Origin of the sequence: Dactylosporangium sp. NPDC000521 (genome assembly GCF_042898305.1) — a bacterium.
Classification (GTDB): domain Bacteria; phylum Actinomycetota; class Actinomycetes; order Mycobacteriales; family Micromonosporaceae; genus Dactylosporangium.
In genome coordinates this window covers 1-228333 of the sequence record NZ_JBIAYW010000007.1, presented here as the reverse complement: position 1 = coordinate 228333, position 228333 = coordinate 1, and the positions used below count along the sequence as shown (strand labels likewise).

Sequence of the window (228333 nt, the reverse complement as noted above, 5' to 3'; positions counted from 1 at the left end):
GGCACCTCGGGGTGCGCGTTCGGGGTGAGCGAGGTTCCGACCGCCGACTCGAGCGGGCTGGTGGCCGGCTACGCCGACGCGACGGGCCGGTTCCTGCCGCTGGTGTGCACGCTCAACGCGGCCCGGGTGCTGGGTACGGTCGCCGACCTGCTGGGCCGATCGCTGGCCGAGTTCGACGAGTTGGCGCTCTCGGCGCCGCCGGGCGCGGGAGGGCTGACGCTCCTGCCGTACCTGGACGGGGAACGTACCCCCAACCTGCCCGACGCGCGCGGTCTGCTCGCCGGGCTGACGCGGGCGAACGCGTCGGCGGCGAACCTGGCGCGGGCCGCGGTGGAGGGCATGCTCGGCGGGCTCGCCGACGCCCTCGACGCGCTCCGCGCTCAGGGCACCCCGGTCAACCGGGTGCTGCTGATCGGCGGCGCGGCCAACTCCCGCGCGGTACGGGCGATCGCACCAGCGCTGTTCGACGCGCCGGTGAGCGTGCCGAGCCCCGGCGAGTACGTCGCGCGCGGCGCGGCGCGTCAGGCGGCCTGGGCGCTGTCCGGCGGTGCCGAGCCGCCGCAGTGGCCTGTCGCGGCCGAGGATGTAACCGCCGCCGGCACCCCGCAGGTGCACGAGCGCTACGTCGACGTCCGCCAACGGTCGCTCCGGCTGCTGACGTAACGGAACGCAGCGCCGCGGGCCGGGCACGGCGGCGCCGGGTCCCACCCAGGACCCGGCGCCGCACCCTCATCACCACCCGCGTACAGCTTCTTCGGCCCAGCCGCTACGCCGGCCAGTCTCCGGTCAGCCGGCGCACACCTTCCGCGCCGCCGCGGCCGACGGCCGTCCGCACGACGGCAAGAGACGGCGCACAGTTCGCTGGCAAGGCCTGCGGGTGCAAACCTGGGAGCTCGATGATGGGTGGGTGACTGAGGTGGTGTGTCGCTGGTGGATGGTGCCCGCCGATAGCGGCCGGTTGACCACCGTGCTGGAGCGAGTCTTCGCCATCGGTACGGCGGCGCGGGTGGCCATCCGGGAGCCGGAGGTCTGGGGACCGGCTGAGCGCTGGCCGGTCTCCGAGTACCACGACGGTCGTCTCCTGACGCCGGACGAGGCGGTCTCGCTGGTCGGCGTGATGCTGGCGGGCGCTGAGTTCTGGTGCCGGCTGGTCACCGACCACGTTGAGGTCTACGTGACGGAGGACGCGGTCTACCTGGGTTCCTACGGATCCCTGGACGACCTCGGCCTCGTGGATGCGGAACCTGTCGGCTCCTCGCCGTACGCGATCGATCGGGCCGGATTCCCCTACTACCCGCCGGCGGACGACGAGTTCTGGGCGGGGCTGCACCGGCACCTCGCCGCCGGAGCGGGGGAGTTGCTGGTGTTGCAGCAGTGGGCGGCCGGGTTCGGCGGCGAGCGCTGGTATCTGGTCGCCTCGGCGGCCGACCTGGAGGCGGTGCGGCAGGACGTGCTCCCACGAGCCGTCTTCGCGGTCTTCCGGCGGCCTCGGCTGGTCCGGCGTGCGCCGGGGTCACGGCAGTCCGCCGAGGCGGTCCTCGGCGACGAGATGCTGCTGGGCGGGGTCCGGATCTTCCACCGGTCGAGCGCTTCCGTCCTGCTCACGGCGGCGCGCGTCGCAGACGACGACGAGCTGCGCAGGGCCTGGGAGCTGCTGGGTGAGCGGGACGCGCTGTTCTCCTGGGACGATGACGCCGACCCCGTGTACGCGGCTCGGCCCGACCCCGACGGGCAGGTCCGCGTGGCCGGGGCGTTCCAGTAGCCGCACCACGTTCGCGGTCTTCGCGGCACCGAAGCCGGCCGCCGTGCCCGTGAAGGCCGCCGGGCTGTACGTCGCCGGTATCGCCACGGTCGACGGGAGCGGACAGCTCGCGTTCGCGGGTCCGGCACCGTTCGTGTCCAACGCCACGGCGGTGCCCCTCGACGACGTGAAGGCCGCCGTCGGCTGACGCGCGGGCCCTGACGTCCCGCTATGTCGACGCGCCGGCCACCGGTGCGGCGGTGAGCAGCCGGTCGACGGCGTCCGCGGGCATCGGGCGGGCGAAGTGGTAGCCCTGCGCGGTCCGGTAGCCGAGGGTGGCGAGTTGTTGTGCCTGCTCCGGCACCTCGACCCCTTCCGCGACGACGTCCAGCCCGACCACCCGGGCCAGCGCCAGCACCGCGGCCGGCATGGCCTCGGCGCGTCCCGAGGCCAGGCGTTGCACGAACGACCGGTCGAGCTTGATCTCGTCGACCGGCAGGTTCTGCAGCAGCGTGAGCGACGACTGGTCGGTGCCGAAGTCGTCGAGGGCGACGCGGACGCCCAACCGGCGCAGCGCCTCCAGGTGCGCGACGGCGTCGCCCAGCGCCACGGCGGTGCTCTCCGTGATCTCGAGGGTGAGCCGGTGCGGCGCGAGGCCCGTTTCGGTGAGCGCCGCGGCGACCCGGTCGGCGAAGGAAGGCTCGGCGAGCTGACGCGCGGACACGTTGACGTTGACGGCGGCCGGTGCCAGCTGGCCGTGCTCGGCCGACCAGCGGGCCAGCTGCCGGCACGCCTCGCGCAGCACCAACTCGCCGACCGCCACGATGAGACCGGTCCGCTCGGCGACCGGGATGAACTCCGCCGGCGGCAAGGTTCCGCGGGTGGGGTGCGCCCACCGCACCAGCGCCTCGACGGCGGTCATCCGGCCGTTGTCCAGCGACACGATCGGCTGGTACTCCACGAACAGCTCGCCGTTGTCGACGGCCTGGCGCAGCTGGGCGCCGAGCGCGGCCGAGCCGGCCACCGCACCGGCCATGCCGTCGGTGTACGACAGGCAGCTGCTGCCACCGCCGTGCTTGGCGGCGTACATCGCGATGTCGGCCCGGCGCAGCAGGTCACCGGCGTCGTCGCCGGACCGGCCGCCGGCGATGCCGATGCTGGCGCGCACGAGCAGCTCGTGCCCGTCGGCGACGACCGGTTCCCCCAGAGCGGCGATCATTCGCCGCGCGACCTGCTCGGCGCCGGCGGGGGTGACGTCGTCGAGGATCACCACGAACTCGTCGCCGCCGAGGCGCGCCACCACGTCGCCGGGGCGGACGGCCGAGACGAGGCGCTGGGCCACGGCGAGCAGCAGCGCGTCGCCGGCCGCATGGCCGAGCGTGTCGTTGACGGTCTTGAAGTCGTCGAGGTCGACGAGCGCGACGCTGACGCCGTGCCTGTGCCCAGCCGCCGTCGACGACAGCGCCGCGGCGAGCGTCTCGTTGAACAGCGCCCGGTTGGGCAGCTGGGTGAGCGCGTCGTGGGTCGCGTTGTGGTCCAACCGGGCGACCAGGCGGGCGTTCTCGCGGAACACGGTGATCTGCCGCCACACCACCAGGGCGGTCAACGCCACGGCGGCCACCGCCGCGAGGCGCTCATCGCCGTCGTCCGTGAAGATGGTGACCAGCAGCAGCGTGTCGACGGCGGCCACCGCGAGGTAGGGGAGGTTGCTCGACGGTCGGGTGCCCGCCGGGCATCGCCGGCCGGGCGCGGTGGACGCCTGCCACTGCCGTCTCGCCGCCGCCGTCGCGCAGATCATCACCAGGGGGACGGTGATCTGGGACAGGCCCAGGTGCGGCTTGTCCACGATGAGCCGCTGCAGGAAGCCGCTGAGCGCACCGGCGACCATGCCCGCGGCGAACAGGTGCAACGCGCCGCGCGCCACGAACCTGTGCCCGGACAGCGCGACCTTCGCGATGGCGAACACCGCGAGCAGCTCCAGGACGAGGGTGAAGCTGGCCGCGATCAACGACGGTGCCCGGTAGTTGCCGGCCTCGAGCAGTGGGCGGGTCTGGTAGTGCCACATGAACACCGTCGCCGCCACCAGCACCGTGCCGGCGTCCATGCCGATCCGCATCCTGTCCCCGCGGCTGGTGGTGCCCAGCGGCAACCGCCACAGCCCCCACAGCAGCGTCAGCACGGCGCTGCTGTAGGTGGCCACGGTGACAGGCGAGAGGTCCTGACTGGCGGTGTCGCTGCCGAGCGCGTCGCGGGCGTTGGAGGCCACACCGATCCCGGCCAGGGCGGCACAGGTGGCCAGATGTCTCCAGAAGCGCCGGGTCGGCGCGGGGAACCGGGCCGCGCGCGTGATCCTCGCCGCGGCGAGCACCGGGATCACCACCGACACGGGTGCCGCCAGCCACAACAGCACCAGCGGGGTCCGGGGACCGGACAGGTTGACGGCGAACACGGACACGGCGAACGCCGCCAGCACGGCCGAGGCGAGCGTCGCCCCGCCCGCCGCCCGGGCACGATGCTGGAGCGGCCGTGACATCACCCGCAGCTTCCCGTCACGCATCGCGGCCTCCGATCGAACCCAGCAGTGCTGTCACCGTCGACGGGCGCGGGCCGACGCTGAGCGGATTGCCCACCCGCACCGCGGTCGCAGCCCGACGGCAACGGTCGCCGGACCGTTCTGCCGCGCGTGCATCGCCGCCGGCCGCAGCGGCTCACGGCAGGCGGTCCGCCACCTGGCCGGCTCACCGGCAAACGGCGACACTCGACGGTTGGACCGCCCGAATCGGGGTAGGGCGAACACAAGGCCCGGAACCGAGGCGCGGCCAGGCACGATGGTGACCTGTGCCGACACCGCCTGCGCACGGTCCACGACGGCGAGCACCCGGTTGCCCCGGTCCGGACCGAGCTCGGCCTGGACGACCGGGCACACCTCGACCACCGCTCGTCATCGCGCTCATTCGGGTGGTGGCCGAGGGTCGGCAGCGACACGAAGGAGGCGCGCCGTGACCACGACAATGCCCATGCTGGAGACGTACCCGCAGACGATCAACCTCGACCGCGCCAAGCTGGCCGGGGCGATCGATGCGTTGATCGCGTGCAGCGAGGCGTGCACGGCGTGCGCCGACGCCTGCCTGAGCGAGGGGATGGTCGCCGAACTGACCAAGTGCATCCGCACCAACATGGACTGCGCCGACATCTGCGCCACCACCGCACGGGTGCTGTCGCGGCACACCGGCTATGACGCCAACATCAGCCACACCTTGCTGGAGGCGTGCGTGATGGCGTGCAGGTCGTGCGGCGACGAGTGCAGCAGCCATGCCCAGACGCACGAGCACTGCCGCATCTGCGCCACGGCGTGCCGGGAGGCCGAGTCCGCCGCGCGGGGACTGCTCGACACCATGCGCTGAACGCACGCCTCGGCCGTCCGGGGCATTTTTCAGCCTGTGTACTGCTCGTGCTGGTCGACGAACCGCCGGCCGTCGTGGCTGCGGACGGCCGGTGTGGGATCCGCTCGAAGCGCGTCGAGGGTGCGCACGGCGAAGACCTCGGTCATGCCCGCGGTGACCTGGTCGACGGTCCACCAGTCGACGGCGGCCGACTCCTCGGTCTCCGCCGGCGTGCCCGCGACGAGGCGGGCGCGGAAGACCAGCGCGACGATGCCGACGGTCACGGTCTTGTAGATGCCTGTCAGCCGAAGCGGTTCGATCTCCACCCCGGTCTCCTCCAGGACCTCACGACGGACGCCGTCCTGCGGGGTCTCGTCCAGTTCCAGAATGCCACCGGGTATCTGCCATTCGCCGTTGTCGCGTCGCTGGATGACGAGCACCCGCCCGCTGCCGTCGGTGACCACCGCGGCGACGCTGACCGAGTGGCGCGGGAACCGGGTCATGGTTGTTCCTCCCTGTGGCCGGCGACGGGCTGGATCAGGTGTCTGTCGGGTTGCGCGCCTTTGCTTGGTTCGACAATGACCAATTCGTAGCATCGGGTCATGTCCTGGTTACCAAGGTTGTGGCGCGCCCTTCCCGCCGGCCTCGTGCTGGTAGGGGCGATTCTCCCAGCCGGCCCGGCCGTGGCCGCCCCCTGCACCGGCGTGACGTGCGTCCGGTACCTCGCGGACATCACCGTCGCGGTGACGGTCGACCCGGCGACGCCCGTCACCGGCGGCGTGATCCACAGCTACACGGTCCAGGTGACCAACACGGGCTGGCGCGTCGGCGGGAACACCGCGCCACGGCCGGGGATCGGTCCCGACTCGGGACCGGTGTACGTGCACCTCCGCCGGGCGGCGGGTGAGCTGGACGTGCTCTTCACCAACGACAGCGGGGTGCCCTTCGACTGTTTCCGGTGGGGCAGCGGCGCCGGCCACGTGGTCTGCCACGCCGAAAGCCTTCCGACGGGCACGACCAGCCAGTTCACGTACTACTTCGAGACACCGGGCGTGCCGGGGACCTACCAGTTCGGCGTCGACGTCGACAGCTACCGGTGGACCGAGTACGACGAGACCAACAACGCGGTCACCCTGTCCTACAGCGTGGGCTGATCCGCCGGCGAAAATTCTCGCTGGAGGACGGCAAGGTTCCGCCGGTGCGTGGCGTATGTAGCGGCGGAGGTGCACTACGTGGATGCAGTGACCAAGTACGAGTTCACGGAGTTCGTGGAGCAACGCAGTCATGCGCTGTTCCGGTTCGCGTACGCGCTGACCGGTGCGCAACACACCGCTGAGGATCTTCTGCAGGGTGCGCTGGCCAAGGCGCTCATGAAGTGGTCGAGCATCAACGACCACCCCGAGCCTTACGTCAAGCGCATCGTGTACCGCGACTGGGTCTCCGTGTGGCGGCACCGCAGCCGCCGGCCGGAGACGCTGATGGCCGTGCCGCCGGAGGAGACCATCGCCGATCCGAGCGAGCGCTCCGACCTGCGGTTGGTGCTCCGCGAGGCGCTGCGGGTGCTGACCCCGCGGCAACGGGCGGTCGTCGTGCTGCGCTACCTCGACGACATGACGGAGCAGCAGGTCGCCGAGTTGCTCGGCTGCTCGACCGGCACCGTCGCCAGCTTGGCGTCGCGGGCGCTGTCCAAGCTGCGCCGCGCCGCCGCCAGTCACCCGACCCTGGATGGAGCATCGCTGTGAACAGTCCGTTCGACACCGCGCTGCGGGGTGCGCTCGAGGACCTGGTGGACGAGGCCAAGCCGGTCGACTTCGCCGGACCGGCGGTGCGCCGGTACCGGCGGCTGCTGTGGCGGCGCCGCGCGCTGGTCGGGATGGCCGGGGTGGCGGCGGTCGGCGCGCTCGCGATCCCCTACGCCGTGCTACCCGACGACACGGCGGCACCCGTCACGCCCGGCGCGGTCGCCAGCACGGCGCCGGCGCAGCCGACGACCAGCCCGGCGGTGGCCTCCAGCGGCCCGCCCGCCCCACCCGCTCCGGTCGCGACGCCGAGGTTCGCCGACGGTCCGGTGGACGTCGGCGGTGGCCTCGTCATCGTGGCCGCTCCGGTGCGCAACGGCACCATGGTCCTGAACCGCAGCAAGGGCACCTACCGCACCGTCCAGTACGGCACCGTCCGTCCGGCGCCCTCCGGCGACCTCGCCGCCGTGGTCGACGAGCAGTCCGTGGGCATCCTGAACGTCGGCACCGGCAAGGTCCGCTGGGTCACCGGACCGAAGATCGTCAGCGGTGCGCCGGACTGGTCCCCGGACGGCACACGGCTGGTCTACGCGACGACCGGCACCGAACCGGACAGCATCCAGATGGCGGTCGCCGACGCCGCCGCGGCCACCGCGAGCAAGGTCGGCCCCAGCATCGTGTGCCTGGAGCAGTGCGCGCCCGGCTGGCGACCCGGCGGCACCGAGCTGACGCAGAAGCTGATGAACGACGGCACCGCCGTGTACTCGGCGGCGACCGGCGCCCGCGTCGGCGACACCGTGCCGGGCGCGGTCCCGGGCCGCCACTCGTGGTCGCAGGACGGCCGGTTCGTCGTCGTCGCCGAGCGCGGACAGGCCGTCGTGATCGACCTGTCGACCCGGCAGCCCGCGTACACGCTGCAAGACGACGCACGCATCGTGTACTGGACAGGCGCGGCCGAACTGGCCGTGGCACGCCCCGACGGCGTGGTCCTGCTCGGGCTCGACGGTGCGGTCCACCGCATCACGCCGCTGCCCGCCGACGTGGTGCCGGACGAGGCGACCTCCCTGGTGCTCGGCCGCCCCTGACGCCGGGAACGCGCGGCTGTGGCGCCCGGGACGGCGGACCGTCCCGGGCACCACAGGGTCAGGCGGCGCGGTCAAGTAATCCGGCTTGACGCATTCCGTTATCGGAATATGATGACTGCCGTGGCACGAGCAGTGACGACGTCGGACACGTTCAACGCGATCGCCGAGCCGCAGCGCCGGGACATCCTGGCGCTGCTGCGGGCGGGTGAGCGGCCGGTGACCGACCTGGCCCGGGAGCTGGGGATGAGCCAGCCGGGGGCGTCCAAGCACCTGCGGGTGCTCCGGGAGGTGGGGCTGGTGCGGGTCCGCGAGGTGGGCAAGCAGCGCCTCTACGGCCTGGACGCCCGCGGGCTGCGGCCGATCCACGAGTGGGTCGGCGGGTTCGAGCGGTTCTGGAACGAGAGTTTCGACCGGCTCGACACCTACGTGCAGGAGCTCAAGCAGACACGGCAAGGGGAGTGACCGATGGCAGGGACAGGGCAGGAAACGGGGGCGGAGCCGGCGACGGCCGACCGGGAGGTCGTGATCTCCCGGGTCATCGCCGCCCCGCAGGAGCTGGTGTTCGAGGCGTTCACCGAGGTCCGGCACCTGTCACGGTGGTGGGGCCCGGACGGGTTCACCACCACCACGCGGTCCTTCGAGTTCCGCGAGGGCGGGGTCTGGGACTTCGTGATGCACGGGCCGGACGGGACCGACTACCCCGAGTGGATCACCTGGACCGGGATCGTCCCGCCGGAGCGGATCGCGCTGCTGCACGGTGAGTCCCGCGACGACCCGAACGCCTTCGAGTCGGTCCTGACGTTCGAGCCGGACGGCGCGGCGACCCGGATCGAGATGCGCACGGTGTTCCCCACGAAGGAACTGCGCGACGAGGCGGTGGAGAAGTACCACGCGATCGAGGGCGGCCGGCAGACGCTGAGCAGCCTGGCCGCCTACGTCACCGAGATCGTCCGGACGGGAGCGGAGGGCTGATGGCCGGGAAGGTGTTCTTCAGCGTGTCGATGTCGCTGGACGGGTTCATCGCGCCCGCGTCCCTCGGGGAACTGATGGGGCGGCAGTGGATGGAGCTGCAGCAGTGGATCTTCCCGCAGCGGTTCTTCCGGGAGAACCTCCACCTGGGCGAGGGCGGCGAGGAAGGGCGCGACAACGACATCGTGCGGGAGACGTTCGAGCGCACCGGCGCGAGCGTGATGGGCAAGCGCATGTTCGACGCCGGCGAGCGGATGTGGCCGGAGGAGGCGCCGTTCCACACGCCGGTCTTCGTCGTGACGCACGAGCGGCGTGACCCCTGGGAGCGGCCGGGCGGGACCACGTTCCACTTCGTCGACGACGGCATCGGGCCCGCGCTCGACCGGGCCCGCGAGGCCGCCGGCGACCGCGACGTCCGCATCGCCGGCGGCGCCGAGACGATCCTGCAGTACGTGAACGCCGGCCTGGTCGACGAGTTCTCGATCGCGCTGTCGCCCGTGCTGTTCGGCTCCGGAATCCGCCTGTTCGAGGGCGTGGACGCGGCCCGCGTGGCCCTGGAGCCGGTCCGCGCGGAGCCGTCCCCGCGGGTGACACACCTGACCTACACCGTGCGCCCCCGATAGCCGCGCCACGACGGCCAACCGGGAACAGCCAGGAACCTGTCAGGCACGCAGCGGCGGGCGCGTCCGAGTCGGACGCGCCCGCCGTGGTGTTCCGGTGGGTCAGGCGCCGCGCACCCAGTCCAGGGAGAACCGGGTGAAGATGATGCCGCCGGTGTTGCCGATCTCGTACAGGTCCGCGACCTGCCCGTCCGCCAGCACCGCCATCGTGGAGTAACCGGCGGCGCCGGGCTTGAGCAGCGCCCGGGTCGGCCAGGTCGCCCCGTTGTCGGTGGACAGCCGCACGGTGAGGTTGTTGCGGGCGCTCGAGCTCGCGTTGTTGCTGAACAGCACGGTGCTCGTGCGGGTCGGCGCGCCGTTCGCGCCGACGTCGGACGGGCGCAGGTAGCTCGTCTCGTCGGCGTTGCAGCCGGGGTCGGGCAGCAGGCTGCTCGCCGTCGCCGCGCCGAAGGTGACACCGCCGTCGGTGGACGTCGAGTAGTAGCGGCTGCGGACGCTGTCGTGGCGCATGTTCTGCACCACGGCGCCGGTGCTGCGCTCGACGGCCTTGCTCTCGTTGATGACGGCGCCGGCCGAGCCGCCCCGCCGCCACGTCACGCCGTGGTCGTCGCTGTACACGTTGCCGGCGTTGCTGACGCCGTTCGCGTCACGGTAGGAGATGGGCTGGATCAGCCGTCCCGAGCTGGTCTGGATGCCGTGGCCGGAGGAGAAGAACACCTGCTTCCACGCCGGGTCCTTCACCTGTGGGTTGAGCTCGACGGCCGCGCCCCACGTCGCGCCGTGATCGGTGCTCTTGACGTAGCGCAGGTGCAGGCTGTTGGGGTCGGTGGCGGTGTTGACGCCCGAGCCGGCCGACCAGTAGCTGATCCCGGGCCGCGGGGAGTACGTGAAGAAGACGTAGACGGCGCCGGTGGTGCGGTCGACCAGCACGCTGGGGTCGCCGACCCCCTCGCTGACGGTCGCCGCGTGGTGGATGATGCGCGGCTGCTCGAAGCTCGTGCCGCCGTTGGTGCTGCGCATCATGGCGATCTGGATGTTGTTGTCGCCGCCGCCGAGGTCGTAGCTGCCGCTGACGCGGGCGTCGGCGACGGCGATCACGGTGCCGTTGTTCGTCACCGCCATGCCGGGGATCCGGACGGAGGCGACGGTGCCGTCGTAGGTGCCGTTCGGTCCGTTGAGGCCGCGGATCACGCTCTGGGTCGTCAGCACCGTGACGGCGTTCATCTTGGGGGTGCCGTCGGCCAGGCCGCAGGTGGCGGTGCCCTGGTTCGTCAGGTCGAAGCCGGCCGCGGTCGTGCGCAGCGTGTACGCGGTGCCCGCCGGGACGGTCCAGTACAGCTGCGCGTTGCCGCCCGCCGCCACCGTTGTGGTCCACGGGGAGCCGGACCGCCCCGGCCACGTGGTGGTGAACGTCGTCGCGGCGCTCGTCCGGTTCTCCAGCGTGAGCTGCAGCCGGCCGGCGGTGCAGTCCATGCTGGCCAGCGCGGACATGCCGGTGCCGCAGTGGAAGATCCCGGCGGCCGTGGTGTCCAGCCCGGTCGGGGTGGTGGTGCGCAGGTCGTACGCGGTGCCGGGGGCGAGGGTCCAGTAGTGCAGGAAGGAGCCGCCGGCGGGGACCGTGCGCGTCCACGGCGAGCCGGAGCGCCCCGGCCAGGTGACCGTGTACGTCTGTGCGGCGGTGCTGGTGTTGACGAGGTTCAGCGTCAGCCGGCTGGCGGCGCAGTCGGCGCCGGCGACGGCGATGACGCCGGCGGGGGCGGCCTGGGCGGAGGCGGCCGGCAGCACGGCGGTGAAGGTCAGCGCGGCGATCACCGCCGTCGCAGCTCGGATCAAAGCTCTCGGATGTGTCACATCGGCTCCTTCGGATGCATGACCGCGGGGGATAGGTCATCGGACATACGATGTCCGATGACCATAGGGTGACGTGGATACCCCGTCAAGGGAGGTCATGCGGCGATGCGGCGCCCCGCGAGGTGGCCCCGCGATGTGGCCCCGGGATGCCAAGAGGCCGCCGGATACATCCGGCGGCCTCGCGGTCGGGGTCGGTGGTGGGTCAGTGCTCGGTGTGCTCCGCCGCGGACCGGGTGGCGGCAGCGATCCGCTGGCGGACCGGGGCGTAGTGCGCCACCACGGCGGCGGCGAAGGCTGCCGCGTCACGCTCGCGGGCCGCCTCGACCATGGCGCGGTGCGCCGTGACGGTGTCGGCCTTCGCCTCGCTGTTGGCGATGCCCAGGTACGGCGCGACGATCGTGTAGACGTCCCAGAACGCGCCGTTGAGCTGGGTGATCAGCTGGTTGCCCAACGGCTGCATGAGCAGGTCGTGAAACGCGCGGTCGGTCTCCACGAGCGCCTCGTCGGTGGTGCACCCGCCGAGCTGGTCGACGACCTCATCCAGCTTGGACAGCTGCTCGTCGTCGAGCCCCTCGATGATCCGGGCCGCCAGGCCCTCCTCGAACAGCTGACGGATCTCCACCAGGTCGAGCAGGACCCGGAAGTCGTCCTCGGGGCTGAGCAGGCCCCGGAAGGTGAGGCTCTCCACCAGGGAGGACAGCGACAGCCGGCCGACGAACATGCCGAATCCGTGGCGGACCTCGACGATGTCCAGCGCGGCCAGGGTCTTGATCGCCTCGCGCAGGCTGGACCGGCTGGCGTTGAGCGCGTCGCACAGCTCCGCCTCGGTCGGCAGGGAGTCGCCTGGCTTGAGGCGGTTCTCGATGATGTACGACTTGATCTGCTCCGTGACCGCGTGCCGCAACAGCGCGCGGCTGGCGCGGGCCGGCTTGATGTCCGTGCGCATTGCGTTTCCGATCGTTCGCTGCCAGGGGTGCTGGCTATGCTACCAAGCGTCGGACATCAGACATCCATCACTGTGCGTACGAGGTGAGGCGGGCGAAACCCCTCGTCCGATCCCAGGGGACATCAGGCGTATGATGTCTGATGTCATGACGGGAGTGCCCTCGGGTGGGGCTAGGGAGGGCAGTGTTCATGCGCGCGGACATCAAGCCGGTCCGGCCGGACCGCACCTTGCTGCGGCAAGCGGTGACGGACCGCATCAAGACGTATATCATCGACAACCGGCTCCGGCCAGGTGACTCCCTGCCGACCGAGGCGGAGCTGTGCGATGCCCTCAACGCCAGCAGGTCGAGCCTGCGTGAGGCGATCAAGACACTCGCCGCGCTCGACATCGTCGAGGTCCGCCACGGGTCGGGCACCTTCGTCGGGCGGTTGTCGCTGTCCTCGCTGGTGGAGAGCCTGACGTTCCGCAGCCTGCTCAGTCCCGGGGACGACGTGCGCGCCCTGCGGGATCTCGTGGACGTCCGGCAGTTGTTCGAGGAGGGCATGGCGGCCCGGATCGTCGAGCGGCTCGACGAGGCGCACGTGGCCAGCCTCGAGCACGCGGCGTCGGAGCTGGAGCGGTGTGCGCCCGGCAGCGCGCCGCAGGTCGAGGCCGACCGCCAGTTCCATCGGCTCCTCATGGAGCCGTTGGGCAACCACCTCGTCAGCCAGCTCACCACCGCGTTCTGGGACGTGCACGCCATCGTGGCGCCGTACCTGGGCATGTCCAGCCCGCAGGAGGACGCCGAGGCCCTGGCCGCGCACCGGGCCATGGTGGAGGCCGCCCGCCGGCGTGATGTGGACGCGTTCGCCGCCGCCGTGGTGCAGCACTACGCGCCGGTCCGCCGGAGGATCACCGCCGCCGACCCGGGCTGACCGCAGCGCCCCGGCGCCGGTACTGCGGCGGTCCCGGTGCGCGCTATGGTCCGAGGGAATGAATACGCAGCGTGACGCATGCCCGGTTCGGCGGGCGCGTCGCGCCGTGCTGTCGTGCCCGCCGGCGGGCCGGTGCGCGGGTCGACGGCGCATGCCGCCATCAGGCATGTTGCACCTTCGGCGGGGGTCGGCCCGATGGGCGGGCAGCGCGGGTCGACACCGGCGGGTCGCCGGAATCGATGTTGCGCATCCGTTACAGATGGTTCTCGCCCCGGCCTTGACTCAGCCCTGGCAGGCTTCTAGCGTACCGCCTACATTGATCAGACATACGATGTCTTACAACCTCGGGAGTAGGCATGAAGAACAGCTTCGAAGGCGTGTCCCGGCGCGACCTTCTGCGGTACACGGGCATCCTCGGCGCGGCGACCGCCATCACCGCCGGCCTCGGCGCCTGCGGCGACGGTGACAGCGACACCACGAGCGGCGCCGACAGCGGCCCGGCCGGCAAGACGATCGAGGCCACGCTCGCCTTCACCCTGTCCAGCGCGTTCGACCCGATGAACGCCTCCAGCGCGGTGGCCACGGCGGTGAACCAGCACGTCTTCGAGGCGCTGATCGACCTCGACCCGATCACGCGTGAGCCCTACCTGGCCCTGGCGGGCTCGCAGCCGACGCCGAGCGCCGACGGGCTGACCTGGACCGTGACGCTGCGCGAGGGCGCGAAGTTCTCCGACGGCACGCCGGTGACCGCCGAGGACGTCGCGTGGTCGTTCCAGCGGGCGATGGACCCGGCCAACAAGGCGCTCATGGCGGGCTTCATCACCTTCCTCGACAAGGTCACCGCGAAGGACCCGCGCACCGCGGAGTTCACCCTCAAGCACCCGTTCAGCCTGTTCCCGCAGCGGATCGCGGTCATCAAGATCGTGCCGAAGGCGAAGACCGGTGACGCGGCGGCGTCAAAGGCGTTCGACACCGCGCCGATCGGCTCCGGTCCGTTCACCGTCGTCAGCGCCAACGCCACCGCCGGCGTCGTGATGGGCATCAACGCCGCCTACAACGGCCCGCGCCCGGCGAAGGTCGAGAAGATCACGCTGCGGACCAGCTCGGACGGCACCGCCCGGCTCAACGACCTGCGGGGCGGATCGTCCCAGGCGATCGAGGCCGTGCCCTACCTCGACGTCAAGGCGCTCAGCGGCGGCGACCGCAAGGTCGAGGAGAAGCAGGCGTTCAACCACATGTTCCTGATGTTCAACTGCACGGCCGCACCCTTCAGCGACAAGCGGGTGCGCCAGGCGCTGCACTACGCCATCGACAAGGACAAGGTCATCAAGACGGCGCTGCAGGGCTACGGCACGGCGGCGACGAGCTACCTCGACGCGGGCAACGCCGGCTACCAGCAGGCCAGCACCGTCTACAACTACGACCCGGAAAAGGCCAAGAGCCTGCTGGCCGCCGCAGGCGCGAGCAACCTGTCGTTCGAGCTGCACACCACCGACGCCGCGTTCATCAAGGACAGCGCCCCCATCGTCATCGACGCCTGGAAGGCGATCGGGGTCAACGCGACGCTGAACACCATGCCGTCCTCGGCGATCTACGGCACCGTCGTGCCGGGCCCGAACTTCCGGGTCCTCGCCGCCTCCGGCGACCCGACGACATTCGGCCCGGACGTGGACCTCCTGCTGCGCTGGTTCTACCTCAACCAGACGTGGACCAAGGACCGGCACCGCTGGACCAACGACCAGGCCAAGCAGTGCGCGCAGCTCATCGAGTCGGCCGCGAAGGCCTCCGGCGCGGAGCAGAAGGCGATCTGGAAGCAGGCGCTGGACATCATCGCCGACGAGGCCCCGCTGTACCCGGTGTTCCACGTCAAGATGGTGACCGCGCACGACCCCAAGAAGCTCAAGAACTTCCAGGGCGCCTCGACCACCGGCCTGTACTTCCTCAACACGTCGCGGGCGTGAACCGTCGCCCCCTGAGGTTCGAGCGAATGCCGCCGGACGCCGGCCGGACCGGTGATCCCGGCCCGGCTGTGGCCCCGGCGGCGCACCCCGACAATGGAAGGAGCGGCGGGTGAACGCAATCCTCGGCATCGTCCTGCGCCGGCTCTCGGCGCTCGTCCCGCTGATGCTCGGCATCATCCTGTTCATCTTTCTCGTCATGGCGCTGTCACCGAACAGCGCGGCGATCTCCGTGCTGGGCAACCAGGCGACGGCGGAGCAGATCGACGCCTTCAACAAGGCCAACGGCCTGGACCGCCCGCTGCTGGTGCGCTACCTGGACTACCTGTGGTCGCTGCTGCAGGGCGACCTCGGCAACACCTTCTCCCTCAACGTGCCGATCAGCTCGGTGATCTCCGAGGCGCTGCCGGTCACGTTGCAGCTGACCTTCCTCGGCGTCCTCGGCGCGATCGTGGTCGCGCTCGTGCTGGGACTGACCGGGGCGCTCTACCGGGACCGCTGGCCCGACCAGCTCACCCGGCTGCTGTCGATGGCGGGCATCTCCATCCCGTCGTTCTGGCTGGCGATCCTGCTCATCCAGCAGCTGTCGACGATCGGCGGCGGCTCGCTGCCGAGCGGGCACTACGTGGCACCGTCGGAGTCGTTCAGCGGCTGGCTGCAGCACCTGGTCCTGCCCGCCGTCGCCCTGGCCGTGCCGGTCGGGTGCGCGCTGGCCCGGGTCGTGCGGACCTCGATGGTGGAGGAGCTCGACAAGGACTACGTGCGCACGGCGATCGGTGCCGGGCTGCCACCGATCGTGGTGGTCGGCCGCAACGTGCTGCGCAACGCCCTGCTGACCCCGATGACCGTCCTCGGTCTGCAGGTCGGCTACCTGATCGGTGGCGCGATCATCATCGAGGCCATCTTCACGCTGCCGGGCATGGGCACGCAGATCATGAGTGCGGTGCAGCAGAACGACATCGGGCTGGCCCGAGGACTGGTGATCGTCATCGCGCTCGGCTTCGTCATCGTGAACCTCGTCGTCGACCTGCTGTACCTGGCGGCGAACCCCCGACTCCGAGGAGCGCAGGCATGATCGCGCGGGCCGTCCATGCCGTCCAGGCCGTCGGCTCCGGCGTCCGCCGGCTGCCGCTGCCGGCCAAGATCTGCCTCGGGCTGCTGCTGATGGTCGTGGCGGTCGGGATCGCCGCGCCCTGGCTCGTCCGGCACGACCCCACCCAGGTCGCCCTCGCCGCGCCGACGACCGGCCCGAACGGCGACTTCTGGTTCGGCGTCGACCGGCTCGGCCGGGACATCTTCTCCCGCCTGGTCGCCGGCACCCGGCGTTCGCTGGTCGTCGGCTTCTGCTCCGCCGGGCTGGCGTTGCTCGCCGGCGCGATCCTGGGTGCGGTCGCGGCGACCAGCCGGCGCGCCGTCGACGAGATCATCATGCGGGCGCTGGACGTCGTGATGGCGTTCCCCACCATCGTGCTCGCGGCGATCCTGGTCGTCGCGTACGGCAACGACAGCCTCCCGGTCCTGGTGGGCGCCATCGGGTTCGTCTTCACCCCGCAGATCGCGCGGCTGGTCCGGGCCAACGTCGCCGCCCAGTACCACGAGGACTACGTCGCCGCCGAGCGGGTGATCGGCGCCGGCCGCTGGCACATCGTCGTGCGGCACGTCGCCCGCAACTGCGCGGCGCCGATCCTGGTGTACGCCACGATCATGGTGGCCAACGCGATCGTCTTCGAGGCGTCGCTGTCGTTCATCGGCGGCGGGCTGCAGCCGGAGGCGGGCCCGTCGTCCTGGGGCAGCGTCATCGCCTACGGGCAGCAACTGCTGGCCAGCAAGGGCTGGTGGGCGACCTTCTTCCCCGGCCTGCTGATCCTGCTCACCGTGCTGAGCCTGAACATCCTGGCGGAGGGCATCTCCGACGCCTGGGCGGCACCGGCCGGCCGGCGCCGCAGCGGGTCCGGCGAACCGCTGGACAAGGCGGTCGCGGACCGCACGCCGGTCGCCCTGCCGGGCCTGGCCGAGGCGGCGGCCCGGATCGCCGCCGCTGCCCGTCCACCGGTCACCGCGGCGCCGGTGCTGTCCGTGCGTGACCTTCGCGTCGGCTTCCCCGGCAGCCACAACGGCGTCGACATCGTCGACGGGGTGAGCTTCGACGTGCGCCCCGGCGAGGTGCTCGGACTCATCGGCGAGTCCGGTTGCGGCAAGTCGCTGACCGCGCTGACGCTGATGGGCCTGCAGCCGCGCGGCGCCCGGGTCGGCGGCACCGTCGACTTCGCCGGCACCGACCTGCTCACCCTGCGCGGTGCCGCCCGGCGGGCCGTGACGGGCCGGCAGGTCGCGATGATCTACCAGGACGCGCTGTCGGCGCTCAACCCGTCGATGACCGTCCGGGCGCAGCTCAAGCAGATCATCCGCCGCGGCGGCACGCGCACGGCGCCCGAGCTGATGACGCTCGTCGGGCTGGACCCCGACCGGACCCTGTCGTCCTACCCGCACGAGCTGTCCGGCGGGCAGCGGCAACGCGTCGTCATCGCGATGGCGCTGGCGCGCGACCCGAAGCTGGTCGTCGCGGACGAGCCGACCACCGCGCTGGACGTCACGGTCCAGGCGCAGGTCATCGAGCTGCTGCTGCGGCTGCGCGCCGAGCTCGGCTTCGCGCTCGTCCTCGTCTCCCACGACCTGGCACTGGTCAGCGACGTCTGCGACCGGATCGCGGTGATGTACGGCGGACACATCGTCGAGCACGGCGCCACCGCGGCCGTTCTGGCCGCGCCGGCCCACCACTACACCCGTGGGCTGCTGGGCTCGGTGCTGTCGCTGGAGTCGCAGGCGCCGAAGCTGGTGCAGATCAGCGGCACGGTGCCCGCACCCGCGGACTTCCCCGCCGGCTGCCGCTTCGCCGACCGCTGCCCGAGCGCGACCGAGCGCTGCGACCGGCAGCGCCCGGTGCTCGCCGAGCTCAACGGCCACCTGGCGGCCTGCCATCACCCGGCACCACGCGACAACGACGTGAAGGTGGCTGTCCAATGACCGCATCGTCCTGCGTGGACCTGGGGAGCCTGGCGGAGCTGCGCGAGGTCAGCGTCGAGCACCGGGCGCCCGGCGGCTCGCTGCTCAACCGCGACCGTGTGCACGCCCTCACCGGCGCGGACGTCACCGTGGCGCCCGGCGAGACGGTCGGCGTCGTCGGCGAGTCCGGTTGCGGCAAGTCGACCCTGGTGAAGGTGCTCGTCGGCCTGCAGCGGCCGACCGCGGGCACGGTCCTGCTCGGCGGCCGCGACATCTGGCGGCTGAGCACCACCGAGCGTCGCCGGCACATCGGCCGGACCGTCGGCATGGTCTTCCAGGACCCGTCGACGTCGCTCAACCGCCGCCTGCCCGTCGAGCGGATCATCGCCGATCCGCTGGACGTGCAGCGGTGGCGCACCCCGCGGGAGCGCCTGCAGCGCGTCGGGGAGCTGCTGCACCTCGTCGGCCTGCCGTCCTCGGCGCGTGACGCGCTGCCCGCGCACCTGTCCGGCGGGCAGCGGCAGCGGGTGGCCATCGCCCGGGCGCTCGCCCTGGAGCCGGCGCTGCTCGTCGCCGACGAGCCGACCTCGGCGCTGGACGTGTCGGTGCGGGCGCAGATCCTCAACCTGCTCATGGACCTGCGCGAGCGGCTCGGGCTCGCGATGGTGTTCGTGTCGCACGACCTGCAGACGGTCCGGCGCGTGTCGGACCGGATCGTCACCATGTACCTCGGCCGCGTGGTCGAGGAGCTGCCGGTCGCGCGCATCGAGCGGGGGCGCCACCCGTACACGCAGGCGCTGTTCTCAGCCACACCCGGGCTGCTGCGGCCGATGCGTCCCATCCCGCTGACCGGTCCGGTCCCGTCCGCGGTGCGCCCGCCGTCGGGCTGCCCCTTCCGCACCCGGTGCTGGCGCGCCACCGACACGTGCGCCACCGCGATGCCGCCCTACGCCGAGGACAGCGTCGACCCGGCCCAGCGGTTCCGCTGCTACCACCCTGTCACCGACTACTCGGATCTGCACCGCGCCGCCGGCCCGGCGGACGGTGCCGGCCGATCCACGGAAGGAATCCGATGACCAGCACCATCACCTCCACGACCGGCGCGGCGGCCACCGCGGGATCCACGGTGCCCCGGGGGCTGACCGGCGTGGTGCCGCCGGTGTGCACCCCGCTCACCCCGGACCTGGAGGTGGACGTCGCGTCGCTGCTGCGCCTGGTCGACTTCCAGCTGGCCGGCGGCGTGGACGGGCTGTTCGTGCTCGGCTCCTCCAGCGAGGTGGCGTTCCTGCCGGACCGGCACCGCGCCACGGTCGTCGACGCGGTCGTGCGGCACGTCGCCGGGCAGGTGCCGGTGCTGGTGGGGGTCATCGACATGACGACCCTGCGGGTGCTCGACCACGCGCACCGGGCCGTGCGGGCCGGCTGCGCCGGCATCGTCGTCACCGCGCCCTTCTACACGCGGACCCATCCGGCGGAGGTCGAGCTGCACCTGCGGCGCATCGCCGAGCAGTGCCAGACCCCGGTGTACGCCTACGACCTGCCGGTGTCGGTGCACACCCGGCTCGACCCGCAGATGCTCCTGCGGCTGGCCGCCGACGGGGTCCTCGCCGGGCTCAAGGACTCCACCGGCGACGACGCCGGGCTGCGGGACCTGCTGACCGCGCGCGACGACGCCGGGCTGTCGACGTTCACCGTGCTCACCGGCTCGGAGCTCACCGTCGACAACGCGCTGCGGATGGGCGCCGACGGGGTGGTGCCGGGCCTCGGCAACGTCGATCCGCACGGGTACGCGACGCTCTACCGGCACGCGGTGGCCGGGGAGTGGGACCTCGCCGCCCGCGAGCAGGAGCGGCTGCTGCGGCTGATGCGCATCGTGCACGTGGGCTCGTCGGCGCGGATGGGCCGCGGATCCTCGGCGCTGGGTGCGTTCAAGGCGGCCCTGCGGCTGCGCGGCGTCATCGACCACGCGGTCACCGCGCCGCCGCAGATCCAGCTCGACGACGCCGAGATCGACGTCGTGCGGCGCACCCTGGTGGCGACGGGCCTGCTGTGACCAGGGACACCACCGGCCGGCGCCGGGCGTGGATCGCGGTCGACATCGGCGGCACGAAGATCGCGGCTGGGCTGGTCGAGGACACCGACCGCGTCCTGGAACGCGGCAGCGTCGGCACCCCCGCCGGCGGCCCGGCGATCCTCGACGCCGCCGCGCGGCTCGTCCGGGGCATGCGCGAGCACGCCGAGCGGTGGGGGGTCGAGGTCGGCGCCGCCGGCGTCGGCGCCCCGGGCGTCATCGACCCGGCGACCGGGACGGTGCGCTCGGCCACGGACATCGTGCCCGGCTGGGCCGGAACCGCGGTGGGCGCCGAGCTGTCCGCCCGCACGGGCCTGCGGACCGCCGTCGCGAACGACGTGCGCGTCGCCGCCATGGGCGTGGCCCGGGACCCGGCCGTGGCGCGCTACCGGGACGTCCTGCACGTCTCGATCGGCACCGGTGTCGGCGGCGCGCTGCTGCGGCACGGCGCCGCCGTGGCGGGCCCGCACGCGAGCGCAGGCGAGCTGGCGCATCTGCTCGTGCCGGTGCGCGGGGCGATCCCGTGCGGCTGCGGGCGCCTCGACCATCTCGAGGCGGCGGTGGCAGGCCCCGCCATCGCCGCGGCGTACGCGCGGCAGCAGGGTGTCGACACGGTGCCGCTCACCGACGTCGTGACGCGGCTGCGCGCGGGCGACCGCGCCGCGGACATCGTGGTCCGCGGCGCGGGGCACCTGCTCGGTCGTGCCCTGGCCGGTCTGGTCGCCGCCGTGGACGTCGACGCGGTGACCCTCGGCGGCGGTGTCGCGCTCAACGTCGCCGAGTTCACCGGTGCCGTCGGCGAGGCCTTCCGCGAGGAGGCGCTCCCGCCGCTGCGGTCCGTGCCCGTTCTCGTGCCGGCCACAGGCGCCGACACCGCGCTGCTCGGGGCGGCGCACCTGGCCCGCACGACCGCGGCTGGGCACCGTTGAACCTCTCGCCATCCGTACAGGAGCAAGCTTGAACCTCACCGAACTCATGACGGCGATCCGCGGCGGACTCGTCGTCTCGTGCCAGGCCGGACCGACGCATCCGCTGCGGGACACGGCCACGATCCGCCGGCTCGCCGAGGCCGCCGTGCTCGGCGGCGCCACCGCCGTGCGGTGCGGCGGGGTCGGCGGGCTGGCCGATGTCCGCGCCGTCGCCGACGCCGTCACGGTGCCGGTCATCGGGCTGACGAAGCGCGGCGGCAGCGGCGTGTTCATCACCCCGACCGTCGCTGACGCCCTGGAGGTGCTGGCCGCCGGGGCGGACGTCGTTGCCACCGACGCCACGGCCCGTCCCCGGCCGGACGGCGCGTCCCTGCGCGACACCGTCCAGGCGGTGCACGATGCCGGCGGCCTCGTCATGGCCGATGTGTCCACAGTGGCCGAAGGGGTCGCGGCGGCCGCCTGCGGCGTGGACCTCATCGCCACCACACTGTCCGGGTACACGCCGTACAGCCCGCAGCTCACCGGGCCCGACCTCGCCCTCGTGCGCGAGCTGGCCGCCGAGGTGCCGGCCGTGCCGGTCGTCGCCGAAGGGCGCTACCACCGGCCGGAGCACGTCCGGCAGGCCCTGGACGCGGGCGCGGCCGCCGTGGTCGTCGGCACCGCGATCACCGATCCGGCCTGGATCACCAGCAGGTTCGCCGAGGTGACCGACCGATGACGCCGGCTCCGCGCAGGCGGCCCCCGTTCGAACCTGCCGTCGCCGCGGAGCTCGAGCGGATGCGCGCCGACGGCACCCTGGTCTCGGTGACCGCGGACCAGATCGCCGGGCGCCGCGCGAGTGCGGTCCCGGAGGACCTCTCGGCGTTCCCGGTCGACCGGCGGGACCTGACCATCGCCGGCTATCAGGGCGCGGCCCTGCGGGTGTCGGTCTTCACCGGGTCCACTGTGGACGGACCGGCGCCGGTGGTGCTGCACTTCCACGGCGGCGGCATGATGCTCGGCGACCGCCTCGCCGGCATGTCGGCCGTGCTGCCCTGGGTGGTCGAGCACGGTGCGGTGGCCGTGACCGTCGACTACCGGCTGGCCCCCGAACACCCGGACCCGGTCCCGGTGGAGGACTGCTACGCGGCGCTGCTCTGGGTAGCCGGGCACGCCGCCGAGCTCGGCGCCGATCCGGACCGCATCGTGCTCGTCGGGGCCAGCGCCGGGGGTGGCCTGGCGGCCGGCACGGCGCTGCTGGCCCGCGACCGCGGGGGACCGGCGCTGCTCGGGCAGATGCTGATCTGCCCGATGCTCGACGACCGGGACCAGACGATGTCGATGCGGCAGTTCGACGGCGTCGGCGCCTGGGACCGGGGCAGCATCCGCACCGGCTGGACCGCCCTGCTCGGCGACCGGCGGGCCACCGGCGACGTGTCGATCTACGCGGCACCCGGCCGTGCGACCGGACTCGCGGGCCTGCCGGCGACGTTCATCGACGTCGGCTCGGCCGAGGTCTTCCGGGACGAGGACGTCGCCTTCGCCACCCGGATCTGGGCCGACGGCGGCGATGCGGAGCTGCACGTGTGGCCCGGCGGCACGCACGGCTGGGACCAGCTCGTCCCGCAGTCGCCCATGGCCCGCCAGGCCGTGCGGACCCGGGACGAGTGGATCGCCCGGCTGCTGCGGCGGTGACCGCCGCGGCTCGCACCGCACGACCGCCAGCCCGCCCTGACGAGGGAGCGGGCCGGCGGCCGCGCCGGGTCAGGCGAGCAGGCAGCTGCCGCCGTTGGCGGTGACCCGCCACCGACCTTTCACGAACGCCTCCAGCACCGCCGTCGCCACCGCGCTGCTGGTCCGCGCGGTGGCCGCCGGCGCGGCGGTGTTGCGGCCCCGGCGGACCGCGGCACCGGCGTGGCGGGCGTCCACATCGGACGGCCGTTCGTCAGGCCCCGAATCATCGCCGCGCCGTGCGGAAGGCATGCTGGACGCGCCCGCCGCCCGCACGACCCTGCCTGGAGCGTCCATGACCGCGCTGCCCCGTGCCGCCGAGCTGACCCTCACGCAACGGATCCGCCTGCTCTCCGGCGGTGACGTGTGGCGCACCCGGGCGCTGCCCGAGGCCGGCGTGCCGGCCGCCGTCCTGAGCGACGGGCCGCACGGCCTGCGGTTCCAGGCCGACGCCGGCGACCATCTCGGCGTCACCGGCAGCGAACGGTCCACGTGCTTCCCGACGGCGGTGACCATCGCCAGCGCCTGGGACGAGGACCTGGCGGAGCGGATCGGGCAGGCGCTGGCCGTCGAGGCGCGGGCCCTGGGCGTCGACGTGGTGCTCGGGCCGGGCCTGAACATCAAGCGGCACCCGCTGTGCGGCCGGAACTTCGAGTACTTCTCGGAGGACCCGCTGCTCAGCGGCCGGCTCGCCGCGGCGATGGTGACCGGCCTGCAGCACCACGGGGTCGGTGCCTGCCTCAAGCACTTCGCGGTCAACAACCAGGAGTCCCACCGGTTCGTCGTCGACGCGGTCGTCGACGAGCGGACCCTGCGCGAGCTGTACCTGTCCGGCTTCGAGCACGCGGTGAAGGCCGGCCGGCCGTGGCTGGTCATGGCGGCGTACAACAACGTCAACGGCCACCCGGCGACCCAGCACCACCGGCTGCTCACCGGCATCCTGCGCGACGAGTGGGGCTTCGACGGCCTCGTGGTGAGCGACTGGGCCGCCACCAACGACCGGGTCGCGGCCGTCGCCGCCGGCATGGACCTGGAGATGCCCGGCAGCCAGGGCCTGTTCGACCGTGAGGTCGAGGAGGCGGTCACGTCCGGGCGGCTCCCAGCCGACCTGGTCACCGGGTCCGCCCAGCGGGTGCTCGACCTGGTGGCGAGGTCGGCGCGGACCCGGGGTCCCGCCATCCCCGTCGACGACCACGACGCCCTGGCCCGCCGCGCCGCCGCCGAAGGCACCGTGCTGCTCACCAACGACGGCGTCCTGCCGCTGGACCCCGGCCGCCCGGTCGCGCTGATCGGCGCGTTCGCGCAGCGACCCCGGTTCCAGGGCAGCGGCAGCTCCCAGGTCGCCCCGACCCGGATCACCACGGTCCTGGACGAGCTGACCCGCCGCGGCGTGACCGTCACCTACGCGCCCGGGTACGACCCCGTCCACGCGCGCCCCGACCCGGCCCTGATCGCCGAGGCGGTCGCCGCCGCCCGTGCCGCCGACGTCGCCGTCGTCATGGTCGGGCTGCCGCCGTCCAAGGAGAGCGAAGGGTTCGACCGCACCGACCTCGCGCTGCCCGCGCAGCACGACGACCTCGTCGCGGCCGTCTGCGCGGCCAACCCGCGCACCGTTGTCGCGCTGTCCAACGGCGCACCGGTCCTCATGCCGTGGAAGGACGCCCCGGCGGCGATCGTCGAGTCCTACCTCGGCGGTCAGACCGGTGGGGCGGGCCTCGCCGACGTGCTGTACGGCGACGCCGAGCCGTCCGGGCGGCTGGCCGAGTCGTTCCCGGCGTCGCTGGAGGACGTCGCCGCGGACCCGTACTTCCCCGGCGACCCGCATCAGGTCGAGTACCGCGAAGGCCTGTATGTCGGCTACCGGTACCACACGACCGCGCAGCGGGAGCCGCTGTTCCCGTTCGGGCACGGGCTCAGCTACACCACGTTCGCCTGGGACGGCATCGGCGTGGACCGCCCCACCGTCCAGGCCGGAGACGACGTCACCGTCACGGTGACCGTCACCAACACCGGCTCGCGCCCGGGCGCCGACGTCGTGCAGGTCTACCGGCACGACCGCACCGGCGTCGTCTCCCGCCCGCGCCGCGAGCTCGCCGGGTTCGCGAAGGTCCGCCTCCAGCCGGGGGAGCGGCAGACCGTGACCGTCGCCGTCGCGGCCCGGGCGTTCGCGTTCTACGACGTACGCGTCGCCGACTGGCGGATCCCGTCCGGCGCCCACGACCTGGAGGTGGCGCGGTCCAGCACCGACGTGGTCGGCGTCGTCACCGTCACGGTAGAGGGCGGCCTCGACGGCGCCGCTGCCACCGCCGCCGAGCCGCTTGTCGCCGCCGACGACGAGCAGTTCCGGCAGCGGCTGGGGCACCCGGTCCCGCGGCCCCGGCCGGTGCGGCCCTTCACCCGCCAGTCCACCCTGGACGAGGTCGGCACGACCCGCCCCGGCCGGCTGCTCAAGGCGATCCTGTGGCGGATGGCCCCGATCGACGACGACGTCCGGGCAGACCCGGCCGCACTCGCCATGTACGAGCACGGCATCAACGAGCTGCCGCTGCGCGGCGCCGCCATCTTCTCCGGCGGCCGCCTGCGCCTGGGCGCCGTCGACGCGCTCGTGCACGTGTTCAATGGGGAACCGGGGCGGGCCGCCGTCCGCGCGGTGACATCGCTCGCCAGTGCGGTGCGCCGGTGGGTGGGTCGCCGCGGCCGGCACTGACAGGCGCGATGGCGAGAAACTTGCGGTACGTGGCTTTCCCGCCACTGTCAGGGCGGCCTGCGCGGATGTGAGGCTGCACGGGTGAGAGGAGGAGCTGCCGTGGCCGACGGGGTGCATCGGGTCGTGGTGCTCGTGCTGGACGGAGCCAAGCCGCTCGACGTGGGCATCCCGGCGCAGGTGTTCACCAACCGGCCGAGCATGCCGTACGCGGTGCACGTGTGCGGGGCCGCGCCCGGGCTCGTGGCCGGTGGCGACGGGCTCGCGTACCACGTGGCCGAAGGGCTCGACGCGTTCGACGCGGCCGACACCGTGTTCATTCCCGGGTACCGGCATCCGGACCGTGAGGAGCCGCCGGCCGAGGTCGTCGCCGCCCTCCGCGCCGCCCACGCGCGCGGGGTCCGGCTCGCCGCGATCTCGACCGGGGCGTTCGCGCTCGCGGCGACCGGGCTGCTGGACGGCAAGCGGGCCACCACGCACTGGCACTACACGCGTGAGCTGGCCCGGCGCCATCCGGCGATCCTCGTCGACGAGGACGTGCTGTTCGTGGACGAGGGGGAGGTGCTCACCTCGGCAGGCGCGGCCAGCGGGATCGACCTCTGCCTGCATCTCGTGCGCCGCGACCACGGTGTCGCGCTGGCCAATCACGTGGCGCGGCGGCTCGTGGCGGCGCCGTACCGCAGCGGGGGACAGGTGCAGTACATCCCGCGCAGCGTGCCGGAGGCCGTCGGCGAGCACTTCGCGGCGACCCGGCAGTGGGCCCTCGAACGGCTCGGCGAGCCGCTCGCGCTCGAGGACCTGGCCCGCAACGCGAACGTGTCGGCGCGGACCTTCTCGCGGCGGTTCGTGGAGGAGACCGGGTACACGCCGACGCAGTGGATCCTGCGGGCGCGGGTGGACCGGGCGCGGGAGCTGCTGGAGCGCAGCGGGCTCGGGGTGGAGCAGATCGCGGCGCGGGTCGGGCTCGGGACAGGGTCGAACCTGCGGCTGCACTTCCAGCGGATTCTGGGCACGTCGCCGAGCGAGTACCGCAAGACCTTCGCCCGTCCCAATGGCGCGATCCTTGCGGAGGCTGGCGAACCTACCGCTGTCGGCTGACCTAGCGAACCAGCACGATTGTCGCATGTCAGGACGAATTGCCATCAACGGGTTCGGGCGCATCGGGCGCGGCGTGCTGCGCGCGATCGTGGAGCGCGACAGCGACCTCGACGTCGTCGCCGTCAACGACCTCGCGGCGCCGGCGGCGCTGGCGCAGCTGCTGAAGTACGACACCACGCTCGGGCGGTTCGGGCGCATCGTCGCGGTCGACGGCGACGACCTGCTCGTCGACGGGCGGCGCATCCACGCGCTCGCCGAGCGCGAACCGCTCAAACTGCCGTGGGCCGAGCTCGGCGTCGACATCGTGCTCGAGACCACCGGCCGGTTCACCGCCGCCGACGCGGCCCGCGCACACCTCGACGCCGGCGCCGAGCGGGTGCTCGTCGGCGCACCCTCCGCCGGGGCCGACGTGACGCTCGCGTACGGCGTGAACACCGAGGCGTACGACCCGTTCCGGCACACGGTCGTGTCGAACGCCTCCTGCACCACCAACGCCCTCGCGCCGCTGGCCGCCGTGCTCGACGGGCTGGCCGGGATCGAGCACGGGTTCATGACCACCGTGCACGCGTACACCCAGGAGCAGAACCTCCAGGACGGCCCGCACCGGGATCCGCGCCGGGCCAGGGCCGCCGGGGTGAACATCGTGCCGACCACCACCGGCGCCGCGAAGGCGATCGGGCTCGTCCTGCCGGGCCTGGCCGGGCGGCTGTCCGGCGACTCGATCCGGGTGCCGGTCCCGGTCGGCTCGCTGGTCGAGCTCAACGCGACCGTCGAGACGGAGGTGACGCGCGACGCCGTGCTGGACGCCTACCGGAACGCGGCCGAAGGTCCGCTCAAGGGCATCCTGTCGTACTGCACGGACCCCATCGTCAGCGCCGACATCGTCGGCGACCCGGCGTCATGCGTCTTCGACTCGGCGCTGACCAGGGTCGAAGGGCGGCACGTGAAGGTCGTCGGCTGGTACGACAACGAGTGGGGCTTCGCCAACCGGGTCGTGGACACCCTGACGCTCATGAGCACGAAGGCGATCGCCTGACGGCTGGCCGGCGTGACGCCGGCCCGACCCGGGCACTAGGTTCGGCAGACATGGGTGCACTCGGGCGGGCCGGCGGAGCCTTCGTGGCCGGACCAGTACTGTCGCTGCTCGACGGACGGCTGAGCGTCGCGCCGCCGGACGGGGCCCGGGTCGAGGCGCGGCCACAGTCGCTGATGGGGGTGGCGACGTCCGCGCGGACCGAGACCCGGGTGGTGTACGACCTGGACGGCGAACGACTGGTGCTGCTGGCGACCGAGCTGTTCCGGACGGTGGCCGGAGATCTCGGGACGGCCGTCGGCACGGTCGTCGCCGCCGAGCCACTGCCGGCCGGTCAGCGGCTCGTGCCGATCCCGGTCCCGGGTGATGTCGTGGCCCACGGTTACCGGCCGCTGGACACGACGCGCCAGGCCGTGCCGATCGCGGACGCGTTCGTCCGGACCGGGGACACGAGCGTCGTACGGGTGCAGCTGTTCGTGTCGCCGAACGCCGCCGACGACCCGGACGGGCTGGCCGAGCTCGCCACGCGGATCCTGTCCACCGTCACCCCGGGCGGTCGTGGGACGGACTGGGCGGCCGGCACGAGGACACTGGTCGGACTGGACGGCCAGGCGGTCCTGACCGTGGACGCGCCGGCCGGTTGGGTCGCCTACCAGGAGCTCGGCCTGTCGTTCGTCGTGCTGCGCCTGCGCCGGCTGACGCCGCTGGACGGGCCGTACGTGGCGGCGAGCGTGTACCGGGGCAGCGCGCCCTCGCTCGCGCACACCGCCTTCCCGCAGGACTCGGTGACCCGGGGCGGCGGGCGGCTGCTCGGCTTGCCGACCGACTGGGTCCACGTGTTCCCGAAGGAGGCCGGCGCCCCGCCCAGGCACCTGCGGGAGGCGCTCGTGGAGGACGGCGGCGGGCAGTACGTCCACGCCCTGGCCGAGACCGGTGACGCCGCCTACGAACATGAGATCGACACGCTGCTGGGCTCCCTGCGGCGGTGCTGACCGGCGGAGCTCGGCCGTGTTCTTCACCCCGATGCGCCACGCCGCCGGCGGGTCCGGCGGATATCGTTGACGTCGTGTGGAGGCAGACGCGTGCACGCTGAACCGATCACGGACCCGGTCACGTACCACGGTGAAGGGCCCGTCTGGTCCGCGAGCTGGGGTGGCCTGCGCTGGGTGGACATGCTCGCCGGTGACGTCCTGTCGCTGGCCGCCGACGCGACGGTCACCCGCCGCCACGTCGGCACCGTCGCGGCGGTCGTGCGTCCCCGCAGGAGCGGCGGCGCCGTCATCGGCGTCGAGCGGGGGTTCGCCCTCGAGGACGCCGACGGCACGCTCACCCACCTGCCGGAGCTGTGGACCGACACCGGTGTGCGGATGAACGATGGCGGCTGCGACCCCGACGGGCGCTTCTACTGCGGCTCCATGGCGTACGACCAGCGGAAGGGCGCCGCGTCCCTGTACCGCCTGGACCCCGACGGGTCGGTGCAGGTCGTGCTCGACGCCGTCACGATCTCCAACGGCCTGGAATGGAGCCCGGACGGGTCCCGCGCCTACTACAACGACACCGCGACCGGCGAGGTGGCCACGTTCGACTACGACCCCGGCCTGGGGCTGACCGGCCGGCGCCGCTTCGTGCCGATCCCCGAAGGGCAAGGGCTCCCCGACGGGCTCACCGTCGACGTGGACGGCGGCGTCTGGGTCGCGCTGTACAAGGGCGGTGCCGTGCACCGCTACACCGCGGCCGGCGTCCTCGACGAGGTGGTCCAGGTGCCCACCGCCCGCGTCACCGCCTGCACGTTCGGCGGCGACCGCCTCGACGAACTGTTCATCACGACCTCGCGGGAAGGCCTCCAGCCGGGCGAGGACCCCGTCGCCGGGACACTCTTCCGCGCCGCCGTGGGCATCCAGGGCCTGCCCGTGCGGGAGTTCGCCGGCTGACCACCCGCGCGCCACGCCGGCCCGGCTCGCCGGGCGGTCAGCCCCACCATGCGGCGGTGCCGAGCACGGCCGCGGCGGGGCTGGTCCCGGCGAGCGTCTGGACGGCTCCGGCGAGGCCGGCGATGGCGGCGAGCCCGACGCGCCGGTTCTGGGCGTCGAGGCCGGTCCGCAGGACGAGCACAGCGGCCCGGGCGGTCGCGGCCCCGGGTTGCGCGTCGAGACACTCGCGGGCCCGGCGGGCGACCGCCAGCATCGCGCGCGCGGCGTCGTCACCGTGCCGGTTGCCGCCGGCACCGGCCGCCGCGGCGGCGGCCCGGGGCAGCAGCGCCGCCGGCAGATGCGGGGCGATCTCGGCGACGGCATCCGCCCGGGCCTGTCCGGACTGGCCTGTCCACGTGTCGTCGATGTCTCCTCCAGCGGCGATCGCCTCGGCGGCGTCCAAGGCCCGGGCACCGATCTCGCTGCGCTGGTGCTCGGCGACGACGGGCAGCAGCCGGCCGAGGGCTCTCACTCGGCGGGTGGGGTCGTTGATCGCCATCGCGGCACCGAGTGCCGCGCTGACGGCTTCGGCCGGTTCCTCGGTGCTCATGTCGGGGGCGGGCGCGGCATGCGCGTCCGCCTGCTCGGCGCGGGTGCCGGTGACGGCCGGGCGTGTGTCCGGCCGCGCGTCCCGTACATGCGGCGCGAGTGCGGCCAGGGCGTCCGCCCGCTGGTAGTGGTTGAGGACCGCGGCGGCGAGCCGCAGCGCCCGGTCGGCCACGTCCGGCGGCAGGGTGCCCGCGGCCGCCGCGCGCCCGAGGGTGACGAGGATCTGGGCCCGGTGCTTCGGGTCGGCCTCGGCGTCGTCGAGCGCGAGGCCGAGGGCGGCGGCGCGGTGGGGTTCGGACAGGTGCGGCACGAGGCCCGCCAGTGCCTGCCCCCGCGCGGCCCGGTCCGCGGTGAGGGCCGCCGCGGCGACGGCGTCCCGGCGCTGCTGCGCGGGCAGGTGCGGGGTGAGTCCGGCGAGGGCATCGGCCAGGGCGCCCGGTTCGGTGATCGCCGCCGCGATCCCGAGCGCGTCACCGAGCAGGTCGGGCGGCAGGTGCGGCGCGACCCCGACGAGCGCCCACGCCCGAGCGGAGGCCGACACGATGCCGCGTACGGCGTCCAGCATCTGATCGGCCGTCACGTCACCGCGCCGGGCGGCGTGGCCGGGGACGCCGTGGTCCCGATCGCCGGCGCCGGTTGTCCGGAGCGCGGTCGGGGCGAGGGCGGTCAGGGCGCGGGCCCGCCAGTCGTCGTCACCGACGGCCGTGGCGGCGGCGGCCGCGCGGCGGAGGATCACCTCGCGCACGCCGGCCGGGAGGCGTGGCGCGAGCGCCGTCCAGACCCGGGCCCGTAGCCCAGGCTGGTGCAGCGTCGGCACGGTGGCGAGGCCCTGGAATGCCCGGTCGGCCGGCAGGTGGGCGGCCAGAGCCTCCAGTGCCTCGGCGCGGTGCTCCTCGTCGTGGATCGCGGTCGCCGCGGCGAGCGCGGCGTCGACGTGCCGGTCCGGCAGGTGCGGGGCCAGTCCGGCGAGGGCGGCGGCGCGCTTCTGCTCGTCGGCGATGGCGGCGGCCATGTCGAGGGCGCGGTCGGTCAGCCGGTCCGGCAGGTGGGCGGCGAGGCCGGTCAGGGCGGGGGCGCGCTGCCACTCCGGGCTGGCGGCGGCGGCGTCCAGAGCGTGCCGAGCGGCGGCGGCGCGGGGCTTCACCGGCAGGTGCGGCACGAGCGCGGTCAAGGCCTCGGCGCGCGGCCCCGGGTGCGTCATGGCCTTGGCGGCCGCGAGCGCGTGCGGCAGCAGCCGGTCCGGCAGCCGCGGGGCAAGGGCGGCGAGCAGCGCGGCCCGGGGGGTCTCGAAAGGGTGGCCGACGGCGAACGCGAGCACCCCGGCGAGATGCTCGGCGGGCAGATGCGGCACGAGCGGCGTCAGCGCGTCGGCCTGATAGAGCCAGTCGTATGCGGCGGCCGCCTCGACGGCCCGCTGCAGCTGCGCGGCGTCCAGGTGCGGGGCGACGGCCGCGAGCGCTTCGCCGCGGTCCCGGGGGGTGACGATCGCGGTGGCCACCGCCAGCGCTCGGGTGACGGCCGTGGCGCGCCGGTCGGGCGGCAGCAGCGGCACGAGCGCGGCCCACGCCATGACCTCGTAGAAGCCTGGGTGCTCGACGGTGGCGAGAGCGTCCAGCGCGGCCGAGGCCTGGTCCGGGTCCAGGAACGGGGCCAGGTCAGCGATCGCGGCGCCGCGCCAGTCGTACTCGTGGTCCGAGATCCGCTCCGGGTCAGGCACGGGCAGCCGGAACGCGAGCGTGTACTCGAGAGTGTCCGCGACGACGGCCGGGCGGTCGCCGGACGGCAGGAACGGCAGGAAGTACGCGGTGGTCTGGACCCGGTAGTGGCCGTCGTCGGCGAGCGCCTTCCTGAGCCACTGGCTTGCCCAGCGGGCATCGCGGCGGCGGGCCAGCCGTTCGGCGGCGCCGATCCCGGCCTCGCTCAGCCGGGCCGCGACCTCGGTGGAGACGCGGCTCCGGCGGCTGTGGACGCTCGCCGCGACCAGGCCCAGCCACACCTCGTCGACGAGCGACGGCGCGGGCCTGCCGGCGGCGAGGGCCGCGTCGGTCTCCGCAGCGGCGTGCCGGCGGGCGAGGTCGACGTCGGCGAGGAAGCCGTCGACGTGGTCGTGGGCGTCGTGCGCCTCGAACCAGACGTTGTCGAGCGTGCCGGTGAGCAGCAGGCGGCGCAGGTCGCGGTGGCGGCCGGCGGCGGCGAGGCCGGCGGCGAGGGTCCGCAGCGGGGCGAGGTCGTCGACGCCCGCCAGCAGCGGGTCGGCGGCGAGCGCCGGCAGGCCGGCGTCCAGGCCGCCGAACAGCGTCAGGTAGTGGTCAGGGGAGAGGTCCGGTCCCGTCACGCCGATCATGATGGCGTGCCGGGTCAAGCCGCACGCCGCGGCGCGGCTCAGGCCGTGCGCTGGTCCGTGCGCTGGTCCGCGCGCTGGTCCGTGCGCTGGTCCGTGCGCTGGTCCGTGCGCCAGGTCCAGGCGTACCAGACGATGAACGCGGTGCAGCCGAGCTCCACGACGCTGTACAGGACGTAGTACGCGGCCGGCGTGCCGACGGTGAGGGAGGCCGCCTGGACGAGCGTCATCACTGCGCCGGCGGCGATGTTGGCCCAGCGGGCCGCACGGTGCGGCAGCACCCGCGACAGCAGCACCATCCAGATCGGCACCTGCATCAGGAAGCCGGCGCCGAGAAGGAATCCCGGGCTGATCCGCATGCCGTTGACCTCGCCGTCGAGCAGGTCGGCCAGCACGGCCGAGTCCATGTGGCCCAGGACGTCGCAGTACAGGTAGCTGAGCACCGCGAAGATCCAGAGCGTCGAAAGCACGACGGCCCGGTCGCGGCGGGTCGTCCGGTCGGTGAGCAGGGTCCCGGTCACGGTGGCGTGCCTTTCGCGTCAGTGCCACGCTGGCACGTGGCGGTCCTGACGCTATTGGTGGCGGCGCCGCGTTCGTACCCTCCACGGAGGGAACCCGGCTGGTCCTTTGGAGGGAACCTACTGCCCCGGGGTGACGAAGCCGGACTCGTACGCGGCGACCACGGCCTGGGTGCGGTCGCGGACGCCGAGCTTCGCCAGCAGCGTCGCCACGTGCGACTTGACGGTCTGCACGGACAGGAACAGTTCGGTGGCGATCTCGGCGTTGGACAGGCCGCGGGCCAGCAGGCGCAGGACGTCCCGTTCGCGTTCGGACAGGTCGGGCAGGCCGGCGCCGGAAGGTGCGGCGAACCGTTCGATGATGCCGCGGGTCGATGCGGGGAACAGCAGCGACTCGCCGGTGCCGACCACCCGGGCGGCCTCGATGAGCTGCGCGGGCGGGGTCCGCTTCAGCACGAACCCGCTGGCGCCGGCGCGCAGCGCCCGGTACACGTACTCGTCGACCTCGAACGTCGTCAGCACCAGCACCCGCACCGACGCGCCGCCGGCGGTGATGCGGCGGGTCGCCTCGATACCGTCCGTGCCGGGCATCCGCACATCCATGAGGATCAGGTCCGGCGGCGGATCGGCAGCGGCGACCGCGACCGCGGTGTCCCCGTCGCCGGCCTCGGCGACGACCTCCCAGCCGGGCTCGGAGGCCAGGATGACCCGCAGCCCGATCCGGACGAGCGGATCGTCGTCGACGATGGCGATCCTCATCCCGACACCGTACGGCGCAGCGCGCAGCCGAGGCAGTCGCACCCGGCGGTGAGGCGGCAGGCGGCGGCCCCGTCAGGCAGGGCGGCGCCGAGCGGCACGACGGCGCGGACCGCGAACCCGCCGCCGGCGGTGCGCCCGAGGGTGGCGCGGCCGCCGAGCAGGGCGACCCGGTCGCGGATCGACGCGAGCCCGAGCCCGCCGCCGCCGGCCGGCGGTGCCTCCCCGACCGGGTTGACGACCGACAGGGCCACGATCCGCTCGTCCGCGGCGACGTCGACGTCCACGTCACGGCCGGGCGCGTGCTTGGCGGCGTTGGTGAGCGCCTCCTGGACGACCCGGTACACGCCCCGGCCGACGACCGGCGGCAGCGGCCCGAGCCGGATCCGGGACCGCACCCGCATCCCGGCGCCGGCCGCACCGTCCAGCAGCGCCGTGAGGTCCCCGGCGCCCGGCAGCGGCGCCAGGGCGTCCGGCCCGTGCCCGCGGATGCCGGCGATGATGCGGTCCAGTTCGCCGAGGGCGGCCCGGCCGCGCTCCTCGATCGTGGCGAGCGCGGCCCGCGCGAAGCCGGGGTCACGGTCGAACACGTGCACGCCCGCCCCGGCCTGCACCACGATCATCGACAGGAGATGGCCGATGCTGTCGTGCAGCTCCTGGTCGATACGTACCTGCTCCTCCGCCCGTACGGCGCGGGCCAGCACGGCGGCCTCGACCTCTCTGCGGCCCGGTCCGAGCGCCCAGACGGCGAGGCGGCGGTGCCATCCCGCCAGGGCACGCAGCGCACCGCGCAGCACCGGCACCGCCGCGACGAACGCGACCGGGCCGAGCAGCGACCAGGCCGTCCCGCCGGCGCCGATCGCGATCCGGTCGCTCATCCGGTCCGCCAGCGCGGCCAGCGGCCAGAGCAGGAGCAGCGGCGAGGCGGCGTACAGCAGCACGACGGCGGCGCCGAGGGGACCGCTGACGGCGCGGACCAGGGTCCACGCCAGCACCCGCCAGCTGTGCGGGTCGCGGACCACCGCGGCCGTCCACCGCCACGGGTCGACCAGCCGGCGCCACCGCGGGTGGGTGGCGCGCCGGAACCCGACCGGCGCCGGCGCGGCCACGTCCTGCCCCAGCAGGACCCGGGCCAGCAGCCGCTCGAACCGCCCGATCGGCCGTAGCAACAGGTGCGCGGCGAGCAGCAGCACCACGGTCACCGGCGCGAACCGGGTGACGATGCCCGACAGGTACAGCGAACCGACCAGCGCTACCCAGAACACCCCGAAGACGGCGCCGAGCAGGAGGTACCCCGCTTCCCGCACATCCCGGCCCGTCACGAGCACATCGTGCCAGCCGTCCCACCGGCGCCGATCCCTGGTACACCCATGGGCGAATCGTCCGAATGGGACATTCGCCGGCTCTGACCGGCCGCGGTCCCGCCTCGGCCGTTCCCGGTCCGCGGATCCGGGCACGGCCGAGCGCCGCGACGGTCAGGAGATGCGGGCGCCGGCGTGGATGGCCACGGCGTCGTGGGCGGCGACGTCCGTGCGGAACCAGCCGGTCCCGTCGACCGTGATGACCGGGCCGGTGCAGGCCGTGCCGCTCTTCTCACCGTGGATCACGTCGCAGTAGCGGCCGGCGGGCATGTTCGTGCGGTACGAGCGGCCGGTGACGGCGAAGTCCTCATCGTTGATGGTGATGTAGCCGGCGCTGCCGCGGCCGAACGCGATGTGCTGGAAGCCGTTGTCGTACCAGTTGACGACGCCGGTGCCGGTGACCGCGTTGCGGAACCCGACCATGTTGGCGATGACCTGCCAGCGGTGCTCGCAACGCCAGCCGGTGAAGCAGGTGGTGGCGTTGGTGCGGCCGGACGCGTCCGACGGCGGGCCCTGGTTGCGGTCGGTGAACTCGTAGCTCGACATCACCGTCGGGGATCCGTACGGCCACGCCAGCATGAACGCGTTGGCCAGGGCGTAGATGCCGTTGTCGCGGTAGGTCAGGGTGCCGGGGACGTCCCGCTGCGTGTCGTGGTTGTCGACGAACACGTTGGCGACGTTGCCCGGGATGTAGCCCCAGCCCTCACCGAAGTTCGAGAGGTACGCGAGCCGCTCGTCGCGGAACACGCGGGCGAGGTCCTTGCCGTACCGGAACTCGTGCACGTCGCCGTTGCCGGTGTACTCCTGCGGGGTGATCGGCTCGCCGGCGCCGTAGATGACCTCCTGCACCATGTACACCGGCCGGGACAGCCGGGCCTTCAGTGCGGCGATGTCGGCGGCGGGCATGTGTTTGCTGGCGTCCATCCTGAAGCCGTCGACGCCCAGCGACAGCAGGTCGTTGAGGTAGCCGGCGAGCCGGTCGCGCACGTAGGTGGCGCCGGTGTCGAGGTCCGCCAGGTTCGCCAGCTCGCAGTTCTGCACCTCGTAGCGGTCGTTGTAGTTGACGATGTCGTCGTTGCCGTTGCGCCCGCAGTGATGGAAGTCCTGCGTCTGGTACGTGCCGGGGTAGTCGTAGTGCGTCCAGGCGGACCCGGCCCAGCCCGGGCCGCTCTTGTCGGTGTTGGCCATGTGGTTCACGACCGCGTCGACGATGACCTTGACCCCCGCCGCGTGGCAGGCGCTGACCATCGACTGGAACTGCGACCGGGTGCCCTTGCGCGACTCGATGCGGTAGCTGACCGGCTGGTACGCGACCCACCACTCCTGACCCCGCACGTGCTCCTGCGGCGGGGAGACCTGGACGTAGCCGTAGCCGCGCGGCCCGAGGAAGGTGGAGCATTCGGATGCGACCGATGTCCAGTTCCACTCGAACAGGTTGGCGATGACGGTCTTCGGCCCGGCGGTGGCGGCCTCTGACGGCGTGACGGCCTGCGGCGCGACGGTCGCCACGGTGGTGGTCAGCGCCGCGAGCACGACGGTGGACAGGACGGCGGCAAGCGGCCGGCAGCTCGGCATGGGTGCTCCAATGACAAGGCGGCGGAAGCTCAAGTATCGATGAACGTGCCTGCCATGGGCAACCTCGCCGCGGCCGGCCGGCGGAGGTCATAGGCATTGTCTATGACCGTGGTTCCGGATCGGCCGCTACCGGGGCGCTCCGCCGGGGCGGAGCCTGAGTCGGTGATCGTTCTTGCTGAGGCTCGTGGGCGTCGCCTGCCGGTCCAGGCCGCAGGGCTCGGTGCGGCCGTCGTGCTCGGCGCGGCCGCGTCCGTGCTCGGCGCGCGGGTCCCCGTGCTGGGCGCGCCGGTCTTCGCCGTCGCCGCCGGGGTGCTGCTGAGTCCGCTGGCCCGGCGCCGGTGCGAGGCGTTGCGGCCGGGGCTGGCCGTGGCCAAGGGTGCGGTCCTGCAGCTGTCCGTCGTGCTGCTGGGCGCTCAGCTGTCGCTCGGCGAGGTGCTGCGGGTCGGCGCGGGGTCGCTGCCGGTCATGCTCGGCACGCTGGCGGTGTGCCTGCTGCTGGCCTGGCTGGTCGGCCGGCGGCTCGGCGTCTCCGGCGACCTGCGCACGCTGATCGGCGTCGGCACGGGCATCTGCGGTGCCTCCGCCGTCGCGGCCGCCACGCCGGCGCTGCGGGCGAAGAGCGGCGACGTGGCGTACGCCATCTCGACGATCTTCGTGTTCAACGTCGCCGCCGTGCTGGTCTTCCCGCCGCTCGGCCACGCACTCGGCCTGAGCCCGCACGAGTTCGGGCTGTTCGCGGGCACGGCGGTCAACGACACCAGTTCGGTGGTGGCCGCCGCGGGCGCCTACGGGGACGGCGCCGACCGGTTCGCGGTCGTCGTCAAGCTGGCCCGGACGCTGATGATCATTCCGGTGGTGCTCGTCGTCACCGCCTGGACCCGCCGCCGCGAGGAGCCCGCGCCGACGTCGAAGGTACGGCTGGCGGCCTCCCTCGTCCCGTGGTTCCTGGTCGCGTTTCTCGGCGTGGCCGCGCTGAACACCGGTGGCCTGATCCCCGCCGGGGCCGGGACGGCGCTGCACCGGCTGGCGCTGCTGTGCATCGCGATCGCCCTCGCCGGGGTGGGCCTGTCCACCGACGTGGCGGCCATGCGCCGGGCCGGCGTCCGGCCGCTGCTGCTCGGCCTGATCCTCTGGGTCGCGGTCAGCGCGACCAGCCTCGGGCTGCAGCACCTGCTCACCGGATGACGGACCGGCCGGAAGGCGGCTGTGACAGACTGCGCACGATGCCACTGCCGCCCTGGATGAACGACCTGCCGGCGCTCGATCTCCTGGTCTCCGTCGCCGAGACCGGCAGCGTCGGGCGCGCGGCGCTGGCGCACGGGATCACCCAGCCCAGCGCGAGCGCGCGGCTGGCGAAGCTGGAGCGCCGGCTCGGCGTGCCCCTGCTGGTGCGCTCCAGACGGGGAAGCCTGCTCACCCCCGCCGGGGAGGCGGTCGTCGCCTGGTCGCACGGCGTCATCGACGCCGCGCAAGCCCTCGCCGACGGCGTGCTGACCCTGCGCGCCGACCGGCAGGCGCGGCTGCGCCTGTCGGCGAGCCTCACCGTGGCCGAGCACCTGCTGCCGGGCTGGCTGCTGAGCCTGCGCCGCACCCATCCCGGCCTCGACATCGCCGCCGACGTGGCGAACAGCCAGGGCGTCGTCGAGGCCGTCCGCCGGGGCGTGGCCGACCTCGGCTTCGTCGAGTCGCCCGACATCCCGGCAGACCTCGGCTCCCGCGCCGTCGGTGAGGACCGGCTCGCCCTGGTCGTCGCCGCCAGCTACCCGCTCGCCGCGCAGGCCTGGCGCGAGCTGCGCCCCACCGACCTCGCCGACCAGCCGCTCCTGCTGCGGGAGCCGGGCTCCGGCACCCGCGACACCTTCCTGAACGCGCTCGAACAGGCGCTCGGCTTCCCGCCGGTGCTGCCGCACGCCATCAGCCTCGGCTCGACCACGACGATCCTCGCCACGGTCCGCGCGGGCGGCGGCATCGGCGTGATCAGCGCCCGCGCCGCCGCGTCCGCCGTCGCCGCCGGCGACCTGGTCGAGCTGCGGGTGGAGGGCCTTCGCCTGTCCCGCCCGCTGCACGCCTTGTGGCTCGGCCGCACCCCGACCACCGTGGCGGCGGAACTGCTGGCCATCGCGGCGCGGTGACGGGCGCCGGCACCACGGTCGCCGGTGCCGGCCGGTCAGCTCGGCCCGCCGGGCTCAGCACGGCGTCGTCCCGGACGCCGAGCAGACCCGGCACGCCCTGGCGATCGCCGGCGCTCCAGCGGTGCCGGTCGCCGCAGCCGATCCGGCCAGAGGTGCGGCAGTGTCCGGCCTGTCCCGATCCGGTACTGGGCCGGCGGACCAGCCACAGCCAGGGCCAGCGGCCCGCGCACCGGCCATACGCCAGCCACCTGACGCCAGCGCTCACACGTGCGCCAGACCATGCGCGGTCACGAGCTGCCGTATCCGCCGCCGCCGGGTGTCTCGACGACCAGCACGTCGCCCGGCCGGACGTCGACGGAGCCGCAGCCGGCGAGGCGGACGACGCTGCCGTCGGCGCGTTCCACCCGGTTGGCGCCGAGCGCGCCGGGCGCACCGCCGGCGAGGCCATACGGCGGCACGCGCCGGTGGCCCGACAGGGTGCTGACGGTCATCGACTCGAGGAACCGGATGCGGCGCACCGCGCCGTCGCCGCCCCGCCACCGGCCGGCGCCCCCGCTGCCGTGCCGGACGGCGAACTCGTCCAGGAGCACCGGGAAGCGCCATTCGAGGACTTCGGGGTCGGTCAGCCGGGAGTTCGTCATGTGGGTCTGCACCACCGAGGCCCCGTCGAACCCGTCGCCGGCGCCCGACCCGGAGGCGACGGTCTCGTAGTACTGGTGCCGCTCGTTGCCGAAGCTGACGTTGTTCATCGTCCCGGACCCTTCGGCCTGGACGCCGAGCGCGGCGTAGAGCGCGCCGACGATCGCCTGTGACGTCTCCACGTTTCCGGCGACCACGGCCGCGGGGTAGGCGGGCGCGAGCATCGAACCGGCAGGCACCACGATGCGCAGCGGGCGCAGGCAGCCGTCGTTGAGCGGGATCTCATCGGTGACCAGCGTCCGGAAGACGTACAGCACCGCCGCGGTGACGACCGACGAGGGCGCGTTGAAGTTCGTCGCCAGCTGCGGTGACGTGCCGCTGAAGTCGATCGTCGCGCCGCGGCCGGCGTGGTCGACCGTGATCCGGACCGCGATCGCCGCCCCTGAGTCCATCTCGTAGCGGTACTCGCCGTCGCCGAGGGCGTCGATGACGCGCCGTACCGCCTCCTCGGCGTTGTCCTGGACGTGCCGCATGTACGCCTGCACCACGTCGAGGCCGAAGTGGTCGATCATCCGTCCGACCTCTTCGACACCCTTGGCGTTCGCGGCGATCTGGGCGCGCAGGTCGGCGAGGTTGGTCGCCGGGTTCCGGGACGGGTACGGCGCCTCCGTGAGCAGCCGGAGCGTCTCCTCCTCGCGGAACCGGCCGTCCTCGACGAGCGGCCAGGTGTCGAACAGCACACCCTCCTCGTGGACGTCGCGGCTGGTCGCGGGCATGGAGCCGGGCGTGAGCCCGCCGATCTCCGCGTGGTGACCCCGGGAGGCCACGTAGAACAGCACGGCGGACCGGTCGGCGCCGAAGACCGGGGTGACGACGGTGATGTCGGGCAGATGGGTGCCGCCGTGGTACGGGTCGTTGATCGCGTACACGTCGCCGGGCCGCATGCCAGCGTGGCGACGACGGATGACCTCCTTGATGCTGGCGCTCATCGAGCCGAGGTGGACGGGGATGTGCGGCGCGTTGGCGATGAGATCGCCGTCCGGGTCGAACAGCGCGCACGAGAAGTCCAGCCGCTCGCGGATGTTCACCGACTGCGCGGTCGACTCCAGCCGGGCGCCCATCTGCTCGGCGATCGACATGAAGAGGTTGTTGAAGATCTCCAGCAGCACCGGGTCGACCTGGGTGGTCGCCTCGGAGGCCTGGTCGCTCGGCCGGATCCGTTCCAGGAGCAGGTGGCCGAACTTCGTCACCGCCGCCCGCCAGCCGTCGTCGACCACCGTGGTCGCGTCCGCCTCGGCCACGATGGCGGGGCCGCCGACGGTGTCGCCGGGGCGTAGGCGGTCCCGCTCGTACAGCGGCACCTCCCGCCAGGACCCGCCGGTGTACAAGCGGGTCGTGCCGAGCGGCCGTGCGGCGGCGCGTTCCGGCACGCTGGCGGGCTCGTCCGGGCGGGAGAGGTCCGGGGGTTCGGTCAGCCCGACGGCCTCGACCGAGACCGCCTCGACGATCAGCGGGCGGTCCATGAGGTACGCGTACATGCGCCGGTATGCCGTCCGGAACGACGCCACCATCGCGTCCAGGTCGGTGAGCTCGACCGGCAGCGCGGTGTCGGTGCCCTCGAAGCGCAGGTGCACGCGCCGGTGCACCCGGATGCGCCGGACCGGCACGTCCTCGTCCAGCAGCTGCGAGCGGGCCGCCGCCTCCAGCGCGTCCGCGACGCCGGTCAGCCGTCGCATCGCCGCGGGCTCCAGGCGGCGCTCCACCGACTGTTCGCGCATCGCGGTGGTGTCGGCGAGGCCGATGCCGAGCGCGGACAGCACGCCCGCCATCGGCGGCACGAGCACGGCGCGGATACCCAGCGAGTCGGCCACTGAGCACGCGTGTTGCCCGCCGGCACCCCCGAACGTCGTGAGCACGTACCCGGTGACGTCACGGCCTTGCTGCACCGAGATCCGTTTCACCGCGTTGGCCATGTTCGCGACCGCGATCTGCCGGTACCCCTCCGCGACCTGCTCCGGCGTGCGCTCGTCGCCGGTCCGCCCGGCGATGTCCGCGCTCAGCTCGGCGAACCTGCGTCGCACCACGCCGGCATCCAGTGGCTGGTCGCCGTCCGGTCCGAAGACCTGGGGGAACGTCGAGGGCTGGATCCGGCCGAGCATCACGTTGGCGTCGGTGATGGTGAGCGGCCCGCCGTTGCGGTAGCAGGCCGGCCCGGGGGCGGCACCCGCGGAGTCCGGCCCGACGCGGTAGCGGGCGCCGTCGAAGTGCAGGACCGACCCGCCGCCCGCCGCGACGGTGCGAATGTCGATCATGGGGGCGCGCAGCCGCACCCCCGCGATCTGGGTGTGGAAGACCCGCTCGTACTGGCCGGCGTAGTGCGACACGTCCGTGGAGGTGCCGCCCATGTCGAAGCCGATCACCTTGTCGAAGCCGGCCAGCCGCGACATGCGCGCCATGCCGACGATGCCACCGGCCGGACCGGACAGGATCGCGTCCTTGCCGCGGAAGTGCCCTGCCTCGGCCAGGCCGCCGTTGGACTGCATGAACATCAGCCGTACGCCGTGCAGCTGCTCCGCCACCGCTTCGACGTACCGGCGCAGGACCGGCGACAGGTACGCGTCGACGACGGTGGTGTCGCCGCGCGGCACCAGCTTCATCAACGGGCTCACCTCGCTCGAGCACGAGACCTGCCCGAAGCCAGCCCGCTCCGCCAGCCTTCCGATGTCCCGTTCGTGGGCCGGGTACAGGTGGCTGTGCAGGCAGACCACCGCGGCCGCGCGGATGCCGCTGTCGTGCGCCCGCCGCAGGTCGCCGGCGAGCCGGTCGAGATCCGGCGAGCGCAGCTCGGTGCCGTCGGCCGACATCCGTTCGGCCACCTCGATCACGCGCTCGTACAGCACCTCCGGCGGCACGATCCGCCGGTCGAAGATGCGTGGCCGGTTCTGGTAGCCGATCCGCAGCGCGTCGCCGAAGCCCTCCGTGATGACCAGCACGGTGCGCTCGCCCTTGCGCTCCAGCAGCGCGTTCGTGGCGACCGTGGTCCCCATCCGCACCGCCTCGATCCGGTCCACCGGTATCGGCGCCGCATCGGGAACACCGAGCAGTGCCCGGATTCCGGCGACCGCCGCGTCGGCGTAGCGTGCCGGGTTGTTCGACAACAGCTTGCGTGTCACCAGCCGGCCGTCGTCCGGCCTCCTGGCGACGACGTCGGTGAACGTGCCGCCACGGTCGATCCAGAACTGCCACCGTCCGCCTACCATTGCGAGCCTCCTCTTCCGGTGCCGGCGACGCGTCGCCGCGGGTCCACGGACGGGCTACCGTTGGCTGAGCCTGCGGGGAGACAGCGCGGAGATTGCGGCGGGCGTCGGGGACAGCGACATCGTCATCGCCACAGCCGAGATTCCGGGTCAGCAGCCGCCTGTACTCGTGTCCGTGCGAGTCGTCGGCGACGACAACCAGGTCTCGGAGGCACCCACCGACGCGTCGGAGATCTATGCGACGAGCATCGCCGTCCTGCTCAGGCATCTTGTCCACGACGGCCGGCTGTCGATCGACCGCACCGATCCCGTCCAGGCCGAACTGGTGGTGGCACACCATCGGGACATCCTCAACGACACGGTGTGGCGGCGGATCCTGGACGAGACCTCACTGGCGGGCGTGCCCTGATGCGTGCGCGCCCAGGATCGCGTGCCGCGCCATGGAAGCCGCGAGCCCAGTGCAGTGCGCGTAGTACCGGCAGGCCAATGCGGCGTCCAGCGCGGCGTCCACATCGACCGGAGCAGGATCGTGCAGCAGCAGGTGGTCGAGCCGCTGTCGCAGCCGGCGCACCTCGGCATCGGCGGCTGCGATCCGCGCCTCCGTGGCGGCCCGCGGCGACGTCCCGGCGCTGCCCGCCGTGACCATCATGTCGACGCAGATCCGGCCCAAGCGGCTCACGACGGCCTGCACCTCGGCCGGCATCGCCGGCCGCGCCGGCCCCGAGCCGGCGATCTCGGCCAGCCGCTTCGCCAGCCCCTCGACGCCCTCCGCGTCGGCATTGACCTGCGCGGCGGCGACGACCGCCCGTACAGCGGCGGCAGGCGACGCGTCCCGGGTCTCCCCGATCGCCAACGCCTGGTCGTCGACGGCCTGGCGCAGCGCGTACAACGCCTTCCCGGCGGCCTGGAGCGCGTCCGCGGCGGAAGAACCGGAGTCCGACAGGGCTTCGGAGACGTGCTCCATCGCGATTCGCGAGCGCTCGATCACCAAGGCCAGGTGACCGCTGAGCCCGCTCGTCTCCTGAGGATTCCACACTCCAGACTCCTGCTGGACGGTTGCGACACCAGTGTTGCGCCGGCCCGGGCGCGCGGCGTCACGCACGGCGCACTACCCCGGGCACCGCGCACCAATCACCCCCGGACCGGCCGCCGCCTCACCCGACCACGCAAACGGTGGACGATCACCCGGTCGGGTGGTCATGAACGTGGTCGTGTGGGCAAGACGAGTCGTTGACACACCGGATCTGGTGAGCGAGGAGCCATGCCGGGAGACATCGCACCGATCGTGGTCGGCGTCGACGGGTCGGCGGCCAGCCGCGGCGCGGTGCGCTGGGCCGCGGACGAAGCGGCCCGGCACAGGTGCCCGCTGATGGTGGTGCACGCGCTGGGCATCCCGGTCCCCTTCGGTCTCTCCGCGCAGGAGCCCGCGCTCGCCGGCAACGCGGCCGCGCTCGCGCGCGGATGGGAGCCGGCGATCGAGGTCGAGACCGTCGTCGCCGCAGGTGAGCCGTCCGACGTGCTGTGCGAACAGTCCCACCGCGCGCGGCTGGTCGTGATCGGCAGCCGCGGCCTCGGCGGTTTCGCCGGGCTGCTGCTCGGTTCGGTCGGCATGCACCTGAGCTCGCAAGCCGCGTGCCCGGTGCTGGTCGTCCACCACGCCGAGCGGTGGGCCGGCCCGGAGGCCTCGCTGCCGCGGAACGGCCCGGTCGTCGTGGGCGTCGACGGATCCTCCGGCTCCGTCCTGGCGCTCGAGCTGGCCTTCGAAGAGGCGGCCTCCCGCCATCTCCCGCTGGCCGTCGTCCGGGCCTGGCAGGTGCCGGACGCCGGCTCGGCATCGGCCGAGGCCGCCGCGGGTCACGCGTTGGCCGTCGAGGTCGAGCCCTGGCAGGCGAAGTACCCCGACGTCGAGATCGATCTCCGGCTGCTGCCCGGCACCGCGGCAGAGGTGCTGACCCGCGCGTCGGAGCACGCCGTGATGGTCGTGGTCGGCGTCCGGGGACGTGGCGGGTTCACGGGATCGCGGCTGGGCTCGGTCAGCGGGCAGGTCCTGCACCACGCCGCGGGCCCGGTGCTCATCGCCCGCGGCACGGGGGCCACGACCGAGACGGCGCCGTCGACGGACCGGCCGTGCCGGCGTATCGGCGTGGGTGTCGACGGCACCGAGTCCGGATGGACCGCCCTGTCCTGGGCCTGCGACGAGGCCGAGGCCGGCGCCGCCGACATCGCCGTCCGTCACACCGACCCACCCCACCGGATCCGCGGCCCCGGGCCGGACCTGCCGGTGCTGGAGCGCGTCGATCCCGTCCTGGCCCGGCACCTGCACGCCGCGCGCGACCGTCTCGGCGGGCAGCACGTCGACTTCGACGTGGCCGACGGCGGTGCCGTCGACGCCCTGCTGGACCTGGCCGACCGCGCCGATCTCCTCGTGCTCGGCGCGGCCGTGCCGGCTCATCTGGGACACCTGTCGACCGCCGCCCGCGTCGCCGCCCACGCGCCCGTGCCAGTGGTGATCGTGCCCGCTCCGGCGCCGCCGCACCGTCGAGGGCCGTTCGCCGGGCACGTCGTCGTCGCTGTCGACGGCTCGGCCGCGTCGCACTCCGCCATCAGGTTCGGCTTCCGGTACGCCCATCGACACCGCGTGCCGCTCGCCGCGGTCCATGTCAGTGCTCGGGCGGTGGGAGACTTCTGGTTCGACGAGACGACGCTGGAAACACACTTCGCCACCGAGCCGGAGTCGATCGGGCTCCTGGCCGCCTCGGTCGAGCCGGTCTCCGCCGGGTTCCCCCAGGTGCCGCTCAAGCGCGCGGTCTTCCTCGGCCCACCCGTCGAAGGCCTGCGCCGCGCCGCCGGTGGCGCTGTGCTGCTCGTCCTCGGCCGTCACGGACACCGCCTGCCTGCGCCGCTGCGGCTCGGCTCGGTCAGCCGGGCGTTCGCCGACCGGCCCCCGGGTGCGGTGGCAATCGTCGGATGACCCGGCCTGACCCTCACCGACCGCCGCGCGGGCCGGTCCGTGCGGGCACGCGGACCTCGTTCACTCCCTTGGTGGTGCGCACCAGCGCCAGGGCGACCGCGAGCTCGGTGTCGTCGTCGAAGCTGCCGTCGACGGCCGCCGTGGCGTCGTGGACCGAGACCGACCAGCGGTGCCTCCCGCCGGCGTAGCTGTCGAGGCGCCGCTGCGCCTCGCGCTGCGCGGACTCGTCGGTGGGCAGGATCGTCCGCAGCACGTCGCACCGGCTGACGATGCCGATGACGTGCTCCTCGACGACGACCGGGACGCTGTGCGCGCCCTGCTCCACCATGGCGGCCGCGATGTCGGCGACGTCGGCCTCGGGCCAGGCCACCAGCGGCCGGCCCGACATCACCTGGCCGACGCGCGGCGCGGGGGAGCCCCGGCCGCCCGGCGCCGCTTCGCCTGTCACGCCGCCCGTCACGCCGGCAGCCGCGGCGGCCGTCTGCTGCCGGAGCACGTCGAGCTCGCTGATCAGCCCGACCAGGACGTCTCGCTCGTCGACGACGGGCACCGTGGTGATGGACTCCCGCTCCAGCAGCGCCACCGCGTCGCCCAGCGGCGCATCGGCACGCACGGTGTGCACCGGCGCTGTCATGATGTCTTTGGCGTGCATCGTCGGCTCCTCAGTGGTGTGGCGGTCCGAGGGTCCTTCCGATCCTTGGGCGGCTCCTGATCAGGCCGGGATCACGCTGCCCGCGATCGGTTCGAACGCCATCCCCGTTCGCTTCCCGCCTGGGAATCGACGAAACCTCGTCGCGTCGGCGAGGTCGCCGGCTGCAGCCCCAGGATCGCCGGTGCTCTGACGGTGTCAGCTCGAGTGCCGGCCGTCCGCCGTGGCGAGGTGCCGAAGGTACGGGTCGGGCTCGGCGCCGACCGGCGCCAGGCGCAGCTTCACGTCGACCGCGGTGCAGCCGCGCGGGCCCACGAGGACCGGGTTCAGGTCGAGCTCCGCGATCTCGGGGAAGTCCTCGGCGAGGCGGCCGAGGCGCAGCAGCAGATCCTCCAGCGCCGAGGTGTCCGCGGGTGCCGCCCCGCGGTAGCCGGTCAGCAGTGGCGCGGCGCGCAGCCCGCGCCACATCGCCGCGGCGTCGCGGTCGGTGAGCGGCAGCAGCCGGAGCGTCCGGTCGCCGAGCAGGTCCGTGTACACACCGCCGAGGCCGAGCATGAGCAGGGAGCCGAACACCGGATCGTGTACCACGCCGGCCACCATCTCCACGCCCGGATCGGCCATCGGCTGGACGGTCACGGCGGGCTGCCCGGTGCCGACGGCAGCGCCGATCGCCCGGTACGCCACACGGACCGCGGCCTCGTCGGCGAGCCCGAGCCGCACAGCGCCGATGTCGCTCTTGTGCACGAGATCCGGTGCGGCGGCCTTCAGCGCCACCGGGTAGGAGATCACTTCGGCGTAGCGCAGCGCCTCGCCGGCGTCCGTGGCGATGCGCGTCTCCACCACCGGCACGCGGTAGCAGGTGAGCAGCGATCTGGCCACGTCGGCGGGCTGCCAGCCGCCGCCGGTCGCCAATGCCCGCTGCACGATGCCACGGGCCGCGCCGTGGTCGACGTCGGGCAGCGAGGGGCGGGTCCCGACCGGTTCGCGCCGCCTGGCCGCGTACCGTGCCGCCCGGCCCATCGCCAGCACCGCCGGCTCCGGCAGGTCGAACACCGGCACCTTGCGGGTCCCGAGGGTTCTCGGCACGTCCGGCGCGCCGACCACGACGACGGCGACCGGCAGCTGTGGGCAGTCGTCGACCGTGGCGGCGATCGCCGCGACGGTGCCGGGGGTGTCGTTGCTCCTCGTGGCGACGAACGTGACGACCAGCAGGTCCGCCTCGCCGGACCGGGCGACCACCCGGATCGCCTCGCTCACGGAATCGGCGGTGGCCTGGGCGCCGAGGTCGATGGGGTTCACGGCGGCCGGCGTGCGGCCGGGCAGGGTCAGCGTGGGCACGACGAGGCCCGCGGCCGGGGCGGCGTCGGCCGCCAGCACGTTCAGCCCGCCGGCGTTGCCCACCACGGCGAGGCGGTTGCCGGTGGGCAGCGGCTGGTCGGCCAGCACCCGTGCGGTGTCCAGCAGTTCGCCGAGCGTGTCGGTGCGGATGACGCCGGCCTGTTCGAACAGCGCCGCCACCGCCGTCTCCGGCGCCGCGACGGCGGCGGTGTGCGAGGCACCCGCCCGCCGGCCACCTTCCGAGCGGCCGCTCTTGACGGCCAGCACCGGCTTGCGGCTGGCCAGGGCCCGGGCGATCCAGGCGAACCGGCGCGGGTTGCCGAAGGACTCGACGTAGAGCGCGACGGCGCGGGTCGCCGGATCGTCGGCCCAGTAGCTGAGCAGGTCGTTGCTGCTGATGTCGGTCTTGTTGCCGAGCGACACGAAGCTGGAGATGCCGACGCCGCAGCCGGTGGCGGCGTCGAGGATGGCCACGCCGACCGCGCCGGACTGTGACGCCACCGCCAGGCCGCCCGCGACGGGCGGTGCCGGGGCGAAGGTGGCGGTCAGCCGCACGGCGGGGTCGGTGTTCACCACGCCGAGGCAGTTGGGGCCGAGGATCCGCATGCCGTGCCGGCGTGCGTGGCGGACGAGGGCCGCCTGGGTCGCCGGTTCGATGCCGGCGGTCAGGATGACCGCGGCGCGCACGCCCGCGGTGCTGCACTGGCGCACCACCTCGGGGACCGCCGCCGCGGGCACGGCGATGACGGCGAGGTCCACGGCACCGCCGATCGCCGCCACGCTGGGATGGGCGGCCATCCCGCACACCTCCGCGGCGTTCGGGTTGACCGCGTGGAGGGCCCCGGTGTAGCCGCCCGCCCGCAGCGCCGCGAGCACCTCGCGGCCGATCCCGCCGGGTCGCCTCCCGGCACCGATGACGGCCACCGAGGCCGGGGCCAGCAGCGGTCGCAACGAGTGGTGCGCCGCGGTGCGGTCCCGCAGCCCGACGGCGGCCAGCGCCGCCTCGTCCGGCAGTGTCGGCACCCGGATCTGGAACGTCCCGGCGTCGGCCTCGAGCCGTCGGGCGACACCTGGCGCGAGGTCACCGCCCACCCGCAGCATGGCGGCGTTGCCCGGCAGCACGTCGCCGACCAGCTCGGCGATGCCCGCCCGGCGCGCGGCGGCGGCCAGATGCTCCAGCAGCAGCGTGCCGAGACCCTCGCCGTGGTGATCGTCGTCGACCACGAGCGCGAAGTCGGCCCGTGCCGCGTCGATGCGTTCGTAGGAGCCGGCGGCGAGGACGCTGCCGCGCTCCTCCACGAGCAGGTGTACGTGGTCCGGCCCCGACGGCCGGACGAGCCTGCGGACCTCGCCGTCCAATGCCGTGCCAGCGCTGAAGAACCGCAGGTACCGGCTCGCCGGGGAGAGCCGCTGGTGCAGTGCGAGCAGGGCCGGCGCGTCCTGCGGCCGGATCGTGCGGAGCCGGACGATCCGGCCGTCCGTGGTCAGACAGTCGACGGCGCTCATCCGGTTGGTCATGATCGCCTCCAGCCCGTGATGCCGCTGTCAGCGGCGTTCGGTGGAATGCGCCCTGCCCGTTCACGTCATTCTCGCCCACGACCGAGGTGAACGGCAGGGGCGGGCGGCAGGGGCGGGCGGCGGTGGGTCTCGCCGCTGGTCATCCTCGGCGGGCGAATCGGTCGTGTCCGGGTGTGGTCGTCGGTGGAGTGGAGAGCGTAGGCACGCGAGCCGTCGAGCGGAGGTTGACGTGAACGACGACAGAGCGGTCGTGGTCGGCGCCGACGGCGGGGAGCCGTCGTTGCAGGCCGTGCGATGGGCGGCGGAGGAGGCGGCCCGGCGGGGCGCGCCGCTGCGTGTGCTGCTCGCGTACTACTGGAGGACGCCGCTGGCCGCGTTCGCCCCGGCGAGTGAGCTCGCCGAGACCGCGCGGCGGTCCGCCGACACGCTCGTCGCGGACATCGCGCGGGAGGCGTCCGCCGCGCATCCCGAGGCCGACGTGCGGGCGGAGGCGGTGCAGGGGCACCCTGCCGAGGCGCTGCTGACGGCGGGAGAGGACGCGGCGCTGCTGGTCCTGGGGACCAGGGGCCGGCACGCCACCGTGGGGGCCGTGCTCGGCTCGGTCAGCCAGCAGGTCGCCGTCCACGCGAGGTGTCCCGTGGTGGTCGTGCGGGGAAGGACCGACCCGACCGGTGACGTCCTCGTCGGCGTCGACGGCTCCGAACCGTCGGACCGCGCGCTGGCACTCGCGTTCGACGAGGCCCGGCAGCGTGGCTGCGGATTGGTGGCGGTCCGGGCCGTGGAGACGCCGCTGGTGCCGGTGCCGATCGGCGCGCCGCCGGTGGTGTACGACACGGCCGAGGTCCAGCGCGCGTTGTCCGAGCAGGCGGTCGAGCAGGTGGCCAGGGCGAGCGAGCGCTTCCCGGACGTGCGGTGGGAGTGCCACGGTGTCGCCGGTGACGCCGCCGATGTGCTCGTCGAGCGTTCCCAACGAGCGCAGCTGACGGTCGTCGGCAGTCGCGGGCACGGCGGGTTCGCCGGCCTGCTGCTCGGCTCGGTGGGTCTGCGCCTGCTCCACCGTGCGCACTGCCCGGTGCTGATCGCGCACGTCCCGCGCGGTGCCCCGGGACAGGAGGAGCCGTCGTGACCATCGCATCCATGCCCGCCGCGATCGTCATGGTGTGTCACGGCCGGGCCCCAGCGCGCCGGGCGCCGGTGTCGCCGGACGAGGACCACCGCGTCGCCGGGTGAGGTCGGCCGCCTCCAGCTCCGCCAGCTGCAGGGTCCGCGCGGCGAGCGCGGCCTCCAGGGCCGGGATCCAGTGGCGGTCCAGTGCCCGTACCCGCCGCCGGGTGGCGGCCATCTCGCTCTCGACGGCGGCGAGCGCCGCGTCGGCGGCCGCGTGCCTCACCGCGGCGAGCGCCGCCGCGCGGTACGCCGCCTCGGCCTGCGAGAGCGCGGCCCCTCCCGGCGCCAGGAGCTGCGCAGGGCGCTGCGGGATCAGCACCGACGGCTCTCCCGGGCAGCGGACGCCCATCACCGCGGTCCACGGCACCGAGACCTCAGCTGCCGGCAGCTCGGCCGCCGCTTCGATCGCCTCCAGGCCGTCAAGCAGCATCGCACGTTCGAGCCGGCCGCGGGCCGCCGTGTCGGCCGCCGTCCAGTCCCTGGCCGCCTCGGCACGGCGCCGCCGGAGGCGGTCCTGTTCGGCGGCGAGCAGGGTGAGCTTACGCCGCAGGACGCTGCTGCCGTGCCGGGTGACCTCGAGGCGGTGGCGCAGCCACAGCAGACCCGAGCGGCCCACCGGCACATGGCGCAGGGCGATCATCCCTGGGCCTCGGTGGCGTGGGCCGTGCGGATCGCCTCGGGCAGCATGACGAGCTCCCGATCCGGCAGGGTCCGCACCGCCTGCCAGGCCCGGTCGAGCGTGTCGTCCAGGGCCCGCGCCTCGTCGGGCCGCTGGTCGATCAGCCGCTGTTCGACGACGTCGGCGAAGCCGAGGTACTGGCGGTCCACGTCGCCGAGCGCCGCCGCCCCGATCAGGTCGGCCAGCTCGCGGGTCTGCCGGGCCCGCGACAAGGCGGCGAGCACCTGCGCCGCGAGCGGAAGGTGGTCGTCCCGGGTGCGGCCCGGGCCGGCCCCGTGGCGCATGAGCCGGGAGAGCGACGACAGCGGGTCGACCGGCGGATACACGCCCCGGCCGTGCAGTTCGGCCGACAGCACGATCTGCCCCTCGGTGATGTACCCGGTGAGGTCCGGCACCGGATGCGTGATGTCCCCGGCCGGCATGGTCAGCACCGGCAGGATCGTCACCGAGCCGGGCCGGTGCCGGATCCGGCCGCACCGTTCGTAGAGGGAGGCGAGGTCGGTGTAGAGGTACCCGGGATAGGCCCGCCGGGCGGGCAGCTCGCCACGGGCCGACGACACCTCCCGCAGCGCCTCGGCATAGCTGGTCATGTCGGTCATCACGACCAGGACGTCCCGGCCGCCGGTGAACGCGAGGTCCTCGGCGACTGTCAGTGCCAGCCGCGGCGTGAGGATCCGTTCGATCACCGGATCGTCCGCCGTGTTCAGCAGCAGCACCAGCTCACCGGCGGTGGCCCGTTCGTCCAGGGCGTCCCGGACGTACGCGGCGTCGGCGTGGGTGAGGCCCATGCCCGCGAAGACCACGCTGAACGGTGCGCCGCCGACATGGGACTGCGCGGCGATCTGGACGGCCAGTTCGAGGTGCGGCAGGCCCGCGGCGCTGAACACCGGGAGCTTCTGGCCGCGCACCAGGGTGGTCAGCGCGTCGACCACGGAGACGCCCGTGATGACCGGCTCGGCCGGTGGTTCGCGCCACGTCGGGTTGAGCGGTGCTCCGGCGACCGCCGCGCTGCGCTCACCGGTGACGGGCGGGCCGCCGTCGATCGGCGTGCCGCGGCCGTTGCAGGTGCGCCCCAGCCAGCGGTCGCCGACCGTGATGCGCATCGGTGCGCCGGCGAACGCGACGGTGCTGCCGTGGCGCCCCATGCCCGCCGTTCCCTCGAGCACCTGGACGACGGCCGTGTCGCGGTCGACCTCGAGCACGACGCCGTGCCGGCGGGCGCCGGCGGGCAGGCGGAGGGTGACGACATCGTCGTAGCCGGCTCCCGCGACGCCGCCGACGACGACCAGGGGGCCGCGCAGCTCCCGGATGTCGCCGTACTCGACCAAGGGCCATGCGGTCATGCCATCCTCCCCGGGGCCGCCGCATTGAGCTGGGCCAGGATCGAGTCGCGCAGCCGGGCGACGCCGCCGGCGTCGGCGGGGCCGAGCGTTTCGCGGGCGCGGGCCAGCGGGCCGAAGTCGATCGCCTCGATGGAGGCCGGCCCGGTGCCGGCGTCGACGAGCGCGTGGCAGCGGTCGCAGACGGTGAGGACGGCGTCGAGCAGCGCCGCCGACTTCACCGCCGTGCAGTAGGCGTCGTTCGCGACGAGGGCGTTCTGCTGCAGCACGCCGTCGCGCAGCAGCCGCCCGGCGAGCAGCGTCATCCGTTCGTGCGTCGGCAGCCCGCCCGTGCCGACGAGGTCGGCGAGCGCGGCGATGCGGTCGGCGTCGGCGAGCACGTCCAGCGCCCGCGCCCGCCGGGCGTCCCAGCCCGGATCCCCGCGACGGGCGTAGTCGGCACCGACCAGCCCGGTGTCGCGGGAGAACGACGCCGACCAGGACACCGCGGGGTAGTGGCGGGCGTAGGCGAGATCCCGGTCGAGCGTCCACCGGCAGCGCACGAACCGCTCGGTGTTCGCGACGACCGGCTCGGTCATGTCGCCGCCGGGCGGGGACACTGCGCCGACGATCGTGACCGAGCCGGAGCCGCCACCGAGCGTCCGCACGACGCCGGCTCTTTCGTAGAAGGCGGCCAGCGCCGAGGCGAGGTCGGCGGGGTAGCCCTCCTCGGCCGGTGGTGTTCCGCTGCGGGACGCGAACTCGCGCAGCGCCTCCGCCCACCGTGACGTGGAGTCGGCGATGACCACCGCGTCGTAGCCCATGTCGCGGTAGAACTCGGCGACGGTGACGCCGGTGTAGATGCTGGCCTCCCGGGCCATCATCGGCATGTTCGACGTGTTGGCGATCACGACGGTCCGGTCGAGCAGGCGGCCCCCGGTCCGAGGGTCCTCCAGTGTGGACAGCTCGCCGACGACGTCGGCCATCTCGTTGCCGCGCTCGCCGCATCCGACGTAGACGATGACGTGGGCGTCGCACCACTTGGCGATCTGCTGCAGCAGGAGGGTCTTGCCGGTGCCGAAGCCGCCCGGCACCGCCGCCGTGCCGCCTTTGGCGATCGGGAAGAACGCGTCGACCACGCGCTGCCCGGTGAGCAGCGGCGCGTCCGCGGCGCGGCGGTCCGTGTACGGGCGCGGGGTGCGTACGGGCCACGACGTGGTCATCGTCACCGGTGCCGTCCCGACGGTGACGAGGACGTCGTCGGGTCCGTACTCGCCGGGTGCGGCGACCTGTCGGACGGTGCCGGACACGTGCGGCGGGACGAGCACCCGGAACTCGATCGGGCCGCCGGTGGCGACGGTGCCGAGGATCCCGCCCGGTACGGCCGTGTCGCCCTTCGCCACCCGCGGTGTGAAACGCCGGGTCGCGCCCTGCGCCGGCGCGCCGAGCGACCCCGCGGTGAGCCAGACCGGGCCGCCGGCGAGGGGGCGCAGCAGGCCGTCGAACAGCCCGCCGAGCAGCCACGGCCCGAGCGGCGCCGCCAATGGCCGGCCGAGCGGGACGGCGGCGTCTCCGGGGCGGAGCCCGCCGGTGTACTCGTACGCCTGCACGGTGACGGCCGGGCCCCGGACGGCGACCACCTCGCCGGGTGAGCGGTGCGGGCCGAGCTCGAGCACGTCGTGCATGGCGGCGTCCGCGCCGTCCACCTGCACCAGCGGCCCGCTGACGCGCGTGATCCGGGCGGCCGGCGTGGAGTCGATGCCCCGTGCGGTCATCGCCACAGCTCCGCCACCGCTTCGGCCGACTCGACGGCATGCCGGGTGAGCGACGCGACGGAGCAGTCCACGCGCCGGTCACCGAGACGGGCCGTGAAGCCGCCACCGGCCGCCGGTTCGACCGTCGCGCCCGGACCGAGCGCGGCGGCGGCCCGGGCGGCGAGCGCGGGTCCGAGCCGCCTGTCGTCGAGTGCCGCTCGCAGCGCCTCGGCCACGCGACGGCACAGTTCGTCGTAGACGTCCCACTGCGCCGCCAGCACGAGCGCGTGGGCGGCACGGCGGGTGTGCGCCTCCTCGGCCTTGGCGAGGCGTGCGGCGTCGGCGCGGCCGGTGCCGCGCGCCACCTCCAGGACCCGTTCGGCCTCGGCGCCGGCGTCGGCCAGCAGCCGGGTGCAGGACCGTGCGGTCTCGGCGCGGACGGCGGCGGCGTCCGCCTGCGCACGGTGCAGCAGTGCCGAACGGACCGGCTCGAGGCTCTCACGGACCGGCATGCTCATGCGACACCGTCCGGGTCCGGCAGCACGGCGAGCAGGCGGCCACCCGGCCCGCCGGCCGCCACCACGGCCCGAGCCGCGGACGGGGTGACGATGACGAAGCCGACCCGGGGGTCGAGCTCCCGCCATGCGGCCTGGGCCGCCCGTTCGTCCTCCGCGGTGACGACCGTGACCCCGGCCAGGCCGTAGCCGCGGACCAGACGGGTCTCGCCGATCGCCGCGACGCGAACCGTCGCGTCCATGCTCACGCCTTGCCGATCAGGATGATCGCGACGATGAGCCCGTAGATCGCGATGCCCTCTGCCAGGCCGACGACCACCATGGCGCGGCCGAACAGCTCGGGACGCTCGCTCAACGCCGCCAGTGCCGCGGCGCCGGTGTACGCCACGGCGATCGCCGCGCCGATCGATGAGCCGGCCACCGCGATGGCCGCGCCGAGCAGCGCGGCCCAGCTCGCGCCGCCCGTCCCGGCCTGCGCGACCGCCGTGGTGCCCGCACCGGCCCGAGCCGGGGTGAGCAGCAGCGCCGCGGCGGAGACGGCGGCGGCGAACAGCACGGCGTTCGCCAGGACCAGCGCGCGGGTCACCAGCCGGGGCCGCCGGGCGGCGAATCGCCGTACGGCCCAGGCGACCATCAGGACACCCGGCACCGCGCCGAGCCAGAGTGCGTTCACCGCTGAACCTCCTTCGAAGCCGGAACACAGCGCCACGGCCGGAAGGGCCGGCCGGTTCCCTCGAACACCCGGGAGAACAGCTCGTAGTACTCCAGGCGCAGCGCCTGTACCCCGGCGACGACGGCCTCGAGGCCGAACGCGACCGCGTTGCCGAGCACGAAGACGGTCACCGCCGCGACCGTCCACGTCCCGCCCCGGTGCCACAGCCCGGTCGTGCCGGCCCACACGAGCGCGCCGAGTGCCGCGTGCGTCAGCCCGAACGCGGCCAGCCGGGCGAACGACACCAGGTTCGCGCAGATGCGGACGACGAGGTCGAAGAGCTGGACGGCGGTCTGCGCCACGGCGGCACCCTCGCCCGCGGCGGCATACAGGCCGGCAGCGGCGATCGCCAGTCCCGCGGCCGCGACGGCCGCCGCGACGGCGACGAGCGGGATGCTCGCGGCGAAGACTCCGCCGGCGAGCAGGCCCAGGCCGGCGAAGACGGCGGCGCCCGCGATGCCGGACGGCGCGTACAACGCCAACCCGGCCGAGCCCTCCCGCCAGCGGTTCACGATGCCCACCACGTAGGCGACGGCGAGGAACGCCCCGCCGAGCCCGACCGCGGCGACCAGCAGCCGCACCGGCTCGGCCAACGGCCGCAGCCACAGCGCGGACAGCAGCCCGGTGGGCCCGAAGAACTCGCCGTAGAGCACGCCGAAGACGGTGGCGGCCAGGCCCGCGCCGGCAACGAATGGCCACGCGTCGCGAAGCCTGGGGTACCGCCGGGGTGGGCGCCGGGCCAGCAATGCGGCGACCAGCACCAGGACGAGCCCGTGACCGGCGTCGCCGAACATCATTCCGAACATCACCACGTAGGCCACGCCGGCCAGGAGCGTCGGGTCGACATCGGCGTAGGGCACCGCGCCGTACGTCTCGACGATCGGCGCGAACGACCTGCTCACCCGCCCGGCCCGGGTGAGCAGCGTCGGCGGCTCGGTCCCGGGCGGCGGTCGCAGCGCGGCGAGCGCACCACCGAGTGGTGCCAGCCGGTCGGCCAACGCACCCCGGGCCGGCTCGGGACACCAGCCCAGGTACGCGGCCGCGCCGTGGCGGCGCGACGCCGCGGCCCGCATCCGGTCGAAGTCCACCGCGTCCGGATCGCCGGCGCCGTGGTCGACCGGCTCCAGCTCGACCACGCCGGCGAGCCCGACCTCGGTCAGGACCGCGTCGAGCGTGTTCTCGGGCGCCACCAGGGCGACCCGCGTCATGCGCACCGGCCGCAGCCGTTGCCGCCACGATGCCGGTCCGGGCGGGGTCACGGCGTGTCCCGGCCCCGGCCGGTGCCGTACATCTCGTCCAGCGCGGCCGAGACGATCGACGGCGCGGCGACGTCGAGGCGGTCCCAGGCGCGGGCACGCAACGCTTCGGCCGTGCACCGCGCGTCGGCCATGACGGTCTCCATGGCTTGGGCGGTGTCGGCGCGTGCCGCGGCGAACGCCTCGGCGCGAGCCTGTTGTGCACGGGTGTGCGCGGCCGTCATGATCCGTTGCGCCGCGACACCTGCCCGGCGCTGTCGCTGCGTGGCCGCCGCCTCCGCCTCGGCCCGGATCGCGGCGGCCTCCGCGTCGGCGGCGGCGAGCACGGAGAAGACCGGGCGCAGTTCCTCCTCGGCCCGAGCCGCCCGGTCGGCGGGCACCGCCGCCTGCCCGGCCGCGCCCGGGGGGCCGGCCGGCCGAAAGCGTTGCAGGAGTTGCCGCAGCGTCGTCACGGTCGGTTCCTACCCCCGCCGGACGGCCGGCAACGGCTCGCCGCGGCGCATCCTGGGGGTATGCGATCCGGTGCCGCGCAGGTCGCCGGCGCCGTGCGGGCACGCGCCCTCGCCCGGCGTTGTGTGGGTCCCGCGTCGGCACGGGTGCTGGCCGGGAGTTCGGGGCTCGACGCGGCGATCGGCATGCTGGCGGCGGGACCGTACGGCCGCGAGGTGCGCCCGGGCCAGGACACGCGGTCGGTGCAGGAGGCGGTGTCCCGCACGGCGCTGTGGCACCTGCGGATCCTCGCGGGATGGCTGCCGCGGGACGGCGTCGAGCAGTTGCGGGCGATCGCCGGCTGGTTCGAGATCCGCAACGTGGAGCGGATGTTGCGCCACGGACGGGGCCATGACGGCCCTGCACCGTTCGAACTGGGGTCGTTGGCGGTCGTGCGGCCGCCGCTGTCCGCCACGTTCACAGTGGACCAGGTGCGGGCGGCGCTGGCGTCATCCGCGTGGGGTGACCCCGGGGGCGCGACCGCCCGCGCGATCGGACAGGGCATGCGGGCCGGCTGGGCGGTGCGTGCCGCGGCGGTACCTCCGGCCGAGCCGTGGGCCGCGGGCGGCCTCGCCCTGATGGTGGCCCGGGAGCGCTGGTTCACCGGCCGGCCGCTCACCGAAGCGGCCCACACCCGCGCCGCCGGTCTGCTCGGCCGACGCGCGCTCGACGCCGCTTCGTTCGCCGGCTTCGTCGCAGCGCTTCCGGCCCCGGCCGCGTGGGCGCTCGCCGACGTGCCGTCGCCGGATGCGCTCTGGCGGGCGGAGGCGGGCTGGTGGGCACGGGTCGGCCGGGACGCACACGGGCTGCTGCGCACAGCCGGTTTCGACGGCCGTCCCGCCGTCGGCGCGGCCGCCGCGCTCGCGGTCGACGCCTGGCGGGTCAGAGCGGCCGTGGCCGCCGCGGCGGACGGCGCCGGCACCGGGCCGTACGACGCCGTGATCGACGCCGGCCGCCGGGAGTGACGGGTGAGAAGCCCCGGAATTTCGTGTGCGGATGGGTGCGCGAGGACGAGACTTGAACTCGTGCAGACGGTCGCGACGCGGGTGGCGCGCCGTATCGAGGTCCGTGGGACGGTGCAGGGCGTCGGCTTCCGGCCGTTCCTCTACCGGCTGGCCCGTGGGCTGGGCCTGGACGGTTGTGTCCGCAACGACGGCGGCGTCGTGGTGGTCGAGGCCGCCGGCTCTGCCGAGGCATTGCACGCGCTCGTCGCCCGGCTGCGGACCGAGGCGCCCGTCCAGGCCCGCGTCGACGACGTGCGGGTGAGCGAACTGCACGGTCGCGCGCCGGCGCCCGGCGCCGGCTTCCGGGTCGGCCTGTCGATCCGCCCGCGCACGGCCGGTGCCGCGACCGGCCGGATACCGCCGGACCTCGGCACCTGCGACCGGTGTCTGGCGGAGCTGTTCGACCCCGGCGACCGGCGGCACCGCTATCCGTTCGTCAACTGCACCGACTGCGGTCCCCGGGCGACGATTGCAGACGCCCTGCCATACGACCGGGCACGCACGAGCATGCGGGACTTCCCGATGTGCGCGGACTGTGCGGGGGAGTACGCAGATCCGGCGGACCGGCGCTTCCACGCCGAACCGATCGCCTGCCCGGCATGCGGCCCGCGACTGGCATGGCACGGCGCGGGCGACGCCGTCCCGGCCACCCACGGCGACGACGCGCTCGCCGCGGCGGAGCACCTCATCGGCCGCGGCGGTATTGTCGCCCTCAAGGGACTCGGCGGCTACCAGCTCGTCTGCGACGCGACCGACGGGACCGCCGTCGCCCGGCTGCGCGAACGCAAGCATCGCCCGGCCAAACCCTTCGCCGTCATGGTGGACAGCCTGGCGACGGCGCGGCGGCTGGCCCGCGTCAGCGGGGCGGAGGCGGCGCTGCTGACCTCGCCGGCGCGCCCGGTCGTGCTGCTGGCCCCACTGGCGGACGGCCCCGTGGTGGACGCCGTGGCGTCCGGTGTCCCGCGGCTCGGGCTGTTCCTGCCCACCACGCCGCTGCACCATCTGCTGCTCGCCGATCTGGCCCGCCCGCTGGTGGTCACCAGCGGCAACGTCTCGGACGAGCCGATCGTGGTCGACGACGACGAGGCCCGGCGGCGGCTGGCCGGGATCGCCGACGGCTTCCTCGGCCACGACCGGGCGATCCGGTCCCGGTACGACGACTCGGTGACCCGCGTCGTCGCCGGACGGGCGTCGCTCGTGCGGCGTGCCCGCGGCTACGCACCCGAGCCGATCGCCCTGCCGGTGCCCGCGCGGCCGCCGCTGCTGGCCGTCGGCGCTCAGCTCAAGCACACCTTCACGCTCGCCGACGGCGGCACCGCGTTCGTCGGTCCGCACACCGGCGACCTGGAACAGCAGGCCACGATGGAGGCGTTCACGGCGAACCTCGCGCAGTTGTCCCGCGTCGTGGGCGTCACGCCGGAGGTTGTCGCGCACGACCTGCATCCGGGCTACCTGTCGACGCAGTACGCCGCGGCGCTGCCGGTCGGGCGGCGGATCGCGGTGCAGCATCATCACGCGCATGTCGCGTCGTGCGCGGCGGAGCACGGTGTGACCGGCCGGTTCGTCGGCGTGGCCTACGACGGGCTGGGGCTCGGCGACGACGGCACCCTGTGGGGCGGCGAGGTGTTCGTCGCCGACCTCGTCTCGTGCCGGCGGGTGGCACGGTTCGCCCGGGCGCCGTTGCCCGGCGGTGAAGCCGCGGTGCGGCGCCCGGCCCGCATGGCGCTCGGCTATCTGTTCGGCTCCGAGCTGCCCGATGAACGTGTGCCGCGCGCGGCCGAGCCGTTCCTGCGCCGGTTGCCTGATCGCGAGGTCGCCACCGTGCGCCGGATGGTCGCGCGCGGCGTCAACTGCCCGGTCGCGTCGAGCGCGGGGAGGCTCTTCGACGCGGTCGCCACACTGCTCGGCGTCCGCGACGACGCGACCTACGAAGGGGAGGCGGCGGTCGCACTGGAGGCGCTCGCGGCCGGCTTTCCGGGCGCGCCCGAACTGCCGTGGCGGCTGACGGCACGGGACGGCCTGGTGGTGTACGACCCGTCGCCGACCCTGCTGGCACTGTCGGACGCGCTGCGGGACGGCGTCGGTGCGGGGCCGCTCGCCGCCGGGTTCCACGCCACGATCGCCGTCGTGACCGTCGCCCTGTGCACCGACGTCGCCGCGCGGCACGGGCTGCGGACCGTCTGCCTGTCCGGCGGGGTCATGCAGAACCAGCTCCTGGTGGAGGCCATCGTCGGGGGACTGTCGGCGGCGGGGCTGGAGCCACTGGTCAACGAGCTGGTGCCGGGCAACGACGGCGGGATCAGCTACGGCCAGGCGGCGGTCGCCGCCGCCCGGATGCGGAGGGGGTGAGGCGGATGTGCCTGGGCATCCCGGGCCGGATCGGGTCGGTCGACGACGCGAGCGGCCTGCGCATGGGCACGGTCGACTTCGGTGGCGTGGAACGCGAGGTGTGCCTCGCCTACGTCCCCGAGGCGCGGGCGGGTGACTACGTGATCGTGCACGTCGGATTCGCCATCAGCGTCGTGGACGAGGCCGAGGCGCGGCGGACGCTGGAGATCCTGGAGGCGATGGGCGACGTCCTGGAGCAGGAACTCGCCGGCGGACCGGGGGCGGCGCCATGAGGTACGTCGACGAGTACCGGGACCCGGCCCTCGCCCGGCGCTTGTTCGCCGAGATCCGCGCCGCGGCCACGCGGTCGTGGACCCTGATGGAGGTGTGTGGCGGACAGACCCACACCATCGTGCGGCAGGGCATCGACGAGCTCCTGCCGGCAGGGCTGCGGATGATCCACGGGCCGGGGTGCCCGGTCTGCGTGACGCCGCTGGAACTCATCGACAAGGCCCTGGAGATCGCCGGGCGCGACGAGGTCGTCTTCACGTCGTACGGCGACATGCTGCGCGTGCCGGGCAGCCGGACCGACCTGCTGTCACTGCGCGCCCGCGGCGCCGACGTCCGCGTGGTCTACTCGCCGCTCGACGCGGTCCGCGTCGCCGCCGACCGTCCCGACCGCGAGGTCGTGTTCTTCGCCGTGGGCTTCGAGACGACCGCCCCGGCCAACGCCATGGCCGTGCTGCGGGCCCACCAGCTCGGGCTGCCCAACTTCAGCATGCTGGTGAGCCATGTGCTGGTGCCGCCCGCGATGACCGCGATCCTCGACGCGCCGGACTGTGCGGTGCAGGCGTTCCTTGCCGCGGGGCACGTCTGTGCGGTGATGGGCTGGACGCAGTACGAGCCGATCGCCGCCCGCTACCGGGTGCCGATCGTGGTGACCGGGTTCGAGCCGCTGGATCTCCTCGAAGGCATCCTGATGGCCGTCCGGCAGCTCGAGGACGGCCGTGCGGCGGTGGAGAACCAGTACGCCCGCGCGGTGCGCCGCTCGGGGAACACCCAGGCGCAGGACGCGATCCGGCGCGTGTTCCGCATCGGCGACCGCGCCTGGCGTGGGATCGGCACCATCCCGGGCAGCGGCCTGATGCTCACCGACGAGTTCGCCGGATACGACGCCGAGCTGCGCTTCGCGGTGGCCGGCCTGACCGCCCGGGAGCACCCCGCCTGCATCGCCGGCGACATCCTCAGGGGCACGCGCGTGCCGACCGACTGCGCCGCCTACGGGACCCTCTGCACCCCACGCACGCCGCTCGGCGCGCCGATGGTGTCGACCGAAGGGACGTGCGCCGCCTTCTACAACGCGGGGCGCACGCGCCCGGCGGCCACGGCGGGACCGCGATGACCACCGCCGACCCGTCCCGCGGCGGGACCGCGACGACCGCCGCCGACCCCTCCCGCGGCGGGTGCCCGGTGCCGCTCGCCGAGACCGAGAAGGTGCTGCTCGGCCACGGCAGCGGCGGCCAGCTGTCCGCGGAGCTGCTGCGCGACGTCGTGGTGCCGGCCCTCGGCACCGCCGCCGCCGAGACCGTGCCGGAGGACGCCGCCGTGGTCGGTGTCGACGGCCTGGACCTCGTCGTGAGCACCGATGCGTTCGTGGTCAGCCCGCTGTTCTTCCCCGGCGGTGACATCGGCGTGCTGTCGGTGCACGGCACCGTCAACGACGTGGCGATGATGGGTGCGACGCCGCTGGCGCTCGCGGTCGCGTACGTCATCGAGGAGGGCTTCCCGGTCGCCGATCTCCGGCGGATCACCGCCTCGGTCGGGGCCGCCGCGACGGCCGCCGGGGTACCGGTCGTCACCGGCGACACGAAGGTGGTCGGGCGCGGTGCGGCCGACGGCCTGTTCGTGACCACGACCGGGCTCGGCCGCCGGCTGCCCGGCGCCCGGGTCTCGGCGGCGTTCGCGCGTCCCGGGGACGCGGTGCTGCTGTCCGGGCCGATCGGCGCGCATGGCACCACCATCCTGAGCACGCGCGAGGCGCTCGGGTTCGAGGCCGAGATCGCCTCCGACACCCGCCCGCTGCACCGGCTCGTCGCGGCGATGGTGGCCGGGGCCGGGCAGGCGATCCACGTGATGCGTGACCCGACCCGGGGTGGGGTGGCCTCGGCGCTGAACGAGATCGCCGCCGCGGCGGGGGTGGGGATCGAGATCGACGAGGCGGCGGTCGCGGTGCCGGCGCCGGTGGCGTCGGCGTGCGAGCTGCTCGGCCTGGATCCGTTGCACGTGGCCAACGAGGGTTGCCTGGTGGCGGTGGTGGCGCCCGAGTCCGCCGAGGCCGTGCTGGCCACGATGCGGGCGACGCCGGAGGGGCGGGATGCGGTCCGGCTCGGGTCGGTGGTGGGGGAGCACCCCGGACGGGTGGTCATGCGCACCCTCATGGGCGGCCGCCGCATCGTCGACATGCTCGTCGGTGAGCAACTGCCCCGGATCTGCTGACAGCTGGGGTCAAACGGCCTTGAAGGGGTAGTGATGCTGACTTGCTCAGTTGTGGAGGCGCGCTCGATGGCCCCGGTGGTGTTGTCCCGGCTCGATGACCTCTTCACCGCCCTGCGGCAGGACGGACGCACCGTCATCGGCCCGACGGTGCGCGGGCACGCGATCGTGCTCACCGAGATCGGCGGTGCGGCGGATCTGCCGTACGGCCGGCGGACCGAGGTCGAGGCCGGCGTCTACCGGCTGCTGCCCGGCGACGAGCGGCTCGCGTTCACGCACACCTCCGGGCCGCAGTCGTGGAAGCAGGTCCTCCATCCGCCCCGGCAGCGGCTGTGGTCGGCCGACAGAACCGAGGACGGCTTCACGGTCGCCGACGAACCGGCACCGCCGCGGCGGCTGGCGCTGTTCGGCGTCCGCCCGTGCGACCTGCGCGCGATCGGCGTGCTCGACCACGTCCTGGGCGACGGCGGACGCTACGCCGCCCGCCGCGCCGAGGTGCTCATCGTCGCGGTCAACTGCACCGAGCCGGGCGGCGCGTGCTTCTGCGTGTCGGCGGGCGGCGGACCCGGCGCCGACACCGGCTACGACATCGCGCTGACCGAACGCTCCGACGGGACGTACCTGGCAAGCAGCGGGACGGCCGACGGCGAAGCGCTGCTCGCCCGTGTTCCGGCGACGCCGGCATCCGCCGGCGACATCAGGTCCGCGGAGCGGGCGGTGGAGTCCGCCGCGACGCGGATGGGCCGGACCCTGCCCGAGACCGACCTGCGCACGCTGCTGGCCGGTCACCGGGCGGACCCGCAGTGGGACGACGTGGCGCAGCGGTGCCTGACCTGCGGCAACTGCACGATGGTCTGCCCGACCTGCTTCTGCACCTCGGTCACCGACACGACGGATCTGACCGGTGACCACGCCGAGCGCTGGGAGTCCTGGGAGTCCTGCTTCGACCTGGAGTTCACCTCGCTGCACGGCGGGCCGGTGCGCGAGTCGAACGCCGGGCGCTACCGCCACTGGCTCACGCACAAGTTCGGCACCTGGCACGACCAGTTCGGCGAGTCGGGATGCGTGGGCTGCGGCCGCTGCATCGCCTGGTGTCCGGTCGGCATCGACGTCACCGCCGAACTGCACGCCCTCGACGCGCACCCGCCCACACCGGCCGAGGACACGCCATGACGACCACGCACGACATGCTCGTCACGCATCCGTTCCTCGCCGGGCTGCCGGCGGATCACGTCGGGCGCCTCTCGCGCTGGGCGTCCCCCGCGCCGTTCAGCGCCGGCACGCGGATCTTCGAGGAGAACGACCGGGCCGACCGGTTCTGGCTCATCCGCGACGGCTGCGTCCACCTCGACATCCGGGTGCCCGGCCGCGGCGACGCCGTCATCGAGACGATCGGCGCCGGCACGGTCCTCGGCTGGTCCTGGATGTTTCCGCCGTACCGCTGGCACTTCGGCGCGGTCGCAGTCGACCAGGTGCGCAGCATCGCGATCGACGGCGCCGCGGTCCGCTCGCTGTGCGACGCCGACCCCGGCTTCGGCTACGAGCTGACCAGGCGGTTCATGGCCGTCGTCGTGGAGCGCATGCAGGCGACCAGAATCCGGCTGCTCGACCTGTACAAGGCACACGCATGACCACGATGACCGCCGCCCGCTACCGGGTGACCGAGCGTCGACGGGAGACCGGCGACACGGTCACCCTCGCGCTCGAACCGGTCGACGAGCCGCTGCCGGTGTTCCGGCCCGGCCAGTTCGCCATGCTGTACGCCTTCGGGGTGGGCGAGGTGCCGATCTCCGTCTCCGGCTACGGCACAGCCGGCACCCTGCACACGATCCGGGCGGTCGGGGCCACCAGCGGCGCCCTGTGCCGGGCCGATCCGGGCGCGATGCTCGGCGTGCGCGGGCCGTTCGGCCGCGGCTGGGAGCTGCCCGCACCCGCCGGTGCCGACCTGGTCGTCGTCGCCGGCGGGCTCGGGCTGGCCCCGTTGCGACCGGTCGTCCTTCACGCGATGGCCGACCGGGACCGCTACCGGCGGGTGGCTGTGCTGATCGGTGCCCGGACTCCGGACGACCTGCTGTACCCCGGCGAGTACGAAGACTGGCGGTCCGCCGGGCTCGACGTGTACACGACGGTGGATCGCGCCACCGCCGAGTGGGGCGGTCACGTCGGAGTGGTGACCGCGCTGTACGACCGGCTCGACCACCGGCCGACCGCCACAGTCGCCTGTGTGTGCGGGCCCGAGATCATGATGCGGTTCGCCGCGCGGGGCCTGGTCGGCCGGGGCGTGCCCGCCGGCCAGGTGTGGCTGTCGCTGGAGCGCAACATGCAGTGCGGACTCGGCCACTGCGGCCACTGCCAGCTCGGACCGCTGCTCGTCTGCCGCGACGGCCCGGTGGTCGCCTACGACCGGGCCGGCCCGCTGATGACGGTCAAGGAGCTGTGATGACTGTGACGGCTCGGCCGAAGCTCGCGGTGTGGAAGTTCGCGTCCTGCGACGGCTGCCAGCTCACCCTGCTCGACTGCGAGGACGAGCTGCTGCCGCTCAGTGAGCACGTCGACATCGCACACTTCCTGGAGGCGTCCAGCGCGGTGGTGGAAGGCCCGTACGACGTCTCCCTCGTCGAGGGTTCCGTCACCACCCAGGACGACATCGAGCGGATCCACCGCATCCGGGAGCAGTCGGGGATGTTGATCACCATCGGTGCGTGCGCCAATGCCGGCGGCGTCCAGGCGTTGCGCAACTTCGCCGACGTCCAGGAGTTCCGCTCGGTCGTGTACGCCAGACCGCAGTACGTGGCGACCCTGGCCGAGTCGACGCCGATCTCGGCCCACGTTCCGGTGGACCTGGAGCTGCCGGGGTGTCCGATCGACCGGCGCCAGCTCATCGGAGTGCTGACCGCCCTGCTGGCCGGGCGCCGTCCGGGCCTGCCCGTGCACAGCGTCTGCCAGGAGTGCAAGCTGCGCGGGACGACCTGCGTCACGGTGGCGCAGGGCATTCCGTGTCTGGGGCCGGTCACCCGGGCCGGGTGCGGCGCGCTCTGCCCCGCGTACGGCCGCGGCTGCTACGGCTGCTTCGGTCCGATGGCGAAGCCCAACACCGCCGCCATGGTCGCCTCGCTGCGCAGCCTCGGCATGTCCCCGGCCGACGTGGCCCGCGTCTTCCGGACCTTCCACACCGCCAAGCCGGAGTTCCGGGCCGCCGCCGAGCAGGGGGAGCAGCTGTGAGCCACCGCAACGACCGCTCCCTGCACGTCGGTGCGCTCGCCCGGGTCGAGGGCGAGGGCGCCCTGCACGTGCGGGTCGACGGTGCGACGGTGACCGACGTGCGGCTGCAGATCTACGAGCCGCCCCGGTTCTTCGAGGCGTTCCTACGCGGCCGCGGCCACCTCGAACCACCCGACATCACCGCCCGCATCTGCGGCATCTGCCCGGTGGCGTACCAGATGAGCGCCTGCCTGGCGATCGAGGACGCATGCGGCGTGCGGGTCAGCGAGCCGATCGCCGAGCTGCGTCGGCTGCTGTACTGCGGCGAGTGGGTCGCAAGCCACGCACTGCACGTGTACCTGCTGCACGCACCCGACTTCCTCGGCTACCCCGGCGTCGTGGAGATGGCGCGGGACCACCGTGACGCCGTCGAACGCGGGCTGGCCCTCAAGAAGGCCGGCAACGCCATCCTCGAACTCATCGGCGGCCGCGCGATCCACCCGATCAACGTCCGCGTCGGCGGCTTCTACCACGCCCCGTCACCGGACGAGCTGCGCGCGCTCGCCCGTAACACCCTGCGACCGGCCCTCGACCACGCCCTCGCCACTGTCGACTGGGTCGCCGGCTTCCCGTTCCCGGACTTCACCATGGACCACGAGCTGCTCGCGCTGACCGACCCGGACCGGTACCCGATCGACCGGGGAGCACCGCGAACCTCGGCCGGCCGGTCGTTCCCGGTCCGTGACTTCGAGCACCACATCGTCGAGGCGCAAGCGGCACACTCGACCGCCCTCCATGCGACGCTGACCGGCGCGGGGAAGTACCTCACCGGCCCGCTCGCCCGGTACACGCTCAATCACAGCGGGCTGTCGCCGACGGCCCGCCAGGCCGCCGCCGTGGCGGGCCTCGGCGAGCGCTGCGACAACCCGTTCCGCAGCATCGTCGTCCGCGCGGTGGAGATGGTCTACGCCCTCGACGAGGCGCTGCGCATCATCGAGGCGTACGAGCCTCCGGCGCCGCCTCACCTGGCGGTGTCGCCGCGCGCCGGTATCGGGTACGGCGCCACCGAAGCACCCCGCGGAACCCTCTTCCACCGCTACGAGCTCGACGGCGACGGGACGATCGTCAGCGCCCGGATCGTGCCGCCCACGGCGCAGAACCAGCCGAGCATCGAGAACGACCTGCGCCAGTATGTGCAGGACCGGCTGGACCTCGACGACGAACGACTCACCGCCCAATGCGAGCAGGCGATCCGCAACTACGACCCGTGCATCTCCTGCGCCACCCACTTCCTCGACCTCACCGTAGAACGCGGATGAACCCGCCGGTCGTCGTGATCGGGGTCGGCAACCCGTTCCGCCGTGACGACGGCGCCGGCCCGGCGGTCCTCGAGCGGCTCCGGCTCGCCGGCCTGCCCGGTGTCGACCTGGCCGAGAGCGACGGCGAGCCGGGCACTCTCATCACCCTGTGGGAACAGCGCCGGCTTGCTGTCGTCGTCGACACGGTCCACACGCACCACGCCCCAGCCGGACATGTCCACCGCCGCCTCATGGCCCGCCGGCCGTCCGGACCAGGGGGCAGTACCAGCTCCCACGCCATGGACCTCGGCGACGCCTTCGCCCTGGCCCGGGAACTCGACCGGCTTCCCGACCGCCTGCTGCTGCTCGGCATCGAGGCGGCGGACACCGGCTACGGCACCGGCCTGACCCCGGCCGTGGCCACCGCCATCGATCGCGTGCTCGAGCACATCGTCGCCGCGGTCCGCGAATTGCGGCCGGAGGTCGCGCCGTCCCGGGACCATCGGCCTGAACCGGCGCACGGAACCCGGGAAGGCTTGTAGTGAGCTCGAGAAGCGAAGGATCGGGCAGAGCGAGGGCGGAGGCGAGTACGATGACCGCGACGACGATCGAGGCGACGACAGAGCGGAAGGCGCGTCCGGCACCGGCGCACACGTGGCTGCCGACCACCGGCACCGGCGACGTGATGCTGCGACTGTGCCGCGCGGAACGGCGTGTCGAGCAGCTGGCGCTCGCGGTCCAGCTGCTGTGCGACGAAGGTATGACACCCGCCCGGCGGCAGGCCGCCGAGCTGCTCGACGAGCTTGGGCTGTAGGCGCCGGCCCGCGGCGGAACCAACGGGCGCACGGCATTCTGCCCGGCGCCTACGGCTGCGCGGCGTGCGTCAGTGGCGGGCGACGAGGACCGGGGCCGAGGCGTGGTCGAGCACCTGCTGGGTCACCGAACCGAGCCGGAGGTCGTCGAAGCCGCCCGTTCCGCGAGGGCCGAGGACGATCATGAGCGCGTCGCGGCCCGCGTCGAGCAGCGCCGGAGCGGGCGCCCCCTGGACGGTGCGGAGGTCGACCGGCACGGTCGGGTACTTCGCCTGCCACGGTGCCAACTCGGCGGCCAGCGCGTCGTGGGCCGAGGTGGCGCACCGGGTGAGGTCCGGGGCACGGCCCCAATGGTGGGTGGGCTCCTGCCAGGCGCGGACCGCGATCAGTGTCACCCCGCGCGACATCGCCTCCGCGAAGGCCAGTTCCACCCCGATCTCGGCGTGCGCCGAGCCGTCGGCGCCGACGACGATCGGCTGATGCTGTGGCAGTGGCACTTCCGGGCCGGCCCATCGCTCCGCGTGGTGCACGACCAGGACTGGACAGCGCGCGTGCGCGGCCAGCTGCAGCCCGACGGAGCCGATCCGCAGCGAGTGGAAGCCACCCGTCCCTCTGCTGCCCACCACGATGAGCGCGGCGGACCGTGACTGGTCGACGAGCACGCGGGCCGGGCTGCCGCACCATGTGAACGTGGTGACGAGCAGGCCGGGCTGCCAGTTGCGGGCCTCGACCGCGGCGTGCACTGCGACCTCGTGCTGATCGGCGACCGGTTCGAACGCGCCCGGCACGTCGATCGCGTGGGTGACCCGTAGCAGCTGCCCGTGGCGCACCGCCTCGTCGACGGCCCAGCGGACCGCACCGAAGCTGGCCGGCGAGCCGTCGACACCCACGATCACCGGTCGATTGGCGGTCATGACCCCTCCCGTTGTCGGCGGATCCGCCCCTACCCTCACCGTGCCGCGGCATGCGCCGCGGCGGCAGGTGGAATTCGGCCCGTTCCTGGCCCGTCAGCGCCAGTCGAAGTGCTCGCGGCGGGCCATTCATCCGGTAGGGCCGGGCCGGGGCGCGATCCGCCAGACCGATCGGCATGTCCATGGCGCCGACCTCCCGGCTGCACCGTCGCGTCCGCTTCCTGGGACCTCACCCACAGCATGGTCTGCGAATGGCGGACGTGCCCACGGCTGTCAGAGAAAGTCACCTACCTGGCAGAGCTACGGTTCGCCACGTGGCGGCCAGCGCCCACACACCTGCCGGGCCGAGACGTCGCGCCGGGGGCACCACCGATCTCACCGATGAGGTGACCGGCCAGGCGAGCAGACTCACCCATCACCCATCCCACCGCCGGCGACGAGCAGCGCGGAATCCCGCAAAGGCGGCGAGCACGTCCTGCCGGCGAAGTCCGCGACGCGCCGCACAGGGCACAGTCGACACCATGCTGACCCGGCTTCCTCATCGGCTGGCGATCCACGGCGCGATGTGCTGCCGGTTCAGGAGCCGAAGTGCGCGGCGTCAAGGGCGGCCTGCAGGGAGCGGCGGTAGCCGTCGCTGGTGACGGTGGCGCCGGACACCGAGTCGATGTCGGCGCTCTGCGCCCGCAGGACCGCATCACGCAGCGCCGGCACCGCGAACGAGTTGATCTGCCGGTCGCGCCGGTTGCCACTTGGCACCTGCAGCGTCACCACATCGGTGATCCGGCCGCCGGAGATGGTCACCCGCACCTGCACCGGCCCCCAGCGGGTCTGCGCGACGGTGCCGTTGACGACCGTGGCGCCTGACGGTGCGGAGGAGCCGGCCGACGGCCCAGGGGCGGAGCCGCCAGGCACCACGCCAGGCGCCGCACCGACGACGCCGGGCGTGTTCGGTGCCGTCGCGCCCATCGTGCTGGTGCGGTAGCTGAACAGCAACACGACCGCCGCCACCGTGGACACCAGCCACAGCGTGATCCGCCTCATCCGTGCTCTCCTACCAGCTGAACCGCTCGGTGTGCAGGCGCTGCGGGGGTACACCGGCCCGCAGGACCGCCGCCGACGCGGCGGACATCCAGGCGTCCGGCCCGCAGACGTAGACGTGATGGTTGTGGACGTCGGGCACCCAACGGGGAAGCTGGTCGTCCCGGAACCCCGCCGGGACCCAGGAACCATCCCGGGAGCGCGGCCCGACCAGGAATCCGACCCGGAGCCGTCCGGTGGCGACCGCCGCGTCGAGCTCGTCCTTGAACAGCAGATCGTCCGCGGTGCGCGCGCGGTACAGCAGCGTCACCGGCACCCGGACCTCGTCCAGCAGCGCGCGGAGCGGTGTGATCCCGACCCCGCTGGCGAGCATGGTGATCGGGCGGCCATCGGCGGGCGGCGCAGTCAACCGGCCGTACGGACCCTCGATGATCACCTTTGTGCCGGGCCGGATCGTCGCCACGCGCCGGCTGCCGTCGCCGAGGTCTTTCACCGTTACGCGCAGCAGGTCCGGCCGGGGGCCGGCCGACAGTGAGTACGGGTTGGCCCGCGACCAGCCCGGCCCGTCGAGGAAGCGCCACAGGAAGAACTGCCCGGGCCGCGCGGGCAGCCGGTCCAGGTGGCGGCCGTGCAGGTACACCGAGAACACCCCGGCCGCTTCGGGCACCACGGCGGTGACAACCGGCCGGTGCCGTAGCGTGCGCCAGGCCGGCAGGCCGAGCCGGAACACCGCGAGGCAGCCGGCCGCGGTGAGGTAGATCGTCCACCAGTACGCGCGCGCCGCCGGTGAGGAGACGAAGTCGGTGCCGGTCCACAGCTCGTGCGGGATGGCCAGGGCGACGCCGAGATACGCGTACAGGTGCAGCAGGTGCCACGATTCGTAGCGCAGCCGGTGGCGGGCCGCGCGCACCGACGTCACCACGACGAGAGTGAGCGCCACGGTTGCGGCGGCCGCCAGCAGCATCCCCGGGTACGCCGTGACCAACTGCCAGAGCTCGCCCAGCGGGCCCGCGTCCTCGCTCGCCGCGTAGCCGACGGTGATCAGGACGATGTGCGCCAGCATGAGGTGGAAGGAGGTGAACCCGGTCCAGCGGTGCCAGGCGGCGAGGCGGTCCTGGCCGAAGCTGCGTTCGACCCACGGCACGCGGGCCATGAGCAGCACCTGGATCAGCAGCAAATCGGCGGAGATCAGGCCGGTGAGCCGGCCCAGCGACCTCAGCCCCGACGCCGGGCCGGTGAGGTCTTGCACGCCACGGTTGTGCACCCAGAGCGCCAGGACCATGAGCATGCTGAGCATCGCGGCAGCACCCACGAGATCGGCCCACCAGGCGCGTGGCCCCGGACCACGCTCTCGTCGTCCCGGTCGCATTCCGCCGTCCGGTGTGGGCGGTAGCCACCACCGGACGGGATCACGCCGCGCGCCGGCGACGGCATGGGTCGGAGAGCGGCGACGCATCGTGCCCTAATCCCTGCCCGTGGCCGCGCTGTGACCCCATACGACCTGCGCGCCGGAATCGCCGACGCGGACGACCTGCACAAGGTTGGCCAGCGCCAGGAGGACGGCGAGGACCGCGAGCACGGTGGTCATGACCGTGCGCGGCGGTGCGCTCGCCTGACGCCGGTGCGTCCATACCAGGGCCACGGCGGCGGCGAGCAGCGGCACCGCGAAGTAGATGAGCGATTCGCCGAGTTCGGCGTGGTCGTGGGGGAGGCCGACGCGCTCGGCGAGCTGGTCGCCGGTGCTCGTGGCGATCGGGATCGCCACGGTGGCCAGCGCGGCCACAGCGATGACGACCGGTCCGAAGCGTCCCCGCCAGGCGGGCCGAACCGCGATGGCGATCACACCGATGGCGGCCAGTGGCAACAGGACGACCACCGCGTGCACCACGAGCGGGTGCAGCGGCAGGCCGTTGACGGTGTCCGGCACGAACGAGCCTCCTCGAACCGACGATCTCATGGACACTGTGCCGCGCCGTTCTTCGAGGATTCTTAGCCCGTCGCGTGCCAAGCTTGGGCCCGTGCTCAACGCTCCCGCGCCGCCCAGGCTGCTGCTGGTCGAAGACGACCGGCGCCTGGCCGGCGTGCTGCACGAGTTGCTGGCCGACGAGGGCTACCTGGTGGAGTGGGCCCGCGACGGGCAGGCGGGGCTGCATCTCGGGCTGTCCCGCGCGTACGACGTCATCGTGCTCGACCGGCGCCTGCCGGCGATCGAAGGACTGGACCTGCTGCGCCGGTTGCGTGGGCGCGGCGTCACCACGGCGGCGCTCGTGCTCACCGCCAGGGGCACGGTCGCCGACCGGGTCGAGGGCCTCGACGCCGGGGCCGAGGACTACCTGACCAAGCCCTTCGACGCCGAGGAGCTGCTGGCCCGGCTGCGGGCACTGCGCCGCCGCCACCGCGAGCTGGCCGACCGGCTGTCGATCGGGCGCCGGTGGCTCGATGCGACGACCCGCCAGGTGCACGACCAGTCGGGTGACGTGGTGGCGCTGTCGGACCGTGAGTGCGCGCTCCTGCAGACGCTCGCCGCGCGGCCGCATCAGGTGTTCAGCCGCGACGACCTGCGCGCGCTCGTCTTCGACGCCGCCGAGAACCCGGGCGTCGTCGACACCTACGTGCACTACCTGCGCCGCAAGCTGGGCCGCCCGGTGATCAGGACGGTGCGTGGGCTCGGCTACCAGATCGGCTCCGCATGACGGGCAACCCCGAGGCGCGCCTGCTGCGCCGCGCCACCGCCGTGATCGCCGTGCAGGTCGCCGCCGCCGTCGCCGCGACCGTCGTCCTGGTCAGCGTGCTGGCGTTCTCGCTGACCATCCGCGCCGAGCACCGGGCCGAGGAGCGCACCGTCCGCGCGCAGACGCTTGCCGCCGGTGCGGATCTGATCGGCACCGAAGGCGTGGTGCTGGTGCGCCGCGCACCTGACGGCGTCGTCACGGCGAGCGGCGGCACACCACCCGCCGTCGTCCGGATGGACGTCACCCGGCTGCGGCCCGGACGCGGCAACGCGACGATCGGCGACCGGCACTTCGAGGCGTACGCGGTGGACGGCGCCGATGGCAGCCGGACCGTCGGCCTGCTCGACGTCACCGCCCGCGAGGAGTCCGGCGAGCGTCTCATCGGATCCCTGCTGGTCGCCGGTCTGATCGGGATCGTCGCGGCCGCATCGGTCGGTGCCGTCCTCGGGCGGCGGGCGGTGCGCCCGCTGGCGCGCGCCCTCTCGCTGCAGCGACGCTTCGTGGCCGACGCCAGCCACGAGCTGCGCACGCCCCTGGCCGTGCTGCACACCCGCGCCCAACTGCTGCAGCGGCGCCTCAACCGCGACGTCGACACCGCACGGGTACGCGCGGACGTGGCCGAGCTGGTGGCCGACACCCACGCGCTCGGCGAGGTGGTTGAGGATCTGCTGCTGTCCGCGGAACTGTCGCACCGGCCCACCGGCGGCGTCGCGGTCGACGCCGCCGGCCTGGCGCGGGAGGTCGCCGCGTCGGTGGAGCCGTACGCCGGTGCGCAACACGTCACGTTGCGCACCGACATCGGTGCGGGGCCCATGGACGTGACCGGGGTGCGGTCCTCGCTACGCCGGGCCCTCGCGGCGCTGGTCGACAACGCCCTCGCCCACGTCAGCGCGGGAGGCACCGTCACGGTCAGCGTCGGCCGGGCGGACGACCGCGTGCGTCTGGCGGTCGTGGACGACGGCGTGGGGCTCGACCCGGCCCGGGCCACGCACCTGCTGGCCCGCTTCGCCCGCGGCGAAGATCCCGTCGACCGGCCGGGCCGCCGCTTCGGGCTCGGGCTGGCGCTGGTGCAGGAGGTCGTCGACGCGCACGGCGGGCAGCTGCGCATCGACGGCAGCCCCGGGCACGGCGCCCGCTTCACGATGATCCTCCCCGCAGCCCCCGTCTCCGCCGGTCCTGCGGCGGCGGCCAGGGAGGCGGCCAAGGAGGCGGCGGCCAGGGAGGCGGCGGCCAGGGAGTAGGAACGGTTCGGGACCTTCGGCCTTGGAACGGTGGCCGCGGCGCGTGGACCATGAAACGTGGCCGGTCCGCCGTGCCGACCGGTTCCCTGTGGGACGGAGGACTGCGATGTCCGTTGGGCGGTTGCATCCGGCCCCTGCCGCCCGGCTGTGGGCCGTCCGGGAGACAGTCCTGTTCTGCCTGGTGACGTTGCTGCTCATCGCCGGTGTGGTGGCCGCCGCCGTGGGCGCCGGCAGTTGGGCGTCCGCCCTGTGGGCCGGTGCGGCGCTGGTCGGGCTGGCCTGGTCGACGGTCACCATCGCTGTCGCGCTGGCGCGCCGCCGGCCCTCGGTGGATGTCATCGCGTGGTTGGCGCTGGCGGGCGCGCTGCTGGTCGGCGAGCCGCTGGCGGGCGCGGTGATCGCTGTCATGCTGTTCACGGGAGGCGTACTGGAGGCGCGCGCGTCGGCCCGGGCCCGCCGGGAGCTGGGCCGGCTGGCTGCCGGCGCGCCGCGGATCGCCCGCCGGGAGTGCCCCGACGGCGTGGAGGAGATCCCGGTGGACCGGGTCGCGGCCGGTGACCGGCTGCTGGTCGGCGCGGGTGAGCTCGTCCCGGTCGACGGCCGGCTGCTCGGCGACGGCGTGTTCGACGAGTCAGCGCTGTCCGGTGAGCCGCTGCCGGTCGAGCGCCGGGCCGGCGAGGACATCCGCAGTGGTGTGGTCAACGCCGGGGCGGCGGTGCGGATGCTGGCCACCGAGACCGCGGCCGCGTCGACCTACGCGGGCGTGGTGCGCCTGGTCGAGCAGGCCCAGGCGAGCAGTGCCCCCTTCGTCCGCCTCGCCGACCGGTTCGCGCTGGCCTTCGTACCCCTGACGCTGCTGGTGGCCGGGCTTGCCTGGGCGATCTCGGGTGAGGCGGTGCGGGCCGTGGCCGTGCTGGTCGTGGCGACGCCCTGCCCGCTGCTGCTGGCCGCGCCGATCGCGATCATGTCGGGGGTGTCCCGGGCGGCCCGGTACGGGGTGATCCTCAAGGGCGGCGCGGCGCTCGAGCGGCTGGCCGCCGGGCGGGTCCTGCTGTTCGACAAGACCGGCACCCTGACCCGCGGCCGGCCGGTCCTGTCCGCGGTGATCACGGGCAATGACCTGCCGGCCGACGAGGTCCTACGGCTGGCCGCCGGGCTCGACCAGGCGTCGGCCCACGTGCTGGCCGCGCCCATCGTGACCGCGGCCCGCGAGCGCGGGCGCAGCCTGCCGGCCGCGACGAACGTGCGCGAACGGCACGGTTTCGGCATCGAAGGGACGGTCGAGGGGCACCCGGTGCGCCTCGGGAAGGCGGCCTGGGTCGTCGACGGCGCCGCACCGGAGTGGGTGCGGCGGGCCCGCCGCCGGGCCGCGCTGGACGGGTCGCTGACCGTGTTCGCGGCGGTGGACGGCCGGCCCGCCGGAGTCCTGCTGCTCACCGACCCGCTGCGGCCCGACGCGCCGCGCATGATGCGGACGCTGCGCGACGCCGGCATCGAGCGCACCGTCCTGATCACCGGAGACAGGGCGGACGTCGCCGAGACCGTCGGGCGGATCGCCGGCATCGACGCCGTGTACGCCGACCGCGACCCTGCGGACAAGCTCGCCATCGTCAGCGCCGAACAGGACGCCGCACCGACCGTCATGGTCGGCGACGGGGTCAACGACGCCCCGGCGCTGGCCGCCGCCGGTGTCGGCGTCGCGCTGGCGGCCCGCGGTGTCACGGCCGCCGCCGAGGCCGCCGACGTCATGCTCACCGCGGACCGCGTCGACGGTCTCGCCGACGCGATCCTCGTCGCCCGGCGCGCCAGCCGCATCGCCCGCCGCTCGGCGGCGCTCGGCATGGCCCTGTCACTGGCCGCGATGGTCCCCGCCGCGGCCGGGCTGCTCACACCGGTGGCCGGTGCGATCCTCCAGGAGGCGATCGACGTCGCGGCCATCGGCCTGGCCCTGACGGTCCTGCTGCCGCAGCGCACGCACACCGTCACCATGCCGACCGCCGACCTCGCCGTGACCCGGCAGCTGTACGCGCAGCACACCGCCATCCGCCCGCTCGTCGAGCGGATCCGGGCCGTCGCCGACGACCTCTCCTCCACCGGAGCCGACCTCGGGCCCGTCCGTGAGCTGCTCGACCGCCTCGAGACCGACCTGCTGCCGCACGAGCGGGCCGAGGAGGCGCAGCTGCTGCCGATCGTCGCGCGGGCCCTCGGCGGTCCCGACCCGATCGCGGCGCTCAGCCGTACCCACGCCGAGATCGAGCACCAGATCCGCCGGCTGCGCCGCATCCTGCCGGACACCGCCGGCCAGGTCGATACGGAGGACGTGATCGATCTGCGGGCCGGCCTTTACGGCTTGTACGCCATCATGCAGCTGCACAACGCCCAGGAGGAGGAGAACGCGTTCAGCCTCATGCCGGCAGCGTCCGCCCCGACCTGAGCCGGCCGCATACCTCCGCCTGGTCCGGGAAGCGACGGTCGTGCAGTACTCCATCCGAGAGCGCGCCGTGCTGGCCGGCGCGGCCGTCGCCGTCACCGTCACACTCGCCGCCTGCGGTGACACCGCCAGCAGTGGCGACACCCCCACGGCGCCGGGCAACGGCAGCGTGAGCGTCAATCCGACGTTCAACAACGCCGATGCGTTGTTCGCCCAGATGATGATTCCGCATCACGTGCAGGCTGTGGAGATGGCCGCCCTGGCCCATGCGAAGGCGACCGATCCGGACGTCAGGCAGCTCGCCGCGAAGATCGGTACCGAGCAGCAGGCGGAGATCGCGACGATGCGGGGCTCATGGGCCCGGCGCGCCGCCTTTCGCCCTGCCGGTGGCGGCCGGGCTGCCGCACCACGTGAACGTGGTGACGTGCAGGCCGGGTTGCCAGTTGCGGGCCTCGACGGCGGCGTGCAGTGCGACCTCGTGCTCGTCGGTCGCCGGCTCGAACGCGTCCGGGACGGCGATCGCGTGGGTGACCCGTAGCTGCTGCCCGTGGCGTACCGCCTCGTCCACGGCCCAGCGGACCGCACCGAAGCTCGCCGGTGAGCCGTCGACACCCACGATCACCGGTCGACGATTGGCGGTCATGGCCCCTCCCGTTGTCGGCGGATCCGCCCCTACCCCCACCGCGCCGCGGAATGCGCCCTGATGGCGGCCGCTCGTGCAGACAGACCGGCCGTCCTGGACGCGGTGCCGACGGTTCGACAGGAGTGGGTGATTAGGTTAGCCTCACCTACTGTGTCTCTGTTGGATCCCCGGCAGGTGCGCGCCGCCTTCCCGGTGTCCGACACGGCCGATGCGCACCACCCTGCCCTGATCGACTCGACCGGCCGTCTCGGTTACGGGGAACTGGCCGATCGGGTGGCCGCGCTCGCGGCCGGCCTGCCGTCCGCACAGGCCGGCCGGCGGCTCGTACATGTGCCGCTCGCTCCGCATCGTGATCTGGTGCTCGGGTATCTGGCGGTGCTGTCGGCCGGGCACGTGGCGCTGGTCACCCCGCCCGAGCACCGGTCGATCACCGCGGCCTACCAGCCCGACCTGTGGCTCCATCCGGACGGCACCTTCGAGGCCGCGACGCCGCACGGTGGCACCGATGCACCGCGGCACGTCCTGCATCCGGATCTGGCGCTGCTGCTCAGTACGTCGGGCAGCACCGGCTCGCCCAAGCTGGTCCGGCTCAGCCACGGCAACGTGCTCAGCAACGCCGAGGCGATCGCGGCCGCGCTGTCGATCACGCCGGCCGACCGCGCGGTCACCTCGCTACCGCTGCACTACTGCTTCGGGCTGTCGGTGCTGCACGCCCAGCTCCGGGCCGGTGCCACCACAGTGCTGCGGCCGGGGTCGGTGACGGACCCCGGCTTCGCCGATGACCTGCGCCGCGACGGGGTCACCGTGGTCGCCGCCACTCCGTACGTGGTGGACCTGCTCGACGTCCAGGGTGTGCTGGATCGTCAGCCCTCGCTCCGGCTGCTCGCCCAGGCCGGCGGGGCGTTGCCGCCTGAGCGGGTGCGAGCGCTCGCCGCCCGGGGGCGCGCGGCCGGCTGGGGCCTGGCGGTGATGTATGGCCAGACCGAGGCCACCGCACGGATGGCCGTGCTGCCACCCGAACTGTCGGAGCGGTACCCCGATGCGGTGGGATGGCCGATCGCCGGCTCGGCGTTCCGGCTCGAACCGGCCGGGATCGACGAGCCGGTGGCTTCACCCGATGGTCCGGTCGGCGAGCTCGTGTTCACGGGTCCGGGCGTCATGCTCGGGTACGCCGAGCACCCCGACGACCTGGCCCTGGGGCGGACACACACCGAGCTGCGGACCGGCGACCTGGCCAGGATCGACGCCGACGGACTGGTCCGGATCGTCGGCCGGCGGTCCGACTTCGTGAAGATCATGGGAATCCGCATCGACCTCGGCCAGGTCGAGCGCTCCCTGCGCGGCCAGGGCCTGCAGTCCTGCGTCACCGGCCGCGACGATCAGCTTCAGGTCACCTACCGGCGCGGCGAGCAGTCTCCCGACCAGGTTCGCGACCGGGCCGCCCAGGCCTCCGGCCTCGGCCGGTCGGTGATCTCGGTCCGCGCCGTCGACGAACTCCCGCTGCTGCCCAACGGCAAGCTCGACCGCCGGGGCAGCGCCGACCTGCACGTCACGGAGATCTCCGGCCAGCAGGCAGAGACCGCCGCCGCGGTGACCGCCGTACTGGAGCCGCTGGTAGGGCGCGACGGCGTCGACCTCGACCGGTCGTTCGCCGAGCTCGGCGGCGACTCCTTCAGCCACGTCGTGGCGTCCGTCGGCCTGACGCGGCTGCTCGGTGACCTCCCGCCCGACTGGCACCACCGCCCGGTGCGCGACCTGGTCGCGCTCGCCGACCGGCGGCCACGTTCCCGCTGGTGGGACCCGCTGGTGCAGCGGGTCGACACGACCGTCGTGCTGCGCGGCGTGGCCGTGGTGACGATCTGTGGCAGTCATGTCGGCTTGTTCCGGCTGGCCGGCGGTGCGCACATCCTGCTCGCGGTCGCCGGCTTCCTCTTCGCCCGGTATGTACTCACCTCGCCGATGACCGCGGAGCGCGTGCGGCGAAGTGTCCGGATCGCGGTCGGGGTCGCCGTCCCGGCGGTGACCGTTGCGGCGGTGATGCTGTTCGGGTTCGGGACGGTCCACTGGTCGAACGTCGGACTGCTGCACTGGCTCGTCCGGCCGCAGGCCTCCAACAACTTCTGGTTCGTCGAGGCCTACCTGGTGATCATGGTCGCCACCGTCGCGGCGCTGGCTGTCCCGCGGCTGCGGGCCGCATACGCCGCCGACGCCTGGCGCACCGCCATGGTCGCCTTCGGGGTGCTGCTGGTGCCTCGCTACCTGGTGATCGCGTTGTACGACGGCCCGCTGCGTGGCCTGCCGGTCACGGTCGCGTGGCTGTTCGTCGCGGGAGTCGCGATGGCGGTGGCCGGCAGCCGGCGGCGCCGACTGGTCACGGCGGCGGCCGCGGCAGGCGCCGCCGTCGGCTTCTTCCCCGGACAACCCGCACGCAACCTGGCGATCATGATCGGGCTCGGCCTGCTGGCGCTCGTTCCCGCGCTCCCGGTGCCGCGGCCGCTCGTCCGTCCACTCGGCGCACTCGCGGCCGCCTCGCTGCACATCTACCTCGTGCAGTTCCAGGTGTTCACGTTCTTCGGCGCGCCGATCCTCAAGTTCGCGGTCGCGATCGCCGCCGGCCTGGGGTTCTGCGCGGCCGGCAACCACGTCCCGCACCGGCGGCTGTCGCCGCTGCCGCAGGTCGCGGTCATCCGTCGTCGCATGGCGGCGAGGCAACTCGTGAGAGAGGACATGACATGCGTCGACGCACGTTCCTGACCGGCCTGGGGGCAGTCGGGGCGGTGAGCCTCGTGGGGTGCGGGTCGAAGTCCGAGGACGGGTACGCCGCCGACCCCGGCTCGCTGCAGGTCTACTCCGCGCAGCACGAGAACCTCACCAAGGCGTGGGCCGAGGCGTTCACCGCGGCGACCGGCGTCAAGGTGCAGATCCGCAAGGGCTCCGACGCATCGATGGGCCATCAGATCGTCGCCGAGGGCGCCAAGTCACCCGCCGACGTGTTCCTCACCGAGAACAGCCCGGCCATGACGCTGGTCGAGCGGAACAAGTTGCTCGCCCCGCTGAACGAGGAGACCCGCCGGCAGGTGCCGGCCAACCTGACCCCGTCGTCGCAGGTGTGGACCTCGATCGCCGCTCGGTCCACGGTACTGGTGTACAACACCGCCAAGCTCGACAAGGCCGACCTGCCGAAGTCGCTGATGGATCTCGCCGGGTCGCAGTGGAAGGACCGCTGGGCGTGCGCCCCCGGAGGCGCGGACTTCCAGGCCATCGTCGCGGGCATGCTCGCCGGCCAGGGCGAGCAGAAGACCGCTGCATGGCTGGCCGGTCTGAAGTCCAACGCCCGGGCGCTGCAGAACAACATCGCCACGATGAAGTCGGTCAACGCCGGCGAGATCGAGTGCGGCGTGATCTACCACTACTACTGGTACCGGGACCAGGCCGGCACCAAGGAAGGCAGCGCCAACACGGCCCTGCACTACTTCCGCAACCAGGACCCCGGAGCGTTCGTGTCGCTGTCCGGGGGTGCTGTGCTGGCGGGATCGAAGAAGCCGGCCGAGGCCCACAAGTTCCTGACCTTCATCACCAGCGAGGCCGGGCAGCGAGTGCTGGTGGACTCCAAGTCGATGGAGTACGCCGTGGGCAACGGTGTCGCCTCCGCGCCCGAGCTGCCGCCGTTGGACAGCCTGCAGGCGCCGCCGGTCGACCCCTTCACGCTCAACTCCGAGAAGGTCAACAGGCTGATGACCGATGCCGGCATCCTCTGACCTTCGCGAGCCGGCCGCCGCGGCGTACGACGAACCGGCACCGACCCGGCCAGTCGTACGCGCCCGTCGGTACACCCGGATGCCATGGCTCGTCGTGACGGCCGCGGTCCTGGTCGCGGCCGTGATGATCCTGCCGGTCCTGGTCGTGATCGGTCAGGCCGCCACGAGCGGCGACGAGGTGTCGAGGCTGCTGCTGCGGCCGAGGACGGCCGAACTGCTCGGCAACACGATGCTCCTGGTCCTGCTGACCGTGCCGATCACCGTGCTGCTGGGGTGTGGTGCGGCCTGGCTGGTGGAGCGGACGACCCTGCCGGCCGCCGGCGCGTGGCGCACGCTGCTCCTGGCACCGCTCGCCATCCCGGCGTTCGTCAGCAGCTACGCCTGGACGTCGGTGCTGCCGTCGGTGCAGGGGCTGGGTGGCGCGGTGTTCATCACCGTCCTGGCCTACTATCCGTTCGTCTTCCTGCCGGCCGCGGCCCTGCTGCGGGCCCTCGACCAGGGACACCTGGACGCCGCGCGATCGCTCGGCGCATCCGGTCCGGCAGCGGTGCTGCGGGTGGCGATGCCACAGCTGCGTCCGGCCATCACCGGTGGCGCGCTGCTGGTCGCCCTGCACCTGCTGGCCGAGTTCGGCGTCCTGCAGATGATGCGGTTCCCCACCTTCACCACGGCGATCCTGCAGCAGTTCGCGGTCGGGTTCAGCAACGCCGCCGGCAGCATCCTGGCCGCCGTGCTGGTCGTGCTCTGCATCGGTCTGCTGGCTCTCGAGGTGCCGCTGCGCGGCCGCGCACGGATCGCCCGGGTGGGCGCCGGCGCCCGGCAGCGTCCGGTCGCGTACCGCCTTGGCGCGTGGACCATCCCCGCGTCCGCCGCACTCGTCGGGCTGGTCGGCCTGGCGCTGGTGGTGCCGCTGGTGCTGGTGCTGCGATGGCTGATCCGGGCGATGACGTCCGGCGCGGTGGCCGTCGGTCCGCTGCTCGCGGCGACGGGTTCGACGGTCGGCCTCGCGGTGCTGGCCGGCCTGGCGGCGTCGGTCGCCGCGCTGCCCGCCGCATGGCTGCTCCACCGGTATCCGTCCCGGCTGGCGACATCGCTGGAGCGGGTGACGTACATCGCGAGCGCGCTCCCCGGGGTGGTGATCGGGCTGGCGCTGGTGACGCTGGCGGTGCAGTGGGCCCGTCCCGTCTACCAGACCGCCGCGCTCGCGGTGCTGGCCTACACGGTGCTCTTCATGCCCCGCGCCGTGGTCGCCTGGCGGTCCGGCCTGGCCGCGGCTCCGCCCGAGCTCCTCGAGGCATCGCGGTCGCTCGGGGTGTCCGGCCTCGGTACCCTCCTCCGGGTGGTCCTGCCGCTGGTGCTGCCATCGGCGCTGACCGGATTCGTGCTGGTCTTCCTCGCGACGTCGACCGAACTCACCGCGACCCTGCTCCTCGCCCCGACCGGCACCGAGACACTGGCCACCGCGTTCTGGTCGGCGAGCGACGAGTTGGATTACGTGGCGAGCGCCCCGTACGCTGCGGCGATGATCGCCCTGTCCGCCCCGCTCACCATCCTGCTGCGCCGCCAGATCCTGGACCAGCGTTGAGCGGCGCGGGCATCTCCGTCACCGGGCTCACCGTCGGGTACGGCGGTCCGCCGGTGCTGGACCAGGTCGATCTGCAGGTGCGCGCGGGCGGCGTCACCGCGGTGCTCGGCGCCTCCGGCAGCGGCAAGACCACGCTGCTGCGGGCGATCGCCGGGTTCATCCGGCCCGACCGCGGGCGGATCGAGGTGCGCGGTGAGGTGCTGACCGACGGACCGACGCTGGTGGCTCCGGAGCGGCGCGGCATCGGTTACGTCCGGCAGGACGGCGCGCTCTTCCCGCACCTCGACGTCACCGGCAACATCACCTTCGGGCTGCCGCGGGCCGAGCGGCGCCGAGCGGCCCAGGTCGGTCCGTTGCTCGAGCTCGTCGGCCTGTCGCCGAGCCTGGCCCGCCGCCGGCCGGACGAGCTGTCCGGCGGCCAGCAGCAGCGCGTCGCGCTCGCCCGGGCGCTGGCCCGCGAACCATCGGTGGTGCTGCTCGACGAGCCGTTCTCATCGCTGGACACCGCGCTGCGCGCCGCGACCCGCGAGGCCACCCGCGCCGCGCTCGCCGAGCGGGGCGCGACCACCGTGCTCGTGACACACGACCAGGCCGAGGCCCTGTCCTTCGCCGACCAGGTGGCCGTCATGTTCGACGGCCGGTTCGCCCAGGTCGACAGCCCGGCCGGCGTGTACGGCGCACCGGCCACCCCCGAGGTCGGCCGCTTCCTGGGCGACGCGATGCTGCTCAGCGGACAGGCCGCGGGCCGGACCGTCCACTGCTGCCTGGGCCGGCTCGAGCTGGCCGAACCGGCCACCGGCGACGTGCTTGTGATGGTGCGACCCGAGCAACTCGTCCTGCGTGAGCCGTCCGGCACCACGGCATCGGTCTCGTCGGTGACCTACCACGGCGCCGATGCGATGGTCCGCCTGGATCTGCCCGGCCAGACCACCCATCTGGTGGCGCGGGTCCCCGGCGATCGGACACCTCGCCCGGGCGACGAGGTGGGCATCGCGGTGCCAGCACCCGTCCGCTCATTCCCCCGACGCTGACTCGTCCGCAAGGATGGGTCAGCGCGCCTGGACCATCCCGACGAACACGAGCTGCGGGCGGTCTTCGAGGAATTCCTGGCCTCGGTCTCCGCCGGCGGCGGGATCCACTCCTGCAACGGGCTCGACATGGAAACCGAGGACGTGCTCTGGGTCGTCGCCCACGCGTACCCCGCCGTCACCGTTGACTTTTCGGGGCAGCCGGTTGGCCGGCTGGGGCATATGCTGCCGCGGCAACCCGGATCGCATCGAGGAGAACTGTGATCAGCGCTCATCCCCTCAGGCGGCTTCTGCTGTCCACTGCCGCGCTGGCCGCTGCCGGCATCGCCTCGGCCGGCATCGTCGCGCCGAGCCCTGCCATGGCGGCATCCCTTCCCGATCTGCAGGTCAAGATCGCTGTCGCCCCGGTCAAGGCGACCTACGCAGTCGGCGACACCATCACCACCACGTTCATCGTCGTCAACGTCGGTGCGGCCACCGCCAAGAACGCCCGTATCGAAGGCGGTAACGAGGAAGGCATCGACCGCAAGACCGATGAACCAAGCGATCAGTTCGACCTCGCGCCAGGCGCGAGCCGCTCCTTCGCCTGGGCCGGCACGGTCGGCGAGGCCGCGGCCGTGCAAGGCTTCGCGACCGGCGCCTGGGCGTTCACCAACGACGCGGGCGAGGCCAACCCCGACGACAACACGGGCAGGTTCCGCATCGAAGTGCCCGGCTCCACGGGCGTACTCAGCGGCAAGGTCTACGTGGACGTGAAGGGCGACTTCGACAGCGACCAGCCCGGTCTCGCCGGCGTCGCCCTCACCGTCGCCGACGCCAAGGGCAAGACCGCCGGGACGACCAAGACGGGCGCAGACGGCGCGTTCACCATGACGCTCCCGGCCGGCGTGTACGTGTTGAGCGTCGCCGGCTGGAAGGTCGAAGGCGAGAATTCCGCGAACGCGCAGGTCCTCGGAGGCCAGACGGCCAGCATCGCCCTTCCCCTGGTGCCCGGCGGCAGCCAGCCCGGGCCCACCCGCACCGCCACTCCTGCGCCGTCCAGCCCAGCTCCGGGGCTCCCGGTGACCGGCAGCCAGACCGGGCGGACGCTGCTCGTCGGCGCCGCTGTGATCGTCATCGGCGCTGCCGCATTCGTCGTGGGCCGTCGTCGGCGCCGCCGGTTCGTCCTTCCGGACTGAAGTTCCTGAGGTGCGGAGTTCCGGGTCGGGCGACCCGGAACTCCGCACTCCCGCATCTGCTTGTCGCGGTGCTCGGGTCAGGTGCGGAACGGGCCGGTGACGCAGTACGTGATGCCGCCCGAAGAGGCGCCGGTCGTGCCGCGCTGCGAGGAGAAGTAGAGGCGGTTGCCGGCCGGGGTGAACGCCGGTCCGGTGATCTCCGACGAGCTCTGGCCGGTGATGCGCAGGAAGACGGAGATCTTGTCGTCCGGGGTGATGAGGCAGATCTCCATGTTGCCGCCGTCCTCGGCGACGTACAGGTCCCCGGCGGTGGACCCGGTGATGTTGTCGACGCCGGTGAGCGGGGCGGTGCCGGGGCTGACCAGGTTGTCGTCGTAGGCCAGCTCGTACGTGTTGCCGGCGAGGTTGACCTGCCAGACGCGGTTGTCGCCCTTGGTGGTGAACCAGACGGTGTCGTCGGCGTAGTGGCAGCCCTCGCCGCCGTTGAACGACTTCGCGCCGGAGACCTGGCTGCGGGTGGTGGTGGGGGAGCCGTCGGGGTCGGGGACGTTCGCCCAGGTGAACGAGCCGGACGTGGCGGTGCCGGCCACCATCACCTGCAGGGTGCCCGACGACAGGTCGCCCCAGGTGGTCGGCACGAAGCGGTAGAACTTGCCGTTGGTCTCGTCCTCGGTCAGGTAGATGACGCGCCGTACCGGGTCGGCCGCGGCGGCCTCGTGCTTGAACCGGCCCATCGCCGGGCGGGCCACGGCGGTGCCGCCGAGCGGGTAGGTTTCCCAGACCCTGCCGAGGCTGATCTCCTCGCACGACAGCCACGTGTTCCACGGCGTCTTGCCGCCGGCGCAGTTGTTGTTGGTACCGGAGAGGATCCGTGACGCTCCGACGACGGTGCCACTGGCGTCGAAGACCAGCCGCGACGCGCCGCCGCCGGAGCCCGAGCTGGTCTCGGCGTTGGACACGTAGATCCAACCGGTGCCGTTGGGGATGACGGCGCCGCCGTCGGGGGCGTCGTGCCACACGTACGAGGTGCCGGGCACCGTCTGCCGGGACCGGGCGACGACCGTGCTCGTGAAGCCGGCGGGCAGCTGGATGCCGTTGGCGTCGGCGGCCTGCAGCGCCCCGTACGGCCCGGCGGCGTTCTGCGCGGGCGCGGCGTACGCCGCCGACCACGCGGTGAAGGGCAACGCCAGCCCGCCGGCACCGGCGACGGTGGCACGCAGCAACGTACGACGATCCATGAGGCAGCCTCCCAGGTTGCGGAACCGAGGAGCCCGACCTTTCCGGACCAGACCAAGTCATCGATGAACGTAAGTCTAGGGCCGGCTGAACATCACGCGGCCGCGAGCCTGTCGTGCCTACGGGATCCAGGTCGGGTCAGGGCCTGCCGGATGCGGCGGGCCGGGGTGAAGGCGTAGAGGTCGAGGATGTCGGGAGAGGCCTCGCGGGCGTGCGTGACGGAGAAGCCTCGCGTCTTCAGCGTTGCTTCAGGTCGCCACCGCTAGGTTCGGGAGTATGGCCAGGTGGTGGCGGCGGTTGACGGGACGGTTCGGGGTGCGGATGCGGTCCGCGCTCGCCGCGGCGGCCGTCGTCGCCGTGGCCGCCCTCGCCAGCGGGGCGACGCTCGTGGCCGGCGCCCGCTTCATCCTCACCCAGAACATCGACCAGGCGATCGGCCAGCGCGCCACCCAGGTCGCCGGGGCGCTCGGCGCCGCCGACGGGGCCGGTCTCACCGCCACGCTGCGCCCGTCCGCGCGGGACCGCACCGTCGTCCAGGTCGTCGACGGCGGCGGGAGGGTCGTCGCGGCGTCCGCCGCCGTCGCCGGGATCGCCGCGATCTCCCCGCTGCGGCCCCAGCCCGGGCAGACGCTGCGCGAGCAGCGCGGACTCGAGTTCGCCCACGATGATCACTTCCGGATCGTCGCGCTGGGTGTCAGTACCTCCGACGGGCCGCGGACGGTCCTGGTCGCGCAGTCCCTCGATGAGGTCGACGACGGCACCGAGGCGGTCCTCGGCGCGCTCGCCGTGGGGATGCCGTTGCTCACCCTCGTCGTCGGCGCGGCCACGTTCCTGTTCGTCGGCAGGACGCTGCGCCCGGTCGACGCGATGCGCCGCCAGGCCGACACGATCACCGCACGTAACCTGCACGCCCGGCTGCCGGTGCCGGCGACCGCCGACGAGATCTCCGCGCTCGCCGCGACGATGAACACGATGCTGGACCGGATCGAGTCGGCCTCGGACGCCCAGCGCCGGTTCGTCGCCGACGCCAGCCATGAGCTGCGCAGCCCGCTGTCGACGATCCACGCCGGCCTCGACCTGCTGGCCGCCGCCGACCTGCCGCCGGCCGCCGGCGTCCACGTCACCCGGATGCGGCACGAGAGCGCCCGGATGGCCCGGCTCATCGCCGACCTGCTGCTGCTCGCCCGCATCGACGAGTCCGGTCCGCAGCTGCGCCGGGAGGACGTCGACCTCGACGACATCGTCTACACCGAACGCGACCGTCTCAGCGTGGGCCACCCCGGCCTGCGGGTGGAGGCGCGGGTCAGCCCCGTCCGCGTCGACGGCGACCCGCACCACCTGCAGCGGGTCCTGCGCAACCTGCTCGACAACGCCGCCCGGCACGCCCGCGGCCGCGTCGGGATCGGCCTGAGCGCGGCGGGCGGCGTGGCCGAGCTGACTGTCGCCGACGACGGACCCGGTATCCCGGCCGCCGAGCGGGAGCGGGTCTTCGGCCGGTTCGTGCGACTGGACGACGACCGCTCCCGCCAGGCCGGCGGCACTGGCCTGGGGCTGCCGATCGCCCGTGACGTCGTCGCCGCGCACGGCGGCACGCTCACCATCCACGAAGGGCCGGACGGTGGCGCGCTGCTGCGGATCCGGCTACCCATGCCGCCCGGCTGACCGGACGGCAGCCGTCACGCCGAGGGGATCGTGGCCGGATTGTCCTGGTCGTCGTCACGCTGCGGGGATCGCTGCGGGGATCCTTGCCGTGTGCTGCTGAAGGAACGCTGAACCCGCAGACCGCGAGCGAAGGCGACGGTGACGGCGGTGGCGAGGAGCCAGCCGCCGAGGACGTCGCTGGGCCAGTGCGCGAGCAGCGCGACCCGGCTGACGCCGACCAGCACGGCCCACGTACCGGCGACGGCGACGAGGACGCGGCGCGACCGGCGGCCGGACAGGACGGCGCACCCGAGCACGACGACGACGCCGGCGGTCACCGCCGAGGACGTGGTGTGCCCGGACGGGAACGCCCATCCGGCGGTCGGGGTGAGCCGGTCGACCGGGCGTGGCCGGTGCACCAGGGTGAGGACGGTGAGCCGGACGACGGTGGCGGCCGTGGTGGCGCCGAGCAGGAACCACAGGCCGGTCCGCCACCGCCGCCACAGCAGGACCGCGGCCAGCAGCAGCCCGGCCGCCAGCAGCACCGGGCTGTCGGCGCTGTGGGTGATCGCCGACATCACCGTGCGCCAGCCGTCGTGCCGCAGCGCGGCGCGGCGGGCCGCCTCGCTGACCGCATCGTCGAGACGGACCAGCGGGCCGAACCGGACGACGACGAGCGCGGTGAGCAGGCCCAGCGCGGCCGCGCAGAACACCGGGACGCGACGCATCAGCCGCCGTCCGGGTCCATGCGGTAACCGGCCCCGCGGACGGTGCGGATCGCGGACCGCCCGTACGGATGGTCGATCTTCTTGCGGATGTAGCCGACGTAAACCTCGATGATGTTCGGGTCGCCGTCGAACGCGGCGTCCCACACGTTCTCGATGATGGCGGTCTTGGTGACCACGTCACCGGCGTGCCGCATCAGGAACTCCAGCAGCGCGAACTCTCGTGGCGTGACCGGGATCTCGTCGTCGCCGCGGGTCACCCGCCGCCGTGCCGGGTCCAGGCACAGGTCGCCGGCGCTGAGCACGACCGGCCGTTGCGGCGCGCCGCGGCGGATCAGCGCCCGCAGCCGGGCGACGAGCACCACGAACGAGAACGGCTTGGTGAGGTAGTCGTCGGCGCCGAGGTCGAGCCCGTCGGCCTCGTCGTAGTCGCCGTCCTTCGCGGTCAGCATCAGCACCGGCGTCCACACGTCACGCTGCCGCAACTGCCGGCACACCTCGTAGCCGCTCAGCCCCGGCAGCATGATGTCCAGCACGATCGCGTCGTAGGCACCGTTGGGTGACTCGGTCGCCGCCCACAGCCCGTCCACGCCGTTGAACATCAGGTCGGTGGTGAAGCCTTCGATGCGCAGCCCGTCCCGGATCGTCTCGGCCAGCCCGACCTCGTCCTCGACCAGCAGCAGCCGCATTCCTGCCTCCTACGGATAGGTCCGGGCGTTGACCGGCGCCGGCTCGCCGGGCCGCTCGCTGGTGACGTCGGCCCGGCTGCGGGTCAGGTGGACGACGAGCAGGACCGACGCGAGTATGAACACCACGCTCGGTCCGACCGTACCGAGACCCAGGCCGCCGTCGTCGCGGGACTGCGACAGCCAGTCGCCGAGGGACGCGCCCAGCGGGCGGGTCAGCACGTACGCGGGCGATCGTCATGACGGGAGACTCACAGGTGGGACCTGAACGGTCGCTGAAAGCGCCCACACCCGAACGGGTGAGGAGCAGGGCCGTGCACGCCACGACGCGGGCGAGTGTCGGCTAGCCGAGGGGACGCCAGCCCGGCGCCCTGAACGGTCGTGGCGGACGCCACCCGCAGGGTGCCGGCGTGCTGCCGGGCGGCGACCAGACCGTGTGCGACCTGACCACGACGGTTGAGCCGACCTCCTGGAGTACGCCACCCTCCTCGCCGGCACCGCCCCACCTCACGCCACACGCCGGGGCGGCGGGGCCGGACTAGACTGTTGTCAGTGCAGTTCGGTTCGCTGGCCCGGCTGGTGCGACCGACACCCCCGCCCCGTCGGCTGGGGATCGCGGTCGGCGTCTTGGTGATCGTGGTCGAGACCCTGCTGGCCTATCCGCTCCGGCAGGTCATGGAGCCGTACTTCCCGGGCGTGATCTACATCGTCGGCGTGCTGGTCACCTCGATCGTCTGGGGCATGTGGCTCGGGCTGGCCACCGCGGTGGCCAGTACCTTGGCATTCGTCTACTTCCACGTGCGGCCCGTCGAGACTTTCGCTGCCTCGGACATGCGGCAGGTCGTCGGGTTGGCGGTCCTGCTCCTCGTCGCGGTGGCCACGAGCGCGGTGGCGGACCTGTCCCGGGAGCGCGCCGTCCAGGCCGAGGAGTCTGACCTCACCGCCGAGATGACCCAGCAGCTGCTGTCCGCCGACGACTTTCCCGCGGTGGTGCCCGCTGTCGCACAGCACATCGCGCGGTGCCTCCAACTGCCGGACGCCACCATCCACCTCGCGGCCGTCGCCGGTGATGACCGGCACTCGGCGTTTCCCCTGCGCACCGGGGCCGCCCAGGTCGGGACCCTGGTGGTGCCCGCCGAGTTGCCCAAGCGGACGACGCAGCGGCTGCGGGAATGCGTGGCGCCGACATTGGCCTCACTGCTGCAGGCCTGCCGGGAGCGTGCGGCCGTGCTGGGCTCGCTCGAAACAAGCCGGGAGCAGCTGCGCCGGCTCGCCGCCGAACAGGCCGCGTTGGGGCGGGTGGCGAAGCTCGTGGCCCACGGTGGTTCTCCACCCGACGTCTTCCACGCGATCACCGTCGAGCTGCACGGACTGCTGAGTGAATACAGCACGTGGCTGTGTCGCTACGAGCCCGACGGCACGGCCTGCATTGTCTCGACCAACCTCACCGGCAAGCTCACCGAAGGAGTGCGCTTGCCGCTCGAGGGCGAGAACGTCCTGGCCATGGTGCGGGACACGGGGCGCGCCGCCAGAGTGGACAGCTTCGAGAACGCGGCCGGCCCCATCGCCGCGCTCGCCCGTGAGCTGGGTATCCGCGCTGTGGTCGGGGTGCCGATCGTGGTTGACGGGCGGCTGTGGGGCGTGTCAGGCGTGGCGTGGGCCCGGTCCGAGCCGCTGCCGCCTGACACCGAGGCACGCGTCGCGGAGTTCACCGACCTCGCCGCCACCGCGATCGCCAACGCCGACAGCAAGGCTGAGCTCGCCGCCTCCCGCACCCGGCTGGTCGCCGCCGCGGACCAGGCCCGCCAGCGCATCGAGCGCAACCTGCACGACGGCGCGATGCAGCACTTCCTCGCCGTCGCCATGCAGCTCGGTGCCATGCAGGCCATCCTGCCGCCGGAGATGGAGGAGGCCAAGGCGGAACTGTCGCGCGCACTGGGCGGTCTGAACAGTGCCATGGACAGCCTGCGCGAGATCTCACGGGGCATCCATCCCGCGTTGCTCGCCTCAGACGGTCTGCCGACCGCGCTCAAGGCGCTCGCCCGCAGATCCCCGGTGCCGGTCGACCTCGAGCTCGACACCAGCCAGCGCATGCCTCCAGTGGTCGAGACGGCCGCGTACTACATCGTCTCCGAGGCGCTGACCAACGCGGCCAAACACGCCCACGCCACAGTCGTGCACGTGCAGGCGACCCGGAACGACAGCTTGCACCTCTCGATCCACGACGACGGCATCGGCGGCGCCGACCCACACCGCGGAACCGGCCTCACCGGCCTCCAGGACCGGGTCGAGGCACTCGGCGGACACCTCACCATCACCAGCCCCACCGACGGCGGCACCTGGCTGTCGGCCACCATCCCGACCACATCCGACCCCCTGCCTCTCTCCTGAGAGCGCGGTCGTCGCCGGCCGGTGACAGCCTGTCTTCATCGGATTCTCAGGTTCGGATCCCTACCTTGGCCGGGTGAACTACCGACTGTTCCAGTTGATCAACGACCATGCCGGCCGGATCGACCAGGTCGACGACGTCATGGAGTTCCTCGCCGGCCCGTTCATCTACGTCGTGTTCGCGGCGTTCGCCGCCACCGTCGTGTGGGCGCTGCGGCGCGGGCGGCGCGGTCAGGTCGCGTACGTGTTCGCCGCGCTGCTGGTGGCGTTCCTCGGCGCGCAGCTGCTGAACCACCTGAACGGGCAGCTGCGCCCGTTCCAGACGCACCGGGTGCACCAGCTCGTCGCGCATGCCGGCGGGGTGTCGCTGCCCAGCGACCACGCCACCGCCGCGTTCGCGGTCGCCCTGGCAGTCGGGGTGTTCCTGCACCGCGGCGCCGGCGTCGCGCTGCTGGTCGCCGCCGTGGCGGTCGGGCTGGCCCGGATCTGGGTAGGCGTGCACTACCCGGGCGACATCCTCGCGGCGTTCGGCATCGCCGCCGCGGCGGTCGCCCTGGTCGCATCGGCTCCGGCCGTAACCGTCGTAAGGAAGACCGCGTGACGTTCCTGAACCCCGAATGGCTCATCTCCAACTTCGGGATGCTCGGCATCCTGGCTGTCGTCTTCGCCGAGTCCGGCCTGCTGATCGGGTTCTTCCTGCCCGGCGACTCGCTGCTGTTCACCACCGGGCTGCTCGTCGCCGACGGCCGCTACCTGCACCAGCCGCTGTGGCTGGTGTGCCTGCTCGTGTCGGTCGCCGCGTTCGCCGGCGACCAGTTCGGCTACCTGTTCGGGCGGCGGGTCGGCGCCGCGCTGTTCCGGCGGCCGAACTCGAGGCTGTTCAAACAGGAGAACCTCGCCAAGGCGCAGGAGTTCTTCGACCGGTACGGTGCCCGGTCGATCGTGCTGGCCCGCTTCGTGCCGGTGGTGCGGACGTTCACCCCGATCGTCGCCGGCACCAGCGGCATGCACTACCGCACGTTCGTGCTGTACAACGCCGTCGGCGGCGCGCTGTGGGGCACCGGCGTCACGGTGCTGGGCTACTTTCTGGGCCAGATCGCGTTCGTGAAGTCCAACATCGAGCTGATCCTCGTCGGCGTCGTCGTGCTGTCGGTGGTGCCGATCGCCGTCGAGCTCCTGCGAGCCCGCTCGCGTCAGCGGTGAGCGGTCCGGCACCACCGTCGGCGAGCACACGGTCCGCGCCGGCGGTTCAGCCGACGATCTTGCCGGCGCCGCCGGCACCCTTCTGCGCACGACGCGGCGGGCCCGTCCATGGTCGGACGGGCCCGCCGGTCTGGTGACGCCTGGTTACACGTTGACGCCGTAGTCCTTGGCGATGCCGGCCAGGCCGGACGCGTAGCCCTGCCCGACGGCGCGGAACTTCCACTCGCCGCCGTTGCGGTACAGCTCGCCGAAGACCAGCGCGGTCTCCGTCGAGTAGTCCTCGCTCAGGTCGTACCGGGCCAGCTCGTTGTTGTCGGCGGAGTTGACCACGCGGATGAACGCGTTGGTGACCTGCCCGAAGGACTGCCCGCGGGCGTCGGCGTCGTGGATGGACACCGGGAAGACGATCTTGTCGACCTCGGGGGCCACGCCGGCGAGGTTCACCTTGATCATCTCATCGTCGCCCTCGCCCTCACCGGTCAGGTTGTCACCGGTGTGCTCGACCGTGCCGTCGGGCGACTTGAGGTTGTTGAAGAACACGAAGTGCTGGTCGGACAGGACCCTGCCGTCCGCGCCCACGAGCAGCGCGCTGGCGTCCAGGTCGAAGTCCGCGCCAGTGGTCGTGCGCACGTCCCAGCCCAGGCCCACGTTGACCGCGGCCAGGCCGGGCGCGGCCTTGGTCAGGCTGACGTTGCCGCCCTTGGTGAGGCTGACTCCCATGAATCCTCCAGATCGATGCCGGCAGGAATTCGGTCCGAGCCGGCTGACGTGTTGTCGACGGTGCTACAGGATGATGCCGGCGACGCCGGCCAGGCCGGGCGCAGAACAGGCCACCCCCAGCACGGATGCAGTCACCTCTCGCGAGTCCCATCATGCTCCGCGACCCTGGACGTTCGCTGTGAGTCACGACGAGACACGGACATTTTCGCATCGTCACCCCGGTGTCGTGGCGTCGACCTTCCGAATCAGCAGCCACATACCGGTGGATCGCAGGTGCTGGACGAGGTCGAGGCCGGGGCGCTGGTTGGTGCCGGGCAGCACGAAGACGAACTCGGCGCCCTCGCCGCGGCCGCCCGGCCAGCCGACGGTGACCGCGGTGCGGGTGAAGGTCATCCCGGCGGACAGCAGTGCCTGCTCGACCGCGTCGACGCCCTCGTTGACCGCCGTCAGGTGGAACGCCGTCACACCCCGGTAAACCTGCATGGCGGCATTGTCCAGCGAAGGCGCGTCAGGCGGAACCGCTCAACGTCTGGGTGCCGAGGACGACGGCGAGGGCGAGCCGGTCGGCGTCGTCGGTGCCCGGCTCGGCCGTGTAGACCGTGATGCGCAGGTCGTCGGCGGTGACGACGAGCGTGTCGCAGTCCAGGGTGATCCGGCCGACCGCCGGGTGCTCGACGGTCTTGTGCCGCGACGGCTCCGACGGCGGCGCGGGCGCCCCGCCCTCCCACAGCTCGGTGAAGCGCGGGCTCGAGGCCGCGAGGTCATCGATCAGCCGGCGCAGCGAACGGTCCGCCGGATACCGCGACGCGGTCTGCCGCAGGTCCGCCACCAGCAGCGCCGTGTGGCGGGCCTGCTCCTGCGCGGTGTGCACGACACGGGTGGGGAAGCCGGCGAGGTTGCGCCAGACGGCGTTGCGCTCCAGGCCGCGCCAGCCCGACGTCTCGCCCATGAGCGCGTCGTACGGTGCGTTCGCGACCACCAGGGTCCAGGTGGCGTCGTACACGACGACCGGGGTGTGCGCGAGCCGGTCGAGCAGCCGCTGCACGCTCGGCGGGACGTGCGCCGGCACGACGTCGGCGCCGGGCGGGGCGTGGCCGGCGAGCCGGTAGAGCAGGTCCCGGTCGGGGACGGACAGGCGCAGGGCTCGCGCGAGGGCCTGCACCACCTGCACCGACGGCGCCGTCGCCCGGCCCTGCTCCAGCCGGGTCAGGTAGTCCGCGGAGATGCCGGCGAGCCCGGCGAGCTCCTCGCGGCGCAGTCCCGCGGCGCGGCGGCGCCGGCCGACCGGCAGGCCGGCGGTCTCCGGCGAGACCCGGTCACGCCAGCGGCGCACCGCCCGGCCGAACTCCCACTGCTGCACGCATCCCAGTCTTCACCGCGCGGGCGGACCGTGTCCTGGCCCTGGCAGTCCTACGACAACGCGACGACTGCCTGACAACCGCCCGGACCTCCACGCTCGACGCATGACAACCCTCATCACCGGCCCGACCCGAGGCCTGGGCCGCGCCACCACCCTCGCCGTGGCCGACCGGCCGGGCGCCGAACTCCTGCTGGCCGGCCGGGCCGGGGCCGCGCTGCGCGAGGTCGCCGACGAGGCGCGGGCGCGGGGCGCCACCGTCCATGAGATCGGCTGTGACCTGTCGCAGTTGGCCGATGTACGGGCAGCGGCGGCCACCGTCCGCCACCTCGTCGCCGCCGGGACGGTCCGGCCCCTCCGCGCGCTGATCGCCAACGCGGGGCACATGTCGGCCGACACGCGGACCGCGTCCGCCGACGGCTACGAGATGACCTTCGCCGTGAACCATCTCGCGCACGCCCAGCTCATCGGGGACCTGCTCGGCTCGCCGGCGGAGCCGGCCCGGATCGTGCTGCTCGGCTCCAACACGTACAGTGCCAACTTCTGGCGACGGCTGCTCGGTGTGCCGGAAGCGCGGTGGCGCGACCCCGTGGAGCTCGCCCGGCCGGCGCCCGCCGATGCGAAACCGGACATGACCGCGTCGGGAGTCGTCTACAGCACCGCCAAGCTCGCCATCCTGTACTACGCCCACGAGCTGCAACGGCGGGCGCCGGGGGTGGCCGTGTCGGTGTTCGAACCCGGCTGGATGCCCGGCACCGCCCTGAGCCGCGGCGCCCCGCGGGCGCTGCAGGCGATCGGCCGCGGGCTGGGCCGCCTGCCGTTCGTGTCCACCCCGCGCCGCTCCGGCCCGATGCTCGCCTCCGTCGCGCTGGACGAGCGGTGGGCGCACCTGCGCGACGGCGCGTTCGTGGTGAAGGACCGGCTGACCGAGGTCCGCCCGGTCGCCCACGACCGCGAGCGGGAGCGCCGGCTGTGGACCGCCACCGCCGAGCTGCTCGCCGCGAGCGGCGCGGCCGTCTGACGACCGCGCCACCCGCCGCGCGCGTTACGCCGCGATCTGCCAGAGCTGGCAGGTGTTGTTGAGCCACATCCACAGCTGCACCTTGGTGCCGTTGGCGGTGCCGCAGTTCTGGTCGTCGAGGACCATGCCGCTGTTCTCGACGACGAGCTCGTAGCGGCCGTTGCCGGCCGGGATGACCGCCCACTGCTGGCAGGTGTTGCCCAACGACTGCCACAGGTTGGTGGCGGTGCCGAGCGCCAGGCCGCAGTTGACGGCGTCGAGGACCTTGTTCGCGTTGACGTTGGTGATCGTCCACTTGTTGGGGCCGACGCTGTTGAAGCGCCACTGCTGGCACGTGTTGCCCAGCGCCTGCCACACGTCGATCTGCGTGCCGTTGGCGGTGCCGCAGTTGACCGCGTCGAGGACCTTGCCGCTGGCGAGGTTCGTCAGCCGGTACGTGGCGCCGTTGACGGGGAACGTGACGCTCTTGCTGTACCCGACGGCGACGATGTTGGACTGGACCGAGTTCTCCGTGGCGTCGCTCGGGTAGCCGCTGGTCATGACGCCCTCGAAGAACGAGCCGACGGAGCCGTTGCTGTTGTCGCCGCCGATGCCCAGGATGATGGCGCCCTGCTTGGTCATCGGGCGGTAGCCGGACTGGGTCGGCAGGCCGCCGTTGTACCGGGTGGCGAGGCTGCCGGACTGCGCGTTGCCGTCCTTGATGGCGTACGTCGTGGTGCCGTCGTTCTTCAGCATCGCGGTGACGAACGCGCTGTTGCGGCCGGTGTTGGCCGTCCAGGACCCGTTGCCGCCGGCGAAGAGCCCGTTCTCCAGGTCGGCGGCGACCCGCGGCCCGGCGGAGCAGGGGGAGAACCAGCACAGGTTGCCGAAGTAGATGGCGTCCATGTCGCCGTTGCCGGTGTCCATGTTGTTGGTCTCGGCGTTGCCGTAGTCGAAGCAGCACCGGTCGTTGACGTGGGTGCCCTCGGTCACCATGTACATGCCCTCGGGCTGGCTGCCGGTGGCGACGCCGTTGGTGTTGTTGTTGCGGTACCCGTTGCCGGCCGAGATGTACACGCCGTACACCTTGTGCCCGCCGGCGGTGACGGGCAGCGCCGCCGCGTTCGCGCCCTGGTCGGCGGTCGGGTTGGCGCCGCCGCCGGGAGCGATCGTGAGGTCGTTGTGCCGCGACGTCTGGTCGTAGATGCGCACGATCGTGCAGTAGGTGCCGTTGCAGAACGAGTCCTGCGCGGCGGCGTTGGCGTAGCCGCCGGCGCTGAGCACGCCGATGTTCGACGTCGCGCCGTCGGACCAGCGCCGCACCTGGTACAGCGAGCCGCCGTAGGAGCCGAACAGCGCGCGGGTGGTGCTGTGCGCGGCGACGCAGGGGGTGCCGCCGCTGGCGTAGATGTCGCAGGGGCCCGTGCCGGCCGCCTGCGCCGCCGTGGTCGACAGTGCGACCAGCGCCGCGGCGACGACCGCCGTGGCAGCGGCGGCGGCGAGTGCCGTGCGCCGCAGAGACCTGAGATGCATGGTGCACCTTTCGGGGTGTTTGGCAGCAGTACGTTGTTAGCGTTAACATGCCGCACCGCTGGCATGGGAGACGGTGACCCAGGCTGGGGGGTGTCCTGGAGTCGCGAGCCGAGTGTTATCGCTCACATCGATGCTGTCAAGTTTCTGTTACGCCGCCGCGCCCGCCGGAGTCGCCGATCCGACCGACCACCGTGGATCTCTCCGCTACGCTCGGCGGCCGCTGATCGACGCAGAGAGGTGGCACGTGGAGGTCTGGATCATCGTGGCGGTCGTCGCGGCCGTGGTGCTGGTGTCGGCCGGGGCGCTCGTGATCGTTTCACGTTCCGTGTTCCGCAAGGCCGCCGGAAGCGCGCCTGGCGGCGGGCTCGGCCTCTTCCCGCTCTTCCCGGGGCGGGCGCTGCTCGACGGGCTGGCCGCCGGCTGGGAGCAGGATCGCGCGCTCATGGTCACCGTGCTGCGCGAGGACCTGCGGACCCTGCACGCCGCCGGCGCCGCCACGGGCCCGGCCGCCGAACAGCTGCGCCTCGCCGAACGCGCCACGGAGCTCTTCGCCGCGAACGAGAACTGGGCCGACAACCTGCGCGCCGCCACGACCGCGATGGGCCGCGCCAACCGCCTGCTGACGGGCGCCGAGACGCCTCCGTGCCTGTTCAACCCCGTCCACGGCCCGTCCACGGCCGAGGTCGAATGGGGACCCGGCGGCGGCTCCCGGCGCCGCGTCCCGGTCTGCGCCGACGACGCCGCCCGCCTGCGGGCCGGGCACCCGCCCGTCGTGCGCATGGTGCAGACCGACGAGGGCGTCGTGCCGTACTACTCCGGCCACGGCCGCTACGTCGACTGGCTGCTCGGCTGGTACGACGGCTTCGACCCCTACCTGACCGCCCGCCTCCTCGCCGGCACCACGATCGGCAGCCACCTCCCCGGCCGCATCCGCGCCATCCACGGCACGGCCGGCGACCCCCTCGGCGAGTTCGGCCCCGTCCACGACTGACCGACCACTTCCGCCTCGCCGGCCCCGCCTGCCTGCGCGTCACCCACGGCAGCGCTGCGGCGTCAGCGGGCCGCCCCGTCGGCGACGATGAACAACAGCGCTTGCACGGCTTCGCACCCGCCCGGTCCCCGGGGATCACCGCCCCGCGTCGTCCTACCTCAGGTCGATGCGCGCCATCGAGGGCGGCCCTGCGAATCCCTCTCAGGCGTCGCCGTCACCCGGCAGCCTCGGGGAGCATCGCGTCCCGTTCGGGGTCGGGCAGGAGCTCCCGGACCCCCTGCGCGCAGCGGCACGCGGCGGCGAACCTGGCGGCCCACACCAGCGCCTCGTGAATCGGGGTGGGCCGTCACATCGAAGCCGATATGCTCCCGCGGTGACTCAGGTTCGCCGACTGGTGCGGCTTGCTTCGGTGGTGTTCGCGGCGTGCGCGATGCTGTTGGCGGCGTGCGACGGGTCGAAATCGCCGGATACCGCGTCACCGTCCTCGCCGGAGGTCCCCGGTCTCCCGGAAGGTGCGGTGAACTCGATCGCATGGACGGCAGATGATTGGATCTACTTCTCCTACACGGTGCCGTCCACGTCGAGCGGCCTGTGGCGGCAGCGTCGTGACGGTGCCGCCGTGCCGGAACAGGTCGACTTCAAGTTGCCGCCGGAATCTTGCGGCTCGGCGGTGATCAACAGTCTCCAGCCGCTTCCGGACGGCAGGTTGGCGATCGCGGCGAGGTGCGACATCGCCGACGGTTTTCGGAGTTTCGCGGCGATCCTTGACGTGGCCTCGCTGGACGCCCGTGTCCTGGTCCAGTTCCCGTCGTTCTCGGGCAGCGGGATCGCGGTACTGCCCGACCTGAACGGCGCCTTCGTCACGGCGGAAGCTGGTGGACTGTGTCAGGGCTTGGCCCTCTTCGGCGCCCAGGGAGGGTTCCGGCCGTTCAAGCACGAGGTGTCGATCGGTTCCACGACGTTCTGGCCCGACGGTGTGTTCCGGGACGCACAGGAGCAACCTGCGTGTGGCACCACCGGCGACGCCGGATGGCCCGCGCTCTCCCGCGACGGGAAGATGCTGTACTTCGTGGCCCGCACGGCGCCGCCGGAGCGCGACAACCGTATGACCCGGGCCGATGCGGCCGTCGTCGAAGTGCCGACTGACTTCGCATCGCCACCTCGGATCGTGGTCTCTGGCATCCGATCGCCGCAGAACGCGGTGACTCTGACAGCGCACGGGCAGACGTTCGTCTGCGTGCTGGGCATCGTCGACGGAAAATCTGGTGTGTGGGCCTTCCGCGCCGACGACGGCGAGCTGGTCAAGTCGTGGGTCGGGCCGTATCGGGAATTGTCGGCCTCGCCGGACGGATCCCGGCTGCTGACGGTGAAGAAGATCGGGAAGAACCTCGAGACCGAGATTCTCGATCTCGGTTGAACCGCCAGGAAGGGCTGCGGTTCCTTGCCGGCCGTGATGGTTCGGTTCGGCGCGAGGTGGAGACCTACCCCGAGCCCGAAACCGTCATCTCATCGGTGGAGGTATGCGGTGCGGAAGATTGGATGACGATCGCACGACCGATGCCATCGGCTTCCGCCGCGAACGGTGCGTGCGGGCGGTCACCGATCGCCGGGCACTGTGGCCGAAACGGCGCGGCGCCAGGGCCGAGGGCGCATCGCGGTCGCGGACGACGGGGCCGTCAGCACAACGGCGAATACAGGCGGGTCAGAAAGGCCTGGAAAAAGAATTCTGGAGGAGGTGTCGGATCGGGGCGGGACCGTTCGTAGCAGAGGTGAGCGGCCCTGATCACGAGGGGCCGTCGTCCTCGATCACAGGAGATGAACCGGATGCAGTCCCTGGTTTCCGTTGCCGGCGACACCGCCCGCCGTCTGCACCAGCTCATGGAGCCGATCCACCTGGTCACGTACTTCGCTGACGAGCCGGACCAGGCCCTCATGGCGCTCGGGCTCCGCAACACGTGGGACGCGTACTTCGCCGGGCGGGCGGCGCCGCTGGGCCGGGTCCCGGCCGAGGTGGTCGATGCCGTCTTCTACAACTTCGCCGCCGGCGAGGTCGCCCGCCACATCCCCCGCGTCTGGGAGGTCACCACCCCCGAGGCCGCGCTCGCCGCCCGCCAGGAGGGCAGTGCCGCGGCGCTCAGGCGGATCCTCGGCGACCTCGCCGGCACGTCGACGCTCGCGCGTGCCGCCGAGCTGGCCACCAAGGCAGCGACCAGCGCCCCGACGGAGGGACGGGTCCTGTACGCGGCGCTGCGAACCGTGCCCGTGCCCGTGGACCCCGTGGCCCGGCTCTGGCACGCGGCCACGCTGCTGCGCGAGCACCGCGGGGACGGTCACAACGCCGCGCTGGTCGCCGCCGGCATCGGCGGGACGGAAGCTCACGTGCTGCACGCGCTGTCTGAGGGTATGCCCCCGGAGAAGTTCGGCAGGGTCCACCACCTGCCCGCGGACCGGCTGGCCGCGGTCGTGGACGGGATGCGCGTCCGTGGCCTCATCGACGGCTCCGGCCAGCTCAGTGACGCCGGCCGCAGGGCCAAGGAGCAGATCGAGTCGATCACCGACGACCTCGCCGCGGCGGCGTACGCCATCCTGGCGCCGGGCGAGCGCGACCAGCTCATCGCCGACCTCGAGCCGATCGCCGCGACGCTCGAAGCTGCCGGCTCGCGATAGCCGGCGTCAACCGTCATGCCGCCGTCGAGACTCCGGCTCGCGTGGTGGTCGCCAGCCGGAGGGCGTAGGCGGTGCAGCTGGTGAGCAACGCGGGCAGGATCGTCATCGCGTCGGCCACCCGGCCGGTCGGGTCGCCCATCAGCTCCGGATCGATGCCGAGCGAGGTGATCGGGTAGGCGGCGACGGCCACGCTCATCGAGCCGGACACCGACAGGCTGTACACGGCGACTGCCAGCTCACATGCCAGGATGCCGCCGAATGCCATGGTGAGCACCGCGCGGCGGCGATGTCCCCGGCGGACCAGCGCGGTGGACGCCGCGGACAGTGCTCCGGTCGCCAGTCCCCAGCTGCCGACGGCGGCGGTCACGGGCCATCTGCCGAGATCGGTGACGAGCAGCATGACCGGCAGGGCGCCCAGGGTGAGCCCGACTGGTGCGAGCGCCGAGGTGAACGGCAGCCGCGCGTGTCCGGCCAGCCAGATCGCCCCGGCGGCGACCGGCAGGGCAGCTGCCGCCGGCACGAGGCGCGCGGACCCGGCGGTGAGCGATGTGCCGGAAGCGGCGGCGACGGCGGCGAACAGCCACGCGCAGAGGGTGTAGAGCATGAGATAGGCGCCGGCGAAGGCCACGGGTGCGGCGACCAGGCCGGTGGTCGCGTGCACGTAGGGCCGCAGCCGCGCGTACGTGAGCGTCCGTATGCGTTCGGCGAGCGCGCAACGTGCCACGTCGGCCAGGTCACGCACCGGCCGCCGCGAGTGGCTGAGCAGGTCGGCGATCTCCGGGCCGTACCGGTCCCGGACGTGGCGTGGGTACAGGGCGATGACCAGCCGGACCGCGCGGTTCACGACAGGGCCAACCGGCGCAGGCCGGTGCCGGCGACGGCCCGCATGCGTGACAGCTCCGCCTGCAGCGCCGCCCGGCCGCCGGCGGTGAGCTGGTAGGGCTTGCGTCGCTCCCGCTCCGGCAGGGCCTCGATGAGCCGCAGGTCCTCCAGGCGGCGGATCGCCCCGTACAGCGTGCCGGGGCCGGGCCGATCCCCGGTGATGGCGGCGATGTCGTCCTGCATCGCATACCCGTGCTTGGGACCTTCGGCGAGGCTGACGAGGACGAGCAGCGCCGGCTCCGAGAACCGGCCGAACTCGGTGAGCCCGGACATGCCACCTCCATTACTACGTGGAACGTAGCATCGCAGGACGTAGTACGGTTCGTCAAACTCCACGGTCTTCGGCGTCGCGCGCGTCTGACCCTCGGTACGCAGGCCGGATCGCCGCAGGCGTTACTCTGGCCGCCATGGTGGTGGCCGGGCTGATGCGACCGTGACCAGCCCGGGAGCGGCCGCGGCGGTGAGCGACGCCGTGGTCCCGGCCCGTCGGCCGTCCGCATCGGCGCATCGTGTCGCCGTGGCCGCGATCGTGGTCCTGGCGGCGGTGGGCTACTCCGTGCTCGCCCTCAACCGGTTCCGCACGTGGCGCTCGGCCACCTATGACCTGGTCATCTTCGACCAGGCGGTGCGCTCCTACGCCCAGGGGCACCTGCCGGTGGCGATCGTCAAGGGCGTCCACAACGGGTTCGGTCCGGACTTCAGCGTGCTCGGTGACCATGTGTCGCCGCTGCTGGTGCTGCTCGCCCCGTTGTATCTGGTGTACGACGACCCCCGGACGCTGCTGGTGGCGCAGGCCGTCCTGCTGGCCGGCGCGGTCGTGCCGCTGTGGCGGTTCACGCGCCGTGAGCTGGGTGTCACGGCGGCGTACGGGGTGGCTGCGGCGTACGCGCTGTCGTGGCCGGTGGCGGGCGCCGTCGGCTTCGACTTCCACGAGGTGGCGTTCGCCCCGCTGCTGTTCGCCGTGCTGTTCGACCAGCTGTCCGCCTACCGGCACGGCGGCGGCCGGCGCCGGTATGTGGCGCTGGCCTGCGCGGCGCTGCTGCTCGTGAAGGAGGACATGGGGCTGGCGCTGGCCGGCGTGGGGGTGTGCCTGCTGCTGCCGCACCGCGGCCGGTCGCGCGAGCGTGGTGACGTGCTCCTCGGCCTCGGCTGCCTCCTCGGCGGGCCGGCGTACACGGTCCTGGCCACCCAGGTCATCATCCCCATGTTCGGTGGCCGGTCGGACTACTACTGGTCGTACGACCACTTCGGCCCGACCGTTCCGGCCGTGCTGTGGCACGTGCTCAGCCAGCCCGGCGATGCGCTGTACACCTTCTTCAACCCGGCGACGAAGACGTCCACGATGCTGATGCTGCTGGCCGTCGCCGGGCTGACGCCGCTGGTCTCACCATATCTGGCGGTGACGTTGCCGCTGATCGCCGAGCGGATGCTGTCCGAGTCACCGGGCTGGTGGGGCACCGGGGCGCACTACAACGCGTTCGTGGTGGTCCCGCTGCTGTGCGCCGGCGTCGACGGGGCGGCCCGGATCGCACGTCACCGGCGGATGCGCCGGTTCGGCGCCGTCTGGACGGCCGTGGTGGTCATCGTCGCCGTGGTGGCGCTGCCCGGTTCGGCCTTCGGTGAGCTGTCCCGGCCGTCGTACTGGCGGTGGAGCGACGACATGCGGGCGATGGAGCACGCGGCCGGCCAGGTCCCGGACGGAGCGCTGGTGGAGACCGCCTCCAGCCTCGGGCCACACCTGAGCGGCCGCGCGCAGGTGCTGCTGTGGGACCGGACCCCCCGCTGGGCACCGTGGGTGGTCGCCGACATCGCCCGCCCGCAGTTCCCGTTCTGCGGCCTCGACGACCAGCGCGCCCGGGTCGACCTGCTGCAGGGCAGTGGCTACCGGGCCGTCTTCCGGGAACGTGACTTCGTCGTGCTGCACAACCCGGACGCGGTGCCGAGGCTGACGGCGCCGCCCGCACCACCGTGCGGCGGATCGTGACCGGCACGGGCAGCGAACAGGCGCCCGCGCGGCGCGCCGACGTCGTCGCCGTGAGCGCGCTGGCGGCGGCCGTGCCCGTGGTGCACCGGATCGGTCCGGCGCTGGACGCCCCCTACTGGCTGGACGAGTCGTGGGTGGCGCTGGCGGCCAAGGCGTCACCGGCGGACCTGCCGTGGGTGACGGCGTCGACGCCACTCGGATGGACGCTGCTGGTCTGGTCGGTGCCGGGCGGCGGGCAGCTCCAGCGCCTGATCCCGCTGCTGTTCCTCGCCGGCTCGGTGCTGGCCGCCTACGCCTTCGGCCGCTGCCTCGGCTGGCCGGGCCGCGGCTGGGCGGTCGCCGCCGGGCTGTCCGCGGCGGTCGCGACGCTGCTGATCCCGGCGCAGCTGGTGCGCCACGACCTGAAGCAGTACACCGCCGAGGCTGCGGTCGCGTTGCTGCTGCTGGCGATGACCGCGTGGCTGGAATCGGCCTGGTCCCGGCGACGCCTGATCCTCGTCGGTGCGGGCGTGGTGGCCGGGATGCTGTTCAGCCATCCCGCGGCGCTCGTCGGCGCGGCGGTGCTCGGCGCGGTCCTCCTCACGTCGGCCGCCGGCGGACGCAGGGACCGGCTGCGGGACAGTGCCCTGGTCAGCGCCGCGACAGGGGTGGCGGCGGCCGTCGTGTACGTGGTGATCGACCGGCCGAACCGCAATCCCGCGCTGGCCGGCTACTGGTCGGGGTTCTTTCCGACGGTCGCCGGGCTGCCGTCCTACCTGGGCACCCGGTTGGCTGACTTGACGCCGGCGTTGGGCGCGCCGTGGCAACTCGTCGCCGCCGTGTCGGCGCTGGGCCTGGTGGCGGTCGCGCGGCTGCGTCGACCGGCGACGGCGCTGGCGCTGCTGCTGATCCCGGCGATCGCCGTCGCGGCGGCGCTGGCCGGCGTGTACCCGCTGCTGGACCAGCGCACGTCGCACTTCCTGCTGGTCGTCGCGGCGGCCGTGGCCGGGATCGGCCTAGTGCGGACGGCGGCAGACCTGACCGGCCGCCTGCCGGCACGGACACGGTCTGTAGTGGCGGCGGTCCTGGTCGTCACCGCGCTGTCGGCGTATGCGACCGCCAACAGCGGCGCGCTGCTGCGCCCGGCCGCCCCGGGTGACCCCGGCGAGGACGTCCGTGCCCAGGTGGCGTACGTCGCATCGCAGCGCCGGCCCGATGACGTGATCGCCGTGAACATGTCCGGTCAGTTCGGATTCGCGTACTACTGGTCCCATGACCCGCCGCTGCTGCGACGTGGTGGCCCGATGGCCACCGGATGGTACGTCTCGTACACCGCTGAAAGCCGGATTCTCGTCGCGTCCGGGCGTGACCCGGCCGCGGTCGCCGACCTCGTCGCCGCCGCTGAGCGCCTGGCCGGCGCGGGCGGGCGGATCTGGCTCGTGCGCAGCCACGTCAACGCCGGCGAACGGGCCGCCTGGCAGGCTGCCCTGGCCGGTCGCGTCGTGGCCGAGGTCGCGGTCGGACCCGAGCCGTTGGCGGTGCTGACCCCGGTACAGACGGCCGGTCACCAGGCGGGCCGCTGACGGGTGCCGCCGAGACTCCGGTCGATGAAGGTTCCCAGCAAGTCCGACTATGCTCTCGGCGGCGGATCGCCGGTCCCGGACATCGGGTGCCGCGGTGATTCGTGCCGGTCAAGGATGTGGAGTCTGGTTCATCGTGTCGTACTCGGCAGCGACCGTGCCTGGGCAGCCTGCTGCCCCGGCCTCGCGTCGTGCTCCTGGGGTCCGTCGTCTGATCGAGGCCACGTCGGCGGGCAGCGCCCGGGCGGGGCGGGTGCTGGTGCTGCTGGCCGTGGTGCCCGCGGTGGCGGTGACGGCCTGGCTCCTGGTCGCGGTGCCACTGGCGGCGACGGGGCACTTCCGGCCCGGTGTCGTGGTGCCGGCCGCGGTGGTGCTGGCGATCCCGCTGGTGCGTTGGGCGACGCGGCTGCCGCGACCCGGCACTGCCGGGTCGTTCACCGCGTCGTGGTCGTCGGTCGTCGCGACGTCGGCGATCGCCGCCGGGTTCGCCCTCTTCGCGGCGGTACGGTCCAGCCAGCAGGCGGTGCTGCACCGTGACGCCGGCACCTACGCCCAGGTCGGGCTCTGGCTGAGCGGCCATCCGGGCCTGACCACCCCGGTGCCGGTCGACGCCTACGGGTCCGCGGCGGCTGAGCTGACGTTCGCTCACCCAGGGTTCTACGTGCAGGCCGACATGATCGTGCCGCAGTTCATGACCGGCTGGCCGACGATGCTCGCCGCCGCCCACTGGATCGCCGGGTGGCCGGGGATGTTCGTGCTGCCGGCGCTGGTCGGCGGCGCGGCCCTGCTCGCCGTCGGCGGGCTGGCCGGGCGGCTGTTCGGGGCGCGGTGGGCGCCGGTGGCGGCGCTGCTGCTGGGCTCGGCGTGGCCGATGTTGCGGGTGAGTCAGACGACGTACTCCGAGCCGCTGGCGTGCCTCATGCTCGCCGCTGGGTTGTGCCTGGCCGCCGGCGCTTGGAACGCGGGAGTGCCGGCCCGGTCCGGCACGTCGGCGAGGAGCGCCGCGGCCCGCCGGGACGTCGGCTGGTCGATGGCGCTGTCAGGCCTGCTGCTGTCCGCCGGTGAACTGGTCCGCCTCGACATGGGGGTGGACTTCGCCCTTATGATCCCCGCGATCGGCTGGTGGTGGCTGCGCCGGCGGGGTGGGGTCTGGCCGTTCGCCGGCGGAGCCGTGGTCGGCGGCGGCCTGGGATTCCTCGACTGCCGGTACGTGACCTGGCCGTACGTGCTGGTGAACTGGTCGTCGGTCCGGCTCATGATCGTGGTCCTGGTGGTCTCGCCCGTCGTGACCGCCGCGCTCGTGCTGTTCCTGCGGCGCTGGCACCGCGACGTGCGGAGCATGCACTGGTGGCGTTGGGCGCCGCCGGTCGCCGCGGCCTGTGCCCTGGCCCTGGGGCTGCTCCTGGCCGCGCGGCCGTTACTGTACGTCGACCGGTCCATCACCGCGGCCAACACGATGGAGTACATCAGGTCGCATCAGGAGCAGTTCGGGCTTCCGATCGACCCCAGCCGCAGCTACGCGGAGCAGACGGTGTCCTGGGTCTCGTGGTACACGGGCTGGCCGGTGCTGGTGCTGGCCTGGATCGGCGTCGCCGGTGCCGTGCACGCCGCCACCCGTGGCCGCGGCTGGCGCTTCCTGCCGATCCTGCTGGTGTACGGCGGATCCGGGGTCGCCTCACTGCTGCGCCCCGCGATCACCCCCGACCACCCCTGGGCGGACCGCCGGCTGGTCGTCGAGGTGCTGCCCGCCGTGGTGCTCTTCGCCATCTGGACGCTCGCCGCGCTGACCCGCGCGGGCGAGGCCGGCCGTCACCGGGCCGTGACCGCCGGATGGCGCGCGGTCGGCCGCCTGGTCGCCCCGACGCCGACGGGTGCGCTCGCACGCCTGTTCGTGCTGCTGGCGCTGGCCGCGCCGGCGCTGGTGGTCACCGCGCACCTCGGGCCCAACCGCACCGAGGTGGGCGAGCCGGACGCCGCCGCCGCGGTGTGCCGCGCGCTGCGGCCGACGGATTCGGTCGTCATGATGGACACGCAGTGGTCACCGACGATCCGCAACCAGTGCGGCCTGCCCGTGGCGGCCCTGGAGAATCCGACGGTGGAGCGCATGGAGCAGGTCGTCGCCGGGATCCGCGCGGCCGGCCAGGTGCCGGTACTGATGTCGTCGTCGACGTTGACGCTGCTGCCCTACGGGCTGCCCCTCGAACGCATCGTCTACCTGGACACGTACGAGGACCAGCACGTGCTCACGACACGCCCGACCGGGGTCGACCCGCGGCGGCTGGAGTGCTGGCTGGTCCGGCCGTGACTCCGGCGCACCAAGGCGCCGTCACGGGTCGGGGCCTCGCCCGGCCAGGTAGGCGGCGACCGCCGTCACGCCGGCCAGGACGAGGTCACCGACGGTCAGCAGGCCCCTGGACAGCACCGCGACGGCGGTCGCCTGCCCGGTGCTGAGCTGCGCGCCGAGGATCGCGACCAGCAGCACGTCGCGGACACCGGCCCCGGCGGGAGTGACCACCGCCAGGAACCCCAGGCACCAGGCCAGCGTGAAACCGCCGACCGCCAGCGCCGCGACGCTCCCCGGGCTGCCGGTGAGGGGCCAGCTCAGCAGCCACGCGTGCGCGCCGAGCAGCAGCCACGACAGCACCGCCCAGCCCAGTGACACGGCGATCGTCCGGCCGGACAGCGGCTGGGGCAGCGGCGGGCGGCGCAGCACCCGCAGTGCCGTCCCGACGACGGCGTTGACGGTCCTGGGGCGCAGCAGCAGGCCGAGGAGCGGCACGCCGAGCAGCACCCACCAGTACCGCTCCGTCACCGCCCTGGCGCTCGCCGCGAGCACGACCGCGGCGGTGACCAGTCCGGCACCGAGCGACACGGCCATCGTCAGGACCGCGGCGGTCGCGGTGCGGCTGCGTGGCACCTGGTGGGCGTGGGCGAGCTCCATCTGAGCGACCACCGGCCACATCGATCCGGGCAGGTACTTGCCGAGCTGCCCGACGAAGAACACCCGTGCCGCCGCCGTGACCGGCAACGGCGAACCGAGCCCGCCCAGCAGCGTCCGCCAGACCTGCATCGTGGCCAGGAGGCCGGCAGCGACGAGCGCGGCCGCGGCGGCGGTGGCCGCGACACCGATCTGCGTCACCGCGGTGCCGACGTCGGCCCGCTGCCGCGCCACGGCGACACCACCACCGACCACCGCCACACCGAGCAGCGACCACTTGGTCCAGCGGCTGGTCAGCCCCCGCCCGACGAACGACGCGATGCGCCTGCGCGTGCCGGCCTTCGCGGGCGTCTGCCCGGCTGTGGCTACGGGATCAGGCACGGGGCGAGCGTACCTTCCTGGCGACCGGCCTCCGCCGGCGTCCCTGCGCCACGGGGCCGCCGCGGGCGATGACCTAGGCTAGGGCGCCATGCGGGTCCTGTTCTTCGGCACGTACGACACGGCGATGCACCCACGGGTCGGCGTGCTCGCCGAAGGGCTCCGCGGTCATGGCGCCGACGTCGTGGAGTGCAACGCCCCGCTCGGTGTCGGCACCGCCGCACGGGTGGCGGCGGTGGCGCAGCCGTGGCGCCTGCCCGGCCTGGTCCTCACGGTGGCCCGGCGATGGGTCTCGCTGGCGCGGGCGGCCCGCCACGTCGGTGCCGTCGACGCCGTCGTCGTCGGGTATCTCGGGCTGCTGGACGTCCACCTGGCGCGGCTGCTGTTCCGGCGGGTGCCGATCGTGCTGGACCACATGACCGGCGCCGGGGACACCGCCGCGGACCGCCGCCTCGGAGGCCGGCTGCGCCGCAACCTGCTCGCCGCCGTCGACCGTGCCGCACTCCGCCGCGCCGACGTCGTCGTCGTCGACACCGACGAGCACCGTGCCGCGCTCCCGCAGCGCCACCACGCCCGAAGCGTCGCGGTCGCCGTCGGCGCTCCCACGGCCTGGTTCGAGGCAGGCCGGGAACCCGCCACGGACAGCGGTGCGCTTCGGGTGGTGTTCTTCGGCCTGTACACGCCGCTGCAGGGTGCCACGGTCATCGGCGAAGCGGCACGCCTGCTGGCGGGGAAGGGCGTCACCTTCACGATGGTCGGACAGGGACAGGACGAGGCGGCGACCCGGCGCGCCGCCGAGGGTGCTGACGTCACCTGGCTGCCCTGGGTGGCGGCCGGCGACCTTCCGGCGCTCGTCGCCGGGCACGACGTGTGCCTCGGCATCTTCGGCACCAGCGAAAAAGCGATGCGGGTGGTGCCCAACAAGGTGTTCCAGGGCGCGGCCGCCGGCTGCGCCGTGGTCACGTCCGACTCCCCGCCGCAGCGGCGGGCCCTGGGCGATGCGGCGCTGCTGATCCCGGCCGGTGACCCGCACGCGTTGGCCGCGACCTTGCGGCGGCTCGCCACGGACCGGTCCGAGACGGCCCGCCTGAAGCAGGCCGCACGCCGCCTCGCCGGCGCCCGGTTCACCCCCGAACACGTCGTGGCGCCCCTGTGGGAGCGGCTCAGCGCCCGCGAGGACGGCGCCGCCGAGCCCGCGGGTGCCGGACGGATCGCGGGCCGGGGGCGTCGATGAGCGATCCGCAACTGCGGTCCGGGCCACCGGCGCCGATGTCGGCCTGGCGGATGGACGCCGTCGCACCGCTGTCCCCGAACGGCTGGCTCCGGCACGACGCCGTCATGGACCTGTTCCCCTCATCCGGCGCGACGGACGTGCTGGAGATCGGGTGCGGTCAGGGTGGCTTCGGCGCCAGGCTCGCCCAGCGGCACCGGTACCTCGGCATCGAACCCGACCACGCGTCGTTCACGGTGGCAGAACAGCGGCTCCGCCACGCCGGCCGGGGCGAGGTCCGCAACGCCCGCGTCGAGCTGCTGGAGCCCGGCCAGTTCGACGTCGTGTGCGCGTTCGAGGTGCTGGAGCACCTCGACGACGACGCCGCGGCGCTGGCGGCCTGGGTGGAGCGGGTGCGGCCCGGCGGCCTGCTCCTGCTGTCCGTGCCCGCATACCAGCGCCGCTACGCCGCCGCGGACGAGCTCGTCGGCCACTTCCGCCGGTACGACCCTGAACCACTGCGTGGCCTGCTCACCGCCGCCGGGCTCGTCGACGTCCGGATCCGGCACTACGGGATGCCGCTGGGTTACGTGCTGGAGAGCGGCCGGAACCTGATCGCCCGCAAGCGGCTCAGGGCGGCCGGCACGACGTCGCCGCAGCAGCGCACCGCCGGGTCCGGGCGGCTCCTGCAGCCCTCATCCGCCCTGCGCGGAGCGTTGAACCGGTGCGGTTCCGCACCCTTTCGCATGCTCCAGCGCGCCTTCCCGAAGACCGGGCCCGGTCTCGTCGCCGCGGCCCGCCGACCGGAGGTGGCGTAGCAACAGTGGCGGGAGTGACGCGCCTCACCGCGGCCGCCCTCGGTCGCAGTCGTCAGCGGCGCCGCCTACTGTGTGACGTTCACCCCGTGCCGCACCCCCCGCCGGCAAAGGTGCGGCCGCGACAGCAACCGGAACGCGAAACGGCACGCCGTGCCGGCAACACCGTCCACGAGTGAGGCAGCGATGACGTTGACAGAACAGGTCCCGATCGGGGGCGGCCGGAACGTACCGGCCCATGCCAGCAGCCTTGATGTCACGGTCGTCCTGCCGTGCTACAACGAGCAGGCGCACGTGCGCCAGGAGATCGAACGGATCTGCGCCGCGCTCGACGAGTCCGGCTACACGTACGAGCTGCTGGCGATCGACGACGCGTCGACCGACGCCACACTCGAGGTGCTCCGGGCCGCCGAACCGTCGTTCCCGCATCTGAAGGTCGTCGCGCTGCACCGCAACGGCGGATCGGGCACCGTGCGCCGGATCGGCTCGAAGATGGCCGCGGGCGCCATCGTGGTCTGGACCGACGCGGACCTCACCTACCCCAACACCCGGATTCCCGAGCTCGTCCGCCTGCTGCACGACGACCCGAGCATCGACCAGGTCGTCGGCGCACGCACCTCCGAGGAGGGCAGCCACAAACTGCTGCGGGTGCCGGCGAAATGGGTCATCCGCAAAATCGCCGAATGGCTCACCAGCCAGTCGATCCCCGACCTCAACTCCGGGATGCGGGCCTTCCGCCGCGAGGTCGCGCTGCCCTACCTGCGGCTCCTGCCTCCGGGGTTCTCCTGCGTCACCACCATCACGCTGGCGTTCCTGTCCAACCAGCATCACATCCAATACGTGCCGATCGAATACGCGAAACGCGCGGGCACGTCGAAGTTCCGGTTCATCGCCGACGCCTACCGGTACATTCTGCAGGTACTGCGGATGGTGATGTACTTCGATCCGCTCAAGGCGCTCATGCCGCTCGCGCTCTGGCTCGTCACCATCGGCGCCGTCAAAAGCATCTTCGATCTCGCGGTCCACCCGATCAGGCTCGCCAACAACACCGTCATGGTCTTCCTGACGGGGCTCATCATCGGGTCGCTCGCCCTGCTCGCCGACCTCATCGTCCGCTCGCGCCCCGGGCCGTGACGAACCAGCCCGGCCACGTCAGGTGGCTGAAAGCCGGGTGGCAGCCGACAGTGCCGACAAGCCGACACTGTGTGGCGCTTGTTCGTGACCATGGGATTCTCTATGGTCTTGGCCGCGGTGTGAACGGTGCATGCGGAGTGAGGAGCAACCGTCATGGGTCTGGTTGAGAAGTTACGTGGCGAGTTCATCGACATCATCGAGTGGCTCGACGACAGCCGCGACACGATCGTCTGGCGGTTCCCGAGGTACCAGAACGAGATCAAGATGGGCGCCAAGCTGATCGTGCGCGAGTCGCAGACGGCCGTGTTCGTCAACGAGGGCCAGGTCGCCGACGTCTTCACCCCCGGCACCTACACGCTGCAGACGCAGAACATGCCGATCCTGACCACGCTCAAGGGCTGGAAGTACGGCTTCGACTCGCCGTGGAAGGCCGAGGTCTACTTCGTCAACACGCGGCAGTTCACCGACTTCAAGTGGGGCACGCAGAACCCGGTCATGATGCGTGACGCCGAGTTCGGGATGGTCCGGCTGCGGGCGTTCGGCGCGTACTCGCTGCGGGTCGTCGACCCGAAGAAACTGCTGCGGGAGCTGGTCGGCACCGACCCGCAGTTCCGCACCGAAGAGGTGCAGGAGTTCCTGCGTCAGCTCATCGTCGGCCACCTCGGCAGCGCCCTCGCGACCGCGCAGGTGCCGGCCCTCGACCTGGCCGCCCAGCAGCTGCTCATCGGGCAGAAGCTCGCCGGGGTGCTGACCGAGGAGCTGACCGGCTACGGCGTGCAGATCCCGAAGTTCATCATCGAGAACATCTCCCTGCCGCCGGAGGTCGAGGAGGCCATCGACAAGCGCACCTCCATGGGCGTGGTGGGCAACCTGAACGCGTACACGACCTTCCAGGCAGCCAACGCCATGGAGGACGCCGCCAACAACCCCGGCGGCGGCGCCGGCGAGGGCTTCGGCCTGGGCCTGGGCATGGCCGCCGGGCAGCGGATGGCGAACGCGCTCAACCAGCCGGTGTCGTCCCCTCCGCCGCCGGCCGGCCCACCGCCGCTGCCGCAGCAGGACCAGTGGTTCGCCGGCGTCAACGGCCAGCAGGCCGGCCCGTTCGACCTCGACGCGCTCGGCGCGCAGGTCCGGTCGGGCGCCGTGGCCCGCACCACGCTGGTCTGGAAGAACGGTATGGCGCAGTGGACCCCCGCCGGTCAGGTCGCCGAGCTCGGCGCGCTCTTCGCCGCCGTCCCGCCGCCGCTGCCGCCGCAGGGCTGAGCCGTGATCACACAGACGCAGTACCCGTGCTCCGGGTGTGGTGCCAACGTCGAGTTCGCGCCCGGCACCACCGCCCTGCGGTGCCCGTACTGCGGGCACGAGACGCAGATCGCCGCCGCCACCCGCCAGGTCGCAGAGCACGACTGGAACCAGTTCGCCGGCCTGCCCCGCAAGCCGATCGCGCTGCTGGCCAAGCACGTCTTCAAGTGCCAGAACTGCGGCGCGGCGACCGAGTCCGACGCGATCTCCGACCGCTGCCGGTTCTGCGGCGCGGCCGTCGTCGCCGAGGTCAGCCCCGAGGACCAGGTCGTGCCCGAGGCGGTCCTGCCGTTCACCCTCACCAAGCAGCAACTGCGTGAGGAACTGCGCAAGTGGGCGGCGTCGCGCTGGTTCGCGCCCAACGGGCTGAAGAAGGTCAGCGAGGCCGAGTCGGCGAAGAGCACCTATCTGCCGCACTGGACCTACGACACCCGGACCGTCTCGCACTACCAGGGCCAGCGTGGCGAGCACTACTGGGTGACGGAGACCTACACCGAGAACGGTGAGACGAAGACCCGCCAGGTGCAGAAGACCCGGTGGCACCACGCGAGCGGCACCGTCGGGCGCACCTTCGACGACGTGCTCGTGACCGGCACGACCAAGGTCACCCAGGCGCACCTCGACGCCCTGGAGCCGTGGCCGCTGCCCGACGCCCAGCCCTTCCACGCGCAGTACCTGGCAGGCCACGAGACCCTCCGCTACGACGTCGAGCCCGAAACCGGCCTCGAACAGGCGAAGCGCAAGATCGCGCCGATCATCGAGCAGGACTGCCGGCACGACATCGGCGGCGACGAGCAGCGCGTCGACCACGTTGACACCGAGTACCATGACCTGACCTTCAAGCTGATGCTGCTGCCGGTGTGGCTGGCCTGCTACATCTACGCCGGCAAGACCTACAACATCCAGGTCAACGGCCGCACCGGCGAGGTCGCCGGCGAACGCCCGTACAGCGCCGCGAAGATCGCCGCCTTTGTTATCGCCGTGGTACTGATCATCGCCGCCATTGTGGCCTTCTTCATCCTGCGCCGATAACGGGACGGTGCCCTGCCGTAGTGCGTCCCAGGACATGGGTCGGCGTCACCGCCCCATGTCCTGGGGGTCAAGGGGTCGTGGGTTCGAATCCCGCCGTCCCGACAGCGCGAGGGCGTCGACCCCTGTGTGGCCTGAGCGGAACGCAGAATGGAGAGCCAGGTTGGACCGGATCGAGGCGATGCTTGCCGCCGTTGACTGGAGCGTTGTCCAGGGTGGGTTGTGGGGCAACCACGAGGGGCCGATGTCGGCGGTGCCGGAGATGGTGCGTGATCTGTGGCGTCCCGAGCGGATCTGGGACGCGGTAGACGTTCTCGAGACGGCTGGTTTCGAGTTCGGGAAGACGCGGCCGGTGACGCCGCTGCTGGCGCGGGTGCTTGTGGCGGTCCTGGCCGATCCGCGCTCGGCGACGGCTGCGGTGTACGAGTCGGAAGACCTCGACCTGCCGCTGCGGGCGAAGCTGCTGACCCTGCTCGGCACTGCGGCGACGACGGCGGCGTGGGGCGGCACGGACGACGAGCTGCGGGCCACGATCGCGGCGGTCGCCGCCGACGAGCCGGGACTGTCGGTGGCGGAGCTGTGGGCCGGGGATGAGGGCGCAGATCGGCTTGCAGTGCGAGCGCTGGCTGGCGAGGTGCTTGACGCCGTCCTGCCGTTCATAGACGACCCGGATGTGTGGGTGGCTCACGCGGCGGTGTTCGCGGCGACCCGGTTCGCGCAACTTCAGCAACTGGTCGTCGGCAGAGTGATGGAAGGACGAGCAGCGCCGGCTGGGCCGGCCGCGGTGACGGAAGCTCGGCTGGCGGCGGTCGCCCGGCGCGGGAGCGGTGATGGTAACGGTTTGTCAGGCGTGTCCGGTGCGGCCGCGTACGCCCTCGCCCAGTTGGGCGCCGACACATCGGCGCTGCTGGAGCATCCGGCGCTCGTGGTGCGGGCGTGCGCCGCGCTCTCACCAGCCACCATCGGTGACCGGCGCGCCGTCGCGGCGCTGGAGGAGGCGCTCCGTCACACGCCAGCCAACGACCACTGGCTAGATCCGGGGTCGGCGTTGCAGCGGCTGCGACTGCACATCGAATTCGCGGCAGCGGCGGCCGCGCGTGTGACCGACTTCGCCGAGCTCATGCCTGGCGCGCTTGCGGTCGCCGCACCGGAGGGTGGGGCCACGGAGGCCGGCTGGGGCCCGCTGCTGCTGGTGGCGTTCCGGACCGGTTGGCAGGACCGACCGCTGACCGACGCGCAGCGGGCATTCCTGCGGCAGCTGGTCGACAACGACGACGTGTGGGGCGACCGGGCACGGCTCACCATGCCGTGCCTGATCGAAGTCGGCCTGCCCCCCGATCGCGCTGCCTGCCAGTCATTACTCTGAGATCGGGACAGCCTCAACGGTCGAGAAGCACGTCACCTCGATCTTCGGCAGGCTTGGCCTGGCGGACGAGCCGGTGCACCGCCGCGTGGCGGCGGTGCTGACCTTCCTCCGCCAGACATCCATCGCGTAACCAGCCCGAGCCAGCCGGCAATCGTTTCGCCGAGGACGGTCGTCGTTCGGTCTCACCGATGATCGTCGCGGTGATGGTGCTGCAACGGCTGGAAGGGCTGTCGGATCGTGAGGCGGTGGGCCGGTTGGGCTGAGGCTGATCCCGATCGTTACCTGACGACCGGAGCATCTTCCCGGAAGCGATCTACCGCGATCGCAGACATTCAACAAATACCGGAGTCTGTCAGAGCGCTGATCGGGTCACGCGACCTGGGGCAGGGCCTGGCATGACGGTTCGGGCAGCTTGAGTCGACGAAGGGTTCGAGGTGGTCGGTGCCTTGCCGATCATGCAGTGCGAAGTGCGCTCGCCGGTCTGTTCGGGTTGGCGAGGTCTGCCGGTCTGCGGTTGTCATGCGCTGATGGCGGAGATTGGCCAGATGCGGAGGATGTACTGCTCGACGCCGTCGAGGGTGCGCCATGCGGCGATGGATGTTTCCGTGTCGGCGGTATGGGTGTCTTCGTTCGACTTGCGCGGCGCGCATCTGCATGTCGGTGCGTCCGGTGTGGCCAAGTCCCTAGGCAGGATCGCGGTCATCACCGACACCGCCACCACCGCGAGTTCTCACCGACGAAGCCGGCGAGTGACAGCGGACGGGAGCAGGAAAGCCGGTATGCGGCCAAGGCGGACGGTGTTGCTGGCGGTCATGTTCCTGACGACCGTCCTGGCCGGTGTGGTCGTGACGATGGTGCTGCGACGGCCCGCGGCGGATGAGCGCCGGTACCCCGACAGCCGGAGGATCTCACTGCAGGACGCGCTGCAGTGGGCGGACCTCGGGCTGCCGGTGTGCGCCGAGCAGGGGGTTCGGTACGGCACGTACTCGGACGCCCTGGGCATGAGCTTCGGTCTGGTGATCCGCATCTCGGCGACAGACAGGTGCATCGAGCAGTTTCTCAGCGAGAACGAGTTCACCGGCACCAGGTACCAGGGGACTGCGCACTTCGTCAGCGGTGCTCCCAAGGCGCGCGGCTGGCCGGTGGGCGCGAGCAAGCTCTACACGCGGATCGCGGTGAACCCGTCGGTCACCCACTCGCTCCAGGCGGAGATCGCCGTGGACCTGGCGGGTGACCGGTCGGAGCTGTTCCTCGACATCAGCAGCAGCTGAGCGGAGGTGCGGCGGACCGGGCGGCCGTTGCGGCCGGACAACGTCACGGATCGATTCGACAAGCTCGTGGTCGGTGCGGGCGTACGCCCGATCGGACCGCATCAGGTCCGGCACCTGATCGCCTCGACGATGCTCGACGACGGGTACGGCATCCATGAAGTGGCCGAACGTCTCGGTTATGACGCCGGCACGCTGATGCGCTACTTCGTTCGCGTGAGCGCCACCCGACGCCGTGAAGCAACCCAGCACCTGGCCGAACTCATTGTGTACTGACCGGACCCATGCGGTCCTGGGCAGATGGGCCCGGCGTCCGAGACCGATCCGTGGACCCCTTTACTCGGCCGGTTTATGCTTACGGTGACCTGGGAGAACGTGCTTGAGCACGTCGCTGGGGCCTTCAACGACTGGAGGTCAAGCAGTCGTAGATGCGATCCCGTCATTTCAACTGCGAGAGCGGTGATTTCGCAGTTCGAAGCCCATCAAAGGTCGCTGTCTCATGCAAGCCCGCAAGATGGCCGACGCGTTCTCCAGCGCGATCGACGCAGCGATGGCGGAAGGGCTGATCGTGCCCCCGGTGGCGGGCGCGTCCGGGTCATGCGGCACCGCACCCGGCAACGAGACGCCGCCCCCGCCGACCTCGCCGGCACCTCCGGCGGGCACGCCCATCCCTGTCGGCTGGAACTGGATCGGCGAGGTCGCCTCGGGTGCCGGCCCGGACGACCAGGTCCGGTTCGCCGACGTCACGGTGACGGCCGCGACGACTACCTCGTCGTCGGCGCGAACGGGCAGGTGCAGGCCTGGTACAACAGCGGCGTCGGTGACGCCATGACGTGGGACAGCCGGGGCGAGATCGCGTCGGGTGTCGGCGCGGCGGGCGACCGGGTGCGCTTCGACGACCTCGACGGTGACGGCCGCGACGACTATCTCGTCGTCGGCGCGAACGGGCGGGTCACCGCCTGGATCAACGGGGCGCTACGGCAACGCCGACCCGTGGGAGCGCAAGGGGCGGATCGCCGCCAGCGGAGCGCCACGCGAGCAGGTGCGCTTCGCGGATCTCAACGGTGACGGCCGCGACGACGGCCAGGGCGGCGTCCGGGCCTGGTTCAACCAGGACGCGGGCGGCCCTGCCGCGCCAGGCGCGACGCCGATGCCGGGCGATCCGCCGCCCGCGGGCGACAACGGCGCCGGCCCCGGGGGCGGGCTGCCGCTCGCGGGATCGTGTGTTCGTCAGTTCGGGGCCCGTCATGATGTCGGTGGCGTCCAGGCACGGAGTGCCGTGGAGATTGGGCAACGAACGTGATCAGCGGCGGTCACAATGGAGCGGTGCCTGCGTATTGGACGGCCTCTCAGATCGCGAATCAGCTGCACAGGACCATCATGGCGTCAGCTGACTTCGTCCGCGCTGGCCAACGCTGCGAACGGTTGGACGGCGGCCTCCGACGCGTGCTGAGCGTGCACACCCGAGCCGCTGGTACGCGACCGCAGGTGCAGCTACTGATTGGGGTGGCGGTGGCCGGTCTGCCCGCACCGGTAACCGCCATTCGCCACGACAGCGTGGGTGGCACCGCCGATACGGCCAGCGGCACCGGGTCGTACCCGCTGCTGACACGCGATCAACCATTGCCGCCGGACCTGCTGGCCGACGTGTCCGGCCCGCTGATGGAATTCCTGCTCAAGGCCGAAGATCTTGAGGATTTCGTCGTCTGGGCGCAGGACATCTACCTCGGCCATGAGCATCCTGGGTGGTGGGGCCGGTTCCGGCCGGTACTGCCACAGGGCACTGGACCCTTGGAGGCGGCGGCGTTCGCTGCGGCCGTCGCGCGCGACACGAGGCTCGTGGAGTTCCTTGCGGCACGTGTTGAGAACGAGCAAGCTAGCGAGCACTACTTCGACGACTTCCTGATCGAACTCCGGCAGCTTCATCCGAGCATCCGGCCACGTCATCCGATGGTCCGACCGGCCACCTGATCTCGTTAGGTGAGTGCCGCCCAGGCAGGCAGGAGCCGCATTGCCGCTCGTTGCTGCGATGACCTGCGGTTTGTCGGTCAGCTTCGGGACCACCTCGTTCGGGTGGTTTCTGTTGTTCGTGAGTTTCGGGCCCGCCTCGGCTGGTGGGAGCATCGGCTGGTCTGGACGGGAGCCTGCCGATGGCGCCGATGTCGAAGGTCGACCTGTTCGCGGCGATCCGACGGGACTCGCGGGCCGGCATGTCCGTGCGGGCGTTGGCTCGTCAGTATCGGGTCAGCCGCCGCACGGTGCGTTCGGCGTTGCAGTCGGCGTGGCCGCAGTCGCGCAAGCCGTTGCCGCCGCGGCCGTCGAAGCTGGATGAGTTCAAGCCGATCATCGACGGCATCCTCCGCGGGGATCTGGACGCGCCGCGCAAGCAGCGGCACACCGTGAAACGGATCTACGACCGGTTGATCGCCGAGCACGACATGCTCGACGTGTCCTACGCGGTGGTCCGCGCCTACGTCGCGGACCGCAAACCGAAGATCCGAGCCGAGGCCGGACGGGGACCGGTCGACGTGTTCTTCCCGCAGACGCACCGGCCGGGCGCCGAGGCGGAGGTCGACTTCGGGGTAGTTGCCGTCAACCTGCGCGGCGAGCTGGTGACCTGCATGCTGTTCGCGCTGCGGCTCTCCTTCTCCGGCAAGACCGTCCATCGGATCTTCATCTCAGGTGGTCAGGAGGCGTTCCTGGAGGGCCACGTCCACGCGTTCACTACCCTCGGTGGCGTCCCCACCGGAAAAATCCGCTACGACAACCTCCGCGCGGCGGTCGCCCAGGTCCTCGGGTTCGCCCGGCAGCGGGTCGAGACCGCCCGCTGGACGGCGTTTCGATCCCACTTCGGCATCGATGCTTTCTACTGCCAGCCGGGCCTGCAAGGCGCGCACGAGAAGGGCGGCGTCGAGGGCCAGATCGGCTGGTTCCGCCGCAACCACCTCGTCCCCGTCCCTTCTCTGAACTAGCCGAAGAGGGGCGCGATGCCTTTGCCGCCGGTGCGTGGGTCGCCGGCGTGCAGGCCATCCCACCAGCGTGTTCCGCCGTCGATGAACTCCTGTAACGAGATCTCTTCACCGGTGCGGTGCGTGACGAGCAGCGTGCTGAACCAGACCCTCAGGTCCAAGTGGCGTGGGCTGTCGCTGCAGCCCTCTTGGAAAAGTTCCAGCACGTGTGGCGCAGGCTCGGTGGACAGGTGGCCGTCGAGGCTGAGCCGATGGCGCCAGGCTGCCCAGCGTTGCGATGGTGAGTCGATGAACTCCCAGCCATAGATAGGGCAACCACCGAAGCGTCGGACGGCTTCGTCAAGGTCGATCAGGGACAGCTTCTCGACGGAGGCTTCGGCGTCATTCCATAGGCCGTTGCGCAACGAGGCGGCGACGCGGCTGACGCCGCTCAGGTGCAGGAGCCTGGTTGTGTCGTCGGGCGCTGGGCCGACCGGGGGAAGGGTGAGAACCTCGACGAGCATCGTCGCACGGGCCGCTCCAGCGTCGACATCAATACCTAGCCAGGCTGCCTCATTCAAGGCGATGTTGAGCCCGTCACGCTGATCGTTGGTCAGGTCCACGAGGTCAGCCTATTGTTCGGTCAGCGACTCGGCTGCGTGGTTTCGGAGAGCATCGGTGCCTGCATCACAGTTGCGTTGCTCTCCGTGCGCAGTCATCCAGCCGCAGCTGGTGAAGATGTGGCGCTGGGTTCCGACGTTCGACCGGCGATCGCGGGGAAGCTGGGCATGCCGAGGTTGATGGCGGTGTTGCGTCGCTGGATCGCGTCGTCGGCTTGGGCGATAGACGCCGAGGTCGGAGCCGTGCGGCGTGCCACGACGAGCGATCGTGGGCGGATGCCTTTGCGGCGGACGATCTTGCGTTACTTGTCGAAGTAGTAGGCGCGGTCTGCGAACAGTTCGGCCGGTCGGCGGCGTGACCGGCCTCGTCGGCCACGTACCGGCGGAACTGCGTCGATGAGTGGCAGCAGTTCGGTGATGTCGTTGCGGTTGCCGCCGGTCAACGATGCGGCGAGAGGGATGCCGGCGCCCTCGGTCAGGACGTGGTGCTTGGAGCCCGCTCGGGCGCGGTCGACCGGGATCGGTCCGCTTTTGGGCCACGACGAGCAGCACGGACGTGCGAGGAGTCGATGACCGCTCTGGACCAGTCCAGCTTCCCCGCGGCGTGCAGTTCGGCCAGCAGCAGCTCATGCAGCTGCTTCCAGACCCCGGCCCGGTTCCACTCCTCCAGGCGCCGCCAGCAGGATGACCAGCCAGAGCTCGAATCGGCTGGGCCGCTGCCGGCCGACTGCCGCATCGAACTCGCGCAGAGCGGGGTGGTTGTGCATGCCTGGGACGTTGACGCGCTGCGCGCGGACGAGGAGTTCGCCACGGACTTCACCGTTTTCATCGAGGAGTCGGCGCCCTGGGTTCCGATCGGCACGGGGGCTTACTCCGTGCATCGGGGCTGGCACCCGACGACATCGTGTGGATCGCGCTCGACTCCGACGACACCACGGCAAAGCGGGCGACCGCCTTGCACCGAGCCGTGGCCCGCCGGCATACGTGCCGGCCGTAGCGTTGATGCATGACAACCCAGGTGTACCGGCCGCTCGAGGTGATGTTCGGCGGCCTGCACCGGTCCGAGCCAGGGCGAGGAGATCGGCCAGTACCGCGACGGTGCCTCCGGCCAGGCCAAGGCCCTGCCGGCAGATCAACGAGCTGACTGCCGGCGCATCCAACTCCCGTGCCGGCCAGATCCAGCATCGCCGGCCATCCGATCAGATTCAGGATCCCTACCGGATGCCGAGATCGCTTCCGAGTGGTGGTAGGACGCGGGCGAAGGCTGTGCTGGCGAAGCGCCAGTTGTGTCCGCCGGTTCCGGTGAACTCGTGTGACGTGATGCCGGCGGTCGCCGCGGAGCGGGCAAGCTCTCGAGCGGTGGCGATGCCTCGGGAGTCGTCGGCGCCCGCGGCGAACCATGCGGTGACCCCGTCGTAGTGGTGCGTGGCGAGCAGACGGGCTGGATCGTGGGCTTCCTCGTCGGTGACCGAGCCGTTGTACAGCTGGAGTGTCGTCTGGGCGTTGCGGAGGGTGGGCCGGGGCTCGCCGCCCAGGTCGACGAGGTGGCGGTAGACGTCGGGGTGGGCGATCACGAGGTCGGCCGCGCAGGTGCCGCCCTCGAAGAAGCCGACGACCCCCCACGTCTTGGGGTCGTGCTTGAGGTGCAGTGTCGCAGTGACGAACGCCGGGATGTCGACGGTGAGGAAGGTTTCGGCGTTGCCCTGTTGGCCGTCGACGCATTCGGTGTCGCGGTACGTCGCGCCGTTCTGGTCGGCGAAGACGAGTACCGGGGCGACGCCGTGGTGCTCGGCGGCGTAGGTGGCGTCGGTGGTCACGGCATGGCCGGCCTCCAGCCATTGGCTGGTCCAGCCGGGCACGCCGGCGAGGACGAGCAGGACGGGTAGGTCCGGCCGGGGCGCGGTGAAGTAGGCCGGTGGGAGGTAGACGTAGCCTGGCCGGTGCGCGAAGTGTGAGGCGGCGGCCGGCATGTCGAACGCGCCGAGCACGCCCTCGGCGCGGGCGTCGGGCGACGTGCCACGGAGCGTCCGCTCGAGGTTGCCGCTGCTCACCGCGCCGGTGTGGTCGAGAAGGCCTCCCACGTTCGGCCAGACGGCGTAGATCTGGTTGGCGAACAGGAGTCCCCCGGCGAGTGTCAACGGGACTGCGGCTACGGCGGTGATCCGGCGGATGACCCCGGGGCGTGGCAGCGCGAGGGGTACGCCGAGGGCGGCTGCCACCAATGCGGCGAACCACAGGTCGAACATCGGCGGATAGCGGTCGCGGACCGTCTCGGTCAGCCGCAGCAGCACTACGGTCGCCGCGGTGAGAGCCGTCGCCGACGCCAGTAGTAGCGGCAGGGTGCGCAGCAGCCATCGCCGGTCCCGACGGATCCAGGAGCCGATCAGGCCGGCTACGGCGAGCAGTTCGACGGCGTGAGCGACGGTGGGGTTGAGCAGCGGCACGTCGTCGAACAGCCCGGCATACGCGGCGAAGACGGCGGCCAGGAGCACCACGATCGCTGTCGCGGTGAGGGTGGTCTTGCGGGTACGCCACATCGTGACCACGACCTGTTCAGCTAGCTGGGCGGAAGACCCAGCCGCGAATGAGGAGGAACCGCACCAGGGTGGCGCTCAGGTTGGCGACGACGAGCACCCCCAATTTCAGGGTGCGGGTTGAACCGGTTGATGGCGGCGAGCGCGCCGCTGGTCATGGCGAGCCCGAGCATGAAAATGAGCATGCCCCGCCACGCAGTAACCGGTGCCCGGTCACGAGCCACCGGGGGTTTCCCAGCGGGGCTGGCCTCGTCAGCCGGTCTCGTTGCCCTGGCCACGGCCCAACGGTAGCTCCGGCCACTGGCAGGAACACGGGCGTCGGATGTGTACCAGGTGTGAGAAAGTCGCGCCCAACCGCGGCGCTGCCCGGGTAGGGGCGCCCCTGGACGGGCCGAGGCGAGCTTCGGTCGTCAGTGGCCGAGTGCGACCTGGACGAGCTTGATGATGACCAGGATCGTCGCGACCGCGAGGTAGAGGCGAAGTGCGCCGATGCCGAGCTTGCGGCCGACGGACATGGGGGCGCGGCCGAGTTCTGCCAGCAGCGTCATCTGCCAGTTCTCCCGGTCCTGCCGGTTGATCGGCGCCGCGGCGGTCCGGCGGGTGGTGGCCAGGGCGAAGCCGAGCGCGGCCGCGGCGGCCAGGCCGCAGCCGGCGATGATGGCCAGGATCGCGGTCGTGGTGATGTCCGGGAAGAGGACCGAGGTGGTCAGGATCACCGAGAGGGTCACCAGGACCGCGACGATCAGCGCCGCGAAGGCGTTGCGCCCGCGGCCGTTGACCCATGGGCCGAGCACGTCCTTGTCGTTGCACAGCAGCAGCAGGAACATCGACGCGGACGGCAGCAGCACGCCGGCCAGGACCTGGACGCCCTGGGTGAGCAGGCCCAGCGGTGTGCCGGGCAGCAGGACCAGGGTCGCGGCGGTGCAGATCAGCAGCGCGTAGACGGCGTAGAAGCCTTTGGCCTGCTTGACCCCGCGGTGCAGCGAGTGCTTGATGCCCAGTGCGTCGCCGAGGGCGTAGGAGGTTGCCAGCGACACCGCGAACGCGCCGATGATCGAGGCGTCCAGCAGCGCGATCGCGAACAGTACGCCAGCCGCGTTGCCCGCGTGGGCGGCGATCCCGGCCGCCAGCCCGGTGGAGTCGGTGTAGGTGCCGGACCCGGAGGTGCCGGCGAACGCCGCAGCGGCAGCTCCCATGATCGCTCCGGCGCCGATCACGACAAGGAGGACGCCGAGCCACAGGTCGGCCTTCTCGTACCTCATGAACCGCGGCGTGATGCGCTTGTCGATGATGTAGGACTGCTGGAAGAACAGCTGCCAGGGGGCGACGGTCGTGCCGACGATGCCGATGATCAGCAGCATGACGGCGGAGAGCTGTCCGGCCCCGCCGGGCATCGTCGGGGTGAGGAAGCCGCGGGCCATCTGCGAGGTCGCGGGATGGGCCATGACGTAGACCGGGACCAGCAGCAGCGACCCGGCGCAGAACGTGACCGCGATGCGTTCGAACCGGCGGAAGCTGCCCGTGAACGCCGCGGCGACGATGACCGCGGCGGCCAGCAGCACGGCGGGGACCTTCGGCAGGCCCAGGTACCCGGCCGCGAGGGTGATCCCGATGAACTCGGTGACGACGGTCAGGGCGTTGAGGATGAACAGGTCGATCACCGAGAAGGCGCCCCAGAACCTTCCGAACCGCTCCAGGATCAGGCGTGCGTGCCCGACGCCGGTCACGGCACCCAGGCGTACCACCATCTCCTGGTTGACGTACAGAACCGGGACGAGCAGCAGCAGCGTCCACAGCAGCGCGGTGCCGTAGTCCTGCCCGGCCTGACCGTAGGTGGCGAACGCGCCGGCGTCGTTGTCGCCGACCATGACGATGAGGCCCGGCCCGACGATCGCCAGCAGGGTCATGAGCTTGCGGCGCGGACCCCGGCGCGAGGTCACGTCGTCCCGGCGGATGGTGCCCAGGGCACCGCGGATGTCGCCGACACGCGTGTCGTCGCGCGCCGCGGAACGCGTCGTGGTGGTGGTCGTGGTCATGGCGGAACCCTCCCCACCCCGCCGAGGGGGCGTGCCATCACGGGAGGCACGCAGCATGCATCCACCCAGCCGGGAATACGGTGACGCATCGGTCACCGCAACATCCGGGTCACCGCAAGTAGGGAAGGGAGGGGGCTACCGCGTGCGGGAAGCGGAGCACAGGCACAGACAGATGGAGGGCCTGGATCGGCCAGAATTCCTGGGTCTCATCTGGACCCGCCTCCCTCCGGCCAGGACACGCGAGCGTGCCGAACGATCGCAACGGGAGGTCCGGCGCCATGTGCCGGGTGACACCCCCACTCGTCAGAGCTTTGGCACTCCACGGCGTAGCGCGAGACCTCCGAGAAGCCCTGCCTGCGCAGCCACCTGGCCTTTCCCCTTAGCCCGGGGAGAGGTGTCCTGATCCGGAGGGTCTCTCGACCGGCGGGATCAGTGGCCTGTATCCGTGGAGACGCCTCACCGAACGAGGTGTCTCATGAAGAACACTTCAAGTATGCGCCCAACCGAGCGGCGGTCCAAGGCCGGTGGGGCCTGACTGGAAGCTTGCTACTGCCTCCTGAGCCGCCGCCACCAATGCAGATGTCTATGCAGATGCCAGATCGGTCGCTCGTCCGGGTGAGCCAGCTGCGACGCGATACACAGCGTCGTCACGGCGCAAATGAGCAACAGCGCCATGAACACCAAAACGCCTGGAAGAACCATCCTCAGCCGCCCTTCGGGCCACCGATTCCCCAGCAGAAAATTCTATGTCGCTCAGCGGCACAAACACCCGCAGCAACAATCCGGGGCGGCAGCGCTCCCAGCCGAGCACCTGCCCGGTGCGCTCGGTGCTCAAAGCACAGGCCTATGCGGGGCCGCGGGTCCCGTCGGACCGCGCGGCGTTGAGGGCGGCGCCGGCCTGGTCGGCGAGGGTGACGGCGACGAGGCGGGCTTGCAGAGGCACGGCGGCGCCAGGGGTGGGCTGGAGCATGAACCGGCCGTAAAATTGCCCGGCGGCCGATGCCCGTAGTTCGACCTCTTCGCCCGGGAGCTCGTCGCGGTTGGGGTGCCTGCGGGCACGTCCCTGGGTGATGCTGCCGTCGCGTTCCAGGCGTGCCGGGCGACCGAGCAGCTTGCCGTACTCAAACTGGCATCCTTGCAGGTGCAGCAGGTCGACCAGCTGCGTGCGCACCTGGTCGACCACAACACGGCTCTCGGCACCGGACTGGACCAGCGCGGTGGTGCGCTCGATCTGCGCCAGGTGGTCGGCGTCGGTGATCGTGACCAGGTACAGGCGCCGTGCCCGCGCGGCGAGCTGCGAGACAGCCAGGCCCACGACGAGCAGCAGCACCGCCGTGGCGATGTCGGCGGACGCGGCGATGGTGAACCGTCCGTAGGGTTCGGTAAGGAACAGGTCGAACCACGCTGCGGCCGACAGAGCCGCGAGTGCGCCGGCCAGCCGGTTGCCGTTGGCGGCCACCGCCACGACGACCACGACCAGGACGAGTGCCGCGTTCGCCGCGGACAGCCTGCCACGAAACGGGGTCAGCGCCACGGCGATCGCGAGCGGCGCCACAACGGCGGCGGCCAGTGCGAGCAGGTCTCTGCCGGGCTTCTTGGGCATGGGACGCACCTCCTGCCTCCGGTGTGACCGTAGCGCGCGCGGCGCTCGCACCCCAGCACGCGACGGACCGGCCAGGCCCGCGCCGCTCAGCGGTACGCGGCGCTCATCACACCGAGCGACGTGCTCGCCAAAGTTGCTGAAGCACACGGCCACGCCCCGCGTCGTGAACCTGTCGGTCACCCAGGTGGCCGCGCCGACAGGCGACACGGATGCGCAGTGCCCGGCGTGCGCGACACAGGAGATGTCCCGGCGGATGACGGCGGTGTACGTCTGCTGATGGTCTAGGGTCGAGTCCATCCAACGAACGTGATCGGCGGTAGGCGCCGGATCAGGACACTCGGGGTGCCGTGTTCGCCTTCCGCAGTTCGACGGCACTGGCGTTCGCGTTCGGCATGGCGGTGACCGGCACCATCACCATCACCATCACCACCCTGCTGTTCTTCTACATCGCCCGGCAGAAGTGGCAAACGCCGCGCTGGGTGCTCGGCGCGGGCGCCGCCGTGCTGCTCACCGTCGACCTGCTGTTCTTCGCGGCCAACCTCACGAAGCTCGTCCACGGCGCCTGGCTGCCGCTGCTCATCGGCCTTACCACCGTCGACGACCTCGTACATCGAGGTGTAGCAGGCCGGCACGGACACGTTCAGCCGTGACGGGCGCACGCCGGCCACCGGCAGCATGGACAACACCACCAAGCTGTGGAACGTGACCGACCCGGCCCGACCGGCGCTCGCCGACCTCCTCTCCGACCAGAGCGACGATGTGTACGTACCGCCGGACCCCGTTGACCTTGATGGTCGTCTCATCGACGAACCACCTGTGGCCCGGTGAATGGCGGCAGGACCGGGCCGCCCCAGCCTGCCGGTGGATCGGGCGATCACCGTGGAAGTTCCCGCCATGCCAGGGTTTCGAGTGGGCGGTACGCGGTATTTGCCCGAGATGGGCCTGTTGACGTGGCGTCACGGCCCGCCACCGACCTGGTGAGGTGTGCCGTGCAGGATGCGGGCGGCACGGCCGGCTGGGTGCCCGCACGCTCCGGCTTCCTGCGGCGCGAAGTGGGGCTGTGGGGCCTGACCTTCGTGTCGCTGGGCTCGATCATCGGCTCCGGCTGGTTGCTCGGCGCGCTGACCGCGGCGCAGGCCGCCGGGCCCGCGTCGCTGATCTCCTGGCTGCTGGCCGGTGCGATGCTCGCGCTGCTCGCCCTGGTCCACGCGGAGCTCGGCACCGCCTACCCGGTCGCCGGCGGCACAGCGCGGTTCCCCGGGTTCGCGTTCGGCGCCCTCGCCGGACTCACCGCGGGCTGGACCGCCTGGCTGCAGGCCGTGACGATCGCGCCGATCGAGGTGGAGGCGAGCCTGCAGTACCTCGACAACATCGGCTGGGTGCGTAGCCACCTCGGCCTCCTGCGCGCCGACGGCACGCTGTCACCGGCCGGGCTGGGCTTCGCCACCCTGCTCATGTTGCTGTTCACCGTGATCAACGTGCTGGGGGTGCGGCGGCTCGCCAGGAGCAACGCCACAGTCGTGCTCTGGAAGCTCGCGATACCGGTGCTCACCGTCATCGTCGTGGCCGCGCTGACCTTCCATCCGTCCAATTTCACGGCAGGCGGCGGATTCAGCCCGTACGGTGCCCACGGCATCTTCGCCGCGCTGCCCGCCGGTGTCGTCTTCTCCCTGCAGGGCTTCGAACAGGCGATCCAGCTGGGCGGGGAAGCACGCAACCCACAACGCGACCTGTCCCGCGCCGTAATCCTGGCAATGCTGATCGGAACGGTGCTGTACATCCTGCTGCAGATCGTCTTCATCGGCGGCCTGGATCCGCGCAACCTCGCCGGCGGCTGGGCGCATCCGGTGGGCGCCGGGGACTTCGGCCCGTACGCGACCATCGCCGCCGCAGCGGGCGCCGGCTGGCTGGCCCTGCTGCTGTACGTCGATGCGTTCGTCTCACCCGCGGGGACGGGACTGGTCTACGTCGGCGCCTCGTCTCGGCTCTCCTACGCGCTGGCCCGGCAGGGCACCCTGCCGTCGGCGCTGAGCTACGTCAGCCGCCGCGGCGTGCCGCTGTACTCGATCGCGCTGGCGTTCGTCGCAGGAGAGCTGGCCTTCCTGCCGTATCCCAGCTGGCAGTCGCTCGTCGGGCTCGTCACGTCGGCGACCGCGATCATGTACGCGTTCGCGCCGGTGTCGCTGACCGCGCTGCGCCGGCGTGATCCCCAGCGCCACCGCCCCTACCGGGTGCCCGCCGCCGGGGTCGCCGCACCCGCGGCCTTCGTCGCGGCGAACCTGGTGATCTACTGGGGCGGGTTCGAGGCGACCTGGAAGCTCCTGCTGGCGATCGGCGCGGGGCTGGCACTCTTCGCGATCACCGTGGCGTGCACCGCCGAACGGGAACGGCCCGCCGTCGACTGGCGTGCATCGTCGTGGATCTGGCCCTGGCTCATCGGGCTCACCCTCATCGGGTTCCTCGGCCGGTACGGGCGCGGCGCACGCCTGTGGCTGCCCGGCTGGATCGACCTGCTCGTGGTGGTCGTCTTCAGCCTGGTGGTCTTTGCCCATGCCGTCAGCGTGGCGATGGACAGTGAACGGGTGCGGACTGCGGTTGACCGGGAGCGGCACGAACTCGCCACCACGCTGGAGCGCGACGTACCGTGATGATTGTCCCGCCGCCAAGGGCACTCTCATCGGCCATCGGACACGTGCAGCGTTCGTCGGAGCCGCTCACCGTCGCGATTCACCCCGACGGGCGAGGCGCCGAGCGCGGCATGACCGACCAACGGCAGATCCGGACCCGGCCAAATCCTGAACCCCTCAGCCTGTCGCAGGTCGGGGCGGTGCTCTCGGGGGCCGGTACCGCCGGGAGCCGGTCGCACCGCCCCGGAGATCCAGAGGCGCCCGCGTGGTGCGGTGCGGGCGGGCGGGCATCCGACCGCCAGGCTCAAGGGGGTGAAGGGTCCGACGTGCCGATAGATTGGTGCGGTGTCCATCGATAGGTACCGTCTGGGAGTCGACTTCGGCACCTCATCGACCGTCGCAATGCTGAGCGGGCCCGGCGCGCGCGCTGAGCTGGTGCTCTTCGACGGCTCGCCCCTGCTGCCCTCGGCGGTGTGCGCGGACGCGACGGGCACGCTCCTGGTCGGTCGCGACGCCCTGCACGCCGGGCTCTCCACACCCGAACGGTTCGAGCCGCACCCCAAGCGTCGCATCGACGAGGGCGTCGTGCTGCTCGGCGCTGAGGTGCCGGTCGTCGACCTGATCGCGGCCGTTCTCGCCCGCGTCGGGACAGAGGCGGGGCAGATCATCGGCGGCCGGCCGGACTCCACCGTCGTCACCTGCCCAGCCTCGTGGGCCTGGCCCCGCCGGCGCATCCTGTCCGAGGCGGCCACCGTGGCCGGCCTGCCGGATGTCCGGCTCGTCGCCGAGCCGATAGCGGCGGCGGCATACCTGCTGACCGTCGCCGGTCGGCGGGTGCCCGACAACGTGCCGATCCTGGTCTACGACCTCGGTGCCGGCACGTTCGACGCGAGCGTCGTCGTGCGCCGCTCGACCGGCTTCGAGGTGCTCGCGACCCGCGGGCTGGACGACACCGGCGGCCTCGACATCGACGCCGCGGTGGTGGCCGCGATCGGCCCGGCGGCCGACCCGGTGTGGCAGCGGTTGCGTGCCCCGGCGACCGTGGCCGATCGCCGGGCGGCGCGCCAGCTGTGGGACGGCGCCCGGCTCGCAAAGGAGAGCCTGGGCCGGCTGCCGTCGACGCTCATCCACATTCCGCTGCTCGACGTCGAGGCGCCGCTCGGCCGCGAACAGCTCGACGAGCTGGCCAGGCCGATCATCGGCCGCACGATCGGCGCGACCCAGGCCGTCCTCGACGCACACGGCCTGCGGGCCGCCGACCTCGGCACGGTGCTCCTTGTCGGCGCCGGCAGCCGGCTCCCGCTGGTGACGACCATGCTCCGCCAGGCGTTCGGCGTCGACCCGATGATGATCGAGCAGCCGGAACTGGTCGTCGCCAAGGGCAGCGTGCTCGCGGCCGATCCGGCCACCACCGACAAGCCACGGCGGGAGGCTCGGCCCGACGCTGGCCCGCTGCCCCAGGAGGCGGCAGTGGGCCCGCAACGACAGGTGGTCACTGTCAGCACACCGACGCCAGCGGACACGGTGGGGCCGCCGCGGCCCCGGGACCCGCAACCGTCGTGGGTGACCGATTCGAACCGGCGCAGCTCCGCCGCCACGATCGTCGTCGTCGTCGTCGTCCTCATCCTGGTCATCGCCATCGGTGTACGGCTGTCGCGGAACTCCGACTCGTCTGGCGCCGGCGCCAAGCCCACCACCGCAGGGTCGTCGCCGAGCGCGAGCCCGAGCCCATCGCCATCACCGGCAAAGACCCGCCCACCGGAGTTCGACGTGCCGGTCACCCTCATCGGCAGCCTGGACATGACGTACGAAGGTTCCATGCGCAACGGCTGGTGCACGCCAATCGACGGCGCTGACGGTCAGTTGTACGAACTGGTGGGCGCTGAACCCGATATCCAAACCGTGCCTGCCGGGATCAGCCGCGTACGGGTGGTCGGGTTCCTCAACCCGACGGGCACCGGCTGCAACGGCCGGAAACTGCTGTGGGTCACCGAGCTCAAGGAAGTCTGATCTACGGCGCGCTCGCATCGGCGAAGGAACTCCTCTAGCGGCATGGACAACCCAGCACGGAGGCGGCCCCTCCGGTTGTTCAGCACACCACACGCAACCGGCGAGGAGGGTGATCTGCGCGCACACCCGCTCGCTGGTGTCAGTGCGACGGTGCCATCGGGCCCGGAGTACGCCGTCCGTTCGCCTTCCACCATGCCGCGTACGTGCCGTCCCAGGGGAGGGGGTCCCTCCGCACGCCGTCGGAGCGGTACGTGCGCCGGGTGGGGAAGACCGTGACCTCCATCTCCGCCTCGGCCTCCCGGGAGGCGAGCCGCACCTCGTCGAACGTGTCGTCCACCGGGACGATCGGCCGGCCGCTCATGACGACGTGGATGTGGTCGAAGACGCCGTGCTCGAACGAGTCGAACACGGTGATCGTCAAGAAGCAGGCGCCGAGCGGGTTGGGCGGATCGGGCTTCTCGCGGGCGGCCGCCCACTCCGCGATCGTGTGACCCGCCCCCCATTCGAACGGGGCTACCTCTCCCGGTCGCAGGAGGCGCTCCCTCCTCGCGGCAGTCTCCCCCACGAACTGGGCCTCGTCGTCGAGTCGCACCCGTGCCGTGGTCGCGCCCTCGTTGATCAGTACACCCCTGGTCTGGAACCACATGAGCTGTGTCCGCGCTCCATCTCGTGCGAAGAGACGCGCCGGCGAGGCTGTCTCGGCCTGCCCCGCGGAACGTTGGTCGAGCAGTCGCGGTTCGTTCCCGTACGGCATCCGATCACGCGTCGCGTCGATCAACGGGGGCCATTGCGGCGCCTCGAACAGCGCGACGACGAGAGGGGCCCGCTCGTCCGTCCTGGCGCGTGCCGCCTCCCGGACCGCCGCCGACGCGGCCTTGAGGACCTCCTGGGCCTGGACGACCTGCTCGTCGGCGGCTTTCGACTGAGCCGCACTGATCTCGACCTGCTTCTGCAACTCCGGTAACTGCCTGGCGGCGGTCCGGGCCGCAGCGCGCCCCGCGCGAGCGGCCGAGGCGCCGGCGATCGCCGCGGCGACCGCACCTACGCTTGCGATGATCTGAATCCACCCGGCCAGCGTCATACGATCGACGCCGGCTGCCAGGGCATCCCACAAAGCCCGCACGTCTGGGCCTACCTTCCAAGAGACTCACCCGCTGCGGCCGGATCCGTGCCGCGTTCGGCCGCTCCCGGTCGATGCACGACGTGCCCCGACCGGGACGGTATAAGCACGTGATGCCGAGGTGACGGCCGCAGCCGCGGCCCGGCGCGCTGGTGGTGGTCCCTGACGTGGCTGCGTGCCGGGTGAGGGTGAGCCATGGGGTGGACTTGGCGTCGTCGCCGGCGTGCTTCAGAGGCCACAAGGTCGGCGCCAGGATGCTGATGGAGACGGTCATGTCGACGATGCCGGTGTAGTGCGTGGCGTCCTTGCGCTCGACCTTGTGGAGGCCGTCCTTGACCAGTTCGGTGACGCCCAGCTCCAGTGCGCCGGACGAGTCGACGGGGACCGGGCTCGTGACGCCGAGCTTCGACCGGTCGAGGCGCATCCACACGGGCCGGCTGCTCGGCTCGTGAGGCCGGGTTCGCCGGGCATCGAGATGCCCCGCCGGCAAGGCCGGCGGGGCGGTGGTGTTCTCGGTGTCGCGTCGGTGTTGAGGACGAGAGGACTTGCCTGATCACAGCGTCGAGGGCAGGTCCAGCCATGGTTTGTCGGTGGCGTCGAATCCGGTGAGCTCGGCGATCTTCCCGTCGACGATGTGCAGGGCCGCGATGGCGAACAGCCGGTACTCCGGGTCGTCGGGGGTGCGGAGGTACAGCACGGCGGCGGGCATGCGGTTGACCGTCGTGGTGATACAGCGCCAGTCGTCGTGGCCGGGCTGGAAGAGCCCACCGGAGACCCAGCCGTCCACCGCGTCCTTGGCCGTGACGACCGAGGTGCCCGCCTCGGGCAGCATCACGAAGCGCAGGTCGTCGCGCAGCAGGGACGTCAGCCCGTCGAGGTCGTTGCGCTCATGGGCGTCGACATACAACTTCACTACGGCGCGCTCGTCACTCGACAGCTCGTTGGTGGCGGGTCTGCGCCAGTCGAGGCGGCGGCCGGGCAGCTGCTCGCGCATCGTCACGCGGGCCCGCTGCAGTGCGCTGGTCACCGATGCGACGGTCAGCTCGAGGGCGTCGGCGGCCTTCGACGCCGGCCAGCCGAGGACGTCACGCAGGATGAACACCGCCCGCTGCCGCGGCGGCAGGTGCTGGATGGCGACGATGAACGCCAGTTCGATCGTTTCCCGCGCCACCACCGATTCCTGCGGGTCCTCGGGGAGCATCCGGTCGGGGTACGGCTGCAGGTACAGCACCTCGGAGCCGACGTCCGCCAGCCCGGACGGTACGGGTGTGCGGTCGTTGCGCTTCTCCAGGAAGTCGAGGCAGGCGTTCGTCGCGATCCGGTACAGCCAGGTCCGCAGCGCAGCGTGGCCCTTGAACGACTCCCGCTTGTGCCACGCTCGCAGGAACGTCTCCTGCGTCATGTCCTGGGCGTCCTCGTAGTTCGCGAGCATCCGGTAGCAGTGCACCTGCAGCTCACGCCGGTGGCGCTCCGTGATGAGCGCGAACCGCGCCGTATCGCCTGAGCGGGCCACCGCGATGAACGTGGCCTCGTCAGCGCCCAGCGGTCTAGCGTCGGTCATGGTCAGCAATCCTTCCACCGGTGCGTGCGAGGGGACTACCAGAACCGACGACATGGCGGAAGAATTCTGATCGGTGAAGCCGCTGACACCGGGCCGCACGTCTGGGCGGGTGTGGGACGGCATCCCCGCCGACATCGCCACCGTTGACCGGCAGCGGGTAGTGGTCATCGACCGGGCGCCAGGTCAGCGGCCGCCGATCCAGGTCATGTCCGGCCACGGTCCGAAGTCGAACGCTTCGATGATGCGGATCAGGGTGGGCATGGTCTGCTCGTCGGGGAGGCCGTCGTCGAGTTGGGCGGCCACCTCGACGCCGTCGGGCAGGGTCAAGAAGAGCTGCTTCGTCTCGGGCACCTGCCAGCCGTCCCAGTCGCGGATGCGGATCGGGGTGGTGGTGAACGTGTTCGCCAGCCGCATCTCGGCGCTGCTGCCCGTGCTGATGAGCAGTTGCCGTCCGCCGGGACCGCTCACCGTCACGTCCTGGATCCAGTTCGTGTCCTGGAACCCGTGGTACAGCCGCCAGGGCACCGTGGCGAGGTCCGGTGGCAGCCAGCCGAAGCGGGGACCGACCCAGGTCGCGTCGGGGTCCGGCCGTACGGAACGCGCGACCCGCAGGGCCAGGTCCCGTCGGCTGTCCGCCTCGTCATCGGTGTGTACGCTCAGCAGCAGCTGCGGTTGGCCCGGCGGCTGCCAGATGAGGTACGTGCCGGGAGTCTGCTCGCCGGCCTGGACGAGCTGGCCGGGCACGCCGTTGACGTCGACGGACGCCGGCTGACCGCGAGGCCGGTCGGGGTCGAGCGACGGATGCCAGCCGATCAGCAACGAGATCTTCTGGTCCGCGGCAGTCGATTGCCAGCCTCGCGACAGGACGGGTGCCTGCGAGCCGTCCACAACGACGGTACGTTCGCCCTCGCCGTAGCCGCTGGGCAGCCATGCCAGGCGGAAGCGCAGGGGAACCTGCAGCCAGCCGCCCCCGGAACCGGCGTGCAGCACCGGGAAGCTCGACGCGGGCGGCTGGGCGAGACGCCACACCCCGGTCGCCGCGGCCCCGGTCGCGGCCGCGACCGTGCCCGCGCCGGCGAGCCGCAGGACCAGCCGGCGCTGCCGGTGCCGCCGGGCCCGGGCGGCCAGGGACGCGCGGATCCGGTCCGATGGCGGGCCTCGTCCGCGAGGGCGGCGAAGGCGCTCCGGCACGTCCAACTCGTTGATCCGTGCCCACCTCGGCTGCGCCTTGATCAGCACGTCCTGGACGACGTCCTCCGCCACATGCGGATCCCCGGCCAGCACCGTCGCCTGCCGCAGCAACGCCGGCAACCGCGCCGCCACATACTCCTCGAATGTCAACCGGCCCTCCCTGCTCCCCCCTGACACGAAGCTGCGGTCCGAAGATGTTGCACGAGTCGTCGCCGCGGCGCCGCCCGCGTCCCGGCGGTGACGACGTCCACCTGGAGATCGTCTGGGATCAGCGGGCGTTGGCGGCGGCTGACCTGCTCACCGATGATCGGGTGGCGAAGGCTGGTGTGCCGCTGTCCGTGGCCGGCCTGTATCCATCGTTGCACCTCAACCTTGCTGAGTGCCACCGCAAGCTCGGTGACCTCGGCCGGGCACGAGAGCATCTGCGACAGGCGCAGGCCGGGATGGGGGCGCTCGGCGATGACGAGTACGGGCAGCTGATCAAGAGCGGCCTGGAGCGGCTGACGCAGCAACTGGCTCCCCAGTAGCCACGCCCTGGCGCCGGGTCGGGCGCACGCTCATTCCGCCGAGCCTGCGCAGTAGCTCGCCGGCGACGGTGCGAAGTTCCCTCGTTCGTGTCCGGGTGCGAGACACCCAGACGAGGTCTTCGGACTGCCCGGAGACCTCGTGGCGGCATCTCAACGGTGGGTGAGCCGGAGGGTCGTCACCAGGGCACATTCCCGGCGTCGTCGAACAGCCCTCCGGTCGGGCCGTCGTCTGGCAGCGTGGCGAGCCGAATGGCGATCTTGGCGCCTTCTGCGGGCGTGCTGGTGCCGTGGAAGCCGTTGAGGTCGGTCGCGACGTAGCCGGGGCAGGCGTTGTTGATTTTGATGTTGGTGTCGCTCAGCTCCTTGGCGTACTGGATGGTGACCGCGTTGAGGAACGTCTTCGACGGTGAGTACGCCCCGCTGATTCCGCCGAGGTCGACGCCCGGCGTGGTCTGCAAGGTCAGGGAAGCGACGTGGCTGGACTGGTTGACGATCCGCGGATGCTTCGAGCGGCGCAGCAGCGGCAGCATCGCGTTGATGACCCGGACGACGCCGATCACGTTGGTCTCCACCACCGCCCGCATACTCTCCGGCGTAACGGTCGAGGGTTCCTCCGGCCATGCCCCGGCGACGCCGGCGTTGTTGACCAGCACGTCGAGCCGTCCGCCGCGCTCCTCGATCAGTGCGGCGGCGGCCACAACGCTCGCGTCGTCGGTCACGTCCAGGGATACCCCGAACGCGTCGACGCCGGCCGCACGCAGCTTCGCCACGGCGTCCTCCCGGCGCTGCTCGTCCCGGGCGCCGACGCCGACGCTCCAGCCGAGCGCGCCGAGCCCGGCTGCGATCTCGTATCCGATTCCCTTGTTCGCGCCGGTGACCAGCGCAATCGTCTGTTCGCTCATGCCGTTGATCGTGACCGGCCACGGGCGGAGCACCAACACCGTCTGAGTCACGCAACGATACCCGGCTGATATCGGTCGGGCGGTAGTTTGACCAGGTGGAGACCCGAGAGTTGCGGTACTTCGTTGCGGTCGCCGAGGAGTTGCACTTCGGCCGGGCCGCCCGGCGCCTGGGTATCGCCCAGCCGCCGCTGTCGCGGACGATCACTCAGCTCGAGCAGCGACTCGGAGTCGCATTGCTGGAACGCACCAGCCGCAAAGTCACTCTCACCGAAGCCGGATCAGTGCTGCTGGCCGAGGGCCGGGCGATCCTCGGCGCGCTGGCCGCCGCCGAGCGGCACACCCGGCATGCTGCGACGAGCCGGCCCTCGCTCGTCCTGGCCACCAAGGCCGGCGCCTCCGGCGAACTGCTGGCGAAGTTGCTCGACGCGTACGCCGCCGAGCCAGGTGCCGTCGCCGTCGACCTGCTGCTCTGCGAATCCCAGCCTCAGCGAATGCTGCATGATGGCCAGGCCGACGTGGCACTGCTGCATCAACCCTTCGACTCGACAGCCGAACTCGACACCGAAATCCTGAACACCGAGGGGCAGGTCGCCATCCTTCCCGCCTCACATCCGCTCGCCGGCAGATCCCACGTCCGGACGGCGGATGTCAGTTCACTGACGGACCTCCCGCTTGCCCGCTGGCCCGGCCCCGACGGCGCCTATCCCGAGGGCCCTGGAGCGGAAGTACGCAACCAGACACAGCTCTTCCAGCTGATCGCGCTTGGCCGCACCACCGTGGTCATGCCCGAATCCTGCCGCGCCAACCTGCTCGAAGGCCTGACCGCCGTGCCGGTTCTCGACGCGCCGACCGTGACGACAGTCATCGCCTGGCCGCCACACAGCCGCTCTCGAGCACTCGCCGACCTCGTCCGGGTAGCCACACACCTCTGAGCCTTCGCTCGAGCCTCCATCGAGACCATCAGTGTTGCTCGCATGCGGCCCATCCTGTACATCGTCGACAGTCGAGGAATCGGGGCGCGCGTACCCAGGTTCTGCTGGGTACGCGCGCCCATCACTCACCCGGTGCGGGCGGAGCTCGCCGACCGGAGCGTGCCGGGTCAGGACAGGCAGATCACGGTGCCGAGTGTCTGCCAGTCGTCGGTGGTGGTGCCGTTCTCGCGGGCGGTGGTGGTCACCCTCGACAGCCCGACGTTGAACGAGAACCGGTCCAGCACCGCGTTCGTGAAGCCGTCACCGTTGACGTCGTGGATCATGCCGCCCATCCCGATACTGGTGAAGCCCGGGTCGCACCTGGGTTCCACCGTCTTGTTCGTGGTGGAGTTCAGGGCGGTGCTGACGGGCGCGCTCAGCGCGATCGTCGAGGTGTCGGGCACGCCGCAGATGGCGATGGCGCTGAGATCCCAGGGCGTCGTGTAGTTGAAGTCCTCCACGGCCTGCACCTCCACCCGGTTGAGGTTCGCGGTCGGCTCCATCTCCGCGATGAAGACCTCGCCGCCCGTGGGGCTCAGCTCGAAACCTCCGCTGAACACGACCTCGCCGGGGCAGGGCGCGTACGCCGACCGGGGCGAGATGTCGGTGCCGTCGACCACGGAGGGGACCGTGACCACGTGCAGGCCGTGGTTGCCCGGCGGGCCGCATACCGCCTGCGCCACGATGGTCCAGTCGTCGGGGAAGTTGCCGTCCTCCTCGCCGTGCACCGTCACGAACTCAAGGCTTGCATCCGGGATGATCGCGCGGACGTACACCTGGCCCGCGCCGCCGGAGATCCGGGCGCCACCGCCGTAGACGATGGTGTCGCCCGGGCACTCCGCCCGTGCCTCCTTGTTGTTCGAATCCGTGAGGCTCGGCGTCGAGACCAGCGTCGCGCCGACGAGCGATGCCTGCGCCGGCGCCGCGGCGCCGACCACTGCCGCGGCCAGCGCGACGACCAGCGCCGTCGTACCGACCAGAATGCGTCTCATGGGTTCCTCCTCGAAGAGCGGCCACCCCGTCGGCGACCGCTGCGTCGAATGCTCCGGTCGCGCCGTTAGCGGGCCGCTAGCCACGGCGTGCGAGTCGGGTAGCCGACCCCAGCTACCGGTGGCCGCGTTCCGTCCGTGTCTCAGCGGTAGACGGGAGGGACTGGAGGTGCCGATGTGATGCGATCGGACGCGGTGCCCGAGCTGGTGCACCCACGGCTCGTCGACGGCCTGCCGAGGGGCATCGCCGGGGAGCTGGCGCGCACCGGCCTCATCGAACGGCTGGCCGGCCGCTGGGAGGTGGCGGTGACCGCGGTGGTCGCCGGCGCGGGGTTCGGCAAGTCCACGACCCTCGCCCAGGCCGCGCGGCTGCACCTCGCGAACCCGCACGGGGTGGAGGCATGGGTGACCTGCGAGCCGGGCGACGAGGACGCCAGGCGGCTGTCCAGTGCCATCTGCCGGGCATTCGCGGCCGGCGCAGGAGCGACCTGCCCGGTCCAGGCGGCGCTCGAGGCGCTGCGGGCCCCGTCCCCGCTGCAGACCTGTCTCGTCCTCGACGATCTGCACGAACTGCCCGCCGGATCGTCCGGCCACCAGCTCGTCGCGGAGCTGGTGCGCCGCTTGCCCGCGGGGGCTCATCTGGTACTGGCGGGACGCAGCCTCCCGCCGCTGTCCCTGTCCCGGCTGCGGGCGGCCGACCGGCTGGTCGAGATCGGAGAGCCGGATCTGGGCTTCACCCCGGCGGAGCTGGCGGCGCTCGCCCGCCGGGCGGGTCGCGACGAGGCACACGTGGCCGGACTGGGCGGTTGGCCGGCCCTGACACGGCTCACCCTTGCCGCGCCGGTCGGGGTCGCCCGGGCGTACCTGTGGGACGAGGTGGTCTCACGGCTCGTCGCCGACGAGCGGACAGCACTGCTCGCCCTCGCCATGCTCGGGTCGACCGACGGCGCGACGCTGACGGCGCTGTGCGGTACCCACGTCGATGTCGCCGCCCTCGCCGACCGGGTGCCCCTGGTGGACCTGGTCGCCGACGACGAGGCCCGGGCGCATCCACTGTGGGCCGCCGCGCTGGCGCGGCTGCTGCCGACCGGCGAGGTCGCCGCGATGCGGGTGCGCGTCGGCGATCTCCTGCTGCGCCGCGGCGATCCGCTGCGGGCCGGCGCGCTCGCGGTCGGCGCCGGGGACCTGGAGCTGCTCGACCGCGCCGCAACGGCACTCGTCATGGCTACCCTCGCCACGTTTCCGCACGACACCGGTGCCCGATGGCTCGCGGCCGTACCGCAGGAACAGCGGCACTGGCCGGGACTGCTGCTGCTGGAGGCCGCCACCCGGCAGGCGCTGCGGGCCGACGACGCCGGAGTCGACCGGCTCGTGGACGCCGCGGGCGAGGCAGCCTGCCGGGCCGGCGACGGGTCGACCGAGGCGGCGGCGCTCAGTCTCGCCGCGATCGCCGCGCACGCCCGGGGTGCGCAGGACCGGCTGTTCGCCGTCTACCAGCGCGCCGCGGCGCTCCCGAACGCCGGCCGGCATCCAGCGCTGCGGGTGCTCACCGGGGCCGTCCACGCGGCCGTCGCCGAGATGTGCGGTGACGTGGACGCCGGGCTGGCTGCCCTGGAAGCGATCTGCGACGGTCCGGCCGCCGCGCAGCCGGGCAGCCCGGTGAGCCGGTTCCACGTCCACCTGTTGCTGCTCGCCGGGCGGGCCGACGAGGCGGCCACGCTCGCGGAACTCCGCCTGTCCGGCTCGCCCTACGCCAACGTACGGCGGATGGTGTCGTTCGCGCGGTGGATGGCCGGCCAGCCGGCGGACATGCTCGGCCTGGTCGGGATGGACGGCGCGGCGGCTGTGGCGGCACCCGACGCCGACACGAATGCGCGCTTCCGCTTCAACTTCCTCACCTTCGGCGTCGTGGTCGCGGCGGCCCTCGGCCAGCGGGACGCCGTGGACCGGCTCTGGCGGCAGGCCGAGGCGGCCGCCGGCGGCGAGGAGACCCGGGATGCCGCCGACCTGACCGTCGCGGCCATGGCGCGCGCCGTCGCCGACCACGACGAGCGTACGGCGGCTGCCGTCCTCGGGGATTTCCTCACCCTGCACCCGCTCACCGATCCGGTCGCCGCCGTCCGGCTGCGCCGGTTCCTCGCGTACAGCTACGTCCTGTCCGGCGAGGCGCGCCTGGTCTGGGACACGCAGCCGCTCGGGCCCGCGCACGTGCGGGTGCGCGCGGTCGCCCGCCTGCTCGTCGCGGCGCGCCAGGACCGGCTGCGGGACACCGACCGGCTCGGCGGATCGGAGACGATCCTCACCGCATTCCCGTTGCCGTGGTCGGTCGAGCTGGCGGTGCGGGCCGACGCGGCCGGCCTGCCGGGCGGCGCCGAGCTGATGCAGTGGCTCACCGACCGGCTCGGCGCGGTGGCACGCGAGGAGCTGAAGATCCTCGCGCGCTCCGGCGGCCCGCTCGCCGCAGCCGCTGACCGGATGCTGCTGGTGGTGCCCGCGCTCCCCGCCAGCACCACCCGGGTCGAGGTGGTCGGGTCGCTCCGCGTCCTCGTGGACGGAAAGCCGGTGCAGCGGCCCGAACTGCGCCGACGCCGGGTCCGCCAGTTGCTCGCGCTGCTCGCGGTGCACGGCCAACTGCACCGCGGCCGCGTCATGGACCTGCTCTGGCCCGACCTCGATCCGCCGGCCGCGGCGCGCAACCTCCGGGTGACGCTCACCTACCTGCGCCGGGTTCTGGAGCCGGAGCGGCGGTCCGGCGAACCCGGCTATCACCTGCGGGTGGACCGCGACACGGTGTGGCTGGCGGAGTCGGCGACGCTCGGGGTCGACCTCCACGACCTGCGAGCACACCTCGCGGCCGTACGGGCGGCAGCCGCCACTGGAGGGCTGGGCGCCGTCGACGCGCGGCTCGCCGCGATCGTCGCCCTCTGGCGCGGCGAGCCCCTCAGCGACCTGGCGGGCCTGCCGGATCCGGCCACGCAGGCCGGGTCGCTGGCCGCCGACCTGGCCGGCGCGGCGGTCATGCTGGGCGAGCGGCGCCTGGCCGAGGGCGACCCCGGGCAGGCGCGTCACCTCGCCGAGCGGGCACTCGCCGTCGACCCGTACGGCGAACGGGGGCTCCGGCTGCTGCTCGCCGCGGAACTGCAGCGCCGCGATCCGGCCGCGATCGACCGGGCGGTCCAGCGGGTCCGCGACGCGCTGGACGCGCTGGACGCCGTATGCGAGCCCGCCACCGCCATGGTCCTGCGCCAGGCGCGCCTCGCGTGTCGGTCCTGAGCGTCGGTGCCCGCCACGGGGCCGTGGGGAGCGTGTGCGGCACGGCGCGCGCCAGAGGACGACGGCGAACGCGTTACAGCGTGGGTGTGGGCCGGGTGGCGGCGGTCGCGGCCGACGGAGACGATGGCCGTCGGCGGTCCGGTGCCGGTGACCGAGTCCTTTGACCCAGTCCTTTGACCGGACGACTGCATGTCACAGAGCGAAGACACGACCTGACGGTGCGCGCTCGGTGTCAGCTGATGTACTCGCTGAAGCTGTCCCAGACCGCATCGGGGACCATGCCGGTGGTGAGGTCGCCGTCGTTGAGGTCGTAGACCTTGCCGAACTGCTCACGGGACCGGTCGCAGCACAGGTAGTGCAGGTGGCGCCAGCCGTACCCACCGATCTCGAGCCAGAAGCCGGCCTTGCGCATCGCCGCGATCGACGCCTCGTGCTCCCAGTCCGGAGCGTCCTGGTGCTCCGTGACGGCCCGCTGGTACAGCCCCGCGGTGGCCGCGAGCGCCGTGGAGAACCGGTGGACCTCCCAGCCGTACGGGTCCGGAGCGCCGTTCTGGTCCAGGGTCCATAGGCCGCCACCATCGGTACGGACGAATTCGGCGTAGTCGGCGGGGATCTCGACCGCCCCGGCACCATGGATCGCGACGATGAGCGCGGTCAACTCGCCGGGAAGAGCGAGGGACGTCGCCCGCTCGACCGGCTTGTCGTCCCGGACGAGGCGCGGGTTGACGCTGATCCTCCCGCCGAGGATACGCCTCCCGGGATGAACCCGGCCCTCCGTTGCGTTCGCGGTCCTTCCGCGTCGCGATCGGGCGGCCGTATCGTGGACGGCGTGCCGAGCAATGTCGCGGTCCTGCCGGTCGAGGGTCGGTTCGACGTCGCGGCCGTGCGGCGGCAACTGGAGGCGAAGCCGAGCCGTGGTGCGACCTGACGGAACTGGCGGCGGCGGTACCGCTGCTGGAAAGCCTCGCACCGCGGATGCCGCACCTGGCGGCCTTGTCCCAACCTGGAAACCCTGCACGTGTGCGGGGCGACGGACCTAGCCGTCGCCGGCGGGCCGGATCTCCGCCGGCAGGATCACACGCCGTCAGCGACGGGTCGCCGAATACGCCAGGTAGACCGACCGGTAGGCGTGGTACAGCGGGCTCACCGGCAGTTCCCACGTGCCGAGGTAGTACCGGTAATCGCCACCGAACGACAGTTTGAACTTGGTCAGGCCGGCCCACGGGTGTTCCGGCTCGTCGGGTGGCGCCACGCCCAGCGAGTCGAAGACCTTCTGCCCGCGGTCCTGGGCGTCCAGGACCATCGTGGCGCGCATGATGGCGCCCGGGTGGACGTGCCGGTGGGCGTGCATGCTCCCGGAGTGTGCGACGTGGCGAGTGGTCGGGCTGTCGAAGACGATCGCCGCGGAGACCGGCTCGCCGTGGTGCCGGGCGATGTACAGGGTGGCCGCGTCGCGGGGCAGCAGCACCTGCGCCATGGTCCGGTAGTAGTCGTCCGGGTGCTGAATGATGCGGTTGTGGGCGGCCACCTCGTGGACCACCATCAGCAAACCGTCCACATCGCCGGGGTCATGGCTTGCCTCGATGCGCACACCCGCCTTGGCGGCATTGCGGTACCGCTGCCGGTTGTTCTTTGACATCTCCTTGAGGATCTGGTCGCGCGGCTTGGTCAGGTCTTGCAGCCACACCAGCGAGGGCTGGATCTCCTTCAGCGCCGGCCGATGTTTGAGTTGCTTCAGGTCGGCCTTCGTCACCGGCGCCCACGGCTCCATCCGTACGAAGATGGCACCCTGGTCCTGGGCCAGCGCCTTCAGCTCCACGACCGCAAGCTGGTAGCTCACCATGCTTTCGGCGACCGGACCGTACGGGCAGTAGAGGCGGGTCGCCTTGTTGGACCGTTCCAGCACGGCGAAGCACTGCCAGCCGGGTCCCCGGCCGAAGAACAGCTTCCGGCCGAGCTGCTGGTTGAACGCGCCCCAGTGGGTGCTCTGCAGGAAGTGCCCGCCGCGGGCGAACAGGTCGTCGTCCCACGACTTGCCAGGGACTTCGTTGGACCACGCGATGGGGGAATGCTGAGACATGCGGAGGGGGTCACCTTTCGGACGGACGTGCTGCTGGTCGTCAACTCCCCGGCCGGCTGCGACAGCACGGCCGGGTGCCGGCCCGGGGGTTCAGCGGCGCGGCCGGTGCGGCGGGGACGGGCTGGCTGTACCACGGGCAGAACATGAGCACGGCCCACACCTCGCGCGAGGGGTCGGACTCACCGCGGCGGCAGGCGGCGAGCAGTCCCGCGCGTCATCGAGGTCGACCGTGTCGGCCCGGCCGATCGCACTGAGGTCCACCAGAAGTCCGCACATGAGCTTCCTCATTCGTCGCGTGCCGCTCCGGCGCCGCGTGCGCCCCGGTGGCGGAACGGTAGGAAAGCGGTCGTGCGGATCCGATGAAGAAGCCGTCCGGAAGTCGCGAACGGCCGGGATCGGATCGAAACCCAACGCGGGCTTCACAGGTTGCTCATGATCGGCCCGGCGGCGGCGCCGACAATGGGTGCGTGAGCCCGCGGATCCTGATCGCCGAGGACGACCCAGGCAGGCCGGACCCTGGCGCCGGCGACTGCCTCGTCCCCGACGACGCGTGGCGCGTGGGCTCGGCCTACTACAACGCCGCCGGCACCGCCGCCGACTTCGACCCGTCCTCCTGCAGGAGCGCCGACGGCGCCATCGAAACCTGCCTCAGCCGCCAACAGATCGCCACCATCAGCACCTCGTGTGTGCCGGAAAGGTGACAGTGGGCCCGGGCGCTTGACACCGGGTGGTGTCGATTCCAGCGGTGCCCGTGACCTCGGCATCAGTGCGAACGGTGAACCGGAGACGTCACGCACATCCGTGGCGGAAGGTCTCGCCGGTGTGACCCCGGCCACGAATCGGTGGTCTTCTTGCCGACAATTCGCGCTTGAACAGCGCTTCTACCCTCGGGTCACCCGACCGGCGGGACGTGCTCCGACCCGGGGACCGGGACGCCACGCGTCGCCGGCGGCCTGTGTGAACCGAACAGAAAGGAGCGAGCATGTCTGAGCAGACGCCGAAGAAGACCGGCGGCGAGACGGACCGGCGCCCGCCGGTGCCACCGGAGGCCCTGACCACCAGGACCAGCATCACCGCCGGGATCCGAATCGCCAACCACACCGAGGCGCTGGCCGTCCGCAGCGCCGTCAAGGCAGGAGGGATCCGGATTCTGAACCACAGCACCGCCCTGACTGTCCGTAGCGCGGTGCGGGCAGACCGGGCCCCGTCCGACCACAGCCAGGCGTAGGACCGAAGACCGCCGGCCGGGGTGGGCACCGTCCCGGCCGGCGCCGGGACGCCGGCCCGTACCCCGAACCCGTACCCCCGCCCGGATCGCGCCGGACCACAGCACGGAGACACGCCGGACCATGACGACCACGGACCCGCTCGACGAGGCGGTCGCACTGCACGACCGGGCGCTGTCCGCGATGGCCCTGCACCGGTTCCCGGAGACGGTGTTGCTGTGCCGGACCGCGCTCGCCGCGTTCGAGGCGCACTGCGGTCCCGGGCATCCCGACGTCGCCAACGTACTGACGCTGCTGGCGACCGCCGAGGACGAGTTGGGCCGGCACACCGCCGCCGAGGAACACCACCGCCGGGCCGTCGGGGTGATGGAGGCGCTGCCGCACGACCACGGCGACCTGCTGCGGCTGCTCGTCGCGGCCCGGGTCGGGCTGGCCGGCACGCTGCGGCGCCAGGCGCGGTACGCCGAGGCGGAGCCGCTGCTGCTCAGCGCGTTGCACGCGGCGCAGGCGTCGCAGGCCTACGACGATGTCGCGCTCGCTTCCATCCACAACGAACTCGGCGTGTTCTACAAGTTCGCCGGGCGCCTCGCGGACGCCGAGCGGCACTACCGGAAGGTGGAGGCGGCCCTCACGGCCCGGTACGGCGCGGACGATCCGGCGCTCGCCGGCCTGTGCCACAACCTCGCCGGGCTGGAACACAGCCGGGGGCGGCCCGCGGAGGCCGAGTCGCACGCGCGCCGCTCGCTGCGGCTGCACCGTCGCGCGTACCCGGCGGATCACCCCGCAGTGGTCGCCGACGCCGCGCACCTCGGCGTGATCCTGCACGCCGCAGACAAACCGGCCGAGGCCGAGCCGCTGCTGCGGGACGCGGTCGGGTACTTCACCGACCGGTACGGCCCCGAGCACTACGACGTCGTCGTCAACCAGCACAACCTCGCGGCGGTCCTCGCCGCGCAGGGGCGGGTCGACGAGGCCGGCGCGCTCTACCGGCGGGCCCTCACCGGCAAACGCGCTGTGCTGGGCCCGGACCATCCGGAGCTCGCGTTCACGCTCAACAACCTCGCGGTCCTCGTCGCCGACGCGGGGGATCTGCGGCACGCGACCGAACTGGCCACCGAGGCGCTGCGGATCCTCACCGCGGCGGTCGACGCCGAGCATCCCGCCCGCCGCGCCGCCGAGGCCAACCTCGCGTCGTTGCGACCTGCCGGGCAGGGCTGAGCATGCGAACGCGCAGGCTCCTGGCGCCCGAGGTGGTCCAGACCTCCGCGATGGACTGCGGCCCGGCGACGCTGACCAGCCTGCTCGCCGGGTTCGGGATCCGGGCCGGCTATGCCCGCCTGCGCGACGCCTGCCAGACCGACGTCGACGGCACCTCGATCGACGCGCTGGAGGACGCGGCCGGGCAGCTCGGCCTGCAGGTCCAGCAGGTGATGCTGCCGGCCGACCATCTCGAGCTCGACGCCGCGGGCGCGCTGCCGGCGATCGTCGTCAGCCGCAACCCCGACGGTCTCACGCATTTCGTGGTCGTCTGGCGGCGGCACGGCGGGCTGCTGCAGATCATGGACCCGGCGGTCGGCCGCCGCTGGGTGCCCGCCGCGGCGTTCCGGCGCGACGAGCTGTACCTGCACGAGTTCGGCGTCCCGGCCGACGCGTTCGAGCGCTGGATCCGGTCGGCCGCGTTCGGCGACCCGTTGCGGGTGCTGCTGTCGCGCGTGCGCGTGCCCGGGACCGTCCTGGACGACTATGCGGCCCGGGACGGCTGGCAGCCGCTCGCCGCGCTGGACGCGGCCACCCGCCAGGCCGCGGCCACCGGCCTGCGCGGCGAGGCGGCGGTGCGGGCGCTCGCCGACGATCCGGCGTCGATCGCCGACGAGCACTGGTTCGCCCGCCCGGAACCGGAGCCGGAGCCTGAGCCGGCACCGGAGCCGGAGCCGGAGCTGGACGGAACGGGCACGGTCGTGATCCGCGGCGCCGGCACGGTCACGATCCGCGGCGCGGTCCTTATCGCCGTGCGCGGCCGGGCCGGCGACCCTCCGGACCCTGCCGCGCTGCCGCCGGACCTGCGTGCCGCGCTCGCCGGACCGGACCCCGCGCCGTCGCGCTTCCTGTGGGAGCGGCTGCGCGGCCTCGGTCGTCTCCGGCTCGCCGCGGTCGCCGCCGGTGCCGTCCTCGCGGCGGCCGGCGTCCTCGCCGAGGCGGTGCTCGTGCGCGCGCTGCTCTCCGCGGACCCGGGCCGGGTCGTGCCGGCGCTCGTCGCGCTCGCGGTGGCCCTGCTCGCGCTGGACGGCGTCGTGGCCGGCCAGGTCGCCGCCGCCGGCCGTCGCCTCGAACAGGACCTGCGGACCGCGCTCGCCGGCCGCCTGCCGCGCCTGCCCGACCGGTACATCCGCAGCCGTCCCCTGTCCGACCTGGCCGAGCGGGTACACCGGCTGCACCGCCTGCGGGAGCTGCCGGCGCTCGCCGTCGACGCCGCCCGCACTGGCACCCTGCTGCTCCTGCTCCCGGTCGTCATCGGGCTCGTCGACCCGCGCAGCGCCCTGCCGGCCGCGTGCGCGGCGGTGCTCGGCACGCTCGCCGGCTGGCTGTTCCTGCCCGCGCAGGCGGAGCGTGACCTGCGGATGCGCAGCCACGTCGGTGCGATCGCCCGCTGCTACCTCGACGCGCTCACCGGCCTGACCGCGATCCGTGCGCATCGGGCCGAGGCGGTGGTGCAGGGCATGCACGAGCGGATGCTCGGCCCGTGGGCCGCAGCCGCCCGCGCCGTGCACCGCACCGCCTCCGCCGCCGACCTGGTCCAGGGCGCGATCGGGCTGGGCTGCGTCGCCTGGCTGCTGGCCGGCGCGAGCGGCCGGGTCACCGACCCCGCCGTGCTGCTGCTCATGGTGTACTGGGCGGCGGCGATCCCGGCGCTGGGCCAGCAGCTGGCGGTGGTGGCGCGACGGCTTCCCGGGCTGCGCAGCGTCACCCTGCGCCTCGTCGAGCCCTTCGCGACCGCCACCGGGCCGCCGACCCCCACCGGGCCGCCGGGCCCCACCGCGCCGCCGACTGCCGCCGAGCCGCCGACCCCCGCCGAGCCGCCGGCCACTGCGGGCCGTGCGCATCCCCCGGGAACACGGCTCCGGCTCCGCGGCGTCGAGGTGGTCGCCGGCGGGCGGCCGATCCTGAGCGTGACGGACCTCGACGTGCCCGCGGGCGCGCAGATCGCCGTCGTCGGTCGGTCCGGCTCGGGCAAGTCGACGCTCGCCGGGCTCCTGCTCGGCTGGCACACCGCCGCGGCCGGGGTCGTGGAGGTCGACGGCGCCGCGCTCGACGCGGCCGCGCTGCGCCGGGTGACCGCATGGGTCGAGCCGGGCGTGACGCTGTGGAACGCCTCCCTCGCCGACAACCTCCGCTACGGCGGCGACCCGGTGGCGCCGCTGTCCGGTGTGGTCACCGACGCCGACCTCGGGCCGGTCGTCGACGCGCTTGGCACGGGGGTCGGTCCGGGGCCCGGCTCGGGCCTCTTCAGCGTGCTCGGCGAGCGCGGCGGGCTGCTTTCGGGCGGCGAGGCGCAGCGGGTCAGGCTCGGTCGCGCCCGCAACCAGCCGGACCGGCGGCTGATCCTGCTCGACGAGCCGTTCCGCGGGCTGAGCCGGGACCGACGCCGGCAGCTGCTGGCGCGGGCCCGCGGCTGGTGGCCGGGCGCGACCCTGCTGTTCATCACCCATGACGTCGCCGACGCGCTGGCCTTTCCGCGGGTACTGGTGGTCGACGGTGGACGGATCGCCGAGGACGGCATCCCCTCGGCGCTCGCAGCCGATCCCGCGTCCCGGTTCCGCGCGTTGCTCGACGCGGAGGCCACCGTCGACGCGCGGTTCGCGGACCCGTCGTGGCGGCGCGTGCGGGTCGCCGGCGGCACCGTCGCGGTGGAGGTGGACGCGTGATCCGGGTGCTCGCGGCCGCGTTCGCGATCTGCCACGCCGCGCAGTACGGACTGTTCCTCGGCTCCTGGCTGGTGCTCGGCGGCGCCGCGCTGGACGGCGACGTCACCGGCCGTCGCATCGCGCTCTGGGCCGCGGCACTCGCCGGGAGCCTGCTCTGCCGGGCAGTGGCGGTCCGGCTGCAGGGCGAGTTGGCGACGGCGATCGGTGGCCGGTTGCGCGGCCGGCTGCTGCGCGGCGCACTGGCGCTCGACGAGTCCCACGTACGGCGTGAGGGCACCGGCCACCTCCTCGGCCGGGTCCTGGAGGCGGAGAGCCTGGAGGACCTCGCGGTCGGCGGTGCGCTGGCCGGGCTGGCCGGCGGGCTGGAGCTGTTGCTCGCCGGTGTGCTGCTCACTGCCGCGCTCGGGCCGGTCGCGGGTCTGCTGCTGGCCGCCTGGCTGGTGGTCGCGGCGGTGCTGCTGCGCCAGTACGAGCAGCGCCGGCGCCGGTGGAGCGCGGTCCGGCTGGCGCTGGGCAACACGCTCGCCGAGCATGTCGCCGGGCACCGGACGCGGGCCGTCCAGCAGCCCGAAGACCCGCCCGGCGACGGCACCCACGACCTGCACGACACACTGGCCCGCCGGATGGACCACAGTTGGACGGCGCTCACCGCGCTGGTGCCGCGCGGCTGGGCGCTGACCGGCGTCGTGCTGCTCGCGGCGCGGGCCGCGCAGGGCGCCGACCGGGTGAGCGTGGCCGCCGCGGCGGGCGGCGTGCTGTTCACCTTCGGCGCGCTGAGCCGGCTGTCGGGCGGCTTCGCCGGGCTCGCCGACGCTAGGTGCGCCTGGGACGCGCTGCGCCCGCTGCTGCCCAGGGGCTCCACAGAGGACGGTCCACTGTGTCCGGACGGGATGGACGGTGCCCCGCTGCTGGAGGCGGAGGGCGTCGGCTACACCTATCCCGGGCGTGAGCGGCCGGTCCTGCGACAGGTCACGCTCCGAGTCGGCGCCGGCGACCGGATCCTGCTGGAGGGCGCGTCCGGCAGCGGCAAGTCGACTCTCGCCGGACTGCTCGGCGGGCAGCGCGCCCCGTCCAGCGGCGTCCTGCGCCTGCACGGCGCGACGCTGGCGGAGGTCGGTGCGGCCGGGTGGCGCCGCCGGGTGCTGACCGTCCCGCAGCCGGACCACAACCACCTGATGCTCGGCCCGCTCGCGCTCAACCTGCTCATCGGGCGCGGCTGGCCGGCCACGCCCGGCGATCTCGCCGACGCCGACGCGGTCTGCCGCGCCCTCGGCCTCGGCGACCTGCTCGACCGTATGCCGTCCGGGCTCGCGCAGATCGTCGGCGAGACCGGCTGGCAGCTGTCCCACGGCGAGCGGTCGCTGGTGTTCCTGGCCCGGGCGCTCCTGCAGGAGCCGGAGGTGCTGGTGCTCGACGAGACGTTCGGCGCGCTCGACCCGCACACCTTGGAGCGGGCGCTCGCGGTCACCCGGGAACGGGCGAGGACGCTGCTGGTCATCCGCCAGTGAGGCGGGGTCAGCAGTTCAGGTCGAGGTCGAGGACGGCGACGTCGGTGGGGCCGACGAAAATGACGGTGCCCAGGAAGTCGTCGTCCTCGGCGTCGTCGGGGAGGCCGGTGACCGGCAGGTAGCCGGTGTACAGGACGTCCGGCAGCGTGCCGGGGCCGGCGGTGCGGGTCAGCAGGAGATCGAGCAGGTCGCGGTACAGGTGCCGGGTGAGGTGGTCCTGGGGGACGTGCGGCCACTCCTCGACGCCGTCCCAGCTGCCGTCGAACAGGTCGATCAGCGAGCCGCGGACGATGGTGTACACGCCGAGGTCGAGCTCCTCGACGGTGACCGGGTGCAGCCGCGGCGGCTCGTCGGGCGGTTCCTCGCGGGTGCGGGTCCACCAGGAGGCGGCGTCGGCGACGGGGTCGGCGGTGTCGCGCGGGCCGATCCACACGCGGAACGTCACCGGGTTGTTGTTGTTCACCCACAGCTCGGCGCTCAGCAGCGTCAGCAGGCACGCGAGCCGGGTGCGCAGCGCCCCGTCCGCGCCGTCGGCGGCGAGCACCGGCGGCGGCTCGGTCGTGGCCGCGGGGGACACGGTCAGGCGCAGCGTCCGGCCGCGCGACGGGTCGCGGTGCAGCAGGTGCAGGTCGTCGTCGCCGGTCGAGACGCGCAGCAGGTCGGTGTACGGCCCGGTCAGCCGCCCGGCGAGGTACTCCAGCAGGACCGCGGCCCGCCGTTCGGTCGCGGGGATCCGGGAGGCGAGCAGCGCGGCGACGTCGGCGGCCACCTCGGCCTCGGGCCGGGCGGAGTCGAACGGGCGGCCGGGAGCGGGCTGGACCAGGCTGATCAGGACCTCCGCCGCCACGGGCTCGGTGGGGAAGCCGCCGATGGCCGCGATCGACTCCAGCGCCGGCGGCTGCGGCCACTGCTCGGCGTCCCGGCCGGGCGCGGTGCCGGTGACGACCTCGCCGCGCCAGCCGGGCGTCGCCTCGCCGGTCCACGCCGCGAGCAGCCACACGGCGGTGATCGCCGCCCACTGCGCCGACGTCGGCCACGGGCCGCCGTCCAGCGGCGGCGGCAGCGGTTGCCGGTGCCAGCTGTCGGTGTAGCTCCCCGTCCGCCTGCCCGCTTCGGTCACCCCGTCAGTCTAGAGATCGTCCGGATCGTCAACCTCGGGTTGACGCGAGCGAGATCGTCAACCTATGGTTGACGTATGACGACGCCTGAACCCGTGACGAGCCAGATCCGGCTCGACGACCTGATCGAAGCCATCAAGAAGACCCACCCGGCCACCCTCGACCAGCTCACCAGCGCGGTGCTGGCCGCCGAGCACCTCGGTGACGTGGCGGACCACCTGATCGGCCACTTCGTGGACCAGGCCCGCCGCTCCGGCGCCTCCTGGACGGACATCGGCCGCAGCATGGGCGTCACCAAGCAGGCGGCCCAGAAGCGGTTCGTCCCCAAGGGCGAGGCGCCGGACCTCGACGCCAGCCAGGGGTTCAGCCGCTACACCGACCGGGCCAGGAAGGTCGTGGTGACGTCGCAGGAGGAGGCCCGCGCCAGGGGCAACAACCAGATCGGCGTGGCGCACCTGGTGCTCGGCCTGGTCGCGGACCCGACCGGGCTCGGCGCCCGGACGATCGTCGCCCAGGGCGTGTCGCTGGACGCCGTCCGCGAGGCCGCCGCCGCGACGGTGCCGCCGGCCGCCGAGTCCGTGCCGGCGCTCATCCCGTTCGACGCGCAGGCCAAGAAGAGCCTGGAGCTGACCTTCCGGGAGGCGCTGCGGATGAACCACAACCACGTGGGCACCGAACACATCCTGCTCGCGCTGCTCGAGCTCGAGGACGGCACGGGCGTCCTCGCGGGCCTGGGCGTCGACAAGGCCGCGGCGGAAGCGTCCATCGCGGCCGCCTAGGCCGGCTCAGGCCTCGATGAACTGGTAGCCGGCGGCGATCCGGCCGTCGGGGGAGAGGACCAGGATCTCCAGGCCGGCACCGGCGGGGGCGCCCCCGCCGGTGGGCACCATCTCCCAGTGGAACTTGACGACGTCGTGGAGGCGGCCGGCGTCGCCCCGGGCGCGGAAGACGTAGCCGCCGGGAGCGACGAACTCCTCCTGCGGCTGGAGGCGTTCCTGCCGGCCGACGACCCGACCGCCGCCGCACTGGGCGACCTGGTCGAAGAGCGTCAGCCGAGCTGGTCCAGGTAGGTGAGCACGGCCATCACGCGGCGGTTGTCGTCGCCCGACGGGGGGAGGCCGAGCTTGCTGAAGATGTTGTTGATGTGCTTGCTGACGGCCTTCTCCGACACGAACAGCCGGCCGGCGATCGCCGCGTTGGAGCGGCCCTCCGCCATCAGGCCGAGGACCTCCCGCTCGCGGGCGGTGAGCGTGTCGACGATCCGGTCGGCGGGGCGGCGGGCCAGCAGCAGCGCGATCACCTCCGGGTCCATGACGGTGCCGCCGTCGGCGACGCGGCGGACCCCGTCGATGAACTGCCCGACGTTGGACACCCGGTCCTTCAGCAGGTAGCCGACGCCGCCGGCGCCCGAGGCGAGCAGCTCCCGCGCGTACAGCTGCTCGACGTGCTGCGAGAGCACCAGGATCGGCAGCCCGGGGACCTCGGCACGGGCCGCGATCGAGGCCTGCAGCCCCTCGTCGGTGAAGGTGGGCGGCAGCCGCACGTCGACGACCGCCACGTCGGGCCGGTGCTCCAGCAGCGCGGGCAGCAGCGACGGGCCGTTGTCGACGGCCGCGACGACCTCGAAGTCGAACGCCTGCAGGATGTGGATCAGGCCGTCCCGGAGGAGGGCGAGGTCCTCGGCGATGACAACGCGCACGGCAGCTCCATCGTCACGGTGGTGGGTCCGCCGGGCGGACTGGCCACGGACATGGTGCCATCAAACGCGGCGAGGCGGCGCTCGATCCCCCTCAGCCCACTGCCGGCGGCCGGGTCGGCGCCGCCCCTGCCGTCGTCGCTCACCTCGATGAGGATGCGGTCGCGCCGGTACGACAAGCGAATCCGCGCGCCCGACGCCCCACTGTGCTTCGCGATGTTGGTCAGGGCCTCGGCGACGGCGAAGTAGGCCGCCGACTCCACCGGCGGCGGCGGGCGGCCGGGCAGGTCGACGTCGGCGTCGACGGGCAGCGGCGCGCTGAGCGCGAGCGCGCGGACGGCGCCGTCGAGGCCGCGCTCGGCGAGGACCGGCGGGTGGATGCCGCGGACCAGGTCGCGCAGCTCCGCCAGGGCCAGGCCGCTGTGCTCGCGCGCCTGCGCCATGAGCCGCATCGCCGCCTCCGGGTCGCGGGCCATCAGCTCCTCGGCGAGGCCGAGCTTCATGCTGACCGCGACGAGCCGCGCCTGCGCGCCGTCGTGCAGGTCCCGCTCGATCCGCCGCAGCTCGGTCGCCTGCGCGTCGACGGTGTCGGTGCGGGTCTGGGTGAGCCGGTCGACCCGCTGGGCGAGCGCGGCCGCCCGCGTCGGCGCCAGGAGCCACTGCGTGAACTGCGCGTACCAGCGCAGCGTGAACGGGGTGAGCGTCAGCCCGGCGGCCAGGATGCCGACCGCCTGCGGCCAGCTCAGCAGCGCCTCGGCGAGGTTCTCCATGGGCCAGAAGACGCCGTAGCCGTACCAGTCGATCACGAAGTACAGCAGCACCGGCACGCCCAGCACGCCCTCGACGCCGCTGGCGATCAGCGCCGCCGGCGTGATCAGCAGCAGCCCCACCACCTGCAGCGACAGCACCAGCCACAGCAGGTCCCGCCACGTCGCGGGGTCCGTCATCACCCAGCGGTACAGGCGCCAGATGCCCGCGTCGGCCGGGCGCTGCCGGTACGGACGCGGAATCACCACACCGGTCCACTGCGTCAGCAGCCGTCGGTGCAGGTCGGTGACCGCGCGGACGCCGAGCGCGGCGAGCGGCACGAGGACGATGCCGACGCCGGCGACCGTGAGCACGACCGACAGGACGAAGAGCACGAGCAGGACGATGTTCGTGGACAGCGTGCCGATCGCCAGCAGGATGCTGCGCAATCCCGCCAGCAGTCCGCGTTTGACCCGATCGGATGCAGGCACGGTCCCATTCTCACCCACCTGCCCCGGCGGCGGCGGTGGTGCTATCACCACCACGGTTCGGGACGTGCCACTCCTGCCCCCGCGGCCCGCGGTGCGTTGGATCGAAGGCATCGCCACTCCAGGGAGGAACCCGCGATGTCCACGCTGTCCAGGCTGCCGTCCGGCCGCCGTACGAAACTGCTCATGCTGGCCTTCTGGGTCGTCATCGCGTCGGTCATGGGTCCGCTCGCGCTGAAGCTCACCGACGTGCAGGACAACGACACGCTCGGCTCGCTGCCCGCGTCCGCGGAGGCCAGCCGCGCGGCGGCGCTCGCCGAGGCCACGTTCCCCGAGCCGGACACGCTCGTCGCCGTCGCCGTGTACGTCCGGGAGTCCGGGCTCACCGACGCCGACCGGGCGAAGGTGGCCGAGGACCGGGCCGCGTTCGCCGCGCACGCCGCCGGCGGGACGGTGCCAGAGCCGGTGCCCGCCGCGGACGGCAAGGCACTGCTGGTGTCGTTCGCGCTCGCCGGCACCGACGAGGAGCAGACCGCCGCCGTCGGACCGGTGAAGGAACGCCTCGCCGCGCAGCGCCCCGACGGGCTGCAGGTCGCGCTGACCGGATCCGCGGGCGCGGAGGACGACTTCGCCGACGCGTTCGAAGGGCTCGACATCACCCTCCTGCTCGCCACCGTCGCGGCGGTCGCGGTGCTGTTGCTGCTCACGTACCGCAGCCCGGTGCTGTGGCTCATCCCGCTGCTGACCGCCGCGGTCGCCAGCCAGATCGCCGGCGGCGTCGTCTACCTCCTCGCCAAGCACGCCGGGCTCGCCGTCAACCTGCAGAGCCAGAACATCATGACGATCCTGGCCATCGGCGTCGGCGTGGACTACGCGCTGCTCATCATCGCCCGGTACCGCGAGGAGCTCCGCCGCCACGAGAACCGGCACGAGGCGATGGCGATCGCGCTGCGCCGCTCCTTCCCGGCGATCTGCGCGTCGGCGGCGACCGTGGCGATCGGCCTGCTGTGCCTGCTCGCCGCCGACCAGCCCGCCACACACGGCCTCGGACCGGTCGGTGCCGTCGCGGTCGTCGCGACGCTGTGCGCGATGACGACACTGCTGCCGGCGGTGCTGGTGCTGTTCGGACGGTGGGTGTTCTGGCCGTTCGTCCCGCGGTACACGCCGGGCATCGCGAACCAGGACGTCGCCGCCGACCACGGCATCTGGGCCCGGATCGCCCGCGTCGTCGGCGCCCGCCCCCGCACGGTCTGGCTCGCGACCGCGGCGGTGCTGGCCGCGCTGACGTTCGGCGTCACCAACCTGAGCATCGGCCTGCCCGGCGCGGAGATCTTCACCAAGGAGGTCGGCTCGGTCACCGGGCAGCGGCTCATCGAACGGCACTACCCCGGCGGCACCCTCGCACCCGCCGTCGTCCTCGCCGCGGCCGCTGCCGAAGCGCCCGTGCTCGAGGCGGCCCGCGCCGTCGACGGCGTCGCGACCGTCGGCGCGCCGACGCGCTCCGCCGACGGGCGCTGGGTGCGCATCGAGGCGACGTTCACCGCCGAACCGACCAGCGACCCCGCGTTGGCGTCCTTGGAGCGGCTGCGGGCCGCCGTGCGGGGCGTGCCGGGCTCGGCGGCGATCGTCGGCGGCGACACCGCACGCGAGGCCGACGGCGACGCCGTCACCAGCCGCGACAACCTCGTCGTCATCCCGCTCGTGCTCGCCGTCATCCTGCTGGTCCTGATGCTGCTGCTCCGCGCCGTCGTGGCACCGTTGGTGCTGCTGGCGAGCGTCGTGCTGTCGTACGCGGCGGCGCTCGGCGCGGCAGGCTTCATCCTCGACGCGATGGGCCACCCGCGGCTGTGGAGCGCCGTGCCCCTGCAGACGTTCCTGTTCATCGTGGCCCTCGGCGTCGACTACACCATCTTCCTGATGACCCGGGCCCGCGAGGAGACCGTCCAGCTCGGCCACCGCGCGGGTGTCCTGCACGCCTTGACGGTGACCGGCGGCGTCATCACCAGCGCCGGCGTGGTGCTCGCCGCGACGTTCGCGGCCCTGACCATCCTGCCGATGGTGCCGTCGGCGCAGATCGGCGTCATCGTCACCGCCGGCGTCCTCATCGACACGCTGCTGGTGCGCAGCCTGCTCGTGCCCGCCCTGACCCTCCACATCGGACGCTCCGCGTGGTGGCCGGGCCGCCTGTCCCGCACCGCCGCCCCGCGTGCGGTGCCGTCCGAGCCGGCCGTGCCGGTGCACTGACCGCTCGTCGTCCCTTCCGCCCGGGCGGCCATGTGGCCTCCCGGGCGCCTCCATGCCGGGTCGCATCGGGCAGACTTTCACCGTGCTGAATGACCTCGACCAGATCGAAGCGGCGTTCGCCGGGACGCCGCTGGCCTGGTGCCGGACGTGGCGCTGCCGGCGCCACGGCCGGTGACCCGCGGCGCGTGGCCGGCCACTAAATCAGTCGACGTCCCAGGCCCGCCGTGTGACTCTGCCCGGATGATCGACGGTCTGACGCATCGGCCGCTCAGCCCATGAAGTCGTCTCCGGCTTCGGTACGGCCTGCGGGCGGGCTGCTGCGGACGCGGAACTTCGCCCTGCTGTGGACCGGGCAGTCCACCAGCGCGGTCGGCTCCGCGATCACGACGGTGGCGCTCCCGCTGGTGGCCATCTCGACCCTGCACGCCGGCCCGGCCATGGTCGCCCTGCTCACGGCCGCCACCTGGTTGCCGTGGCTGCTGATCGGGCTGCCGGCCGGGGTCTGGGTCGACCGCTGGCCGCGCCGGCGCACCCTGCTGCTCGCCGACATCGCCTCCGCGGCGGTGCTCGTCGCCGTCCCGGTCGCGGCCTGGACCGGAGTGCTCACGATGCCCGTGCTGCTGGTCGCCGCGCTGCTCGCCGGATCAGCCGGCGTCTTCGCCAACGTGGCGTTCAACGCGTTCCTGCCCCACCTCGTCCGCGCGGACGACCTCATGGAGGGCAACGCCAAGCTGCAGACCAGCGCATCGGTCGCCCTGGTCGTCGGACCGGGCCTCGGCGGCCTGCTGGCCCAGGCGGCCGGCCCGGTCAGCGGAATCCTCATCGACGCCCTGACGTTCCTGGTGTCGGCGGCCTGCCTGCTCGGCCTGCGCTCCTCACCGGAGCCCCGCCCTTCGGCGGGCGACCGCCCGGGCATGCTGCGCCAGATCGCCGAAGGCATCGCCTTCATCATGCGGGGACGCCTCCTGCAGGCCATGCTGGTGGTGGCCGCGGTGACCAACTTCGCGATGCTGGGCATCACCGCACTGCGCGTCGTCTTTCTCGTCCGCGCGGAAGGCACCGCACCGGGCACCGCAGGCCTGGCGATCGGCGTGGGCAGCCTCGGCGCCATCCTCGGCGCCGCACTCGCCGCGCGCGCGTCCCGGCACTTCGGCAGCGCCCGCACCTACCTGGTGGCGAACGTCGCGGCCGCCCCGTTCGTGCTGCTGCTGCCGCTCGGCGGCCACGGCTGGCGCCTGACGCTGTTCACGGCGGGCTCCTTCATCGCCCTGGCCGGAGCCACGATGTCGAACGTGATGACCATGACCTTCCGCGGCAACTTCGTCCCCGCGCACCTGCTCGGCCGGGTCACCGCGGCATCGCGCATCTTCGTCTTCGGCACCGTCCCGCTCGGCGCGGCGACCGCCGGCCTCCTGGCCTCGACGCTCGGCATCCGGCCCGCCATGTGGGCACTCGCCGCCGTCTACGTCATCGCCCCGCTGCCGCTGCTCACCACCGAGACCCGCACCCTGCGCGACTTCCCGACCCAGACCACTGTTCTCTGACCCGCGGCGCTGTGTGCCGCCCGCCGTGCCGGTGCCATCGGTCTCGGGTGCGAGAGCGGACGGGATCCTCGGAAACACCTCGTTGCCGCCGATGCGCCCGTCGTGTCCAACCTCATGACCCTGTGCCGGGCGCTGTTGAGCTGACGACCGACCGGGCGGCGAGGCACGGTCAGGCGCCCTACGATCCTCGCCATGACTCGCACGACGCCGCCGCGCCCGGTGGACCTCACGGAACTGTTCCCGGAGCTGGCCGAGCACGCGGCGACGGCCACCCGGCTGCATCCCCGGCCGGGCACGCCCACGACCGCCGACAGTTCGGTCGGCGGCCCGCTGCTGTGGCCGGCCGACGAGCCCTGGCCGGTGTGCGCGGACGGCGAGAGCCACTACGTCTTCCGTCTCCGGACGCCGGCGACGGTCCGTCGCAGCCGGGAGATCTACGCGGCGGCGAAGGCTCGGGCGGCTGCGGGCGGCACCCGGTACGAGCTGACCGACGAGGAGCGGGCGGAGCTGCCGCACTACGACCACTCCGAGCCGGCGGCTCTCATCGACGAGCTGGTCCCTGCGGTACCGGTGGCGCAGCTGTTCCGCCGGGACGTCCCCGACTTCACCGGCCCGGACGACGCCGACCTGTTGCAGGTGCTGTGGTGCCCGCTCGACCACCCGGAAGAGGGCTACAACCCGAAGGTTCGGCTGTACTGGCGGCGCAGCGCCGACGTGACGCGGCCCATGGACGTGGCCCCTGAGCCGGCCGTCGTGAACGCCGCCTACCTGCCGACGCCATGCGTCGTGCATCCAGAGCAGGTCCGTGAGTACCCGTACAGCGGCCTGCTGCCGGCGGCACTCGGTGCCCGGATCGCCGCGGGGAGGACTCCGGGCGGCAGCTACCAGTACGACCTGTCCCTGGCGCCCGGCTGGAAGGTCGGTGGTTTCGCGAACTGGTCGCTGACTGACCCGCGTCCGGTGGACTGCGGCGAGTGCGGCACCGCGATGACACTGCTGTTCACCGCCGACTCCAGCGAATGGCACGGAACAGGCGGCAGCTGGAGGCCGGTGGAGGAGCCGCCGGGCGCCTCGTCCGCCCCCACCGACGTGTCGATCGGCCGCGGCTACGCCTTGTACGTCTTCCGCTGCCCGCAATCCTACGAACACCCGCCTGCCACCGTTATGCAGTAGGCCCGGTGGCATGTCGTGACTATCCTCGCCGGGGCGGCACGGGGCCGTCCAACGGGAGGAAATTGATGAAGTCCAGCAGGAGTGTCCTGCTCGCACTGGCGTTGTCCGGCGTGCTCGCCGTCACTGCGGCCTGCGGTGACAAGAAGGACGACGGCGGCGTCGCGCCGGCGGCGGCCAGCGGATCGACCAGCGCCGCGGCGTCACCGTCGGCCGACGCGCGCACCGAGCTGATCGGCGCGTTCAAGAAGCTCACCGGCGGGACCGTGGCGTACACGACAGCGACCGACACAGGCGCTGTGGCCAGCACCAAGTTGACGGGCTTCAGCGACCCCGCCAACAAGACCAACAGCGGCAAGATGACCATCACCACGCAGGGGCAGCAGCTCACCGCTGAGGTCATCGTCGTCGGTACCGACCTGTACCTGAAGGTGGGGGCACCGATTCCGGGTGTCGACCCGAAGAAGTGGATGTACGTCGACGGCTCGAAGACGTCGCTGAGCAAGCTGGGCCTCGGCAACCCGGACGACCCGGCCAACGTCAAGGGCCTCGCTGACGCGTTCGTGTCGGTCGAGCGGACCGGTACGGGCGCGTACAAAGGCACGTTCGACGCGACCAAGCGCCAGATGCCGGCGGCAGCCGGCGCCCTGCTGCAGCAGATGGGCGACGCGGCGAAGTCGGTGCCGTTCGAGGCGACGGTCAACGCTGACGGCTACGTCACCTCGTTGACGATGCAGATGCCCGCCGCCGGCCAGGTCCCGGCGTCGACGGTGACGACGACGTTCGCTGACTTCGGCAAGCCGGTCACGATCAGCAAGCCCGCCGCCGCGGACGTGCAGCCCGCACCTGCGGCGCTGCTGGCTCAGTTCGCCTGACTCGAAGGTGGTGGCCGCTACCGCGACGTGCGGTGGCGGCCCCGCCCGACGGTGCCCGGTCAGCTCCACGGATGGTGGTCGGCGTCCTCGGCGAGGAGCGCGGCGCTCTCCCGGCACAGGGCCATGCCGAAGCGCCTGTCCCCGCCCGAGGCGGCGTTCAGAATCCGGTCGGCCGCCTGGGCCAGGGCCGAGTACGAGTAGCCTTCGACGCGCCACTGCCGCACCATCCCGGCGACGTCCTCGGTGACCTCGACGCCCCAGTCGGCGGCCGTGGGCACGGGCGCGAAGACCGGCCGTAGCGCGCCGGCGACGGCTCTGGCGGCCTCGCGGGTGAAGTCGCGCGGTGACTCGGTGGCCTGGGCCATGACGCCGCCGTGGGCGAGCGCGACGATCTGGTGGAAGGCGCCGGTGGCCCGCAGCGCGCCGGCGACCGCTCCGCCCGCTGCTGGGTGTTCCTGCCCCATCCGGTCACCGCCTCCATCCGCGGAGCCGGTGACCTGCCCGGCTGACCTGGCCGCCACCGACCCGGACAAAGGATCAACGACGGCGCCCCTTCGTCACCCGCCAGACGGGTCGTAGATGTGCCCGGTGCCGGGCGCCTGCCCAGAGCCAGTGGCTGCCGTCGGCGGCTTGTGGGTCGCCCGGGTACAGGACGACGACGCGGCCGCATCCGACGTAGGCCTCCGCGCGCAGGTCCGGCCACCATGACGCGGGCAGCGGCACCCGCTGCATGCCGGCGGTGACGGCGGGGATGTCGGCGGCGGCGACAGGAGTGATGACGTGGTACGGGTTGGTGACCGTCGCCTCGAAGAGCGCGAACCACAACAGGAACACGCTGAGTGGGTTCGGATCCCGGATCGGTTCGTCGTCCCAGTCGGTGTACCACACGGGCGGGTCGTCGCCGGGTTCGGTGACGAGCGTGAAGCCGCCCTGGTTCTCCGTGCCGAACTCGAGCCGCCCGGCCTCGTCGAGCCGCAGGCGGTCCGGCGCGAACAGGAAGTTCTGGCGGCCGAGCAGTTCCTCGCGACCGGCGATCGCGGCGTGGAACGCGGCCAGCGGGGGCGGCATCGGGTACCGGGGCCGGCAAGGCGTCTCCGAAGGCAGGTCGGCGTACCAGGTGTCGAGGAACGCGCGGGTGGCGGTGACCGGGTCGCGTGGCAGGTGCCGCAGCCATGCCGTCGAGGACGGCGGTGGTGCCGGCGGCGCGGGGCGGATCAGGTCCAGGGTGTCCGGCGGCAGCGGCGTGCTCAGGTAGAGCGGCCAGCTGACCAGTCGTCGCTCACCGGGCTGCCATTCGCCACCGGTCGCCCGGACGTCTCCGAGGGCCAGACAGCCGCCCGGGAGCCGGACGTAGACGTGCACCGGCATCTGGCCGGCCGGGCGCCCCCATGACCGCGGGTCCTCGTCCGGGTCGTGCGGGACAAGTTCGTGGACCTCGGCCGGGAACGGCGGGGTGAGCAGGACCGTGCGCTCGTCCTGCACCGCAGTGCCGCCGGGCCGGTCGCCAGGCTCGAGGAGGACCACGATCGCCTGCGCGCCCACGGCATAGGTGGCGTGCGGTGCGCGGTAGGTCCGCGCGTCGGGGCCCGTGACGGACAGGGCGGCACGCTCGGGGACCAGCGGCACGGAAGCCAGGGGTGAGGCGTCGTCCATGGCCGCAGAGCATAGACAGCGCCTCCTAAGATCAGCGGATGTCTTGGCTGCGGTGGTTGCGCCGTACCGTCGCTGTGCTCGTCAGCCTCTGTGCGCTGGTGGGTGCGGTCAGGCTGGTCGCGCCGGCCACGGGTGGCACGGGCGGCGAGCCGTCCGGGGTGCGGCGGCAGCTGGCGTTCCTGCGCGCCGCGCTCGACGACGGCGCCGCCGAGGACGCGCAGCAGCTGTACCCGGAGGGGTACTTCTTCCTCCACGTGCTGTACGGACTGACCTGGGTCGAGCTCGGCATGCGCGCCCCCGCGGGCGAACGGGCGACGGCCCTGCGCGAGGCCCGGTGGGCGTGGCGGCACCTCGACGACCCCGCCGGCAAGGCACCGTTCAGCGACAGCCTCACCCCGCCGTACGGCGTCTTCTACCAGGGCTGGAGCAACTGGCTGCTCGGCGGCGTGCTGAGCCTGCAGCCCGCCGGGCAGCGTGACCTGGGGGAGCAGAGCCGGTTCACGGCGGCCGCCGAGGCGCTCGGCACCGCGTTCGACGCGTCGGCGTCGCCGTTCCTGCAGGCGTATCCGGGCCAGGCGTGGCCGGTCGACTCGACCGTCGCCATCGCGTCGCTGCGGCTGCACGATTCACTGTTGCCGCCACGGTACGAGCACACCGTCACCCGCTGGATCGCCGGCGCCCGCGAACGGCTCGACCCGCGGACCGGCCTGCTACCGCACCGCGCCGACCCCACCACCGGCGAGCCGCTCGAGGTGGCCCGCGCGACGTCGCAGAGCATCATCCACCGGTTCCTCGGCGACATCGACCCGGCGTTCGCCCGCGAGCAGTACCTGCGCTTCCGCGACCAGTACGTCGTGCGCCCGCTCGGCCTCGGCCCCGCCGTGCGCGAGTACCCGTCCGGTGTGGACGGCCCCGCCGACGTCGACTCGGGCCCGCTCCCGCTCGGCGTCAGCCTCTCCGCGACCGTGGTCACCGTCGGCGCCGCCCAGGTGCAGCACGACGCCCCGCTCGCCGCCGCCCTGGCCAACTACGGCGAGCTGGCCGGCCTGCCGCTCGGCACGCCGTGGACCAAGCGGTACGCCCTCGGCCTCGTCCCGGTCGGCGACGCGTTCCTCGCCTGGTCGAAGACGGCCCGGCCGTGGGTCGCCAAGCCACCGTCCGCCCCGCCGGCGACGATCCACTGGTGGTGGCGGCTGCCCCTGCTCACCCTGCTCGCGGTTCTCGGCACCGCCCCGTGGATCCCGGCGTTGGTACGACTCCGCAAACGCCGCCGAACGTGATCAGCTGGTGGTGACGACCGTCGCCGTCGAGGGCGGCGGTGAGCTCCCGCCGGACCGCGGTCCGCAAGACCGTCGCTCATGATCCCACCGTCAGCCGTCCGCGCGGCCCGTGCAGCGCACCGCGGCACCATCGCCGGCTTACGCCGCGGCGCGGTCGGCGACGGGGCGGCGGCGCAGGGACGGGTCTGTCAGCGACCGCGGGCGCCAGGCGCCGTCCGCCCGGTACAGGTCGGTGCCCGGCGGCACGATCTCGTCGATGCGGTCGAGGGCGGCGTCGTCCAGGGTCAGGCCGGCGCCCTTCAGCGAGGCGTCCAGCTGGGCCATGGTGCGCGGGCCGATGATGACGGACGTGACCGCGGGGTGCGCGACCGGGAACGCCTGCGCCAGCTCGGGCAGCGTGCGGCCGAGGTCTTCGGCGACGGTGACGAGCTGCTCGACGACGTCGAGCTTGCGGGCGTTCTCCGGCAGGGACGGGTCGAACCGTGCCGGGTTCAGGGCGGCCCGCCCGGTGGACAGGTCGATCGGGTCGCCCTTGCGGTAGCGGCCGGTCAGGAAACCGGACGCGAGCGGGCTCCAGGTGAGCACGCCCATCCCATACCGGGCGGCGACCGGCAGGACGTCCTTCTCGACGCCGCGGGCCAGCAGCGAGTACGGCGGCTGCTCCGTCCGGAACCGGTGCAGCGCCCGGCGTTCCGCGACGTGGTGCGCCTCGACGATCTCCTCGGCGGGGAAGGTCGAACAGCCGAACGCCCGGATCTTGCCCTGCCGTACGAGGTCTGTGAGCACCGACAGGGTCTCCTCGACGTCGGTGGTCGGGTCGGGCCGGTGCACCTGGTACAGGTCGATCCAGTCGGTCCGCAGCCGCCGCAGGCTGTCCTCGACCTCCCGCACGATCCAGCGGCGCGAGTTGCCGCCCCGGTTCGGCCCTTCACCCATCGGGAAGTGCACCTTCGTGGCGAGCACGACGTCGTCCCGCCGGCCCTGCAGCGCCTTGCCGACGATCTCCTCCGACTCCCCGGCCGAGTACATGTCGGCGGTGTCGACGAAGTTGATCCCCTGATCGAGCGCCGCGTGGATGATCCGCACGCAGTCGTCGTGGTCGGGATTGCCGACCGCCCCGAACATCATCGTGCCGAGACACTGGACGCTGACCTGCATGCCGGTCCGGCCGAGAGTGCGGTATCGCATGCCGCGCAGCCTAAGACCTGGAGTGGACTCCAGGTCAACCAGCAGTGGACCCTCCGTGCCCGTGAACCTGACCCCGGCACCAGACCTGGCAGACTGGCGCCGTCGAGGTTGTCGAGTGTCGGCGAGGAGAACGGGTGGCCAGCCTTTCCGAGCAGTTCGCGCACATCGCCACCGGAGCGATGTACGACGACCTCACTCCCGAGCTGATCGGCGCCCGGCAGCGCGCGGTCCTGGCGGCCGACGCCTACAACGCCGCGTACGGGCGGCCGCAGGCCGAGCGGGAGCTGCTGCTTCGTGAGGTGCTGGGCACCTTCGGCGAGGGCGCGAACTTCGAGCCAACCTTCCGGTGCGAGTTCGGCACCAACATCCATGTCGGAGCGAGGTTCTTCGCCAACTTCGACTGTGTCATGCTCGACGGCGCGCCCATCACGATCGGCGACGATGTCCTGATCGGCCCGAAGGTGGGCCTCTACACCGCCAACCACGCCCTGGACCTCGCCGAGCGCAAGGCCGGCGCCTGCCGGGCGAGACCGATCACGATCGGCGACGGCGTGTGGATCGCCGGCGGCGTGACGATCCTGCCCGGCGTGACCGTCGGCCACGGCGCCGTCATCGGCGCCGGCAGTGTCGTCACCCGGGACGTGCCCGCCGGCACGCTCGCCGTGGGCAATCCCGCCCGGGTGCTGCGCCAGATCACCGACGCGGACCGCACCGGCTACGTCCCGATGCACTGAGCGCCGCCACCCGAGCCGGGGGCGGTCAGCCGGGCAGGAGCGCGCGCCGCATGCTGGTGGCCAGCCAGCGGCGGAACGTGTCCTCGGGCCAGCCGCGCTGGGACACCAGGGCCGCGTGGTGGGCCGGGTCGTTGTAGATCCACAGGACGTCGGTCGCGGTCTCCGTGTCGAGTGACGGGTCGAGGTCGCCGAGGGTCTGGACGTGCCTGACGACCATCGCCGCGCCCGCCCGGCGGTTGCGCTGCAGGGTGTCCCACAGCTCGGCGACCTCCGGCGTGTCGTCGGCGGCTCGGCGGACGGTCTCGAACAGCAGGGCGGCGCGGCGGGCGATGACGACGCACGCGTCGGCGTAGGCGTCGAGGACCGCGCCGGGTGTGGTGGCGTCCCAGACGGGGCGGAACCAGGGCCTGTCGGCGACGGCCACGGGCGCGTCGTCGCCGGCGAGTGCCTGGTCGAGCACCTGCCGCAGGAGCGCGGGCTTGGAGCCGAACGCGGCGAAGACGGTGGGCCGGGAGACGCCGGCGGCGACGCCGATGTCGGCGAGGGAGGTGACGACGTACCCGCGCTCGACGAACAGTTCGGCGGCCGCGGCCACGATCGCCTGGCGGGTCCGCTGGGCGCCCTCCTCGCGCACGAACGACCGGTAGCGCCGCCGTGGCCTGCCGTTGACATCACTCATGGTTCCGTCATACTAGCAACGTATTCATTAGACGGCGGTATGGCGAATGGAGTCGACATGGCAGACACGGCAGCGGTCCGTCCGTACGTGCGGCGCGAGGGCGAGGGTGACGCGCTGTGGTTCCTCGGCAGCCTGGTCACGGTCAAGGCGGCCGGTGCCGAGACGCGGGGGCGCCTCACGGTCGTCGAGTTCGTCAACCCGCCCGGCTTCGCGCCGCCGCTGCACCGGCACCTGGAGGAGGACGAGCTGTTCTACGTGCTGTCCGGCACGGCGCAGTTCCACTGCGACGGGGAGGTGCTGCCGGCCGGCCCGGGTGACTTCGTCCTGCTGCCGACGGGGCTGCCGCACTCGTTCGTCGTCGGCGCCGACGAGCCCCTGCGAACCCTGCAGATCACCACGCCGTCCGGCTTCGACCGGTTCGCCGCGGCGGTCGGCGAGCCGGCGGGAGCGCACCGGCTGCCCGACCCGGGGCCGATCGATCCCGTCGCCCTCGGACACGCCGCGGCCCAGCACGCGATCGAGCTCCTCGGCCCCCCGCCCGGGCACTGAGCGGCAGGGAAGCAGTGGCCGGAGAAGTTTGTCCGGACCTGTCCCGGGTAGTGCGAAAGGCCTGCATGCGTTGACTTCATGGAGGTGTGTTCGCCAATGGCCACCAGCAAGCCCGCGAAGGCCGTCAAGCAAGCTGTCGAAGCCGCCGCTGACAAGGTTGCCGACCTGCTGACGCCCGACGTGCCCGGGTCACCCGGCAGCGGGACGCCGACGGTCGAAGAGCCGACGACACCAGTACCGCCGCTGCCGGCGAAGCACGAGCAGGGAGCACCCGACACGCGGACGCCGACAGGGGCGGAGACCGGCGCTCCCGCCGAAGCGAACGGACAGCAGGGCGCATACCTCACCACGGCGCAGGGGGCGCGGCTGCGCGACACGGACCACTCGCTCAAGGCGGGGCCGCGCGGGCCGATCCTGATGCAGGACCACCACCTCCGCGAGAAGATCACGCACTTCGACCACGAGCGGATCCCGGAGCGGGTCGTGCACGCGCGCGGTGCCGGCGCCCATGGCGTCTTCACCGGCTACGGCACCGCGGACGCGCTGACGCGGGCCGGCTTCCTCAAGAAGGGCAAGGAGACCGACGTCTTCGTGCGCTTCTCCACGGTACTGGGGTCCCGAGGCTCCGCCGACACGGTGCGCGACACGAGGGGCTTCGCGACCAAGTTCTACACCGACGAGGGCACGTTCGACCTGGTTGGGAACAACATGCCGGTCTTCTTCATCCAGGACGGCATCAAGTTCCCCGACATCATCCACGCCGGCAAGCCGCACCCGGACCGTGAGATCCCGCAGGCGCAGAGCGCGCACGACACCTTCTGGGACTTCGTGTCGCTACACACCGAGGCCCAGCACCACGTGATGTGGAACATGTCCGACCGGGGCATCGCCCGCTCGTTCCGGATGATGGAAGGCTTCGGCGTGCACACGTTCCGGCTCGTCAACGACGCCGGCGAGACGGTGCTGGTCAAGTTCCACTGGAAGCCGAAACTCGGCGTGCACTCCCTGACATGGGAAGAGGCGCAGATGCTCAGCGGCATGGACCCCGACTTCCACCGCCGCGACCTGTACGACGCGATCGAGGCCGGCGCGTACCCCGAGTGGGAGCTGGGCGTCCAGGTGTTCCCGGACACGCCGGAGGAGACGTTCGCCGGGATCGACCTGCTCGACCCGACGAAGATCGTGCCGGAGGAGCTCGCGCCGGTGCAGCCGGTCGGGAAGATGGTCCTCAACCGGACACCGCGGAACTTCTTCGCCGAGGTCGAGCAGGTCGCGTTCCACCTGGGCAACCTGCCGCCCGGCATCGACGTCACCAACGACCCGCTGCTGCAGGCGCGGCTGTTCTCCTACCTCGACACGCAGATCACCCGGCTCGCCGGCCCGAACTTCCCGCAGATCCCGATCAACCGGCCGCACGCGCCGGTGAACGACATGCTCCGCGACGGCTTCCACCAGCATGCCGTGCACGCCGGGGTCGCGCCGTACCGGCCGAACTCCCTCGACGGGGGCAACCCGTTCGTCGCCGGCGACGCCGAGCACGCCTTCTACGACACCCCGGTGACCGTCACGCAGGCGCCGAAGATCCGCGCCAACCCGGCGTCGTTCGACGACCACTTCAGTCAGGTACGGCTGTTCTGGACGAGCATGTCGCCGGTGGAGCAGGAGCACATCATCCGCGCGTACACGTTCGAGCTCGGCAAGTGCTACGAGCAGGCGATCAAGGAACGGCAGCTGCTGGCCCTCGCCAACATCGACCCGGTGTTGTGCGCCGAGGTGGCCACCGGGCTCGGACTGCCCGTGCCGGAGCCGACCGTGCCCCTGGCAGAGGTGGCGCCGAGCCCCGCGCTGTCACAGGTGGGGCGCGAGTGGCCGACGGACGGCCGCACGGTCGGCATCGTCGTCGACCCTGCCGGCGATGTCGCCGATGTACGGGCGATCCGCGAGGCCGTGTTCGCGGCCGGCATGGTGCCGTTGCTGATCGCGCCGCACGGCGGGACGGTCGGTGGGCTGCCGGTGCAGCGGACGTTTGCCACCGGCCGGTCCGTCGAGTTCGACGCGCTGCTGCTCGCCGGCGCGCCCGTGCCCGCACCCGACGCGATCCCGGCCCGCGACGCCAAGGCCGGCGCCGCCGGCACCACCACCGTCGACCCGCGGGTCGTGCTGATGGTCGAGGAGTGCTGGCGGCACGCCAAGGCGATCGGCGCCTGGGGCGCCGGCACCGGGGTGCTGGCCGCGGCCGGCGTCGCCGGCACGCCGGGGGTCGTGTCCGGCGACGCCGCCGACGAGGTGTTCACGGGCGTGCGGCAGCTGATGGGCGCGCACCGCGTCTGGGAGCGGTTCCCCGCCACGGTCGCCTGACCGCATGTGCCGCTGAGGACCCGCACCGCGAGCGGGTCCTCAGCCTTGCGCGCCGGGTTCAGCCGCCGGCGGCCAGGCGGGACCACTTTCCGCACCCCGGCACCGGCGGCGGCCGTGGTGACAACCGGTCCGCAACCGGCGTCGGCTCACCTCGCGGCGCCCGCCGTCGATCACAGCGGCATGGTTCCCGGGGTGCTACGGTCCTTCGTCCAGCGTGACCCCATGCGTTCGCTGCGGCTCTTCTTCCTGGTCTCCCTGGTCATCTGCGCGATCGGGCTGACCGTCCAGGTGGCGCACATGGGCGTCGGCGCGGCAGTGACCCGGTCGTGTGCCGCGGCGGAGCTGCTCGTCATCACGCTGCGGGTCTTCGAGTTCCGGCGGGCGCGTCCCCTGCCGATCTGGGCGGACCCGATCGAGCTGGCCGCGGTCTTCTTCGTGATGTCCCAGGTGACCGACGTCGCCCCGATGATCAGCACGATCTTCATGTCGGTGCTGTTCCGCGCGGCGATCGGCAGCCTGCCGCGGCTGCTGCTGTCGCAGGCCGGCTACCTCGGGATCTGGGCCGTCGCCATCGCGATGCCCTTCCACGTCGAGCCGGTGCCCGGCGCGATGATCTCACTGCCGACCACCACCCTCATGGTCTTCGGCACCCGCACGCTGATGGCGAAGCTGCAGGAGCAGCAGAAGGCACAGAACGCGCTGCTCGAGGGCGTGCTGACCGAACTGCCGTTCCCGGTCGTGGTGACCGACGCCGCCGGCGGCGTGGTGCTGGCCAACCCGGCGGTCACGGACCTGGTCGGCTGGCCCCGGGACGGCGTGCCGGACCTGGGTGAGCTGCGGCTGCAGGACCTGGAGGGGTGCCCCGTCGACCCGCGCGCCCTGGTGGCGGCGTGCGGCGCCCACGGCAACCGTACGAAGCTCGAAGGCCGGATCGTCCGCGCGGACAGCACGCCCCTGCAGGTGGTGCTGCAGACGGTGCCGATGGCCAAGGGGTTCACCCAGGGCCGTGGCGTGGTGCTGACGCTGCAGGACGTGACCGCGCAGCGCTCGTACGAGGAGCAACTGCACAAGGCCGCGCACTTCGACACGCTCACCGGGCTGCCGAACCGCCGGCTCCTGTTCGAGCGGCTCGCCGTGGCGTACGCCGCCGGCACGCCCTACGCCATGCTGCTCATCGACCTGAACGACTTCAAGGTCGTCAACGACACCCTCGGCCACAAGATCGGTGACGAACTGCTCGCCGGCGTCGCGCAGCGGCTCCGCTCCGCCGTCGACGACAGCGCCACGGTCACCCGCCTCGGCGGCGACGAGTTCGCGGTCCTGCTGCCACACGCGGCACAGGCGCAGGCCGAGGCCGCGGCGCAGGCCGTCCGCGACGCGTTCGCCGACAAGCTCCAGCTCAGCTGCGGCCCAGTGCAGGGCAAGGGCACGGTGGGCATCGCGGTCGCCGGGCCGGGGGAGACCCCTGACCAGGTCCTGGAGCGGGCCGACACGGCCATGTACCTCGCCAAGCCAGCCGGCAAGCGCCGCACCCGCTCACCCGAAAGCCCCCGCGGCATCCCGTCCGTATCGTCGGGCACGTGATCCAAGCGCACGAAGCGTGCCGTTGCCTGTGATGCCGGGAATCACGGCACCGGCATAACGGCTGGATCGGCGGGTAGCGTGCCGCGGTGAACGCACGGACGAGTGAGCCACGCGTCGGGGTCACGCCGAATCTGTTCGGCATCGCGTACGGGCTGACCGGGCTGGCCGGCTGCTGGGGCTACGCCGCGATGCTGCAGTTCGCGCCCGCGCTCGTTTCCGACATCCTGTGCATCGTGGCGGCCGCGGTCTGGCTGACGCTGCTCATCAGCTACGCCACGCAGGTGCCGCGGCGACCCGGCGGCTGGACCGCCGAGCTGGCCGACCCGGTGCTGGGGCCGTTCGTCTCGTTGATCCCGATCGTGGGCATGCTGCTGTCCATCGGCCTGATGCGGCACGATCCCGCGGTGGGCCGGTGGCTGTTCGGGGTGTTCGTCACCGTCACGGTCGTGCTGGCCGGGTGGATGGCCGGCCAATGGATCGCCGGCGGCCTGGACATGGAGAAGCTGCACCCCGGGTACGTGCTGCCCGCCGTCGCCGGAGGGCTCATCGCCACCATCGGCGCGGCCCTCGCCGGCTGGCCGGGGCTCGCGCGGGTGTTCTTCGGCTTCGGCCTCGTGTCGTGGCTGATCATCGAGTCGATGATCGTGGCCCGCCTGTACTTCCGCCCTCCGCTCCCCGCGCAGCTGCAACCCACCCTGGCGATCCTGGCGGCACCGCCCGCGCTCGCCGGCCTGGCGTACCTGGCCATCAGCCACGGCAAGGTCGACGCCGTGGCCTTCGGGCTCGCCGGCTACGCGCTCCTGGCATCGCTCATCCAGCTCCGGCTCATCGGCGTGTACCGCCACCTGCGCTTCACGTCCGCGTTCTGGGCGTACGCCTTCCCGTACGCGGCGGTCGCCACCTTCGCACTGCACTGGATCGCGTACGGCCACCCGCCGGGCACCCGGATCTGGGCCTGGGTCGTCATCCTGGCGATCACCGCGCTCGTCGGTGCCCTCGTCGCCGAGACGACGGCGGCGCTCGCCCGGCACCGCTTCCTGCCGCAGCTGCGCTGAACCACGCGTCACCGCCGGGGGATCGGACGGTACACGAGCTCCTGGGTGCGCCCGTCGAGCGTACGGCTCTCGAGCAGATCACCGTCGCCCGGCATCCGCATCGTCCGGACGTTCCACTCGTCGAGCGCGTCGGGGTCGATACCGGCCAGGATCTCGATCCGACACCGCACCAGAACCGCATCAGCCGGGAGCGTTTCCGACCCGCTGGACGTCGCCGGCCCACCAGTCGCCGGTGATGCCGGCGGCGAGGGCGACGTCGCGGGCCGTGGTGTAGGCGGCCAGCGCGGCGTCGTGGTCGCCGAGTGCCTCGCGGGCGCGGCCGACCGCACCGAACAGCGCGTTGGCGCGGAAGAACCGCTCCCGGTCCTTGCCGCCCTCCGCGGTGGTGGGTGCGGTGTCCGCCGCGTCCGGCCCGGCGGTGCGCAACGCCTGCTCGCACAGGTCCCGCGCGCGGGCGCGCAGCGCGGCGGCCTCGTCGTCGCCCGGCGTGTAGGCCCGCTTCTTGAGCAGCCGTTCGACTCCCTTGCGTGCAGTGTCGCTCCCGTACCGGCGGACCTGCTCGACGAGCCACAGATCCTCACCGGCGGCTCGCAGTGCCGTGGCCTCCGCTGCCCGGGCAAGGGCCGCCGCGCGCCTGGCGCCGAGACCGCCCGCGAACCGGACGTCGTTCCAGGACGGCCCGCCGGCGACCGCCTCGCTGCGGTTCCGCTTGGCGTCGGGCGCGTGGACGGTCCGCTCGACCAGGGGCCAGTCGTCGTCGGCGTCAGGGTCGCCGACCGCCAGCCGGCACTCGTAGCGGGCCGCGGCCAGCTCGGCCACGCGGACGTCGCCGTCGATGCAGGCGGTCAGCCACGGGATCGCCTCGGCGTACGCCCGCTGCCGGACCAGCGCCAGCGCCATGTCCTCGGCCCCGCCGAGCGCCACCATGCCGGCGGCGTCCGGGTCGGTCGTCAACGCCAGCAGGAACCGGAGCGCCTCGTCGTGCTTGAGCCCTTCCGACCACATCCACTCACCGATCGCGTGCGCGGACAGGTGTGCGAGGGCCAGCCGGTCGAACGGGTCGCTCACCCCGACGCCTGCCTGCAGCGCCTTGACGGTACCGGCGGCGTTCCACGACTTGCGGCCGGCGATCCGCTCCACGACCGGGCTGCGGCGCTGGACCTCCGCCAGCAACGACCCCGGCACCTGGTGGTGCCCGGTGTACTCGGCCGCGCTCGTCCACGGCGGGACGCCCCAGTCGCCGTCGGTGCCCGCCAGCAGCCGGTGGACCAGGGCCGCTTCGGTTCGCTCACCCGCCGCTTCCAGGCCGGCCGCGGCCTCCCGCAGCGCTGCCCGGGCGTGCTCGTCGTCGAACTGCTCCCAGTCGCGCCCCTCGTTGCCCCCGCGGATCAGTGAGGGGATGACGACCGGCGCCGGCAGGACCGCGGCCCAGAACCGGTGCGCGAGCACCGCGTAGGCGGACAGCCGCCCACGCACCGGTCGCTGGACCCCGTCCACCGTGAGTTCGAGGTCCGGCCCGTTCACCTCGACCGTGAACGCGGGCACCGGCTGCGACACCCCGAGCCAGAACTCGGCGTATCCGGCGAACAACGCCGACAGGCTCCCGGCCAGCTTGGACATGTGCCGCACCCTACCCACCGCCGCGTGCCGGTGCTTGATGCTGGCAGGATTGATCGATGGTGACGATTCGACGGTTCGACAACGCCGACGCCCCCGCTGTGGCGGGCATCATCGAAAACTGCCTGCGTGAGGTCAACAGCCGCGACTATCCGAGCGAGGTCATCGAGCGGATGTGCGCCCACTTCACCGCGCAACGCGTCCAGGAACTCGCCGGGGAACGGCAGATGTTCGTCGCCGAGACAAGCGGGATCGCCGGCACGGTCTCCCGCGACGGCAACAAGGTCCACACCATGTTCGTGCACCCGAGTGCTGCCGGTCGCGGGATCGGACGGCTCCTCCTGCGCCACATCGAGGCGCTGGCCGAGACCGAAGGCTACGACCACATGGAGACCAGCGCGAGCATCACGGCGCACGACTTCTACCGAAGGCTCGGCTACGTCGACGTCCGCTCCATCGAGACACCGTTCGGGTTGAACCACATCCTGCGCCGGAGTCTGCTCTGACGGCGGACCGTCACCGGCTGCGGAGCGAGCCGGCGGCGCTGGTGAACTCGTCGGCGTACTGCAGCAACGACAGCCACGCGGCGGGGATGGCGGATGCGCCGTCCCGGACACCGAGCAGCCCGCCCGCGATGGCGGCGTTGGTGTCGGTGTCGTTGCCGATCCGGACGATGTCGACCAGGACGTCGGCCAGCGGGCGTGCGTCCAGGACCGCGGCCACGGCCAGGCTCAGCGAGTCCAGGACGTAGCCGGCCGCGTCGTCGGCGAGGTACGTCTGGCCGGTGAGGGCCAGCATCGCCGGCCGTAGCTGCCGGCCGTATCGGATGGCGTCGACGACCGCGGGTTGACGCGACTGTGCCGCGACCGCCTGCCCGGCCTGGACGGCGGCGTCCGGGGCGCCCCCGGCCAGCAGCGCGGCGGCGATCTCGTTGTACGCCGCACAGGCCACGGTGCAGCGCGGGTCGTCGTGGGTGATGGCTGAGATCTCCATCGATTCCCGGACCCTGCGGCGCTGGTCGGTGACCGCGAGCGCGGTCGGGATGCAGCGCATCAGCGACCCGTTGCCGGCCCGGCCCATGCCGGCGCCACCGGCCCGGGGGTCACCGGTCCGCAGGTACCGCACGAGGCCGGCACGGGTGGCGGCGCCGACGTCACGTGGCTCCGACCCGGGCCGGCGGCCGGGCCGCTCGCCCCGCAGCCAGGCGACCATGTTGTCCGCGGCGGCACGCACCACGTCCTCGCCCGGCGACAGGTACGCCAGCAACACGGCCCGCGTGAGGTCGGTGTCATCGGTCGCATCGCCCGGAGACCAGCGGAACGGGCCGCCGCCCACGATGTCGCGCAGCCCGTCGGGGTACCGGTCGCGGATACCCGCCCAGGAGGAGAACTCCACGGCCGCACCGAGCGCGTCCCCGGCGTGGACGCCCAGCAAACCACCGGCCACCCGATCCCGGCGTTCCACGTTCCGTCCAGCGGACACCCGTGCTGTCGCGTCGTCGACCACCACGCCAGCATGCCGCACAGGCCCGGCCGACTTGTCATCCGCCCGGGTCAGCGCCGTCCGGAGCGGCCGCCGAGCCGGCGCGGCGGAGCGCCCGGGGCGTCAGAGCACGACCCGGGGGTAGAGGTGGGCCGCCACTGCGACGAGGATCAGGAGCGTCCCGGTCAGCACGGCGAAGTCCAGCGGCAGCCCGAAGGCGCTGGTGCCGCCCTGCAGCATGAGGGCGCGCAGGATGTCCGTCTGGTAGGTGAGCGGGTTGGCCTTGGCCAGCCATTGCAGCGCGGTGGGCATGACGGCGATGGGGTAGATGGCGTTGGAGGCGAAGAACAGTGGCATGGTGAGGATCTGCCCGATGCCCATGAACCGTTCGCGGGTCTTGACCAGGCAGGCGATGATGAGCGAGAAGGTGGCGAACACCGCCGCGCCCAGGACGAGCGCGACGACGACGCCGGCCAGTGGCACCGGGGCGAGCGCCAGGTCCACGCCCAGCGCGGCCGCGACCAGGTAGACGATGGCGGCCTGGGTGAGGGCCCGCACCCCGGCCGAAAGCGCCTTGCCGAGCACGAGCGATGCCCGGGAGGCGGGGCTGACCAGGAACTTGTTCAGCACTCCGAGGTCGCGTTCCCAGATCACGGCGATGCCGTAGAAGATCGCGACGAACAGGGTGCTCTGGGCCAGGATCCCCGGTGCCAGGAAGTCGAGGTACGGCAGGTCCCCGGTCGGGATCGCCCGGGCGTGGGCCATCACCTTGCCGAACACGAGCAGCCACAGTACCGGCTGGACCGCCCGGGTCAGCAGTTCGATCGGATCGTGGCGCAGCTTGCGGATCTCGACGTCGACGATCGCGGCGGTGTCCTGAGCGAACAGCAGCGGCACGGCCCGGCGCCGTATGGCCGTCCGCGCCGGGTACGTTGATCGGCGTTCAGCCGAGGCGCCGTGCGGTGCGCCGGGTCCGTTCGACATCGCGGAGCGCTCCTTCGTCGGTCTCCTCGGTCGCTGCGCTGTACGCGACGAAGACGTCGTCGAGGTTCGCGTGCGGGCCGAGCCGGGCTTTCAGGTCGTCAGGGGTCCCGTGGGTGACCATCGTGCCGTGATGCATGATCGCCACCTGGTTGCACAGGGCGTCTGCCTCCTCCATGTCGTGCGTGGTGAGGAACAGCGTCGTGCCCTCCTGCGCGATCAGGTCGTGGAGTTGCTTCCAGATGCCGTGACGGGCCACCGGGTCGAGCCCGATCGTGGGTTCGTCCAGGAACAACACCGCCGGCCGGTGCAGCATCGACTGGACGATCTCGAGCCTGCGGATCATCCCGCCGGAGAAGTCGCGCACCAGCTTGTGCGTGGCGTCCTGCAGCCCCACCGACGCCAGCGCCGCGTCGATGCGCGCCCGCCGCCGCGCCCGGGGGATGTGGTACAGGCGGGCGAAGACCAGCAGGTTCTCCGACGCCGTCAGTGCACCGTCCGCGGAGAGCAGCTGCGGCACATAGCCCACCACACGGCGCACCGACGCCGGCTGCGTGCCGATGTCGAAGCCCGCGATCCTGGCCGTACCCTCGGTCGGAGCCAGCAGCGTGGTCAGCATCTTGATCGTCGTGGTCTTGCCGGCACCGTTGCGTCCCAGCAGGCCGAACACCGTGCCCTGCGGCACCAGCAGATCCAGATGATCGACTGCGAGCAGATCTCCGAAACGCCGGGTCAGGCCCCGGGTTTCCACCGCGAGATCCGGGTGACACCCCACCATCCCAGCATACGAAGGGCTCAGCGGCCGGTGGCGCCGTCGAGGTGTTCGCGGAGGATGTCGGCGTGGCCGGCGTGGCGGGCGGTTTCCTCGATGAGGTGGACCAGGACCCAGCGCAGTGACGGGCCGCCGCCCCGCAGCGGCTTGGCGAGGTCGTCGCAGGCGGCGATGAGCTCGTCGGCGCGGGTGATGGTCTGCCGGTAGTCGGCCAGGACGCTGGCGACGGTGTCCTTGGCGGTCGGTTGCATGGTGCGGCGGAGGCTGGTGATGCGCTCGCCGAAGAAGTAGTACCGCTCAACGCACGCCAGGTGCTTGACCAGGCCGAGCAGGTTGGTGCCGGACGGGACGCCCGCCGTGCGGACCTGTGGCTCGGGGATCCCCGAGACCTTGGCCGTGATCGCGTCGCGGAGGTAGTTGAGGAAGCCCAGCAGAACCGGCTTCTCGTCGGGGGCGGTGGATGGGGGTCCGGCGTCGTTTCGAGGCACGGGCCAAGCATCGCCGCCAGGGTTGCGTCACGGCGAAGGAACGTGCGGATCCGCAACAGGAGGCAGCGCCGCGTAGCCGGCGAGGAGGATGTCGACGGCCTCGGTGAAGCGGTGGTCGAAGTCGAGGCCGGCGCGGGTGGTGACGACCTCCAGGAGGTTCGGGAACTCGGCCGGGTCGAGGTCGCCGGCGTGCTCGTCGAGGTTGGGGTCGGAGTCCTCGTGGCCGGGGGTGCGGCCGGCCTCGGCGAGGGTGTGGCCGATCGTGAACGTCGCCACGACGTTCACCACGTCCATGGCGCGGCCGAGGGGCAGGCCGGCGGCGCGCATCGCGGCCAGCCAGCGCTCCGACATGCGCAGCGCGTCGGGGGAGTTCACCGGGCGGGTCGCGGCGAGCGGCAGCACACCGGGGTGGGCGAGGAGCGCGGCCCGCAGCGAGTGCGCGAAGGAACGCATCCACGGAACCCAGTCGTCGAAGTGCGCGGGCAGCCCGGCGAAGGCGTGCTCCATCACCCGGTCGACCAGGCCGTCGAGCAGCGCGTCCTTGTTCGGCACGTGCCGGTAGAGCGACATCGCCTCTACGCCGAGGTGCGCGCCCAGCTTGCGCATCGACAGCGCCGGCAGGCCGTGGGTGTCGACGTAGTCCAGCGCGGCGTCGAGGACCCGCTCTCGGCTCAGTCCGGCCTTCGGCACGCAAGCTCCCTTGACGATGTTTACAGCGTAAGCAACACTACCAGACGACGGGTTGCTTACACCGTAAACATGGAGGCTGACGTGCTCGTCCTCGCCCTGGTCCTGATCCTGGCCGCGGTCGCCTACTTCCTCGTGACGACGCTGGTCGACCTGTACCCCTTCAACAACGTGCGCGACGCGAAGCGCGAGGAGCAGCGGACCGAGGTCGCCATCAACGCGCCGGTCATGGCGCTGCCCGCGGTGCTGCTCGGGCTCGGGAAGGCGCTGCACCTGCCGGTGCTCGGCTACGTGGCCGGCACCCTCGCCGCGCTGTCGGTCCTCGGCGGGCTGATCCTGTGGTGGATGCCGTACCTCGCCGGCCGCACCGCACCGTGGGCGACCGCCGGCACCGGCGTCACCTGGGCGGAGCTGCACGCCCGGACCTACGCCAGCACCGTCACCGTCCTGCCCCGCATCGGCGACCGCCCCCGGCCCAACCTGGAGCACATGATCCTGCACGCCCTGATGCTCGCCGCGGCCGTCTGCACCTTTGCGGCGGTGTGAAAACCCGGGTATGCAAGGTGCATGGACCCCGAGGAAGTGGCCCGCCGCTGCGCGCGGACCGTGTGGGACAGCGACCCGGCGAGCCGCGGGCTCGGCATGCGGCTCGGCGACGTCTCGCCCGGCCGCGCGACGATCGCGATGCGCGTCCGCGACGACATGGCCAACGGCCACGGCATCTGTCACGGCGGGCTCATCGCGTCCCTCGCCGACAGCGCGTTCGCGATCGCCTGCAACACGTACGACGAGGTGACCGTGGCCGCCGGCTTCGACGTCACGTTCGTCGCGCCCGCGAAGCCCGGCGACGACCTGACCGCCGTCGCGGAAGAGCGGGTCCGGCAGGGGCGCAGCGGCCTGTACGACGTCACCGTCCGCACCGCCGACGGATCGGTCATCGCCGAGTTCCGCGGCCGCAGCCGAGCACTCGGCCGCCGCATCCTGGAAGGGCAGGAACGAGCGTGAAAGACCTGAGCCCCCGCCCCGGCGACCTGGAGCCGATCGAGACCGCGTCCGTCGACGAACTGCGCGCCCTGCAGCTGCGGCGACTCCAGTGGACGCTGCGGCACGCGTACGACAATGTGCCCCTCTACAAGCGCAAGTTCGACGAGGCGGGAGTGCACCCGGACGACTGCCGCTCCCTCGAGGACCTGGCGCGCTACCCGTACACGACGAAACAGGACCTCAGGGACAGCTACCCATTCGGGATGTTCGCCGTCCCCAGGGAGCGCATCGCCCGCATCCACGCCTCCAGCGGCACCACCGGGCAGCCCACCGTCGTCGGCTACACGCAGGCCGACGTGGACATGTGGTCCGACGTGATGGCCCGCTCGATCCGCGCGGCGGGCGGGCGCCCGGGCCACCGGGTCCACGTCGCGTACGGGTACGGCCTGTTCACCGGCGGACTCGGCGCGCACTACGGCGCCGAGCGGCTCGGCTGCGCCGTCATCCCGGTGTCCGGCGGCATGACCGAGCGGCAGGTGCGGCTCATCGTCGACTTCGAGCCCGACATCATCATGGTCACCCCGTCCTACATGCTGACGATCCTCGACGAGTTCGACCGGCAGGGCGTGGACCCGAAGCGGCTGAGCCTGCAGGTCGGCATCTTCGGCGCGGAGCCGTGGACCGAGGACATGCGCCGCGAGGTCGAGCAGCGGCTCGACATGCACGCCGTGGACATCTACGGGCTGTCGGAGGTGATCGGGCCCGGCGTCGCGCAGGAGTGCGTGGAGACGAAGGACGGCCTGCACGTCTGGGAGGACCACTTCTACCCCGAGATCGTCGACCCGGTCTTCGACCACGTGCTGCCCGACGGCGAGCGCGGCGAGCTGGTCTTCACGTCACTGACCAAGGAGGCGCTGCCGATCATCCGGTACCGCACCCGCGACCTGAGCCGCCTGCTGCCCGGCACCGCCCGGACGATGCGCCGGATGGAGAAGGTCACCGGCCGCTCCGACGACATGATGATCCTGCGGGGCGTCAACGTGTTCCCGACCCAGATCGAGGAGCTGATCCTGCGGGTGCCGGGCCTCGCCCCGCACTACGTCTGCGTCATCGACCGGCCCGGCCGCCTCGACGAGCTGACCGTGCGCGTGGAGGCTCGCGCCGACCCCGTCGACGGGTCGCTCGCCGCCCAGCTCGCCGCGCTCGTCAAGCACAACGTGGGCGTCACGGTACGGGTGCAGGTGCTGCCGCCCGGTGGGCTGGAGCGCTCGATCGGCAAGGCGAAGCGCATCCTCGACAACCGCCCGCGGTGAACTACGTCCTGGTGCACAGCCCGCTGCTGGGGCCCGCGTCGTGGGCGCCGGTGGCGGCGCTGCTCGACGCCGCGGTGCCGTCGCTGCTCGGCGGGCCGCCGTCCTGGCCCGCCGTCGTCCAGCAGGTTCTCGACGCGGCACCACCAGGCCCGGTGATCCTCGTGGCGCACAGCAACGCCGGCTACTTCATGCCGGCCGTGGCCGGTGCGCTGCCGCAGCGGGTCGCGGCGTGCGTGTTCGTCGACGCGGCACTGCCCGCCCGCACCGGGCCCACGCCCATCGTCGCGCCCAAGGTGCTGGAGCACCTGCGGGACAGGGTCGTCGACGGCCTGCTCCCGCCGTGGACGACGTGGTGGCCCGGCTCCGACCTGGCGCGGCTCATCCCCGACCCGCGGCTGCGGCAGGCGGTCGAGGCCGAGCAGCCGCGGATTCCGCTCTGGTACTACGAGCAGCGGCTCCCCGTCCCGGCAGGCTGGGACACGGTGCCGTGCGGTTACCTCCAGTTCTCCGCGCACTACGCCCCGGCCGCGGCGGAGGCCCAGGACCGCGGCTGGCTCGTCGAGCACCTTCCAGGCGAGCACCTGCACCAGCTCGTCGACCCGCGGGCCGTCACCGACCGCCTCACCGCCATGGCAACCGCGCTGAGCGGCAGGAGCTGACCGCCGTCTTCACCGCGTTCATCGTCGGCGGCGACGTCATCAAGGCCATCGGCTTCTCGTCCGCCGTCGGCGCCTTCATCGTTGACGCCCTCCGGCTACAGTTGCCCGTGATCGAGCGACGGATCTTCGGGCTGACCCGCACGCTGCAGGTCGCGGTGGCGGGTGACGTGCAGCGGATCCTGATGTCGGCCGACCCTGGCGACGACCCCTCGTACACCTGGCGCGACGACGAACGAGGGGTGGCGGTGGTCGTGTCGGTGATCGACGCCGACCACTGTCAGGTCGCGCTGCTGGACGGCGGGCGGTGGCACGACCTGGTCGACTCCGACGACCCCACCCTGGCGTGGGTGTCGCTGACCGGGACGCCGGGGGTGGTGCCGCTCGCGTCGATCCTGCCGTGCCGGTTCGCGGTCGACGCCCTGGAGACGGTCACCATCGGCGCGGGGTTCGACCACCTGCGCGCCACCCGCCGCTGGCGGCCCGCGCCGGCCTGGGTCGACGACCGGGACGGGGTGCTGCTCCGGGACCTCGTCGAGGTGCTGTGGAACACCGCCGGTGACCTGTGGCTCCGCGTCGCCGTCGAGGGGCCGGCGGCGGACCACGGGCCGATCGGGCTGCGGCACCTGGCGCGGATGCACGGGCTGCACAGCCGGGCCATGGCCGGCGGGCTGGGCTCGGTGTCGGCGGACTTCCCGCCGGACTGGATCGACGCCGCCGTGCGGGCCGGTGACTACCTCGGCCTCACCGGCCTGCGGGCGGTGCTGCGCGACGCCGACGATGCGGCCTACGACCGGCTGGCCTCGCCCGCCGGTGACGACGGCGGCGCGATCCGGGCGGCGGTGCAGCGCAAGCTCGACACCGTGCCCGAGGAGTTCGGGGTGACGGACGTGCCGGGGCGGGCCATCACCGAGTTCCTGGCCGGTCCGGGGCGGGTCCGGTAGGAGGCCGGCCGGCTCGGCCCGGTTCGGCTGGCTCGGCCGGCTCAGTTGGCTCAGTCGGTTCGGCCGGCCCGGTTGATTAGGCCGGCTCGGTCGGTTCAGTTGGTTCGGCCGGCTCGGTCGGTTCGGTCGGCTCGGTCGGCTCGGTTGATTCGGCCGGCTCGGTCAGTTCAGCCGGCCCGGCCGGCTCGGTTGGCTCAGCCGGTGATGACGCGCAGGAACGCGTCGGCGATGACGGCGTGGCCGGGCAGGCCCGGGTGCACCCGGTCGTCGGCCCACAGGTCCGGCGGCGACACCTCGAGGACGGCGTCGAACGCGCGCTGCGTCGCCACGTGCGGCGCGCCGAACTCCGCGGCGAGCTTCGCCACGACCGCGGCGTAGCGGTCGCTCTCGGCGCGCTGCGGCTCCGTGCGGTCGGGTTCGATGAGGTACGGGCCGGCGAGCAGCAACCGGCAGCCGGTGGCGTCGACCGCGCTCCGCAGCAGGGTGCGCAGGGTCGCCTCGTACTCGTCCAGCGGCACCGCCTCGTCCGGCCGGCCGGTGAACGCGCGCCACACGTCGTTGATGCCGATCATCACGACCAGCCAGTCGGGCCGCTGGCCGATCGCGTCGCTGTCCCAGCGTGCGGCGAGGTCCCGCACCGTGTTGCCGCTGATCCCACGATTGATCCAGGTCAGTGGGGTACCGGGGAAGCGGGCCGTGACGAGCGCCCGCACCAGGCTCATGTACCCGTCGCCGTACGGCGCCCGCACGTCCCGCCGCCCGCAGTCGGTGATGCTGTCGCCGATGAACACGATGCGCTGCCCAGCCTCGAACATCATCGCGCCATGATCTCATCCGTTTCGCATGATGTGTGCGACCGCCCACATCAGGGCACTACGGACAGCGTGCGAGTCGTTGTGATGCTGGTCCTCGTGGGTCTCCTGGCCGCCGGCTGCGGCGACGGCGGCCGGCGCGACGCCGCCTCGGCCACGGCGACCCGGCTGCTGACGGCGGTCCGCGACGGCGACGGCACCGCCGCCTGCCGGCTGCTCGCGCCCGCGACGGTGAGCGCTCTGGAACAGTCCGCGGACGCCCCGTGCGCCGAGGCGATCCTCGACCAGGACCTGCCCGCCCCGGACGCGGTGCGCCACGTCGACGTGTACGGGCAGTGGGCCCGCGTGGTCCACGCCGGCGGCACCGAGTTCCTGGCGGTGTTCCCGGGCGGCTGGCGGGTCGTGGCGGCGGGCTGCCAGCCGCGCGGCGACCGCCCGTACCAGTGCGCCGTGGAAGGAGACTGACATGCGGCTGCTGTTCGTGCTGTGCCTGACGGTCGTCGGCGCCGGTCTCGCCTACGTCATCACGATCGGGCTGCTGAACCGATGAGCGGGGCGCGGCGGGTCCTGCGGGTGCATGCGCTTGGCATCGTGTTCGGCGTCCTGTTCGTCCTCGCCCTGGTGGGCCAGGGCCTGGCCGGGCACGCGGACTTCAACCAGCAGCAGGTCACCGACGGCCTCCTGCCGGTCTCCCTCGGCCGGTACCTGACGTCGGCGGACTTCGTCGTGGACGTCGCGGAGAACTGGCAGTCGGAGTACCTGCAGTTCTCGCTGTACATCCTGGCGACGGTCTGGCTGCTGCAGAAGGGATCCCCCGAGTCCAAGCCGCTCGACAAGGCCGGCACCGAGTCCGACAAGGACCAGCTCGTCGGCCCCTTCGCCCGCGACGACTCGCCCGCCTGGGCCCACGCGACCGGCTGGCGCCTGCGCCTGTTCTCCAACTCGCTCGGCCTGGTCATGACCGGCATCTTCGTGCTGTCGTGGCTCGCCCAGTCGATCGCGGGCGTCGCCGCCTTCAACGAACGCCAGCTCAGCCAACGCCAGCCGCCCGTCTCCTGGGCCATCTACCTGACCGAACCCGACTTCTGGAACCGCACCCTGCAGAACTGGCAGTCCGAGCTCCTCGCCGTCTTCTCGATGGTGATCCTCTCCGTGTACCTGCGGCAACGAGGCTCCCCGGAGTCCAAACCCGTCGGCGCCTCCCACACCTCCACCGGCGTCGAAGGCTAGCGAACGTGCGGATTCACACGCCGGAAGCGAACGGACAGTGCGGTGTCAACACTCACCGGCGATCGAGTCGAAGGCGGGGTTCGCGGACGGCGTGCTGGCGAGATCCACCGGACGAGGGTTCCGGGCCCGCCGCCGCGGCGCCGTCATCCGCTCAACCTGAGCGGCAGGCGCGGAGGAAGCCTGCCCAATTGAACAGCGCTGGCGCACGTGAGCGCGAGTCAGTACGGGCGAGCCTACGTATTCGTACCGGCATTGCGAAGGGCCAGCACGATGCGTCGTAGCTGTCGAAGTCCTCGCTCGAAGTCTTCGGCGTCGGCAGGGCTGATGCCAGGCAGGGTGGCAAACGCGTTCGCGGCATCATCGAGCGCCTCCAGAGTCGCTACAACCTCTTCCTGGTCGGACTGCGGACCGGGAATGACGGACAGCTGCAGCGCTGGATGACTGCTTTCAGGCTCTTCCAGGAGAGCGTCATTGAACATCAGGTACTCGACCGTATCCGGACCGGTGCCGAGCTCGCGCGCCCACGCGGTCGCCGTGTCGAGGTATCGCTGGTAGTCGCCGACATGCCAGTTCAATCGGACGTGGCAGTCCGCGTGACGGCGTAGCCAGCGCTGCACTAGCCGGTCGAGAATCAACGCTGGTGGTGCCTCCGGACTGTTGCAGAAGTAGAGGTACTTTGTGGCGAAGGAAACCCCGAGTTGGTGCAACCGGTTCTGCCTCAGCCACTTGAACGCTGCAGGGCCTCCCTCGCGACGCACCATCTGTGCTGTCTGGTGCAAGATCGTCGGCGACTGTCGATTCTCGCGAAGCACGCGGGCAGTGCGGAACGCCCCGTACCCGATCGGTCCGTACCCCCATGCCATCGCAGCGATGAACGACTGGACCGCCTGCTCCTCATCATCCGCGGCGCGGGCGGCCACCTTGGCCACCGTTGCGCGATCAAGCTCGTTTGGCAGCGACGCCAACAGATTGTGGTGTTCCGGAAGAGTAGCCTGCCAGGTGGTCCGACTCCATCGAGTTGGCGGTTGAACCGGCTGGCCACCGGACCGGCGGAAGGCCTCTTGAAGGCGGATCGGCAACGGCGGCGTGACCACACTGGACATGAATCTCATGCTGCCACCGCGCCAACAGCCGTCACCGGTGCCACACCGTGACAGTCGCGGCAGGCAGGCGCCGCAGGCTGCAGATCGTTATGTGTCCCAGCTGCATGACGCGCTGAGCAACTTGAACGATGGTCTCCGCCCGAAGGCATACAGGCATTCCTCGCTGGCTTCAGCGATCAGGTGCTGGACAACCTGCATCGAGCGACTCGGCGCCGGTGTTGCTACAACAGGTCGAACAGAATTTCGACACGGGCCGCCAGAATGGGGTCGATGTCGCCTTCCACGCGAACGCTGACCTCACTTCCGCCGGCGGCCTGGGCGAGATGAACCATGAGCGGCGGCATGCCGGCCAAGGGTAGCTGAACCAGCGGTCCGTGGATTCGTCGTCGGTGTCTTCCAGCGCCCTGGTCAGCGCCGCTTCGTCGAGGTCGTCGTACTTGTAGCCGATGCAGTGGCTGACGAGCTGTAGGAACTGCACCACGTAGTCCTCGAACACCCATGCCTCGATCGATGTCACAGCCCAGTTTGCCTGCGCGAGGCCCGCGGCGTGTGCGGACGTCCGATGGGACACTGCGGTGGTGAGTTGGTCGCTGTTCGTCGTGCCGGCGGATGAGCTGTCTCAAGACGGCATGGCTGACTGGATCGCGTCGGCCGAGTTCGTCAGAGGGGTGCCCGAGCGAACGCCTCAGGTGCTGCCACGTCCGTCGGTCGCCGCGGTTATGGACGCGTTCCGGGTGGCCGGCTGCCACGGCACGAACTGGTTCGAGGTCGTCGGTCAACCTGCCGGTTCGCGGCTGCCGGAGTGCCCGGGGACTGCCGCCTGTGCCGGTGGCGGAGCGCTGGACCTGGGTGAGGTCAGCGTGTACACGGTCGGCCAGACCAGCAGCCTGCCGGCCGTGACGGCGGATGCGGCCGTTGAGACGGTGACGTTCCGGAAGCCGAACCCCGCCGCGGTGCTGAGGGCGGTGTGTGCCCTGGCGGCGCTGGCGGGCCCGCAGCTGGCGTTCGACGAGTCCGCCACCGCCGCGTTCGTCGTCTGGCCCGGCGAGGAGACCGGCGACTTGGAAGACGACTGGCCTTGGTGAGCGCAAGCTACGACGGGTCCAGCACGCCCTGGCCAGAAGAGGGGAGCGTGGAGTTCGGGTTTCGGGACGTGGTGGAACGGGCGGCAGCGGTCGGGCGCGACGTGGAACGGGCAGACGTGCATGGAATCTTCCGGCACGGCGGTCCCAACCCGGGCGCGAACCCGTCGGCACTGGCTGCGCTCAAGCGGCGCGTCGATCTCCGCTCACCGCCCTGCAGGCCGATCCAGGGCTCGGCGTCGTAGACCGGTGACCGGCATGCTGTGCATTGCGCCGCGACGACAGTTAGTCGGCCCGTAGCGCCGAGGCGTCGAGCTGCCATGTGCCGGCCGGGATGAGGACGCACACCGGCCGTTCCGCCGGGGAGGTCGCCGACTCGTAGGCGACGGTTTATCTCCCGCGCGGCGCGGCCGTGTGGTGGCAGCAGCCGCATCACGATCCAGTACGCCGGCCCGTCGCCACGCTCCGCCGCCTGCCTCAGCAGTGTGAACGCGGCGGCGTCGTCGCCCTTCTGGTGCAGGAGTCCCGCCAGGTTCACCGGCGCGTCCGGATCCCCGTCAGCGACCGCGGCCCGCAGGGAGTCCTCGGCGTCGTCCAATGCGCCGTCGTCCCAGAGCGTGACGCCGAGCATGTTCCGGGCGCCCGGCACGTCGGCTGCCACCGCCTCGTTCAGCAGCCGTAGTGCCTCCGCGTGCGACGTGAGGTCGGCCTTCGAGTACTGATGGAGCAGAAACGCGGCCAGCCGCACCCGGGCCGGTCCGTGGCCCCCCGCGACCGCCGCACTCAGCAATGCCAGCGCTTCGACCTCGGCTGGTCCTCCCTCGTCGGCGAGTTCGCCGCCGCGCCGGAACCACTGCTCCGCGTCGTCCACCCGGACATGAAAGCACGCATGCTCTCCGTCACCACAGCGGCAGCTGGCCCGGGTCCAGGGCGACCGGGCCCTGTCGGCGGCGCTCCTCGGCCTGTTCGCGGGTCCAGGACTCGGGGCCGAGCCACAGTGCCTCGCGCGCCCACACGTCGTGCGGCTGCCCGGCCAGCCAGGCGGCGAACCACTCGGGCAGCGTCAGGTGCAGCTTGTGTCGTTCGCCTTCAGCCCACCACCACATCTGACCCTGCGGGTGCCGGCAGTCCAGCAGAAGCCACTGGGCGCATCCGAAGTCGCAGAGGAACACGACCCCGCGCGGTGGCGGGGGCGGTTCGTCCGGGTCGTCGTGCGGACCCTCGGGCACGTCCGTCTGGTCCCCGAGCGGGTCGTCACCCTCGATGATGCCCTGGATCCCTCTGCGGGGGCCGATCCCGCCGTCCGCGAGCTCCAGGTAGATTCGCCGCAGCAGCGGTGGCAACGGATATCCGATCGCCATCTCGGCCCGGCGTACTTCCTTTTCGGACACCGGCGCGGGCAGCAGCACCTCATGATCCGAATCGGTTGGGCGGCCCTGCTCGACGCGGCGCCGGATCGCCTGGAAGATCTCGTCGTCGGTCATGCCGCCGCACATTACGTGGTGATTGTCAGGCCGGCGGACGCGCGGCGTTCCTTGCGGCACGTTGGACCGGGCCGTCCGGTTGGGGACGAGATTCGCTAAACCGGGCAATTAGCTGCCGAAATATACATTGTCGTGCCAGTTTTCCAGTGGGAGTCCGCGTCATGAGCTGGTTGCATCGGGTCAATAGCAGGCTGTTGGGTGCGTTCGCCGTTCCGCTCGTGGCGCTGCTGGTGGTGGGGGTGCTGAGCTACCGCAATACCGACACCCTCGAAGCGAACAGCGGGACGGTCCAGCACACGTACCAGGTGATGAACGGCGTGGACGAGATCACCGGGTCGCTCAAGGACGCGGAGACCGGCCAGCGCGGGTACCTGATCACCGGCGAGGACCGCTACCTGGAGCCGTACACCGCCGCGAAGGCCGGGATCGAAGAGAAGATCCAGCACGTCGCGACCCTCACCAGCGACAATCCTGCCCAGCAGGACCGTATCGCGAAGCTGCGGCCGCTCGTCACGGCCAAGATGGCCGAGTTGCAGCAGACCATCGACCTGCGCCGCGGCCAGGGCTTCGAGGCGGCCCGCGCGGCGGTGCTCACCGACCAGGGCAAGAGCGTCATGGATCAGATCCGGGCGGTGCTGACCGAACTCACCGAGGCCGAGGCCAGCCTGCTGACCGTACGGGCGAAGGACACCGCCGACACCGCTGACTCCTCCCGCGTCGTCGTCATCGCGGGTACGGCCATCGCGCTGCTGCTGGTGCTGGTCCTGGCCTGGATGATCAGCCGCAGCATCCTCGGGCCGCTGTCCGCTCTGACGAACCGGCTCAGCGAGATCGCCGACGGGGAGGGAGATCTGACCCGCCGGGTCGACGACGCCCGCAGGGACGAGTTCGGCACCCTCGGCGCAGCGTTCAACCGGTTCGTCGGCAAGCTCGCCGGCACGATCAGCCGGATCGCCGAGCAGGCCAACGCCCTCGCCGCCGCGACAGAGGAGCTGTCGGCGACGACCCGGCAGATCTCCGACTCCGCAGAGCAGACCTCCAGCCAGGCCGGGCGGGTGTCCGTCGCCACCGAGACGATGAGCGGCGCGCTCGGCACCGTCGCCGCCGGCGCCGAGGAGATGGGCGCGTCGATCCGCGAGATCTCCGCGAACGCCTCCGAGGCCAGCCGGGTCGTCTCCGAGGCCGTCCAGGTCGCCAGCTCCGCCACCGAGACCGTCAACGAGCTCGGCGAGTCCAGCATCCAGATCAGCGACGTCATCAAGCTCATCACCGCCATCGCGGAGCAGACCAATCTGCTGGCGCTCAACGCGACGATCGAGGCGGCCCGCGCCGGCGAGGCGGGCAAAGGCTTCGCGGTCGTCGCCAGCGAGGTCAAGGATCTGGCGCAGGAGACCGCCCGCGCTACCGAGGACATCGGCAAGCAGGTCGAGCGGATCCAGCGCAACGCCGACGCCACCCGGGTCGCCATCGGCCGGATGACCCAGATCGTCGAGCAGGTGAACGACTACCAGACCACCATCGCGTCGGCCGTGGAGGAACAGACCGCGACCACCTCGGAGATGGCCCGCAACGTCACTGACGCGTCCAGTGGCACCCGCGACATCGCCGGCAACCTCGCCGGTGTCGCCACTGCCGCGGGGACCACCACCGCTGCGATCACCGACACCCAGCAGTCCGTCGCCGAGCTGGCCTCGATGAGCGCCACCCTGCACAGCCTCGTCGGGCAGTTCAAGTACTGACGGGGGAGTGTCCCTGACGCCTCCACCCGGGGGGGGCGGGGGTTTACCGGCGGCGGGCGAGGTGCACGGTGAGGTCGGCCGTGATGTCGACCGATTCGGGCAGGGCGCGGAGGATCTGCTCGTACACCTGCTGCCGGGGCTGCTCGGGGAGCTCCAGGTACGCCGAGACGGTGGACAGGTAGCCGACGTAGTCGCCGGCGGTCATCGTGAACCGGTGGGGGAGCACCGACTGGCGCACGTCGTGGAACCACTCCGAGCGTTGCAGCTCCGTGCCGGGCCACTGCATGGCGTGGTCCGGGGGTGTTCCGTCCGGCGACGGTATCTCGTCGCTGTCGAGGAAGGGGGCGCGGGCGGCTCGCACCGCGGCCTCCACCGCGGGGTCGGCGAGCTGGATCGGGGCGCCGCAGTTCGCGAAGACGCCGCCGGGCTCCACCAGGTCGGCCATCCGCGACCAGCGGCGCTCCGGCGCGGTCCAGTGCAGGGCGGCGGCGGCGAGGACGAGGTCGTGCCGCGCGCCCAGCGGCAGGTCCTCGAACGCGGCCTGGACGGTGCGGACGTCCGCCGGCACGTGCTTGCGCAGCTCGGCGAGCATGGCCGCGTCGGGGTCGGTCGCCGTGACCGCCACGCCCGGGCGGGCGAAGCGCCGGGTGGCCTTGCCCGTCCCGGCGCCGATCTCCAGGACGGTCCGGACGGGTCTGCCGGCGTACGCGAGGACCAGCTCGGCCAGCTCTGCCGGGTATCCCGGCCGGAACCGCTCGTATGCCTCCGCCACCGACCCGAACCGCAACGCCCGCAGCACCATGGCGGTCATCCTCACACAAACGATCTATGATCGCGGCCATGGGGCTTGCGGTCAGCGTCGGCAACCCGTGCACCGGCTACGACGAGGAGGGCGAGGAGCGCTACCGGCGGCAGTTCGAAGGGCTCGCCGCCGCCCTCGCCGCGGAAGGTCACGCGTGGACGCCGCCGGACGGGCCGCCGCCGACCGGGCAGGCCCGGCCGCACGTGGGCAGCTTCCCGTACTCGTGCCTGCATCACCTGCGGCGGGCCTACGCCCTGCACGTCGAGGGGCAGCCGGTGACGCCGGTCGTCGACGGCGACCTCAAGGACGCGGAGGGGTTCGTCGACGACGCCGCGTCGATGTTCGACTCGCACCTGCTGTGCCACTCCGACTGCGAAGGCTTCTACGTCCCGGTGCCGATCGCGGACCCCGTGTTCCTCGACGAGGGCCCCGGTGGCGGCATCGTCGGCTCCAGCCACGGCCTGCTCGAGGAGCTGCGCCGGGTCGCACCGCGGATCGGCGTCCGGCTGGACGACGACGGTTCGCTGAGCGACGCGGAGGCCGAACGCCTCGGCGCCGACACCGATCCGTTCGGGACCGAACAGATGGTGTGGCTGACGCTGCACGAGGCGTGCCGGGTCAGCATCGCGTCCGGCCATCCGATCGTGTTCCACTGAGCTCACCCCGGCACCCGGCGCACGACCCGCAGCAGGTACGTGGCGCGATCGAGCGGGTTGTGGTCGGTCCGGGCACGGGTCGGCGGCGCGCCCGTCACCGGCTCGTAGCGGTCGAACGCGGACTCCAGCACGCCTTCGCCGCGGGTCAGGCCGGGCAGCCGGACCTGCAGTTCGTGCACGGCGGCCGCCGGGATGTCCTCCGTCGAGCACGCAGGTCGCGCCGCGCGTGACGGTGCTCGACGGCACCGCGTGCAGGCGGGACAGGTGGGGCAGCAGCGCGCCGAGCTGGTCGGCCGGGGCCTCGAGGCGGAAGCGGTGCACCGGCTCGTGCACCACCGTGCCGGCCCGCCGCAGCGCGGTCATGAGAACCAGCGGGGTGAGGCTGCGGAAGTCGTGCCCGGTGCTCGACATGCTCTTGTCGAACTGCTGGTGCGCGTGGCTCTGCCGGGGCCAGTACCCGGAGCGCGTCATCGTCACCGTGCAGTCGGTGACCTTCCAGCCGTACAGACCCTGCTGGAGCGTGGCGGTGACGGTGTCCTGCACGGCGGTGAAGAACGCGGCCGGCATCGCGCCCGCCTCGACCTCCAGCCGGAACGTGACGCCGGCACCCGGCGGCGCCGGGTCGACCCGCAGGCCGATCGTGGCGAGGAACGGGTTGCCGTCCTTCTCCCCGATCTCCAGAGCCTCGCCGGTACCGGCGGGCCGCTCCACGCAGATCGTCGTGGTGTCCCGGAAGGTGACGTCGATGCCGTACTCCTCGGCGAGGGTCGCCTGGATGACCTCCTTCTGCACCTCGCCGTACAGCGACACGGACGTCTCGCCGCGCACGTCGTCGTGCCGGACGTCGATGAGCGGATCCTGCTCGGCGAGCTGGGTGAGCGCCGCGAACAGCGCGCCACGGTCACCGGCACGCACCGGCGCGACGACCGCCTCCAGGCTCGGCGGCGCGAAATGGCGCGCCTCCGCGTCGTGCGGCACCCCGATCTGGTCGCCGACGCGCACGCCGCCGAGCCCCCACACCTTGCCGATCCGTCCAGCCGTGAGGGCCGGTGACTCAACGGCGCCGCCGTCGTCGAACACGGCGATGCCGGTGATCTTCTGGTCGCCGTTCGGCAGGTGTACGCGTTCCCGGGTGCGGATCGTGCCGGCGAACATCCGCACGTACGCGATCTTCTCCCCGGCCGGGCCGCGCTCCACCTTGAAGACGCTGGCCGACGCCGCCGCGCCGGCGTCGCCCTCGGCCGCGGGCAGGTGGGCCACGATCCCGGCGGTGAGCGCGTCGAGGCCGGCGCCGGTGATCGCGGACCCGAAGTAGACGGGGTGCACCTCGGATCGGCGGGTCTGCGTGGTCACCGCGTGCAGGACGCGGTCGCGCGGCAGCCTCGTACCGTCGACGAACGCGGCCAGCAGATCGTCGTCGTGCTCGGCGAGGACGTCGAGCGGCGGCGGCGCCGGCACGAAGTCCGCGGCCCTGGTGCCCAGCCCGGTCGGGGCGCCCATCGGCACGAGCGCCGGGGTGAGGCGGCGGGCGAGCTCGCGCAGGACGCCGTCGCCGCGCGCACCGCCGCGGTCGATCTTGTTGACGAAGACGATCGTCGGGATCCGCAGCCGGCGCAGGGTCCGCAGGAGGATGCGGGTCTGCGCCTGGACGCCCTCGACCGCGGACACGACCAGCACCGCCCCGTCGAGGACGTGCAGGACGCGCTCGACCTCGGCGATGAAGTCCGGGTGGCCGGGCGTGTCGATGAGGTTGACGTTGACGTCGCCGACGGTGAACGACACGACCGCCGACTTGATGGTGATGCCACGCCGGCGCTCCAGCGCGAGCGTGTCGGTCTGCGTGCTGCCGTCGTCGACGGAGCCGGGCTCGTCGATGACGCCGGCGGCGTGCAGGAGCCGCTCGGTGAGGCTGGTCTTACCGGCGTCGACGTGCGCCAGGATGCCGAGATTGAGGATGCGCAAGGGGCGTCAGGTCCTTCAGATAGACAGTGGTGGCCATCTGGGTGAACACAGACGCGGCTCGCATCCCTGACTCCTTCGCTCTCGGACCTTCTCCACCTTCGCCCGGGCTCCATGGCGCCCGCAACCCGTTTTCACTCACTTGAGCGGGGCGTACCACTGGGCGCCGGTGAGCAGGATGCGGGTGGACTGCTTGCGGTTCCACTCGATCTGCATGCCGTGCCTGCGCAGCACGGGGAAGACCAGGTCGTCCAGGAAGCGCTCCAGGTCCGCCTGGTACTGAGCCTCCTGCTCGGCCTGCGGCAGGGCCTCGTAGGCGTCCTCGTCGAAGTCCTCGGGCGGGTAGGCGCCGTAGCCGAGGTAGACCGCGCCATTGGCGCTGGCGGCGAGGGACTCGGCGTCCTGCTGGTGGTACCAGAGGAAGCCGTGCCAGTGCCGGGAGTCGTCGCGCTCGTCGTGGATCTCGCCGGACGCGCAGGTGCCGCAGCAGCTGAAGTTCTCCCGCGCGACGACGCCGAGCTGGTTGAGCTCGGTGAACGCGGCGGTCAGGTTGCTCCGCACGGGGCCCCACTGCCGCTGCTGGTCCAGCCGCGCGTCGACGGCCCGCTCGTAGGCGGCGGCGAGCTGCTCGTCGGTGAGGCCCGCGCGCCGCTCGTCGTCGTCGAAATAGTCGACGAACCCGCCGGGGTCGTCCCGGCCCTGCACGATCCAGGACCAGATCTCGTCCTCGATCTCGCCGCGCTCGGGTTCGGCCACCTCGTCGGGCAGGAACCGGACGCCGGCGGGGCGGTCGTTGTAGACCCATTCGCTCATGCGGACGATCATGGCACGCCGCCGCACATTGACGTGCGTGAGTCGTCTGGGTCGACGCCCGCTGACGTCCTCCTCCGCTCGGCCTTTGCTCAGCCGAACGACGGTGCCTGGGCGCGGTCGGGCTCGATGAGCAGCACCACCCGGTCGCTGCGCAGCGGGTAGGGCGCGCCCGTGTACTTGGTGGCGATGCGGTCGATCACGCGCCACGCCTCGTCACCGTCGAGGACCTCCGTCACGCGGCCGCGGATCAGCGCGGTCGCGTACGGCTGGGCGTGGTCGACGATGGAGATGGCGACCCGCGGGTCCCGGGCGATGTTGCGGGCCTTGCGCGACCCCGGCCCGGTGAGGACGGCGAGCCGGTCACCCTCCCGGTCGATCCAGACCGGCACCGAGTGCGGCGAACCGTCGGGCAGCAGCGTCGCGATGTGGGCGTAGTTGACGTCCTCGACCAGGCGGGCGACGTCGGCGTCGAGCTCAGGCATGGTGGTCTCCGTCTTCGTATTCGTCGTGGGGGCGCAGCCAGCGCATGGTCTCGGTCTGCGGCCAGCCGGGTGGCGAGTCCTCCCAGGCCTCCTGCCGGCCGAACGGGGTGAGGTCGAGCAGGTTGAAGTCCAGGCGGAGCCGGTCCACGCCGCGGCCGGTGGTCGCATAGGTGCGGAAGACCTCGTCCCCGTCGCGAAGCAGGACGCTGAGGGCGAAGCCCTCGATGCCCAGATCGGCGTGGAAGTCGTTGCCGTGGCTCGAGTACCACGGGACCGCCCACTCCATCCGGCGCCGGACCGGCTCGATCTCCGCCTGCGGCGCGCGGGCCATGAGGATGAGCCGGGTGTCGCGGGCGGCGAGGTGTGCCTGCGCGTGCGGGGCGAGATTGTCGGCGAACGTGCTGCAGCCGGTGCACAGCCAGTCCTGGCCGGGCGCCAGCATGAAGTGGTAGACGACGAGCTGCCGCCGGCCGGCGAACAGGTCGGTCAGGCTCGCCTCGGTGCCGTCCGGCGCGACGAACCGGTACTGCTTGCCGAGCCGCACCATCGGCAGCCGGCGGCGCTCGGCGGCGAGCCGGTCGAGGGCGCGGGTGAGCTCCTTCTCCTTGACCAGCAGCGCGTCGCGCGCTGCCTGCCATTCCGCCGGCGTGACGACCGCGGGCAGCGACATGGCGACCTCCCTCAGTGGGTTCCCTGAGGGAACTCTATCGCACTGAGTCTCCTGAGGGAACCTATAGTGGTGGGATGCAACGCACCCAGTTCGCCGGCATGGCGTGCTCCATCGCCCGCACCCTCGACGTCATCGGCGAGCCGTGGTCGCCGCTGATCCTGCGCGACGTGTACGTCGGCATCAACCGCTTCGACCAGCTGCACGACGACCTGGGCATCTCCCGCAAGGTCCTCACGCAGCGCCTCGCCTGGCTGGTCGAGCAGGACGTGCTGGCCCGCCGGCAGTACTCGGACCGCCCACCCCGGCACGAGTACGTGCTGACCACGAAGGGCCAGGAGCTGTGCGACCTGCTGCTCGTCATGGCCGGCTGGGGCGACCGCTGGACCGCCGGCGACGCCGGGCCGCCGGTCCTGTACCGCCACCACGCCTGCGGCGAGATCGCCCACGCCGAACTGCACTGCTCCCACTGCGGCACTCCCATGCGAGCCACCGACGTCGACGTCCTACCCGGCCCGGGCGCCGCCCGATGACCCGCCCCGCGCGGCGCGTCCGGGTCAACCGATCCAGAGGTCGGTCAGGCCGTCGGCGCGCGGCGGGGTGACCTCGACCCCCTCGCCCGCGAAGAGCTCCAGCTCGCCGACCGCTCCGCTGAGGACGTGAAGCACGACGCTGACGTCGACGCCGCCCGATGCCGACACGGCGAAGTAGTCGTCGCGCCCGTTGGCGCTCAGCCGGGCGACCACGGCCGCAGGGACCGGCGGCCCGTCGCTGCGCAGCCCCACCGATCCACAGCCACACCGGCAGGTGGAGACCACGCACGCCGTCGTGACCTGCTCGCCGAGCGCAACGACATCGGCGAACTTCACCAGCCGCACCACCAGGGCACGCTCAGCCTCGCTGAGCGCCCTTGGCTGCGACAGCTTGACGAGCTCCGGGACCGACTCCATCACCACAGCACGGTAGCGCCGCCCGACGGCCAGATCTTGTCGTACCCGGGCGGCACAATGCTGGCGTTGCGATCGCTCACACCGTTGGCGCGAAGAGGGGATGGGTCGGATGCAGGTGGACCTCCAAGCCGTCCTGCCATCAATCGCGGCGGGCGCACCGCTGACGGCACGCAGTTCTTCCTCACCGCCACCAGAGCTCGCGCACGGAGGCCGTGACGGCCTCCAGCCCACGGATCGCGGCCAGAAGCGCGCTGCCAGTCGACGTGATGGGGCGTGACGGTTCACGGCTCGGGGTAGGTCTCCACCAGCCGTGCAGCCTCGACGCGGAGCTCGTCCCTCGTGAGGCCGCCGCCGAACATCGATGCCGCCACCAGGTCGAGAAACCGCACGAACGCGTCGGCGCCCGGTGCCGGCCGGTCGTAGGAAGGCAGGTCACGGCCGCGCCGTCGGGCGTTCCAGGCGCGGATGACCCTCGCGCCGGCGTCATCGCCGATGCGCCACGCGTCCCACCATTCGTCCTCCTGGAAGGCGAACAGCGGGTGGACCGTCTCCACGTGATCCAGACCGAGGGCATCGACCAGCCCCCACACGGCCTTGTCGTTGGTGTGCGTGCCGATCGCTTCGGCGATGCGGTGTGCCGGAGTGGGCAGGCCGGCGGCCGCTGCCCACCCGGAGAGGCTGTCGGCCAGGCCGGCCGGGTCGTCGTCCGGCACGTCGACGCCGTCGGGCAACGGGACTGTGCACTCCTTATGGTGATCGAACGGGCAGCGCCTCTCCGCCGGCGTGGTCGGGGAATCGACCTCACCGGCCGCGTACAGCAGGTCCCGGAACGTGGGACCCGTCCGCTCGGCCGCGTTCCTGAAGTGGGCCAGCCATGCAGATCCGGTGGGGAGCGCGCCACCGTACTGCAGGCAGGAACTCTCCTTGATCTCCACCGCCAGCACGGGTGCACCGGTGACCGCCGCCAGACGCGCGGGCCCACCATGAATGGCAGGCCACTCGTGATACATCGGCGTGTTCAGGTGTGCGAGTTGCCAGCCACCGCCGTACCGGTGCACCGCCACGAACCGGCTACCGACCACGGACCGCACCCCAGGCACGAGCGGCAGCAGCACATCGGACCGGGCGAGCACGAAGGTGCCGAAGAAGCCCACGTGCGACGTTGTAGCACCTCACGCCGAACCGGGGCGTCAAGGGCGGAAGGCGGGACGTCCGCGAGTGGCACGCCGAGGGGACGGCGTCGAGCGGCTGCTTCAGCGAGGCCGCTCGCCGTCACCTGCGAGCCGATCAGGCGCGGCGTGGCTGCTCGCCTTCAGCCTTCACGACCCGGTCGCCCACCTTGAGCTGGTTCCACAGCTCCCGGCCGACCTTGACGTCCACCTGCGTCCCGTCGTCGAGCCGGACCTTCAGACGCCGGTAGAGGTTGGAGCCGTCGAGCAGCCCGCGCGACTTCTTCGCGACGGTCCCGGTCCATGCGTCCGCGTTCGTCTTCATCGAATCCCCCTGTCGAACATCCACGGGTCGAACGGCCACTTCGAAGCGGTCATGTACCAACCGTAGGAGTCCGCGGGATCGGGCACACCCGTCGCGAGACGGGTCTTGCGTCTACGACTTGAGGATGAGAGCCGGCAGCGACCCGAGATGGCGCGGCCGCGGGTAAGGTGCAGGGGCATGGGGGACGGCTACACGGCGCGCTTCTCGCGGCGCTGGCGGGCCGTCGCCGCCGTGGGCGCCGTCGTCGTGTCGGTGCCGCTGCTCACTCCCGCACCGCTCGTCGTGGCCGGGGCCGCCGGGCGGACCGTGGCGGCGCTGCTCGTCCTCGCCCAGTCCGCCGGGTTCTGGTGGCTCGGGGTCCGGCACCGGCTCGGGACCGCCGTTGTGCTCGCGGCCGCCGCCGGGCTGCAGGTGCTGTACCCCGGCATGGGGCCGGGCCTCGTGTTTGTCGTGGTGTGCACGTACGCGTGGCTGCGGCCCGCCACCGAGACGCTGTGGGGGCTGGGCCTCGCGGTGCTCGCCGCCTGCGGGCCGGCCGTCGCCCGCGGTCGCTGGGCGATGGCCGGGCTGTGGCTCGGCGGCGTCGTGCTCGCCTGGAGCTGGGGCGCGCTGGTGCGGGCCCGCGGCGCGCGGCGGCTCGCCGAGCGACGGCAGGCCGTGCTCGAGGAGCGGGCCCGGATCGCGCGTGAGCTGCACGACGTGCTCTCCCACACCGTGTCGGTCATGGTCGTGCAGGCGGCCGCGGCCGACGACGTGTTCGACGCCGACCCGGCGCGGGCCCGCGAGGCGCTGCGGCGCACCGAGCAGGCCGGGCGGCAGGCCCTCGCCGAGCTGCGCTGGTTCCTGCGCACCGTGCGGGCCGATGACGAGGGCGACGCAGCGGCGCACGCGGCGCCGCAGCCGGGCCTCGGCGACGTCGAGCGGCTCGCCGAGACGGTGACTGCCGCCGGGCTGCCCGTGACGGTACGCCGGGAGGACACCGCCGCGGACGTGCCGCTGGCGGTGCAGCTGTCGGCGTACCGGATCATCCAGGAGGCCCTGACCAACGCGCTTCGGCACGCCGGCGCGGGCAAGGCCGAGGTGGTGATCCGCAGTGGACCTTCCGAGGTGTCCGTCGAGATCCGCGACGACGGCCGCGGCGGCTCCGGCGCCGGCGCCGGACAGGGCATCCCCGGCATGCGGGAGCGCGCCGCGCTGCTCGGCGGCACGCTGCGGGCCGGGCCGGCGCCCGGCGGCGGGTTCGAGGTGGCGGCGCGGCTGCCCACAACGGTCGCGGCGGCGGCAACGCGGGAGCACAACCGATGAGTGCGGCGCAGCGGAGGTGACGACATGACGATCAGGGTGCTGATCGCCGACGACCAGGCGCTCGTGCGCTCCGGCTTCCGGATGATCCTCGAGGCCCGCGACGACCTCGAGGTGGTCGGCGAGGCCTCCGACGGCGAACACGCGATCCGGCTGGTCGAGCAGGTCGGGCCCGACGTGGTCCTCATGGACGTGCGGATGCCCGGCCTCGACGGCGTCGCGGCCACCGCGCGGCTGACCGGTCGGCCCGGCGCGCCACGGGTCATCATCCTCACGACGTACGACCTCGACGAGGCGCTCTATGCGGCGCTGCGGGCGGGCGCCAGCGGGTTCCTGCTCAAGGACGTCCGCCCGGCCGACCTCGTCGAAGCGATCCGGGTCGTGGCCCGCGGCGACGCCCTGCTCGCGCCGAGCGCGACCCGGCGGCTGCTGGACCGGTTCGCGGCCACCGACGTGACGCCGCCGGCCGCGCCCGGTGCCCTGCAGCAGCTCACCGAGCGGGAGCGGGAGGTGCTGATGCTGCTGGCCCGCGGCGCCGCCAACGCCGAGATCGCCGGGCGGCTGGTCGTGTCCGAGGCGACGGTCAAGACCCACGTGTCGTCGATCCTGCGGAAGCTCGGCGTCCGCGACCGGGTCCAAGCGGTCGTGCTCGCCTACGACCTCGGCCTGGTCCGCCCCCGGCCCTCCTCCTGAAGTCGTAGGCGCAGGACCCGTCGCCGGTTGGAGGTGCACGCGCCGCCGCGATCCTAGCGTCGGTGGCATGATGACACCGCAGCAACGCCGAGCCGTGCGCGTCGTCGCCGGCCTGCTTGTCGCCGGTCTCGTGCTCGGCGTGGCCTTCGCGGCGCTGACCCTCCTCTTCCGCGGCGACGTCCTGGCGTACCAGCAGGACCGGCACCCGCACGCCGAGCCGGCGGCGCTCGCCCGCACCCTGTGGACACGGCCGATCCCGATCGTCGTCGTCGCCGGGCTGTACGTGTGGGTGGCCCGCCAGCTGCTGGCCGGCGCCCACCGGGCGTACCGCCGGGTCCGCATCGTGTCGGTCCTGGGGTTCGTCGCCGTCGGCTGGCTGTTCGTGTCGGCCGAGTATCCGGCGTGGCTGCGCGTCGTGCAGGGCGTCCAGCTCGCCGTCCTCGCCGTGCTCATCGCCGCCGTCAACCGGCCCGTGGTCCGCGCCGCGTTCCCGCCGGTGCCCGACCCGCGCCCGCGCAACCGCCGCGCCGCGCTGCTGCTGGCCGTCCTCGCACCGGTCGTCGCCGAGGTCACGCTGGGCACGGTGCCGCTACGGCTGGCCTGGGCCTGGCTGGTCTTCGCTCCCGTCTACAGCGCAGGTGCTCTGCTCGTGCGCGAGGTGGTCCGCCGCACGGGCGGCGGCTACCCGAACCTGCTGCTCATGGGCGTCGCCTACGGCCTGCTCGAGGAGGGCCTGGCCCTGCAGAGCCTGACCAGCCCGCACCTGTACCACGCCGCCGACTGGGCGCCGCGGCTGCTCGGCGTCAACACCGCCTACACGGAGCTGAACCTGGTCTACCACGCGGTCTTCAGCATCGCCGTCCCGGTCGCGCTCACCGAGCTGTGCTTCGCCCGCCACGGCACGGCGCCGTACCTGCGTCGCGGCGGTGTCATCGCGGCCGGGGTCGTCACCCTGCTCGGTGCCGCGCTGCTGCGGCTCGCCGTCCCGCCGAGCGAGGATCTGGGGTACACCATGCCACTGCCCGCCGTCCTGGGCATCACCGCCGCGATCGCCGTCGTGGCGACACTCGCCCTGCGGGTGCGCGTCCCCCCGGCGCGCTCCGCCGTGCCGCCCCCGCCCGCCGTTCTGGGCACCCTCACGGCGGTGGCGGCGCTGGTCTTCCTCGGCGCGATCTGGCCGTTCGCGGGAGCGCGGCAGCCGCTGTTCACCCACGGCACCTGGGCGCTGCTGCCGATGGCCGGCGCCGCCGCCGTGGCCGCCACCACGCTCGTCGCACTGCGCCGCTGGTCCGCTGCCGGCGGCTGGACCTCCCGCCACACCGTGGCGGCGTGCACCGGGGCGCTCGCCGGGCACACCGTCTTCGGCCTGATCGGCAACTCCGACAGCCTGCCGGACCGCGTGTACCTCACCGTGGTCACGGTGCTCACCGTCATCGCCGGCGTCGCGGCGGCGAAGCGGCTTCCCGCCCCGCCCAACGGCTACGACGCCACCGGGCACCACTCGTGAGCACCAGCGCCGCAGTCGTCGGCGGATGCGCACGCCTACTGCTCGGCGGCGACCTCCTCCTTGCGCCGTGCCAGGTATCCGGGCCAGTCGGCACGTGCGGCGACCACGTCGTCGATCGACAGCTTGATCACACCGCAGTGCTCGAGATCGCCGTGGCGAGCTCCGCATCGTCGAGCAGGGCGGTGATCCGGTCGGAGGGTAGGCGTGGGCAGCACTCCCCACAATGCGTGGCAATGCTGTCGGGGCAGGTCGGCCGGCTCCATGAGCCGCTCGTGCTCGGCGATCGACGCGGCCGCGGCCGCCGCCACCTGCGGGTCCGGGTCGGTCAGCAGGATCCGCAGGGCGTCCCGCCAGGCATACCGCGCCGCGAACCGGCGCACCCGCGGGTCAGGGTGCCGGGCGGCGACGAGCTGCCGGGCGGGGTCCGCGTTGAACAGCTCCTCGAAGAGTTCGACATCCTCGATCTGCAGATCATCCGGCGGGTCGAGCAGGTCCGTCATCAGCCGGAACAGCGCCTCGTCGGACAACGGCGGCTGCTGCCTGTCCCTGACGAAAGCCCACGCCCGCACCCGCCAGTCCGGGTCACACAGCAGCCTGTCCCGGATCCCCACGTCCAACCGCGCATACCCGGCGATGACGCTCCGGACCCGGCGCGACGCGTGGCCGGCCATCTGCTCCTGCAACGCCAGCGGCAGGTCGGCACGGGTCCAGAGCCCTCCGGCAACCGGTTCCGGCCAGTCCCGTAGCAGACGCGCCAGCACGTCGAACGGCACTGCCGGGTTCGCCGCCAGTCCGCGCAGCACGAGGTCCCGCTTCACGCGGACGAGCGTATGCTCGCCGCCGTCGCCGTGCCACCGACCGCGGGAAGACCCAGGCCGCCATGCACTGCGGTGCGTCACCGCCGCTCAAACCGCGAGCACGCCAGACGCGGCAGATCCGCGCACCGGGCGATGAGCCAGATCTCCTTGAGGCAAGCTGTGGAGGACGTCTGCGGCAGATGAAGTGGGTGACGACGGTGGAACAGCTCGGCCAGCCGAATGCACAACTGCGGTTCAAGTGCCCGGTCGACCCGGTCGGCATCGATGACGCACTCGCCGTCGCGAAGGGGTTCTCCTGGACGGACCTGCCGATCAACGGGCTGCGGCACCCTCGGACAGAAGGGCTGTCCGGGTGGTACCTGTGGTCGTCGGAGACGTTTCCAGAGGCCGACGACGCGTTCGAGGTGCACCACGTCCGGCACCTCACGGATCAGCACCCAGAGCTGCTCGCCTACCTCGCTCTGCCCGCCGGATGGCGATTTCTGCTCGCTCCCGGTTATGAAGACGTCTGGCCCGACGACTCCTTGTTCGACGTCTGACGCGACATCCGCGCCCCCAGTCGGTCGTGCCGGCCGGCGGAGTTCGTCGAAGCGGTGCGGCGCTACGACGCCGGCTGGGCCAAGGAACCGAGCCCGTGGATCCTGCCGGACGTGGAGCGCAGCCCCTAGTAGGGCGGCACCACCGCCGGCGTCTCCAGGCCAGGCCCGGCCAGGCACCGATTCCCGGTTGCGATCGACGCGTGGACGCACCTGCCTCAGCGGCCGACATTGAAAGCCGTTCGTCCAATCATCGGAGGGCGGCGGACGGGGCTACATTCATTGGCAGGCAGATCACGCGGGAGGCGGCGTGCTGGTCAGCGACGTGATGTCAGCGTTTCCGGCGTACATTCGGCTCGGGGCCACCATCCGGCGGGCGGCGGAGCTGGTCAGCGTGTCGGAGGTCGGGCAGCTCATGGTGCTCGACCACGACGGCAGGTTCGTCGGCTCGGTCGGCGAGGAGGAGCTCGTCCGCGCCATGCTGCCGAGCTTCGACGAGGTCGCCGACGGCGGGGGCAGCCTCGACGACGCGTTCCGGCTGTTCCTGGAGAAGGGGCGGTCGCTGGCCGAGCGGGTCGTCGACCCCCTCGTCGCACGCGACACCGCCACCGTACGGCCCGGCGACGAGCTGGCCCGGGCGGCCGTGGTCATGGTCGACCGCGGGATCCGGCGCCTGCCCGTCGTCGAGCGCGGGACGCTCGTCGGCACGCTGTCGCGGGCCGACCTCTGCCGTGCGGTGATCTACCATTCCTGACGTCCGGCTGGTCCTCGTCGACCGGCACACCGGGGAACGCACCGAACGGGTGTGCGCGCTGCCGGCCACGCTCGGCCGCGACGGCAAGGTGGCCTCGGTGGTGCTCGACGACCGGGACGTGTCGCGGCGCCACGCCCGGCTGGAGGCGGCCGGCGACGCGTTGCAGGTGACCGACCTGGGCAGCACCAACGGGACGTTCGCCGGTGAGGTGCGGGTGACCCGCCGATCGCTGGCCCCCGGCGAGGTGCTGCGCATCGGGCGGTACGAGATCCACTGGCTCTTCATCGACCCCGACGCGACGGCCTTCATCGACCCGGGTGAGCGGACCTCGCTCCGGATCGTCGGCCCGCCCACGATCCCGGCCAGGGCGGTCGTCGACAACGCCGAGGCGTACAACCGGCGGGTAGGGCACGAGCTGGACGGCTTCCTGTCCCTCGCGCACGGCTTCCTGCCGGTCGAGCCGCCGCTCACCGCGTTCCCGGAGTCGCACCGGGCCTGGGACGACATGACGGGCCGGCTGCCGGAGCTGTTCCGCCGGCTGGCGCTGCGCCGGGCGTTCGACGCGCTGCCGGTGCTCGACGCGCGGCCCGAGGCGCTGCCGGACCGGTACCTGCTGCGGGCCTCGACGATGCTCGGGGTCTTCGCGCACGCGTACCAGTACATGGCGGTCGATCCGCCGAAGGCGCTACCGGAGTCGTTGCTGCGGCCGTGGACCACGGTGTCGCGGCGGCTGGGCAAGACTCTGCCGGCCGTGTCGTACATCGACCTCTTCTTCTACAACTGGCGGCTGAAGGACCCGTCGGGCCCCCGGGCCCTCGACAACCTCGACCTGCTCGTCCCGACCTGGGACAACGCCGCCGAGCGCGTCTTCTACCTGGTCACCACCGAGTTCGCGATGGGCCTGACCCCGGTGCTGGGGGCGATGCTCGACGCGCAGGAGGCGGTGGTCACCGACGACCCGGCCCGGCTGGAGCACGCGCTGCTGGTCATGCTCGGCGGGCTGCGCCACGTCACCGAGGCCGTCTATCCGCAGATCGACCCCAACCCGCGCGGCCGGCACCCGCTCGACCAGGTGCTGTGGGCCAAGACGGTCGGCACCGCGGGCGTGCCGATCTTCGACGGCGCCCCGAGCCCCAGCGGCACCGCACAGCCGCACTTCCACGCCATCGACGCGTTCCTGGAGCGGCGCGACTACGGCTCGCTGGTCGGCCAGCAGAGCGTCTACCTCGCCGGCTTCTTCCCGCGGCACTGGCGCGAGCTGGTGGCGGCGCTGCGCGAGGTGTCCGTGCGGCAGTACGTCGAGCAGACCCGCAGCAAGGCGCTGCGCGGCGTCTACAACGCGGTCCTCGACGCCTACACCGGCGACCGGGGCTGGATGGGACTGCACCGGATCAAGGCCTACGGCTTCCTGGAGGTGGCGTTCAAGGTCGGCCGTCAGGTCACGACCGGGGCCCGGTTCACGGGGCTGTTCAAGGACCGCACGTGGGACCAGGTCGACGCCGAGCTGGCCGTGGTCCGCGACGAGCGGCGCCCGCCGGTCGGGCCGCCGGTCGTGTTCGGCACCGCCCGCCGCGGCCGGGTCGTCACCGCCGAGCACGGCGCCTGGACCTGCTACCTGGAGCTCGACGTAACCGGCCAGGGCGTGCAGCACCAGCCCGGCGACCGGGTCGGCATCCTCGCCGAGCACGACGACGACCTCGTGACCCGCACGGTCGCCGCGCTACAGGCCGGTGGCGACGAGCTGGTCCGGCTGACCCCGGCCTGGCAGGCGGCGGTGGCCGGCCGGGCCGGCTACGACGGCGACGTCGACGTGCTGCCGCTGCGCACCCTGCTGCGCTTCGCTCAGCTGCGCCCGATCGGCCGCGGCGTGGCCAAGCGGCTCGCCCGGCTGAGCGCCGTCGGGTCCTGGGGGCGGATCGTGGACGCCCGCATGGAGGACCAGTGGGAGCTGTGGGACGTGCTCAACCTGCTGCACGCCGGCGGCTGGGACGTCACCCGGCTGTGGAAGGCGGACCCGGGCGAGCCCGACGCGTTCTGCGCGGTGATCCCGCCCGAGCCCTTCCGGCTGTACTCGATCGCCTCCGCTCCGCCGCCCGGCGGCCCCGTCACCGCGCTGCACCTGGTCGTCGGCGGGCTGGAGTACACCTCGGCCCGCACCCCGTGGTCGTACCCGCGGAGCCGGCGCGGGGCCGCGTCCCACTTCCTGCGCAGGGCGGGCCTGGAAGGCCGGGCGAAGGTGTCGCTGCGGATCGTGCCCACGCCCCGGTTCCGGCTGCCGGCAGACCCGGCCCGGCCCGTGCTCATGTTCGCGGCCGGCTCCGGCATAGCCCCGTTCCTCGCGTTCGTCGCCGCCCGCACCGGGGCTGCCGACGCGGCGGGTGCCGACCGGCTCTACTGGGGCCTGCGGACGCCGGCGGAGTTCGTCGAACACGACGGGCTCGACGCGGCAGCCGCGGCCGGTCGGCTACGGCTGCACGTCGCGTTCTCCCGGGCCGACGCCGCCGTCGGCTTCGACGGGCGGCGCCACGCCGCCGGGGACGGACGGCGGCACCGGGTCGACGACGCGGTGCGGGCCGACGCCGACGCGCTGCGGGAACTCCTGCGCCCGGCGGAGGAAGGCGGCGGTGGAGCACACGTCTACATCTGCGGCAGCGCGGACTTCGCGGCCGCCGTCGTGCGGGCGCTGACCGACATCGTGCCCGGCGACGGGCAGGAGTTCCTGCGCCGCCTCGTCGCCGAGGGACGGCTCGGGGAGGACGTCTTCACCACGTACCTCGGCCACGCCCAGCAGGGGCCCCGCTTCGACGTGTCGGACCTCGCCCGGCGCAACACCCCGGAATCCGGCTACTGGATGGCGATCGGCGGCGCCGTGTTCGACGTCGGCGAGTTCCTGCACCTGCACGTCGGCGGACCCCACATCATCCGCAACCATGCCGGCCTCGACGCCACCGCCGCCTACCGCAAGGTGCTGCACCACACGCACGACGAGATCGACGCGCAGCTCGCGATGTACCACATCGGCCACCTGCGCCGGCTGCGCTTCGGATCCCGCTGGGGCGTCGTGCTGACCGAGGAAGGGCTGCGCTCGCTGCCCCTGGAGGAGCTCTTCCGGGCCTGGGTGCGCCTCGTGTACCTCGTGGTCGGCATGGAGAACGCGCTCAGCGCCGACTACGGCTTCACCGCGGCCACCGCGACGGCCGGCGAGGACCCGACCGAGCTGACCCCGTTCAAGGCCCAGTACGTGCTCGAGGCGCACCGGCGGTTCCTCGTCAGCTACCTCGACGGGCTGCTGCAGGAGGACCTGCGGACCCTGTGGCGGCAGACGGCCGGATTCTGCGACCCGCGTCAGGACGTCCGCGCGTACGACGCCGCCCTGGCCGTCCTGTCCGGCACCGCCGACGCCGCGCTGGTCCTTCACAGCGGCCCGGCGGTACGCGAGATGCTGCTGACCGGCGAGGACCACCGGCGGGTCACCGCCCTGTGCCACACCTACGCCCACGCCGACGTCCAGCTGCTGCGCGACGTGAAGAACGCCCTGCTCGACGGCGTCCGTGCCTTCGAGGCGCACGAGGCCGACGTCGTCGAGCGGGCCGGCGCCGAGCTGCTGCGGGCCGCCCGCGCGCCGCTGGACGTGGTCGCGGCGTACCACCGGCGCCTGGCCGGGCAGACCCGCGGCCACGGCATCACCGCCGCGCCGGGCGAGGAGCCGATCCCGGCCGACCGCGGTCTACCCGGCCACGGCGGCCCGCCACTCACCCCGGCCGGCGGAACCCGGTGACTGCCTGAGGCGGTCGAACTGAACGGGGTGCTGACCGGTTGTTCCCAGTGACCTGGTGGAGCGCCTCGGGGGGATTGCCGCGCTGCGGGCGACAGGTGCGTTTCGTGTCGTAGCCCAGGCCGGCGGCGGGCAGCGCCACGCGGCAGACGGTGCCGGCGTCCGCCGGACGACGCATCAGCATACCTAGATAATACGTATTATCGTCTTGACTGCCCGGAGTGCGCCCTCCACCATTCGAGAAACACGCCGGTAACACGCAGCGGCAGGAGGGCCACATGGCGTATTGCTACGACCGGCCGGCATCCGCCACCGTCCGCGGCGTGACCGTCCACTGTGGAACCCCCGGTTCCGTTGCCACACCCCTGGTCGATCTCCACCGTTCACCGTTCATCACCCGGACGGCCTGTCGTGCCTGCCCTGCGGCCGCTGCCAGCGGCGCCGTGGGGACACCGTGCGACGTCGACCACCGTCCACAAGGGAGCTATTTGTGACATCTCAGCGCCTTGTCCGTCGTACCGCCTACGCTGCGGCTACCGGACTCGTCACCGCCGCCCTCGCCGCGAACCCGGCCGCGGCCGCGTCACCCACCGGCGCCCCGTTCAGCTTTCCCAGCTTCACCTACGCCGGCACTGCGTTCGACAAGAGCCAGCTGAAATACAACCCGACGAACGAGTTCATCTTCCCCAGCGTCATCCGCGCGGCCGACTACTTCGCCAACCCGCTCGGCGCCTACTACCTGTACTACGCGCCGCACGAGCGGCCGGGCGGCATCTCCCTGGCCTACTCCGACTCCATCAACGGCCCCTGGACCGAGTATCAGAGCAACCCGCTGGTCTCCAACACCTGGCTGCCGTACTACAATACGGTCAGCCACATCTCCTCACCGCACGCCATCTGGGTCGAGGGTGAGCAGAAACTGTTCCTCTACTTCCACGGCGAGAACTCGATCACCCGGTACGCCACGTCCGACGACGGCATCCACTTCGAGTACGGCGGCACAGCAGTCCAGCGCGACGCCAGCACGGGCGGCGAGACCTCGTACGCCCGCGTCTTCGAACAGGCGATCCCGCGGCTCGGCAGCCGGTACCTGATGCTGTTCATGGACAACCCGATCAACGCGCTCCCCGGCCCCACCGGTCCAGTAGCGCGGCGCATCCGCTGGGCCGTCTCCACCGACGCCCGGAACTGGACGATCCAGCCGCAGCCGATCGTCACCCCGCAGGACGCCGAAGCCCCCAACGCCTCCGGCCCGTTCTACCTGCGCTGGCAGGGCCGCAACCTGGTGATCTTCCACGCCGCCGACGGGAACATGCACGCCGTGGACGTCGGCGACGACTTCGACCAGGAGATTCACCTCGGCGTGGTGCACGACTCGATGACGGCCGCGCCGGACCTGGGCCGCTCCGCGGCACCGACCTTCTACTTCGACGGCACCACCGTCCACATGTACTACGAGGCCGGCGCCCGTCTCACCGCCACCATCGGGCACGCGGTCGCCACACTGGACGAACCGCTGCCCGAGCGGCCGCTGAACTGCACCGTCGACCGGCCGCGGCTGTGGCCACCGAACCACCGCATGGCCGACGTCAACATCAGCGTCGACCTCCCGGACGGCGTCCTCGGACCACGCGCGTTCCAGCTCGTCGACGTCACCGGCGGCGACGCTTCGGACGTCACGGGGTTCGTCCCGGGGCAACCGTCGCTGACCGGGCAGCTGCGCGCCGAGCGCGCCGGCAACGGCGGCGACCGGGTCTACACGCTGACCTACCGCGGCCACGACGAGATCGGCCGCGCGGCCGGCTGCACCGTCACCGTCACCGTTCCGCACGACCAGCGGCAGAGCCAGTGAGCGCCGCCGCGACGCGCCCGAGCCGGTAACGATCGGGGTTTGAGCAGGCCCGGTGCGCGGGCCTGCTCAACCGCCTCAGCGGGGTCCGTTGCGTTGAGCGTTCCCACGTCAGGCAGCCTTGAACGATGAAGTACTCGAGCCGTCGGCGTCCGTCCCTGCCACCTCGGTCGGCGTTCGCCGGATTCCGGTTCCCGCCCGACGTCATCGTGGTCGCGGTCCAGCTCTACCTGCGGTACAACCTGTCCTACCGCGACGTCGAGGAGTTGCTGCTCGAGCGTGGTGTCGAGGTCGACCACGTCACGTCTTCCGCTGGGTGCAACGCGTCACCCCGCCACTGGCCGACGCCGCCCGGCTCGGCCGGCACGCACCCGGTGACAAGTGGTATGTCGACGAGACGTACGTGAAGGTCAGCGGTGTCTGGCGGTACGTGCACCGGGCCGTCGACCAGGGCGGCCAGGTCATCGCCGTCCTCGTCTCAGCCCGCCGCGACGCGGCCGCGGCACGGCGGTTCCTTCGTAGGTCGATGGCCATGTTGAAGGTGCGGCCCACCGAGGTGGTCACTGACGCGGCGCCGGTGTACCCGGCTGTGCTCGATGAGCTGGTGCCGTCGGCGTGGCACCACGTCGAACGGCATGCCAACAACCGGGTAGAGGCCGACCACAGCCAGGTCGCCGTCCCGCATCTCCCGAAGTGCGAGACGAGCCGTCGTCAGCACCGTCATGTACGTCAAGCTAGAGAATTGATGGACATCAAACAGAACCTTCGCCGACTCGCTGTCGTGGCCGCGCTCGCCGCCATCGGCGCCATCCCCGTCCCCGCGGCGGCGCAGGCCGTCGATCCGATGCCCCCGTGCGCCGGGCCCGTCCAGATCACGTCGCTGACCTTCAACCCGGTGAAGATCCAGCCGGGCCAGGGCTCGACCCTCACCATGACCGCGCAGAACTGCACGGCCCAGGAGCAGCAGGCCTCGTTCTTCACCTACGGCCGCTTCTACCGCGGCGCCGACACCGGCAGCATCCCGCCCGGGTGCCCGGTCATCGACCCGCTGCCGCCGCGCACGGTCACCATCGCCCCCGGCGCCACCTTCACTGCGACGCAGGGGTACTCCACGTTCGCGAGCTGCACCGCCGACCGCCTCGACGGCACCGTGTCGGTCACCGTCGGGTCGGTGACCACACACGCCACCGCGACGCTGCTCATCGCGCCCGCGCCGACCTGCGCGGTCGCCTACCGCACCACCAGCAGCTGGGCCGGCGGGTTCGTCGCCCAGGTCACCATCTCCGCGATCGGCACCACGCCGGTCCAGGGCTGGGGGCTCGCCTTCGCCTTCGGCGGCGACCAGCACATCACGAACGCGTGGAACGCCACCACGGCGCAGAGCGGGGCGGCCGTGACGGCGCGCAACCTGGAGTACAACACCAACATCGCCCCGGGCGGCAGCACCGTCCTCGGCTTCATGGGCACCTGGCAGAACAGCGACGCGCCGCCCACTGCGTTCACGGTGAACGGTGCGCCCTGCCAGACCCGCTAGGCGAGGCAGCTCGACGTTGATTACCGCGCTGATCGGCAGGGCGGCCACAGGGCTTGCTTGAGCCGGATGCGCGGAAACGCGCACGTCCGGTTCTGAGGGGGCCACGCGCAGCAATGCGCGTGGCCTACCCGGTCTGGGCGTGGATCGTCGACAGGACACAGTCGCCGGTCGGTACGAACCAGTCGATGAGTACCGCGCCACGTACGGCCCCCACGTACACGACCCCGAGGGCCATGCCGAACCCGGCAAGGCTCTCGGGCCAGTGACCGACGACGGTGAGCGCCGGTTCGTCGACCTAAGCGGCTAGCGATGCGCTCGCTCGGCGGTGCCATCAGAGTGCGTGGTGCCAGCCTTTCGACTCGGCGTAGCGAAGCGCTCGGGTGCCGGGCGGCGTCTCGCGAGTGAGCGGGCACTCAGCGGGCGGGAACCGGCTCGGACGACGGCCGCCACTCCCGCCTGATCAGCCCGTACACCCACGAGTCAGAGACCTCGCCGTTCACGACGCAGTCTTCCCGCAGCGTCCCTTCACGCACGAAGCCGAGCTTCTCCAGCACGCGGGCAGATGCCACGTTGCGCGTATCGGTCTCAGCCTGGACTCGATTCAGTTCCAGCGTGTCGAACGCCCACCGCAACAAAGCTCGCGCGGCCTCCGTCGCGTAGCCGTGGCCCCACGCTGCATCGTTGAAGCAGTAGCCCAGCGACGCGCTGCGGTAGTCCGGATTCCACCGGGTCAGACTGCACCAGCCGATGAACGCCCCGTCGCAGTCACGATCCACGGCCAGCCGCACCCCGGTGCCCTCCTCTGCCATCTGCCGGCAAGCCGTGATGAACCGCTCGGCGCGCACGCGTTCGCTCCACGGCGGCGCGTCCCAGTAGCGCAGCACGTAGGCGCTGCTGTGCAGCGCGAAGAGGTCGTTCGCATCCGCGTCGTCGAAGGGACGCAGTCGAAGGCGAGCGGTGTGCAACGTGGGGGCGGGCAGCGAAATGTACGCCATGTTCCCTCCCGTGACCGGTCGCCGATCAACTAGACATCCGATGCCGGCCACTCGCAACGGGTTTTCTCGGCGGGCAGACAGAACAACGTGCACGCTCATCGGCAGTTCAGTGAACGCCGGTCTTCTCCGGGCTTGCGCATCCCATACGGAGAGTCACACCGGCGCCGATGGCGGTGCGCTCGCTCGGCGGCATGTCCGTGCACCCGATCAAGCGGCTTTGACGGCCGTGACGCTCGATTGGCGGCGCAACGTACTGGATTTCCCCCGCCACCTTCTACCAGGCCGTGACGTACTGTCGCGGGCGTGCTCTTCGTCTACCGGACGCATTACGAGGGTCCGCTGAGCCTGCGGGTCCGGCAGATCCCCGACGCCAGCGTGTTGGACTGGTTCCGGCGGGGCTGGGACTGCGACGATCCGTGGGACTGGATCGACGCGGAGCTCGGCGGCCACGTGTACGGCCTCGGCTCGATCTTCGAGGCTGCGCGCGCGAACGGACAGCCCCCGCCGCAGACGGTCGGCGAGCTGGGCACGCTGCTGCGCGCTCAGCGGTACGTCGAAGGCGGCACCGACGACGTCCGGCTCGACGAGCACAGTCTGCGCGTGCGTGACGACGACGACGAGGTCGAACTGGCCTACTTCTTCCTCGACGACGAGGTGGTGGCAGCCCGCGGCGACCGGCTCGCCTACCTGCTGCACTCCTGGCCGCTGCCCGGCGACGCGGGCGCGCCGGCGGCGTTCGACCCGGGCTGCGCGGTGACCGTCGCGACACCGGCCGGTCGCAGCGACGCCACGACGTACGCGGTGTTCCTCACTCACTACGACGGCAGGACCCTGGCCCGCATGGCGCCGCTCGCGTTCCCCGGCGTCGACCTGCCGGGCGTGGCCGGTCACCTGCGCACCGCCGACCCCGGTGACGACTGGCCGGAGGAACTGCTCGTGCTGCGGGCGCTCGTGGCGCCGGACGAAACCACCGTCGAGCCGGCGCTGCAGCGGTGCAACCACTGGCCGGGCTTCAACCTCAACGACACCCCGTGGCCGCGGGGCATGCCAGACGCGCACGCCGCCGTGCACCGTGAGGCTGTCGAACTGATCGAGGTTGGCGAGTGCACCCATGAGCGAAACCCCGACGCGTCCCTGCTCCAGGTCGCCGAGCACCTCGCCCAGCTGGCGATGCACTGCAACGAGCCGTTCGGCTACCAGCAATGGTTCCTGTTCGACACCGCCTGGGCGGCCGCACATCCGGACCTGGCGCGCTCGCTGCTGCGGTACGCCGGACACTGGGACCCGCTCGACTGAAAGGCCGTCCTACCGAGACGTTCCAGCAACCGGAGGCGATGACATGACCGGCCGGCCGGCGACCCTCGACGAGCTGTTCGGTGACGACCTGTCTCACCAAGGAACCCGCTACTCGGCCACCCCCGAACGTAAGATCAGGTGCACTGTCTTCGGCAAGACAGGAAGCGTTAACATCGCCGAGCCGCGTCGCTCGCTGTGACGTGCACGGGCCTGCCGCCGCGCACCAACGGCGGCAGATCCGTGCACCTGATCATGCTGCCATGCGGCTTGGTGCAAGCGGAGTGATGAAGTATGGGGGGCCTGTGGTTGTCTATGGCCGGCCAGTTTTCCGCGCCGCTGCTAACACCCGGCCATCAGCGGCGGGTCGAGGCAGCAGCGGTCACGGTGTTCTCGTCTTCTCAGGCGGCGGCGCGTTCGTTCACGGGCCGGCGGCGCAGGCTTGCGTGCTGGATCGCGGGCGGGTTGTAGGCCATGTCCAGGGCGCCAACGTCGGTGCCGGGCGGGACAATCTCGTCGATGCGGTCGAGGATTTCGTCGGAGAGACTGACGTCGACGCTGGCGAGCAGATCGTCCAGTTGTTCCATCGTGCGCGGCCCGATGATCGCCGAGGTCACACCGGGGTGGGCGATCACGAACGCGATCGCGAGGTGGGTCATCGGCAGGCCCGCCTTCTCGGCGAGCGGGATGATCTGTTCGACGGCGTCGAGACGGCGCTCGTCAGTGATGTGCTTGAACATGGGCGCGCGACGCAGGTCGGTCTCCTGACCCTTACGGATGCGGCCGGTCAGCATGCCACCCGCGAGGGGACTCCAGACGAGTGTGCCCATGCCGTAGCGTTCGGCGACGGGCAGGACCTCACGCTCGATGCCGCGGTTGAGGATCGAGTAGGTCGGCTGCTCGGTGCGGAACCGCTCCAGACCGCGCCGTTCGGACACCCATTGCGCCTCGACCATGTCCGCGGCGGGCATGCTCGACGAGCCGATCGCCCGGACCTTGCCGCTGCGGATCAGGTCGGTCAGGGCCGAGAGGGTCTCCTCGATGTCGACGGTCGGGTCGGGCCGGTGGATCTGGTACAGGTCGATGTAGTCGGTCTGCAGTCGTCGCAGGGAGTTCTCGATCTCCGCGACGATCCAGCGACGGGAGTTGCCGCGCTGGTTCGGGTCCTCGCCCATCGGGTTGAAGACCTTGGTGGCGAGCACGACGGTGTCGCGGCGGCCTTTGAGCGCCTTGCCGACGATCTCCTCGGACTCGCCACGGGAGTACATGTCGGCCGTGTCGATGAAGTTGATCCCGGCGTCGAGTGCCTTGTGGATGATGCGGATCGAGTCCTCGTGGTCCGGGTTGCCGATGGCTCCGAACATCATGGCACCCAGGCAGTACGGGCTGACCTGGATGCCCGTGCGGCCGAGCGTGCGGTAGCGCATGGTTCTCCTCTGGTGGCGTAGCATGAGCTAAGCGGAACGTCTTATCAGATAACCAAGATACGGAACACCTTCTCACTTATGCAAGACGAGGGGAACTGAGTGAGCGCTGCCACACCAGACCGGCCACGTCGCGTACGCGTCGATGCCCAACGCAACATCGACGCGCTGATCGACGCAGCCCGGGAGGTCTTCCGCGTCTCGGGCGTCGATGCTCCGGTGCGCGAGATCACCAGCAAGGCCGGGGTGGGGCTCGCCACCTTCTACCGTCACTTCCCGGAGCGCTCCGACCTGGTCACCGCCGTGTTCCGGCATGAGGTCGATGCCTGCGCCGACACCGCGGCCACCCTGGCCGCCGAGCACGAGCCGCTCGAAGCTCTCGTCCGCTGGCTGCGCCGGTTCACCGAATTCGTCGGGGCCAAGCGTGGACTGGCCGCGGCCTTGCACTCCGGAAATCCCGCCTTCGAGCCGCTGCCCGCCTACTTCCAGCAGCGATTCGAGCCCGCCCTCGAACCGCTGCTCGCCGCCGCGGCCGCCGCGGGGGAGATCCGCGGCGACGTCAAACCGCTGGAACTGCTGCACGCGGTGTCCCGCCTGTGCTCGCCGACCGGCGTGGACCACTCGGGTGATGAGCGCATGGTCGGGCTGCTCATTGACGGACTTCGGTTCGGAGCGAAGCCGGGTCGGTAGTCCACCGAGCCCTGGACTCACTCATACAGTCACTCGAGATTGCCGCGAAGGTTCAGCGACCATCTCAGGCATATGACTGGGGGACGCGTGCACCGGAACGTCCGCCGATCGCGGCCATGCACTGAACTCGGCAGTTCAGCGCGCCGGTCGCCGCGTGACCTCGTCACGCAGCGTGACGAACACGGTCGAAATCGCGCTCGCCCTCGGCGACAGATGCGCGCACTCGACGGTGACTGACTGGACGTCGGGGATGTGTCAGCGGGATCTGCCCTTGCCGGATTGCATCGTTCTGCGGCTTGCCCGAGCACCCGCGGAAGATCTGTTCGTCGCGCCCAGCGGGTCATCAGGTCGACGCGGGCAGCGCTCCCAGCATGCCGAGACCACGGGCTGCTCCGGCGCGCACCTGCGGCGCATCGTCGGCGAACAACGACAGCAGGGCATCGACCGCCATTGCCGAACGATCGGTACCGACAGCCAGGGTGCCGATCGTCTCGCCCAGTATCGACCGCACGCGTACGTCGGGATCCTGGATCAGCCGTGCCAGGTGCTCGACGGCAGCCGCGTCAGCAAACCAGCGCAGATGCAGGACGGCGGATTGCCGGGTCAGAGCGTCCGGATCGTGCACGGCGGACAGCACCAGCTCGTAGGCGCGTCGGTCATCCTTGAGGCTCGACAGCGCACCAAGCGCATTTTGACGGATTCTCGGGTCGGGATCGGCCAGCTCCTCCCGCAGCAGTTCGACATCGTTGGGCTGGACGACATAACCGAGTGCCCATAGCCCTGCACTGTGCAGGTCGTGATGCCCGGTAGCGATGAACGACAGAATGATGGGACGGCAGGCCGCTGGGTCCGTCTCCATGATGTCGGCCAGCCATGCGCAGAAATTGTCGCGGTCATCGCCGCGCAGGGGACGGGCGAAGGCGCGCAGCAGCAGCGGGAACGCGGCAACCCCGCGAAGGCCGGCCAGGATGTACACCATAAAATCCCGGCCGTACCAGTCGTCCTCGTCCAGATACCGTTCCAGCGCGGCCTGGACGGGCGGGACCAGCGAGCGGTCTCCGCTCCTAGCCAGCTCATGCGCTGACGGCCACGGGTCACCGTCCAGTGTCTCGACATGACGAAACACCTCAGCGAGCGTCATCTGCACGCCTCCCGAATACTTCGACAGAGGATCATCGCCTCACGTGAAGCGTTCACGCTGATCATGCCATCTGCGCGACCGCGCTCCGAGCCGGCGATGGCAGCGTGCTGGGTCACCAACACGATCCTGTGCACGCTCATCGGCTTCTTGCCGTTGGCCGGCCGTGCCGGGGTCGGCACACCTTTCGCGGGTCGCTGGTGCGCGAGCCGGGACGCTCCGTCCGGGTCACTCGCCCGCGCGGAGCACTTCGCCCAGTTGCCGGCGACGGCGCAGTGCCGCCTCGATCGGCACCACGACGGCGACCGCCGCGAGCAGCACCACGCCCAGCAGTGCCAGCCATCCCCACGGCAGCGTGAGGGAAGGGTCGACGGTCTGGCGGGTGAGCAGCCGCAGTTCGAGGGGGCCGACCGTGAACCGGGCCAGCACCGTGCCGAGCAGTGGGCCGCCCACGGCGGCAAGCAACACCGCGGGCAGCAGCTCGCCGGCCGCGATCCAGCGGGCGTCGCGGGGTCGCAGGCCGAGGGTGCGCAGGCGGGTGATCGTCTGCCAGCGTTGCGGTGCGCCGGCGGCGGCGCCGAAGGCGAGGGCGAGCAGTCCCAGGACCAGGAGTGTCGCGGCGGCGGTGCGGGCCAGTCGCAGCAGGCCCGCGGTCAGCGGCGCGGCGCGGCGTGCGCGTTCGACGTCGGCGCGGAGCACGACGTCCGCGGCGGCGTCACCGAAGGCGGCGTCACCGGAGACGGCGGCGGCGGTGCCTGGGCCGGTCACCCAGATGGTGTTGGGCGCGGTGGGCAGGCCGGCGGCGGCGAGGCTGGCGGTGTCCACGACGACGAGGTCGGTGGCGTCGCCAATGGCGGGGGCGGTGCCGACGGCGGCGAGCCGGATCGCCGGGGCGCCGTCCGGCTGAGGCAGTTGCAGATGCATGCCGGGCCGGAGGCTGCCGTCGCCGGAGAGCACCAGCGCCGGGACCTCGCCGGGAACGCCGCCGGGAACGCCGCCGGGAACGCCGCCGGGAACGCCGCCGGGAACGCCGCCGGGGGCGGGGTTCGCGAGGCGGGCGAGCGCCGGCGCGTCGGGCAGCGGGGTGGCGGCGAGCAGCCGCTGGAACGCGGCGGTGTCGACGACCACCAGGCGCGGGGCGGTGACCGCGGCGTCGGCGATGACCCGGGCCCGGTCGGTGACCTGTGCGACGACGACGTGATCGATCCCGGGTGCGGCGGCGATACGCGCGGCGAGGCCGGGCGTCGAGGTCGCCGCGGCCGGGGCGACGTCGAGGCGGGCGTCGGCGCCGACGGTGCGCCACGAGCCGTCGGCGAGGCCCTGACCGGCGGTGGCGTCGACGGTGAGGGCGAACGACGCGAGTGCGGCGGCGGTCACCAGCGCCAGCGGCGGGAGGATGCGGGTGGCGGTGGCGGCGGCCCGGGCGGCGCCGAACACGGCAAGGGGGCGGCGGGAGCGCAGCGCCTGGCGCAGCGCCAGGTGGGTGCCGGCGGGCAGCAGCCGCAGCAGCAGGAGCGCGGCGGCGAGCGCGGCGAGCGCCGGTGCGCTGGTCGGCAGGCCGGCACTGCCGTCGGGGGTGGTCTCGGTGCCGGTCGGGGTGATGCCGCGTTGATGCAGCGCGACGAGGGCACCGGCGGCGGCGATGACGATCGCGACGTCCAGCGCGGCGCGGCGCAGCTGCCGGGTGCGCCGGGTCCGGCGGCGGGCGCTGCGGTTCGCCGGGGTACGCCGGTCGTTGGTGGCGCGGGCGGCGGCGAGCACACCGAACGCCGGTGCGGCGGTGGCGGCGGCCACGGCCAGCGGCAACACCGACAGCACGGCGACGCCGGGGGCGACGGCACGGGCGAGGGCGAGACCGACCGCGGTGGCCGCCAGCGCCGCCGCCGCTGACTCGATGAGCAGTTCCGTGCCGAGGTCGGGCAGGGCCGCCCCGCGGTGCCGGGCGGCGACGAGGGTCGGGCCGCGGCGGTGCACCAGCAGACCGGCGGCGACCAGCAGCACCAGTACCGTCGCGGCGATGATCCCGGTGAGCAGCACCGACGCCTGGGCGGACGCGGCGTTGACCTGGGTCCGCGCGTCACGGAGCACCGCGTCGAGCTGCGACTCCCAGCGCAGCGCCTCGTCGGGGCCGCTGGAGGCGCCGGAGGTGGCCTTGAGCTGCACGACGTTCGCGGCGAGCGTGGACGCGGTGGACCAGGTGAGGGCGTCCGGCTGGGGAGCGAACCGCACGGTGCGCTCCAGCTGGTCCTGGTCGAAGGCGAGGCGGGCGTCGGGCAGGGAGTCGCGGGACAGCAGCCCGCCGAGCCGGGTGCTGCCGACGCCGTCGGCGCCGGCCACGGGGTGCAGCACAGACGGGGCGAGCCGCCAGGCGGGGTCGGTGTCGTCGGCGGGCCGGAAGATGCCGCTCACCCGGACGTCCTTGACCACGTTGTGCGAGTCCTTGAGGGGGATGGTGTCGCCGGGGGACAGGTGCAGCGCCGCGGCGTCCGCCTCGGAAAGTCCGACCTGGACGGGCCAGGGCGGGCCGACGTACGGGGCCACCACGAACCGGTCGGTGTCGGCAGCGGCGGCCGGTCCCGGTGCGGTGCCGGCGATCCAGGTGACGGCGGGGCCACCGCCGTCGGCGGCGAGGTAGGCGAGCTGGAAGGTGCGCAGGACACTGCCGTCGGTGACGTTGAGGACGGGGCCGGTGACGACGGCGACCGGTGGTTGCAGCACGGCGTGCAGCCCGCCGCCGAGCTCGGACGACGCCCGGTCCCGGAAGGTGTCGACGTCGTCGGCGAGCAGCGGCGCGCGGAGCCGTCCGCCGCTCGGCCCGTCGTCGCGTTCGAAGCGGGCGTGCACGCGGACGTCGGCGTTGTCGCCGGCGCGGCGGACGGTGTCGCGGACCGCGTCGTCGGCGGTGGCGCGCAACAGCGGGGGCACCGCCCCGGCGAGGAGCGCGACGGCGGCGACGACGGCGCCGGCGAGCAGCAGCGGCCCGGCGTCGGCGCGGGCCCGGCCGAGGATGCTGGGCCAGTGCAGGGCCGGTGGGCGCAGGCGCGGCCGGTGCACGTCGCCACCCGCGGGTGGGCGTCGGCGCAGCCGGTTCACGACGCCACCCGCAGGTGCGCGGCGTCGGCCCGGCGGACCTGGACGGAGACGACGGCGGCGACCGCGACGGTGCAACCGGCCAGCAACAGCAGCAGCAGGGTCGTCTCGGCCGCCCATGGCCACAGCGGCTGCGCCGACGGTACCGGCGCGGCGCCGGTGTCTGAGCGCACCATCAGCGGTGCCACGAGCCGGGTGGCGAGCCCGCCGACCGCGGCGCCGGCGATGAGCAGGGGGACCAGCACCGCGGCGTGCTGGCCGAGCAGGACCGCCCGGATGTCGCGGCGGGCCATGCCGATGCCGCGCAGCCGTGCCACCTCGAGCGCGCGGACCTGCAGGTCGCAGGTCACGTGCAGGACGACACCGGCGAGCAGCAGCAGCGCGGCGGCCGGGACGAGCAGCCGCAGCGCGGCGGGCAGGCCGGCGCGCAGGGGGCCGGCGCTGAGGCGGGTGGTCTCCTCGGCGCGGGTGGTGACGGTGCCTAGCCGCAGTGCCGTGGCCCGGTCGGCGGCGTCGCCGGTGGGGTGGCCGACCCACCAGGCGTCGACCGGGTAGGTGAGGTCGCCGGTGACGGTGATGGCGCGGGAGAGCGTGTCGAGGTCGGCGAGGACCGCGGCGGCGCCGGGGGCGGCCGGGATCGTCGGCAGCACCTCGGCGACGACGACCGGCACGGCTGTGGTGCCGACGGTGATGCTCAGCGGTGTCCCACGGTGAGCGTCGATCTCGTCGGCGAAGCGGGCGGACACGGCGACCGGGACAGGCCCGGGGTCTTCGAATGCGGTGGCGACGATGGTACGGGCGGCGTCCGGCGCGCCGTCGAGCTGGACGGTCCCGGTCACGTCCAGGCCGGCGCCGGTGACGGTGACGTCCGGGTGGGTCACCTGCCCGGGGACCGGCGGGGCGGATGTCGCCGTCCACGGACCGGCGGGTGGTGTGCCGCCAGGCACGGTGAGGGTGACGGCGACCTTGGTGATGCCGCCCGAGAACACTGACTCGGACATCTCGACCTTCAGCGACACGGCGACGAGCTGCAACCCGGCGGCGGCCGCGCACGCCGGCAGCTGGTGCGGGGCCGCGTCCAGCGGCACGGCGGGTGCGGTGCACGGGGTTCGCAGGCCGGTGGCGTCCTGCAGGAGCAGGCGCGGGGTGACGATGAGCGCGGCGGTGCCGGTGGCGGTGCCGGTGAGGGTGAGGGCCGCGCCGCCCGGGACCGTGATGCCGGCGGCGGGGGTCGCCGGGGCAAGGGCGGCGCCGACGTCGGTCCAGCTCCGGTCGCCGTCGAGCCGGCCGCGCAGCAGCGCGCCGGCGCGGGCGGCGTCCACGGCGACGAGCCGCGGCGGGTCCCCGGCGCTGCCGAGCCACTGTCCCACGGCGACGCCACGGTTGACGGCAGGGCTCACCGTGCCGCCGGTGGCGGCGGCGACGGTGCCGCCCTGCCCGGCGTCGGGTGGGGTGGTGAGGGTGAGCGCGAGGTCGGTGCCGACGGACACGTCGGCCTGGTCGTGCTGCGAACGGTGCCAGGTGGCGTCGAACGCGACACCGAACGTGCCTGCGGCACACGCAAGGCCGATGAGCAGTCCCGCGGCGACCGCCTGCGGGCGGCGGGCGGCCTCGAACGCGGCCAGCGGCACGACGAGCCCGCGGGCGCGGCGGGCCAGCCGGTCGGCGCCGTGCAGGGCCGGCAGCACCAGGCGCAGCGCCACCGCGGCACCGGCGGTCAGCAGCAGCGCCGGCGCCAGGACACGCACGACGTCGGCGCGGGTGGTGGCGCCGGCGGGCTGCGCCGACAGCTGCCACCAGCCGACCCCGGCGAACGCGACGAGCAGCAGGTCCGCACCGGACCGGGCGAGCAGCTCGCGGCGCTGCCGGCGCTCACCGGGCGCGGGTCCGGGCCGCACGGCCAGGACGATGAGCACCGCGTCCAGCGCGAGCGCACCGGCCACGACGGTGAGCACCTGCAGGCCGGTCACGACCGGGTGGGTGCTGAGCCCGGCGCCGTCCAGCGGCGGCAGGTGGGTGAGGGCGGCGTGCAGGGCCGAGGACGCGGGGACAGCGAGCGCGGCGGCGAGCGCGGCGAGCGCGGCGGCCTCCACGGCGGCGGTCGCCGCGAGCTGGCGAGGGCTGGTGCCGAGGGCGACGAGCAGGGCGGTCTCATCGGCGCGGACACCGGCGGCGAGCCGGGCAGCGAGGGCCAGGGCGGTCGCGGCGAGGATGCCGCCGAGGACGGCCACGGCGAGCACGACGGCGGCCGTGACCCGCCGCTGGTCGTCGGCGGCGCGCAGGGTCAGCGGCAGGCCGGAGTAGACCCGTTCGAGACCGACGCGGTCGCCGAGGGTACGGGCGAGCAGGCGGTCCGCGCCACCGACCGCCCCGGCGGCGGCGTCGAGGTCACGTCGGGTCGGACGCGACAGGTCCGGGTGTGCGGTGACCTGCAACCGGTCGATGGTGGCGCCGGTCGTGAGCAGGTCGGTGAGGTCGACGATGAGCGGACCGTACACGTTGACGGGCTGACCGAAGCGGCCGTCGAGGTAACCGAGGGCGTAACCGGTCGCGGCGAGCGGGTCGCGGTCCCAGCCGGCGCCGGGCAGCGGCCGGACGACACCGACGACGGTGACGTCCAGCGGGGGGACGGCGGCATGGGCGAGCTCCGCACCGAGGTGCAGCCGGCTGCCAGGGGTGACGCCGAGCACCTGCGCGGTCTGCTCCAGCAGCACCACTTCCAAGGGCGTCCTGCCGGCCTGCGGCCAGCGGCCCGCGGTGAGCTGGGTGCGGGCCGGCAGATCATCCATGCCGGACAGATACGTCTGCGGTGCGACGGTGGTGCCGGCCGCCACGGCCTGGGGCAGAGCCCGCAGGATGCTTGACGCGCGGGTGTGCGTCGTCGTGGGAAAGGGCGCGAGGGCACCGGTGATGACGTCACGGGCGCCGGCGGCGACGGCACTGGCGTCCGGGCCTTCAATGGTGCCGGTGTACGCGGTGACGTCGACAGCATCAGCGGCGGCACGGGCGGCGGCGACCTCGTACGCCCGCTCGGCGGTGTGGGTGGTGAGCAGGGCACAGGTGCCGAGCAGGGTGGCGCCGACGGTGACGACACCGAGCAGCGCGGCGAGCAGCGGCCATTGCGCGCCCGCGCGGCGCAGGAGCAGGCTCAGCATCAGTCGAGCTGCCCGTCGTGGATGGTGATGACCCGGTCGGCGAGCGCCATCATCACCGGGTCGTGGGTGGAGACGAGCGCGGTGACCCCCTCCGACTCGACGACGCCGCGGATCAGCGCCATCACCGCCAGGCCGGTTTCGGCGTCGAGCTGGCCGGTGGGTTCGTCGGCGATGAGCAGCCGGGGCGAGCCGGCCAGCGCCCGGGCGATCGCGACGCGCTGCTGCTGACCGCCGGACAGTTCGGTGGGGCGCTGCTCGGCGTGGTCGGTGAGCCCGACGAGGCCGAGGAGCAGTTCGACGCGGCGTTCCCGCTCGGCGGGTGCGACGCGGGCCAGCCGCAGCGGCGCGCCGACGTTCTCCGCGGCGGACAGCACCGGGATCAGGCCGAAGGTCTGGAACACGTAGGAGACCTTCTCCCGGCGCAGCCGGGACAGCCCGTCCTCGTCGAGCGCGGTGACGTCGGTGCCGTCGATGTGCACGGTGCCGCCGTCCGGGCGGTCCAACCCGCCGATGACGTTGAGCAGCGTCGTCTTGCCCGATCCGGACCGGCCGACGAGGGCGACCATGGTGCCGGGCCGCACGTCGAACGACACGCCCCTGAGTGCGTGGACCGCGGCCGGCCCGGCGCCGAAGCGGCGGTGGATGTCACGTACCGACAGCAGCGGCTCGGCAGTCACGTCGACGGTGTTCACGCGGTGTCCGCCGTGTCGGGACGGATCGTGACGTGGTCCGGTTCCAGCGCCAGGCGGACCCGGCGGGTCAGGGCGAGCGCCTCACGAAAGTCGCGCGGCACCTGGACCCGGCCGGCGCGGTCCATCACGGCGTACTCCTCGGCGATCACGTGGGTGTCACCCTCGGCGTCGGTGGTGGCTCGGCGCAACACCTCGCTGCTGGTCCGGCCGTCACGGATGGCGACAGTCCGCTCGACCTGGCCGCTCACCGCCGGGTCGTGGGTCACCACCACCACGGTGACGCCGAAGCGCTGGTTGACGTCCCGTAACGCCCCGAACACCTCCGCCGACGTCGCGGTGTCCAGCTCGCCGGTGGGCTCGTCGGCCAGCAGGACCCGCGGCTGGTTCGCCAGCGCCACAGCGATGGCGACCCGCATCTGCTGACCACCGGACAACTGGGCGGGCCGCCGGTCGGCACAGTCGGCGACGCCGAGGGCCGCCAGCAGCTCGGCGGCACGGTCCCGGCGGGCCCTGACCGGGGTGCGGGCCGTCGTCATCGGCAGGTCCACCATCTGCCGGGCGGTCAGGTACGGCACCAGGTTGCTGGCCGTCTGCTGCCGCACGAACCCCACCGTGTGCCGCCGGTAGCGGACCCGGTCGGCGCGGGACATGGCCAGCAGGTTCCACCGGTCGACCCGCGCCCGCCCGGCGGTCGGGGCGTCGATCCCGGCGAGGATGGACAGCAGCGTCGACTTGCCCGACCGGACGCGCCCACGACGGCGACCATCTCTCCGCTGTCCACGGCCAGGTCGAGCCCTTGCAGCGCCTGCATCTCGACCGACCCGGTCTGATAGATGCGCACGAGGCTCTCGCAGACGATCAGCGCGTCACGGCCGAACTCGGGCGCCCGCTCCGGCGGCTGCGGTAGTGACAACGACAGCGGCGTGCTCGACATACCCCTCCTCGGCGGTCCCCGTGGGTGTTCGAGAATGCCACACCAACCTACATTTCCCACGATTTTCGAAACGTTCCGGGAACGGGTGCGGCCCGCCGAGTGCGGCAGCCTCAGCGGCACGGTCGCACGGTCAGCACCGCGGCGTCAGGCGTTACGGCGCAGGCGGCGCAGCTGGAAGGCCGCGATCGGCACCACGAGCGCGAACAGCAGCACGGCGAGGGCGGCGCCGCGACCGATGTTGTCGGCCCGGAAGGACTGGTTGTACACCTCCAGAGCGAGCACGCTGCTTTTGAACTGCCCACCCGTCGACGTGCGGACGATGTCGAAGACCTTCAGGGTGGCGACGGTGATGGTCATGACCACCACCACGATGGTCGGCCGGATCGTGGGCATGGTCACCCACCAGAACATCTGCCGCGCGTCGGCCCCGTCGAGGCGGGCCGCCTCGGCGACATCGGCCGGGATTCCCTTGATGGCGGCCGAGATGACCACCGCGGCGAACCCGGCCTGGATCCAGACCAGCATCACGATCATGAAGAACGTGTTGCCCGGCGTGTTGCTCAGGAACTGCTGCGGCTCGCCGCCGAGCCGGACGATCAGCTCGTTGAGCAGTCCGATCTGCTCGTCCTCGGGAGCCCGGTAGGCGTAGATGAACTTCCAGATGATGGCCGCGCCGACGAACGAGATCGCCATCGGCATGAAGATCAGCGAGTTGGCGATCCGTTCCCGGCGGGCGTCGGTGACCAGCACCGCGTACAAGATGCCGATCGCCGTTGACGCCAGCGGCACGCACACCACCCACAACAGCGTGTTGCGCAGCATGAGCAGCGTCTCGGGGTCGGTGAAGATCCAGACATAGTTGTCGAGGGCGACGAACTGCCGGCCGGCGGCGTCGAAGAACGACAGGTAGAGCGTGCGCAGCATCGGAAATGCCAGCCCCAGACACAGCAGCAGCACCGCGGGGCCGAGGAAGACCGCGACATGCCACCGCCGTGACCGGCGGCCACGCGCCAGCACCGCGTCGAGGCGGTACATGACCGCGGCGATGACCAGCAGGAAGACGCACATGTACAGCAGGGCGGTCCCGACCTTGCGCAGGTCGCCGGTGAAGACGACGTCGAGCATGGCTGTCACCCGTCCTCGGGGGAGTAGCGGCGGGCGTCCACGAGGGACGGTTGGGCATGCACCGACCGGTGTGCCGACGGGTGGCGTCCACCAGGACGACAGTTCCATGGCGTCGTGACCAGGGCGGATCGACACGAAGCGCCTCGTTGGCGTGCCCGGCCGGGCATCCGTTCAGGGTAGGTGGCGAACGTCGCCGGGGACAGGTCCGTTCGGAGCGAACATCAATGAGTTCCGTGCGCCGCGGCGTGACCCGGCGCGACCGGCACGGGCGTGATGGCCTGCGGCCCGCAGTGCCTTGAGCCACTTCACGGCCGCGAAGGCCCCGGCCGAGGTGACCAAAGGCGATCCGAGCCCTCCTGGAGCGCTGAGGACCGTCTGCGGTCACTCGCGCAGGCTGCCGGGGAACAGCACGCCCGCCACCGCGTCACCGGCCGCGCCGCGCAGCGCCGGGTCGTCGCGGATCGCCCGGACGTGCTCCAAGTGGTAGACCCTGCCGCCGATCGCACGGGCGTGCCGGCCCTGCGGATTCTGCGTGGCGCCCAGGTCCGACCGCTACGGCACCGGGCGGCGCTTCGAGGACCACCAGAGCGCGGCGGCGGAGGCCGGGAAGTACTACGGCGACCTCGCGCCGATGCGCGCCAGGTCCGCGCCGCCTACGACGTCGTGGCGAACGACCCGGCGGTCGACGCGAGCCGGATCGTCGTCATCGGCGGCGTCGGTCTTGTCGTCGCTGCCGCACGCGGCCAGCTACAGGGCGAACGCGGCAGCGGCGGTGACAGCGACGAGTTTGGTGCGGAACATGAGCAACCCTCCAGGATCAGGACGTATACGAGTGACTCGGAACAGCGGGATGGACGGATTGGTCGCAGGTCTGCATTGAATCGCCGGCGCCGGCCGGTCGGTACCGGCGCAGCGCGGGTCGGTGCGGGTCAGGGCGGGTCAGTGCTGGTCGGCGCCGAGGCCGACGCCGAGCAGGGCCGGCAGCGTCGTCAGGGGCGCCGACGTGCTGTCGAAGCGCGGTGACGCCACCGACGACCCGGACGGGCACGGCACCGGCATGGCGGCCATCATTGCCGGGCACGGGCACGGGCACGGCCCGGGCAATGCCGACGGCATCCTCGGCATCGCGCCGAAGGTGAAGATCCTGCCGATCCGTATGCTCGACCGGTCGGAGGAGCCCACCAGCGGCGCCTCGGTCATCTCCGCTTCGTTGGAGATCATGAGCAACGACGCCCCGCTGTGGGAGGCCGTGGCGCGGGCGATCGACAAGGGTGTCGTGGTCGTCGCCAGCACCGAAAACGACCACGACTTACGGCTGGCTCCGTCTGTGAGAACGGAGAACGGGGCCCACGTGTGCGCGACCTCCAGTCCCGGGTGGACGGGTCTCTCTTGATCAATGTCCGCGACTTTCGGACCCGCCCTGCGGCCCCGGTGGCGATCAGAACGGCGGGTCGGGTACTGATCTACCGGCCAAACCGGCGACGTTACGTTCAGTAGCGGGGACCCGCTCTCGGGCGGTTACCGGATCTGCCGATGACCGCGCACCTGACCTTGGTCACAGATTGAGGGCTGCCCGAGCATTTTTGGCTGGCCCTGGGACGCTGAACGGTGGCCGCCTTGCGCGGCGGGTGCCCGGGATCGCCGCCGCGACCGGGGCGTGCCTGGCAACCCCGCAAAGAACCGCCCTGAGCTGCCTCCGAGGGGTTGTTTGACAAGCTAAGCCGCCGCGCTACCGGCCGAGCCGGCGCAGCACGCCGTCGCCACGATGATCAGTGTGGTGCGTGTCCTGACGCGTTAGCTTGCCCTGGGGCGATCTTCGCGAAGCACGACGTCAGTAAGTGGCGGTGAGCTCCCGGGCACGGGTCCTGGCCCAGGCGTCGGCTGAGCGAATCTCCTCGATGCTGCCGACGGCGCTGCCACCCAGTTCCGCGACGACCTGCGCCACGGTGTCTACGATCGCGAGGAACGGCAGCCGACCGGCGAGGAAGCGCTCGACGCAGATCTCGTTGGCCGCGTTGTACACGGCGGGCGCGCTGCCGCTGGCCCGCCCCACCTGCCGGGCCAGCGCCACGGCTGGGAACGCCTCGTCGTCGAGGGGCATGAGCCGCCAGTCGTGCGGCCGGGACCAATCGAAGGCACGGGCGGCGCCCGGCAGCCTGTGGGGCCAGGCCAGGCCGAGCGCGATCGGCAGGCGCATGTCGGGCGGGCTTACCTGGGCGATGACCGCGCCGTCGTGGTACTCGACCATCGAATGAATCTCGGACGTGGGATGCAGCAATACCTCGATGTCGTCGTACGCGACGCCGAACAGCAGGTGTGCCTCGATGACCTCGAGCCCCTTGTTGACCAGCGTCGCCGAGTTGACCGTGATGACCGGCCCCATGGACCACGTCGGATGTGCGAGCGCCTGCGCCGCGGTGACCTCGGTGAGTTCCGAGCGCCGACGGCCGCGGAACGGCCCACCGGTCGCCGTGATGATCAGGCGGCGCACCTCGCCGTGCGCGCCGGAGCGCAGAGTCTGGGCCAGGGCGGAGTGCTCTGAGTCGACGGGCACGATCTGACCGGGCCGGGCCGCTCGGGTGACCAGATCGCCCCCGACGATCAGCGACTCCTTGTTGGCCAGGGCGAGGGTGTTGCCCGCCTTCAGCACGGCCAAGGTGGAGGACAGCCCCAGGGCGCCATCAATGGCGTTGAGGACCACGTCGCAGCGACCGGCGGCCACCTGCTCGACGCTCTCCGGTCCCGTCAGGATCGACGGCATTCGCCAGGCGCCGGGAGCCAGGCGTCGTCGGGAGGCCTCGGCGGTGATCGCCTCGCGGAGCGGGTCGGCGGCGTCCGCCCAGGCGACGGCGACCTCGACCGGGTTCAGGTCGAGGACCTGCTCGGCCAGCAGCTGGAGACGGGTGCCACCGGCCGCCAGCGCGGTCACCCGAAACCGGTCGGGGTTTCGCCGGACAACGTCTACCGCCTGCGTACCGACCGATCCGGTCGAACCGAGCACGACTACGTCACGCGGGAAGGCTGCCCCTCCGACCTGATCTTGGCTGTCCATGGCGCTTATCATTCACCATCGCGAACTCCTGATGTCCACCCGCCGCCATCGCGGACGCGCGGCACGGTACGCAGCGAGCGGCACCAGCCCGGCGGCCAAGAGTAGCGCGGCCCGGGGCGGCCGCTCCGGCGGCGCAAGGGCACCCAGATGCCACGGCCAGACGTGCACCTCAAACTGCACGGCGCGGATCGGCGACGTCGCCGTCGAGGGCTGCGACTTCCTGTATCTGGACGAGAGAGGCCTGATCGACGAGTTGACGGTCATGGCTCGTCGGTTGTCCACCGCGCAAGCGTTGGCCGCCGCGATGGCTGGTCAGTTCGCGCAGATTCAGTGAGGCCGCCGCTGAATAGGCTCGCCACCCCGCTCGCCACCCACTGCTGGATCACCGCCAAGGTCAGGTGCGCGGACATGCCGCCGTTGGTGCGCGGTCGCGGCGGGTCGACCGTGGCGGGTCACGGACCGTCAACGGCTCGCCGTGGCCGACGCTTCCTGTCTTGGCCGATGAGCGAGCACGGTGGCGTGAATCGTGCCGTGCCGGTCAGCTGAGTTGCGTGTCCCACCAGCGCGGCAGGTCGTCATTCGGCTCTGCCGGACTGGCGAAATGAAACGGCACACTGACGTGCTGCGCAACAGCTCGGCCCTGCTCGGTCGCCTGTTGCGACTCCGGCCAGGGCGGCACCTGTCCGTTGAAGAGCCTGGTGTCGCCGCCGTGCTGCAGCACCGTCAACCGCACCTCGTCGAAGCGGTGATGGTGGCGGCCAGGTCGGCGCACGATGGCAACGAGGACCACGAACCAGCCCTGAGTGTCGCCGTCCCAGAAGGCTTCGACGGCGACGATCGGTGCGGTGACGGCCTCCGCCTTCTCGATCAGCTGCGCGGTCGTCAACGGCGGTGGCGGTGGCTCGAGGAGGCCCTGCCGGTCGAGTTCGGCACGGCGCTCGATCAGCAGATCCTGCGCCTCAAACAGGCCGGGCGGTGGTTGCTGCGGGCCCTCCTCACGCAAGAGGACGACTGCCTGGATCAACCGATTCGTGCACAGCAACGCGTCGATCCGCTCCAGCAGCCGTGGGTCTGTCGTGCTCCACCAAGCGTCAGCATGATCCACGTCGCCATTATCTTCAGCGGCCGCAGCGTCAGTGAAGGGTCATGATCGACGCACTCTTCTGCCGTTGCGACACGAGGTCACACCTTGCGAGTGAACTCACTGATTGGAGGCCGACCGATGTCGGTGGTGTAGTTCCGGCGCGTGCTCACTGC

207 protein-coding genes, 3 pseudogenes and 1 riboswitch (1 of these 211 only partly in view) are annotated in these 228333 nt (G+C 72.5%); of the genes and pseudogenes, 121 read left to right on the top strand and 89 right to left on the bottom strand.

The genetic code is table 11. The features are described 5' to 3' along the window. The 3 genes from xylB to ACFY3L_RS23990 form a co-directional block, all read left to right on the top strand. Window positions 1–663: the 3' portion of a xylulokinase gene (xylB, locus tag ACFY3L_RS24000; protein ID WP_389327981.1), read on the top strand. The gene continues 723 nt to the left of window position 1, outside the view; only the last 663 of its 1386 coding nucleotides appear in the window; its start codon lies off the left edge, out of view; its stop codon occupies window positions 661–663. 244 nt (window positions 664–907) lie between these two features. Next, the gene (locus ACFY3L_RS23995; protein ID WP_389327977.1) at window positions 908–1762 is read left to right on the top strand and encodes a hypothetical protein; all 855 of its coding nucleotides are present in this window, start codon (window positions 908–910) and stop codon (window positions 1760–1762) included. 43 nt (window positions 1763–1805) lie between these two features. Beyond that, a complete protein-coding gene (locus tag ACFY3L_RS23990; protein WP_389327974.1) occupies window positions 1806–1949 on the top strand; it encodes a hypothetical protein in 144 nt (47 codons plus the stop codon). Window positions 1950–1970: 21 nt separating this feature from the next. Here the strand turns inward: ACFY3L_RS23990 and ACFY3L_RS23985 are convergent, their stop codons facing one another. Continuing rightward, window positions 1971–4298 carry a putative bifunctional diguanylate cyclase/phosphodiesterase gene (locus ACFY3L_RS23985; protein ID WP_389327971.1) on the bottom strand — a complete coding sequence of 776 codons (2328 nt, stop codon included), beginning with the start codon at window positions 4296–4298 and terminating at the stop codon, window positions 1971–1973. Between the two features lie 442 nt (window positions 4299–4740). Between ACFY3L_RS23985 and ACFY3L_RS23980 the strand changes: the two genes are divergently transcribed. Further along, the gene (locus ACFY3L_RS23980) at window positions 4741–5145 is read left to right on the top strand and encodes a four-helix bundle copper-binding protein (RefSeq protein ID WP_389327968.1); all 405 of its coding nucleotides are present in this window, start codon (window positions 4741–4743) and stop codon (window positions 5143–5145) included. 29 nt (window positions 5146–5174) lie between these two features. On the opposite strand, the gene ACFY3L_RS23975 is transcribed toward ACFY3L_RS23980, so the two are convergent. Then, window positions 5175–5627, bottom strand: a complete 453-nt coding sequence (locus ACFY3L_RS23975) for an NUDIX hydrolase (protein WP_389327965.1) — start codon at window positions 5625–5627, stop codon at window positions 5175–5177. Between the two features lie 99 nt (window positions 5628–5726). Between ACFY3L_RS23975 and ACFY3L_RS23970 the strand changes: the two genes are divergently transcribed. The 6 genes from ACFY3L_RS23970 to ACFY3L_RS23945 all read left to right on the top strand — a co-directional run bounded on the left by ACFY3L_RS23970 (window position 5727) and on the right by ACFY3L_RS23945 (window position 9540). Next, window positions 5727–6278, top strand: a complete 552-nt coding sequence (locus ACFY3L_RS23970) for a hypothetical protein (protein ID WP_389327962.1) — start codon at window positions 5727–5729, stop codon at window positions 6276–6278. Between the two features lie 78 nt (window positions 6279–6356). Beyond that, complete coding sequence (locus ACFY3L_RS23965) at window positions 6357–6866, top strand: SigE family RNA polymerase sigma factor (protein ID WP_389327959.1); 510 nt, start codon at window positions 6357–6359, stop codon at window positions 6864–6866. Then, window positions 6863–7948 (top strand): hypothetical protein, encoded by a 1086-nt coding sequence (locus tag ACFY3L_RS23960; protein ID WP_389327956.1) that lies wholly within the window; start codon window positions 6863–6865, stop codon window positions 7946–7948. The genes ACFY3L_RS23965 and ACFY3L_RS23960 overlap by 4 nt, the downstream gene beginning before the upstream one ends. Before the next feature lie 120 nt (window positions 7949–8068). Continuing rightward, window positions 8069–8410, top strand: a complete 342-nt coding sequence (locus ACFY3L_RS23955; RefSeq protein WP_389327953.1) for an ArsR/SmtB family transcription factor — start codon at window positions 8069–8071, stop codon at window positions 8408–8410. 3 nt (window positions 8411–8413) lie between these two features. After that, on the top strand, window positions 8414–8920 hold the full coding sequence (locus ACFY3L_RS23950; protein ID WP_389327950.1) for an SRPBCC family protein: 507 nt from the start codon (window positions 8414–8416) through the stop codon (window positions 8918–8920). Next, window positions 8920–9540 (top strand): dihydrofolate reductase family protein, encoded by a 621-nt coding sequence (locus ACFY3L_RS23945; protein ID WP_389327947.1) that lies wholly within the window; start codon window positions 8920–8922, stop codon window positions 9538–9540. Before ACFY3L_RS23950 ends, ACFY3L_RS23945 begins: the two co-directional genes overlap by 1 nt. A 99-nt stretch (window positions 9541–9639) precedes the next feature. On the opposite strand, the gene ACFY3L_RS23940 is transcribed toward ACFY3L_RS23945, so the two are convergent. Then, the gene (locus ACFY3L_RS23940) at window positions 9640–11388 is read right to left on the bottom strand and encodes an exo-alpha-sialidase (RefSeq protein ID WP_389327944.1); all 1749 of its coding nucleotides are present in this window, start codon (window positions 11386–11388) and stop codon (window positions 9640–9642) included. 202 nt (window positions 11389–11590) lie between these two features. Beyond that, window positions 11591–12334: a FadR/GntR family transcriptional regulator gene (locus ACFY3L_RS23935; protein ID WP_389327942.1), complete on the bottom strand. Its 744-nt coding sequence runs from the start codon at window positions 12332–12334 to the stop codon at window positions 11591–11593. Window positions 12335–12522: 188 nt separating this feature from the next. On the opposite strand from ACFY3L_RS23935, the gene ACFY3L_RS23930 reads away from it, so the two are divergent. The 9 genes from ACFY3L_RS23930 to ACFY3L_RS23890 all read left to right on the top strand — a co-directional run bounded on the left by ACFY3L_RS23930 (window position 12523) and on the right by ACFY3L_RS23890 (window position 22883). Further along, entirely contained in the window at window positions 12523–13248 is a 726-nt protein-coding gene (locus ACFY3L_RS23930) for a FadR/GntR family transcriptional regulator (RefSeq protein WP_389327939.1), read from the top strand. Window positions 13249–13604: 356 nt separating this feature from the next. Then, window positions 13605–15209, top strand: a complete 1605-nt coding sequence (locus tag ACFY3L_RS23925; protein ID WP_389327936.1) for an ABC transporter substrate-binding protein — start codon at window positions 13605–13607, stop codon at window positions 15207–15209. A gap of 109 nt (window positions 15210–15318) precedes the next feature. Then, window positions 15319–16281, top strand: a complete 963-nt coding sequence (locus ACFY3L_RS23920) for an ABC transporter permease (protein WP_389327934.1) — start codon at window positions 15319–15321, stop codon at window positions 16279–16281. After that, window positions 16278–18230 carry a dipeptide/oligopeptide/nickel ABC transporter permease/ATP-binding protein gene (locus ACFY3L_RS23915; RefSeq protein WP_389327931.1) on the top strand — a complete coding sequence of 651 codons (1953 nt, stop codon included), beginning with the start codon at window positions 16278–16280 and terminating at the stop codon, window positions 18228–18230. The genes ACFY3L_RS23920 and ACFY3L_RS23915 overlap by 4 nt, the downstream gene beginning before the upstream one ends. Further along, entirely contained in the window at window positions 18227–19285 is a 1059-nt protein-coding gene (locus ACFY3L_RS23910; RefSeq protein ID WP_389327928.1) for an oligopeptide/dipeptide ABC transporter ATP-binding protein, read from the top strand. The genes ACFY3L_RS23915 and ACFY3L_RS23910 overlap by 4 nt, the downstream gene beginning before the upstream one ends. Beyond that, window positions 19282–20262: a dihydrodipicolinate synthase family protein gene (locus ACFY3L_RS23905; protein ID WP_389327925.1), complete on the top strand. Its 981-nt coding sequence runs from the start codon at window positions 19282–19284 to the stop codon at window positions 20260–20262. The genes ACFY3L_RS23910 and ACFY3L_RS23905 overlap by 4 nt, the downstream gene beginning before the upstream one ends. Further along, the gene (locus ACFY3L_RS23900) at window positions 20259–21209 is read left to right on the top strand and encodes an ROK family protein (protein WP_389327922.1); all 951 of its coding nucleotides are present in this window, start codon (window positions 20259–20261) and stop codon (window positions 21207–21209) included. Before ACFY3L_RS23905 ends, ACFY3L_RS23900 begins: the two co-directional genes overlap by 4 nt. Window positions 21210–21237: 28 nt before the next feature. After that, a complete protein-coding gene (locus ACFY3L_RS23895) occupies window positions 21238–21927 on the top strand; it encodes an N-acetylmannosamine-6-phosphate 2-epimerase (RefSeq protein WP_389327919.1) in 690 nt (229 codons plus the stop codon). After that, entirely contained in the window at window positions 21924–22883 is a 960-nt protein-coding gene (locus ACFY3L_RS23890; protein ID WP_389327916.1) for an alpha/beta hydrolase, read from the top strand. Before ACFY3L_RS23895 ends, ACFY3L_RS23890 begins: the two co-directional genes overlap by 4 nt. Before the next feature lie 69 nt (window positions 22884–22952). On the opposite strand, the gene ACFY3L_RS23885 is transcribed toward ACFY3L_RS23890, so the two are convergent. Continuing rightward, window positions 22953–23216 (bottom strand): hypothetical protein, encoded by a 264-nt coding sequence (locus ACFY3L_RS23885; RefSeq protein ID WP_389327913.1) that lies wholly within the window; start codon window positions 23214–23216, stop codon window positions 22953–22955. On the opposite strand from ACFY3L_RS23885, the gene ACFY3L_RS23880 reads away from it, so the two are divergent. The 5 genes from ACFY3L_RS23880 (at window position 23215) to ACFY3L_RS23860 (ending at window position 29685) form a co-directional block, all read left to right on the top strand. Next, entirely contained in the window at window positions 23215–25626 is a 2412-nt protein-coding gene (locus ACFY3L_RS23880) for a glycoside hydrolase family 3 C-terminal domain-containing protein (protein ID WP_389327910.1), read from the top strand. The two genes, ACFY3L_RS23885 and ACFY3L_RS23880, sit on opposite strands and share 2 nt — an antisense overlap. A gap of 99 nt (window positions 25627–25725) precedes the next feature. Continuing rightward, on the top strand, window positions 25726–26721 hold the full coding sequence (locus ACFY3L_RS23875; RefSeq protein ID WP_389327907.1) for a GlxA family transcriptional regulator: 996 nt from the start codon (window positions 25726–25728) through the stop codon (window positions 26719–26721). 25 nt (window positions 26722–26746) lie between these two features. Further along, window positions 26747–27757, top strand: coding sequence for a type I glyceraldehyde-3-phosphate dehydrogenase (gene gap / locus ACFY3L_RS23870; protein WP_389327904.1), 1011 nt, complete (start codon window positions 26747–26749; stop codon window positions 27755–27757). An 83-nt stretch (window positions 27758–27840) separates the two neighbouring features. Further along, a complete protein-coding gene (locus ACFY3L_RS23865; RefSeq protein WP_389327902.1) occupies window positions 27841–28746 on the top strand; it encodes a hypothetical protein in 906 nt (301 codons plus the stop codon). A gap of 90 nt (window positions 28747–28836) precedes the next feature. Next, window positions 28837–29685, top strand: a complete 849-nt coding sequence (locus ACFY3L_RS23860) for an SMP-30/gluconolactonase/LRE family protein (protein WP_389327899.1) — start codon at window positions 28837–28839, stop codon at window positions 29683–29685. A gap of 37 nt (window positions 29686–29722) precedes the next feature. Here ACFY3L_RS23860 and ACFY3L_RS23855 read toward each other — a convergent pair whose 3' ends face one another. The 5 genes from ACFY3L_RS23855 to ACFY3L_RS23835 form a co-directional block, all read right to left on the bottom strand. After that, a complete protein-coding gene (locus ACFY3L_RS23855) occupies window positions 29723–32608 on the bottom strand; it encodes a hypothetical protein (protein ID WP_389327896.1) in 2886 nt (961 codons plus the stop codon). Between the two features lie 47 nt (window positions 32609–32655). After that, entirely contained in the window at window positions 32656–33135 is a 480-nt protein-coding gene (locus ACFY3L_RS23850) for a DUF6326 family protein (RefSeq protein WP_389327893.1), read from the bottom strand. A 117-nt stretch (window positions 33136–33252) separates the two neighbouring features. Continuing rightward, the gene (locus ACFY3L_RS23845; RefSeq protein ID WP_389327890.1) at window positions 33253–33891 is read right to left on the bottom strand and encodes a response regulator; all 639 of its coding nucleotides are present in this window, start codon (window positions 33889–33891) and stop codon (window positions 33253–33255) included. After that, complete coding sequence (locus ACFY3L_RS23840; RefSeq protein WP_389327887.1) at window positions 33888–35210, bottom strand: sensor domain-containing protein; 1323 nt, start codon at window positions 35208–35210, stop codon at window positions 33888–33890. The genes ACFY3L_RS23845 and ACFY3L_RS23840 overlap by 4 nt, the downstream gene beginning before the upstream one ends. 153 nt (window positions 35211–35363) lie before the next feature. Further along, window positions 35364–36824 (bottom strand): alpha-amylase family protein, encoded by a 1461-nt coding sequence (locus ACFY3L_RS23835; RefSeq protein ID WP_389327884.1) that lies wholly within the window; start codon window positions 36822–36824, stop codon window positions 35364–35366. Between the two features lie 162 nt (window positions 36825–36986). Here ACFY3L_RS23835 and ACFY3L_RS23830 point away from each other — a divergent pair, with 162 nt between their 5' ends. Next, complete coding sequence (locus tag ACFY3L_RS23830; protein WP_389327881.1) at window positions 36987–38009, top strand: YeiH family protein; 1023 nt, start codon at window positions 36987–36989, stop codon at window positions 38007–38009. Window positions 38010–38047: 38 nt separating this feature from the next. Then, a complete protein-coding gene (locus tag ACFY3L_RS23825) occupies window positions 38048–38956 on the top strand; it encodes a LysR family transcriptional regulator (protein WP_389327878.1) in 909 nt (302 codons plus the stop codon). A 287-nt stretch (window positions 38957–39243) separates the two neighbouring features. Here ACFY3L_RS23825 and ACFY3L_RS23820 read toward each other — a convergent pair whose 3' ends face one another. After that, complete coding sequence (locus ACFY3L_RS23820) at window positions 39244–42855, bottom strand: hydantoinase B/oxoprolinase family protein (protein WP_389327875.1); 3612 nt, start codon at window positions 42853–42855, stop codon at window positions 39244–39246. Window positions 42856–43027: 172 nt separating this feature from the next. Here ACFY3L_RS23820 and ACFY3L_RS23815 point away from each other — a divergent pair, with 172 nt between their 5' ends. Then, on the top strand, window positions 43028–43261 hold the full coding sequence (locus tag ACFY3L_RS23815) for a hypothetical protein (protein WP_389327872.1): 234 nt from the start codon (window positions 43028–43030) through the stop codon (window positions 43259–43261). Here ACFY3L_RS23815 and ACFY3L_RS23810 read toward each other — a convergent pair. Continuing rightward, window positions 43241–43888: a hypothetical protein gene (locus ACFY3L_RS23810; protein WP_389327869.1), complete on the bottom strand. Its 648-nt coding sequence runs from the start codon at window positions 43886–43888 to the stop codon at window positions 43241–43243. The two genes, ACFY3L_RS23815 and ACFY3L_RS23810, sit on opposite strands and share 21 nt — an antisense overlap. A gap of 225 nt (window positions 43889–44113) precedes the next feature. Between ACFY3L_RS23810 and ACFY3L_RS23805 the strand changes: the two genes are divergently transcribed. Beyond that, window positions 44114–45823, top strand: a complete 1710-nt coding sequence (locus tag ACFY3L_RS23805; protein ID WP_389327866.1) for a universal stress protein — start codon at window positions 44114–44116, stop codon at window positions 45821–45823. A gap of 13 nt (window positions 45824–45836) precedes the next feature. Here ACFY3L_RS23805 and ACFY3L_RS23800 read toward each other — a convergent pair whose 3' ends face one another. Next, window positions 45837–46475: an HPP family protein gene (locus ACFY3L_RS23800; RefSeq protein WP_389327863.1), complete on the bottom strand. Its 639-nt coding sequence runs from the start codon at window positions 46473–46475 to the stop codon at window positions 45837–45839. A 195-nt stretch (window positions 46476–46670) separates the two neighbouring features. Beyond that, entirely contained in the window at window positions 46671–49328 is a 2658-nt protein-coding gene (locus tag ACFY3L_RS23795) for a GNAT family N-acetyltransferase (protein ID WP_389327860.1), read from the bottom strand. A gap of 229 nt (window positions 49329–49557) precedes the next feature. On the opposite strand from ACFY3L_RS23795, the gene ACFY3L_RS23790 reads away from it, so the two are divergent. Then, window positions 49558–50454 (top strand): universal stress protein, encoded by an 897-nt coding sequence (locus ACFY3L_RS23790; RefSeq protein ID WP_389327857.1) that lies wholly within the window; start codon window positions 49558–49560, stop codon window positions 50452–50454. Window positions 50455–50481: 27 nt separating this feature from the next. On the opposite strand, the gene ACFY3L_RS23785 is transcribed toward ACFY3L_RS23790, so the two are convergent. Genes ACFY3L_RS23785 through ACFY3L_RS23750 form a run of 8 tightly spaced genes read right to left on the bottom strand, consistent with a single transcriptional unit; the run spans window position 50482 to window position 57182 of the window. After that, window positions 50482–51135 (bottom strand): V-type ATP synthase subunit D, encoded by a 654-nt coding sequence (locus ACFY3L_RS23785; RefSeq protein ID WP_389327854.1) that lies wholly within the window; start codon window positions 51133–51135, stop codon window positions 50482–50484. After that, window positions 51132–52517 carry a V-type ATP synthase subunit B gene (locus ACFY3L_RS23780; protein ID WP_389327851.1) on the bottom strand — a complete coding sequence of 462 codons (1386 nt, stop codon included), beginning with the start codon at window positions 52515–52517 and terminating at the stop codon, window positions 51132–51134. Before ACFY3L_RS23780 ends, ACFY3L_RS23785 begins: the two co-directional genes overlap by 4 nt. After that, window positions 52514–54268, bottom strand: a complete 1755-nt coding sequence (locus tag ACFY3L_RS23775) for a V-type ATP synthase subunit A (protein ID WP_389327848.1) — start codon at window positions 54266–54268, stop codon at window positions 52514–52516. Before ACFY3L_RS23775 ends, ACFY3L_RS23780 begins: the two co-directional genes overlap by 4 nt. After that, window positions 54265–54765 carry a hypothetical protein gene (locus ACFY3L_RS23770; RefSeq protein ID WP_389327845.1) on the bottom strand — a complete coding sequence of 167 codons (501 nt, stop codon included), beginning with the start codon at window positions 54763–54765 and terminating at the stop codon, window positions 54265–54267. Before ACFY3L_RS23770 ends, ACFY3L_RS23775 begins: the two co-directional genes overlap by 4 nt. Next, entirely contained in the window at window positions 54762–55004 is a 243-nt protein-coding gene (locus tag ACFY3L_RS23765) for a hypothetical protein (RefSeq protein WP_389327842.1), read from the bottom strand. Before ACFY3L_RS23765 ends, ACFY3L_RS23770 begins: the two co-directional genes overlap by 4 nt. A gap of 2 nt (window positions 55005–55006) precedes the next feature. Beyond that, complete coding sequence (locus ACFY3L_RS23760; RefSeq protein ID WP_389327839.1) at window positions 55007–55435, bottom strand: ATP synthase subunit C; 429 nt, start codon at window positions 55433–55435, stop codon at window positions 55007–55009. Beyond that, complete coding sequence (locus ACFY3L_RS23755; RefSeq protein WP_389327836.1) at window positions 55432–56682, bottom strand: V-type ATPase 116kDa subunit family protein; 1251 nt, start codon at window positions 56680–56682, stop codon at window positions 55432–55434. Before ACFY3L_RS23755 ends, ACFY3L_RS23760 begins: the two co-directional genes overlap by 4 nt. Before the next feature lie 47 nt (window positions 56683–56729). Further along, a complete protein-coding gene (locus ACFY3L_RS23750; RefSeq protein ID WP_389327833.1) occupies window positions 56730–57182 on the bottom strand; it encodes a hypothetical protein in 453 nt (150 codons plus the stop codon). Between the two features lie 60 nt (window positions 57183–57242). On the opposite strand from ACFY3L_RS23750, the gene ACFY3L_RS23745 reads away from it, so the two are divergent. The 12 genes from ACFY3L_RS23745 (at window position 57243) to ACFY3L_RS23690 (ending at window position 68357) form a co-directional block, all read left to right on the top strand. Beyond that, on the top strand, window positions 57243–58184 hold the full coding sequence (locus tag ACFY3L_RS23745) for a hypothetical protein (protein ID WP_389327830.1): 942 nt from the start codon (window positions 57243–57245) through the stop codon (window positions 58182–58184). A 60-nt stretch (window positions 58185–58244) separates the two neighbouring features. After that, window positions 58245–60572, top strand: coding sequence for a carbamoyltransferase HypF (hypF, locus tag ACFY3L_RS23740; RefSeq protein ID WP_389327828.1), 2328 nt, complete (start codon window positions 58245–58247; stop codon window positions 60570–60572). Window positions 60573–60577: 5 nt separating this feature from the next. Beyond that, window positions 60578–60844, top strand: coding sequence for a HypC/HybG/HupF family hydrogenase formation chaperone (locus ACFY3L_RS23735; RefSeq protein WP_389327825.1), 267 nt, complete (start codon window positions 60578–60580; stop codon window positions 60842–60844). Continuing rightward, window positions 60841–61953: a hydrogenase formation protein HypD gene (gene hypD, locus ACFY3L_RS23730; RefSeq protein ID WP_389327822.1), complete on the top strand. Its 1113-nt coding sequence runs from the start codon at window positions 60841–60843 to the stop codon at window positions 61951–61953. The genes ACFY3L_RS23735 and hypD overlap by 4 nt, the downstream gene beginning before the upstream one ends. Continuing rightward, window positions 61950–63047: a hydrogenase expression/formation protein HypE gene (gene hypE, locus ACFY3L_RS23725; RefSeq protein WP_389327819.1), complete on the top strand. Its 1098-nt coding sequence runs from the start codon at window positions 61950–61952 to the stop codon at window positions 63045–63047. Before hypD ends, hypE begins: the two co-directional genes overlap by 4 nt. A 66-nt stretch (window positions 63048–63113) precedes the next feature. Next, window positions 63114–64217 (top strand): 4Fe-4S dicluster domain-containing protein, encoded by a 1104-nt coding sequence (locus tag ACFY3L_RS23720; protein WP_389327816.1) that lies wholly within the window; start codon window positions 63114–63116, stop codon window positions 64215–64217. Further along, window positions 64214–64675, top strand: a complete 462-nt coding sequence (locus ACFY3L_RS23715; RefSeq protein ID WP_389327813.1) for a Crp/Fnr family transcriptional regulator — start codon at window positions 64214–64216, stop codon at window positions 64673–64675. Before ACFY3L_RS23720 ends, ACFY3L_RS23715 begins: the two co-directional genes overlap by 4 nt. Then, on the top strand, window positions 64672–65484 hold the full coding sequence (locus ACFY3L_RS23710; RefSeq protein ID WP_389327810.1) for an FAD/NAD(P)-binding protein: 813 nt from the start codon (window positions 64672–64674) through the stop codon (window positions 65482–65484). Before ACFY3L_RS23715 ends, ACFY3L_RS23710 begins: the two co-directional genes overlap by 4 nt. Further along, entirely contained in the window at window positions 65484–66266 is a 783-nt protein-coding gene (locus tag ACFY3L_RS23705) for an oxidoreductase (protein WP_389327807.1), read from the top strand. The genes ACFY3L_RS23710 and ACFY3L_RS23705 overlap by 1 nt, the downstream gene beginning before the upstream one ends. Beyond that, window positions 66263–67564: a Ni/Fe hydrogenase subunit alpha gene (locus tag ACFY3L_RS23700; RefSeq protein WP_389327803.1), complete on the top strand. Its 1302-nt coding sequence runs from the start codon at window positions 66263–66265 to the stop codon at window positions 67562–67564. The genes ACFY3L_RS23705 and ACFY3L_RS23700 overlap by 4 nt, the downstream gene beginning before the upstream one ends. Then, window positions 67561–68085, top strand: coding sequence for a hydrogenase maturation protease (locus ACFY3L_RS23695; RefSeq protein WP_389327800.1), 525 nt, complete (start codon window positions 67561–67563; stop codon window positions 68083–68085). Before ACFY3L_RS23700 ends, ACFY3L_RS23695 begins: the two co-directional genes overlap by 4 nt. 50 nt (window positions 68086–68135) lie before the next feature. Beyond that, on the top strand, window positions 68136–68357 hold the full coding sequence (locus tag ACFY3L_RS23690; RefSeq protein WP_389327797.1) for a hypothetical protein: 222 nt from the start codon (window positions 68136–68138) through the stop codon (window positions 68355–68357). 69 nt (window positions 68358–68426) lie between these two features. On the opposite strand, the gene ACFY3L_RS23685 is transcribed toward ACFY3L_RS23690, so the two are convergent. The 4 genes from ACFY3L_RS23685 to ACFY3L_RS23670 form a co-directional block, all read right to left on the bottom strand. Continuing rightward, a complete protein-coding gene (locus tag ACFY3L_RS23685) occupies window positions 68427–69269 on the bottom strand; it encodes a universal stress protein (RefSeq protein WP_389327794.1) in 843 nt (280 codons plus the stop codon). A 573-nt stretch (window positions 69270–69842) separates the two neighbouring features. Next, the gene (locus ACFY3L_RS23680) at window positions 69843–70307 is read right to left on the bottom strand and encodes an FMN-binding protein (RefSeq protein ID WP_389327791.1); all 465 of its coding nucleotides are present in this window, start codon (window positions 70305–70307) and stop codon (window positions 69843–69845) included. 10 nt (window positions 70308–70317) lie between these two features. Further along, window positions 70318–71601: a ferric reductase-like transmembrane domain-containing protein gene (locus tag ACFY3L_RS23675; RefSeq protein WP_389327788.1), complete on the bottom strand. Its 1284-nt coding sequence runs from the start codon at window positions 71599–71601 to the stop codon at window positions 70318–70320. A 165-nt stretch (window positions 71602–71766) separates the two neighbouring features. Further along, complete coding sequence (locus tag ACFY3L_RS23670) at window positions 71767–72312, bottom strand: DUF2231 domain-containing protein (RefSeq protein ID WP_389327785.1); 546 nt, start codon at window positions 72310–72312, stop codon at window positions 71767–71769. A gap of 10 nt (window positions 72313–72322) precedes the next feature. On the opposite strand from ACFY3L_RS23670, the gene ACFY3L_RS23665 reads away from it, so the two are divergent. From ACFY3L_RS23665 to ACFY3L_RS23650, 4 genes and pseudogenes are all read left to right on the top strand, one after another. Further along, window positions 72323–72997 carry a response regulator transcription factor gene (locus tag ACFY3L_RS23665; RefSeq protein WP_389327782.1) on the top strand — a complete coding sequence of 225 codons (675 nt, stop codon included), beginning with the start codon at window positions 72323–72325 and terminating at the stop codon, window positions 72995–72997. Continuing rightward, the gene (locus ACFY3L_RS23660) at window positions 72994–74277 is read left to right on the top strand and encodes a sensor histidine kinase (RefSeq protein WP_389327779.1); all 1284 of its coding nucleotides are present in this window, start codon (window positions 72994–72996) and stop codon (window positions 74275–74277) included. Before ACFY3L_RS23665 ends, ACFY3L_RS23660 begins: the two co-directional genes overlap by 4 nt. 106 nt (window positions 74278–74383) lie before the next feature. Beyond that, complete coding sequence (locus ACFY3L_RS23655; protein WP_389327776.1) at window positions 74384–76711, top strand: heavy metal translocating P-type ATPase; 2328 nt, start codon at window positions 74384–74386, stop codon at window positions 76709–76711. A 40-nt stretch (window positions 76712–76751) separates the two neighbouring features. Continuing rightward, a pseudogene (locus ACFY3L_RS23650) lies at window positions 76752–77060 on the top strand (DUF305 domain-containing protein); the annotation flags it as partial. Here ACFY3L_RS23650 and ACFY3L_RS23645 read toward each other — a convergent pair. Next, window positions 77061–77351 carry a universal stress protein gene (locus tag ACFY3L_RS23645; RefSeq protein ID WP_389327773.1) on the bottom strand — a complete coding sequence of 97 codons (291 nt, stop codon included), beginning with the start codon at window positions 77349–77351 and terminating at the stop codon, window positions 77061–77063. Window positions 77352–77510: 159 nt separating this feature from the next. On the opposite strand from ACFY3L_RS23645, the gene ACFY3L_RS23640 reads away from it, so the two are divergent. Genes ACFY3L_RS23640 through ACFY3L_RS23625 form a run of 4 tightly spaced genes read left to right on the top strand, consistent with a single transcriptional unit; the run spans window position 77511 to window position 83725 of the window. Then, the gene (locus tag ACFY3L_RS23640; protein ID WP_389327769.1) at window positions 77511–80105 is read left to right on the top strand and encodes an AMP-binding protein; all 2595 of its coding nucleotides are present in this window, start codon (window positions 77511–77513) and stop codon (window positions 80103–80105) included. Next, window positions 80084–81109, top strand: coding sequence for an iron ABC transporter substrate-binding protein (locus ACFY3L_RS23635; RefSeq protein WP_389327766.1), 1026 nt, complete (start codon window positions 80084–80086; stop codon window positions 81107–81109). Before ACFY3L_RS23640 ends, ACFY3L_RS23635 begins: the two co-directional genes overlap by 22 nt. Continuing rightward, entirely contained in the window at window positions 81093–82694 is a 1602-nt protein-coding gene (locus tag ACFY3L_RS23630; RefSeq protein WP_389327764.1) for an ABC transporter permease, read from the top strand. Before ACFY3L_RS23635 ends, ACFY3L_RS23630 begins: the two co-directional genes overlap by 17 nt. Further along, window positions 82691–83725: an ABC transporter ATP-binding protein gene (locus tag ACFY3L_RS23625; protein ID WP_389327761.1), complete on the top strand. Its 1035-nt coding sequence runs from the start codon at window positions 82691–82693 to the stop codon at window positions 83723–83725. Before ACFY3L_RS23630 ends, ACFY3L_RS23625 begins: the two co-directional genes overlap by 4 nt. Window positions 83726–83743: 18 nt before the next feature. On the opposite strand, the gene ACFY3L_RS23620 is transcribed toward ACFY3L_RS23625, so the two are convergent. Beyond that, window positions 83744–83971 carry a hypothetical protein gene (locus ACFY3L_RS23620; protein ID WP_389327758.1) on the bottom strand — a complete coding sequence of 76 codons (228 nt, stop codon included), beginning with the start codon at window positions 83969–83971 and terminating at the stop codon, window positions 83744–83746. An 11-nt stretch (window positions 83972–83982) separates the two neighbouring features. Here ACFY3L_RS23620 and ACFY3L_RS23615 point away from each other — a divergent pair, with 11 nt between their 5' ends. Continuing rightward, window positions 83983–84900 carry an LPXTG cell wall anchor domain-containing protein gene (locus tag ACFY3L_RS23615; protein ID WP_389327756.1) on the top strand — a complete coding sequence of 306 codons (918 nt, stop codon included), beginning with the start codon at window positions 83983–83985 and terminating at the stop codon, window positions 84898–84900. Window positions 84901–84977: 77 nt separating this feature from the next. Here the strand turns inward: ACFY3L_RS23615 and ACFY3L_RS23610 are convergent, their stop codons facing one another. After that, window positions 84978–86138: an alkaline phosphatase PhoX gene (locus ACFY3L_RS23610; protein WP_389327754.1), complete on the bottom strand. Its 1161-nt coding sequence runs from the start codon at window positions 86136–86138 to the stop codon at window positions 84978–84980. A gap of 295 nt (window positions 86139–86433) precedes the next feature. Here ACFY3L_RS23610 and ACFY3L_RS23605 point away from each other — a divergent pair, with 295 nt between their 5' ends. Beyond that, window positions 86434–87798: a sensor histidine kinase gene (locus ACFY3L_RS23605; protein ID WP_389327752.1), complete on the top strand. Its 1365-nt coding sequence runs from the start codon at window positions 86434–86436 to the stop codon at window positions 87796–87798. Between the two features lie 14 nt (window positions 87799–87812). Here the strand turns inward: ACFY3L_RS23605 and ACFY3L_RS23600 are convergent, their stop codons facing one another. Genes ACFY3L_RS23600 through ACFY3L_RS23590 form a run of 3 tightly spaced genes read right to left on the bottom strand, consistent with a single transcriptional unit; the run spans window position 87813 to window position 89410 of the window. Beyond that, on the bottom strand, window positions 87813–88505 hold the full coding sequence (locus tag ACFY3L_RS23600) for a phosphatase PAP2 family protein (protein ID WP_389327749.1): 693 nt from the start codon (window positions 88503–88505) through the stop codon (window positions 87813–87815). Beyond that, complete coding sequence (locus ACFY3L_RS23595; protein ID WP_389327746.1) at window positions 88505–89191, bottom strand: response regulator transcription factor; 687 nt, start codon at window positions 89189–89191, stop codon at window positions 88505–88507. The genes ACFY3L_RS23600 and ACFY3L_RS23595 overlap by 1 nt, the downstream gene beginning before the upstream one ends. Window positions 89192–89200: 9 nt before the next feature. Then, window positions 89201–89410, bottom strand: a complete 210-nt coding sequence (locus tag ACFY3L_RS23590; protein WP_389327743.1) for a hypothetical protein — start codon at window positions 89408–89410, stop codon at window positions 89201–89203. Between the two features lie 330 nt (window positions 89411–89740). Between ACFY3L_RS23590 and ACFY3L_RS23585 the strand changes: the two genes are divergently transcribed. The 3 genes from ACFY3L_RS23585 (at window position 89741) to ACFY3L_RS23575 (ending at window position 92779) form a co-directional block, all read left to right on the top strand. Then, window positions 89741–91579 carry a DUF4118 domain-containing protein gene (locus ACFY3L_RS23585; RefSeq protein ID WP_389327740.1) on the top strand — a complete coding sequence of 613 codons (1839 nt, stop codon included), beginning with the start codon at window positions 89741–89743 and terminating at the stop codon, window positions 91577–91579. Between the two features lie 73 nt (window positions 91580–91652). Beyond that, window positions 91653–92177, top strand: coding sequence for a phosphatase PAP2 family protein (locus tag ACFY3L_RS23580; protein ID WP_389327737.1), 525 nt, complete (start codon window positions 91653–91655; stop codon window positions 92175–92177). Window positions 92178–92215: 38 nt separating this feature from the next. After that, window positions 92216–92779 carry a DedA family protein gene (locus ACFY3L_RS23575; protein WP_389328843.1) on the top strand — a complete coding sequence of 188 codons (564 nt, stop codon included), beginning with the start codon at window positions 92216–92218 and terminating at the stop codon, window positions 92777–92779. Window positions 92780–92923: 144 nt separating this feature from the next. Here the strand turns inward: ACFY3L_RS23575 and ACFY3L_RS23570 are convergent, their stop codons facing one another. From ACFY3L_RS23570 to ACFY3L_RS23560, 3 genes are all read right to left on the bottom strand, one after another. Continuing rightward, a complete protein-coding gene (locus ACFY3L_RS23570) occupies window positions 92924–93499 on the bottom strand; it encodes a TerD family protein (RefSeq protein ID WP_389327735.1) in 576 nt (191 codons plus the stop codon). 213 nt (window positions 93500–93712) lie between these two features. Further along, a complete protein-coding gene (locus ACFY3L_RS23565) occupies window positions 93713–93982 on the bottom strand; it encodes a hypothetical protein (protein WP_389327732.1) in 270 nt (89 codons plus the stop codon). A gap of 25 nt (window positions 93983–94007) precedes the next feature. After that, the gene (locus ACFY3L_RS23560) at window positions 94008–94859 is read right to left on the bottom strand and encodes a helix-turn-helix transcriptional regulator (RefSeq protein ID WP_389327730.1); all 852 of its coding nucleotides are present in this window, start codon (window positions 94857–94859) and stop codon (window positions 94008–94010) included. Window positions 94860–94962: 103 nt separating this feature from the next. Here ACFY3L_RS23560 and ACFY3L_RS23555 point away from each other — a divergent pair, with 103 nt between their 5' ends. Continuing rightward, a complete protein-coding gene (locus ACFY3L_RS23555) occupies window positions 94963–95877 on the top strand; it encodes an SDR family NAD(P)-dependent oxidoreductase (RefSeq protein WP_389327727.1) in 915 nt (304 codons plus the stop codon). A gap of 24 nt (window positions 95878–95901) precedes the next feature. Here the strand turns inward: ACFY3L_RS23555 and ACFY3L_RS23550 are convergent, their stop codons facing one another. Beyond that, complete coding sequence (locus tag ACFY3L_RS23550) at window positions 95902–97389, bottom strand: arabinofuranosidase catalytic domain-containing protein (protein WP_389327724.1); 1488 nt, start codon at window positions 97387–97389, stop codon at window positions 95902–95904. A 244-nt stretch (window positions 97390–97633) separates the two neighbouring features. On the opposite strand from ACFY3L_RS23550, the gene ACFY3L_RS23545 reads away from it, so the two are divergent. From ACFY3L_RS23545 to ACFY3L_RS23535, 3 genes are all read left to right on the top strand, one after another. Beyond that, the gene (locus ACFY3L_RS23545; protein ID WP_389327721.1) at window positions 97634–98380 is read left to right on the top strand and encodes a hypothetical protein; all 747 of its coding nucleotides are present in this window, start codon (window positions 97634–97636) and stop codon (window positions 98378–98380) included. 373 nt (window positions 98381–98753) lie between these two features. Next, window positions 98754–99797 (top strand): hypothetical protein, encoded by a 1044-nt coding sequence (locus ACFY3L_RS23540; RefSeq protein WP_389327718.1) that lies wholly within the window; start codon window positions 98754–98756, stop codon window positions 99795–99797. Window positions 99798–100204: 407 nt separating this feature from the next. Continuing rightward, window positions 100205–101047 (top strand): MarR family transcriptional regulator, encoded by an 843-nt coding sequence (locus ACFY3L_RS23535; RefSeq protein WP_389327715.1) that lies wholly within the window; start codon window positions 100205–100207, stop codon window positions 101045–101047. A 13-nt stretch (window positions 101048–101060) separates the two neighbouring features. On the opposite strand, the gene ACFY3L_RS23530 is transcribed toward ACFY3L_RS23535, so the two are convergent. Then, a complete protein-coding gene (locus ACFY3L_RS23530) occupies window positions 101061–101891 on the bottom strand; it encodes a hypothetical protein (RefSeq protein ID WP_389327713.1) in 831 nt (276 codons plus the stop codon). Further along, the gene (locus tag ACFY3L_RS23525) at window positions 101888–102202 is read right to left on the bottom strand and encodes a PadR family transcriptional regulator (RefSeq protein WP_389327710.1); all 315 of its coding nucleotides are present in this window, start codon (window positions 102200–102202) and stop codon (window positions 101888–101890) included. The genes ACFY3L_RS23530 and ACFY3L_RS23525 overlap by 4 nt, the downstream gene beginning before the upstream one ends. Window positions 102203–102446: 244 nt before the next feature. On the opposite strand from ACFY3L_RS23525, the gene ACFY3L_RS23520 reads away from it, so the two are divergent. From ACFY3L_RS23520 to ACFY3L_RS23510, 3 genes are all read left to right on the top strand, one after another. After that, window positions 102447–103913: a DUF2079 domain-containing protein gene (locus tag ACFY3L_RS23520; protein WP_389327707.1), complete on the top strand. Its 1467-nt coding sequence runs from the start codon at window positions 102447–102449 to the stop codon at window positions 103911–103913. Continuing rightward, the gene (locus tag ACFY3L_RS23515) at window positions 103910–105475 is read left to right on the top strand and encodes a hypothetical protein (RefSeq protein WP_389327705.1); all 1566 of its coding nucleotides are present in this window, start codon (window positions 103910–103912) and stop codon (window positions 105473–105475) included. Before ACFY3L_RS23520 ends, ACFY3L_RS23515 begins: the two co-directional genes overlap by 4 nt. A gap of 250 nt (window positions 105476–105725) precedes the next feature. Continuing rightward, window positions 105726–107777, top strand: a complete 2052-nt coding sequence (locus ACFY3L_RS23510) for a hypothetical protein (RefSeq protein WP_389327702.1) — start codon at window positions 105726–105728, stop codon at window positions 107775–107777. Window positions 107778–107798: 21 nt separating this feature from the next. Here ACFY3L_RS23510 and ACFY3L_RS23505 read toward each other — a convergent pair whose 3' ends face one another. Continuing rightward, window positions 107799–108791 (bottom strand): lysylphosphatidylglycerol synthase domain-containing protein, encoded by a 993-nt coding sequence (locus ACFY3L_RS23505; RefSeq protein ID WP_389327699.1) that lies wholly within the window; start codon window positions 108789–108791, stop codon window positions 107799–107801. An 88-nt stretch (window positions 108792–108879) separates the two neighbouring features. Between ACFY3L_RS23505 and ACFY3L_RS23500 the strand changes: the two genes are divergently transcribed. The 12 genes from ACFY3L_RS23500 to istA all read left to right on the top strand — a co-directional run bounded on the left by ACFY3L_RS23500 (window position 108880) and on the right by istA (window position 119884). Beyond that, window positions 108880–110022 (top strand): glycosyltransferase, encoded by a 1143-nt coding sequence (locus tag ACFY3L_RS23500; RefSeq protein ID WP_389327697.1) that lies wholly within the window; start codon window positions 108880–108882, stop codon window positions 110020–110022. Then, a complete protein-coding gene (locus tag ACFY3L_RS23495; protein ID WP_389327694.1) occupies window positions 110019–110816 on the top strand; it encodes a class I SAM-dependent methyltransferase in 798 nt (265 codons plus the stop codon). Before ACFY3L_RS23500 ends, ACFY3L_RS23495 begins: the two co-directional genes overlap by 4 nt. A 183-nt stretch (window positions 110817–110999) precedes the next feature. Continuing rightward, on the top strand, window positions 111000–111947 hold the full coding sequence (locus ACFY3L_RS23490; protein ID WP_389327691.1) for a glycosyltransferase family 2 protein: 948 nt from the start codon (window positions 111000–111002) through the stop codon (window positions 111945–111947). Between the two features lie 153 nt (window positions 111948–112100). Then, complete coding sequence (locus tag ACFY3L_RS23485; RefSeq protein WP_389327687.1) at window positions 112101–113210, top strand: SPFH domain-containing protein; 1110 nt, start codon at window positions 112101–112103, stop codon at window positions 113208–113210. A gap of 3 nt (window positions 113211–113213) precedes the next feature. Continuing rightward, entirely contained in the window at window positions 113214–114281 is a 1068-nt protein-coding gene (locus ACFY3L_RS23480) for a hypothetical protein (RefSeq protein ID WP_389327683.1), read from the top strand. Between the two features lie 160 nt (window positions 114282–114441). Continuing rightward, on the top strand, window positions 114442–115644 hold the full coding sequence (locus tag ACFY3L_RS23475; protein WP_389327680.1) for a hypothetical protein: 1203 nt from the start codon (window positions 114442–114444) through the stop codon (window positions 115642–115644). 446 nt (window positions 115645–116090) lie between these two features. Continuing rightward, window positions 116091–116915, top strand: coding sequence for a hypothetical protein (locus ACFY3L_RS23470; protein WP_389327677.1), 825 nt, complete (start codon window positions 116091–116093; stop codon window positions 116913–116915). 6 nt (window positions 116916–116921) lie between these two features. Then, on the top strand, window positions 116922–117188 hold the full coding sequence (locus ACFY3L_RS23465; protein ID WP_389327674.1) for a tyrosine-type recombinase/integrase: 267 nt from the start codon (window positions 116922–116924) through the stop codon (window positions 117186–117188). A gap of 223 nt (window positions 117189–117411) precedes the next feature. Continuing rightward, complete coding sequence (locus ACFY3L_RS23460; RefSeq protein ID WP_389328875.1) at window positions 117412–117744, top strand: hypothetical protein; 333 nt, start codon at window positions 117412–117414, stop codon at window positions 117742–117744. Further along, window positions 117705–117980 carry a hypothetical protein gene (locus ACFY3L_RS23455; protein WP_389328840.1) on the top strand — a complete coding sequence of 92 codons (276 nt, stop codon included), beginning with the start codon at window positions 117705–117707 and terminating at the stop codon, window positions 117978–117980. Before ACFY3L_RS23460 ends, ACFY3L_RS23455 begins: the two co-directional genes overlap by 40 nt. A gap of 420 nt (window positions 117981–118400) precedes the next feature. Further along, window positions 118401–118883, top strand: coding sequence for a hypothetical protein (locus ACFY3L_RS23450; RefSeq protein ID WP_389327671.1), 483 nt, complete (start codon window positions 118401–118403; stop codon window positions 118881–118883). Between the two features lie 188 nt (window positions 118884–119071). Continuing rightward, the gene (gene istA, locus ACFY3L_RS23445) at window positions 119072–119884 is read left to right on the top strand and encodes an IS21 family transposase (RefSeq protein ID WP_389327668.1); all 813 of its coding nucleotides are present in this window, start codon (window positions 119072–119074) and stop codon (window positions 119882–119884) included. Here the strand turns inward: istA and ACFY3L_RS23440 are convergent. The 5 genes and pseudogenes from ACFY3L_RS23440 to ACFY3L_RS23420 all read right to left on the bottom strand — a co-directional run bounded on the left by ACFY3L_RS23440 (window position 119881) and on the right by ACFY3L_RS23420 (window position 126653). Then, entirely contained in the window at window positions 119881–120483 is a 603-nt protein-coding gene (locus ACFY3L_RS23440; RefSeq protein WP_389327665.1) for a hypothetical protein, read from the bottom strand. The genes istA and ACFY3L_RS23440 overlap by 4 nt on opposite strands. 216 nt (window positions 120484–120699) lie before the next feature. Continuing rightward, window positions 120700–121165: pseudogene (locus tag ACFY3L_RS23435) on the bottom strand (transposase); the annotation flags it as partial. A gap of 529 nt (window positions 121166–121694) precedes the next feature. After that, the gene (locus ACFY3L_RS23430) at window positions 121695–123017 is read right to left on the bottom strand and encodes an alpha/beta hydrolase-fold protein (RefSeq protein ID WP_389328836.1); all 1323 of its coding nucleotides are present in this window, start codon (window positions 123015–123017) and stop codon (window positions 121695–121697) included. A gap of 407 nt (window positions 123018–123424) precedes the next feature. Next, on the bottom strand, window positions 123425–125050 hold the full coding sequence (locus tag ACFY3L_RS23425) for an NRAMP family divalent metal transporter (protein ID WP_389327662.1): 1626 nt from the start codon (window positions 125048–125050) through the stop codon (window positions 123425–123427). Window positions 125051–125337: 287 nt separating this feature from the next. Further along, window positions 125338–125525, bottom strand: a riboswitch (M-box (ykoK) riboswitch). Between the two features lie 369 nt (window positions 125526–125894). Next, window positions 125895–126653, bottom strand: a complete 759-nt coding sequence (locus ACFY3L_RS23420; RefSeq protein ID WP_389327659.1) for a DUF4118 domain-containing protein — start codon at window positions 126651–126653, stop codon at window positions 125895–125897. 347 nt (window positions 126654–127000) lie between these two features. Here ACFY3L_RS23420 and ACFY3L_RS23415 point away from each other — a divergent pair, with 347 nt between their 5' ends. The 4 genes from ACFY3L_RS23415 (at window position 127001) to ACFY3L_RS23400 (ending at window position 131290) form a co-directional block, all read left to right on the top strand. Beyond that, complete coding sequence (locus ACFY3L_RS23415; RefSeq protein WP_389327656.1) at window positions 127001–127303, top strand: KUP/HAK/KT family potassium transporter; 303 nt, start codon at window positions 127001–127003, stop codon at window positions 127301–127303. 25 nt (window positions 127304–127328) lie between these two features. Further along, window positions 127329–127481, top strand: a complete 153-nt coding sequence (locus ACFY3L_RS23410; protein ID WP_389327654.1) for a hypothetical protein — start codon at window positions 127329–127331, stop codon at window positions 127479–127481. Window positions 127482–127642: 161 nt separating this feature from the next. Continuing rightward, the gene (locus ACFY3L_RS23405) at window positions 127643–129301 is read left to right on the top strand and encodes an APC family permease (protein WP_389327651.1); all 1659 of its coding nucleotides are present in this window, start codon (window positions 127643–127645) and stop codon (window positions 129299–129301) included. 324 nt (window positions 129302–129625) lie between these two features. Further along, complete coding sequence (locus tag ACFY3L_RS23400; protein WP_389327648.1) at window positions 129626–131290, top strand: Hsp70 family protein; 1665 nt, start codon at window positions 129626–129628, stop codon at window positions 131288–131290. A 139-nt stretch (window positions 131291–131429) separates the two neighbouring features. Here the strand turns inward: ACFY3L_RS23400 and ACFY3L_RS23395 are convergent, their stop codons facing one another. The 3 genes from ACFY3L_RS23395 to ACFY3L_RS23385 form a co-directional block, all read right to left on the bottom strand. Next, window positions 131430–132245, bottom strand: a complete 816-nt coding sequence (locus ACFY3L_RS23395; protein WP_389327645.1) for a hypothetical protein — start codon at window positions 132243–132245, stop codon at window positions 131430–131432. A 718-nt stretch (window positions 132246–132963) separates the two neighbouring features. After that, a complete protein-coding gene (locus ACFY3L_RS23390; RefSeq protein WP_389327642.1) occupies window positions 132964–133971 on the bottom strand; it encodes an RNA polymerase subunit sigma-70 in 1008 nt (335 codons plus the stop codon). 183 nt (window positions 133972–134154) lie between these two features. Further along, window positions 134155–135312: a hypothetical protein gene (locus tag ACFY3L_RS23385; RefSeq protein WP_389327639.1), complete on the bottom strand. Its 1158-nt coding sequence runs from the start codon at window positions 135310–135312 to the stop codon at window positions 134155–134157. Between the two features lie 44 nt (window positions 135313–135356). On the opposite strand from ACFY3L_RS23385, the gene ACFY3L_RS23380 reads away from it, so the two are divergent. Beyond that, window positions 135357–135689 carry a hypothetical protein gene (locus tag ACFY3L_RS23380; RefSeq protein WP_389327636.1) on the top strand — a complete coding sequence of 111 codons (333 nt, stop codon included), beginning with the start codon at window positions 135357–135359 and terminating at the stop codon, window positions 135687–135689. Window positions 135690–135865: 176 nt separating this feature from the next. Here ACFY3L_RS23380 and ACFY3L_RS23375 read toward each other — a convergent pair whose 3' ends face one another. Beyond that, window positions 135866–136591: an SDR family NAD(P)-dependent oxidoreductase gene (locus ACFY3L_RS23375; protein ID WP_389327633.1), complete on the bottom strand. Its 726-nt coding sequence runs from the start codon at window positions 136589–136591 to the stop codon at window positions 135866–135868. A gap of 95 nt (window positions 136592–136686) precedes the next feature. On the opposite strand from ACFY3L_RS23375, the gene ACFY3L_RS23370 reads away from it, so the two are divergent. Continuing rightward, entirely contained in the window at window positions 136687–137523 is an 837-nt protein-coding gene (locus ACFY3L_RS23370; protein WP_389327630.1) for a LysR family transcriptional regulator, read from the top strand. A 167-nt stretch (window positions 137524–137690) separates the two neighbouring features. On the opposite strand, the gene ACFY3L_RS23365 is transcribed toward ACFY3L_RS23370, so the two are convergent. Beyond that, entirely contained in the window at window positions 137691–138554 is an 864-nt protein-coding gene (locus ACFY3L_RS23365; protein ID WP_389327626.1) for a hypothetical protein, read from the bottom strand. Window positions 138555–138731: 177 nt separating this feature from the next. Between ACFY3L_RS23365 and ACFY3L_RS23360 the strand changes: the two genes are divergently transcribed. Next, complete coding sequence (locus ACFY3L_RS23360) at window positions 138732–141824, top strand: BTAD domain-containing putative transcriptional regulator (RefSeq protein ID WP_389327623.1); 3093 nt, start codon at window positions 138732–138734, stop codon at window positions 141822–141824. Window positions 141825–142056: 232 nt separating this feature from the next. Here ACFY3L_RS23360 and ACFY3L_RS23355 read toward each other — a convergent pair whose 3' ends face one another. Both ACFY3L_RS23355 and ACFY3L_RS23350 read right to left on the bottom strand, forming a co-directional pair. Then, complete coding sequence (locus tag ACFY3L_RS23355) at window positions 142057–142482, bottom strand: hypothetical protein (RefSeq protein ID WP_389327620.1); 426 nt, start codon at window positions 142480–142482, stop codon at window positions 142057–142059. Between the two features lie 426 nt (window positions 142483–142908). Then, entirely contained in the window at window positions 142909–143904 is a 996-nt protein-coding gene (locus tag ACFY3L_RS23350; protein WP_389327617.1) for a lipid II:glycine glycyltransferase FemX, read from the bottom strand. A 467-nt stretch (window positions 143905–144371) separates the two neighbouring features. On the opposite strand from ACFY3L_RS23350, the gene ACFY3L_RS23345 reads away from it, so the two are divergent. The 5 genes from ACFY3L_RS23345 to ACFY3L_RS23325 all read left to right on the top strand — a co-directional run bounded on the left by ACFY3L_RS23345 (window position 144372) and on the right by ACFY3L_RS23325 (window position 150561). Further along, a complete protein-coding gene (locus tag ACFY3L_RS23345; RefSeq protein WP_389327614.1) occupies window positions 144372–144605 on the top strand; it encodes a hypothetical protein in 234 nt (77 codons plus the stop codon). Window positions 144606–144886: 281 nt separating this feature from the next. Then, window positions 144887–145132 carry a hypothetical protein gene (locus ACFY3L_RS23340; RefSeq protein ID WP_389327611.1) on the top strand — a complete coding sequence of 82 codons (246 nt, stop codon included), beginning with the start codon at window positions 144887–144889 and terminating at the stop codon, window positions 145130–145132. 121 nt (window positions 145133–145253) lie between these two features. Then, window positions 145254–146348: a tetratricopeptide repeat protein gene (locus ACFY3L_RS23335; protein WP_389327607.1), complete on the top strand. Its 1095-nt coding sequence runs from the start codon at window positions 145254–145256 to the stop codon at window positions 146346–146348. Window positions 146349–146350: 2 nt separating this feature from the next. Next, window positions 146351–149053 carry a cysteine peptidase family C39 domain-containing protein gene (locus ACFY3L_RS23330; RefSeq protein WP_389327604.1) on the top strand — a complete coding sequence of 901 codons (2703 nt, stop codon included), beginning with the start codon at window positions 146351–146353 and terminating at the stop codon, window positions 149051–149053. After that, window positions 149050–150561, top strand: a complete 1512-nt coding sequence (locus ACFY3L_RS23325) for an ATP-binding cassette domain-containing protein (RefSeq protein ID WP_389327601.1) — start codon at window positions 149050–149052, stop codon at window positions 150559–150561. Before ACFY3L_RS23330 ends, ACFY3L_RS23325 begins: the two co-directional genes overlap by 4 nt. A gap of 7 nt (window positions 150562–150568) precedes the next feature. On the opposite strand, the gene ACFY3L_RS23320 is transcribed toward ACFY3L_RS23325, so the two are convergent. Beyond that, entirely contained in the window at window positions 150569–151681 is a 1113-nt protein-coding gene (locus ACFY3L_RS23320; protein ID WP_389327598.1) for a hypothetical protein, read from the bottom strand. 75 nt (window positions 151682–151756) lie between these two features. Between ACFY3L_RS23320 and ACFY3L_RS23315 the strand changes: the two genes are divergently transcribed. Next, the gene (locus ACFY3L_RS23315) at window positions 151757–152458 is read left to right on the top strand and encodes a Clp protease N-terminal domain-containing protein (protein ID WP_389327595.1); all 702 of its coding nucleotides are present in this window, start codon (window positions 151757–151759) and stop codon (window positions 152456–152458) included. 117 nt (window positions 152459–152575) lie between these two features. Further along, window positions 152576–152749 carry a hypothetical protein gene (locus ACFY3L_RS23310; RefSeq protein WP_389327592.1) on the top strand — a complete coding sequence of 58 codons (174 nt, stop codon included), beginning with the start codon at window positions 152576–152578 and terminating at the stop codon, window positions 152747–152749. Here ACFY3L_RS23310 and ACFY3L_RS23305 read toward each other — a convergent pair. Both ACFY3L_RS23305 and ACFY3L_RS23300 read right to left on the bottom strand, forming a co-directional pair. Continuing rightward, complete coding sequence (locus ACFY3L_RS23305) at window positions 152728–153378, bottom strand: LuxR C-terminal-related transcriptional regulator (protein ID WP_389327588.1); 651 nt, start codon at window positions 153376–153378, stop codon at window positions 152728–152730. The two genes, ACFY3L_RS23310 and ACFY3L_RS23305, sit on opposite strands and share 22 nt — an antisense overlap. Beyond that, on the bottom strand, window positions 153330–154613 hold the full coding sequence (locus ACFY3L_RS23300; protein ID WP_389327585.1) for a sensor histidine kinase: 1284 nt from the start codon (window positions 154611–154613) through the stop codon (window positions 153330–153332). Before ACFY3L_RS23300 ends, ACFY3L_RS23305 begins: the two co-directional genes overlap by 49 nt. Before the next feature lie 135 nt (window positions 154614–154748). Here ACFY3L_RS23300 and ACFY3L_RS23295 point away from each other — a divergent pair, with 135 nt between their 5' ends. The 4 genes from ACFY3L_RS23295 (at window position 154749) to ACFY3L_RS23280 (ending at window position 160443) form a co-directional block, all read left to right on the top strand. After that, window positions 154749–156854, top strand: coding sequence for an MMPL family transporter (locus tag ACFY3L_RS23295; RefSeq protein WP_389327582.1), 2106 nt, complete (start codon window positions 154749–154751; stop codon window positions 156852–156854). A 275-nt stretch (window positions 156855–157129) separates the two neighbouring features. After that, window positions 157130–158398: an MFS transporter gene (locus ACFY3L_RS23290; RefSeq protein WP_389327579.1), complete on the top strand. Its 1269-nt coding sequence runs from the start codon at window positions 157130–157132 to the stop codon at window positions 158396–158398. A 192-nt stretch (window positions 158399–158590) separates the two neighbouring features. Then, window positions 158591–159571 (top strand): hypothetical protein, encoded by a 981-nt coding sequence (locus ACFY3L_RS23285; RefSeq protein WP_389327576.1) that lies wholly within the window; start codon window positions 158591–158593, stop codon window positions 159569–159571. A 65-nt stretch (window positions 159572–159636) separates the two neighbouring features. After that, window positions 159637–160443, top strand: a complete 807-nt coding sequence (locus ACFY3L_RS23280) for a hypothetical protein (RefSeq protein ID WP_389327573.1) — start codon at window positions 159637–159639, stop codon at window positions 160441–160443. A 59-nt stretch (window positions 160444–160502) separates the two neighbouring features. On the opposite strand, the gene ACFY3L_RS23275 is transcribed toward ACFY3L_RS23280, so the two are convergent. Continuing rightward, complete coding sequence (locus ACFY3L_RS23275; protein ID WP_389327570.1) at window positions 160503–160907, bottom strand: hypothetical protein; 405 nt, start codon at window positions 160905–160907, stop codon at window positions 160503–160505. Between the two features lie 73 nt (window positions 160908–160980). After that, entirely contained in the window at window positions 160981–162096 is a 1116-nt protein-coding gene (locus ACFY3L_RS23270; protein WP_389327567.1) for a hypothetical protein, read from the bottom strand. A 38-nt stretch (window positions 162097–162134) separates the two neighbouring features. Between ACFY3L_RS23270 and ACFY3L_RS23265 the strand changes: the two genes are divergently transcribed. Then, the gene (locus tag ACFY3L_RS23265) at window positions 162135–163376 is read left to right on the top strand and encodes a hypothetical protein (protein ID WP_389327560.1); all 1242 of its coding nucleotides are present in this window, start codon (window positions 162135–162137) and stop codon (window positions 163374–163376) included. A gap of 138 nt (window positions 163377–163514) precedes the next feature. Here the strand turns inward: ACFY3L_RS23265 and ACFY3L_RS23260 are convergent, their stop codons facing one another. Beyond that, a complete protein-coding gene (locus ACFY3L_RS23260; RefSeq protein ID WP_389327556.1) occupies window positions 163515–164564 on the bottom strand; it encodes an aldo/keto reductase in 1050 nt (349 codons plus the stop codon). A 134-nt stretch (window positions 164565–164698) separates the two neighbouring features. On the opposite strand from ACFY3L_RS23260, the gene ACFY3L_RS23255 reads away from it, so the two are divergent. Then, window positions 164699–165298, top strand: coding sequence for a sugar O-acetyltransferase (locus tag ACFY3L_RS23255; RefSeq protein ID WP_389327553.1), 600 nt, complete (start codon window positions 164699–164701; stop codon window positions 165296–165298). A gap of 25 nt (window positions 165299–165323) precedes the next feature. On the opposite strand, the gene ACFY3L_RS23250 is transcribed toward ACFY3L_RS23255, so the two are convergent. Beyond that, entirely contained in the window at window positions 165324–165977 is a 654-nt protein-coding gene (locus ACFY3L_RS23250; RefSeq protein WP_389327550.1) for a TetR/AcrR family transcriptional regulator, read from the bottom strand. A gap of 57 nt (window positions 165978–166034) precedes the next feature. Between ACFY3L_RS23250 and ACFY3L_RS23245 the strand changes: the two genes are divergently transcribed. From ACFY3L_RS23245 to ACFY3L_RS23230, 4 genes are all read left to right on the top strand, one after another. After that, window positions 166035–166526, top strand: a complete 492-nt coding sequence (locus ACFY3L_RS23245) for a quercetin 2,3-dioxygenase (RefSeq protein ID WP_389327547.1) — start codon at window positions 166035–166037, stop codon at window positions 166524–166526. A 96-nt stretch (window positions 166527–166622) separates the two neighbouring features. After that, on the top strand, window positions 166623–168884 hold the full coding sequence (locus ACFY3L_RS23240; RefSeq protein WP_389327544.1) for a catalase: 2262 nt from the start codon (window positions 166623–166625) through the stop codon (window positions 168882–168884). 222 nt (window positions 168885–169106) lie between these two features. Beyond that, window positions 169107–170468, top strand: coding sequence for a diguanylate cyclase domain-containing protein (locus ACFY3L_RS23235; protein ID WP_389327541.1), 1362 nt, complete (start codon window positions 169107–169109; stop codon window positions 170466–170468). Between the two features lie 86 nt (window positions 170469–170554). Further along, window positions 170555–171523: a hypothetical protein gene (locus ACFY3L_RS23230; RefSeq protein ID WP_389327538.1), complete on the top strand. Its 969-nt coding sequence runs from the start codon at window positions 170555–170557 to the stop codon at window positions 171521–171523. Between the two features lie 8 nt (window positions 171524–171531). Here ACFY3L_RS23230 and ACFY3L_RS23225 read toward each other — a convergent pair whose 3' ends face one another. Further along, window positions 171532–171693, bottom strand: coding sequence for a hypothetical protein (locus ACFY3L_RS23225; RefSeq protein ID WP_389327535.1), 162 nt, complete (start codon window positions 171691–171693; stop codon window positions 171532–171534). Between the two features lie 10 nt (window positions 171694–171703). Then, window positions 171704–173143 (bottom strand): hypothetical protein, encoded by a 1440-nt coding sequence (locus tag ACFY3L_RS23220; protein ID WP_389327532.1) that lies wholly within the window; start codon window positions 173141–173143, stop codon window positions 171704–171706. A 56-nt stretch (window positions 173144–173199) separates the two neighbouring features. On the opposite strand from ACFY3L_RS23220, the gene ACFY3L_RS23215 reads away from it, so the two are divergent. Then, a complete protein-coding gene (locus ACFY3L_RS23215; RefSeq protein ID WP_389327529.1) occupies window positions 173200–173646 on the top strand; it encodes a GNAT family N-acetyltransferase in 447 nt (148 codons plus the stop codon). A 10-nt stretch (window positions 173647–173656) separates the two neighbouring features. Here the strand turns inward: ACFY3L_RS23215 and ACFY3L_RS23210 are convergent, their stop codons facing one another. From ACFY3L_RS23210 to ACFY3L_RS23190, 5 genes are all read right to left on the bottom strand, one after another. Next, complete coding sequence (locus ACFY3L_RS23210; RefSeq protein ID WP_389327526.1) at window positions 173657–174604, bottom strand: ADP-ribosylglycohydrolase family protein; 948 nt, start codon at window positions 174602–174604, stop codon at window positions 173657–173659. 141 nt (window positions 174605–174745) lie between these two features. Further along, window positions 174746–175519, bottom strand: coding sequence for an ABC transporter permease (locus tag ACFY3L_RS23205; protein ID WP_389327523.1), 774 nt, complete (start codon window positions 175517–175519; stop codon window positions 174746–174748). Between the two features lie 46 nt (window positions 175520–175565). After that, window positions 175566–176354, bottom strand: a complete 789-nt coding sequence (locus tag ACFY3L_RS23200) for an ABC transporter ATP-binding protein (RefSeq protein ID WP_389327520.1) — start codon at window positions 176352–176354, stop codon at window positions 175566–175568. A gap of 44 nt (window positions 176355–176398) precedes the next feature. Then, window positions 176399–176863: a DinB family protein gene (locus ACFY3L_RS23195; RefSeq protein ID WP_389327517.1), complete on the bottom strand. Its 465-nt coding sequence runs from the start codon at window positions 176861–176863 to the stop codon at window positions 176399–176401. A 27-nt stretch (window positions 176864–176890) separates the two neighbouring features. Then, window positions 176891–177553: a TetR/AcrR family transcriptional regulator C-terminal domain-containing protein gene (locus tag ACFY3L_RS23190; RefSeq protein ID WP_389327514.1), complete on the bottom strand. Its 663-nt coding sequence runs from the start codon at window positions 177551–177553 to the stop codon at window positions 176891–176893. Window positions 177554–177622: 69 nt separating this feature from the next. Here ACFY3L_RS23190 and ACFY3L_RS23185 point away from each other — a divergent pair, with 69 nt between their 5' ends. From ACFY3L_RS23185 to ACFY3L_RS23165, 5 genes are all read left to right on the top strand, one after another. Then, the gene (locus ACFY3L_RS23185) at window positions 177623–178096 is read left to right on the top strand and encodes a hypothetical protein (RefSeq protein ID WP_389327511.1); all 474 of its coding nucleotides are present in this window, start codon (window positions 177623–177625) and stop codon (window positions 178094–178096) included. A 21-nt stretch (window positions 178097–178117) separates the two neighbouring features. After that, the gene (gene paaI, locus ACFY3L_RS23180; RefSeq protein ID WP_389327508.1) at window positions 178118–178555 is read left to right on the top strand and encodes a hydroxyphenylacetyl-CoA thioesterase PaaI; all 438 of its coding nucleotides are present in this window, start codon (window positions 178118–178120) and stop codon (window positions 178553–178555) included. After that, a complete protein-coding gene (paaK, locus tag ACFY3L_RS23175) occupies window positions 178552–179847 on the top strand; it encodes a phenylacetate--CoA ligase PaaK (RefSeq protein ID WP_389327504.1) in 1296 nt (431 codons plus the stop codon). The genes paaI and paaK overlap by 4 nt, the downstream gene beginning before the upstream one ends. Further along, on the top strand, window positions 179844–180506 hold the full coding sequence (locus ACFY3L_RS23170; RefSeq protein ID WP_389327501.1) for an alpha/beta fold hydrolase: 663 nt from the start codon (window positions 179844–179846) through the stop codon (window positions 180504–180506). Before paaK ends, ACFY3L_RS23170 begins: the two co-directional genes overlap by 4 nt. Before the next feature lie 107 nt (window positions 180507–180613). Continuing rightward, the gene (locus tag ACFY3L_RS23165) at window positions 180614–181447 is read left to right on the top strand and encodes a hypothetical protein (RefSeq protein ID WP_389327498.1); all 834 of its coding nucleotides are present in this window, start codon (window positions 180614–180616) and stop codon (window positions 181445–181447) included. A 194-nt stretch (window positions 181448–181641) separates the two neighbouring features. Here ACFY3L_RS23165 and ACFY3L_RS23160 read toward each other — a convergent pair whose 3' ends face one another. Then, entirely contained in the window at window positions 181642–182265 is a 624-nt protein-coding gene (locus ACFY3L_RS23160; protein WP_389327495.1) for an SGNH/GDSL hydrolase family protein, read from the bottom strand. 66 nt (window positions 182266–182331) lie between these two features. On the opposite strand from ACFY3L_RS23160, the gene ACFY3L_RS23155 reads away from it, so the two are divergent. Together ACFY3L_RS23155 and ACFY3L_RS23150 are read left to right on the top strand one after the other, a co-directional pair. Next, window positions 182332–182724, top strand: coding sequence for a hypothetical protein (locus ACFY3L_RS23155; RefSeq protein ID WP_389327492.1), 393 nt, complete (start codon window positions 182332–182334; stop codon window positions 182722–182724). Window positions 182725–182805: 81 nt separating this feature from the next. Next, on the top strand, window positions 182806–183489 hold the full coding sequence (locus ACFY3L_RS23150) for a DUF6766 family protein (protein WP_389327489.1): 684 nt from the start codon (window positions 182806–182808) through the stop codon (window positions 183487–183489). Between the two features lie 233 nt (window positions 183490–183722). On the opposite strand, the gene ACFY3L_RS23145 is transcribed toward ACFY3L_RS23150, so the two are convergent. Both ACFY3L_RS23145 and ACFY3L_RS23140 read right to left on the bottom strand, forming a co-directional pair. Further along, on the bottom strand, window positions 183723–184592 hold the full coding sequence (locus ACFY3L_RS23145) for a hypothetical protein (RefSeq protein ID WP_389327487.1): 870 nt from the start codon (window positions 184590–184592) through the stop codon (window positions 183723–183725). Window positions 184593–184761: 169 nt separating this feature from the next. Further along, complete coding sequence (locus tag ACFY3L_RS23140; protein ID WP_389327484.1) at window positions 184762–185088, bottom strand: hypothetical protein; 327 nt, start codon at window positions 185086–185088, stop codon at window positions 184762–184764. A 133-nt stretch (window positions 185089–185221) separates the two neighbouring features. Between ACFY3L_RS23140 and ACFY3L_RS23135 the strand changes: the two genes are divergently transcribed. Next, complete coding sequence (locus ACFY3L_RS23135) at window positions 185222–185677, top strand: hypothetical protein (protein WP_389327481.1); 456 nt, start codon at window positions 185222–185224, stop codon at window positions 185675–185677. A gap of 7 nt (window positions 185678–185684) precedes the next feature. Here the strand turns inward: ACFY3L_RS23135 and ACFY3L_RS23130 are convergent, their stop codons facing one another. Next, window positions 185685–186545, bottom strand: coding sequence for a tetratricopeptide repeat protein (locus ACFY3L_RS23130; protein ID WP_389327478.1), 861 nt, complete (start codon window positions 186543–186545; stop codon window positions 185685–185687). Window positions 186546–186573: 28 nt separating this feature from the next. After that, window positions 186574–187158: an SMI1/KNR4 family protein gene (locus tag ACFY3L_RS23125; RefSeq protein ID WP_389327475.1), complete on the bottom strand. Its 585-nt coding sequence runs from the start codon at window positions 187156–187158 to the stop codon at window positions 186574–186576. Window positions 187159–187319: 161 nt separating this feature from the next. Between ACFY3L_RS23125 and ACFY3L_RS23120 the strand changes: the two genes are divergently transcribed. Then, window positions 187320–188897 (top strand): methyl-accepting chemotaxis protein, encoded by a 1578-nt coding sequence (locus ACFY3L_RS23120; RefSeq protein ID WP_389327472.1) that lies wholly within the window; start codon window positions 187320–187322, stop codon window positions 188895–188897. Between the two features lie 43 nt (window positions 188898–188940). On the opposite strand, the gene ACFY3L_RS23115 is transcribed toward ACFY3L_RS23120, so the two are convergent. The 5 genes from ACFY3L_RS23115 to ACFY3L_RS23095 all read right to left on the bottom strand — a co-directional run bounded on the left by ACFY3L_RS23115 (window position 188941) and on the right by ACFY3L_RS23095 (window position 194279). Beyond that, window positions 188941–189708 carry a class I SAM-dependent methyltransferase gene (locus tag ACFY3L_RS23115; RefSeq protein ID WP_389327469.1) on the bottom strand — a complete coding sequence of 256 codons (768 nt, stop codon included), beginning with the start codon at window positions 189706–189708 and terminating at the stop codon, window positions 188941–188943. 2 nt (window positions 189709–189710) lie between these two features. Beyond that, the gene (locus tag ACFY3L_RS23110) at window positions 189711–192317 is read right to left on the bottom strand and encodes a GTP-binding protein (RefSeq protein ID WP_389327467.1); all 2607 of its coding nucleotides are present in this window, start codon (window positions 192315–192317) and stop codon (window positions 189711–189713) included. Window positions 192318–192452: 135 nt separating this feature from the next. Further along, complete coding sequence (locus tag ACFY3L_RS23105; RefSeq protein WP_389327464.1) at window positions 192453–193127, bottom strand: DUF6891 domain-containing protein; 675 nt, start codon at window positions 193125–193127, stop codon at window positions 192453–192455. An 89-nt stretch (window positions 193128–193216) separates the two neighbouring features. After that, the gene (locus ACFY3L_RS23100; protein WP_389327461.1) at window positions 193217–193609 is read right to left on the bottom strand and encodes a pyridoxamine 5'-phosphate oxidase family protein; all 393 of its coding nucleotides are present in this window, start codon (window positions 193607–193609) and stop codon (window positions 193217–193219) included. After that, entirely contained in the window at window positions 193602–194279 is a 678-nt protein-coding gene (locus tag ACFY3L_RS23095) for a DUF899 domain-containing protein (protein WP_389327458.1), read from the bottom strand. The genes ACFY3L_RS23100 and ACFY3L_RS23095 overlap by 8 nt, the downstream gene beginning before the upstream one ends. A 74-nt stretch (window positions 194280–194353) precedes the next feature. Here ACFY3L_RS23095 and ACFY3L_RS23090 point away from each other — a divergent pair, with 74 nt between their 5' ends. Continuing rightward, window positions 194354–194809, top strand: a complete 456-nt coding sequence (locus ACFY3L_RS23090; protein ID WP_389327455.1) for a winged helix-turn-helix transcriptional regulator — start codon at window positions 194354–194356, stop codon at window positions 194807–194809. A 24-nt stretch (window positions 194810–194833) separates the two neighbouring features. Here ACFY3L_RS23090 and ACFY3L_RS23085 read toward each other — a convergent pair whose 3' ends face one another. The 3 genes from ACFY3L_RS23085 to ACFY3L_RS23075 all read right to left on the bottom strand — a co-directional run bounded on the left by ACFY3L_RS23085 (window position 194834) and on the right by ACFY3L_RS23075 (window position 196720). Further along, window positions 194834–195229, bottom strand: coding sequence for a hypothetical protein (locus ACFY3L_RS23085; RefSeq protein WP_389327452.1), 396 nt, complete (start codon window positions 195227–195229; stop codon window positions 194834–194836). 278 nt (window positions 195230–195507) lie between these two features. Continuing rightward, the gene (locus ACFY3L_RS23080; RefSeq protein WP_389327449.1) at window positions 195508–196290 is read right to left on the bottom strand and encodes a hypothetical protein; all 783 of its coding nucleotides are present in this window, start codon (window positions 196288–196290) and stop codon (window positions 195508–195510) included. A gap of 223 nt (window positions 196291–196513) precedes the next feature. Beyond that, window positions 196514–196720 carry a hypothetical protein gene (locus ACFY3L_RS23075; protein WP_389327446.1) on the bottom strand — a complete coding sequence of 69 codons (207 nt, stop codon included), beginning with the start codon at window positions 196718–196720 and terminating at the stop codon, window positions 196514–196516. Between the two features lie 177 nt (window positions 196721–196897). Here ACFY3L_RS23075 and ACFY3L_RS23070 point away from each other — a divergent pair, with 177 nt between their 5' ends. The 3 genes from ACFY3L_RS23070 (at window position 196898) to ACFY3L_RS23060 (ending at window position 200222) form a co-directional block, all read left to right on the top strand. Next, window positions 196898–198025, top strand: coding sequence for a sensor histidine kinase (locus ACFY3L_RS23070; protein ID WP_389327443.1), 1128 nt, complete (start codon window positions 196898–196900; stop codon window positions 198023–198025). A 24-nt stretch (window positions 198026–198049) separates the two neighbouring features. Further along, complete coding sequence (locus tag ACFY3L_RS23065; protein WP_389327440.1) at window positions 198050–198715, top strand: response regulator; 666 nt, start codon at window positions 198050–198052, stop codon at window positions 198713–198715. A gap of 67 nt (window positions 198716–198782) precedes the next feature. Then, window positions 198783–200222, top strand: a complete 1440-nt coding sequence (locus tag ACFY3L_RS23060) for a hypothetical protein (protein WP_389327437.1) — start codon at window positions 198783–198785, stop codon at window positions 200220–200222. Window positions 200223–200257: 35 nt separating this feature from the next. Here ACFY3L_RS23060 and ACFY3L_RS23055 read toward each other — a convergent pair whose 3' ends face one another. Continuing rightward, window positions 200258–201040, bottom strand: a complete 783-nt coding sequence (locus ACFY3L_RS23055) for a hypothetical protein (protein ID WP_389327434.1) — start codon at window positions 201038–201040, stop codon at window positions 200258–200260. Between the two features lie 188 nt (window positions 201041–201228). On the opposite strand from ACFY3L_RS23055, the gene ACFY3L_RS23050 reads away from it, so the two are divergent. The 6 genes from ACFY3L_RS23050 to ACFY3L_RS23025 all read left to right on the top strand — a co-directional run bounded on the left by ACFY3L_RS23050 (window position 201229) and on the right by ACFY3L_RS23025 (window position 209488). Next, entirely contained in the window at window positions 201229–201579 is a 351-nt protein-coding gene (locus tag ACFY3L_RS23050; RefSeq protein ID WP_389327431.1) for a hypothetical protein, read from the top strand. Window positions 201580–201886: 307 nt separating this feature from the next. Next, the gene (locus tag ACFY3L_RS23045; RefSeq protein ID WP_389327430.1) at window positions 201887–202330 is read left to right on the top strand and encodes an HPP family protein; all 444 of its coding nucleotides are present in this window, start codon (window positions 201887–201889) and stop codon (window positions 202328–202330) included. Between the two features lie 49 nt (window positions 202331–202379). Beyond that, entirely contained in the window at window positions 202380–206108 is a 3729-nt protein-coding gene (locus ACFY3L_RS23040) for an FHA domain-containing protein (protein WP_389327427.1), read from the top strand. A gap of 487 nt (window positions 206109–206595) precedes the next feature. Beyond that, window positions 206596–207957 (top strand): hypothetical protein, encoded by a 1362-nt coding sequence (locus ACFY3L_RS23035; protein WP_389327424.1) that lies wholly within the window; start codon window positions 206596–206598, stop codon window positions 207955–207957. A gap of 125 nt (window positions 207958–208082) precedes the next feature. Beyond that, on the top strand, window positions 208083–208361 hold the full coding sequence (locus ACFY3L_RS23030; RefSeq protein ID WP_389327421.1) for a hypothetical protein: 279 nt from the start codon (window positions 208083–208085) through the stop codon (window positions 208359–208361). Beyond that, complete coding sequence (locus ACFY3L_RS23025; protein WP_389327418.1) at window positions 208271–209488, top strand: DDE-type integrase/transposase/recombinase; 1218 nt, start codon at window positions 208271–208273, stop codon at window positions 209486–209488. Before ACFY3L_RS23030 ends, ACFY3L_RS23025 begins: the two co-directional genes overlap by 91 nt. A gap of 413 nt (window positions 209489–209901) precedes the next feature. Here the strand turns inward: ACFY3L_RS23025 and ACFY3L_RS23020 are convergent, their stop codons facing one another. After that, entirely contained in the window at window positions 209902–210483 is a 582-nt protein-coding gene (locus tag ACFY3L_RS23020) for a GNAT family N-acetyltransferase (RefSeq protein WP_389327415.1), read from the bottom strand. Between the two features lie 303 nt (window positions 210484–210786). On the opposite strand from ACFY3L_RS23020, the gene ACFY3L_RS23015 reads away from it, so the two are divergent. Beyond that, window positions 210787–211779 carry a hypothetical protein gene (locus ACFY3L_RS23015; RefSeq protein ID WP_389327412.1) on the top strand — a complete coding sequence of 331 codons (993 nt, stop codon included), beginning with the start codon at window positions 210787–210789 and terminating at the stop codon, window positions 211777–211779. A 398-nt stretch (window positions 211780–212177) separates the two neighbouring features. Here the strand turns inward: ACFY3L_RS23015 and ACFY3L_RS23010 are convergent, their stop codons facing one another. Continuing rightward, complete coding sequence (locus ACFY3L_RS23010; protein ID WP_389327410.1) at window positions 212178–213203, bottom strand: aldo/keto reductase; 1026 nt, start codon at window positions 213201–213203, stop codon at window positions 212178–212180. Window positions 213204–213302: 99 nt separating this feature from the next. Here ACFY3L_RS23010 and ACFY3L_RS23005 point away from each other — a divergent pair, with 99 nt between their 5' ends. Continuing rightward, window positions 213303–213890, top strand: coding sequence for a TetR/AcrR family transcriptional regulator (locus tag ACFY3L_RS23005; protein ID WP_389327407.1), 588 nt, complete (start codon window positions 213303–213305; stop codon window positions 213888–213890). Between the two features lie 343 nt (window positions 213891–214233). Here the strand turns inward: ACFY3L_RS23005 and ACFY3L_RS23000 are convergent, their stop codons facing one another. From ACFY3L_RS23000 to ACFY3L_RS22975, 6 genes and pseudogenes are all read right to left on the bottom strand, one after another. Then, window positions 214234–215031 carry a HEAT repeat domain-containing protein gene (locus ACFY3L_RS23000; protein WP_389327404.1) on the bottom strand — a complete coding sequence of 266 codons (798 nt, stop codon included), beginning with the start codon at window positions 215029–215031 and terminating at the stop codon, window positions 214234–214236. 225 nt (window positions 215032–215256) lie between these two features. Next, window positions 215257–218121, bottom strand: coding sequence for an FtsX-like permease family protein (locus tag ACFY3L_RS22995; RefSeq protein ID WP_389327401.1), 2865 nt, complete (start codon window positions 218119–218121; stop codon window positions 215257–215259). Continuing rightward, window positions 218118–221273 (bottom strand): FtsX-like permease family protein, encoded by a 3156-nt coding sequence (locus ACFY3L_RS22990; RefSeq protein WP_389327398.1) that lies wholly within the window; start codon window positions 221271–221273, stop codon window positions 218118–218120. Before ACFY3L_RS22990 ends, ACFY3L_RS22995 begins: the two co-directional genes overlap by 4 nt. Then, entirely contained in the window at window positions 221273–221950 is a 678-nt protein-coding gene (locus tag ACFY3L_RS22985; protein ID WP_389328833.1) for an ABC transporter ATP-binding protein, read from the bottom strand. The genes ACFY3L_RS22990 and ACFY3L_RS22985 overlap by 1 nt, the downstream gene beginning before the upstream one ends. Window positions 221951–221961: 11 nt before the next feature. Further along, window positions 221962–222899: pseudogene (locus ACFY3L_RS22980) on the bottom strand (ABC transporter ATP-binding protein). A 144-nt stretch (window positions 222900–223043) separates the two neighbouring features. Continuing rightward, on the bottom strand, window positions 223044–224024 hold the full coding sequence (locus ACFY3L_RS22975; RefSeq protein WP_389327395.1) for a carbohydrate ABC transporter permease: 981 nt from the start codon (window positions 224022–224024) through the stop codon (window positions 223044–223046). Window positions 224025–225081: 1057 nt separating this feature from the next. On the opposite strand from ACFY3L_RS22975, the gene ACFY3L_RS22970 reads away from it, so the two are divergent. After that, window positions 225082–225417: a hypothetical protein gene (locus ACFY3L_RS22970; RefSeq protein WP_389327392.1), complete on the top strand. Its 336-nt coding sequence runs from the start codon at window positions 225082–225084 to the stop codon at window positions 225415–225417. Between the two features lie 438 nt (window positions 225418–225855). On the opposite strand, the gene dxr is transcribed toward ACFY3L_RS22970, so the two are convergent. Further along, complete coding sequence (gene dxr / locus ACFY3L_RS22965) at window positions 225856–227076, bottom strand: 1-deoxy-D-xylulose-5-phosphate reductoisomerase (RefSeq protein ID WP_389327389.1); 1221 nt, start codon at window positions 227074–227076, stop codon at window positions 225856–225858. Here dxr and ACFY3L_RS22960 point away from each other — a divergent pair. Beyond that, window positions 227075–227410 (top strand): hypothetical protein, encoded by a 336-nt coding sequence (locus ACFY3L_RS22960; RefSeq protein WP_389327386.1) that lies wholly within the window; start codon window positions 227075–227077, stop codon window positions 227408–227410. The genes dxr and ACFY3L_RS22960 overlap by 2 nt on opposite strands. 204 nt (window positions 227411–227614) lie before the next feature. On the opposite strand, the gene ACFY3L_RS22955 is transcribed toward ACFY3L_RS22960, so the two are convergent. Then, complete coding sequence (locus ACFY3L_RS22955; RefSeq protein WP_389327383.1) at window positions 227615–228181, bottom strand: hypothetical protein; 567 nt, start codon at window positions 228179–228181, stop codon at window positions 227615–227617. Between the last annotated feature and the right edge of the window lie 152 nt (window positions 228182–228333).

Bases quoted from the DNA above. Each gene is read 5' to 3' on its own strand.
- ACFY3L_RS23770 (WP_389327845.1), bottom strand. From the start codon at position 54,765: ATGAGCATGCCGGTCCGTGAGAGCCTCGAGCCGGTCCGTTCGGCACTG.
- ACFY3L_RS23985 (WP_389327971.1), bottom strand. From the start codon at position 4,298: ATGCGTGACGGGAAGCTGCGGGTGATGTCACGGCCGCTCCAGCATCGT.
- ACFY3L_RS23265 (WP_389327560.1), top strand. From the start codon at position 162,135: ATGTCTTGGCTGCGGTGGTTGCGCCGTACCGTCGCTGTGCTCGTCAGC.
- ACFY3L_RS23000 (WP_389327404.1), bottom strand. From the start codon at position 215,031: ATGACGCTCGCTGAGGTGTTTCGTCATGTCGAGACACTGGACGGTGAC.
- ACFY3L_RS23100 (WP_389327461.1), bottom strand. From the start codon at position 193,609: ATGCCTGAGCTCGACGCCGACGTCGCCCGCCTGGTCGAGGACGTCAAC.
- ACFY3L_RS23555 (WP_389327727.1), top strand. From the start codon at position 94,963: ATGACAACCCTCATCACCGGCCCGACCCGAGGCCTGGGCCGCGCCACC.
- ACFY3L_RS23950 (WP_389327950.1), top strand. From the start codon at position 8,414: ATGGCAGGGACAGGGCAGGAAACGGGGGCGGAGCCGGCGACGGCCGAC.
- ACFY3L_RS23825 (WP_389327878.1), top strand. From the start codon at position 38,048: ATGCCACTGCCGCCCTGGATGAACGACCTGCCGGCGCTCGATCTCCTG.
- ACFY3L_RS23280 (WP_389327573.1), top strand. From the start codon at position 159,637: ATGAAGTCCAGCAGGAGTGTCCTGCTCGCACTGGCGTTGTCCGGCGTG.
- ACFY3L_RS23945 (WP_389327947.1), top strand. From the start codon at position 8,920: ATGGCCGGGAAGGTGTTCTTCAGCGTGTCGATGTCGCTGGACGGGTTC.
- ACFY3L_RS23905 (WP_389327925.1), top strand. From the start codon at position 19,282: ATGACCAGCACCATCACCTCCACGACCGGCGCGGCGGCCACCGCGGGA.
- ACFY3L_RS23365 (WP_389327626.1), bottom strand. From the start codon at position 138,554: ATGAGACGCATTCTGGTCGGTACGACGGCGCTGGTCGTCGCGCTGGCC.
- ACFY3L_RS23410 (WP_389327654.1), top strand. From the start codon at position 127,329: ATGGACAACACCACCAAGCTGTGGAACGTGACCGACCCGGCCCGACCG.
- ACFY3L_RS23780 (WP_389327851.1), bottom strand. From the start codon at position 52,517: ATGACCGCATGGCCCTTGGTCGAGTACGGCGACATCCGGGAGCTGCGC.
- ACFY3L_RS23685 (WP_389327794.1), bottom strand. From the start codon at position 69,269: ATGACCGCCAATCGACCGGTGATCGTGGGTGTCGACGGCTCGCCGGCC.
- ACFY3L_RS23020 (WP_389327415.1), bottom strand. From the start codon at position 210,483: ATGGCGTACATTTCGCTGCCCGCCCCCACGTTGCACACCGCTCGCCTT.
- ACFY3L_RS23720 (WP_389327816.1), top strand. From the start codon at position 63,114: ATGGCCCCGGTGGTGTTGTCCCGGCTCGATGACCTCTTCACCGCCCTG.
- ACFY3L_RS23795 (WP_389327860.1), bottom strand. From the start codon at position 49,328: ATGACCAACCGGATGAGCGCCGTCGACTGTCTGACCACGGACGGCCGG.
- ACFY3L_RS23600 (WP_389327749.1), bottom strand. From the start codon at position 88,505: ATGCGTCGCGTCCCGGTGTTCTGCGCGGCCGCGCTGGGCCTGCTCACC.
- ACFY3L_RS23490 (WP_389327691.1), top strand. From the start codon at position 111,000: ATGACGTTGACAGAACAGGTCCCGATCGGGGGCGGCCGGAACGTACCG.
- ACFY3L_RS22975 (WP_389327395.1), bottom strand. From the start codon at position 224,024: ATGCTCGACGTCGTCTTCACCGGCGACCTGCGCAAGGTCGGGACCGCC.
- ACFY3L_RS23120 (WP_389327472.1), top strand. From the start codon at position 187,320: ATGAGCTGGTTGCATCGGGTCAATAGCAGGCTGTTGGGTGCGTTCGCC.
- hypE (WP_389327819.1), top strand. From the start codon at position 61,950: ATGACCACCGCCGACCCGTCCCGCGGCGGGACCGCGACGACCGCCGCC.
- ACFY3L_RS23570 (WP_389327735.1), bottom strand. From the start codon at position 93,499: ATGGGAGTCAGCCTCACCAAGGGCGGCAACGTCAGCCTGACCAAGGCC.
- ACFY3L_RS23735 (WP_389327825.1), top strand. From the start codon at position 60,578: ATGTGCCTGGGCATCCCGGGCCGGATCGGGTCGGTCGACGACGCGAGC.
- ACFY3L_RS23360 (WP_389327623.1), top strand. From the start codon at position 138,732: ATGCGATCGGACGCGGTGCCCGAGCTGGTGCACCCACGGCTCGTCGAC.
- ACFY3L_RS23065 (WP_389327440.1), top strand. From the start codon at position 198,050: ATGACGATCAGGGTGCTGATCGCCGACGACCAGGCGCTCGTGCGCTCC.
- ACFY3L_RS23295 (WP_389327582.1), top strand. From the start codon at position 154,749: ATGTCCACGCTGTCCAGGCTGCCGTCCGGCCGCCGTACGAAACTGCTC.
- ACFY3L_RS23835 (WP_389327884.1), bottom strand. From the start codon at position 36,824: ATGCCGAGCTGCCGGCCGCTTGCCGCCGTCCTGTCCACCGTCGTGCTC.
- istA (WP_389327668.1), top strand. From the start codon at position 119,072: ATGTCGAAGGTCGACCTGTTCGCGGCGATCCGACGGGACTCGCGGGCC.
- ACFY3L_RS23135 (WP_389327481.1), top strand. From the start codon at position 185,222: ATGGCTGACTGGATCGCGTCGGCCGAGTTCGTCAGAGGGGTGCCCGAG.
- ACFY3L_RS23565 (WP_389327732.1), bottom strand. From the start codon at position 93,982: ATGCAGGTTTACCGGGGTGTGACGGCGTTCCACCTGACGGCGGTCAAC.
- ACFY3L_RS23935 (WP_389327942.1), bottom strand. From the start codon at position 12,334: ATGCGCACGGACATCAAGCCGGCCCGCGCCAGCCGCGCGCTGTTGCGG.
- ACFY3L_RS23975 (WP_389327965.1), bottom strand. From the start codon at position 5,627: ATGACCCGGTTCCCGCGCCACTCGGTCAGCGTCGCCGCGGTGGTCACC.
- ACFY3L_RS23010 (WP_389327410.1), bottom strand. From the start codon at position 213,203: ATGCGCTACCGCACGCTCGGCCGCACGGGCATCCAGGTCAGCCCGTAC.
- ACFY3L_RS23595 (WP_389327746.1), bottom strand. From the start codon at position 89,191: ATGCGGCTGCTGCTGGTCGAGGACGAGGTCGGGCTGGCCGAGACGATC.
- ACFY3L_RS23620 (WP_389327758.1), bottom strand. From the start codon at position 83,971: ATGCGATCCGGGTTGCCGCGGCAGCATATGCCCCAGCCGGCCAACCGG.
- ACFY3L_RS23610 (WP_389327754.1), bottom strand. From the start codon at position 86,138: ATGGATCGTCGTACGTTGCTGCGTGCCACCGTCGCCGGTGCCGGCGGG.
- ACFY3L_RS23390 (WP_389327642.1), bottom strand. From the start codon at position 133,971: ATGACCGACGCTAGACCGCTGGGCGCTGACGAGGCCACGTTCATCGCG.
- ACFY3L_RS23805 (WP_389327866.1), top strand. From the start codon at position 44,114: ATGCCGGGAGACATCGCACCGATCGTGGTCGGCGTCGACGGGTCGGCG.
- ACFY3L_RS23125 (WP_389327475.1), bottom strand. From the start codon at position 187,158: ATGACCGACGACGAGATCTTCCAGGCGATCCGGCGCCGCGTCGAGCAG.
- ACFY3L_RS23115 (WP_389327469.1), bottom strand. From the start codon at position 189,708: ATGACCGCCATGGTGCTGCGGGCGTTGCGGTTCGGGTCGGTGGCGGAG.
- ACFY3L_RS23245 (WP_389327547.1), top strand. From the start codon at position 166,035: ATGGCAGACACGGCAGCGGTCCGTCCGTACGTGCGGCGCGAGGGCGAG.
- ACFY3L_RS23695 (WP_389327800.1), top strand. From the start codon at position 67,561: ATGAACCCGCCGGTCGTCGTGATCGGGGTCGGCAACCCGTTCCGCCGT.
- ACFY3L_RS23275 (WP_389327570.1), bottom strand. From the start codon at position 160,907: ATGGGGCAGGAACACCCAGCAGCGGGCGGAGCGGTCGCCGGCGCGCTG.
- ACFY3L_RS23335 (WP_389327607.1), top strand. From the start codon at position 145,254: ATGACGACCACGGACCCGCTCGACGAGGCGGTCGCACTGCACGACCGG.
- ACFY3L_RS23495 (WP_389327694.1), top strand. From the start codon at position 110,019: ATGAGCGATCCGCAACTGCGGTCCGGGCCACCGGCGCCGATGTCGGCC.
- ACFY3L_RS23460 (WP_389328875.1), top strand. From the start codon at position 117,412: ATGCAAGCCCGCAAGATGGCCGACGCGTTCTCCAGCGCGATCGACGCA.
- gap (WP_389327904.1), top strand. From the start codon at position 26,747: ATGTCAGGACGAATTGCCATCAACGGGTTCGGGCGCATCGGGCGCGGC.
- ACFY3L_RS23575 (WP_389328843.1), top strand. From the start codon at position 92,216: ATGCTCGGCATCCTGGCTGTCGTCTTCGCCGAGTCCGGCCTGCTGATC.
- ACFY3L_RS23550 (WP_389327724.1), bottom strand. From the start codon at position 97,389: ATGCATCTCAGGTCTCTGCGGCGCACGGCACTCGCCGCCGCCGCTGCC.
- ACFY3L_RS23250 (WP_389327550.1), bottom strand. From the start codon at position 165,977: ATGAGTGATGTCAACGGCAGGCCACGGCGGCGCTACCGGTCGTTCGTG.
- ACFY3L_RS23765 (WP_389327842.1), bottom strand. From the start codon at position 55,004: ATGGACGCGACGGTTCGCGTCGCGGCGATCGGCGAGACCCGTCTGGTC.
- ACFY3L_RS23680 (WP_389327791.1), bottom strand. From the start codon at position 70,307: ATGAGGCGGATCACGCTGTGGCTGGTGTCCACGGTGGCGGCGGTCGTG.
- ACFY3L_RS23880 (WP_389327910.1), top strand. From the start codon at position 23,215: ATGACCGCGCTGCCCCGTGCCGCCGAGCTGACCCTCACGCAACGGATC.
- ACFY3L_RS22990 (WP_389327398.1), bottom strand. From the start codon at position 221,273: ATGCTGAGCCTGCTCCTGCGCCGCGCGGGCGCGCAATGGCCGCTGCTC.
- ACFY3L_RS23290 (WP_389327579.1), top strand. From the start codon at position 157,130: ATGAAGTCGTCTCCGGCTTCGGTACGGCCTGCGGGCGGGCTGCTGCGG.
- ACFY3L_RS23375 (WP_389327633.1), bottom strand. From the start codon at position 136,591: ATGAGCGAACAGACGATTGCGCTGGTCACCGGCGCGAACAAGGGAATC.
- ACFY3L_RS23690 (WP_389327797.1), top strand. From the start codon at position 68,136: ATGACCGCGACGACGATCGAGGCGACGACAGAGCGGAAGGCGCGTCCG.
- ACFY3L_RS23635 (WP_389327766.1), top strand. From the start codon at position 80,084: ATGCGTCGACGCACGTTCCTGACCGGCCTGGGGGCAGTCGGGGCGGTG.
- ACFY3L_RS23930 (WP_389327939.1), top strand. From the start codon at position 12,523: ATGCGCGCGGACATCAAGCCGGTCCGGCCGGACCGCACCTTGCTGCGG.
- ACFY3L_RS23430 (WP_389328836.1), bottom strand. From the start codon at position 123,017: ATGTGGCGTACCCGCAAGACCACCCTCACCGCGACAGCGATCGTGGTG.
- ACFY3L_RS23630 (WP_389327764.1), top strand. From the start codon at position 81,093: ATGCCGGCATCCTCTGACCTTCGCGAGCCGGCCGCCGCGGCGTACGAC.
- ACFY3L_RS23285 (WP_389327576.1), top strand. From the start codon at position 158,591: ATGACTCGCACGACGCCGCCGCGCCCGGTGGACCTCACGGAACTGTTC.
- ACFY3L_RS23340 (WP_389327611.1), top strand. From the start codon at position 144,887: ATGTCTGAGCAGACGCCGAAGAAGACCGGCGGCGAGACGGACCGGCGC.
- ACFY3L_RS23485 (WP_389327687.1), top strand. From the start codon at position 112,101: ATGGGTCTGGTTGAGAAGTTACGTGGCGAGTTCATCGACATCATCGAG.
- ACFY3L_RS23260 (WP_389327556.1), bottom strand. From the start codon at position 164,564: ATGCGATACCGCACTCTCGGCCGGACCGGCATGCAGGTCAGCGTCCAG.
- ACFY3L_RS23145 (WP_389327487.1), bottom strand. From the start codon at position 184,592: ATGTCCAGTGTGGTCACGCCGCCGTTGCCGATCCGCCTTCAAGAGGCC.
- ACFY3L_RS23235 (WP_389327541.1), top strand. From the start codon at position 169,107: ATGCGTTCGCTGCGGCTCTTCTTCCTGGTCTCCCTGGTCATCTGCGCG.
- ACFY3L_RS23885 (WP_389327913.1), bottom strand. From the start codon at position 23,216: ATGGACGCTCCAGGCAGGGTCGTGCGGGCGGCGGGCGCGTCCAGCATG.
- ACFY3L_RS23710 (WP_389327810.1), top strand. From the start codon at position 64,672: ATGACCACGATGACCGCCGCCCGCTACCGGGTGACCGAGCGTCGACGG.
- ACFY3L_RS22970 (WP_389327392.1), top strand. From the start codon at position 225,082: ATGGCGGCCATCATTGCCGGGCACGGGCACGGGCACGGCCCGGGCAAT.
- ACFY3L_RS23240 (WP_389327544.1), top strand. From the start codon at position 166,623: ATGGCCACCAGCAAGCCCGCGAAGGCCGTCAAGCAAGCTGTCGAAGCC.
- ACFY3L_RS23350 (WP_389327617.1), bottom strand. From the start codon at position 143,904: ATGTCTCAGCATTCCCCCATCGCGTGGTCCAACGAAGTCCCTGGCAAG.
- ACFY3L_RS23105 (WP_389327464.1), bottom strand. From the start codon at position 193,127: ATGAGCGAATGGGTCTACAACGACCGCCCCGCCGGCGTCCGGTTCCTG.
- ACFY3L_RS23915 (WP_389327931.1), top strand. From the start codon at position 16,278: ATGATCGCGCGGGCCGTCCATGCCGTCCAGGCCGTCGGCTCCGGCGTC.
- ACFY3L_RS23660 (WP_389327779.1), top strand. From the start codon at position 72,994: ATGACGGGCAACCCCGAGGCGCGCCTGCTGCGCCGCGCCACCGCCGTG.
- dxr (WP_389327389.1), bottom strand. From the start codon at position 227,076: ATGGACAGCCAAGATCAGGTCGGAGGGGCAGCCTTCCCGCGTGACGTA.
- ACFY3L_RS23970 (WP_389327962.1), top strand. From the start codon at position 5,727: ATGTCCTGGTTACCAAGGTTGTGGCGCGCCCTTCCCGCCGGCCTCGTG.
- ACFY3L_RS23420 (WP_389327659.1), bottom strand. From the start codon at position 126,653: ATGCCCAAGAAGCCCGGCAGAGACCTGCTCGCACTGGCCGCCGCCGTT.
- ACFY3L_RS23705 (WP_389327807.1), top strand. From the start codon at position 65,484: ATGACTGTGACGGCTCGGCCGAAGCTCGCGGTGTGGAAGTTCGCGTCC.
- ACFY3L_RS23030 (WP_389327421.1), top strand. From the start codon at position 208,083: ATGAAGTACTCGAGCCGTCGGCGTCCGTCCCTGCCACCTCGGTCGGCG.
- paaI (WP_389327508.1), top strand. From the start codon at position 178,118: ATGGACCCCGAGGAAGTGGCCCGCCGCTGCGCGCGGACCGTGTGGGAC.
- ACFY3L_RS23800 (WP_389327863.1), bottom strand. From the start codon at position 46,475: ATGCACGCCAAAGACATCATGACAGCGCCGGTGCACACCGTGCGTGCC.
- ACFY3L_RS23715 (WP_389327813.1), top strand. From the start codon at position 64,214: ATGACGACCACGCACGACATGCTCGTCACGCATCCGTTCCTCGCCGGG.
- ACFY3L_RS23785 (WP_389327854.1), bottom strand. From the start codon at position 51,135: ATGATCGCCCTGCGCCATGTGCCGGTGGGCCGCTCGGGTCTGCTGTGG.
- ACFY3L_RS23315 (WP_389327595.1), top strand. From the start codon at position 151,757: ATGACGACGCCTGAACCCGTGACGAGCCAGATCCGGCTCGACGACCTG.
- ACFY3L_RS23380 (WP_389327636.1), top strand. From the start codon at position 135,357: ATGTTGCACGAGTCGTCGCCGCGGCGCCGCCCGCGTCCCGGCGGTGAC.
- ACFY3L_RS23775 (WP_389327848.1), bottom strand. From the start codon at position 54,268: ATGACCGCACGGGGCATCGACTCCACGCCGGCCGCCCGGATCACGCGC.
- ACFY3L_RS23150 (WP_389327489.1), top strand. From the start codon at position 182,806: ATGAGCGGGGCGCGGCGGGTCCTGCGGGTGCATGCGCTTGGCATCGTG.
- ACFY3L_RS23270 (WP_389327567.1), bottom strand. From the start codon at position 162,096: ATGGACGACGCCTCACCCCTGGCTTCCGTGCCGCTGGTCCCCGAGCGT.
- ACFY3L_RS23220 (WP_389327532.1), bottom strand. From the start codon at position 173,143: ATGTCCAAGCTGGCCGGGAGCCTGTCGGCGTTGTTCGCCGGATACGCC.
- ACFY3L_RS23425 (WP_389327662.1), bottom strand. From the start codon at position 125,050: ATGACCACGACCACCACCACGACGCGTTCCGCGGCGCGCGACGACACG.
- ACFY3L_RS23910 (WP_389327928.1), top strand. From the start codon at position 18,227: ATGACCGCATCGTCCTGCGTGGACCTGGGGAGCCTGGCGGAGCTGCGC.
- ACFY3L_RS23185 (WP_389327511.1), top strand. From the start codon at position 177,623: ATGGAGGCTGACGTGCTCGTCCTCGCCCTGGTCCTGATCCTGGCCGCG.
- ACFY3L_RS23215 (WP_389327529.1), top strand. From the start codon at position 173,200: ATGGTGACGATTCGACGGTTCGACAACGCCGACGCCCCCGCTGTGGCG.
- ACFY3L_RS23525 (WP_389327710.1), bottom strand. From the start codon at position 102,202: ATGTCCGGGCTCACCGAGTTCGGCCGGTTCTCGGAGCCGGCGCTGCTC.
- ACFY3L_RS23655 (WP_389327776.1), top strand. From the start codon at position 74,384: ATGTCCGTTGGGCGGTTGCATCCGGCCCCTGCCGCCCGGCTGTGGGCC.
- ACFY3L_RS23070 (WP_389327443.1), top strand. From the start codon at position 196,898: ATGGGGGACGGCTACACGGCGCGCTTCTCGCGGCGCTGGCGGGCCGTC.
- ACFY3L_RS23330 (WP_389327604.1), top strand. From the start codon at position 146,351: ATGCGAACGCGCAGGCTCCTGGCGCCCGAGGTGGTCCAGACCTCCGCG.
- ACFY3L_RS23925 (WP_389327936.1), top strand. From the start codon at position 13,605: ATGAAGAACAGCTTCGAAGGCGTGTCCCGGCGCGACCTTCTGCGGTAC.
- ACFY3L_RS23675 (WP_389327788.1), bottom strand. From the start codon at position 71,601: ATGCTCAGCATGCTCATGGTCCTGGCGCTCTGGGTGCACAACCGTGGC.
- ACFY3L_RS23820 (WP_389327875.1), bottom strand. From the start codon at position 42,855: ATGGTAGGCGGACGGTGGCAGTTCTGGATCGACCGTGGCGGCACGTTC.
- ACFY3L_RS23645 (WP_389327773.1), bottom strand. From the start codon at position 77,351: ATGACCGCCAATCGTCGACCGGTGATCGTGGGTGTCGACGGCTCACCG.
- ACFY3L_RS23075 (WP_389327446.1), bottom strand. From the start codon at position 196,720: ATGAAGACGAACGCGGACGCATGGACCGGGACCGTCGCGAAGAAGTCG.
- ACFY3L_RS23160 (WP_389327495.1), bottom strand. From the start codon at position 182,265: ATGATGTTCGAGGCTGGGCAGCGCATCGTGTTCATCGGCGACAGCATC.
- ACFY3L_RS23535 (WP_389327715.1), top strand. From the start codon at position 100,205: ATGCAGTCCCTGGTTTCCGTTGCCGGCGACACCGCCCGCCGTCTGCAC.
- ACFY3L_RS23060 (WP_389327437.1), top strand. From the start codon at position 198,783: ATGATGACACCGCAGCAACGCCGAGCCGTGCGCGTCGTCGCCGGCCTG.
- ACFY3L_RS23845 (WP_389327890.1), bottom strand. From the start codon at position 33,891: ATGAGGATCGCCATCGTCGACGACGATCCGCTCGTCCGGATCGGGCTG.
- ACFY3L_RS22960 (WP_389327386.1), top strand. From the start codon at position 227,075: ATGGCGCTTATCATTCACCATCGCGAACTCCTGATGTCCACCCGCCGC.
- ACFY3L_RS23755 (WP_389327836.1), bottom strand. From the start codon at position 56,682: ATGACGCGGGTCGCCCTGGTGGCGCCCGAGAACACGCTCGACGCGGTC.
- ACFY3L_RS23745 (WP_389327830.1), top strand. From the start codon at position 57,243: ATGCGATCCGGTGCCGCGCAGGTCGCCGGCGCCGTGCGGGCACGCGCC.
- hypD (WP_389327822.1), top strand. From the start codon at position 60,841: ATGAGGTACGTCGACGAGTACCGGGACCCGGCCCTCGCCCGGCGCTTG.
- ACFY3L_RS23500 (WP_389327697.1), top strand. From the start codon at position 108,880: ATGCGGGTCCTGTTCTTCGGCACGTACGACACGGCGATGCACCCACGG.
- ACFY3L_RS23890 (WP_389327916.1), top strand. From the start codon at position 21,924: ATGACGCCGGCTCCGCGCAGGCGGCCCCCGTTCGAACCTGCCGTCGCC.
- ACFY3L_RS23090 (WP_389327455.1), top strand. From the start codon at position 194,354: ATGCAACGCACCCAGTTCGCCGGCATGGCGTGCTCCATCGCCCGCACC.
- ACFY3L_RS23095 (WP_389327458.1), bottom strand. From the start codon at position 194,279: ATGTCGCTGCCCGCGGTCGTCACGCCGGCGGAATGGCAGGCAGCGCGC.